Source organism: Leucobacter exalbidus (assembly GCF_017834145.1).
GTDB lineage: Bacteria > Actinomycetota > Actinomycetes > Actinomycetales > Microbacteriaceae > Leucobacter > Leucobacter exalbidus.
Genome location: NZ_JAFIDA010000001.1, coordinates 2,938,252 through 3,168,937 on the forward strand (window position 1 = coordinate 2,938,252; position 230,686 = coordinate 3,168,937).

Genomic DNA, 230,686 nt, shown 5'->3' on the forward strand with positions numbered 1-230,686 from the left:
GATCACGCCCTGCGCGCCCAGCGCCTCGGCGACCCCGGCAAAGTTCACCTCGGGAATGAGCATGGGGCCCTGCGCGAGACCCATTTCGCCGTACAGGTGCACCTCGGCGCCATAGGCGGCGTCGTTCCACACCACGATGACGCAGCTGGGGGCGGTGCGAATGGCGGTTTCGAGATCGGCGAGAGCCATGAGCCCGCCGCCGTCGCCCGTGCTGAGCACGACGGTCGTTTCGGGGGCCGCGACGGCAACGCCTGCGACGGTTGAGAAGCCGAGCCCAATTGTCTGGTAGGCGGTGCCGACCATGATCATGCGCTCGGGCGACGCGACCGGCCAATACATATTTGCCCAGCCGAGAAAGTGGCCGCCGTCGGTTGTGACGTGGCGATCGGCGGGCAGCAGCTCGGCGACACGGCTCGCCACCGCGCGCGGGTCGAGGCGGCCATCGGGGCATGATCCGGATCCCGCGGCGCCAGCATCGCGCGCCCGCAAGCGCGCCCCGGGAGCGAGGCCCTCGACGCGCTCGCGCCAGGGGAGCGCGGAGGGCTGCGTGGCACCGTCGCGTTCTTGCGTGAGCGTGAGCTTGGCGCGCTCTTGTTCGATCGCCTGGGTGAGCGCGGTGACGGTGGCGCGCGCGTCACCCTGCAGCAGCTGGTGCGTGAGCGGCACCTGGCTCTTGGGGGGAAGCACCTGCTCGGTGTCGATGCGAATCACCGTGGTGCCCGCGCCCAAAAGGTCGCCAAAGCGCATGGTGAACTGGTTGAGGCTCGCGCCCACCACGACCACCACATCGGCCTGTGCGACGACGTCCATGGCGGCTAACTGTCCGAAGCCGCCCGTCACGCCGAGGTCGTACTGGGCATCAGGGAAGATGCCGCGGGCGAGAGCCGAGGTCGCGGTGAGCGCGCCGAGGCAGTCAGCGAGCGTGCCCAGTTCGGCGCCGGCGCCCGCGAGATGTGCGCCGCGGCCCGCGATGATGAGCGGGCGTTCGGCCTCGATCAGGGCGAGGGCGGCGGTCTCGAGCTGGTGATCAAGCACCCCGGTGACGGGCCGGGTAGGCTGCGCCTGCGGGGTGACCGTGTGCTGCGAGACCGAAGCCGCGAGCGCCGAAAGCACCGCGGGGTCGTCGAGGTCGATGCCCTCGGGCTTGGGCGCGACGGTGACGGGGGCGACCGCGGCCGCGCTCACGATGTCGTAGGGGATGGCGAGCACGACGGGGCGGCGAAGCCTGGTGGCCTGCGAGACGGCGCGTTCGACGGTGCGCTCGATGTTGGTGACCGAGAGGGTGTGGGTGCGCACGCCGAGGGCGGCCGCGAGCATCTCTTGGTCGACATCCCAGGGCCGGGGCCCCGCGCTGGGGGCGTCGCCAACGACGACGAGCATGGGGGTGCGGGCCTGCGCGGCCTCTGCGAGGGCGGTGAGGGTATTCGTGAAGCCGGCGCCGTAGGTGGTGGTGGCGATCGCGATCTTGCCGCTCACCCGGGTATAGGCGTCGGCGGCGGCCACTGAGCCGGCTTCGTGGCGCACGGCGGTGTAGCTGAGGCCTGCCGCGGTGAGGTCTTCGATGAGGTGGGCATTACCGTTGCCCATCAGGCCGAAGCTGGCGCTGGTGTGCGCGGCGAGGGCCAGCGCGAGTGCACGGGTGAGCGTCGGGGTTGCAGTGTTTTCGGGGGGCGTTGAAAGAGGGGACATCACAGTGCCTTTCGCGTACTGAGCGATGAGGAAGGGGGACCGTGTATGTCTCGCTGGCGCCACACCTGTGCCGCGCCAAGCAGCAGCGCCCCTTTTTCGAGCGCCTTGCCGGCCAGACCTCTTGGGGGCCGGCTGGACACTGTGCAGTCTATCGACTGTGCGGCGATCGGGTGGGATGATGGTGACAAATTGCTGAGAGTTGGCTACAGTGGCTCTCGGCTCTGCTCGTGCTCATAGTTGAGACAGGTGTTCGATATATGAACACGGGTGGGTGATTATCGACTGACGAAGGAGTCTTTCAACATGTCAACAACTGCGCCCGCGCAATCGGCGAACTCTCGCGAGATGCGCCGCGTCGCTGCGGCGACCGTGATCGGCACCACCATCGAGTGGTACGACTTTTTCCTCTATGCCAGCGCCGCTGGTCTCGTGTTTGGCAAGCTCTTCTTTGAACCGGCTGGCTCGCAGGCGGCCACGATTATTTCGTTTGCCACCGTGGGGGTGAGCTTCCTCTTCCGCCCGCTGGGGGCCTTCCTTGCTGGCCACTACGGTGACCGCATCGGTCGCAAGGCCATGCTGGTGGTCACCCTGATCTTGATGGGTGTCTCGACCACGCTGATCGGCGTACTGCCGACCTACGAGACGGCGGGGCTTTTGGCGCCGGTGCTCTTGATGCTGCTGCGTATTCTGCAGGGCCTGTCGACCGGCGGTGAGTGGGGCGGTGCCGTGCTGATGGCGGTGGAACACGCGCCCACCAACGCGCGCGGCCGCATGGGCGCCTTCCCGCAGATTGGTGTGCCGCTGGGCATGCTGCTCGCTTCGGGTGTGCTTGCTCTGATGACCGGCGTGATCTCGCCCGGCGAAGCGTTTCTCGAGTGGGGCTGGCGCATTCCGTTCTTGCTGAGCGTGGTGCTCGTGGTGGTCGGCATTGTGGTGCGCCGCACCGTCGAAGAAAGCCCCGTGTTCAACCAGATCGCCGAGCGCAAGGAGCAGAGCACGATGCCCGTCGTGCAGCTGTTCAAGAAGCACGGCCTGCTGGTGCTGCTCGCGGCCCTCACCTTCGCGGGCAACAACGCGGCCGGCTACATGACCACCGGTGGCTTCATTCAGAACTACGCGACCACCCCGGTGGCCGAGGGTGGCTTCGTTGGGATGGAGCGCACCCCGGTGCTGCTGGCCGTGGCCGGTGCCTCGGTGGTCTGGCTGATCTGCACCTTCGCGGCGGGCACGATCTCTGACCGGATCGGGCGCAAGAACACCTACATCATCGGCTGGATTGCGTTCCTGGCCGTGCTCTTCTTGCTCTTCCCGATGGTCAACACGGGCAACGTGTGGCTGTTGTTCCTAGGCCTCGCGCTGTTCTCCATCGGCAACGGCTTCACCTACGGTCAGCAGGCCGCGTACTTTGCCGAGCTGTTCCCCGCCTCAATCAGGTACTCGGGCGTCTCGATCACCTACGCCATCGGTGCCATCTTGGGTGGCGCGTTCGCGCCCATGATCTCGGCGGCACTCGTCGCCGCGACCGGCAGCTCAATGTCGGTGGCCTACTACATCGGCGGCGTGATGATCGTCGCCTTCGGCGCGACGCTGTTGCTGCGCGACCGCTCGGGCATCGCACTCGGTCACGAAAACGAAGAGGAACAGCAGAGGGGCCACTTTGTGTGGGAAAAGCGCGACTAGCGTCGTTGCTTCTATGACGAAGTGAGGGCGGGTGGGGCGCTAGCGGTAGTTGCGCGCCACCCGCTCTGCCGTCTGTTGCAGATGGGCGACGATGCTCTCGATTGATCCGGGGGCATTGAAATGCACCACGGCGATGGACGCGGGGGCCTCGCGGCCCACCCGCAGCGGCACCGCGACGGCAAAGACGCCGTCCATTACCTCGCTCGTGCTGAGCGCATACCCGCGCTCGATGGCGGCGAGCGACTCGGGGGTGGGGGTGACCTCGCCCAGCAGTGTGGCGCGCTCGGCCGCGCTCAGCGACGCCTCGATGGCGTGACCCGGGGCACCCTTGCGCCAGGAGTGTCGATCGCCCGTGCGGCGCGATACCGCCGCGGGCACCCCCATGGGCTCGGCCGAAGCGATGGTGATGATGTCGTCACCGTCGAGCACCGTGAGAAACGCGGTCATGCCGGTATCTTGTGCAAGCCGGGTGATCTCGGGGGTCGCGGCGGTGGTGAGGCCGGGGGCCACGCCGCGAGCGAGCGCGGCCATGCGTGGCCCGAGGCGAATCATGCCGGCGTCATCGCGCAGGGCAAAGCGATGCTCTTCGAGGGTGCGCAGCAGCCGGTAGGCATTCGAGCGGTGCACGCCGAGCGCATCGGCAAGCTCGGTGATGGAGAGGGGACGCGGGGCATCGCCCAGGATTTCCAGCGCGCGCAGCCCGCGGGCGAGGGTCTGTGACCCCGCAGGGGGTGACGAAGGGGCTGGTGTTGCGGCGATACTCATGGTTCCATTCTCCAATACGGGTCACGCATTGTGATGCGCGGAGGAAAAGCGTATGATCAGTGTGCGATATTCAAACGCCATGTTCATTATATGAACAATAGCAACGATGCTCACAAGGAGAAACAGTGCAGTTCCACCACCACGGCTATGTCTCAGCCGATCCTCGCGTGCACCCCGCGGCCGGCGTCGGTATCAACCGATCTGAAGAGCTCCCTGACACGATGGATGTTCTCATCGTGGGCGCGGGCCCCGCGGGCATCATCACTGCCGCGCAGCTGTCACACTTTCCGACCGCATCAGTGCGCATCATCGACCGCCGCCCCAGCCGCCTCGAAGTGGGCCAGGCCGACGGCATCCAGGCGCGCAGCGTCGAAACCTTCCAGGCCTTTGGGTTCGCCCCGCAGGTCATCCAAGAGGCCTACCAGATCACTGAAACGGCGTTCTGGAAGCCCGATACCGAGCACCCCGAGAACATCGTGCGCACGGCCACGTCACTCGATGACGAGCACGGCATCAGCGAGTTTCCGCACCTGATCGTGAACCAGGCGCGCATTATCGATTACTTCCACGAGTACGCACAGCGCGGCCCCGGCCGCGTCTCGGTCGACTTTGGGTATGAATTCATTGGGCTTGAGAAGACCGCCGACACTGATTTTCCGATCACCGTGACGCTGAAAATCACCGCGGGGGAGCACGAGGGTGAAACCCGCGTCGTGCGGGCGAAGTACGTGGTCGGCGCCGACGGTGCCCGCTCGGGTGTGCGCCGCGCCATCGGCGGTTCACTGCGCGGCGACCAGGCCTTCCACGCCTGGGGCGTGATGGATGTGCTCGCCATCACCGACTTCCCCGATATTCGGAAGAAGTGCGCGATTCAGTCGCACGACGGCGGCAACATCCTGCACATTCCGCGCGAGGGTAACCACCTGTTTCGCATGTACGTCGACCTGGGTGAGGTCGGCGAAGAAGACCACGGCAAGGTGCGCGAGACCACGATCGACGAGATCATCGCGCAGGCCAACAAGATTATGCACCCGTACACGATCGACGTGCGCGATGTTGCTTGGCACAGTGTCTACGAGGTGGCGCACCGCCTCACCGACCGCTTCGACGACGCGCACGCGCACGGCGAACCCTGCGACCCCAACGTGTTCTTGCTCGGCGACGCCTGCCACACGCACTCGGCGAAGGCTGGCCAGGGCATGAACGTGTCGATGCAGGATGGTTGGAACCTGGCCTGGAAGCTCGGCTATGTGCTCGAGGGCCGCAGCCCCGAGTCGCTGCTGCACACCTACTCAGACGAGCGCCAGGTCACCTCGAAGAACCTCATCGACTTCGACAAGGAGTGGTCGACCCTCATGGCGAAGCGCCCCGAGGAGTTCGCGTCACCCACCGAGCTCGAAGACTTCTATGTGCAGACCGCCGAGTTCCCCGCCGGGTTCATGACGGAATACACCGAGTCGGTGCTGACGGCCGCTGATTCGCAGCAGCAGCTCGCCTCGGGCTTTCCGATCGGCAAGCGCTTCAAGTCGGTCGAAACCGTGCGCGTCAGTGACGCGGTCACGGTGCATCTTGGCCACCACCACCGCGCCGACGGTCGCTACCGCGTGTATGCGTTCGCCGATGCCACGGGTGAGCGACTCGATCAGTGGGCCGAACAGCTGCTCGCGGCAGACTCGCCCCTGCGCACCTTCACGCCCGAAGGTGCTGACCTTGACAGCGTGTTTGATGTGAAGGCTGTTTACCAGCAGTCGCACCGCGAGGTTGACATCGCGGCGGTCTCGCCGCTGTTCAAGCCGCTGTCGGGCCCGTTCCAGCTCGTCGACTATGAAAAGGTGTACGCGGCGATCGCCGACACCGATATCTTCGCTGAGCGTGGCGTGAGCCGCGACGGCGCCGTGGTTGTCGTGCGCCCCGATCACTACGTCGCGGGTATCTTTGCCCTCGATGACGTTGCGGGTGTGACCGAGCTGCTCGGCCGCGCGTTCTTGCCGCAGGCCTAACCAGCCACTAGCTCGGGGCCCGGCATGTGTGACGGGCCCCGAGCTGCGCTTGATGCGGTCAATGACTGCCTGATACGACAAACGCGCTCCCGGATCCAGGATCCGGGAGCGCGTTTGTTTTTCTAGCTGAGGAATTTAGCCAGCGAAGCGGAAGAGCTTCTTGTTGGCGAACTCGAGCATGCCACCCTTGCCCAGCTCGCGGCCGTAGCCTGACTTCTTGACGCCACCGAAGGGCACGTCAGCGCCCTCGAGGCCGGCGCCGCCGATGAAGACCATGCCCACATCAAGCTGGTTGCCGATCTGCTCAGCGCGCTCGAGGTCATCGCAGATGACGACAGAGCCGAGGCCGTACGGTGAAGAGTTAGCGAGGTCGATGGCCTCTTCGTCGCTCGATACCTTGTACAGCTGCGCAACTGGGCCGAACAGCTCCTGGCTGTAGACATCCATCGCGGGCGTGATGTTGGTCAGAATCGACGGGGTGTAGAGGTTGCCCTCGGGGGTGTTGTCACCCACGAGCACCTCGGCGCCCTGATCGATTGCGCCCTGCACCTGTGCGGCGAGGTTCTTCGTTGCGGCAGCCGACGACATGGGACCGAAGTCGCCACCCTCGTATGACTGGCCCGCGATGGCTGCCTTGAACTTCTCGGCGAACTCGTCGAAGTACTTGTCCATTACGACGATGCGCTTTGAACCGTTGCAGGCCTGGCCGGTGTTCTCCATGCGGCCGCCCACAGCGTGCTCAACCGCGTGGTCGAGATCGGCGGTGTCGAGCACGAGGAAGACGTCAGAGCCGCCCAGCTCGAGTACGCACTTCTTCAGCTCGCGGCCAGCCTGCTCGGCAACGATGGCGCCAGCGCGCTCTGAACCGGTGAGTGAGATGCCCTGCACGCGCTCGTCGGCGATGATCGTGCTGACCTGGTCGTGCGTGGCGAACACGTTGACGTAGGCACCCTTGGGGAAGCCAGCGTCAAGGAACAGCTGCTCGAGGGCAAGAGCCGACTCGGGGCACTGTGCCGCGTGCTTCAGGATGATCGTGTTGCCCAAGATCAGGTTGGGCACTGCGAAGCGCGCAACCTGGTAGTAGGGGTAGTTCCAGGGCATGATGCCCAGGATCACGCCGGTGCCCTGGTGGCGAATGAACGACTTCAGGCCGTCCTCAACCTCGAGCACCTCATCGGCAAGCCACTTCTCGGCGTTGTCGGCGAAGGCCGCGGTGATCGCGCCTGAGAACTCAGCCTCGCCAGCAGCCTGGTCGAGGGGCTTGCCCATCTCGCGGTTGATGATTGCGCCGAGTTCGTCTTTGCGCTCGTCGAACAGCTCTGCTGCGCGCTTGGCGAGCGCGGCGCGCTCGGCAACGGTGGTCTTACGTGCCCACTCCTTGTACGCAGACTGCGCGGAGGCGAGTGAAGCTTCAATGTCGGCTGCGGTTGCGTCGGGGTACTCGGCAACGGTCTCGCCCGTGGCCGGGTTGATGACGGCGAACGTGCTCATCAGACTTACTCCTTAGTAATGTCGTGCGGGGTGATGACACTGCTTAGTCAATCACACCCACCTCAAAGGCACTAGCTCGCAGCGCCGCTTTTTCGCATGCCAACTACAACTGAGCTTCGTTTTCGGGCGCATTATTGATATATAACAACGAAATCCGCAAACTTTGCCGCAAACGGCTGAATGTCAACGTCAATGTCTGCGAGAATGACATTGGGCGGGACGCAATGATGCCGCTTCCCGCAGCTACGAAACTAATCGGCGACGCAGCCGGAAAAGAAGTACCAATGTCGAAACTTACTCTCCCCAACGCCACTGAGACGGGCCATATTCACGTCGGCAAGGGCCTGAACCAGGGCGCGCTGGGTGTGGTCGGGTCGACCGTGATCGGTCTCGCCTCGACCGCTCCGCTCTACTCGCTGGCCGCCACCCTGGGCTACGTCATCGTCGCCGTCGGTGCGCAGGCACCGCTCGTCTTCGTAATCGCGTGTATTCCGATGGTGTTCGCGGCGCTCGCCTACCAAGAGCTCAACCGCGCGATGCCCGACTGCGGCACCTCATTCGTGTGGGGTACCAAAGCCTTTGGCCCCGTCACCGGCTGGATCGCCGGGTGGGCGGTCGCCGTGGCCGGTGTGATGGTGCTTGCCAACGTCGGCGAGATCACTGGCAAATACTTCTGGCTGCTGATCGGCAACCAAGAGTTCGCTGACAACCGCGTGATCGTCATCATTACCTCGGTGCTCTTCATGGCACTGATGACCTTCGTGAGCACCGTGGGCGTGCAAATCGGTGAGCGCATGCAGATGATCCTGATGGTGATTCAGACGATCGCCATGGTCTTGTTCGGTGTGCTCGCCCTGATGCACGCCGCCGATGGCTCAAACGCCGGGTCAGTGGCCTTCGACTGGAACTGGTTCAACCCCGCCCAGCTCACCTCATGGTCGGGCTTCATGCAGGCCGTGCTGCTCGCCCTCTTTATCTACTGGGGCTGGGATAGCTGCCTCGCCCTGAACGAAGAGACCAAGAACCCGCGCAAGACCCCCGGTCACGCCGCCCTTTTGAGTATCGTCATCTTGGTGGTGCTGTACGTGGGCATCTCGGTCGCCGTGATGATGTTCGCCGGGTTTGGCGACACCGGCTTCGGTCTCACCAACGAGGCCAACCTCGACGACGTGTTCACCGTGCTCAGCGGCGCACTGTTTGGGCCGTGGGGCTGGTTCTTGATTCTCGGTGTGATGCTGTCGGCGGCATCGTCGACGCAGACCACGATTCTGCCGACCGCACGCGGCACCCTCTCAATGGCGGTCTACCGGGCCCTGCCCGCAAAGTTCGCTGAGCTGCACCCCCGCTTCAAGACGCCCTGGTTCTCCACCGTCGTGATGGGCATCGCCGCAATCGTGTACTACGTTGGCATGTCGATCCTGTCGGAAGATATGCTGGCCGACTCGCTCACCTCCATGGGCCTCGCGGTCGCGCTGTACTACGCCATCACCTCGTTTGCCTGCGTCTGGTTCTTCCGCGACACCCTGCGCGACAGCGCCCGCAACCTCTGGATGCGCGGCATTCTGCCGGGGCTTGGTGGTCTGATGCTCGGCTACGCCTTCGTGCAGTCGGCGATCGACATGATTAACGTTGACTACAGCTACACCGTGATCTTTGGGGTGGGCGGCGCATTCGTGATCGGCATCGGCGCGATCCTGCTCGGCTTTGTGCTGATGGGGATCTGGTGGCTGCGCCCCAACTCCAAGGTGTTCTTCCGTGGCGAAAGCCTCAACCGCGACACCGAGGTGTTGGTGCCCGATGCCTAAATCGGTCATCACCCAGGCCCTCGAGCCCGCGCACCTCGACGTGATCGTCGTGGGCGCGGGCGTCGCAGGGCTGACTGCCGCACGCGAGCTCACCCAGGCCGGCCACCGCGTGATCGTGTTCGAAGCACGCGACCGCATCGGCGGCCGCGTGCACACCGAACGCGAAGCGGGCCGGTGCACCGACGTGGGCGCCTCGTGGATTCACGGCATCGCCGACAGCTCAGTGCACGCGGCCACCAGGGCGTTCGGCATGCGCGAGATCGAATTCACGGTCGGGAGCTACCAGCCCGGTGGCCGCCCCATGGCCTACTTCGGGCCACGGGGCGAGCGGCTCGACCCCGCCCGAGTGGCCACCTTCGTCGCCGATATCGTTGCCCTCGAACCACTGCTGGCCGCTGAAATTGCGCACGCGGCCCGCGACGCCTCGTACGCCACGGCGGTCGAGGCCGCGGTGACAACGGCCGCTCGTGAAATGAACTGGGATCCGGATCGCGCCGAGCGCGTGCGCGAATACCACCGGCACCGCGCCGAAGAACAGGATGGCGCCTGGTGGGAGGATCTTGATGCGCACGGACTCGACAACGACCTGATCGATGGCGAGGAGGTGGTGTTTCCCGATGGGTATGACGCACTGCCACACGGTCTCGCGGCCGGCCTCGATATTCGGTTGTCGGCAGCGGTGCAGACGGTGGCGTGGGATGCCAGCGGCGTGACCGTCACCGTCGGCACCGAAACATTCCGAGCGGCGCATGCGATCGTGACGGTGCCGGTGGGCGTATTGCAATCGGGGCAGATTCGGTTTGATCCGGCGCTGCCAGCGGGAGTGGCCGACGCCCTTGCCGGGCTCACCATGAACGACTTCGAGAAGGTGTTCTTGCGGTTTCCGCACGCGTTTTGGGATGCCGATGTATACGCGATTAAACGACAGGGCAGCGCGGCCGACTGGTGGCACTCCTGGTACAACCTGACTTCGGTGGCGGGCACGCCCACGCTGCTCACCTTTGCGGCGGGCCCAGCAGCCCGGGCGACACGCGACTGGAGCGACGAGCACATCGTCGACGATGTGATGGGGGCGCTGCGCGAAATCTACGGCCCAGATATTCCGGCGCCAGTGTCAGCGCGCATCACCCGGTGGCGCGATGATGAGTGGGCACACGGTGCCTACGCGTACGCGCGGCTGGGCACCCCGCCCGAGGCACACACGCGGCTCGCCGATCCCATCGGCGGCGTGCTGCAGCTGGCGGGCGAGGCGACCTGGCAAGACGACCCCGCGACGGTTACGGCAGCGCTTGAGTCTGGTCGTCGGGCTGCGCAGCGCGTGCTCGATGGGACCTGCGCACCCGCACCGTAACCACGACCGCGAAAGCAATCACCGCAACCACCACGAGCCACGGCACCAGCACCCCCAACACCACGAGGGCACCTGCGGCCGCCGCGGCGAGTGACGAGACGCCGGTGACGAGCCCCTCCCAGAAGCTTCCCGGGCCACCCCCGGGAAGCACGCTGGGGGCGGTGATCGACACCCAGATCGTGGACTGCTGCACCTGATCCTTCAACGCAGCGAGTTGGGCGCGCAACCCATCAAGCTCCTGTTGCCGCTGCGTGAGCGCGCTTTCGGCCTCGAGCAGGTCACTCGTGGTGGTCGCATCAGCGATGAGTCGATTCAGGCGGGTCACCGAGGTTTCGAGCGCCTGCACGCGGGCTTCGATATCGACGTAGCTAGCGGTGACGTCTTGCGCTGAACGGCTCTCTGAGCGCACGGTGCCCGACTGTGAGATCGCAGCTATCGCGTCATCGATCGCGGCGGCGGGCACCCGCACCGCGAGGGTGGCGCTGGCCGGGGCGTCACCCGTGGCACGCTGCACCGTCAACGACTCAACCGAGCCGCCCAGCTGCTTCGCTACCTTACTAACCTCATCGGCGGCAGTGTCGGGGTGCTGAGACTCGAGCACGATCTCGGCCGTCGTAATGACGTGCTGCGCCGCGGCCGCAGGCTCCGCCACTTCGGGCGCCATCGCGCCAGCGGCCGAGGCATTCGGGGCTATGACGCCCGGCGGCATGCCATCGGGTGCCATCACTTCTGGTGCCATTGTCTCTGACGACCCGAGGCGCGCGTCCAGTGTCGCCTCAGTGTGCGAGCTTGAGGAGCTTGAAGCCCCGCCCGCGCAGCCTGCGAGCCCCACGAGGGCGAGCCCCGCGACAATCACCAGTGGTGCCAACCGAAATCTGTGCATGCTCACACCATAAAACGAACGCGACAGCGGTGGGTGAAACGGCCCCCAATCGTGATGCTGGAAAGCGGTAATGCGCGATGCCGTTACGGCAGCGGGATGGTGACGGTGCCAGTCTCAGCGGGAGGCTCGATGACCCGCCCGCGAAGATCCGGAATCCACCGCATCGTCGCGATCGCAAAGATCGTGCCGATCATAATCAATGCGGCCGACACGACTATGGCGCCCTCAGCGCCGTAGGAGTCGATAGCGACGCCGGCGAAGGCTGATCCGGCGGCCACACCCACGAGCTGGCCAGTGCCCACCCAGCCAAATGCTTCGGCGGTTTCTGAGAAGCGCACCGTGGCGCTCACGATATTTGAGATCGCGGCGAACGCGGGGGCGGTGCCGATGCCGCCGAGGAACAAGACGGTGCCCAGCCACCAAATATTGAGGCTGAACAGGCAGGCGATGGTGCCCGCGAGCACGATCGTCATGCGCAGGGCGAGTGACCACGGGCGCATTTCGCGGTGGCCGAGCAGCAGCCCGCCCACGAGGGATCCGCCAGCGAACAGGGCGAGCACGATGCCCGATTCGAGGCTGCCGTGATCGTCGCCCGTTGGGCCGCGGAACGCCGCGACGATGCCGGCCTCGATGGCCGCGAATGAGGCCACGAAGAAGAAACCCACGACCGTGGAAATGATGACAGAGGGATAGCGCAGCACCGCGCCGAGGCCGCGCTTCGACGGGGGCAGGGTGAGCTTGCCCAGCGCGGGGCTCATGATGAACCAGGCGCCGCCGACGACCAAGAATGCTGCCGCGACCAGCAGGCCCACCACGGTGCCGAACTGCGAGGTGACGAGCACCGCAACGACGGGGCCGAGCACCCAGATCAGCTCTTGCGCCGAGGCATCGAGTGAGAACAGCGCCGAGAGCTGCTGGCCAGGCACGAGCTTGGGATAGATGGTGCGCACCGCGGGCGTGACCGGGGGCGTGGTGAGGCCCATCAGAAACGCGAGCGCCGCAAGCACGAAAATCGGCAGCTGTGTGAGCGCGATCGCCGCGAGCAAGATGGCGCACACAACCGAGGTCACCGCGAGCACGGGGCGCATGCCCCACTTGCCCATGAAGCGGCTGCTCAGTGGGCCAGAAACCGCCTGGCCGATGCTCTGCGTTGCGAGCACGATACCGGCTGAGGTGTAGTCGCCGTAGGCGAGCTGCACGTGCAGCAGCAAGATGATCGACAGCATCCCAAACGGGAATCGCGCCATGAGCTGAGAAAAGAGTACGCGAAAAACGCCCGGTGTTTTGCTCAGATCACGATAGATGCCCACCACAGGATTCTAGTGGTGTTGGCGGGCCGATCGGAGGGTGTGTCGCGGTGAACTTTCGGGGCACGCGACGGGGCCAATGAAAACAGCTCGGGGTGCCGAATCAATGATTCGGCACCCCGAGCTGGAATGCGGGTGAAACCCGCGGTCTAACGTTGCCGCGTGGGCGTCAGCGCTGAGCTATTAGCCCTGTGCGCGACGGCCCTGACGGCGCGCACCCTGCGGGGCAGAACCGCCGCGTGACTGCGGGCCGCCGCCTGAGCGCTGGTGTCCGCCGCCCTGGCCCGAGGGGCCCTGGCCGTTACGGCTCTGGCCGCCCTGGCCACCGCGTGACTGGTTGCGATCGCCCTGGCCACCCTGGCCTGAGCCAGCGGCGCCACGGCCACCCTGGCCGCCACGTGAGCGCTTACGCTTCGCGTTGGCGCCGGTCGAGCTGCCCTCGCCCGCGGGGGCGTGGCCGGCTGCGCGCTGCTGCGCGTTCTGTGCGGCCGCGCGCTTGCGCTCGGTCTCGCGGGGGTCAACGTGAGGGGCAACTTCACCGATGAGGTCGAGCACCTCGGGGGCAACGTTTGCCGACTTCGGGTTGACCTGCAACGGCGTCACGTTGATCTTGGCTGCGCGCATGATCGAACGCATTTCGCCGCGCTGCTCGGGGAGCACGATGGTGACGACGTCACCCTCGTTGCCTGCGCGCGCGGTACGGCCCGAGCGGTGTAGGTATGCCTTGTGCTCAACGGGGGGATCGATGTGTACGACGAGGTCGACACCGTCAACGTGCACACCACGGGCGGCGACGTCGGTGGCGACGAGCACGCGTGAGTCGCCGGCCACGAACTCGGCGAGGTTACGATCGCGTGCGTTCTGCGACAGGTTGCCCTGCAGCTCGACCGCGGGGATACCGCGCTCGGTGAGCTGCTTGGCGAGCTTCTTGGCCTGGTGCTTCATGCGGGTGAAGAAGATGCGGCGGGCGGTGCCGCTCGCGAGCGCCTCAATGAGGGCATCCTTTGAATCCTTGCCCGACACCTCGAACACGTGGTGCGTGAGCTGCGGCACCACCGAGTCGGCCGAGTCGACCGAGTGCATGATGGGGGAGTGCAGGTACTTCTTGACGAGGTTGTCCACGCCGTTGTCGAGCGTCGCGCTGAACAGCAGACGCTGGCCCTGCTTGGGGGTCTTGTTCATGATGCGCGTGACGACGGGCAAGAAGCCCATGTCGGCCATGTGGTCGGCCTCGTCGAGCACGGTGATCTCGACGCCGTCGAGGCTGATGACACCCTGCTTCATGAGGTCATCGAGGCGACCGGGAGCGGCCACGACGATGTCGATGCCACCCTCGAGTGCTGCCTCCTGGCGACGCTGAGGCACGCCACCGAAGATGGTGGTGACCTTGATGCCTACGGGATCAGCGATCATCTTGATGGCTTCTGCGAGCTGCGTGACGAGCTCGCGGGTGGGGGCGAGCACGATGCCACGGGGGCGGCTCGGGCGACGCTTCTTCGCTGCGTCCTCCATCAGGTTGGCAACGAGGGGGATGCCGAATGCGATCGACTTGCCTGAGCCGGTGCGGCCGCGGCCCAGCACATCCTTGCCCGCGAGGGTGTCAACGAGGGTGTCGCGCTGAATGGGGAACGGCTCGGTCTTGCCGTTCTTTGCGAGCGCTTCTGCGATCGCAACGGGCACGCCGAGATCGATGAATGAGGGGGTGGTTGCTTCGGTCACTGGGACCTTTCCTGCCATGGCAGCGCTGCGATGCAGCTCCGGATCACGCCCGATGGGCGCGCCAAAGCCGCTGAAATCACGCGTCGCTGCTGAAGTGTCGAGTGCGCGGGATCGCGCATCCGTTCGCCGCTGATCGGGCCGAACGGCGCCCAGGCTCTGTGAGCGGGCGGTGCGGTGAGTGCGACGCGTGGCGTGGAACGCCAACCTGTCGAGCCTACCTGATTGTGGACAGAAGCACGAGCACCAGTTTTTGGTGCGCAGGGCGGGGCTGAAATACTTCGTGGCGGGTGCGCGCGCATGGCATGATCTGTGTATGGGACGCATCTCGATTCGAGAGTTTTATGATGATGACCTCGACGCCGTCGTCGGGTTGTGGTGGGAGGCGCGCGCTTCGAGCGAGCACCCCGTGTACTCGCTCAACGAGGTGACAGCTTCGTGCCGCGAGGATCACGCCGTGGTCGCCGTGCACGACGGCAAGGTGATCGCCGCGGCGGTCGGCCGCGCCGCGCACGCCCAAGGGTGGATTGTGTTCTTCGGCATCAGTGAGCATTCGCGCTCTGAAAACGTTTCGGGCAAGCTGCTTGACGCGCTTGAGCGCAAGATGGCACCGCTTGGGCTGAGCACGCTGAGCGTGCTGATTCCCGAGGGCGGCAGACTCGATCTACTCACCTCGAACGGGTTCCAATCGCGTGATGCGCTGCGCTACCTCGAACGCCAGATGCCGGTGCAGCGGCGCGAACTTGAACTGTTGAAAGATGTGGGCGGGCGTATTTTGCCGCGGCATCTGTGGGAGAAGGTTGCAGGGATGCGCGGCGAGAAACAGCTGCTCGAGGAGCGGCTGGTCGCACCCCTGGCCGAGCCCGATCTCGCCGACCGATACGGCGTTGTGCCACCCCGCGCGGTGATGCTGTTTGGCCCGCCCGGCACCGGCAAAACCACCTTCGCGAAGGCAATCGCGTCGCGGCTCGATTGGCCGTTCGTGGAGGTGTTTCCGTCGCGGCTGGGCGATGGCAATACGTCGATGGCGGCGACGCTGCGCAGCGTATTTGAACGCATCGGTGAGCTTGAACACGGCGTTGTATTTATCGATGAGGTGGAAGAGATCGCGTCGCAGCGCAGCGATCCGCCGACCCCCACGCAGGGCGTCACCAACGAGCTGCTGAAGATCGTCGCCGACTTTCGCGATCGTGACGGCATGCTGCTGATCTGCGCCACCAACTTTGTGCGGGGTCTTGACGCGGCGCTGATGCGGCACGGCCGCTTCGACTACGTATTGCCGATCGGGCTGCCCGACGCCGAGGCTCGTGGCGCAATCTGGCGCCGGTATGTGCCCGAGGAAATCGCGCACGACATCGACTTTGCTGGCCTGGTGGCCCACAGCGACGGCCTCACCCCCGCCGATATTGAGTATGCGGCCAGGCGGGCGTCGCAAGATGCGCTGGCGCGGGCATTGCGCGCGCAGCACGACGGCGCAGCGGGAGAACTGGGTGCTAGCGGAGAACGTATCCACGCGTCACAGCGCCCGACTGACCTCTCAACGAGCGACTACCTTGAGGCCCTCAGCCACACGCGTGCGACGATCTCTGACGAGCAGCAGCAGTCGTTCCTCGAAGACATCGAGACGCTCGCTAGGTTGTAAGGCTGGGGCTGGGCAGCCTGCTGAGCCCCCACACCGCGGTGGCCGCGACCACCAGCGCGAGTAAGAGCCCCGCCATGTGCAGCATGAGGGAGGCTGCGCCGTGCTCGGGCAGCAAAAACCCGTAGGGCACCCAGCCATCGGTGGCACCGCGGGTGAGCACGACGGCCATCCACAGCAGCGGGTAAGGCAGCACGATCCACAGACGGCGCCAGGGCAGCACGCCGCGGTCTGGCACGACCGCCCAATCGATTAGCACCCACGCGGGAAACACGATGTGCAAGATGGCGCTCGCCCATGCGGGCGCTGATCCGGTGCCGGGCACCAGCGTGTTGTAAATCACCGCGACAATGATCATGCACGCGACTGTCACCGCCCGCACCGAAGCGAGCCAGGGGAGCGCCGCGCGCCCCGCGAGGGAGCGCACGCCCGTGCAGATTAACGCCGCGCAGGCGAGCAGGCTCGTTTGGTTGGTGAAGTACCCAAAGAAGTCGAACGGGTTGGGGGCGCCCGCGGCTGCCTCACGCAGGTACAGATAGATCAGCAACCCGATGACGGCGAGGCCGAGCACCACACGCACGATCGAAACGGCTTTCGGTGGGCGCATCTCAATCCTCCGTGAAGTGTGTGGGCGCGTAGGTGTCTGGGCGTGAACGAATGAAACGGCAGCTTAGCAATGACCGCCGACGGTGAAGCTGCAAACGCGCGAAGCCCGCCGCCGCTGATGCTGTGGCCGACGGCGATGCTACCGCTGACGGCGATGCCGCGGCCGCAATGTCACCCGTCTGCCCTAGGGTCGAAGATGACAGCGGTGCCGGGGCAACGAGAGGGAGTCTGCGTGTTCATTCAGCAGCGAGAGACCGGGGGCTCACGCCTCGTAACGAGCGCGAGTGACCTGTCGGCGGCGAGCGCCTGCGAGTTCGCGTTTTTGCGTCGCGCAGACGTCAAGTTTGGGCGCGACGTGACGGTGCCGGCCGATGACGACCCGATGCTGGCGCGTGCCGCGAAGCTGGGCGACGCGCATGAGGAGCGCACGCTCGAGGCCTACCGCGTTGAGTTTGGTGCCGCGGTGCCGCGGGTCGCGGGCGGTGTCGCTGAGATCGCGCGCCCCGATTCGATGCGTGAAGAAGCGCTGGTGCAGCGGCAGGCCGAAACCGTTGAAGCGTTGCGCGGCCGGGCCGAGGTCGTGTTTCAGGCGACGTTCTTTGATCCGGAGCAGCGGGCAGCCGATGCTGCGGGTGCCCCCGAGATCGGGTTTGTGGGGTTCGCTGACTTTTTGCGGTTGGCTGCTGACGGTAGTTATGAGGTGCAAGACACGAAGCTTGCGCGGCGGGCGCGCGTGACTGCGCTGATGCAGTTGGCGGCGTATGCCGAGCAGCTTGAACGCGTGGGCGTGGGAGCGGCCGCTGAGGCCGTGCTGATTTTGGGTGACGGGGCCCGGTCGGTGCACAAGATCTCTGACATTGCGCCGGTGTTTCGGTCGCGGCGTGCGCGCTTACATCAGATTCTGACCGAGCGTGCGCTCGCCGTGGGAGCCGACGGGCGCACCGAATCTGCGGCGCCGGTGGCGTGGGGCGACCCGGGCATCGCCGCGTGCGGGCGGTGCGAGGTGTGTGAGCCCGAGATCCTCGCGCACCGTGACCCGCTGTTGATCGCGGGTATTCAGCGCAGCCAGCGCGACCGCTTCATCGCCGCCGGGTACGAGACCATCGAGCGGGTGGCGACGCTGAGCGACCCGATCGTGGCCGCGGGGGTATCGATTGATGGTGTCTCGCCGCGTGTGCTTGAGCGCATTGCCGCGCAGGCCGATGTGCAGGTGCGCGCCGCCGCCGGGCAGGTACCGCCGGTGAAAGTGATTGATGCGGGGGCGCTCGCCGCATTGCCCGAGCCCAACCCCGGTGACCTGTTCTTCGATTTTGAGGGCGACCCCATGTACCGGGAGCCCGGGGCACAGGCGAGTGCGCGGTGGGGGATCGATTACCTCTTTGGCATGGTGGATGTGCGCGAGCAGTTCACCCCGCTGTGGGCGCATGATCTTGACGCCGAGAAGCAGGCGCTCATTGATTTCTTGGCGCTCGTGCGTGAGCGCCGTGCCGCATACCCTGGCCTGCGGATCTACCACTACGCCGCGTATGAGCGTGCGCACCTCACGAGTATCGCCGCCCGGCACGGGGTGGGCGAGGCCGAGGTTGATCAGTTGCTGCGCGAGCACGTGCTCGTCGATCTGTATCCGATCGTGCGGGGTGCGTTGCGCGTGGGGTCGCGGTCGTATTCGATTAAGAAGCTCGAGCCGTTGTACATGGGCGATGAGTTGCGTGATGAGACCGGTGTGGTGAGTGGGGCGCAGTCGGTGACGGAGTACGCCGAAGCGAGTGCGCAACTGGCGGCGGGCGATGCTGCGGTGCGGGCGGAGGGGCAGCGCAGGCTTGATGCGATTGCCGATTACAACCGCTACGACTGCGTCTCGACGCTGCGGCTGCGTGATTGGTTGCTGTCGCTCGCTGCCGAGCATGGCATCTTTCCGTATGCTCCGGCCGAGCTCGCCGATCTTGATACCGGGGCCGGCCCCGATCTCAGTGCGAGTGCGACGGGCGAAGAACTGCTGCGCCTCGCCGGCTTGGCAGATGATCAGGCAGAGGCCCAGGCCCTCAGGCTTGCGGCGAGCGCGATTGATTACCATCAGCGTGAACAGAAGTCGTTTTGGTGGGCGCACTTCGCTCGCCTTGTCGACCCGATCGAGGACTGGGCAGACACCCGTGACGTGCTGATCGTTGATGCGTCGCAGAGCTGGGCGACCGAGACCTGGCATCGCCCGCCCCGGGCGCGCACCGATCGCCGTCAGCTGCGGTTGCGCGGTGCGATCTCGCCCGGCAGCTCACTGCGCGGGGGCGACATCTATCTCGTGTACGCCTACCCGGCGCCCTTCCCACAGCCCGGGGCGGCTCCCGGATCGCGCGGTGCCCGTCGCGCCAAAATTATTGAGCGCTTCTCAGATGGTGTGGTTGTCGAAGAGACCCTCGCCGCGGGGGTTGAACAGTTCAGCGAACTTCCGATCGCGGTGGTGCCCGGCCCGCCGCCGCCCGCTGGTGCGCAGAAGGAAGCCATCGAAGAATGGGGCCGTGACCTTGCGGCGGCCCGCGCTGCGGGAACACCCTTCAACGACGCAGTGTATGAACTGCTGCGACGGGTACCGCCCACCATCGACGGCGGTCTCGCCGCCGTGGCTGACACAGACGATGGCGCCATTACCGCCGTGGTGACGAGCCTCATCGGCATGACGCGCTCGGCGCTCGCCGTACAGGGCCCGCCCGGCACCGGTAAAACATATCTCGCATCGCGCGTGATTAAGCGCCTGGTGGAAGAGCGGCGGTGGCGCATTGGCGTCGTCGCCCAGTCACACAAGGTCGTCGAGAACGTGCTCACTTCGGTGGTCGGCGCGGGGGTGGCCGCAGAGCTCGTAGCGAAGGTGCCGCAGGGCTCCAAGCTTGCAGAAGATGCGCCGCAGCCCGAGTTCACGGTGCTCGCGGCGAACGGGCACGCTGCGTTCATGAGTGAGCATGAGCGCAGCGGCTTTGTGATCGGTGGCACCGCGTGGGACCTCAGCAACGAGAAACGATTCGCGCGGAGAAGCCTCGACCTGCTCGTGATCGATGAGGCCGGGCAGTTCTCGCTCGCCCCCACGATCGCAGCCTCAGTGTCGGCCGACCGGGTACTGCTGCTGGGCGACCCGCAGCAGCTGCCCCAGGTATCGCAGGGCACCCACCCCGAACCTGTCGACACCTCGGCGCTGGGCTGGCTCATCGGCGGGCACGACACCCTCGCCCCCGAGCTGGGCTACTTCCTCGCCGATACCAGGCGCATGCGCAGCGAGCTCGCCGACGTCGTGTCAGAGCTCTCCTACGAAGGCCGGCTGCGTGCACACCCGAGCTCGGCCGACCGTGAGGTGTTCGGCGCCGGGCCCGCAGGCCTCACCTGGCATCCGGTCACCCACGCCGGCAACTCGAATCATTCACCCGAGGAAGCCGCCGAGGTCGTACGCGTGGCACGCACCATGCTGGCCGGTGAACTCGCTGAGGGGTCACGGCCCGCCCGACAGCTCACCCCGCACGACGTCATCGTGGTGGCCCCCTATAACGCGCAGGTGGAGTGCGTGTCAGCGGCGCTCGCCGCAGCAGGGCTGAGTGAAATACGGGTGGGTACCGTCGACAAGTTTCAGGGGCAAGAAGCGGTGTTTGCGATTGTGACGCTTGCCGCCTCAAGCCCCGAAGACGTGCCGCGCGGCCTCGACTTCCTGCTGATGCGCAACCGTCTCAACGTGGGGATTAGCCGGGCGCAGTGGTCGGCCCACATGGTCTCCTCAGACCGGCTGGGAGCGGGCCTGCCGGGCACCGTTGAAGGTCTCACCGCACTCTCGGGCTATCTGCGGCTGCTGGAGCGGGCGCAGTAGCGCGGTAACGCGGTGAGGCCGGGCTCGCGGTGGAGACTACTCAGACCACGCTGAGCCCTGAATGACCTCTACGAAGTCACCGCGCGTGAACCCGGGTACGAAGTGGGCGAGCACATCGGCCTTGACGTTGCCGAAGGTGGTGTCTGGCCGGTCCTTGAGGCCCTCGGTGAACGCGGCAAGAATGCGATTCTTGAAATCGGGGCGGGGGTGCGCGTCGACGATCGCCTGGCGCTGCTCGTCGGTGACGGTCTCAAAGCCGAGACCGAGCACGTCGAGCTCAACGCCTCGCGTGACGAGCGCGATCTCGGGGGCCATGTGCAGCGGGATCTCGGGGGTGGTGTGGAGGGCGATGGCGGCCCACACCGTGTCGGCGTCGGCGTCGCTGATTCCGTATGACTGGAGGAACTTGCGTGCCTCATCGGCGGCATCGATCTCAAAGCGCTGGTCGGTGCGCTTGAACGTGTCGGTCAGCCCGAGGTCGTGGAACATTGCGCCCACATACAGCAGCTCGGGGTCGTATGACAGACCCTGCTGCTGGCCACGCAGCGCACCGAACAAGAACACCCGGCGCGAGTGATTGAATACGAGTTCTGAAGCGACATCCTGTACCAGCGCGGTCGCGGCCTGTGCCATTTCGCTATCGGGAATCAGAATTCCGGCAATTGACTGAGTCATGTGGGGTCCTTTCAACGGAGGGTGCAGCCTGTCTCACCTCAAGAATCGCAAGATCTGTTAGCGTGTGCGTATGTCTTTTATGACCAGTAACCCTCGAAATCAGACATGATGCACCGCATCGGGCTCGTGGTATTCGACGGCATGACGCTGCTTGATGCCAGTGGGCCAGCAGAGGTGTTTCGGCTGTCCGATCGGCCGGGCACCCACTATGAGATGACCATTGTGTCGCCGTCGGGTGGCGCGATCAGGTCATCCTCGGGGATCGAGATTGCCAGCACGGCAAGTGGCCAGCTCGACACTGTTGACACCCTCATCGTCGTGGGCGGGGAGAACCTGGTCGAGCAGCCGCTTTCCGCCGACTTGCTGGCCACGACCGCCCGGCTCGCCGAGGGCGCAAGCCGGGTGGCATCGGTGTGCACCGGAGCATTCGTGCTCGCCGAACTGGGCCTCTTGAACGGCCGACGTGCCACAACCCACTGGCGCTATGCGGCCGAGCTCGCGAGGCGTTACCCGCTGATTCGGGTGGAGCCCGACGTGATCCACATTCGCGACGGCAGATACTTGTCATCGGCAGGCATTACGGCCGGAATCGATCTTGCGCTCGCGATGGTGGAGGACGACACCGGGGCGGAGGCCGCACGAACGGTCGCGCGCGAGCTCGTGATGTTCATGCAGCGGCCGGGCGGCCAAAGCCAATACTCCTCGGCGCTGCGCCGGCCAGCGGTCGACAACGAACCGCTGCGGCGCCTCATGGACGCGGTGATCGCCGCCCCGGGTGAGGAACACACGCTGCCGGCGATGGCGCAGCTGGTCGGGGTGAGCACGCGTCACCTCAGCCGGCTCTTTCAAACCGAAGTGGGCACCACGCCCGCGCGCTGGCTTGAAGAGATCAGGGTGGATGCGGCCCGCGCCCTGATCCTCGAGGGGCACCCGGTAAGCCAAGCCGCTCAGCTGAGCGGCTTCGGCTCAGATGAAACACAACGGCGCGCGTTTGCGCGCCACCTGGGCACGACACCCAGTACCTTTCGCGACCGCTTCGCCACCACGCGAGCGGCCACCAGGCAGGGCCAGGAGTAACCGAAAGCGCCCGGCTACGCCCCGAGCACGGCCCGGCAGGCGAGATGCAGCGCGAGCCTCGTGTCGGGCGACGTGAGGTCAGCACCGATGAGTTCTTGCGCGCGGTGCACGCGCAGCGCCACCGTGTTGCGGTGCAGCCCGAGCGCGGTGGCCGTCGCCTGAATACCCGATTCGTGATCGAGAAACACCGCGAGGGTGTCGAGCAGCTCGGGAGCCTCGGCGAGCAGCGGGGCGAGCAGCGACTCCGCCGCGGGCAGGAACGTGTCGTTGCCGGTCCACGCGAGCAGCAGCTGCTCAAGCCCGAGGCTGTCCACGCGCACGAGATACCCGCTGCTCGAACGGGTGAGGGCGATCTTCGCGGCATCGGCCGCCTCGCTCAGGGTGCGCGTGAGACCGGCCTCACCGCTCTGCATCGACCCGATGCCCATCGCCACATCGCGGGTCACCCGCAGCCGCTGGTGCGCACGATGCAGCGCAGAAGCATACGTTTCCACCTGGCTTGATGTGGGCGGTTCGACGAGGCTCAACCAACCCAGCACGCTCTGACCGCTGGGCGCCGCGTGCGCCTCAACCGAGATCTCGCTGAGCTCGTGGGTGACGGCGCGCACCAATCCCGCGGGGTCCACCCGGCCGCGCGGGGTGAATTGAAACCCGACATGGTAGCCGCTCGTGCGCCAGCCGCGCTCCGACATACGGCGCTGCACATCGGCGTCACGGGCCCCGCGCAGATCAACGAAGTCGCGCAGCAGATCGGCCGAAGACGAGGCGTGGTTCATCATCGCGAGCTCATCGATGAGGATGCGCGCCGCGACCGCGGGCATCATGATCTCGGTGACGATCGAGAGCGTGCGCAGCTGGGTGTCGCTGATGCCCTGCCCAAACACGACGAGCCTGAGCCCGGATCGCGACGAGCTATCCACCCGCACCGATGCCGCGGCGTCCGCCCCCACCCGCGCCACACTGATCCACGGTGAGAACTCGATGGCAGCGTGCAGCTCGGGGGCGAGACTGCCACCGGTTTGTTGCACGGGCCCGCCCGTATCAACGAGGGCGATGCCGTGGCCGATGGCGGCGGCGAGGTGCCCGAGCAGATCGGAAAGATCGGCGGCGGGGTACTCGAACGCCTGCGCCACCTTGCGCACATAATCAATGGTGAGCGAGTCGCGTGCTTGCTGGAGCTGCCAGCACGCGCGCGCCAATTCGTAGGGGCGCGAGACATCGAGGAGAGTGACCCCCAGCCGGGTGGCGAGGGTGCGGGCCCCTGATCCGGCGCCGCTTGCCAGCGGAGCTGAGATCGCGGCGAAATCGCGGTCGCGCACCCGGCGCACGAGGGAATCTTGCTGCCATGACGCCGTGGGAAACGGATCGGTCAGAATCAGCAGCCCGGCCTCGGCCACGCTCTCGGTGTCGACCGCAACCTCGAGCCATGACCCGGTCTGCGGCCCGGCGACGTAGCGCAGGCCGCCGTTGTCGGGGTGCGACAGCAGCGACGACAGATCGATGCTGACCAGGGGAGTGCGGGCAAAAGACACTAGGCGGGGTCCAATCCGTGAATGCCGTACGCGGCGGGGGAGACCTGGGCGATGCGATGGGGTGCCGCACGCCACCAGTCGTCTGCGGGCACAGAGAGGACCGCGACGTCTTGGTGCGCGGTGAGCGCGGTGACCTCGAGCACCTCGCGAGAGCGGGCATCGATCGCGACAATGAAATCGGGGGCCGCGGCCACCGGGGCACCGTCGACCAGCACGGCGAGGTATTCCGAGCGGGCGACGAGGCGAATGACCTCGCCCGAGGCGCCGCTGATTTCGGCGGCCAGCATGTGGGGATCGTGCAGGTCTTGTGAGATTTCGAGCACGCGGCCGTGGCCCAGCAGCGTGCCGCCGAGCTGGCGCGCGAGATCGTCGAGCGAGCCCGGCTGCGGGTTCAACAGCGCAGCCCCGAAGGTGCGTGACCGGGCCAGATGCCCGTGGAGGGCGTGCTCCAGCAGATCGCCCACCGTGAACCCGGCGATCACGATCGAGCCGACACCGCCGGCCTGAATGATCGATGCGCGCATCAGGGCATCGACGTCTGAGGCGCGGTCTGACTGGATGATGGAGACGCCGCCGGCGCCGGTGGTGCAGACCGCGAACAGCCCGGGGACGCCGTCGAGAAACAGGCTCACCCGGTCGATCGTGGGCACCGCGCGCCCCGAGCAATCGGCGTCTACTACCGTGCGATGTTCGGCAAAGAGAAACGGGGTGAGCGCGTTCGCGCCGCCACCCTCGATCGAGCACACCGCTTCGAGCGGGGCACCCACCCACCGCTCGGCGGCGGCGATGAGCGGGGTGAAATCGTCGAGACCGGGCAACCGCTCGCTCATGAGCATCGTGGAGCCAGCGAACGCCGGGGCGAAACACGGGGTGCGTGGGTCGAGATCGGCGGCCGCGGCCACCGCGATCGGGCTGGTGAAGACGTGCCTGAGCATGGACTCGACGACGCGGGGTGAGCCGCCTCCGCCCGAACCGCAAAAAGAAGCCCCCGCAGCGATGAGCGGCAGGTCTGCCGGTATTACTGTGAGGGCCATAGCTGTTAAGCGTAGAGGATCGGCGGGGGCGCACTGTGGCGGCCCCGCCGATCGCGCGTGGTCGGTTCCACACGGGTGTTCATTTGATGCTGCTGCTGACGCGTGTTACTTACGCGTGCTGCTTACGCGATGCCGTCGGAGTCGGCGATCGGTACGCCAGCGCGCACGCTGCCGTCGAAGCGGGTCGGCTCGGTGTCGTAGCCGAAGTACCGCGGCCCGACCATCTCGATGGCGGCGGGCGAGTGCCACCGCTCATCGGCGGGGGCCGAGATTACGCGCACGCGCTGCCCGTAACGCAGCCCCTCGGTGGTGATGGGCTCACCGCTTTCAAAATCGAGCACCATGATGAGGTCGGGGGTCGTCGTGAGGACAACGCCGTTGAGCTCGGCCATGAGGTGCTCGTTTTGGAATGACAGGGTGAACGTCGAGTCACCCTCAATGATCGTGGCGCGACCGCGCGCAAAGCCCGCGGTGGTGGCGCGCTCAACGTCAACGACCTTGCCGCCAAACAGTGACCGACCGCCGAGGGTCTCTACGAGGCCATCGACCGGGTCGGTTTTGGCCACGCGGGCCTCAACGATGCTGCGGCCGAGTGCGGCGCACAGCGTCAACGAATCGGGCACGAGCGCCTTGCGGGCCATAACACCGTTCATCTGGAACGCCGAGAGCATGATCGAGCAGCCCATTTCGACGGCGGCGACGCGAATGATGCGCTCACCCCAGGCGTTGTTGATGGTGCGCAGCACCCCGATGTTGCCCTTTTCGTCGGCGTAGGCGAGCGGCGAAGCCGACACCCCATAGAGCGTGGGCAGCACCATCTGTAGCTCGGGGAACGCCCGGCCCATGCCGTCGGCATCGAGCAGCGGTAGGTTCATCGCGGCGGCCGCGGCGATCGGAATGGTGGAGTTCACGCCTCCCACCTCGATGCACATCAGGTGGGTGATGGGGCGCCCGTAGTGCTCGCTGAGCTCTTGCACGGGGCTCATGATTTCATCGAGGCTCGGCAGCTTCTCGACCATCACGGTGGGGGCGCCGAGCATCGAGATGCAAGCGATGACGGCGTCATCGGGCACCTCGTCGAGCGACACCACGGTGACGTCGCCGTGACGACGCAGCGCCTCTTTCGCGAGGAGCCCACCGATGTAGGGGTCGCCGCCGCCGCCGGTGCCCAAAAGCGCTGAGCCGCGGGCGAGATCATCAATGTCTTCCAGCTTTATTGTCCAGCTCATGATTAGCCCTCCATGTCGAGGTCGCCGACTGCCTTCACCCGAATGCGCGTGGCATTGCCGGGGAGGTAAGGGATCGGAACTTCGTCGAAATCGATGATTGATACGGTTGACGGCTTGGCGCCCGCGGCGACCGCCTTCTCGACGGCTTCTGCGCGCACATCGATGATGGTCTGCTCGCGCTGCCCCGGATCGATCGAGTACACCTTGTCGATCTCGCCACCGACCTGCGCGATCGAGGCGCCGATGGCGTTCGCCACGGCATAGTTCTCGGGCTTCAGTACCGTGCCAAAGAGCGGCAGGGTGTCGGGCAGCAGCACTGACCCGCCGCCCACGGCGACCACCTGAATGGGGTCAGGTGAGGTGCGCATGCGGTCAACCGCGTCAGAGATGCGCTCGGCGATGCGGTCGAGCACGCGCTGCACGAAGGCTGGGTCGAGGTGCGCCACCTTCGAGACGTCGCCGATGTTGGCGCGGCCCGCGGCCACGGCGATATCGGTGGCGGTCAGGGTATCACCGCCAAACACGAGCGCGTCGGTGGTGATGCGGTAGCCCACTGATTCGGGGCCCACCTCGGCGGTGGCTTCGTTGACGATGCTGCCGCCGCCGATGCCGAGCGACAATACGTCGGGCATGCGGAAGTTGGTGCGCACCCCGGCCACCTTCACCTCATTGGCGGTCTCGCGGGGGAAGCCGTTGATCAGCAGCCCGACGTCGGCGGTGGTGCCACCCACATCGATGACCGCGCAGGTGCTGAGGCCACTGGTGAGAGCCGCCCCACGCATGGAGTTGGTGGGGCCCGATGCAAACGTCGCCACGGGGTAGCGGCGCACAAAGCTTTCGTCCATGAGCGTGCCATCGTTCTGGCTGAGGAAAATGGGCGCGTCGATGCCCTCTGCGCGCACCGCAGCCGTCAGGCCATCAACAATTTCGGCGGCAAGCTCGCGCAGCGCTGCGTTGATTACGGTCGCGTTCTCGCGCTCGAGCAGGCCGATGCGGCCCACCTCGTGAGACAGCGAAATGGCCACGTCGTCGCCGAGTACCTCGCCGATGATGCGGGCGGCTTCGACCTCGAGGTCGTGATTCACGGGGCTGAACACCGACGAAATGGCGACCGAGCGAATGCCGTTGGCGCGCATATCTTCGGCGTGCGCGCGCAGCTCTTCGGGATCAATCGGGCTGATCGGGCGGCCGTCGAACTCGTAGCCACCGTGCGCCAAGTAGCTGCGTGCCTGAATCGCGCCCTTGAGCTCTTCGGGCCAGTCCACGAGCGGGGGCAACGCCTTCGTCGCGGGGAGTCCGAGGCGCAGCGCGGCGGTGGGAGCGAGGCGCTTAGCCTGCACGAGCGCGTTAATGAAGTGGGTGGTGCCGATCATCACCGCGGTGATCTCTGCGCCCTCAAAGTGGTGCTCGGCGCGCAGGCCTGAGATCGCCTGCACGATGCCACTGGTGACATCTTCGGTGGTGGAGTGCTTGATGCCCACCAGTGTGCGGGCGCCCTCCATGAGCGCGGCGTCTGTGTTGGTGCCGCCGACGTCGATACCGATATGCATGGTGTCTCTTTCTGTCGTTGTAGAGCGTGAAAGTGGGAAGCTAGGCCGCTGGGCTACTTCGCCGTGACCGCTGCGGGCTGCTGCGTGGCGGCCGTGCCGATGGGGCGCACCCACCCGAGCTTGCCCGCGACGATGTACAGCACCATTGAGAGGATCAGCGAGAAGACCGCGGGGATGCCCCAGGTCATGAAGTACCCGACGACTGAGGAAACGAACCAGATGACGAGGGTAGCGGGCACGATGCGGGGCGCCGACTCGGGCAACCGGCCAGCCTCACGCGACTCATTGAGATCCTTGCGCCAGCGCTTCACAATGAAGTACTCGGCCACCATGATGCCGGCGATCGGAGGGAAGGCCACCGAGAGCAGCGTGAGGAAGCTGACGAACTGTCCGAGGATGCCCATTGCCGCGAGCACCGAGCCGATAACGCCGAGCACCACGGTGGTGGTGGCGCGGTTGAGGTTCTTGCCGAAGGCCGTCGAGATGAAGTTCACGAGGCCGAGCGTCGACGAGTACAGGTTCCAGTCGTTGATCTTCAGGGTGCCGGTGATCACGATGATGAGGCCAACGAGGCCCACCGATGAGGTGATGATCGCGACGACATCGCCGCTGGCGGCGGCGTGCGCGAGCAGCACACCCGACAGGCCGATGACGAACTCGCCGAGGGTCACGCCGACCACGGTCTGCTTCACGACGTCTGCGCGTGAGCGGTTGAAGCGGGTCATATCTGCTGACACGATGGCGCCCACGATCAAGCTGCCGGCCACAATGCCGGTGGCGGTGAAGACACTCATCTCGGGCCCGGGCGGCGGGCCTGACATGAGCTCGCCGATGTCGTGGCGCGAGAGTTCGCTGATGATTGACCAGCCGACGAGGATCAAGAACAGCGGCACGGTGATGTTGGCGAGCCACTGCATGCCCTTGAATCCGAACGCCACGACGGCGGTGACGGCGAGGCCGAACAGCAAGCTCCACAGCCACACGGGCATGATGCCGGGCATGAGGCCATCAAGAGACTGCGCTGAAATACCCGACTGAATGCCGAACCAGCCAATGAGGCTGACGCCGATCGCGAGGCCCACGATCGTCGCACCGATCTCGCCAAAGCCCGTCCAACGGGCGAGCAGGGCGGTGTTGAGGCCCTCGCGCTGGCCCATGAATCCGACGAAGACGATGACGACCTCGAGGATGATCGATCCGAGCAGGAACGCGAGTGCGGCGTTCGCGAAGGTCATCGAGTAGCCCAGGGTGGCGCCGAGCACGAACTGCGTGAGGGCCGAAACCTGGCCGAATCGCTGCACTGCGATTCCAAACCAGTGCTTGCGTGAGGCGGCGTCGACTCGGGTGAGGGCGAAGTCGTCGCCGTGCGATGTCTGAGACATGAGCATCCTTGCTGGTAATGACAGAGGGTCATTCCCAGCCTATGAACTCATGCCCCAGAACACGGTGGTCAGAATGCACAAATTATTACCAATACCATGCACTCTGCACTACCCGGGTGATTACGGGGCGGCCGTGAATGAACTGCTCCCCGGAAGTTGGACTGAGAAATCAGACACCAACTCCCGGGGAGCTTTTCTATGCAGGCACGTTCACTTCTGACACCACAACAACGAGAACTCGCAGTCACTCTCTTTGAGTAAGGCCACGGATACAGATCTGTTGCAGCTCAGTTCCACGTTTCGTCCAACCGTACCGAGAGATTGCACGACCGATGGCGAATCTATGGCAGATTATGTCTTGTGGAGAGACCAACAAAAACGCAGTACTCGTTCGAGATCAAAAAGGAAGTCGTGACCCGGTTCCTGGCAGGTGAAACCAGGCCAGCCCTCGCTCAGGAGTTTCAACTGAGCTCTCCCGATTTGGTGAGCTCGTGGGTCCGCCAGTACCGCGCCGAAGGAGATAGCGGGCTGCGCCCCAAACCCAAAGGACGTCCCAAAGGCTCGGCCGTTCCACCCGCGCTGACAGAGGAAGAGAAACTTCGCCGCCAGGTCGCGAGGTTGGAAGCTGAGAACGCGTACCTAAAAAAATTGCGGGACTTGAGGGATCAGGGGCAGCGCTAAAAACGCGCACCATCGCCACTCTCAAGCACGAACACGACCTCGCGCTCCTCCTCGACATTTCGGGAGTCGCGAGATCCACCTACTACTACCATGCTGCAAGACTCGACCTACCCGATCCACACGCTGATTTGAAAGCCACGATCAAGAAGATCTTCACTGCCCAAAAAGCGAGGTATGGCCACCGTCGCATCTATGTAGAGCTACGCAAGCAGGGCTGGCCTGTCGCAAAGAAGACCGTGTTGAAGCTGATGCGTGGGCTGGGGTTGAAGTGTAAAACGCGCAGCAGGAAACGGTTCTCCAGCTATCGAGGCGAGGTCGGAAAGATCGCCCCGAATCTCTTGGAACGGAACTTCCAAGCGACCTCTCCGAACGAGAAGTGGGTGACTGATGTGACCGAGTTCAAAGTGGGAGAAGCGAAACTGTATCTCTCCCCAATCATGGACCTGTATGACCGGTCCATCATCGCGTTCTCCACGAGCCGGCACCCGACCGTTGAGTTCGCGGTCTCCTCATTACAAGACGCGATCAGGCAGTTCCCTGGGGACAGTTCACTTCTGGTGCACTCGGGCCAAGGATTTCAATATCAGCATGCCCGTTGGCAGCATTGCCTGGCAACAGTGGGTGCACAACAGTCCATGTCAAGGAAAGGCAACTGCCTCGATAACGCAGTCATGGAAAACTTCTTCGGTCATTTGAAGGAAGAAATGTTCCATCACGACAAGTTCGACAGCATTGAACAACTCGAGGCCGAGGTACATGAATACATCACTTGGTATAACACTGCACGCGTCTCACTAACACTCGAGGGCATGAGCCCGATGGAATATCGTGCGCATGCCCTCGCGGCGTAATGCTTTAATTAAGTTGTCCAACTTCCGGGGAGCAGTTCAGAATGAGGCCTGGCCCTGCAGTGCCGACACCACCAGGTTGTCGAGGGGCAGCGGCTGTGCGGTCTGCGCAGCTGCAGCCCACTCCTGGGTGGTCGCCACAGCGGCAAAGTTTGAGTGGAGCAGCACCATCAGGGTTTCGTGCAGCTGCTGCGCGCTCACTTCACCGGCCGCGTTGACCAAGTGAATGGCGCCACTGGCGTCAGAGAGCACCTCCACGCCAAAGCCCAGCGGTTCGGCGGCCGCCGCGGTGGCGAGATCGCAGTTATTGGTCATGTAGCCCACCAGCGTGATGGCGTCGACCTGCTGCTCCCGCAACCAGGCCTCAAAATCGGTGCCGGCAAACACACTGGCGTAGCCCTTCACGATGTGCTTCCACGAATCCTTGCGGCGCGCTGCGATATCGGGGTGCAGCTCCCAGCCGGCCGACCCCTCAGCAAACACGGGTGCCCCGGCGGGGTACTGGTGCTGCACCACCGCAATGGGCAGCTCCTGTGCTTCGGCAAGATCGATGGCGCGCAAGATGTTATCGAGCGACGCATTGCGATCGGGGTACTGAATCACCAGCGGGCTGTCGGGCGTGAAATAGACGTTCTGTACGTCAACGAGAACGAGGGCGCGGCGTAGTTCGGCCATGGGGTGTGCTCCAATGCGGTAAAACTGCGGGGACAAGTGATTCCATCCTGACGCAGCCGCCCTGCTACCGTGAGTGGCGTATATGCATCCTTTCGATGGAAACGGGCCAGAATGAGAATCGCCATTCACGCGTTCGAAGGCATGACGCTGTTTCATCTCGCCACGCCCTTGCTGGTATTCGGGGAAGTCACCAGGTTGGGGCTCGCCGACGGGTGGAGTGCCGAGGTCTTCACCGAGACGGGCGGCCCGGTGCGCAGCGAAGAAGGCTACGTCATCGGTGACGTCGCGGGCCCAAACATCGTGCGCGACGCACAGATGCTGGTGCTCCCATCGTGGCTGAATGAACTGCCCGAACCATCCGCTGATCTGCTGCAACTCATTCACGAGGCTCATGACCGCGACACCCAGATCGTGGGCCTCTGCCTCGGGGCCTACCCGGTGGCGCGTAGTGGGCTGCTCGACGGCCGCACCGCAGTAACCCACTGGGGTGCGGCGCGGGCGGTCGCGGCACAAACGCCCGCAGTCTCGTTCAACGACTCAGCGCTGTATATCGACCACGGCGACGTGCTGACCTCGGCGGGCACCGCATCGGCGCTCGACGCCTGCCTGCACATTGTGCGCACGCACCTGGGATCAGCGGCCGCCGCAGCGGTGGCCAGGGGGATCGTCGTCGCGCCGCACCGCGACGGCGATCAAGCGCAATACATTGCGCGCCCGCTGCCTGACCGAGATCTCGATGGGCCGCTGGGCAAAACGATGCTGTGGGCGCTCGCCAATCTAGATCAAGACCTGGGGGTCGCGAGCCTGGCCGCGCACGCCACCATGAGCAAGCGAAACTTCACGCGAAGGTTTACCGAGGCGACCGGGCTGTCTCCCGCCAAATGGGTGCTGAATCGGCGGCTAGATGATGCCCGTCAGCTGCTAGAAACGACGAGCTGGAGCATTGCCCGCATCGCCGAGTCATGCGGCTTTGGGAGCCCGGTGACGTTTCGACAGAACTTCGTGGCCGCTTTCTCAACCACCCCTACGTCCTACCGCACCCGCTTCAGCCAGAATGAGGGCCCCGATCGCAGCCGTGAGGGGTAAGTTGTGGCGGCACCGTCGCGCCCACGCGTGAACCCGCTACGGTGGAGATTATGACGACCACTGGAGTTCCTCAGCCTTCACTGCCCTCCCGGCGCTCACACGTTCCTGCGTTTGAGGTGATGCGCATCACCGACGAGATCGCGCGCCGCCGCGCGGCCGGCCACAACGTCGTATCGCTGTGCGCGGGGGAGCCCGGCGCGATGCCGGCCCCGGGCACGCTGAAGGCCGCGGGCTACACCGGCCCGCTCGGCACGACTCCGCTGCGCGAGGCGATCGCGGGGCACTACCGTGCGTGGCACGGGGTCGAGGTTGATCCGGGAACGGTCGCGGTGACCACCGGATCATCGGGGGCGTTCCAGCTGGTGTTTCTCACGCTGTTTGACCCGGGCGATCGGGTCGCGCTTGCGAGCCCCGGGTACCCCGCGTATCGCAACATTTTGACGGCGCTCGGCGTTGAGGTCGTCGAAATTCCCACCGGCCCCGAGACGCGCTACCAGCCCACGCCCGAGCTGCTCGATGCCGTGGTGGCGAGCGGTGGCCCGCTCGCCGGGCTCATCATTGCGTCGCCGGCCAATCCCACGGGCACCATGCTCAGCCGCGCCGAGCTGCAGGCGCTCGTCACCTGGTGCGACGCGCAAGGCACCCGGCTCATCAGCGACGAGATCTATCACGGCATTACGTTTCCGGGGGCGGGGGATCCGGATCCGCGCGGCGTCAGCGCCCGCGAGCTGAGCCGCGAAGCCATCGTGATCAACTCATTCTCGAAGTACTGGGGCATGACGGGATGGCGGCTCGGTTGGGCCCTGCTGCCGGAGTCCCTCGTGCCGGCGTTCGAAGCGCTCGCATCGAACTTCGCGTTGTCGCCGCCCGCGCCCGCACAAGAGCTTGCACTGCAGGCATTCGCCCCCGAAACGTACGCCAAGCGCGACGCGATCGTCGACGACTTTGCGCGGGCGCGCACGCTGATCCTCGAAGCGGCGCCGAGCCTGAACTGGGGGCAGGCCGCTCCCTCTGATGGTGCGTTCTATTACTACTCAGAGTTGGGCGAGGCGCAGCTCGAACAGTACGGCGACTCGGTGAAGTACGCGCAGGCGCTGCTCGAGGGCGCCGATGTGGCCGTGGTGCCGGGCGTCGATTTTGATCCGGTCGCGGGTCATCGCGCCGTCAGACTCTCGTATGCCGCGGGCGAGCGGGCGGTCACCGAAGCGCTCGAACGCATCCTGAAGTTTCAGGGGTAGGCTGCGCGACACAAAGATGGCCTCTGGCCCGGTGACATAATTCCCGGGCCAGAGGCCATTGTGTGTGCGTGCGACGGGGAGCAGAACTCCCCGCGCTATCGCAGGAGGTGCGCTGAGCTACACCGTAATTCTGGCTACACCGTGATTTTGATCGGGGTGCCCGCGGCTACCCCGATGCGGCTCTGCAGCGCAGCGGTGACCACGGGGGCCGAAGCCTCTGCGCCGAAGAACTCGACCACCGCGACGGCTGCGTCGCCCAGGTCGAGTTCGATAGCGGCAACCTGCTCGGCGAGCGGACCCTCGAGGCCCGCCACTGCGCGCGCGATGCCGGATCGTGCCGCGCGGGGCAGCGCCTGATCATCGGCGCACGCAACGTCTGCGCTGGTGTACACCACGCCCGCTCCGGTGCGCACCTCGGCACGTATGCCCGAGGCATCACGCGTGGCCACGACAACGAGGTCGCTCGCACTGGTGCTGGTTGCGGGGGTAAGGGGGAGTGAGCGGCCCGAAGGGGCGCCACCGTGATCGCTGTGATCGGGTGACGCCCCTCCGAATGAGAACTTAAGATCCATAGACCCAAGCGTACTCTGGCAAATTATGCCTGTGCTGCGAGCACATCCTCAACCGAGGAGTACGGCAGGCCATCAAACGCGTCAGCGACGCCCTTGAACGTGACCACACCGTCGTGGGCGTTGAGGCCCTTGGCGAGTGATGCGTCAGCGTTCAGTGCCTTGACCCAGCCCTTGTCGGCGAGCGACACGACGTAGGGAAGCGTTGCGTTGGTGAGTGCAGCGGTCGAGGTCTCGGGGACCGCGCCGGGCATGTTGGCCACGCAGTAGTAGATCGAGTTGTGCACCGGGTAGGTGGGATCGTCGTGCGTGGTGGGGCGCGAGTTCTCGAAGCAGCCACCCTGGTCGATCGCGATGTCCACGAGCACTGAGCCCGTCTTCATCTGGGCCACCATCTCGTCGGTGACGAGCTTGGGGGCCTTCTCGCCGGGGATCAGCACCGAACCGATCACGAGATCGGCTTCCTTGAGTGCCTCGGTGATGTTGTGAGCGTTCGAGGTGCGGGTCTGAATGCGACCGTTGAACTCATCCTCGAGCTGCTTCAGGCGGGGGAGGAAGATATCGATAACGGTAACCTCGGCACCCATGCCGAATGCAATACGTGCAGCCTGCTCGCCTGCTGCACCGCCGCCGATGACGACGACCTTGCCGCGACGGGTTGCGGTGACGCCACCGAGGAGGATGCCGCGGCCGCCGTTGGCCTTCATGAGTGCGTTTGCGCCGACCTGAACGGACAGACGGCCAGCAACCTCAGACATGGGGGCGAGGAGGGGCAAGCCGCGGGTGGGCAGCTGCACCGTCTCGTAGGCGATGGCGGTGGTGCCCGAAGCGAGCACTGCGTCGGTGAGGGTGCGGTCTGCCGCGAGGTGCAGGTAGGTGAACAGCACCTGGCCCTTACGCATCTTCGCGTACTCAGAAGCGATGGGCTCCTTGACCTTGAGGATCATGTCGGCTTCAGCCCAGATCTGGTCTGCGCCCTCGATGATCTTGGCGCCAGCGGCGATGTAGTCGGCATCCGTGATAGCTGAGCCGAGACCAGCGCCAGCCTGCACCAGTACCTCGTGGCCACGACGGGTCAGCTCGAATACACCGGGCTCCGTGATGGCGACGCGGTTCTCATTGTTCTTAATTTCGGTGGGAATACCGACGCGCATGATGTGCTCCAAAAGAATCTGCGTTGGATTGGGATGAGTTACTTCCCTTGTCATGCGAACTCAGCGTGCTAGCGTCGTTCGTGACAGTGGAATCAACTTATTGTGCAGTATATTCGATATCCGTGGCAAAACGTTGAATTCTCTTCGGAATTAGTTGTAAAAATGACTTTCGTATACGAGGAGGCGACGGTAGATGGTTGATGGAGTGAAGAATCTGCGGCTAGATGTCGAACTAGACGACGTAGATCGCAAGATCCTCGGTGAGTTGCAGGCAAACGGCCGCATTACGAATGCTGAGCTCGCAGAACGTGTGGGCGTGGCAGCTTCCACGTGCATCGCACGCGTGCGCAGCCTGGTGAGCCGCCGCGTCATTTCGGGCTTCACCGCCACCGTCGACCCGCGCAAAATCGGCCTCGATCTGCAGGTGCTCATTAGCGTGACGGTGCGCTCGGGCGCGCGTCAGCTGATCACCGAAATGAGTGACCAGCTGAAATCACTGCCCGAGGTCACTCAGCTGTTCTTTCTGGGCGGGGTCGAAGACTTCATCATTCACCTCGCGGCGCGCGACTCAGACCACGTGCGTGACTTCGTCACCGAGCACCTTTCGGCGCACCCCGCGGTGTCATCCACGCGCACCAGCATCGTCTTCAGCCATCACCAAAACCCGGTGAGCGCCGCCGCGTAACGGCCGGGGAGGCGCGGTTCTCGCGAGGAGCACCGCGCCTGTGCGCACTGTGCGCGTCGTTAGTGCGTCTCAGGCGGGGTGAGGCGTGACTCCTGCGCATCCAGTGCGTGCTCGGCGGCGCGCAGTGCGTGCGAGCTGTACCGGCCGATGGCGCGCTCCTCGATGAGGGCAGCGCGCTGCGATTCGAGCGCCGCGCGTGCGAGCCTGAGATAGGCGCGCGCCGGGCTCTCAACCTCGGGAACCGAGGTGTATCCCTCGGCGCTGCCGAGCGACATCGCGATGGGCGTGAGCGTGTTCTTGGCGCCCGCACGGGCTCGCGCAGTAACGGAATCTGGGGTTTGATGCGCCGGATCCTCATTGGCGAGCGCATCGTCGATTCCGCTATTGGCGGCCTCAACGAGGTCGCCGCTGAGCGCGGTGAGCTCTGCGGCCGTGGCGCCGGCACCCGAGCCGCTCGGCCACAGCTTATGAATCAGGGCGGGCAGTGACAGCCCGTGCAGCAGCAGCGTGATGATGGCGACCGCAAACGCGATCATGATGATCTGCGGGCGGTAGGGGATGGTGATGGGAATCGACTGCGCCGCCGCAAGCGTCACCACGCCGCGCATCCCGCTCCAGCTCAGCACCGCACCATCGCGCCAGCCCAGCTGCTGATCACGCTCATGAACGATATCGGCATGCACGCGCTGCTGCAGCAACGATACGCGCCGCAGGCGTTGCGTGCTGGGATCCGGATCCTCACGCACCCGCCCCGCCATGCGCTTCAGGCCCCGGCCCCGCCGCTCATACGCGCGGGCCGTGCTGCGCAGGCCCACGATGAGGGGCGCGACGAATAGCGCGCGGCACACGATCAGCACGCCCACAAGTGCGAGCGAAATGAGCAGCACGTGCGCGAGCTCAAAATCACTGTTGATGACCTGCTCGACGAGGGCGTGCAGCTGCAGGCCCATCAGTAAGAACACGCCATTTTCGAGCACGAACTGCACCGTGCGCCAGTTCAGCCGCTCGTTGGTGCGGGCGGTGGCACTGAATCGGCGTGAGGCGTGGTGGCCGGTGTAGAGGCCGGTGACGACGACCGCGAGTACGCCAGAAGCGTGCAGTTCTTCGGCGGGAATGAACGCGATGAAGGGCACCACGAACGAAATCATGGTGTCGTAGACAGGGTTGTTGAGCTTCGACCGCAGCCACACGGTGATGATGCCCATCAGGCCGCCCACAATCAGGGCAACAGTGACGGAGTAGACGAAGGAGCCGGCGGCCTCGACGAACACGAAGTTGCCGGCCACTGCGGCGATCGCGGTTTTCAGGAGCACGAGGGAGGTGGCATCGTTGACGAGGCTTTCGCCCTCGAGGATGGACACCACCCGGTCGGGCATGCCGAGCCGCTTACCAATTGACGTGGCGGCCACGGCATCGGTGGGGCTGATCACGGCGCCGAGGGCGATGGCGGCGGGCAGCGGAATGCCGGGCACGAAGGCGTGCAGCACGAGCCCGATAATCACGGCCGAGATGACGACCAGCACGACCGAGAGGCCAATGACGGGCCGAAAGTTACGGCGAAAATCGATCAGCGGCACGTTCACCGCGGCCGCATACAGCAGCGGTGGCAGCACACCCAACAAGATCAGGTCGGGCGGTACTTCAATCAGCGGCACAAAGGGCAGATACCCCGCCCCAATGCCCACGACCACCAAGAGCAGCGGGGCGGCCACGCCGATGCGGCTTCCCAGCACAGACGTGCCAACGAGCACCACGACGCCGATTACGAGGAGAAGTCCAAATTCCATCGGATCATCACTTTCGGGGATCCAGGGGCCGCCAGCTCCGGTCGATACGCTTCACGCGCCGGGCAGCGCGCTGGGCGGTGCCTGCTCATATCCTACGGGGCATACGAGGGCCTCAGCCCAGGGGCGAAGCCGAAATCGTGTGCTGCCGGCGCGCATTGTGGCTGCAGCGGCTGCGTGCGGTTTACCTGGCGTGCGTACCTCAGCTGCCGCGTGTGGCTTAAACGCCGCCGCGCTTGGCCGTGCCAATCACCCCGGCACAGGCAGCCACCACCAGCGCAATCGCGCCACACTGCACAAGCGTCAGGTGCTGCGCGAGCACCACGAACCCCGCCAGCGCAGCCACCGCGGGCCCGAGGCTCGACAGCACCCCAAACACCCGTACCGACATGCGGCGCAGCGCCACAAACTCCAGCGTGTACGGAATCACTGAGGTGAGCAGCGCGGCCCCCACAAACACCGCGATCAGTATCGGCTGCACGGTGAACGCGGCAACGGCGTCACCGGCACCCAGCGGAAGCACGACTGCGGCGGCGACGGTCATGGCGACCGCGAGCGGGTCGAGGCCCTGGGCTTTAGCCCCCAACCGTGACGAACACACAATGTAGAGCGCCCAAAACCCGGCCGCCGCCAACGCAAATCCGACCCCGGCAAGCGGCAGCCCGCCACCCGGGGCCGCGCCGAGCAGCAGTACCCCGCCGAGCGCCAGCACCACCCAGCCCACATCGAGCAGCCGGCGACTGGTCGCCGCAGCCACCGCAAGCGGCCCGAGCAGTTCGATCGTGACGGCGATGCCCAGCGGAATTCGGTCAAACGCGAGGTAAATGCACGAGTTCATGCCCGCCAGCGCAATCCCCAGCGCGATCGCCCCGCCCCACGTGGCACGATCCCACGACCTCACGCGGGGGCGCACGAATACGAGCAGCAGCAGGGCAGCAAATCCCAGCCTGGCAGCAGCGGCGCCCAGCGGCCCCACCGCGGTAAACATGCCACCCACCAGCGCGTTACCAAACTGGACGCTGAAGATCGCGGCCACCGCGAGCACACTGGCGGGCACACGGTGCCGAGCAAAAGAGGTCATCGTGTGGTTACTTTACCCGGCGGCGCGGCCACTCTGTTGACCCGTCGGCTCACCACCGCCCCAGCGGTCGGTACCCTAGTGACAGGGCTGCGCGGCAAATGGCCGAGCGTGACAGGAACGAGACACAAGTGAGCTTAGAGACAACGCTCGAGCAATTGCGAAGCGCTGCACGCGAGGCCGGTGACGCCACGGTGAGCCCAGACGACGCCTTTGCGGCGTTCGAAGAGTGGGTGTGGGAAGACCGCGGGCTCAGGCTGTACCCCGCGCAAGAGGAAGCGATCCTCGGCATCACCCTCGGCAGCAACGTGATTTTGGCGACCCCCACCGGCACCGGTAAATCACTCGTCGCACTCGGCGCCCACTTCTCAGCACTCACCGAGGGCCGCCGCACCGTCTACACCGCCCCCATTAAAGCGCTCGTGAGCGAAAAGTTCTTCGAGCTTGTCGCCGTGTTTGGCGCCGAAAACGTGGGCATGATCACAGGCGACGCCTCCATCAACTCAGACGCCCCCGTGATCTGCTGCACCGCCGAGATCCTCGCCAACCTCGCCATTCGCGACCGTGAGATCGGCGGCATCACGCAGGTAGTGATGGATGAGTTCCACTACTACGCCGAACCCGAGCGCGGCTGGGCCTGGCAGGTACCGCTGCTGATGATGCCCGACGCCCAGTTCCTGCTGATGTCAGCCACCCTGGGCGACGTACGCGAACTCGCGAAAGACTTGAGCGACCGCACCGGCCGCGACACCTCGCTCGTGACCGGCGTCGAACGCCCCGTGCCCCTGCACTTCAACTACGCAGTGAAGCCCGCCCACGAGGTCGTCGAAGAACTCATCGCCGACCGCCAAGTACCCGCATACCTCGTGCACTTCAACCAGTCACACGCGGTCGAGCAGGCGCAGGCGCTGTCGAGCATTCGCATCGTTGACCGCGAAGGCCGCGACGAAATCGCGGCAGCGCTGGGCGACTTCAGATTCTCCACAGGCTTCGGCGTCACCCTCTCGCGGCTCGTGCGCTCGGGCATCGGCGTGCACCACGCCGGCATGCTGCCCCGCTACCGCCGGCTCGTCGAGCAGCTCGCCCAGCGCGGCCTGCTGCGCGTCATCTGCGGCACCGACACCCTCGGCGTGGGCATCAACGTGCCCATTCGCACCGTCGTGATCACCGCCCTCACCAAGTTCGACGGCGTCAAAATGCGCCGGCTCTCGGCACGCGAATTTCACCAGATCTCGGGCCGCGCCGGCCGCGCCGGCTACGACACCGAGGGCGACGTCATCGCCCTCGCCCCCGAACACGACGTCGAAAACGCCAAGTCGGCTGCCAAAGCCGCCGCCAAAGCCGAAAGCGCCAAGGGCGGCAAAAAAGCGAAACCTGCCAAGAAGAAGTCGGCCCCCCAAGGCTTCGTCGCCTGGAGCGAAGCGACCCTCGACAAACTCGTCATCTCAGAGCCCGAGCCGCTCGTCAGCCGCATGCGGGTGAGCCACTCCATGGTGCTCGGCGTGATCGGCCGCGGCGAAATCAACGAGGGCGACGCCCTCGAAACCATGCGCACCCTCGTCTTCGACAGCCACGAACCCCGCGCCAACCAGTTCGCCCACGCCCGCACCGCCATCGGCATCTTCCGCACCCTGCGCAACGGCGGCATCGTCGAGGTATACGAAGACCCCCGCGGGCACAGGCTGCTGCGCCTCACCGTTGAACTGCAGGCAAACTTCGCACTCAACCAGCCGCTGTCACCGTTCGCGCTCGCCGCAATCGAACTGCTCGACCCCGAGTCAGACACCTATGCCCTCGATGTCATCTCGATCATTGAGGCGACGCTCGAGAACCCGCGGGCGATCTTGCGCGCGCAAGAGCATGCTGCGCGCGGCGAGGCCGTGGCCGCGATGAAGGCTGAGGGGATCGAGTACGAGGAGCGCATGGAGCTGCTCGAAGAGATCACGTACCCGCAGCCGCTCAAGGAGCTGCTTGACGAGGCCTTCCACGAGTACCTCAAGGAGGTGCCGTGGGCGCGCGACTTCGAACTGAAGCCAAAGTCGGTGGTGCGCGACATGATCGAGCGGGCATTCGGTTTTCGCGACGTCGTCTCGTTCTACCAGCTGGGTCGCGCAGAAGGCGGCGTGCTGCGGTACCTCAGCGACGCGTTTCGCGCGATCTCACGCACCGTGCCCGAGCAGGCGAAAAGCCCCGAGCTCGAGGATCTCATTGACTGGCTCGGTGAGCTGGTGCGCCAGATCGACTCGAGCCTCATTGATGAGTGGGAGGAGCTCGCGAACCCCGAGGCGCACGCACAAAATGCTGATCCGGATCGCGCCCTGTCGATCGCACCCCCGGCGCGCTCGGTGCTTGCGAACGAGCGCGCGTTCCTCGTGATGCTGCGCAACGCGCTGTTTCGGCGCGTGCAGGGGGCCGCGTTCGAGCGGTACTCCGAACTCGCCGAGCTCGATGGCCCCGGGGGCTTCAGCGAGCAGAAATGGCGCGATGCGCTCGCGGGGTACTACACCGAGTACGACGAGATTCTGCTCGACGGCGATGCGCGGTCAGCCGCGCTCGTGCAGATCGACCGTTCGAGTGCCGACGAGGGGATCTGGCGTTTTCGGCAGGTGCTGCTCGACCCCGAGAACGACCGTGATTGGCGCATTGAGGGCACCGTCGATCTCGAGAAATCTGAGCTCGAGGGCGAACCCGTGGTGCGGGTCGACCGCGTGGGCCCCTTCGCGGGGGAGTAGCGTGCGGGGAGTAGCGCGCAGTAGCCCCTCCAGCCACTAGACTCGTCGGCATGCGCCTTGGAGTCATCGACGTCGGATCCAACACGGTTCACCTGCTCATCGTGGATGCCCACGCTGGCGCAAGCCCCGTGCCCTACCACTCGCAGCGCTCGGTGGTGCGGTTGATGCGGTACCTCGGGCCGGGCGGCGAGATTCTTGAAGAGGGCGTCAGGCTGATCCTCGAGGCGGTCGCCGAAGCTGCCCGCACCGCGCGCGAGATCGGCATCGATGACCTGATCTGCACCGCCACCAGCGCGGTACGCGAAGCCTCAAACGGCGACGACGTGCTTGCCCAAATCGAGCGCGTGAGCGGCATCGAACCGCACGTGCTGTCGGGCGAAGACGAGGCCCGCATCACCATGCTGGCCGTGCGCCGTTGGCTCGGCTGGTCGGCGGGCGAGGTGCTGCTGTTTGACATTGGCGGCGGCTCGTTTGAAATCGCGCAGGGGGCCGACGAATACCCCGATGTGCAGGTCTCGCTGCCGCTCGGGGCCGGTCGCTCGACGATCCAGTATCTGCCTGAAGACCCGCCCTCGCGCGAGGCCGTGTCTGCGTTGCGCGCGCACGCCCGCAACGAGTTCACGCGTGTGCGCAATGAGATGTTCCAGGGCCGCCCGCGCCCCAAGCGCGTGGTGGGCACCTCAAAGACCATTCGTTCGCTCGCACGCCTGATCGGTGGCCCCGCCGACCCCGTTTCGGGTGACCTGGCCCCGCTGCACTACGCGGGTCTGCGCGAGTGGGAGCCGTCGCTGCGCGATATGCCGGGTTCGGTGCGCGAGTACTTGCCGGGCATCACCCCCGAGCGCGGCTACCAAATCATGGCCGGTGCCGTGGTGCTGCGCACCGCGATGAAGGTGTTTGATGTCACCACGCTGACGATCTCGCCGTGGGCGCTGCGCGAGGGTATCGTGCTGCGCTACATCGACGCGCTTGATGGGCGCGGGGCCGATCCGGTCGCACAGTAACGCAGCCCGCCCGTTACAGCTGCTCGACCGCGAAATAGTTCCCTTCGGGGTCTGCGAAGTTAAACGTGGTGCGCCCGCCGTGGTGCGCGAGCTCGCCAACGGTGACCCCTGCCGCCTCGAGCCTCGATCGCATGCCGGCGGCGTCATGGCTGCCAAACAGAATCGACGGGGTGCCGAGGTTCAGCTCGGGCGACATCTGGGCGACGGTGGCGCGCTCAAACAACACGAGCGAGGCGGCGTGACCTGCCGCGGGGGCGAGCTCGACCGAGAGCACCCGTCCCTCAAGCTCCTGGGTGGTCACCCGCACGAAGCCCACGGTCTGCTCCCAGAACGCGGCTACGCGCTGGGGGTCTGCAACATAGATCATCACTTTGCCAAACTGATCGATCATCAGCATCCTCCTGCGTCATAAGTGGGCCACTTCGCCCAGCGGTGGGCTTCAGTATTCCACTCACGGCGCGCCCGGTAAACACGCCAACGGGGGCCGGTTTGGTGTTGAGGGGCCATGGGGGTAGAGTTATATCTCGTTGCCGCGCTGCAGTTTCGGGCCGGAGTTCAACATTGGGATATGGTGTAATTGGCAACACATCGGTTTCTGGTACCGACATTCTAGGTTCGAGTCCTGGTATCCCAGCAGTGAGAGAAAACCCCCGCGAGAGCGGGGGTTTTCTTGTATGTATGGGTGAGCCCGGGCCGACGACCGATCAGCGCCGCCGCATCATGGCGCCAGCGAGCGGCGAACAGTCGATGTCTTAAAGGTAAAGAACTGGTGAACTAGGTGACAAGGGTGCCACCGGGGTGAGATGCTGCTAACAGCATTACCTGTGAATTTCTATGCGTAGAACCCATCGAAAGAGCCCTCGGCAAATTGAGCACCTCTAGGCCGAACGCGCCTACCCCCAGCGATATCACTCCCGGCCAGCACGCTGATGCTCAGACTCCACTGAGTCGTGGCGCCCAAAGCACCCCAGCCCGCACGCTCATCGACATTCTGCGTGCCACAGCTGACACGTATCCCGATGCCTCTGCAATCGATGACGGATCGGGTGCGTTGAGCTACGCCGAACTCATTGACGCTGTCGCCGCCCAAGCCGCGCTGCTGCGTGCCGCGGGCGTGCGACCCGGTGACCGGGTCGGACTGCGCATTGATTCGGGCTCGAAGCAGCTCTACATCGCGATTCTGGCCATCATGCAGGCACGCGCCGCGTATGTGCCGGTGGACGTCGACGACAGCGACGAGCGTGCCCGCCTGGTGTTTGGTGAAGCACAAGCGGTCGGCATCATTGGCAACGGGGGATATGTGCCCCGTGAACGCCCCGCCGCACTCGCAGAGGAAGGCGACTCCGCCGCCAGTGACGCCGCTGGTACCGACGCAATCGCTCCGCACGAAAACCCGACCCTCGACGATGACGCCTGGATCATCTTCACCTCGGGGTCGACGGGGGTGCCCAAGGGCGTCGCCGTCACCCACCGATCAGCCGCCGCATTTGTTGACGCCGAAGCCCACCTGTTTTTGCAGGCCGAGCCGCTGGCCCCAGAGGACCGCGTGCTCGCGGGGCTCTCAGTGGCCTTTGACGCGTCGTGCGAAGAAATGTGGCTGGCCTGGCGCAGCGGCGCCTGCCTGGTGCCCGCACCCCGCGCTCTCGTGCGCTCGGGTGAGGATCTCGCGCAGTGGCTCGTGCGACAAAGCATCACCGTCGTCTCCACCGTTCCTACGCTCGCCGCCATGTGGCCGGCCGAAGCCATCGAGAACGTGCGCCTGCTGATCTTCGGCGGCGAAGCCTGCCCACCCGAGCTGGTCGCACGCCTCGTCGAAGACGGGCGCGAGATCTGGAACACGTACGGCCCGACCGAGGCGACCGTGGTCTCGTGCGGCTGCGTGCTCGACGGCGTGAACCCCGTCAGTATCGGGCTCCCGCTCGAGGGCTGGGATCTCGCGGTGGTTGATGCCGACGGGTACCGGGTCGCTCAGGGCGAAATTGGTGAGCTGATCATCGGCGGCATTGGCCTGGCGCGCTATCTTGACCCCGCAAAAGACGCCGAAAAGTACGCATCGATGCCCACCCTCGGCTGGGAACGCGCCTATCGCTCAGGCGACCTGGTGCGCTACGAACCAGACGGACTCATGTTCTTGGGTCGCGCCGATGACCAGGTGAAAGTGGGCGGCCGACGCATCGAACTGGGCGAGGTAGAAAACGCCCTCCAAGAACTCCCCGGGGTGACCGCTGCGGCCGCCGCCGTGCGCGAAAGCGACGCCGGTGTGCCCGTGTTGGTGGGCTACCTCGTGATCGAGCGCCCCGAGCCCACGGGCTCAGCGGCCGCCGAGTCAGCCGAAGCATTAGGTACCGAAGGCGCCGCCGGGCCCGCTGCTGCGGCCGGGCCCGAAGCCGACCTTCTCGACCGCGCGCAGGCGCGCGAGTTTTTGGCCTCACGCCTCGCCGCCGGGGTGATGCCGTTGCTCGCGGTGGTCGACCAGCTGCCCATTCGTACCTCGGGCAAGGTCGATCGCGCTGCCCTGCCCTGGCCCCTGCCGCAAACGGCGATGGGCCCGGGCGGCATCATGGCTGATGAGGGGCTCACGAGCACCGAACGGTGGCTCGCCGAGCAGTGGCAGAGCGTGCTGGGGGTGCAGGTGCCCCACACGGGCGCCGACTTCTTCGACCTCGGTGGCGGGTCACTCGCGGCGGCTCAGCTGGTGTCGCGTATTCGCGTTCGCGTGCCCGAATACACGGTGGCCGATATTTACGATGTGCCGCGCCTCGCCGCCATGGCGAAAGCGATTGCCGCCACCGCGCAGCACGAAGATCCCGATGACTACCATCAACCGCAACCGACGCCGCGATACACCCAGTGGGTGCAGACCCTCGCGGGCGTTCCGCTGTTCATCATGAGCGGTGTGCGCTGGCTCGTGTACGTGTTGACCGCGGGAACGGTGCTGCGGGCACTTGATCCGGTCGCGTTTGCCGTGCTGCCCGCGGTGCCCTGGTGGGTGCTCGCCGTGGCACTGCTGCTGGTGTCGACGCCCTTTGGCCGCATGGGAATCGCCGCAACCGTTGCCCGGCTGCTGCTGATGAACCTGAAGCCCGGCGACTACCCCAGGGGCGGGGTCACCCACATGCGCCTCTGGCTCGCCGAACAGTTCGCCGAGCAGATCGACGCGGTCGGTCTCGCCGGAGCACCGTGGGTGGGGCTGTACGCCCGCGCACTGGGCGCCAAAATTGATCGCGACGTGAGCCTGCACACGTTGCCGCCAATTACGGGCATGCTCGAGATTGGTGCGCGCAGCTCGATCGAACCCGAAGTGGATCTCTCTGGCTACTGGATCGACGGCGACCTGCTGCGCGTCGGGCCCGTACTGATCGGCAACGATGTCACGGTGGGCGCGCGCTCCACCCTGGCGCCGGGCACCCGCATCGACGACGGCGCCGAGGTGTCCCCGGGCTCTGCCGTGTTCGGCCGCGTGAAACCTGGGCAACGCTGGGCCGGATCCCCCGCAGTGCGGGTGGGCGGTTCTCGCAGCGCCGCAGCGAAACGCAACGACGACCTGTGGCCTGAGGGCGTGCCGGCACAGGCCCCGGGATGGCAGTTCGCCTACGGGGTGTCATCCATCGTGCTCGCACTCATGCCCTTTGTGGCCTTTGCCGTGGGCGGCGCATTTGTGACCCTGGGCATACGGGGAGCCGCGACGCTCGGCGAAGCACTCGGGGGAGCCCTCCTCTGGCTCATCCCTGCGGTGCTCGCGACGGGGCTCGTGTATGGCCTCGCCGTGATCGCGTTCGTGCGACTGTGCGCCATCGGCATGGTGGCGGGTACCTACCCCGTGCACAGCCGCGTGGGCTGGCAGGTATGGAGCACGGAGCGACTGCTGGACTCGGCACGCACCTTCCTGTTTCCCATTTACTCGAGCCTGTTCACCCCGGTGTGGCTGCGGCTGCTGGGCGCGCGCGTAGGCCCCAATGTGGAAGCCTCAACCGTGCTGTTGCTGCCCAAGATGACACGCATCGACGAGGGAGCCTTCCTCGCCGACGACACCATGGTGGCCTCCTACGAACTGCACCGCGGCTGGCTACACATCGACCACGTACGCATCGGCAAACGCGCCTTCCTCGGTAACTCAGGCATGGCGGGCCCCGGCCACCGCGTGCCCAAGCACTCGCTGGTGGCCGTGCTCTCGGCCGCTCCCGCAAAAGCCAAGGCCGGATCCTCATGGATCGGCTCACCACCCGCCAGGCTCCGCCGCCTCACCCAGGCGGGGGAGGACGAGCGCACCTACCACCCGGGCGCCCGGCTGCGCGTGGCTCGCACCCTGTGGGAGATGTGCCGCATCGTGCCCGTCATCGTGAGCTGCGCCCTGGGGCTGACGACACTGTTCGCCTTTGCCTGGCTGTGGGGCTGGCTCGGGCCTGTGGTCACCCTCGTGCTCTCGGGCATTGTGATGCTCATCGCCGGGGCGTTGGCGGCCGCGATCACCACCGCCGCGAAGTGGCTCATCGTCGGCCCCATTCGCGCCCGCGAACAACCGCTGTGGTCGAGTTTCGTGTGGCGCACCGAGGTCAGCGACACCTTCACCGAGGTGCTCGCCGCCCCCTGGTTCGCCCGCGCCGCCGTCGGCACCCCAGCGCTTGCGGTCTGGCTGCGCTCACTGGGCGCCAAAATTGGTCGCGGCGTCTGGTGCGACACCTACTGGCTCCCCGAACCCGATCTCGTCACCCTCGGCGATGGCGCGACAGTCAACCGCGGGTGCGTCGTACAAACCCACCTCTTCCACGACCGGATCATGAGCATGGACACGGTCGAACTGGGATCCGGGGCGACACTCGGCCCACACAGCGTCATTCTGCCCGCCGCAACCATCGGCGCGAATGCGACCGTCGGCCCCGCCTCGCTCGTGATGCGCGGCGAGAGCGTGCCGGTCGGATCGCGATGGAGCGGCAACCCCATCGGTCCCTGGCGCGTAGTGAAGGTGCGGGCCTACCAGTCAACTGATTAAGCGGGCCATCGCGTAAGCTGAGCCGTTCGCCCCCACACCCAGAAATTATGTGACATGCCACGCACCTTGCAGCCCCACTCGTACACCCCGCACGCCTACGTGCCACGGTCTGGTGATGCCAGATACGCGGTGCGGCACACCCGGCTCGACCTCGACTACACGCCGCGCACCAACCGCCTGAAGGGCAGCGCGACGCTGTCGGTGGAAGTACTCGAACCCACGAAATCGATTCGGGTGGACCTCGCGGGGCTACAAACGGGCAAAGTGCGCGTTAATGGCAAAGTACACAAGGCCGTCGCGCAAGATGACCTGGGCCTAAAGATACGTTTCGTCGATACGGTGCCGGCGGGGTCACAGCTGACACTCGCGATCGAGTACGCGGGATCCCCGGCCCCCTTGAAGTCACGGTGGGGGCTCATTGGCTGGGAAGAACTCGAAAACGGTGTGCTCGTGGCCTCGCAGCCCAACGGCGCACCCACCTGGTTCCCCTGCAATGACCGCGTCGACGACCGCGGCACCTACGACATTCGGTTCACCTGCGACCGCGAATTCTTCGTCGCCGTCACCGGAGCGCCAGGGTCAGTGACCACGCGCGGCGGGCGACGCACCTGGTCCTTCACCAGCGACGTTCCCACCGCCAGCTACCTGCTCGCAGCCCACGTGGGGTACTACGCCGAATTCTTCCTCGGGGCGGCCCGCATCGTCACCCCGCCCGCTCAAGTCGCCCAGGTACGCGAAGCATTTGCCCCCATCGAACAGATGATGACCGTGTTCGAAACATGGTTTGGGGCATACCCGCAAGAAGACCTCACGATCGTCGTCACCGAAGAAGCCCTCGAGATTCCCCTCGAAGCCCAGGGGATGGCCACCTTCGGGGTCAACCACTGCGCCCCCGCAGAACAACGCCTGATCGCGCACGAACTCGCGCACCAGTGGTTTGGCAACAGCGTGGGCATCGGCAGGTGGGAAGACATCTGGCTGAACGAGGGATTCGCCTGCTACGCCGAATGGGTGTGGTCAGAGGCCTCGGGTGGGCCGGCGCTCGCCGCCTGTGCCGAGGAACACTACGCATTGCTCGCATCATTACCGCAGGATCTGCGACTGCTCGACCCCGGCCCCACCGACATGTTCGATGACCGCGTCTACAAACGCGGTGCCCTGCTGCTCGAAGCGCTGCGGCGCACGCTCGGCGACGACGTGTTTCGCGCGATGCTGCTGGAATGGGCGACATCGCGGCGGCACCAGCTCGCCTCAACCGACGATTTCATCGCTCACGTTGCGAAGTTCAGCGGTGACGCCGGCGGTGCCGCGCTTGATGGCCTGTGGCAGTCGTGGCTGCGCGACACGAAGCTGCCGCGGTTGCCGCGCAACAAATAGATTGCGGCCGGTAGCTCGCGGGCGATTACTTGTGCGCGATCGACAGGATGATGCCTGCGGGGGCACCCGGTAGCGCCAGCTCGAAGCACTCCAGCGCGCCAGTGCCGGTGCCGGTGCCGGTGCCAGCGCTCGCAGCGTACGCTGCCCAATCTCCGCGCAATCCCCGGCCGTGCGCTTTGGCGATGGCCTCAAGACGCGTCCAATCGCGCACCTGAGGAAGCGAACCGGGCACCCCGGGCGTACCCAGCCGCGATGATGCGCCCCGTTCGCCCGACCCGCCGAGCGCTTCGGTCACTGCCGCACGCGTCGCGGGGGAGTCCACCTCCACGTCAATGCCAAACGCCGAGGCGCCCGCGGGCGCGACGCCCACCACGACGAGGGACCCCGCGTAGCTCACACTCACGAGGGGGACTGGGCAGGGCACTGCGCGGGGCACTGAGCGGGGCACAGCCACTGCCCCCGAGGCAGACATATCGCCTGCGGCCGAAGCTGCCGCGTTGAGCCCCACACGCAAAGGACCATGCGCGGCGCTGCCACACGCTGGGCATTGCTGAATGAGCTCGAAGCCCTCGCCCAGCTGCGAGCGCAGCAGACTGCGCAGCATGCGCCGCGACGCCTGGCGCCGATCGGGCAGCGCTTTACCCCAGGCAATTGTGATGCCGTGGGGCGCGTGAAGGGTGTGCACTCTCGCATGTTATCGCTCGCGCAGAACTCGACGAATCGTGTAAAGACAGAGATCGCGGGACGATGCCCTAATCCCTCGCTATTGGGCTAGTGGTCGGATTGGCCCTCGAGCAGCGGCCGCAGTGCATCAGCAAACGGCTGCAATTGGATCGCGGTGTACTCATCAAGACTCATAGTGACCGTGGGAAGTTGGGCCCACGCCTCGGTGCAGTTGGTCGAGACCGCGAGCAGCGCCCGCACCACGTGATCCGTTAGTTCGACATCGGCGGCCGGCGCCAGCTCACGAACACCCCGTGCGAGATGTACTGCGAGTTCCTCTGATCGTTGCATCAATGATGCCCGAAGCTCCTGGTCTTCGCGCACGATATTCCATCGTTCGGCCAAAGCATCATGCTCGCTGATGCCGTGGCGTGCCAACGCGAGGAGAGCATCGACAATCGCGTCGACGGGAGACTGCTCGCGGTTAGCGGTTAGCCCGGTAAGGGCGAGTTCGAGGCGCTCATCAAGTTCGTCCCAGACCAGGTCGCGCTTCGCTGGGACATATGAGAACAGTGTTGTACGACTGATCCCTGCGGCACGTGCAATTTCAGCCAGCGAAGTGGCGGCATATCCATTCTTGGCGAAGAGCCCGAATGCAATGTCGCGTACCTCGTCGGGGGAGGAGCTGCGCGGCCGGCCTGGTCGTTGAGTCGTCAATGATTACCCCTATCGTGCGGCTGGGTCGGGCTGCCTGGTAACTACCTCAGCCTACGGGAACAGCATCTGTTGGATATTTCCGAACAGTGTTAAGGTATTCGAAAATCGCGTGGTACCCGCCCGCGATGCTGCTTGTCGAGAGGAACACGACTATGAAGTCCGTCTACATCACCGGCCCCAACCAGATCGAATGGGTTGAGATCGAGCAGCCCACAGCAGGGCCAGGCGAGGTGCTGCTGAAAGTGAAGGCATGCGGCATTTGTGGTTCCGACGCGCACTATGCGCAGATGGGCGGAATCCCTCCGAACCAGGGAGCAACCCCGCTTGGTCATGAACCCGCTGCTGAGGTAGTTGAACTTGGTGCCGGAGTCGAAGGGCTTGAGGTCGGCGACCATGTCGTGATCGACACCATGCGGTTTAGTGATGGTTTGCTCGGCTCAGGCGGCAATCAAGGAGCGCTCAGCCCATATATTGTCGTCCACGATTACCAGCCGGGGGTGCAGCTCAGGAAGATCTCAGAAGAGGTGCCCTGGGAAGTGGCGGCACTGAACGAGCCAATGGCCGTCGCGTTGCACGCGGTGAATCGCAGCGGAGTACAAGTCGGCGATAAAGTCGTGATCTTTGGTGCCGGCCCTATCGGTCTCGGTGCACTGCTTAGCTACCGCCGTAAGGGGGCCGCGCACATTGTCGTTATCGACGTCGTGCCAGCACGGCTCGAGAAGGCATTGCAGGTCGGTGCAGACGCCGTTATTAATTCAGCCTCCGAAGACGTTGCAGCACGCCTTGTCGAACTGCATGGTGACGGCGCCACGATGATGGCGCGCGGTGTACGCCCCGCGACTGATATCTATCTCGATGCTGCCGGTGTCGCTGTAGTACCGCAGCAGGTCGCAGGTATGGCTAAAAGTGGGGCCACATTGGCAATCGTTGCGGTGCACAAGCGGCCCGTCGAACTTAATTTCGATCAATTGTTGGTCACGGAACTCAACATCGTCTTCTCGATGGGGTACCCGACCGAGATTTTTGAGATTACCGATGATATTGAAGCTAACTGGGAGAAGTACGCGCTGATCATCAGCGACCGGATCCCGTTTGACCGCGCGTTGGAAGCACTCGAGCTTGCGGCGACTCCGGGGGCCGCGGACAAAGTTTCGGTGATCTTCGACTAGCTGGCGCGGGCCGTGGTGCGCGCCCGCCCGCAGTAATGAAAGAATGGGCACATGGCCTCTCCTGTGAACTCGCCGCGCGGCATGCGCGATTTCCTTCCCGCAGACAAAGCACGTCGTGAGCACGCGCTTTCCGTCATCAAGGGGGTGTACCGCGCGCACGGCTTCGACGAGATCGAGACGCCCGTAGTCGAGGATCATGCCCGGCTGCACGCAGGGCTCGGCGGCGACAACGAAAAGCTGTCGTTCTCGATTCTGAAGCGCGGCATTCGCCCCGAACAGCTCGCCGCAGCCACCGAAGCTGGCGACGCCGAGAAGCTCGCCGACCTCGGCCTGCGCTTCGACCTCACGGTGCCCCTCACCAGGTTCTATGCGACGAACCGCGCCGACCTCCCGCCCGTGTTCCGCTCACTGCAGATCGCTCCCGTGTGGCGGGCCGAGCGCCCCCAAAAGGGCCGCTACCGCCAGTTTGTGCAGGCCGACATCGACATCATCGGTGAAGCTGGGCTGATCGCCGAGATTGAACTGGTGACCGCGACCTCGCAGGCGCTCGCGGCGCTGGGGCTCACGGGTTGCGTGATTCGCATCAACGACCGCCGCATTCTGCTCGGCCTGCTCGCGCACTGCGGCTTTGCCGAAGAGACGCACGATCGTGCGTTGATCACCATTGACAAGCTCGACAAGATCGGTGCCGCGGGCGTCGTTGACGAGCTGCGCGAGATCGACGCGGCCGCAGCCGAGCGCCTCGGTGAGGTGCTGCAGGCCGTTGAGCCCGCGCTTGAGGGCGACGGCATTGCGCTGACGCGCGAAGCAATCGCGGCGGTGCTGCCCGCAGGCGCCGCCGAAGAGGGCGTCACGAACCTTTCTGACCTCGGTGACGCGCTCGCGGGCGCACTGCCCGAGGGCGTCGAGGTGCGCTTTGACCCGACGCTGGTGCGCGGCATGGGCTACTACACCGGCACCATCTTCGAGGTTGCGCACCCGGGCTCTGGCAGCTCGGTGGGCGGCGGCGGCCGCTACGACGGTATGGTCGGCCGCTTCCTCGGCCAAGACGTGCCCGCCGTGGGCTTCTCGATTGGGTTCGAGCGCGTTGTTGACCTCATCTCGCTGCCCAAAGAAACCGGCCCCGAGTCGGTTGCGCTCGTGTATGACACCGACGTCGAGTTCGCTGATCTGCTCGTGCTGAAGCGCGCGCTCATCGAGCGCGGGCACCGCGTGCGCCTCGAGAAGCGTCAGAAAAACATGAAGGCGCTGCTGGCCCGGGTCGTCGGCGAGGGCTTCGCGAGCATCGCCAACGTGCGCGCGGGAATGAGCGACGTCGACGCGCTCGAGATTCGCCCGCTGCAAAGCTAAGTCCCAGGCCAGGGCATTGACTCGGGCGGTGGGCGGTGCAACCCTTCAAGGGTTAGCACTGCCCACGACCCGAGGAGGACCCATGAGTACCCAAATATTCGTTAATCTGGCCACCGACGATCTCGAACGTTCCAAAGCGTTCTACGTCGCGCTCGGGTGCGAAATCAACCCGCTGTTCACTGATGACAACGCAGCGTGCGTGGTCTGGAGCGACGAGGTATTTTTCATGGTGCTGACGCGCGAATTCTTCGGCACCTTCACCGACAAGCCCGTCGCCAACGCGCACGACACCGCGCAGGTGCTGCTGGCGATCTCACGCGATTCGCGCGCGCAGGTCGACGAGACGCTCGCCGCCGGTCTTGCCGCGGGCGGCACCGAGCCTCGCCCGGCGCAAGACATGGGGTTCATGTACTCCCGCGATCTTGAAGATCCCGATGGCAACGTGCTCGAGTTTATGTACATGGATCCGGCCGCCGTTGAGGCAGGCCCGCCCGACATGAACTAATCACGCGCGCAGCTCGGCACCGGCCCTCTGGCGACAGAATGCCGATGCTGATGCGCGCGAACCGGCCGATTCATGACCCGGATCGCGCCAATTCTCAGGCCTTCCCCCGGTCTACGCGCGGCAACACCCTAAACTAGTGTGGGGCGGCTAAACAGCCGCCGCACACCCGCGCCAGCCTCGTTTAGGCGGCGCGATCCGGAGCATCCGAACAACCCCAAGGAGCGCATGGTGGCATATATCGACGCGGTGATTGCACGCGAGATTCTCGATTCGCGGGGCAACCCGACCGTTGAGGTCGAGGTTGGCCTCACAGACGATTCGGTGGGACGCGCTGCAGTTCCCTCAGGAGCGTCGACTGGCGCCTTCGAAGCATACGAACTGCGCGATGGCGACGCTGACCGTTACCTCGGCAAGGGCGTCACGAAGGCTGTCGACGCTGTATTCGACGAGCTCGGCCCGGCCATTGAAGGTTTTGCCGCTGATGATCAGCGCATCATCGACGGCGTGCTGAAGGACACCGACGGCACCGACAACAAGCAGCGCGTAGGCGCAAACTCGATTTTGGGCGTCAGCCTCGCGGTTGCTCACGCTGCAGCAGCCTCGGCTGAACTGCCCCTGTACCGCTACCTCGGTGGCCCCAACGCGGCAACGCTTCCCGTGCCGCTGATGAACATCATCAACGGTGGCGCACACGCCGACACCGGCGTTGACATCCAGGAGTTCATGGCGGTGCCGCTGGGCGCCGAGAGCTTCTCGGAAGGCCTGCGCTGGGGCGTTGAGGTGTACCACTCGCTCAAGGCTCTGCTGAAGGAAAAGGGCCTCACGACGGCTCTTGGCGATGAGGGTGGCTTCGCCCCCGACCTGCCCCACAACTCGGCAGCACTCGACTTGATCCTCGAGGCCATCAAGCGCGCCGGCTTCGAGCCCGGCCGCGACATCGGGCTCGCGCTCGACGTTGCATCGAGCGAGTTCCACAAGGACGGCGTCTACACGTTCGAGGGCAAAGAGCGCTCGGCGGCCGACATGATCGCGTACTACGCCGATCTGATGGATCGCTACCCGCTCGTCTCGATCGAGGATCCCCTCGACGAGAGCGATTGGGATGGCTGGAAGCAGCTCACCGACGAACTGGGCGCACGCGTGCAGCTCGTTGGCGATGACCTCTTCGTCACCAACCCCGAGCGCCTCGCTCAGGGCATCGCGCAGGGCACCGCCAACTCGATCCTGGTGAAGGTGAACCAGATTGGCACGCTCACCGAGACGCTTGACGCCGTGCAGATGGCACAGCGCGCGGGCTACACCGCCGTGATGTCGCACCGCTCGGGTGAAACCGAAGACGTGACGATCGCCGACCTCGCAGTCGCAACCAACTGCGGTCAGATCAAGACCGGCGCCCCCGCACGCAGCGACCGTGTCGCAAAGTACAACCAGCTGCTGCGCATTGAAGAAGAGCTCGGCGGTGCCGCACACTACGCTGGCCGCGCTGCGTTCCCCCGCTTCACCGCGTAATAGTTACCCGTAATCGATAAGGAGCACGGTGAAGCACTGGGCTGAAGACCTCAAGGCATGGGCCTCGAGTCTCAAACTCAGCGGCTTCACCGTGCTCGTTGTCATTTTGGTGCTCGCGGGCGGGTTCATTGTGAGCCCCAGCCTGTCGACGTTTGTGGCGCAGCAGCGAGAAATCTCCGAGCTGCGCCGCAGCGTCGCAGAGCATCGACAAGCCGTCGATGAGATCGACGCCGAGCGCGCGATGTGGAAGGACCCGGTGTACATCAGGTCCCAAGCCCGCGACCGGCTGTACTATGTGCTGCCGGGGGAGACCCAGCTCAATGTCATTGATGACGTCGTGATGCCCGTCGAATCTGAAGAAGAAACGAACGCTAAGCTGTCACGCACCGAATCGAATTGGGCCCGCACCCTCGCGGCATCCACTCTTGCCGCGGGGCTCGCCCCCGAACCAGACCCGCAATCAACAACGAAGGACCCGCAGCCATGAGCCGCCCCCCATACGACGCCCCCACCGCCGCCGACATTGCCGCGGTCAGCGAGCAGCTCAGCCGTGAAGCCCGCGGTGTAGTGGGCATTGCCGCCCGCACCGCCACCGGTGAACCCACCGTGGTGGCCACGGCACCCCGTCTGCCCGACGGCTCGCCCTTCCCCACCTTCTACTACCTCAGCCACCCCGACGCGGTCGCTGCGGCGTCTCGCCTCGAGGCCGTTGGCGTGATGAACGAGTTCAACGAACTGCTCGCCGAAGACGAAGATATTCGTGCGCAGTACGCGCGTGCACACGAGCAGTACATCGCAGATCGCGACAGCGTCGGCGAAGTACCCCAGCTTGCGGGCATCAGCGCAGGTGGCATGCCCACCCGCGTGAAGTGCCTCCACGCGCTCATCGGTCACGCCCTCGCGGCAGGCCCCGGCGTGAACCCGATTGGCGACCTCGCGCTCGAACGCTGCGGATGGAGCCCGGAAGCTCGCTAAATATTTCGTATTAATGCGGTTTTCGCGTTGATTCAAGTGTTTTAGTAGGATTTTCCGCTGAACTGGCGTTGCTCGCTAAAAAGAGCGAGTACACTTTGTTCTCGGGTGGTTTCACCCCTTTTTTCTGTGCCCGCATTCGTGGGCGAGCCCGCGTTTTGCAACCGCACGCGGCACATTTGGCACATTGCATCAAGGAGACTACTTCGTGGCGAAGAAGATTCTGATCGTCGGCGGCGGCTACGCCGGCTTCTACACCGCTTGGAAGCTCGAGAAGCTTCTTCGTGCAGGCGAGGCCGAGGTGACCATCGTCGACCCGCTGCCGTACATGGCTTACCTGCCCTTCCTCCCCGAGGTAGCGGCTGGCTCGATCGAGCCCCGTCACGCGGTAGTTGCACGTCGTCGTCACCTGTCGAAGACGGCAAACGTTGCAGGCAAGGTCACGGCGATCTCGCACGCAACCAAGTCAGTAACGATCACGCCGAACGTCGGCGAAGCCTATGACTTCGCGTACGACCACATCGTGGTCACGACCGGTTCAGTGTCGCGTACCTTCCCCATTGCCGGCATCGCCGACAACGCAATTGGGATGAAGACGATCGAAGAGGCCGTTGCCGTGCGCGATCGCCTCGTCGGCAACTTCGAGCGCGCAGCCTCGCTGCCCGCTGGTTCACCCGAGCGTGCCCGTCTGCTGACCGTCACCGTTGTGGGTGGCGGCTTCGCAGGTATCGAGACGATCTCTGAGCTGCGTTCATTCGCGACCTCGCTGCTGCGTCGTTACCCCGAGATCACGTTCGACGAGACGAAGTTCCACCTCGTCGAGGCCATGGGTCGCATCATGCCCGAGGTTTCGCAGGACACCGCAAACTGGGTGGTCAAGGACCAGACCCGTCGAGGCGTCGACATCCACCTCGACACCCAGCTCTCATCGGCTGTCGATGGCAACATCGAGCTGTCGACCGGCGAGACCTTCGGCTCAGACCTCATCGTTTGGACCGCAGGCGTTATGCCCCGTCCGTTCCTGCGCGGCACCGACCTGCCGATTGGTGGCCGTGGCCACGTTATCGGTAGCCCGTCACTGCGCATCACCACCGAAGAGGGCGAAGCTCTCGAGGGGGCATGGACTGCAGGCGACACGTCGCAGACCCCCGACATCTCGGCAACCCCCGGCCCCGGCGGCTTCTGCGTTCCTAACGCACAGCACGCTGTTCGCCAGGGTCGCCTGCTCGCCAAGAACATCGTTGCCGACCTGCGCGGCGAGGGTGTGCGCGAGTACAACCACAAGAACGCTGGCGCGGTAGCCGGCCTCGGCATGAACACCGGTGTGTTCCAGTCGGGCAAGTTCGCGATGAAGGGCTACTTCGCGTGGCTCGCACACCGCTTCTACCACGGCCTCGCAGTTCCCACGTGGGAGCGCAAGTGGCGTGTATTCGGTGGCTGGATGAGCCACTTCTTCCTGAGCCGCGACGTCGTCAACATTGAGGCAACACAGCAGCCCCGTGCGATCTTCGAAGAGTTCGCCTCGCGCCCCAAGGCCTAGGTTGTAGGCGCTCGCGCCAACACATAAAAATGGCAGTTATTCAGAAAGCGATTTTCTGAATAACTGCCATTTTTGTTATTTGGGGCCAGCTAGTTCGTGGCGGTGCCGGGCTCCTTGGGGGCGTGCTGTGCCAAGAACTCGTACATCTCGGCGTCATCGACCCCGGGGAATGTTCCCGTCGGCAGCGGCGAAAGTACGTGCTGGTGCATGCGGGCGCTCGGCCAGGCCTTACCGCGCCAGCGATCAAGCAAATCGTCATTGGGTCGGCGGCAGCAATCCTCGTCGGGGCACGTGGAGCGCATGCGCCCACTTTTCTCTGTGCCGCGAAACCACTTCGCATCATTGAAGCGCACACCACAGGCGATCGCGAACGGCCCCTGCTCGGCGTCACCGGTCTGCACACTCGTCCAGAACGTGCCCTCGGGGGTATCGGTGAACTGGTAAAACTCATTGGTGCGGTTTTTGCGGTTGAACGCACTGCGCCCACCCCACTTATGGCAGAGCACCTGTCCTTCGATGGATCCGGAGCTGTCGCTGGGGAACGGTAGGCCGTCGTTCTCATACCCGCGCACGAGCGCGCCAGCGCCGTCGGCGCGGTAGTGATGCACCTGCAGATCGAGATGCCTGGTGGCGATGTTTGAGAAGCGGTGCGCGGCGGCCTCGTGGGTGACACCGAATGCATCTCGGAAATCCTCAATGGCGAGGTTGCGGTTGCGCTTGGCCTGCTGCAAGAACTCAGCGGCTCGCGCTTCGGGGATCAGGCAGGCCGATGCGAAGTAGTTGATCTGCATGCGCTGCTCGAGGAACTCGGCGTAGCTCGACGGCTCCTCATGCCCCAGCACGCGGTGGGCCATAGCCTGCAGCGCGAGCGACCTTAGGCCGTGGCCGCCGGGGATCGAAGCGGGGGGCAAATAGATGCGCCCATTTTCAAGGTCGGTAATGCTGCGGGTGTTCGAGGGTAGCTCGTCGACGAAGAAGAGCGTGAAACCCAGCAACTCGGCGAGCATCGAGACCTCGCGGTGTGTCACAGCGCCCGGGCCGTGCCCGATGCGGCGCATGAGATCTGAGGCGACCAGCTCAATGTCTTGAATGTAGTTGTCGCGGGCGCGCATCTGCAGCCTGATCTCAGTATTTGCGCGGCGAGCTTCCTCGCTCGAGGCCGCCGCAGCGCGAGACCGGCGCGCGAGTTCACGGTGCAACCCGACGAGCGACTTGAGCGCTTCGTCGCCCAGCGTGCGCGGTGTGCGCACGTGGGGGAGCCCGAGCCGCAGATAGCCGGGCGAGGACTGCGCGCGCTCGAGCTCGATTTCCAGTGCGCTGCGAGGATCGGGAGCTTCGCGACGCAGCAGCTCGGCCGGCTCCACCTTAAGTTCACGCGAAATTCCCTGAAGCAGAGAGAGTTTGGGTTCACGGCGACCATTCTCGATGAGCGAAAGTTGACTGGCAACAACGCCCACCCGGTCACCGAGCTGGCCCAGCGTGAGGCCAGCTTGGGTGCGAAGATGGCGAATTCGTTTGCCCAAAACCAGGCGATCGAGGTCAGCGAGGCTTTGGGTGTGCAATGAATCGAACGGCATGAAGTTGACTATACGTCAAAAAGTGGCAAAGTTTCCACCACTATTTTCCACTTGGGGGGGTGAACGGGGCTGAAACTAGAGATGTCACCGATTATTCACCCAACCGGGGTGATGTGCGAGGAGAAGTAACGTTATGGGCAGTAACGCAACAGCCGAGGCCGTCTTGACCATTGCTGACCTGATTCGAGATCAGGCAACGACTGAGAACGCTGAAGTCATCGCATGGGTCACTGAAGTGGCTGAGCTCACGAAGCCAGAAACGGTTGTCTGGTGCGATGGTTCGCAAGACGAGTGGAACCGCATCACGACCGAAATGGTTGAGGCCGGCTCGCTCATCAGGCTCGACAAGAACCTGCGCCCGGGAAGCTATCTTGCACGGTCGCACCCCGCTGACGTGGCGCGCGTTGAAGACCGCACCTTCATCTGCTCTGAGAATGAAGCAGACGCCGGCCCCACGAACAACTGGATGGCGCCGGCAGACATGAAGGCCGAGCTGAACCCGTTGTTCGAGGGTTCGATGCGTGGTCGCACCATGTACATCGTGCCGTTCTCGATGGGCCCCGTAGGCGGCGCCATCACGCAGCTCGGTATCGAGATCACCGACTCTCCCTACGCCGTGCTGAACATGCGCATCATGACCCGCATGGGTCAGTCTGCCCTTGACGGCATCACCCCCGGCAGCGAATGGGTGCGCACCGTACACTCCGTCGGTGCTCCGCTCGAGTGTGGTCAGGAAGACGTTGCATGGCCGTGCAGCGACACGAAGTACATCACCCACTTCCCCGAGACCCTCGAGGTTTGGTCATACGGTTCGGGCTACGGCGGAAACGCGCTGCTCTCGAAGAAGTGCTTCGCGCTGCGCATTGCGAGCGTCATGGGCAAGAACGAGGGCTGGCTCGCAGAGCACATGCTGCTCCTCAAGCTCACCAACACCGAAACGAACAAGGCTTACCACCTGACAGCGGCATTCCCGTCGGCCTGTGGCAAGACCAACCTCGCCATGCTGCAGCCCACCATCCCCGGCTGGAAGGTCGAGACGATCGGTGACGATATTTCGTGGCTGCGCCCGGGCAACGATGGTCGCCTGTACGCCATCAACCCCGAGGCCGGTTTCTTCGGCGTCGCTCCCGGCACCGGTGAGACGACGAACCCTGTGGCAGTTGAAACCATGTGGGGCAACACCATCTTCACGAACGTCGCGCTGACCGACGACGGTGACGTCTGGTGGGAGGGCAAGACGAACGAGGTGCCCGATCACCTCATCGACTGGCAGGGCAACGACTGGACCCCCGATTCGGGTCGCGTTGCCGCGCACCCGAACTCACGGTTCACGGTGCCGATCCAGCAGACCCCCACGCTGGCTCAGGACTGGTACGAGCAGAACGGTGTGCCGCTCGACGCGATCCTCTTCGGTGGCCGTCGCGCGACCAACATTCCGCTGGTTGCCAAGTCGCTCTCATGGGAGCACGGCGTATTCATGGGCGCGACTGTCTCGTCAGAGAAGACCGCGGCCCAAGAGGGCACCGTGGGCGAGCTGCGCCGCGATCCGTTCGCGATGCTTCCCTTCTGCGGCTACAACATGGCCGACTACTGGGGCCACTGGCTCGAGATCGGCAAGAAGCTGGGCGACAAGGCTCCCAAGATCTTCCAGGTGAACTGGTTCCGCAAGGGCGCCGATGGCCGCTTCCTGTGGCCTGGCTTCGGCGACAACTCGCGCGTCATCGACTGGGTGATTCGCAGCGTTGAGGGCGACGTCTCAGGCGAAACCACCTCGATTGGTACGGTGCCCGCGGCTGGCGAGCTGAAGCTCGATGGCCTCAACCTGCCCGAGGCTGACCTGGCCGAGCTGTTCGCGATTGACCCCGCGTCATGGCTCGCCGAGGCCGACCTCACCGAGGAATTCTTCGCGCAGTTCGGTGATCGCCTGCCGGCCGAAATGACGGCCCAGCTCGCGGGTCTGCGCGGCCGCCTCAGCTCATAATCTGAGGCCCAATAGACCGTAGGCCCCGCCGTTCTGCCCAACGGCGGGGCTTACTACATCCAAATCTATGGCACGATAGACGAGGCCCCCTATAGCCCAATTGGCAGAGGCAGCTGACTTAAAATCAGCACAGTCAGGGTTCGAGTCCCTGTGGGGGGACAAACGCGGTGCCCCTACTTCCCTTTATTTATAAGGGAAGTAGGGGTATTTTTGTTTACCAAGAAAGTGTCTCAGGTCGCTTCCGGTACGGATTAGGTAAGGATGACGGTGCCCCGATCGATGTATTTCTGAGTGATCTTCGGGGCTATTTCCGCTGTGGCTCGGAGAAGAAACCCCCAGGGTGAGGCAACTGGGCGACGTTTGAACTAAATTCCTAAATGCGCCACGTCTGTTGGTCTGGTTTATGCGATTCCAACGAAGGGCTTCCCGATCGCCACGAGGGAAGAGCGAGCTGAAGCGGTACTGCGACGTCGGGTTGATCGTCATCGACCACAACGTGTGGGGCACCGATGAAGAGTCGGTACTCGAGTGGACCTCCCGCGGCTACTTCTTTGCGCAGAAGCGCGGGTAATCTAGCGCACCGGCTCGGCACCGGTGCCCAACACCGCGGCCACCCGGGTCACTATGCCCGGGGCTGACACCTCACCTGCCCCAGGCCCTCGCGGGTTACGATCGGGGTATGACACGATCCCGGCCCCGCAGCACGCGCGCCCACTTCGGTCGCGCCGCCCTCGTTACGGTGCTTGCGTGCTGGGTGCTGTGGCTGTTTTTCTCCTTCAGCGGTGAGTCCCGTCCTGTCATACGGCCTCGTGCTGCTGGTGCTGTGGGGCTACGGCCCCGGCGTGGGATGAGCCGAGGGGTCGTCGCCCGCGGTCATCGTGTACATTGCAGTGACGGCGATCATTGTGGCATCGCGGCACAAATCACGGGGCGAGGAACATGCTGTTTGCCAAGATCGTACTGATTCTCGCGCTGCTGGGCGCCGCTGTGCTCGGCCTCGCGATGCGGGTGCGCGCGTGGTGGCGCGACCGCACCGGCGGCCCACGCGACTGATCGGGCGCCCGGCCGCGAGCTTTTCGCGACCGGCCGCAAAATTGGGGGTGCGCAGGGCTTAGCCCCGGCCCTACAGTGAGACCATGCCCATCGATCTTCTGAGTCACTGGCGACCCGCTGTTGAACCGTGGCATGATCCGGATCAATATTGGTCAGCCTTTGACGCCGCGACCCGTGCCATGCCCGCGCCCGTGGTGGCCCTCTCGCTTGCGGCGCTCGCGCGCAACGCGCTCGATCTCACCCGTCGCGCAGGCGGCCTGCCCATTCGGGTGGCCAGTAAGTCGGTGCGGTCGCGCGGGGTGCTCGCCGCGGTGCTGGCGCTGCCAGGGTATCAGGGGGTGCTCGCGTACACGCTCGCCGAGGCGCTGTGGCTCGCGGCCGACGACGATGCGGCGCCGCAGCTGGGCGGTATCACCGATGTTGTTGTGGGGTATCCGACCGCCGATCGTGCCGCGCTCACCAGGCTGGCCTTGAACCCTATGCTTGCCAGCCGGGTCACCGTGATGATTGACAGCCCCGAGCAGCTCGACCTGATCGACGCCGTCGCGTCGCCGCAGCACCGCGAACACATTCGCGTGTGCATCGACCTCGATGCATCGTGGCGCGCGCCCGGGCTCGGGCACATTGGGGTGCGCCGGTCGCCCGTGCACGATGCGACGCAAGCCGAATGGCTCGCCCGCCATATCTCGGGTCGACCAGGGTTTCGCCTCGTGGGCGTGATGGCCTACGAGGCCCAGATTGCCGGTGTTGCCGACCGGCCGGCAGGCCGCCCAGCCACCGGGGCGATGCTGCGCGCCATCCAGCGCGCGAGCAGCAGCGAACTTGTCGAGCGCCGCGCGGCCGCGATTGCGCTGGTGCGCGGCGAAGCCGATCTTGAGTTCGTGAACGGCGGCGGCACGGGGTCGCTTGAACGCACCTCCCAAGAACCCAGTATCACCGAGGTGGCGGCGGGCAGCGGGCTGTACGGCCCGCACCTGTTTGACCACTACACGGGGTTTGACGTGGCGCCCGCGGTCGCGTTTGGGCTCGACGTGGTGCGCAAGCCCACGCCCGACCGCGTGACGGTGCTGGGCGGCGGCTGGATCGCCTCGGGGCCCGCCGCCGCCGATCGGTCGCCCCAGCCGGTGTGGCCCACGGGCCTGCATTACGAGGCGCGAGAGGGCGCAGGCGAGGTGCAGACGCCGCTGCGTGGCGATGCCGCCCGCGCCATGAGCGTCGGCGATCGGGTGTGGCTGCGGCACGCGAAAGCCGGTGAGGTGATGGAGCACACCACCGAGTTGGTGCCGATTGATGGCGAGGGGCGTGCGCTTGCCCCGCTTGCGACGTACCGGGGCGAAGGGAAGTGCTTTCTATGACGCGCAGATGGGTGAACTGGGCGCGCACCGAATCCTCACTGCCCGCGGTGATCGCCGCGCCGCGCTCTGCCGAGCAGGTGGTCGCGGCGGTGCTGCGGGCCCGCGAGACGGGGCACACCGTGAAACCGATTGGGGCGTCACACAGCTTTACGGCGATTGGGGCGACCGACGGGATCAGAATTGATCTGAGCCGCATGCGCGGGCTCGTCACCGCAGACACCAAGCTGCAGCAGGTCACGCTGTGGGGCGGCACCCACCTGTGGGAGGTGCCGACGCTGCTGGAACCGCTGGGGTTGGCGATGCCGAACCTCGGCGACATTGATAAGCAAACGATCACGGGGGCCACCCAAACGGGCACCCACGGCACTGGGCTCGAGTTTGGTGGCATCGCGACGGGTATCGTCGCCGCGCAAATCGTGACGGGCACAGGGGAGGTGCTGCAGATTGATGCGACGCACCACCCCGAGCTGCTGCCCGCCGTGGCGCTCGGGCTCGGGGCGCTCGGGGTCGTGCTCACGGTGACGCTGCAGTGCGTGCCCAGGTTTCTGCTGCGCGCCGAGGAGGCCCCCGCGCAGCTCGATGACGTGCTCGCAACCTTTGACGAGCGCGTGCGCGCAGCCGACCACTTCGAATTCTTCTGGTTTCCGCACACCCAATCGGTGCGCACCAAAACCAACACCCGGCTGCCGCTCGACACTGCCCACACGCCGCTCGGCCGGGTCGCCAGGCTGCTCGATGAGGAGCTCGCGAACAACGTCGCGTTTGGCGCATGCTCGGCGGTGGGCAGCCTGATACCGGGGGCGGTGCCGCGCATCAACCGGCTGGTCGAACAGGTGTCGAGTCGTCGCAGCTACGCGGGTGAATCGCATCGGGTGCTGGTGACGAACCGACGCGTGCGGTTTCGCGAAATGGAATACGGGGTGCCGCTTGCGGCGGTGCCCGAGGTGATGCGCGAGCTCGGGCAGCTGATTACGGGCCGCGGCTACAACGTCTCCTTTCCGATTGAGGTGCGCGCCGCCGCGGCAGACCACCTCATGCTGTCGACGGCCAGCGGCCGTGAAACCGGATACATCGCCGTGCACCGGTACTGGCGCGACGCCGAAGACGATTATTTTCGCGAGGCCGAAGCGATTCTTGCCGCGCACGACGGGCGCCCCCACTGGGGCAAAATGCACACGCAGCGGGCGGCCTCGTTGCGCGCGAGCTACCCGATGTTTGACGAGTTTGTGGCGGTACGCAATCGACTGGACCCCGATCGAGTGTTCAGCAACCCCTACCTCACCCGAGTGCTGGGAGACTGAAACGCGGTTAATCCACAGCTGGCTACGCACTGAGGTCGATAGTATTCGAGCATGTCTGGTGGATTGATTGCCGCGCTCGTCGGCGTAGGTGTCCTTGTTCTTCTGATCGGTTATGTCTGGATCACCTACAACTCCCTCGTCACGTTGCGTGTGCGAGTCGATGAGGCGTGGAGCGATATTACGGTGCAGCTGAAGCGCCGTGCCGACCTGATCCCGACCCTGGTGGACACAGTGAAGGGCTACGCGGCCCACGAATCCGGCGTGTTTAACGCCGTGACGAAGGCACGCGCCGAAACCATTTCGGCCGGCGGCCCGGCCGAAGCATCGGTTGCTGAAGGGCACATGCAAGAGGCGCTGAAGAGCATCTTCGCGGTTGCCGAGGCATACCCGCAGCTGCAGGCCAGCCAGAACTTCTTGCAGCTGCAGGGCGAGCTCGTCGACACCGAGAACAAGATTCAGGCGTCGCGCCGGTTCTACAACGGCGGCGTGCGCGAATACAACACCAAGATTCAGCTCTTCCCCAACACCCTGTTCGCGCGGGGCATGGGCTTTGCTGAGCGTCAGTTCTTTGAGGTCGACAACGTCGCGGCCATCTCAGAGCCGCCGCGCATCCAGTTCTAACCGGGGGAGAGCGTGTACAGCGCGATTCGTCGCAATAAGGTCAACAGCGTCCTCATTATTTTGCTGTTCGTGGCCATCATCGGTGGGCTCGGCTGGCTCGCCGCGGTGATCTACCAGTCACCCGGCATTGTGATCACCGTGCTTGTGTGCGCGCTCGGGTACGCCGCCCTGCAATACTTCATGGCCGGTCGTCAAGCGATCTCCATGAGCGGGGCGCAGCGCATCACCGAGGCAGACAACCCCCGGCTGTACCGCATCGTCGAGAACCTCGCGATCACCACCGGCACCCCCATGCCCGAGGTGTACATCGTGCATGATCCGGCGCCCAATGCGTTCGCCACCGGTCGAGACCCGCAGCACGCGATGGTCGCGGCCACCACCGGGCTGCTCGACATCATGACCGATGCCGAGCTCGAAGGCGTGATGGCGCACGAGCTGGGGCACGTGCGTAACTACGATATTCGCGTCTCCATGATCGTCTACGGCCTCGTCGTCGCAATCGGCATGCTCGCCGACATGATGATGCGCCTGGCCATCTTCGGGCGCAACAACAGCAACCCGATGGTCATTGTCTTCGGGCTTGTGTCGATGATCGTTGCCCCCATCGTGGGCACGATCGTGCAGCTGGCGGTCTCTCGCCAGCGCGAGTATCTCGCCGATGCTACCGGCGCGCTCACCACGCGGCACCCCGAGGCGCTCGCGAGCGCCCTCCACAAGCTGTCGACGTACGGCCAGCCGCTAGAGAAACAGCAGTCGAGCATGGCGCACCTGTGGATCGCAGACCCGTTGAAGCCCGGTTTGGCGCAGCGCCTCTTTGCGACGCACCCACCCATTCCCGATCGCATTCGTCGGCTGCTCGACATGGGCGGTAAGTTCTAGCAGCCCGGCCGGGGTGGGATCTGGGTGTGATGAAGCGGGCAACGCTAGGCTAGAAGAGTTGCCGAGGAGGTCGCACCGTGTCCGCCATGTTCCGTTCGCTCAAGGGTCGCAATTACCGCATCTGGTTCGCGGGTGCGCTGCTGTCCAACGTGGGCGGATGGATGCAATCGACCGCCCAAAACTGGGTCGTGCTCACCGAACTCAGCGACAATAACGCGTCGGCGGTGGGCGTCACGATGGCCCTGCAGTTCGCCCCGCAACTGTTGCTCGTGCCCTTCAGCGGCGCGGTCGCCGATAAATTCGATCGGCGTAAAGTGCTGATGCTGACGCAGAGCCTGCTGATGCTCTGTGCGGCGGCGCTCGGCGTGCTGCTCGTCACCGGTGTCGCCGAACTGTGGCACGTGTATGGGTTTGCCCTCGCGCTGGGCGTCATCAACTCGTTCGATTCCACCTCGCGCCAGGCCTTCGTCTCCGACCTCGTTGAGGGTGACCAGCTCACCAACGCGATCGCGTTGAACTCGGCGTCGTTCAACTCGGCCCGGCTCGTCGGCCCCGCCGTCGCTGGCCTCTTGATTGCCGCGGTCGGTTCGGGCTGGGTGTTCATGATCAACGCGGTGTCGTTCTTCGCGGTGTTGATCGCGCTCGTGTGCATAAAGCCCGCGCCGCGTGAGCTCGAGGTGGCGCCGCAGCGCGAAAGCCAACTGCGGCAGCTGGGCGCAGGGTTTAGGTACGTGCGGTATCGCCAAGACCTGCTCGTGATCTTCGTGATGGTGTTTGTGCTCGGCGCCTACAGCATGAACTTTCCGATTGTCGCCTCCACCATGGCCGTCGAGTTTGGCCGCGAAGCGAGCGACTATGGTCTGCTCTACACGATGCTCGCGATTGGCTCGCTCACCGGCGCACTGCTGGTAGCGAGACGCCCGGCAGCCCGCATGCGCGCCGTGATCGCCTCGGCGGGCGGCGTGGGGGTCGTCAGTCTCATTGCGGCCCTGATGCCCACCTTCTGGACCTTCGCAGGCACCCTTGTGTTCTTGGGGTTTGCCACCGCCACCCTGCTCACCACCGCCAACGGCTTCGTGCAGTCCACCGCGGCCCCTGAAGTGCGCGGGCGGGTCATCGCACTGTACGTGGCCGTGCTCGTGGGCGGTACACCGCTCGGCGCCCCGCTCGTGGGCGCTGCGGCCGACGAACTCGGCGCGCGATCAACCCTGTTTATCAGCTCGGCCGCGGCGATGCTCGCGTTCATCGTGGGCGCGGTGTGGCTGTTCACCGCGCGAAAACTGCGGCTGCACCGCGGTGACGGCTGGCACTTCGCGGTCACCCATGTCGGCCGCCCGGGCCTCGATGATGACCCGGGCAAACAGACCGAAACACTCACCGCTCCCATTGACGTTTTGCGGCGCGGAGAGATCGTTTTGCCGATCGAAAGCTCGGTGCCGCAAGAAACGGCAGCCGTGCCGCTTCCAACCAGCACGATTCGGTTACCCGGGCGTGCTGCAAAGGATGAAGCGGGGGAGTAGGCTGTGGGCGTACCCGCGGATTCTTCCGCATTTTTCCCCTGAATATAGATGGAGCCAAGATACCGGTGAGTGACTTCCTGTCGGCACAAACGCGCACTGAAACCGACTCGATCGGCAGTGTAGAGGTACCCGCGGCCGCTTACTGGGGCGTGCACACGGCCCGCGCCCACGAGAACTTTCCGATCGCGCGCCGTCCCGTCTCGGTTTACCCTGATTTCGTGCGCGCATTTGCGTGTGTGAAGCAGGCAGCATCACGCGCAAACCTTGAGATTGGTGCGCTCGATGAGCAGCGTGCCACGCTCATCGATCGTGCGTGCGAAGAGATTAAGACCGGTCTGCTGCATGACCAGTTCGTTGTGGGTGTCGTGCAGGGCGGCGCTGGCACCTCGACGAACATGAACGCGAACGAAGTGATCACCAACCGTGCGCTTGAACTCGCAGGCCACCCCAAGGGTGACTACGCGTTCATTCACCCGAACGATCACACGAACCACAGCCAGTCGACGAACGACACCTACCCGACCGCGATCAAGATTGCGCTCGCGTTCTCGCTCGACAGCCTGCTCGACGAGCTCGCACTGCTGTCTGACTCGTTCGCCGCAAAGGGCCGCGAGTTCAAGGACATCATCAAGGTCGGCCGCACGCAGCTGCAGGACGCGGTACCGATGACCCTCGGTCAAGAGTTCAACGCGTTCTCGGTGACGCTGCGTGAAGACATCGATCGCCTGCGCGAGGCCGTCTCGCTGCTGCGCGAGATCAACATGGGTGCCACCGCCATCGGTACCGGCATCAACGCGCCCCGCGGCTACAAAGAGACGGTGCTCAAGCACCTGCGCGAGATCACGAACCTCGATCTCGTGACCGCTGGCGACCTCGTCGAGTCCACGAGCGACACCGGTGTGTTCGTGACCTTCTCTGCCGCACTGAAGCGCAGCGCACTGAAGCTCTCGAAGATCTCGAACGACCTGCGCCTGCTGTCTTCGGGCCCGCAGGCCGGCTTCGGTGAGATCAACCTGCCCGCCCGCCAGGCTGGCTCGTCGATCATGCCCGGCAAGGTGAACCCCGTGATCCCCGAGGCCGTGTCTCAGGTCGCGTACGCGATTGCCGGATCAGACGTGACCGTGTCAATGGCCGTCGAAGCCGGTCAGCTGCAGCTGAACGCCTTCGAGCCGATCATTGCGCACTCACTGTTCCAGTCGATTACCTGGCTCGAGCGTGCCTGCCAGACGCTGCGCGTGAACTGCGTTGACGGCATCACCGCGAACGTTGATCACCTCGAAGACATGGTCGCGCGCTCGGTGACCGTAATCACCGCCCTCGCGCCCGTGATCGGGTACTACGAGGCCGCCAGCCTCGCGAAGGAGGCCCTGGCCACCAACGAACGCGTCGGCGATCTCGTGGTGTCACGTGGCCTGCTCAGCCAGGAAGAGCTCGACGACATCCTGCAGCCCTCGAAGCTCGCAGGGCTGCACCCCGAGACGGGTGCGATCGACATCATCCGCGCTGAAGAAGACGCAGCAGCAGACGTCGCCGTGTAACCTCGGCTACACGCGCGAAAGCCGGCGAGATCATTTCGATCTCGCCGGCTTTTGTGCGTTATGCGGGTGCAGCTAGGCGTTAGGCCTGGGTGCAGGTTGAAGTCAGCGCGCCAATGCCCTCAATGGTGACGGTGACCTCGGTGCCGGGCACCAAGTACAGCGGCGGCTTGCGTGACCGGCCGGCGCCCCCGGGTGAACCCGTCGAGATGACCGTGCCGGGCAGTAACGTGGTGGACTGCGAGATCGAAGCGATGAGCTCAGCAACCGAGCGCACCATGAACGACGTGTCTGAATCTTGCACGCGCAGGCCGTCAACATCGGTGGTGATGCCGAGCTTTTGCGGATCCGGAATCTCATCAGCGGTCGTGACGACCGGGCCCACGGGCGTGAAGCCGTCAAACGACTTGCATCGCGACCACTGCGGCTCTTGGAACTGGATGTTGCGGGCCGTGATGTCGTTGACGGCGGTGTAGCCGAAGACGAAGTCGAGGGCTTCCTCAGCCGAGACGTTCTTGGCGGCCTTGCCGATGATGACACCGAGCTCGCCCTCGTAGTCGACCTCTTCGCTCAGGTGCACCGGAATGGGCACCTCGCCGCCGTGGGCGCCGTGCGAGTTGGGGAAGAGTGAGAAGAGCACCGGGCCCGAGTCGTTGTCGAGGCTCAGTTCGCTCGCGTGCTCGTCGTAGTTCAGGCCGACGGCCAGCGTGATGGGAGCACCGATGACGGCGGGGGCAAAGGTGACGTCGGTGAGCGGCGTCCAGTTCTCGGCCGCGCAGGTGCTGACCGCGGTGCGCAGCGCACGGTTGGCCGCGGGGCCAGCCTCAATGTGCTGCTGGAGGGTGCGTGCGGAGCTGCCGAGGCTGCGCACGGGGACACACGACTCTCCGCGAACGACTGCGAGTTCAGGAGTGGTATCAGGGGAGAAGATCAAGTGCGCGAGTTTCACTCCTCTAGGGTAGCCGACCCAGATGATTCAGGGGGCTCAGGGGGATATCTGCAGTGTCGACCCCTGAACTTTGTGTGGTCGACACTGCGCAGACAGTTCCCTCTGAGCGAACGAACAGGCAACTGGCCCAGGTTTCCGAGAGAATGGGCGCATGACCGAATCATCGAAGAGCAAGCCCGAAATCGAATTCCCCGAGGGCCCGGCACCCGCCGAGCTGCAGATTGAAGACATTGAGGTGGGCACCGGTGCTGAGGCACTCGCCAGCTCAACCGTCGACGTGCACTACCTGGGCGTCGAGTACGAAACCGGCGATGAGTTCGACTCGTCGTGGGGTCGCGGCGAATCCATCAACTTCCCGCTGCGCGCCCTCATCCAGGGCTGGCAGGTGGGCATCCCCGGCATGAAGGTCGGCGGCCGCCGCAAGCTCGTGGTACCCCCGGCTCAGGCTTACGGCACCGCAGGTGGGCACCCGCTCGCCGGCAAGACCCTGATCTTCGTGATCGACCTGATCGGCGTGAGCTAAGCTCAACCCTTCGCGTATGGGCAACAATTGTTGCCCATACGCCTCGCTGGCCTCAACCATATTTGGTTGGGGCCAGCGGTGTTTTATGGGCGAAAACGCCGCGCAGGCATTGACGTATCTGACAGTGCCTGCCACAGAAAAATGGCCTGAGTGGTAACGTAGCTTCGTTCAGCAATTGCACAGGAAGAAACGGAGCAACCGGTGGCCTCAGCCGATCCGACCACGCAGAGCGAAAGCGCTGTACCTCGCGAGCCGAAGAACCGGGTAGACCGGTACTTCAACATCACGGAGCGTGGTTCTTCGTTCAGTGCAGAGATTCGCGGTGGGCTCGTCACGTTCGTGACGATGGCCTACATCGTGATTCTTAACCCCATCATCTTGACGAGCGGCGTCGACGTCGAGGGCAACACGCTCTCGTTCCCCGCCGTCAGCGCGGTCACCGCCCTCACCGCCGGCGTGATGACGATTCTGTTCGGCCTCGTCTCGCGCCTGCCCTTCGGCTTCGCGGCGGGCCTGGGCATTAACGCCTTCTTGGCGTTCTCGGTCGTGGGCCAGGTGACCTGGCCCGAGGCCATGGCCATCGTCGTGATCAACGGTGCGCTCATTGTGCTGCTCGCCGCCACCGGCCTGCGCCGCATGATCTTCAACGCCGTGCCCGTTGAGCTGAAGCTCGCGATCACGGTCGGCATTGGCCTGTTCATTGCGTTCATTGGGTTTGTGAACTCGGGCTTCGTGACGGCCACCGGCCAGGGTTCGCCCCCCGTGGGCCTGGGCGGCGACGGCTCGATCGTCACCATCCCCACGCTGTTGTTCGTGCTCACGCTGCTGATCACCGGCGTACTCGTCGCCGCAAAGGTGAAGGGCGGGCTGCTCATCGGCCTCGTCGTCGGCACCATCGGCGCAGTGATCGTCGAAGCAGTAGCGCACCTCGGCCCGCAGGTCGGCGCTGACGGCGAGATCGCGAACGCGGGCGGCTGGAGCCTCACCGTGCCCGAGCTCAGCGGCGCCCCCTTCAGCATCCCCGATCTGAGCCTCGTCGGCGCCGTCGACTTCAACCTCGGCCGCGTGGGTATCGTGACCGTCATCATGCTCGTGTTCACGCTGCTGTTCACCAACTTCTTTGACGCCATGGGCACGATGACTGGCCTGTCACGCGAAGCTGGCGTCTCAGACGAAAAGGGCAACTTCCCCCGCATCAAGTCGGCCCTCGTGGTCGAGGGTGTGGGTGCCATCGCCGGCGGCCTGACCTCGTCATCGTCAAACACCGTGTTCGTTGAATCGGGCGCGGGCATCGGCGAGGGTGCGCGCACCGGGTTTGCGAACCTCATCACCGGCGGCATGTTCTTGCTCGCCATGTTCTTCACCCCGCTCACCCAGATCGTGCCGACCGAGGTCGCTGCAGCGGCCCTCGTGATCGTGGGCGCGATGATGATGGCGCAGATCAAGCACATCGATCTCAGCGACTTCCGTGTGCTGCTGCCGGTGTTCCTCACCATCTCGGTGATGCCCATGACCTACTCGATCGCAAACGGCATCGGCGCTGGCTTCGTGTCGTGGGCGCTCGTGCACGCGCTCAGCGGCCGGGCCAAGCAGGTGCACTGGCTGTTGTGGATCGTTTCGGCAGGCTTCGTGATCTTCTTCGCGCGCGGCCCCCTCGAATCCCTGATGGGCATGTAACCCAGGCGATACCGAACCGTCACAAAACGGGCTCGAATCTTCGGATTCGGGCCCGTTTTGTGTCTTCCACGTGTCATTCCGCACACCCCGTTGACAGGGTCTGCGCACTGTAATACCTTCGAGGGAAGGGAGCGCGCCTCACAAGAGCGCACACCGCTGGGGGTACCGGATACGTTCCCGGCCCAGCGCCCCACGATTCACGCATTTTCCACGCACCGTAGCGAATGGAGAGTTGTCATGAGCAGTGTAGGTCTGTTGTACGTGGGCGCCGTGTTATTTATCAACGGGCTCATGCTGATTGACGTGGTGCCCGCCAAAGCAGCGGCGGCCATGAACCTGTTCGTGGGCGGGATGCAGGTGATTTTTCCCACGATCATCATCGCGCAGGCTGGCGGTGACCAAGCCACGATCTTGGGGGCCTCGGGGCTCTACCTCTTCGGGTTCACTTACCTCTACGTCGCCTGGAACACCCTCACCGAGGCACCCGGTGAGGGGCTGGGCTGGTTCTCGCTGTTCGTCTCCTGCTGCGCCGTGGTCTATGGCGTGCTGCAATTCACGATGTTCGCCGACCCCGTCTTCGGCGTGATCTGGTTTGCGTGGGCGGTGCTCTGGTTCTTGTTCTTCCTGCTGCTGGGCCTGGGCAAAGCGCAACTGGGCCGCTTGACCGGCTGGTTCACGCTCTGGCTCGGCATCTTCTCAGGCGCCATTCCCGCGCTGCTGATGCTCTCGGGCGGATACGTCACAGGCCCCACCGAGGGCTGGATCGCCGCGGTGCTCGCGCTCGTGCTGCTGGCGCTGTCTTGGGCACTGGGCAAACCCCGCGCCCCCGGATCCGACGCGCCCACCCCCGCAGGGGCCCGCGTGGCCGGCGCCTAACACTTCTACTTCAGTCACTCGAGAAAGGGGGCATACGTGCCCAGCTACAGCTTCAGATGTATCGAGGGGTGTGAATTCGACGCCATGTATTCCATGAGCGAGGTGCCCCGTCAGACCGACTGCAAAGTGTGCGGCCGGGCCGCGAAGCGCACGGTGACGGCACCGCATCTCTCGGCGACGGGAAGCTCGGCCTTCCAACTCGTCGATCGCGCCGCCCGCACGGCGCACGAGCCCGACGTCGTCTCACGTCTGCCGGGCCAGGGAAGGAAACCTCAGCGGTTCACCAGTAACCCGTTGCACGCAAAACTGCCGCGAAGCTAACGCTCGCCCACAATCGTTTGGCGGCGCAGGTGCCGCCAAATGCCCAGGACCACGTACGAAGACCGAAAGGTGTAAGTCGATGCCTACAAATATTTTCAAGTTGGATTCCAACAAGCGATTCGTTGACCAAGAGAAGCTGGGCCACAACCGGTGGCACCCCGAGATTCCGCCGGTCGCCACTGTGAAACCCGGCGACAGCTTTCGTGTCGACTGTCGCGAATGGTTTGACGGTGCCATCAAGAACGATGACTCCGCACAAGACATTCTCGATGCCCCGCTGCTCACCGTGCACACCCTCAGTGGCCCGTTTCGGGTTGAGGGGGCGCAGCCTGGCGACCTGCTGATCGTCGATATTCTCGACGTCGGCCCGATCCCGCAAGAGGACTCGGGCCCGCTCGCGGGTCAGGGTTGGGGCTACACCGGCATTTTTGCCAAGCGCAACGGTGGCAGCTTCCTCACCGATCAGTTCCCCGACGCCTACAAGGCGGTGTGGGATTTCAGCGGCCAGACCGCCACCTCGCGCCACGTACCCGGCGTCTCGTTCACCGGCATTATTCACCCGGGCCTGATGGGCACCGCCCCGTCAGCTGGGCTGCTCGCGACCTGGAACAACCGCGAGGGTGCGCTGATCGCCACCGACCCCGACCGGGTGCCCCCGCTGGCGCTGCCGCCCGAGGCAGAGCACGCCATTTTGGGTGGGCTGGCGAGAGACCAGTGGGCCCGCGTGGGCTCAGAGGCGGCGCGCACGGCGCCCCCGCGTGAGAACGGCGGTAACCAAGACATCAAGAACTTCACGAAGGGTTCGCGTGTCTTCTACCCCGTCTTTGTCGACGGGGCCAACCTGTCGGTGGGCGACCTGCACTTCTCGCAGGGTGACGGTGAGATCACCTTCTGTGGCGCAATCGAGATGGGCGGCTTCATCGACCTGCGGGTCGATCTCATCAAGGGCGGCATGGAGACCTACGGGGTGTCTGAAAATGCCATCTTCATGCCGGGCAACGTTGAGCCGCAGTACAGCGAGTGGCTGGCCTTCTCTGGTACCTCGGTGACGCTCGACGGCGAGCAGAAGTATCTCGACTCGCACCTGTCGTATCAGCGGGCCTGCCTGCACGCGATCGACTACCTCACGAAGTTTGGGTACAGCCCCGAGCAGGCGTATCTGCTGCTCGGTGCCGCCCCCATTGAGGGGCGCCTGTCGGGCGTCGTCGATATTCCCAACTCGTGTTCGACGGTCTACCTGCCGACGGCGATCTTCGACGTCGACCTGCGGCCATCGTCGAGCGGCCCTGCACAGATCGACCCGGGGATTGGAGCACCCCGGGCCAACGCATAACGCGTCACACACCAACGCCTCCCTGCATCGTGAGATGCGGGGAGGCGTTGGTGTGTGGCTGGCCGGCTGGGCGATGTACCGAAGGGTGCTGCGGCCGGCCGGGGCGCTAGACCGTGACGGGCCGACCGACGCCGACGGGCGTGTTCGAAGGCTCGATCCGGATCACGATGGCCTTCGATACCGGGGTGTTACTGCCGATGGCGGTGCTGTCGAGCGGCACCAGCACGTTCGCCTCGGGGAAGTAGGCCGCAGCGCAGCCGCGGGCCGTGGGGAACGCGACCGTGCGGAAGCCGCGCAGCACGCGATCGGGTTCGTTCTTCCACTCGCTGAAGATATCGACGGTCTGGCCGTCGGCGAGCCCGAGCTCGGCAAGATCCTCGGGGTGGATGAAGATCACCGAGCGGCCGTTCTTGATGCCGCGGTAGCGATCGTTGAGGCTGTAGATCGTGGTGTTGAACTGATCGTGCGAGCGCATGGTCTGCAGCAGCAGGCGCCCCGGCGGGCAATCGATGTGTTCGAGCTCGTTCACACTGATGCGTGCCTTGCCGGTTTCGGTTTCGAAGCGGCGCTCGTCGCGCGGACCGTTGGGCAGCACGAAGCCGTCGCGGCGACGCGTCTTCTCGTTGTAGTTTTCGCAGCCGGGCACGACGCGCGAGATGTGGTCACGAATCACGTCGTAGTCATCGATCATGGCAAGCCAATCGATGCCGTACTTGTCGCCGAGAGTGGCGTGGGCGATCCCGCCGACCACCGCAATCTCAGAGCGCATCTGGTCAGAGATCGCCTTCACCTGGCCGTGCGAAGCGTGCACCGCGCACACCGAGTCCTCAACGGTGACGTACTGCGGGCCCGAGAGCTGCACATCGATTTCAGTGCGGCCCAGCACCGGCAAAATGATGGCTTCTTCACCGGTGATGACGTGCGACCGGTTCAGCTTCGTCGAGAACTGCACGCTGAGCTTCGTCTTGCGCATGGCCGACTCGGCCAAGTTGGTGTCAGAGATGGCACCGAGCAGGTTACCGCCGAGGCCCATCCACACCTTGATCTTGCCCTCATCGAGTGCGCGAATGCCGTGCACGGCGTCGACGCCGTGGTCGCGCGGCGGCTCGAAGTTGAACTCCTTGCCCAGCGCATCGAGGAACGAGTCAGGCATCTGCTCCCACACGCCCATGGTGCGGTCGCCCTGCACGTTGCTGTGGCCGCGCACGGGGGAGGCGCCGGCGCCGGGCTTGCCCATGTTGCCGCGCAGCAGCAGCAGGTTGATGATCTCCTTGATCGTGTCGACACCCTTGCGGTGCTGGGTGATGCCCATCGCCCAGGCGATGATGACGCGCTCTGAGTTGATGTAGCGGTTCGCGATCTCATCGATCTCGGCGGTGGAGAGGCCCGTGGCCTGCTCGACCTCGCGGTCATCGACCTGGCTCATGTGCGCCTCGAAGGCTTCGAAGCCGTCGCAGTGGCGCGCGATGAAGTCGTGATCGAGCACCTTGCCCGGGTTGCGCTTCTCAGCCTCGAGCACGCGCTTGGAGATGGCCTGCAGCAGCGCCATGTCGCCGCCGAGTCGAATCTTGAGGAACTGGTCGGCGATCTCGATCGGCTTGCCGACGTATCCCTTCACCGACTGCGGATCCTTGTACCCGATCAGGCCGGCCTCGGGCAGCGGATTAATCGCCACCACCTTGGCGCCGTTCTTTTTCGCCTCTTGCAGCGCGGTGAGCATGCGCGGGTGGTTGGTGCCCGGGTTCTGGCCCATGATGATGATCAGGTCAGACTCGAGGAAGTCGTCGTACGCGATGGTCGACTTACCAATACCCACCGAATACTGCATGGCCGTGCCGGTGGACTCGTGGCACATGTTCGAGCAGTCGGGCAAATTATTGGTGCCGAGCACGCGGGCAAACAGCTGGTACATGAACGCGGCCTCGTTCGAGGCGCGACCGCTCGTGTAAAATGAGGCCTCGTTGGCGTGCTCGAGCCCGTTCAGCTGATCAGCGATGATGCCAAACGCGCGATCCCAGCTCACCGGCTCATAGTGATCTTGACCCTTGGGCTTGTACACCGGCTCGGTGATGCGACCCTGCATGCCGAGCCAGTACTCGGTTTTGTCCTCGAGTGAGGTGAGTGAGTGTTCCTTCCAGAACGACCGAGGCACCTTCAGCGGCGTGGCCTCCCACGTGACCGCCTTGCCGCCGTTCTCGCAGAACTCAGCGATTTTGCGGTGGCCGGGGTCGGGCCACGCGCAGCTCATGCAATCGAAGCCATCCTTGTGGTTGATCTTCAACATCAGCTTGGCGGTGCGGGCCACCCCCATGTTCTTGAGTGCGGGCTCCATCGAGTGGAACACGCCCCCGAGGCCGGCCGCGTAATCCTTCGGCGGCGACACCTCAATGTTCGCGTCAGAAAAGTCTTCCTTCGGGGCCTTGGGGCTCATGACATGCCTGCTTTCGAGAGCGGGGTGGCGGCGGGGAGATCCGCCTGAGGAGTGGAGTCATTGGTGATGCGATCCGGGCGTGAATAAATCACCATGGAGGGGCCGCGCAAGAAACCCACGAGCGTGAGGCCTGCGTCTTCGGCGAGGTCGGCGGCGAGCGACGACGGGGCCGACACCGCCGCGAGCATCGGGATACCGGCCATGATGGCCTTCTGCGTCAGTTCGAAGCTTGCGCGGCCCGACACCATCAGTACACACGAGCGGCCGGGTAGCTTGCCGTTCATGAGCGCCCAGCCCACGACCTTGTCGACGGCGTTGTGGCGGCCGACGTCTTCGCGAATCACGAGCAGCTCGCCCGTGGCGCCGTCAAACAGCGCGGCGGCGTGGAGCCCACCGGTGCGGTCAAAGGCCGCCTGCTGGGCGCGCAGGGCGTCTGGGAAGGTGGTGAGGAGGGCCGCGTCGATGGTGAGTGGGTCACTAGTCACCTCGAACTTCGAGCTGGTGTGCACGTCTTCGATCGACGACTTGCCGCACAGCCCGCACGCACTCGTGGTGGTGAAATTGCGCGCGAGGCTCGGATCGGGCGGCGTGACGCCCGGCGCTAAACGCAGATCAAGCACGTTGTACGTGTTGCCCTCATCTGAGGTGGCGCCCGCGCAGTAGCGCGCGGTCAGCAGCTCATCGGGGGCGGTAATAACTCCCTCAGATACCAAGAACCCCGAGGCGAGTTCGACGTCATACCCCGGGGTGCGCATGGTGACGACATAAGAGGAACCGTCGAGGCGCATCTCGAGCGGTTCCTCTACAGCCAGAAAATCGGCGCGGCGCGACGAATCGGCCCCAACAGTGAGGCGAGTGACTCGGCGGCGAGCTGCGATTCTAGACACACCTCTTGGATACCACTGATACCTGAGAGACGCAAACGAATCGCTAGTTGCCGAGCGCCTTCTGGAAGGCCTGCGAGTAACGGTTATCTTCCTCAGACGTGAGCGAGCGCATGTCGAAGATGCGGCTCGACATCTCTTCGTCGGGGAAAATCAGGGTGTTGGTCGCGAGCTCGGGGTTGATCTTTTCCATCGCCTCGCGGGCACCGGCGACCGGCGTCACGTACTGCACGTACTCGGCGACCTGGGCGGCCACCTCGGGCTCGTAGTAGTAGTTCACGAGCTCATGCACCTGGTCGGTGGCGTCGGTGGCGAGCGGCATGCAGAACGAATCGATGAAGAGCGGGGCGCCCGCCTCGGGCACCACAAACTTCCATACCTCTTCGCCCTCTTCGTCATTGAGCATTGCAATATCGCCAGACCAGCACATGCCGGCGAGCACATCGCCCTTCTGCAGGTCTTGTGTGTACGAGTTGCCCTTGACGTTGAACACCTGGCGATCGCGCAGCTGCTTCTTCACGACCTCGAGGGCCGCGTTGAACTCGTCTTCGCCCCAGTCACCGGTGATGTCGACGCCCTGCTCGAGCATCAGCAGTCCGATGGTGTCGCCCTGCTCGCTCAATAGGCTGACCTTGCCCTTGAGATCGGGGCGCCACAGATCGGCGACCGTTTCGACTCCCTGCGGGTAGAGCTGGGTGTTGTAGCACAGCCCGGTCATGCCGGCTTGGTAGGGGATCGACGACTGGCGATCCGGATCAAAGGATGCGTGCTGCACCATTTCGATCATGTTGCCGTTCACATTGGGCAGCAGTGAGCGGTCGAACTTTTGCAGCTGACCGAGTTCGAACGGCCGCACGAGTGACGAATCGGTGAGGCAGAACACGTCGTAGCCGGTGTCTTGCTCGAGCTTGAGCTGATCCTTGATTTTGGCGAGGAACGTGTTGTTATCGTCGACGTCTTCGAAGTACTCGACCGAAATGTTGGTCTTCTCCATGAACGCGTCGAGCGAGAGCATGCTGCCCGTTTCCTCGTCGTAATCGAGGTAGTAGGTCCAGTTGGCCCAGCGCAGATTGCCGGCTGAGCCATCGCCCGGGCCACCAGATCCGGCGCAGGCGCTGAGGGCGCCGGTGCCCAGTAGGGCCGCGCCCAGTGCGCCGCCGCGCAGTAACTGCCTGCGGCCGAGCTGCGCGGAACGGATGCGATTGACCAGTTCAAGAACGATGGGCTCTTGCGAACGGGGCGACATGTTTCCTCCCTTGGAAACGACGAACGACGTTGTTGTCATTCATCATGACACACTCGCTGATCGAAAGGGAGGGTGTCGCCCCGAACCGTTACGTTCTGGGTCGTTATGGTCCCGGCTGATGGTGGGTTAGGTTGCGGAAACTCTCACAGCGGGCTCGCTAAGAACGCTGAGGAGCGCGTCCAAAGTTCAGAGCTAAAAATCGGGAATCAATCCAGCTACTGCTCCAATTGGAAACAAAATTCCCGGAATCAGAAAACCCCAACCGGTACGACTCAATCTTGACAAACGTTGTCCTAAAGATATCTTTTTGCCGTTCTTTTTGTTCACTTTCGGAGGCATCTCAACATAGACGATGAACAAACTAAAAGCCCCGAGTATGAGCCAAAGAATGGGACTATCTAGGAAATCAAGCATTATCTGACCTGCTACGCCCCGAGCACCTGCGTGCGCAGCGTGTGCACGAGACCCGCGTCGCCCACAAACATGAAGGGTTCACCAGGGGCCTGGTTGTCGTGCGCTCCGATGATGGTGACGCCGGCCTCGGTGGCGATGAGCACGCCAGCGGCGTAGTCCCACGGCTGCAGGCCAATCTCGTAGTACGCGTCGACGCGGCCGCACGCGACCATGCACAGGTCGTTCGCGGCCGAACCCAGGCGGCGAATATCGCGCACCTGGGGGAGGAGACGGTGCGCGATCTCGCCCTGCATGGTGCGCCGTTCGACGGTGTAACCGAAGCCGGTCGCCACAAGCGACGTCGCGAGATCGGTGTTGCCGGTGGGAGTGATCGGCGAGCCGTTGAGACGAGCACCACCGCCCTCAAATGCCTCGAACATTTCGTCGGAGCTGGGGTTGTAGACGGCGCCCGCGATCGCGCGTCGGCCGTCGGCATACGCGGTCGCGTCGGCGACGGTGGCCGCGATGCTCACGGTGTACATCGGCAGGTTGTAGAGGTAATTGACCGTGCCATCGATCGGGTCTACGACCCAGGTGATGCCGGTCGTGCCCTCGATGCCCGTGCCCTCTTCGCCGACCACGCCGTCATTGGGGCGTGCTTCGCGCAGTGCCTCGGTGATGATGCGCTCGGCCTCGCGGTCGGCCTCGGTGACGATATCGACCGCGCTCGACTTTGCGGCTGCGACGTCAACCCCGCGGGCGCGCAGCTCGTGAATGCGGGCACCAACGGTGCGGGCGATGGTGGTCGCGATGAGTGCGAGGGACTCGGGGGAGGCGTCATATGCGGGCTGAACAGTCATGCCAAGAGCCTATCTCGCACGCATTTCGGGGCGGAACCAAGTTGCTGGTTCCGCCCCGAAAAGTGGTGCGGTATTGCGGTGTTGCGTAGAACCGTGCTGTGCTGCGCCGGTGAAACCCAGCACGGTCGCTTGGACGCATCAGCGTGGTGATGCGATGTTATGTGGTGAGTGAGCTAGCGCAGCGCAGCCTGCGCCTCCTCGGCGGGCGTGGCGTAGGCGTACGCTTCTTCACCGTGGTGCAGTGCATCAATGCCCTCTTCCTCAACGGTCTGGGGGACGCGGAGGCCGGTTAGGGCCTTCACTCCCAGCGCGATGATGAGGGAGACCACGAAGGAGTAGACGGCTACGGCCACTACCGAGATGGCCTGGACCAACAGCAGTCCGCCATTGCCGCCGGTGAAGAGGCCGTCATCGAAGGCGAAGAAGCCGAGGTAGAGCGAACCAATCACACCGGCGACCAGGTGCAGGCCGACCACGTCGAGCGAATCGTCGTAACCGAGGCGGTACTTCCAATCGATGGCGTAGGCGCAAGCGAAGCCAGCGACGAGCCCGAGCAGCAGTGCCCACAGCGGTGACAGGTTCGCGGCCGAGGGGGTGATGGCCACGAGGCCGGCGACGGCACCCGAGGCGGCGCCGATGACACCGGGCTTCTTGCCGCGCATCACATCGATGATGATCCAGCCGACGATGCCAGCTGCGGGAGCGCCGAGGGTGTTGATGAGAATGAGGCCAGCCTCACCGGTCTCGGTGGCGAGGCCCGAGTTGAAACCAATCCACCCAAACCACAGCAGCGCCGCACCAATCGTGACGAGGGGGATGCTGTGGGGCTTGTGGGATCCGGGACCAAACCCGATGCGCTTGCCCACGACGATCGCAAGCGCCAGGGCAGCTGCGCCAGCATTGATGTGGATCACGGTACCGCCGGCGAGGTCGATGACCTCGGGCAAGCCCAGGGAGGAGCCGAGAGTTTGAATCCAGCCGCCGCCCCACACCCATGCGGCGACGGGGAAGTAGACGAAGGTCGACCAGACGCCCGTGAACAGCACCCACGAACCGAGGCCGACGCGATCGGCGATCGCACCCGAGATGAGCGCGGCGGTGATCATGGCGAACACGGCGCCGAAGCCGATACCAATGAAGTCGGCGGGATCGGTGTTGAGGAGGCCGAAGTCTTTAAACGGGCTGCCGGCGAAGCCGCTCTCGCCGGGAGCGAAGTAGTTCATGCTGTAACCGAAGAGGATCCAGAGCACCCCAACGACGCCCATGGCGCTGAGACTGAAGAGCATCATGTTGACGACGGAGCGCACACGCACGAGGCCGCCGTAGAAGAGCGCGAGGCCCGGGGTCATGATGAGAACGAGTGCGGTGCTCGCAAGCATCCACACATCTTGCGGAGTGAGTTCCATGAGTTGTTTACCGCCCATTCTCTCGGAAGAAGCCGAGATTGATTCCGTAAAACCAGTGTGCGGGAGCGGTGTTTCGCAGGCGTCTCTCTGCCGTATCGTCGGCGTCACAATTGTGTTTCGTGTTGGCGACAGCGGATGCTCCTGTGGTCGGGGTGGGCCATCTCGGGCGGGAAACGTGCGGTTGCGTGCCAGAAATGATAGGGTTGCAAGGTTGCCGTGTAAACGGCCGCGGATTAAGAGAGCCCCAGCATCCCGCTGACGGCGCCGCGCAGCAATTGAAAGGGGATCCCTATGGCACTGGAAGCAACTGTCAAGCAGGCGATCATCGATGAGTACGCAACCAAGCCCGGCGACACCGGTTCCCCCGAGGTTCAGGTCGCAATGCTCACGCAGCGCATCAAGGACCTGACCGAGCACCTCAAGGAGCACAAGCACGATCACCACTCACGTCGTGGTCTGCTGCTGCTCGTTGGCCAGCGTCGCCGCCTCCTTGGCTACCTCGCAAAGGTAGACATTGCACGTTACCGTACGCTCATCGAGCGTCTCGGCCTGCGCCGCTAAGTTGCTGCGAACTCGGTAATTACCGAACGCTGAACGCCTCTCACCTTCGGGTGAGGGGCGTTTTTGTGCGTGCGGGGGTGTTTGGGGCGGGTTTTGCGTGGAATTCGCGCAGCAACTCCGGAACATTTAGTAACTCCGGAGCCCCGGCGCTAGTTTCGTCCGTAATTACTGCAAGCTCCTGAGTTGCTGCATGGCTTGGGAGGCCTGCCGCGCTGTCTCGACGAGGCGCTCACAGCCTGCCTTCGCTGACAATTCAGTCATGCTTTCTGCTTTGCGTGGGGATAACCCGCATGCAGGTGCGGGGTGCGCGAGCATGGCAGTATGCAAGTGGAAACTGTTCTCAAGCGAAATGGTGCTCTGGCGCCCTCGCGGGTGGTGCTCGATGAAGGGTTCAGCTACGCCCGATTAAGACAGCTGTGCGCGGAGCATAAGCTCGTGCGGGTGAGGCGGGGCTGGCTCGCGGCCCCCGACGCGGCGCCGGAGTTGGTCCTTGCCGCCCAACACTCGGGAGTGCTGACGTGCGTGACACAAGCCCGGCGTCTCGGGCTCTGGACTACTTCCGCAGAGCAGACGGTGCACCTGCGGCTTGATCCCCAGGCCAAACGCCCGAGCGATCAGAGGCTGCGTTTGCATTGGAACAAGCCGATTGTTCCGCGTGACCCACATCGGTTGGAAGACTCTTTGGTAGACATGTTGGCGATGGTGGCAAGGTGCTTGCCAGCTGAGGACGCACTGGCCGTGTGGAATTCTGCGCTGAACAAAGGACTCACCGAGATATCTGAGTTACAACGGGTGCCATTCACCGGGCGGGCGAAGGACCTGCTTAGGGAAGTTGAGCCGTATTCAGACTCGGGGCTCGAGACCTACGTGAAACGACGCCTGAAGCGGTTTCGATTACAGATTCGTGCGCAAATATGGGTGCTTGGGCACTGCGTCGATTTGCTTGTGGGGGAGCGCCTCATCGTGCAAATTGATGGCGGCACTCATGTGGGTCAGCAACGCACCTCGGACATTGCACACGATGCGCGGCTCGCGCTCAACGGATACACCGTGATGCGTGTGGGATACGACCAGGTGATGCGGCAATGGCCATCGGTGCAGGATCTCATTCTGCGTGCGGTGGCGCAGGGGCTTCACCGTGCGTGAACCCTGCTGCTGGCGTGCGGGGAATGCGCTGTATCGGCTGGGGTGTGCACATGCGTTGCCGTGAGCGTTGCGCCGCTGAGAGGCGCATGCAGCTGAGCAAAGAAATGCTTGTGGAGCTACAGCGTGATCCGGAGCTATCGCTACAACCGGAGCTTTGAGTAAAACCGGAAGAATATGCGGGCGGGGCTCCGATATAATTGAGTTCTCCGGAGTGAGTGGGCAGCGGGGCACCCCACCCACCCCAGAAACAAGTAATGGCCTCCCCGCCGAAGCGAAGAGGCCATTACTTATGCGATCGTTAGATCTTCGACGAAGCGTCCTTCAGGACGCTGCGCAGGATGCCGCCGATTTCAGCGAACTGCTCCGGACCAATGGTCAACGGGGGAGCAAGCTGGATAACGGGGTCTCCACGGTCGTCAGCGCGGCAGTAGAGGCCGGCCTCCCACAGTGCGGGTGAGAGGTAATCGCGCAGCAGGCGATCCGACTCTTCAGCGTTGAACGTCTCCTTGGTGGCCTTGTCCTTGACAAGCTCGATACCGAAGAAGTAGCCCTCGCCACGAACGTCACCGACGATGTCGATGTCGAGCAGCTTCTCGAGCTCGGCACGGAACAGCGGGCTGTTCTCGCGCACGCGGCCGTTGAGGTCCTCTTCCTCGAAGATGTCGAGGTTCTCGAGGGCCGCAGCAGCTGCCGCCGGGTGACCAGCGAACGTGAAGCCGTGGTAGAAGGTGTTCTCGACCGAGTTGAACGGCTCCGATACCTTGTCCGAGACGATCATCGCGCCGAGGGGAACGTAACCTGAGGTCAGGCCCTTCGCCGAGGTGATGATGTCGGGCTCGTAACCGAGAGCCTTCGACGCGAAGAAGTCGCCAACGCGGCCGTAGGCGCAGATGACCTCATCCGACACGAGCAGTACGTCGTACTGGTCGCAGATCTCGCGCACGCGCTTGAAGTATCCGGGGGGCGGCGGGAAGCAACCGCCCGAGTTCTGTACCGGCTCGAGGAAGACGGCAGCAACGGTGTCTTCGCCCTCGAAGAGGATGGCCTCCTCAATGCGGTTTGCAGCCCACTGGCCGAAGGCCTCGATGTCGTTCGAGGGTGCGCCCATCTCGTTGGCACGGTAGAAGTTCGTGTTCGGAACGCGGTGACCACCGGGAGTCAAGGGCTCGTAGAACTTCTTCATGTCGGGGATGCCGGTGATCGCCAGGGCGCCCTGAGGGGTGCCGTGGTAAGCAACTGCACGCGAGATGACCTTGTGCTTCATCGGACGACCCTGGATCTTCCAGTAGTGCTTCGCCAGCTTGAAGGCAGACTCAACGGCTTCGCCGCCGCCGGTGGTGAAGAACACCTTGTTCATCTGACCGGGAGCGTAGCCAGCGAGGCGCTCCGACAGCTCTACTGCTGCGGGGTGCGCGTACGACCAGATCGGCATGAAGTCGAGCTGCTTCATCTGCTTTGCAGCAGCCTGAACGATGCGGTCGCGGCCGTGGCCAGCGTTGACCACGAAGAGACCTGAAAGGCCATCGATGTACTGCTTGCCTGCAGCATCGTAGATGTGGTGTCCCTCGGCACGGGTGACGACGGGGATGCCGTCATCAAGTACCTTGCGGTTGGTGAAGTGCGGCCACATGTGCTTCTTGGCCGAGGCCTGAAGGGCGGCGGTGTCTACCGCGGCTGCTGGATCAAATGACATGGTTATCGTGTTCCCCAGTCGTATTTCTGTTTGGTGAGTTGGAGGTAGAGGAAGCTCTCGGTTGAAGAGACCCCCTCGATTCCGCGGATCTTCTCGTTGAGAAGCTCGATGAGGCCGTCGTCGTCTTCACACACCACTTCGGCAAGGATGTCAAAGGACCCCGCGCTAAGCACGACGTAACTGATCTCTGGCATCTCCGCGAGGAGGTCTGCAACGATTCGGGTGTCTCCGGAAACGCGGATACCGAGCATGGCTTGTCGATTGAAACCGAGCCGCATGGGATCGGTGACAGCGACAATCTGCATGACTCCGGCATCCGTGAGCTTTTGCACACGTTGGCGGACGGCGGCCTCGCTGAGGCCGACCGCCTTTCCGATTTCTGCGTACGATCGGCGACCATCGCGCTGAAGTTGCTCGATGATGGCCTTCGACGTTTCGTCAAGCGCTGAAAGCGTGCGTTTGTTGCTCACGCTACTGATTCTTGCAGTCAAAACCTGAAAAAGCAAAGGAATCCGAAGAATCATTCGGGAATTTAAGCGGATCCCGCCATTCTGGCATGAAATAGCGAGCGAATGAGCTGCGAACTCATTGAAACTGTACCAATCGGGCCCTGATCTCAGAAGAGGGCGGCGCCGCAATTTGCTGCGTGTTTACCTTTTAGGGCGCCCTCGAACGAGAAAAACAGCTTCGGATGCGCTTGTTTTGCCTTGCGTAGGCGGCAGATTTCGTCGTGATGCTACGCGAAAGTAACTGTTTCGTGAAGATTCATCGTCTCGCCGCCGATTCGCTTTGCAAGAAGTCACACTCTGTGACATATTCGAGGCACGAATCGGCAACGTTGCCGATCGCGCGAAATGCGGATTTCGCCTGTGAGAACCAAGGGAGATATCTCATGAATCGTCCGCTTCCCGAAGACCCGATCGTGCGCAACATTGTGCAGCTGATCCGTGGCGCACAGCTCAACCGACGCCAGCTCTTGCGCGGCGTTGCTGCAGCGGGTGCCGGCGCAGGCGCGCTCGGCCTCGCCTCATGTGCTGGGGGAGGAGGTGGCGGTGGTGGCGACAGCAAAGGGATCGTCTGGGGCAACTGGACCTACTACCTCGACTACGACGCAGACACCGACACGAACCCGACGCTCGAAGCATTCATGGAGCAGGCCGGCTTCGACGTGCAATACATCGAAGATATCGATGACAACAACACGTTCTACGGCAAGATCAAGGATCAGCTGAAGCTCGGCCAGTTCACCGGTTACGACACGATCACCCTCACCGACTGGATCAACGCCCGCATTATCGAGGCCAACGAGGTGCAAGAGTTCGATTACGCGAACCTGCCCAACGTGACCAAGAACCTGGTCGATAGCCAGTGGGATGCGCTCGATGTTGATCCGGGCCGTAAATTCTCTGTGCCGTGGCAGCTGCCGGCTTCGGGATGGGTGTGGAACACCGAGGCGGTGCCGAAGGGCATCAAAACTCTCGATGACTTCTTGCGCCCCGAGCTCAAGGGCAAGGTGGGCGTGCTCTCTGAGATGCGTGACACCATGGGCATGATTCTTTCGGGCCTCGGATACGATCCTGCCGGCCAGTGGGGCGACAAAGAGTTCGACGAGTCGCTCGCGTGGCTCAGCGACGCCATCGACAGTGGCCAGATCAAGAACATTAAGGGCAACTCGTACACCCAAGATCTGCAGCGCGGCGACACGCTCGCGGCGATGGCGTGGACGGGCGATGTCATCATGCTCAACGTCGAAAACGACAACCAGTGGACGATGGAGGTGCCCGAGTCTGGCGGCATGATCGCGTCTGACTCGTTCACCGTGCCCAACGGCACCTCGAAGGAAAACAAGGCCAAGGTTGAGGAGCTCATCAACTACTACTACGACCCCGAAGTGATGGCGCAGGTGGCTGACTATGCCACGTTCGTGCCGCCGGTCAAGGGGACGCAAGAGGCGATGCAGAAGCTCAATCCCGAGAACGCCGATAACCCGCTGATCTTTCCGAGCGAGAAGGACTGGGAGAACCTGCACTCGTTCCGCACGCTCACCGCGGCCGAAGACAAGAAATACTCCACCGAATTTCAGAACGTACTGGGGCTATAAGGCATGGCAATCTCAACTTCATTCGCAGAGGCGGGGGCCGACCTTGAACTGGTGGGCATTCAGAAACGATTCCCCGGGTTCACGGCGATCGAGCACATCGATCTAACGATCCCCGCCGGATCATTTTTCGCGCTGCTGGGACCCTCGGGCTGCGGCAAAACGACCACGCTGCGCTTGGTCGCCGGTCTTGAGGATCCCACCGAGGGGCGCATTTTGTTGGGTGGCAAAGACGTCACCTCATTGAAGCCGCACAAGCGCCCCGTCAACACAGTGTTTCAGTCGTACGCCCTGTTTCCCCACATGTCGATCCTTGAGAACGTCGCGTTTGGGCTGCGCCGTCGCAAGATCGGTTCACCGGTGGAAAAGGCCCACGAGGCGCTGCGCCTGGTGGAGCTAGATCACCTGGCAGACCGCAAACCGGCGCAGTTGTCGGGCGGCCAGCAGCAGCGTGTGGCGCTGGCCCGTGCCGTGGTGAACCGGCCAGCGCTGCTGCTGCTCGATGAGCCGCTGGGCGCGCTCGACCTGAAACTGCGTCGTCAGATGCAGCACGAGCTGAAGCAAATTCAGCAGGAGGTCGGGCTCACGTTCTTGCACGTCACCCACGATCAAGAAGAAGCAATGACCATGGCCGACACGGTCGCGGTGATGAATAAGGGCCGGATCGAGCAGATGGGCGCCCCCGAAGAGCTCTATGAGCTGCCGCGTACCGTGTTCGTGGCAAACTTTCTCGGGCAGTCGAACCTGTTCTCGGTGACGGTGGCGGGCAGTACCGAGAGCGTCATTCACACCGACCTCAACGGCAACCGTATTTCGTTGCTGCGTTCGCGCAGCCAGCGCGACAGCGGCGATATTACGGTTGGCGTGCGCCCCGAGAAGCTGCGGCTGCACTTCGAGGCACCGCCGGTGGATGCCGGCGTGAACGTGGTGGGCCCTGGCCGCATCACTGATGTGTCGTTCATTGGCGTGAGCACGCAGTACACCGTCGAAGTTCCTGGGTCGGGGGAGGTACAGGTGTTTGCGCAGAACGTGGATGCCGGGCCTGCCGCGCGGGCCGGGGATGAGGTGTGGCTGAGCTGGTTGGCAGAGCACACGTTCGGATTGGCTGATGACCGCCTCGATACGGGGGCGCTGACCGCCGACTTCTCGACGCGGGCGATCGCCGCCCAAGCTGCGCTCGCCGAGTAAGGGAGACCATCATGGCACTCACCGCTTTCTCTGCGAACACGAAGAGTGTGGATCAGGCCCCCAAAAAGAAGGGGCTGATCGCACTCGTGCTGCTGGCCCCGGGTATCGCCTACATGCTGCTGTTTTTCGTGGCGCCGTTTATTCAGCTCATTTTGACCTCACTGCAAGCCCCCGATGCCGGAGGCGGCATCGGACAGTATGTTTCGGCGATGCAATTCTCGAACTACTGGACAGCGATTCAAGAGTATTGGCCGCAAATCACCCGTTCCTTTATCTATGCGTTGTCGGCGACGCTCATCGGGCTGCTCATCAGCTACCCGCTGGCGTACCTCATCGGTGTGAAGGTTCGGTCGAAGCCGATGCTGCAGGGCGTGCTGCTGATCTTGGTCATCGCTCCGTTCTTCATCAGCTTCCTGCTGCGCACCCTGGCCTGGAAGTCGCTGCTGCCGAGTGAACTCGTCGGCACGCACTTCTCAGTGATTTTGGGTCTGGTGTACAACTTCATTCCGTTCATGGTGCTGCCCATGTATGCGTCGCTGCAGGCACTCGATTTGCGCCTCGTCGAAGCGGGCAGCGACCTCTACGCGTCACCGCTCACCGTGTTTCGGCGGGTGACGCTGCCGCTGTCGATCCCCGGAGTGGTTTCGGGCACGCTGCTGAGCTTTATTCCGATGGCGGGCGACTACGTCAGCGCCTCGCGCGAGTTCTTGGGTAGCACCGAGACCACGATGATCGGTAACGTCATCGAATCGAACTTCTTGCAGACACAGAACTACCCGATGGCGGCCTCGCTATCGATCGTGCTGATGGTCATCATCTTGATCATCGTCGCGACCTATGTGAAGAAGAGTGGGGCGGAGGATCTGCTGTGAAATCATTCAGTCTCGGTAAAGCATTTGTGCCGGTGGTCAGCGCGATCACGCTGATCTTCCTGCTCACCCCCATCGTGCACGTCATCCTGTTCTCGTTTAACGACGCTGGCCGCAGCAACATTTTGTGGAAGGGCTTCACGCTCGATAACTGGCAGAATCCGTGTGGCGCACCCCAGGTGTGCACCGCGTTTGGTAACAGTATTCTCGTGGGCGTGGTCGCGACCGTGGTGGCGACGGTGCTCGGCACCATGATCGCGCTGGCGCTCGTGCGCTACCGCTTCAAGTTTCGCTCCACGATTAGCCTGTTGCTGTTCACGCCGATGGCCACCCCCGAGGTGGTGCTCGGCGCAGGGCTCGCGGCACAGTTCTTGCTCGCGGGCGTTGAGAAGGGCATCGGCACGATCATTCTGGCCCACACCATGTTCTGTATTTCGTACGTGGTGGTGGCGGTGAAGGCGCGCGTGGCCAGCCTGAATCCCGCCATTGAAGAGGCTGGGCGTGATCTCTATGCGCCGCCCAGCCAGGTGTTTTGGCGCATCACCTTTCCAATGCTGCTGCCCGGCATCATCGGGGCGGCGCTGCTCAGCTTCGCGCTCTCGTTTGATGACTTCATCATCACGAACTTCAACTCAGGCACGTCAACGACCTTCCCGAAGTTCATTTATGTGTCGGCGCTGAAGGGTGTGCCCGCGCAAGCCAACGTGCTGGCATCGATCGTGTTTATTAGCGCACTGCTGCTCGTGATCATCGTGCAGGTGCTGAACATTAACAAGCAGAAACGACTCGCTCGACAGTAGCAAGCCGGGCGAAGCGAATACGAGGGGCGGGGATGTATTCCTCGCCCCTCGTCGTTGTTACTGACGTTTTGGCGAGAATTCTACGGAAACTTGGCCGGATCCGGCATTCAAAATGAACATCGTTCGATAGCGTGCGTGTCGCTTTGCGTTCGGGCGTGTCTGCGCGACAAGATGAAACCTTGTGCAGGCGTAGTCGCCCGCATAACTACTGCGCAAAGAGGCGAAGAAGCCTCTGGCGCGATCACGAAGATCGTGAAGGAGAAGTAATGTCGAAAACGGCAGTTAAGGGAGTCGCCAAGGGGGCGAATCTCAAGCGCAATCTGGGGTTGTGGGCCATCGTCGGCCTGGGCCTGGGATACATGACGCCCACCGTGGTGTTTGACACCTTTGGGATGGTCGCGCGCGACACCAACAACGTGGTGCCCCTGGCCTACCTCGTAGCCCTCATCGTGATGGTGTTCACCGCGATCAGCTACGGCAAAATGGCGGGCGCAATTCCCAGCGCAGGCTCGGCCTACACCTACGTGCGCGAATCCATGCACCCCAACGTCGGGTTCTTGGTCGGCTGGACCTCACTCATCGACTACATGCTGTTGCCCATGGTGAACTGCCTCATCATTCGCAGCTACCTCGAAGCCATCTTCCCCGGTGTACCCGGCTGGATCTGGGTCGTCGCCTACTGCGTGCTCACCACCAGCGTGATCTACCTCACGATGCGCGGCACCTCAAACCTCAACGGCATTCTGCTCGTCTTCTCGATCATCGTGATGGCCGTCTTCATCGTGATGGTGTGGGCACAGCTCGCAGGCGGCGAGGGCGTGGGCTCGGTCGCCGACATGCAGCCGTTCTTCCACGACGGTGTGACCGCGAGCGCCGTGCTCATGGGCGCGACGATCGTGTGCTTCTCGTTCATCGGCTTTGACGCCGTCACCATGTACGTCGAAGAGGCACGCAGCCCCAAGCTCGTACCCCGCGCCCTGCTGCTCACGGTGGCATTGGGCGGCGCCATCTTCTTGATCGCCGGCTACTTCGCACAGCTGCGCTTCCCCGCATGGGAAGAGTTCGCACCCGGTGGCGACATGCAGTTCATCGAAGACTCCACCCTGCCGCTGATGGGCGAGGCCGTGGGTGGCCCCGTGCTGATGGCTGTGCTGACCGCGGCCGGGTTTGCGGCCACCCTCGCGTCGGGCCTCGCCTCGCACGCCTCGGTATCGCGCATGCTGCTCGTAATGGGCCGCAACAACGTGCTCCCCAAGAAGTACTTCGGCTTCATCAATGCGAAGACGCACACCCCCACGTTCAACATCGTGCTCACCGGTGTCGTGTGCATGCTCGCGGTCGCGTTCACCCTCGAAATGATCGCCGCGTTCATTAACTACGGCGCACTCATCGCGTTCTCGTTCGTGAACATCTCGGTGATCGCGTGGTTTGCGATTCGCAAGGGCCGCCGCAAGACGCCGCGCGACATCTTCAAGTACATTGTGATGCCGCTCATCGGCTTCGGCATGACGGTGATCTTGTGGGTCAACCTCCACCTCGACGCCCTCATCGGCGGCGTGGCTTGGACCCTCATCGGGCTGGGCTACCTCTTGTTCCTCACCAAGGGCTTCAAGAAGAAGGTGGCGTCCTTCGATGAAGATCAGCCCGTCACCGGCTTCAACAAGATTCCGCTCGACGAACAGTAGAGCCCTCGGTAACTTCCTTGGACTGATCTGACTCTGCTCCGTCTGACGCCAACGCCTCGCCCGCTTCCGGGCGGGGCGTTGGCGTTTTGCCAGAGCGCCTGAGTGCCGGGTCAAAGAACGGCAGCGTGAACCCGCACAGCGGCCCGATCAGTAGCGCAAATGCGACGGTGCCCAGACCCACATCGCCGCCGAACACCCAACCCACGGCGAGCACCGTTACCTCAACCCCAGTACGAGCCAGCCACAGCGGCGTCCAAAAGCGAGCGTGGATGCCGATCATGAGGCCGTCACGCGGGCCGGGGCCCAGATGCGTACCAATGTAGATACCGCTCGCGACGGCGAGAAGCAGTAGGCCGAAGACAAAGTAGCCAATGCGCACGACGAGTAGCTCGGGAGTCGGCAGCAGCCATAGTCCCAGGGAGAGCCCCGGGCCCACGAGCATGATGTTGAGCACGGTCCCGATGCCGGGCCGTTGCCTCAGCGGGATCCAAGCGAGCAGTACCACTAGCCCGATGAGGTTCGTGAGCAATCCGATGTTCATGCCCGTCACTGACGAGAGGCCCTGGCTGAATACCAGCCACGGGCTCACGCCCAGCTCAGCGCGCATCATGAAAGCATCGGCGATGCCATAGAGCAGTAGCCCGGGGACGAGGCGTGAAAGTCGAAGAACCATGAGAGCAGTCCACTGGAAACTGGCCTGTTAAACAAGAGTCCAATCTGTATACACTGGCCTCATGATTGCGCAGCGGATTACCGCTCATCGGTTGCGGCAGCTGCTCGGGGAGTGGCGCGGCGACGGCCATAGCTACCGTGAGCTCGCCGATTCCATCGAACTACTGACCCGTGATGGCGCCGTGGCCCCCGGCTCCGCGCTGCCTGCAGAGCGCCGTCTCGCCGAAGAGCTCGGAGTCAGCCGCACCACCGTGGCTGCCGCTTACCAACGGTTGCGTGACGGAGCGATCGCGGTCTCGAGGCAGGGATCCGGCACCGTGGTGCGCGTGCCGCGCACAGTTGAGATAGCCCACGACGAGGGGATCGGAGCTGGAGCGTTCGATCTGACCCAGGCGACCCCTGCGCCGTGGCAGGGGCTCGCTTCCCTGGGACAGCGAGCATTCGAAGAACGGCCAGATGCCTTCGAGCTGCCAGGCTACGACACGATCGGAGCATCCGAGCTACGGCGCACCATCGCTGAACGCTACAGCGCGCGCGGGCTGCCGACCTCGCCTGAACAGATCATGGTGACGCTCGGGGCGCAGCACGCCATTTTCCTTGTCGCACGCACGCTGCTCGCCCGAGGCGACCGTGCGCTTATCGAGGCACCGAGCTATCCGCATGCCCGCGGTGCTCTGGCTGCGACCGGTGCCCTGATCGCAGAGCTACCGGTTGAGGTGAGCCAGCGAGACCCAGCCGCAGCGCTCGAGATCGCGGCGCGCGTGAGCCCTCGGCTGGCTTATCTGATCCCGGATCACCACAACCCCACAGGATCAAGCATGCCCGCGGAATTGCGCGGGGAACTCATTGCGACACTCACTGCGAGGGGCAGTCACATTCTCGTTGATGAAACAACCGCGGAGCTCACACTGGGGGAGCTGCGCACCGTGCTGCCGTTCGCGGCTGCGGCTGAACACCCCTACCAACAAGATGCCATCATCACCGTGGGGTCTCTGGGTAAGACAGTGTGGGGTGGGCTTCGCATCGGTTGGATTCGCGCCGCTCCTGAGCTGATCGATCGCCTTGAAGTCGCGCGGCGGTTGGGTGACCTCGGCACAGGGGTATGGGAGCAGGTGATTGCCACCTACGCACTCGAGTCCTACGACGAGATTCTGGCCGACCGGTGTCGCGAACTGACGCCGCGGCACCGGCTGTTGATTTCGCGACTCGCGGCCGAGCTTCCCGGCTGGCGCCCCTCGGCGGTAGTGGGTGGCGCGTGTACCTGGGTTGATCTCGGCGAGCACCGCAGCACGGCACTGGCGCGCGAGGCTACTCAGGTGGGAGTCCGACTCACTCCGGGGCCGAGGTTCGGCAGCCCTGGCGTTTTCGAGCGCTTCATCCGCATACCGTTCACCCTGCCACTCGAGCAGATCCCCGAGGTCGTCACTCGCCTTGCCAGCGCGTGGCAGGTGCGCGGCGGTCCTCCCGCACCGCCGCTACGGGAGGGCGCGGTCCTGTAGCTGTGGCTTCGGGCGCCCAAGGAGTGCTGCACGCGGTAGAATCGTGTAATCATGCTCGATATCGATTTCAGTGCACGCCTCCGCGCGATCCGCTCCACCTACGCCGACATTGCGGCGGTGACCGACCTGGCCAAGCTCGACCGAGAAATCGCGGAGTTTGAGGAGCAGGCCGTCGCCCCCGGTTTGTGGGATGATCCTGCCGCCGCGCAGAAGGTGACGAGTGGTCTCTCGCACCGCCAGGCACGCGTTAAGAAGCTGCGCGGTGTCGAGCAGCGCATCGACGATCTTGAGGTGCTGGCCGAGCTGGCGCAAGAGATGGAAGACGCAGACTCTGAGCGCGAGGTGATGGCTGAGCTTGAGCTGCTCGAGAAAGCCATGCAAGATCTCGAGGTGCAGACCATGCTCGGCGGCGAATACGACGAGCGCGCTGCGGTCGTCACGATTCGCTCGGGCGCTGGCGGTGACGACGCGACCGACTTCGCTGAAATGCTGCTGCGCATGTACCTGCGCTGGGCTGAACACCACAGCTATCCGGCGAAGGTGCTCGACACCTCGTACGCCGAGGGCGCCGGCATCAAGTCGGCCACCTTCGAGATCGACGTACCGTTTGCCTTCGGCAAGTTGTCGGTCGAGGCCGGTACACACCGCCTCGCCCGCATCAGCCCCTTTGGCTCTGCCGATAAGCGCCAGACGAGCTTTGCCGGCGTTGAGGTTATTCCGCTGTTGGAAGAAGCCACCGAGGTCGATATTCCTGAGCTCGACATTCGCGTGGATGTTTACCGTTCGAGCGGCCCCGGCGGCCAGTCGGTGAACACGACTGACTCGGCCGTGCGCATCACCCACATTCCCACGGGCATTGTGATCTCGATGCAGAACGAGAAGTCGCAGATTCAGAACCGTGCCGCCGCTATGCGCCTGCTGCAGACGCGCCTGCTGCTGCTGCAGAAGGAACAGGAAGCGGCAAAGAAGAAGGAACTCGCGGGTTCGGTGACCGCGAGCTGGGGCGACCAGATTCGCTCATACTTCCTCTACGGGCAGCAACTCGTGAAGGATCTGCGCACCGGGCACGAATCTACGCAACCCGATTCGGTGTTTGACGGAGAAATCGATGCGTTCATCGCCGCGGGTATTCGCTGGCGCTCGCTGATGAAGAACCAGTAATCCGCGCGCCTGCGCTTGCTTTTCAGGCTCGGGGCATAGGGTCAAACCTGTCATGATTCTCTTCGAAAATGTCTCCAAGAAATACCGGGGCACACAAAAACCCGCGCTCGACGGTATCGACCTCAAGGTCGACCGGGGCGAGTTCGTGTTTATCGTGGGCGCTTCCGGGTCAGGTAAGTCGAGCTGCCTGCGCTTGATTTTGCGCGAAGACCTCCAGACGAGCGGCAAGATTCACGTGCTGGGGCAAGACCTCAGCAAGATATCGTCGCGCAAAGTGCCGTACTTTCGGCGCAATCTGGGCACGGTGTTTCAAGACTTCAGGCTGCTGCAAAACAAGACCGTCTACGACAATGTGGCGTTTACGCTGCAGGTCATCGGTAAGTCTCGCGGGTTCATCCAAGAAGCGGTGCCCGACACCCTCGAGATGGTCGGGCTTGCGAACAAGGCCAAGCGGTTTCCGCACGAGCTTTCGGGCGGTGAGCAGCAGCGCGTCGCCATTGCGCGCGCGATTGTGAACAAGCCTGCGATCTTGATGGCCGACGAGCCAACGGGTAACCTCGACCCCGCGACGAGCCTGGGCATTATGCAGTTGCTGCGCGCCATTAACGCCTCGGGAACCACCGTGGTGATGGCGACGCACGAGGCCACCTTCGTAGACATCATGCAGCAGCGCGTGGTCGAGCTCTCGCAGGGCATCATCGTGCGCGATGAGGTCGGCGGCGGCTACGGCGAGACCGCATCCATCCCCGTGAGCGACCTGTCGGCCCAGGGCATGCAGGTGCTGCGTACGACCGAGGCGGTCGTACGCGCGGCGCTGGCCCCCGAGGAGGCCGCGATGCTCGCGACCATCGGGGCGACACAGGCCCCCAATGATCCGGATCAAGATCCCACCCCCGCTTCGTCAGCCACTGACGCGCAGGCCACCGCGGGCGAGGCTGCGGATGCAGCGGAGACCTCGTCGGCAGCTGTGGCCGAGGCAGCAGCGGACGCTGAGGCAGCGGCGGAGCACGCCGAGCAGGCCGAGAACATCGAGACCACCGAGGCGGCGGCCCAGGCAGCCGCCCAGGCAGCGGGGGAGCCCGCAGTGCCCCAGGCGCCCGCCACGGCGGCCGAGATGTTCCAGCCGGCGGCAGAGCCCGTGCGGCGCGAAGCCTCGGTGTATGCCGAGCCCGCGCCCTTTGGCGAGGCCGATGAAGAGATCGACGACGACTTCACCGATACCCGCGATGCCGGCCCGCAGGCGAAACGAATTCCTAGTTTTCTTGACCCCGGTCGCCCGATGGATGCGGTGCGCATGTCAGAGACAGGCAATCTCGCAGAGCACCTCGGGTTGCTGCGTAAAAATGACGATGAGACAGATGTGGGGCCTGTGCGATGAGGGCTGGGCTAGTATTCGGCGAGGTCATGAGCGGCCTCCGCCGCAACATTTCAGTCGTTATTTCGGTGATCTTGGTGACCTTTGTGTCGCTCACGTTCGTGGGTGCCGCGATTTTGATGCAGCTGCAGATCCAGCAGATGAAGACCTTCTGGTTCGATCGCGCTCAGGTGGCGGTGTACCTGTGCACCGATTATGACGAGAGTCCCACCTGTTCGGGCAGCGATGCGGGGGAGGCAGAGATCACGGCCGTCGAAGACGCGTTGAAGTCTGACACGCTCGCTCCCTACGTCGATGACTACTTCTTCATTACGCACGAGAAGGCGTATGAAGAGTTTCAAGAGCAGTTCAAGGGCAACCCGATTCTTGATATCACGAAGCCTGAGCAGCTGAACCAGACCTTCTGGGTGAAGCTTAAGGACTCTTCGCGATCTGAGATCATCGAGGAAACCTTCGCGGGGATCCCCGGCGTGCAGAGCGTCTCTGATCAGCGCAGCCTGCTCGACCGCATCTTCTTGTTCTTGGGGGTGGCGAGCTACACCGCGATCTCGATTGCCGGGCTGATGCTGGTGGCGGCGATGCTGCTGATCTCGACCACGATCAGGCTGTCGGCGTACTCGCGCCGCCGTGAAATCGGCATTATGCGCCTCGTCGGTGCCTCGAACAGGTTCATCCAAACCCCGTTCATTCTTGAGGGCATTATCGCCGCGCTCATTGGTGCGGTGCTTGCTGGCGCCGCCTCGGTGGCCATCGTGAAGTTCTTTGTGCAGGGTTTCTTGGTCTCTGAGGTGCCATTTACGAGCTACATTACGGTCGAGCAATCGCTCGTGGTGCCGCCCATTCTGCTGATCGTGGGCGCGATTTTGTCGGCGATTGCCGCCAAGATCGCAATCGCGAGATACCTGCGGGTATAGCTCCGATCCCTGCCGCGATAGGCTGGGTGTTTAGCGCCGGATCGATGCGCGCGGTGCCCCGCACCGCGCGCATCTTGATTCGACCGCGGCAACCGCCGCGACCAACACGCCTCGCGAGGAAGGACGTTCCATGCCCAAGGAGACCGGTGAGAAGCTCATTGCTTCGAACAAGAAGGCTCGGCATGAGTACCTCATCATCGACACCTACGAGGCGGGGATGGTGCTCACGGGCAGCGAAGTAAAATCGCTGCGCATGGGCCGGGCCTCCCTGGTCGACGGGTACGTGTTTATTGATCGGGGCGAAGCCTGGCTTGATACCGCGTACATTCCCGAGTACTTGAACGGTTCGTGGACGAACCATGCGCCGCGTCGCAAGCGCAAGCTGCTGCTGCACCGTCAGCAGATTGACAAGCTGTACCAGAAGACCCGCGAGGGTGGCATGACGATCGTGCCGCTGCGGCTGTACTTTTTGAACGGCCGCGTGAAGGTAGAGATCGCGCTCGCCAAGGGCAAAAAAGAGTATGACAAGCGTCAGGTGCTGCGGGAACGTCAAGACACCCGCGAGGCCGAGCGGGCGATGCGCCAGCGCAACCGCATGGGTGACTAGTCTCGCTGATTAAAACCTGTGCGCGCCCGCACGCTCAGCTCTGGGCGAAGCCCCGTGCGGGCGGCCACGAAAGTGGTATGCTTGGGGTTCGGCCTCGCGGCCGAATTTGATAACTCCACAGTGCATAATGTGAATGCTCCAACCGCGCCGTTATTTGGCGCGATTTCGGGGCCGATCGGTTTCGACACGTCGGTTTGAGACGATGAGAAGCGGGTCGAGGACGCGGAGTTATCTCGTTAACGCCCTTCGCAAACCAATAGGTGCCAACGTTAAGCGCACCGACTTCGCTCTCGCTGCCTAAGCACGAGACCGAGTCCGTCAGGCCGGGTGTGCCCCTGCCCCGGTTCCTGACGTCATTTAGGGGGCTTGCTGATGTGTCGTGTCTCAGGGCACATCGGGACTTTTTCTGAGGCTGGGCCTGTCGCACTAGCTGTTCGTGGTAAAGAGCGAGGCCGAGTAGAACGTTTTCACGAAATACACCCGTAGAAGGCATGGAATCATCGAAGTGGACCGGGGTTCAATTCCCCGCGGCTCCACCGGAGAAAAACATTATGCACTGTGGCGTTATCGCCTCTTGCGCCAGCACCGCACATGTGTGCCGTTTGCTGTTGCGCTTGCTAGGCGGTGTGTGCCCGCCTCACTGGCTGAGCCAGGCTCGCTGAATCGTGGCGGTGTCGTGTGATGACACCGCGCCCAGTAAGCTGAAGCACTATGAAGCGCGTGGCCGTAGTTGTGCTGGAGGGGGCGAAGCCCCTCGATGTTGGTATCCCAGCGCAGGTGTTTGCCACCCGTGCGAGCATGCCCTATTCAGTTGAGGTGTGCGGGGTGAACCCCGGCCTGATCTCGGGCAGCGACGGCCTCTCGTACCATGTTGAGCACGGCCTCGACGCGCTCGATGATGTCGACCTCATCTTTCTGCCCGGGTATCAGCGGCCCAACGTCGAGCCGCCGCCCGAGGCGCTGCTCGAAGCGTTGCGGGTAGCCCACGCGCGCGGCGCCCGCATCGCCGCTATCTCGACTGGAGCGTTCGCGCTGGCCGCGACGGGGTTACTGAACGGCCGGCGTGCGACTACACACTGGCACTACTCGCGCATCCTTGCCGAGCAGTTCCCCGAAGTGCGGGTTGATGAGCGGGTGCTGTTCGTCGACGAGGGATCGGTGCTGACCTCTGCGGGGGCCGCCTCAGGGATCGACCTGTGCCTGCACATTCTGCGCCAGGAGGCCGGCATGGCCGCCGCCAACCACGCGGCGCGGCGCCTCGTGGCCGCCCCGTACCGCAGCGGCGGGCAGGCACAGTATGTGCCGCAGAGCGTGCCCGAACCCCACGGTGAGCGGTTTACCCGCACCCGCGAGTGGGTGCTGGGCCGGCTTTCAGAACCCCTCTCGATCGAAGCGCTCGCCGAGAACGCCGTCGTGTCGCCGCGCACCTTCGCGCGTAGGTTCCGCGATGAGACCGGGTACACGCCCATGCAGTGGGTGATGCGCGCGCGAGTTGACCGGGCCCGCGAGCTACTCGAGGAGTCGGATCTGGGGGTCGATGAGATCTCTGCCGAGGTTGGGCTCGGCACCGCCACGAACCTGCGCCGGTACTTTCGGCGGGTGCTGGGGACGACGCCATCGGAGTATCGCCGAGCCTTCTCGCGAGACTCAGAACGAACGTCAGATGACCATCTGGGGTAGCGCCTGAGGAGTGTTTGGCCCCATCCCGGGAGTGTTGGCAGGATCCTTTCGAACTGTGGCATTGCTGCCACTGGTAGAGATCTGAAATCTCGGCCATTCTGGAGATAGTAAAAGAATGTCTCCGTTGAAAGGGAACAGATTCATGACAGCTCGAGTGGCTATTAACGGTTTCGGACGAATTGGTCGCGGCGTACTGCGCGCGATCATCGAACAGGGAAGCGACCTCGAGGTTGTTGCAATTAACGACCTGACCGACGCGGCCACGCTCGCGCACCTGTTCTCACGCGACAGCGTGTACGGCAAGGCGCCCTTCGAGGTTTCGGTAGACGGCAGCGACCTCGTCGTTGACGATCGCCGCATCAAGATCATTGCTGAGCGCGACCCCGCAAACCTCCCCTGGGCAGAGCTCGGTGTTGACGTTGTGCTCGAGTCGACCGGCTTCTTCACGAAGCGCGAAGACGCAAACAAGCACATCGAGGCTGGCGCACGCCGCGTGCTCGTGAGCGCACCCGCAAAGGGCGCAGACCTCACCGTCGTACTCGGCGTGAACGACGACAAGTACGACGCATCGGCGCACACCATCGTGTCGAACGCATCGTGCACCACGAACGCACTGGCTCCCCTCGCTAAGGTCCTCGATGACCTCGCAGGCATCGAGCAGGGCTTCATGACCACGGTCCACGCGTACACGCAGGATCAGCGCCTCGTCGACGCACCCCACAGCGACCTGCGCCGTGCCCGCGCAGCCGCCCTCAACATCATCCCGTCATCGACGGGCGCAGCAGCGGCCATCGGCCTCGTGCTCCCCAACCTCGACGGCAAGCTCTCGGGCGACTCGCTGCGCGTGCCGGTACCCGTGGGCTCGATCGTCGAGCTGAACGCGGCTGTGTCGCGCGAGGTTACCCGCGAAGAGGTTCTCGAGGCATACCGCACGGCCGCCAACGGCGCGCTCGCCGGTGTACTCGAGTACTCGGAAGAGCCCCTCGTATCGAGCGACATCGTGGGCAACACTCACTCCTCAATCTTCGACTCTGAGCTGACCCGCGTGGCCGGCAAGCACGTCAAGGTTGTGGCCTGGTATGACAACGAGCGTGGTTTCTCGAACCGCGCCGCCCAGATGCTGGAGCGCCTCGCAGCGTAACTCGCAACTGTACGACAAAGCCGGCCCCGCGCAGATCAAACTGCGCGGGGCCGGCTTTGTGTATGCGGTGCGGTATTGGTGTGCGCGGTATTAGCCTGCGCGGCGCCGCAATCGCAGCACGAGTGCGGCAATCGCGCGCCAGCCGAGCAAGAATACGGCCACCGTGATTGTGGCGACCATCACGAAGGCGAGGGCCGCGCCCGATCCGGTGAGCAGCCGCAGCGCCATGCCCAGCGCGACCGTGCCGATCCACAGCGGCACCCCAGTGCGCAGCACCGCGAGGGGGCGCCTGTGGGCGCGTGTCACCAGCCACATGATGGCCAGGCCCGCCAGAAACGGCCAGGCCGTCTCAAACAGGCCCCACACGCTTGCGTCGCGTGCGTGGCTTGAGCGGCCGAGGCCAGCGAACACCAGTAGTAGGGCGGCATCGCACGCGAACGCGAGTGCTACCGTGAGTGGTTTGGGCGAGGGGGAGAGCTGCGCAGTCATCATTCCCAGTCTAGGCCGGGCCGATTGTGCGGATCAGGTGAGCGTGCGCCTAATCGCGTGCGCGGTTGACGACCTGCAGCACCGCGTCGTGCAGGGCGCCGTTACTCGCGAGTGAGCTGCCGTTCCATGCACTATCGGCACCGTTAATGTCGGTGAAGCGACCGCCGGCCTCGCGCACAATGGGTACGAGTGCGCTGAGGTCGTAGGGCTTCACGTCAAACTCGGCGACGATGTCGACGAGGCCCTCGGCGAGCAGCATGTACGACCACATGTCACCGTACGCACGATCGCGCCAGACGGCACGTGAGAGCTCGATGAGGGGCGTGAGGTAGCCCGCAAGATCCCACTGCTCGATGCTCTGAAAACTGAGCGAGGCGTGCTCAAGATCTTTCACGCCCGACACGTTGAGGCGGCGGGGTGCCTCGCCTGCCTGCTGGCCCCATGAGCCACCACCGGTCTCAGCCCACCAGCGTGCACCGAAAGCGGGGGCCGAGACGACACCCACGGTGGGCACCTCGTCGACTTCGAGGGCGATGAGCGTGCCCCAGTTGGGAACGCCACGCAAATAGTTCGAGGTGCCATCGATGGGATCGATGACCCAGCGGCGTGAGCCGCGCTCGGTGCGACCAGATTCTTCGCCGAAGAAACTATCGTTCGGGCGCTCAGCTTCGATGCGACTCCGAATGGCGGCCTCGACTGCTTGGTCGGCGTCGGTGACAAACGTGCGATCGGGCTTCGTCTTAATAGTGAGATCTGCCGCGCGAAAGCGGGGGAGGGAGATTGAATCAGCGAGATCGGCGAGTTCGAGAGCGAACTGGAGATCGGCCGAGGGGGTAACAGGCTGGGGAATCATCAAGCACGCTTTCCATGACGGGAGAGTAAACAAGTGCTGGATATGCGAAAGGCCCGACTAAATAGTCGGGCCTTATCTGCATTCCGTGCGCCCCCCCGGACTCGAACCGGGAACCCGCTGATTAAGAGTCAGCTGCTCTGCCATTGAGCTAGAGGCGCATGTCACTCGCTGAGTGACTTTCCGTTGCCGCGGCAACAAGAATTACTATAGCACGGGCTTTCGCGCCCGGTAAAACGGGCGCAGTGACCCGGGCGTGGCGCAAGCCCCGCTATGGCCAGTCTCGGTGTTGGGGGCAGGAATGTCAAGCATTTGTGACGCCCAACCGGCATTGTTACCAAGCGCCGCCCAGGCAAGGTTGCGGGGAAAGTGGGGCGGCGCTCGGTAACAACTACGCGAAGGTGTGGGCGCGGGGCTTGCGCACGAGGAAGCAGGCGGCGACGCCGACCGCGACAATCGAGGCGGCCATCACCGCGAGACGGGCGGTGTCGGCATCACCCGGGTGCGTGAGGCTGAGCTCGGTCACCAGCAGCGAAACGGTGAAGCCCACCCCGGCGAGTGCGCCCACCCCGATGAGCTCTCGCCACTTCACTGCGGGGTCAAGCTCGGCCCTGGTGAACCGGGTGAGCAGCCAGGTGGTGAGGGAGATGCCGATGGGCTTACCGATCACCAATCCGATCATGATGCCCGTGGCAATGGGGTCGAACGGAAAGTTCGAGTCGCCGCCGACGGCCACGCCTGCTGCGAAGAACGCAAAGATCGGTACGGCGATGCCCGTAGAAAGTGGGCGGAAACGGTGCTCGAAGACCTCGGTGAGGGGAGTGGCCTTGCGGCCTGACACGGGAATCGTGAAGGCCAGCACCACGCCCGCGATGGTCGCATGAATGCCCGAGGCGTGAAACAGTGCCCACACAACCACGCCGAGGGGCAGCATGATGAGCCACGGCGCCCAGGTGCCGCGAGCGAGCTGCTGCGGGAAGCGGTGCGCGATAAATGCGTAGAGCGTCAGGGGCACGATGGCAATAACGAGGGGGAGCAGGTTGATCTGGGCGGTGTAGAAGATCGCGATGATGGTGATCGCGATAAGATCGTCGACGACTGCAAGCGTCAGCAGGAACATGCGCAGCGCCGGCGGAATGCGCGGGGCCAGCAGACCCAGCACGGCGACGGCAAACGCGATATCGGTGGCGGTGGGGATGGCCCAGCCCGAAGCGCCGGGGCCGCCGACGTTGATCGCGGCATAGATCAGTGCGGGCACCGCGACCCCACCAAAGGCGGCCGCGACAGGCACCACCGCGGTTGAGAAGCGCCGCAGCGCCCCGGCAACGAACTCGCGTTTGAGTTCGAGCCCGACCATGAAGAAGAAGATTGCGAGCAATCCGTCAGAGGCCCACTGGCCAATCGACAGATTTAGGTGCAGGGATTCGGGCCCAATGCGGGTATCGCGCAGCGCGAAGAAGCCCTCGGCGAGGGGGCTATTTGCCATCACGAACCCGAGCAGGGCGGCGACCATAATGATGACGCCGCCGACGAGTTCGGCACGTAACAGCCTGCTGACGCGGGCGGCCTCGCGTTTATTGACGAGCGTGAGAATGCGGCGGCGTCGACCACGAGTGGTGGGAGCGGCGGCGGTGGGGTGAGGCTGGTTCATAGTGCACCTTTACGGTTTTGGGCAGCTGGGACGACATCGTCGACCAGGCTTCCCGACACACCGAGACCCAGCTTAGTGGCTGCGGGGCTGGGCCGTTGACTTTCTCACGACGAGCTGGGGGACGAACGTCTGGGGATCCGGATCGCGCCCGCCCTCGAGCCTCGCGGTGAGCGCCGCGACGGCAGCCGCGCCCAGTGGCGCAAAGGGCTGCGCGACGGTGGTGAGCGGGGGCGCGCTGTAGGCGGCGAGCGGCACGTCATCGACGCCGACGACCGAGACGTCTTCGGGAACGCGGCGGCCGGTCTCGCGCAGTGCGTGGATGAGGCCGAACGCCATCTCGTCGTTTGAGGCGAACACGGCGGTGGCGTCTGCGGGGAGGGTGAGCCCCGCCGCGTATCCGCCCGCGGGGCTCCAGTCGCCGTGCAGCACGGGTGGGATGGCTGCATCTGCTGCCTGCAGCGTGGTGCGCCAGGCGTGTTCGCGCGCAACAGAGTCAGCCCAGTCACCCGGCCCTGACAGATGCCAGACGCTGCGGTGCCCGAGCGCGAGCAGGTGTGAGGTGGCGAGGCGAGCGACCTCGGCCTGATCAATCGCGAGGGAGGCCCCGCCGATGCTGGCCGCGCCGCTCAAACTCACCGTGGGGAGGCCAGCAATGAGCCGCTGGGTGCGCGCCGCGAGGTGATCGACCGGGTGCGCCAAGATGATGGCCTCGGCGCCCAGCCTGGTGACGCGCTCGAGCGCATCGTGGATGGCCTCTGGTGTCGCGCGGGTCGCGTGCGCGCCCACGACCACGTAACCCCGGGCATCGGCCGCGTACTCAATGCTTGATTGGGTGATGGCCCCGGCGTACGAGTCGCCCGTCATTGATACGAGCCCAATAACCGAGGTGCGCCCCGATGAGAGCGCCTGGGCGGCAGGGTTGCGGCGATACCCGAGCGCCTCGACCGCGCGAAGTACCCGGGCTTGCTTCTCGGGGGCGACGTAGGGGTGATCGCGCAGCACCCGAGACACCGTTTGCGCAGAGACCCCAGCGGCGCGGGCAACGTCGAGCATGGAGGGGGCGCGGGCGCCTGGAGTATGTGACATGTCGCTCCTGTATTCGGTGAGACGAAGTAACGGGATGTGACCAAAGGGTATTGACAGCGTGAAGCGCTGGACAATATGTTATCGATGCCATATTCGCACAATGATGTTCGAAGCCCGGCCCCGGCTGGGCTCTGGAAAGGTGGTCCCGTGTCTTTGATCAACTCTCGCCCGAGGCGGAGGTGGAGATCTGCGGTGGCAGGCTTCGCTGCCTGCGCCACGATTGCGACGGGGGTCGCGCTCACATCGTCCCCAGCGTTCGCCAACGAAGTGCCCGTTCCCGATGTCGTGCCCTCGATTGCGCAGTGGCAGTCGGTGCCGGGCAGCCTCGACGCGGGCGAAGGCCTGCATGTGCGGCCGGCAGAAAATACCCCTGAGCTCACCGGCGTCGCCGACATCTTGACCGAAGAGCTGCAGGCCGTATTGCCCGCTGAGCACGCAGCTGGCGATCCTGAAGTGGTGTTGGTGCTTGATCCGGATCGCGCCGAGCTCGGCGCAGAAGGCTACGAGCTCGCAGTGGGCTCAGAAGTGACCATCACCGGGGCTACGCGATCCGGTGTCTTCTATGGCACCCGCACCCTCGTGCAGATGCTGATGCAGCAGACGGTGCTGCCCGGCGGCAGCACCGTCGATGTGCCCGAGTACGAAGAACGCGGGGTGACGGTGTGCGCCTGCGTGATCAATATCTCGCCAGAGTTCATTGATCGGCTCATCACTGAGATGTCGTTTCTGAAGCTCAATACGCTCATGGTCGAGCTCAAGGTGAAGATCGATAAGTATCCCCAGACCAACACCTGGTCGTACTACACCAAGGATGACGTGCGTCGTCTGGTCGAGCGTGCCGAAGCGCGTGGCATCACCGTGATCCCCGAGATTAACTCGCCGGGCCACATGGAGATTTGGCTCGAGAATATGCCCGAGCTGCAACTCACGAACCCCGCAAACGGCCGTAAGGACGAAGTACGGCTCGACATTACGCAAGATGCGGCGTTCGAGTTCTACACCGACCTGATGGACGAGTACGCCGAGGTCTTCACCGCACCGTACTGGCACCTGGGCGTCGACGAGTACATGCTCGGCAGTGGGTACGCCAACTATCCGCAGATTCGCCAGTTCGCAGAGGCCAAATTTGGGGCGGGCGCGACCGAAAACGACGTCGTTGCCTGGTACGTCAACCGCATTAACGACTACGTGAAGGAGCGCGGCAAGAGCCTGCGCATCTGGAACGACGGCGTGATGGCCGATAACAAATTCGTGCGGTTCGACACCGACATTTTGGTGGAGCACTGGAACCAAGCCGGGTCGAGCATTCGACCGAGCACGTTTCTCAAGTGGGGCCACCAGGTCAACAACGTGAGCAACTCGCTGTACATGGTGCGCGGTGGCTACGGCGTGAACTCCCGCGGGCTCTACGACTCGGGCTGGACCCCGAACGAGTTCTACGGCGAGAAACTGCCCGCCGACACCGAGGGCGTCATCGGCGCACGCATGAGCATCTGGCCCGACGGCGGTACGCCGAAGGAAGCCGAGAACGTCACCGAAGAACGCATGTTTGAACCGCTGCGCTTCGTCGCTCAGGCCACCTGGACCAACGACCGGCCATGGGCGGGCTACGACGCCTTCAAAGCAACCATGAACAACATCGGGCGTGCGCCGCTGTGGGGCACCGAGAACCGGCAGCCCGTTGCCGAGGGTTCGTTCACCATCACCGACGCGGCAGCGGGCAACTCGCTGATGGCCACCGGCGACGGCAACGTCACAGTGGGGGAGAGCGCCACCGCATTCACTCTCGCGCACACGAGCGACGGGTACTACACGATTAAAAACGCGACGGGGCAGTGCCTCGACCTCTCACGCACCGGCACGATGCGACTGAACGTTCCGGTACAGATTGGTGCGGGGATCACCACGGCCGAATGCGCCGACACGACACTGCAAAAATGGCAGCTGAGGCAGGTCGACGGTGGCTACACCATCGCGAACGCCGCCAGCCAGCAGTCGGTTGTGGTCTCTCCGGGCCTCACCAACGTACCCGTCGCCTACGACAACTTTGGTGATGTCGCAGCGGGCGGCGTGATTCAGGCCCCGCACGACTGGGCAACCACCACCTGGGTGCTGAACGGGTCAGCCTCACTGAGCGCCACCACCGACGCGGCCGGGGTACTGCCGGGCAACGCTGCAGAGGTGACCGTCACCGCGACGAACTCGACCGATACCGTCATCGCAGACGCGAAGGTCGCGATCACCGAGTTGCCTGATGGGTGGACCGGGGTCGTTACTGAACCGCTGCCCGCCACGATCGCGGCAGGCGAGACCGGCACGGCCAAGATCACCCTCGTCAACGTCAAGGGATACACCGGGGCAGCAACCGCCAAGCTTGACTGGCAGGGCAGCGACGGCACCGTGCACGCGAGCACGCAGCTCGCCACGAGCGGAGCCTGCTCCACCGAACAGCTGCGCCCCAGCGGCGTCTCCGACGTCTCGAGCGAGCAGCTGAGCGGCGAACCCGCGCCGAACGGCCCAGCGGCCGCAGCCATCGATGGCGACCCCGCCACCTACTGGCACACGCAGTGGTCACCGACCGAGGCGCGCTACCCGCACGCCATCGTCGTCGATCTCGGCGAATCCCGTGACATCTGCGGCCTCTGGTACACCGGGCGCAGCGGATCCAACCAGGGCGCGGCCAACGGCCGCATCGCCCAGTACGAGGTATACACCTCAGCAACCACCAACCAGGTTGACGGCGACTGGGGTGACGCGGTTGTGGCGGGCAACTTCGCCAACACGGCCACCGCGCAGCTGACGAGCTTCGCGCCCGTCACCACGCGATACGTCAAGCTCGTCGCACTCTCAGAAGCCCAGGGTAACCCGTGGGCGACCATCGGCGAGCTCGCGGTGACTGGCACACCCGCCCCCATTCCCGAGTACACCGCCGCGATCACGCTCGATCACGATACGGCGCAACCCGGGGACACGCTCAAGGTCTCAGGCACCGGGTTTGCCCCGGGCGAGCTGGTCAACTTGAGCGAAGGCGACCAGCCCGAGGGTGAGGCGCTCGCCGCAGCAACGATCACGGCCCAAGCCGATCTCGACGGAAACATCGTGGCCGACTGGGTGGTTGCCGCCGAAGCCGCGGGCAGCCACACCATCACCGCCACGGGTGCTGTGTCTGGCGCTCAGGCCGAGGCGACGTTCACCGTGGCAGAAACCCCGGGCGGCGCTGATGCTGATGCTGATGGAGGATCTGACGCGGGTGCCGCAGCCGACGCAAACGGCGGCTCCGGATCAGGCAACTCGGCTGCATCCCAGGCGAGTGCCATGGCGAGCGCTGCGGCCTCGGCAAACGCCTCGGCCAATGCGAACGGTGCTGCAAAGGGTGCCGCGAAGGGCGCTGCGAACGGAGCCGCGAAGGGGGCCGCGAACGGTGCCTCGAAGGGAGCCGCGAACGGAGCCTCGAAGGGCAATGGGAACGGATCCGGAAAGAAGGCCGTAGCTGAGCCCGCGGGCGAAGCCGGTGTCAATGACGCCGACGGTTCGGCCGACGGATCACCCGTGCAGAGCGAGGAGGGAGCGAACGCCTCAGGTGCGCAGGGTTAGCGCGCAGAGTTTGTAAGCAGAGTAAGAGCGCGGCCTCGACCGCGCGTTGCGTAACGGGGCTCGAGTCACGAAATGGGGGTTCGTGCCCCAAGCGCAAAAATCCCCGGGGGAGGCGCCAATGCGCGCCGCCCCCGGGGAAATTCGAAGCCGCTGACTTCTTAAGTTACTGGGTGCTTTCGAACTCGCGATCCTGGTCTTGCATCGCCACACCGGCGATCGCGATGATCAGGCCCGCGAGCCAGGTGCCCCAGATGAGGTAGCGGCGCCAGTCTTTGCGCATGCTGGCCGATTTCTTGGCCACGCCGACGGCGCCGATAGCCGCGCCAATGACTGATGGGCTGGTGACAAACTTGCCAATCTGCACGGTTCCTCCTCATAGACACGAAAGTGCGTGCGATCAGCCTACCGCCAGGGGTGGCGCCGTAGCGACTTGCAAAGCCGCTGGGTGCGATACCCTGGAGGGAGGTCCCGTTCGCGGGCGTCAGTCTTGTTATGGCCACAGGTACGGCCATCTGAAACTAAGAGGAGAAGCCGATCATGGCGAATGAGAACAACGAGGCGCTGTTTATTGAGAGCTCGCGCGGCGCTGTGAGTGCAGTCACCGTCGTGGTATTCGTACTGTCACTGGTGCTCTCCATGGGTGGCATTGTGCTGATGAGCTACGGCTTCAACCCGACGCTCGGTGCGTTCACTGAGCTGTGGATCTTCGTGGCCGGCCTCGTTGCTTCGGTCGTTGGCTTCATGCTGCCGTTCACGATTCTGCCTGCGATCGGCAAGTAGCTTTCGCACGCAACACACCGAATCAGGGCCAGAAGCACAACGCTTCTGGCCCTGATGTGTTTCTGCATGTGTCTGGTTCTCGGGCGCGGTATGCGATTTGGAATGCGCGAGGGCATAGACTGGCGACATGGCAGAGATTGACATGAAGCCGCGAAGTCGCGACGTCACAGATGGAATCGAAAAGGCTGCAGCGCGAGGCATGCTTCGCGCCGTAGGAATGGGCGACGAGGACTGGGTAAAGCCGCAGATTGGCATTGCTAGTTCTTGGAACGAGATTACGCCTTGTAATCTCAGCCTCGACCGCCTAGCACGGGGCGCCAAAGAAGGCGTACATGCTGGGGGCGGCTACCCGATGCAGTTCGGCACCATCTCGGTGTCTGACGGCATCTCGATGGGGCATGAGGGAATGCACTTCTCCCTCGTCTCACGCGAGGTGATTGCTGACTCGGTCGAAACCGTCATGATGGCTGAGCGCCTCGACGGCTCGGTGCTGCTCGCGGGCTGCGACAAGTCGCTCCCCGGCATGTTGATGGCTGCGGCACGCCTCGACCTGGCATCGGTGTTCTTGTACGCCGGATCAATTGCGCCGGGCTGGGTGAAGCTGTCTGACGGCACCGAGAAGCAGGTGACGATCATCGACGCCTTTGAAGCTGTGGGCGCATGTGTTGCCGGCACGCTCAGCGAAGAAGACCTGAAGCGCGTTGAGTGCGCAATCGCACCCGGCGAGGGCGCGTGCGGCGGTATGTACACCGCGAACACGATGGCTTGCGTTGCCGAGGCCCTCGGCATGAGCCTCCCCGGATCGGCTGCGCCCCCCAGCGCAGACCGTCGCCGCGACTACTTCTCGCACCGTGCGGGCGAAGCAGTCGTCAACATGCTGCGCCTGGGCATCACCAGCCGCGACATCCTCACGAAGAAGGCGTTCGAGAACGCCATCACCGTGGCCATGGTGCTCGGCGGTTCAACGAACGCTGTGCTGCACCTGCTCGCCATTGCCCGTGAGGCCGAGGTTGAGCTGACGCTCGACGATTTCACGCGCATCGGCGCCGTCACGCCGCACCTCGCCGACATGAAGCCCTTCGGCCAGTACGTTGCCGAAGACTTCGACCGCGTGGGCGGCATGCCCGTCGTGATGAAGGCGCTGCTCGACGCAGGCCTGATGCACGGCGATGCCCTCACCGTGACCGGCAAGACGCTCGCTGAGAACCTCGCCGATCTTGATCCGGCTCCCATCGACGGCAAGGTGATTCGCCAGCTCGATGACCCGCTGCACGCAGCCGGCGGCCTGTCGATCCTGAAGGGCACGATCGCGCCCGAGGGTGCCGTCGTGAAGACCGCGGGCTTCGACGCCGAGCGTTTCGAAGGCCCGGCACGCGTGTACGAACGCGAACGCGCCGCAATGGATGCACTCGAAGAGGGCGCCATTCAGAAGGGCGACATCGTAGTCATTCGTTACGAAGGCCCCAAGGGTGGCCCCGGTATGCGCGAGATGCTGGCCATCACCGCAGCCATCAAGGGCGCGGGGCTCGGTAAAGATGTACTACTATTAACGGACGGACGATTCTCAGGCGGCACAACCGGCCTGTGCATCGGCCATATTGCACCGGAAGCCGCCGATGGCGGCCCGATTGCACTGGTGCGTGACGGTGACCTGATTCGGGTCGATATCGCCCAAGGAACGCTCGACTTGCTGGTAGACCCCGCTGAGCTTGAGGCCCGCAAAGAAAACTGGGCCCCGCTTCCCCCACGGTACACGCGCGGCGTCCTTGCTAAGTACGCCAAGCTCGTGCACTCCGCGTCAGAGGGCGCCATCACGGGTTAGTCCTCACTTGCGTCGCGACTGCGTCGATAACGCGCGGTCGCGACGCATCTGATGCGTAAGCAACCCACCAGACGAAAGAAAGTCATGACTCCGGATTCGAGTGCAATCCCACCCACACCCGATCTCAAGGGCGAACAGCTCACTGGTGCCCAGGCCGTCGTACGCAGCCTCGAAGCACTCGGTGTGACCGACGTCTTCGGGCTTCCCGGCGGCGCAGTGCTGCCGCTCTACGACGCGCTGATGGATGCGTCAAACCTGAACCACGTGCTCGTGCGTCACGAGCAGGGCGGCGGCCACGCCGCTGAGGGTTTTGCGAGCGCAAGTGGCAAGGTCGGCGTGTGCATCGCCACCTCTGGCCCCGGCGCCACGAACCTCGTCACCGCGATTGCCGACGCCTACATGGATTCGGTGCCGCTGCTCGCCATCACCGGCCAGGTGTTCTCACACCTGATGGGCACCGACGCCTTCCAAGAGGCCGACATCATGGGCATCACGATGCCGATCACGAAGCACTCGTTCCTCGTGAAGAAGGCCGAAGAGATTCCCGGCGCCATCGCTGCCGCGTATCACCTCGCGTCTTCAGGTCGCCCGGGCCCCGTGCTCGTCGACATCACGAAGGACGCGCAGGAGGGCCTGCTCGACTTCGTGTGGGATCCGCGCGTTGAACTGCCCGGCTACCGCCCGATCACGAAGGCGAACAGCAAGCAGATTCAGGCCGCAGCCGACCTCATCGCGCAGGCCGAGCGCCCCGTGTTCTACGTGGGCGGCGGCGTGGTGCGTGCTGGTGCGGCTGAAGAGCTGAAGCAGCTGGCCGAACTCGTGGGTGCCCCCGTGGTGACCACGCTGATGGCTCGTGGCGTGTTCCCCGATTCGCACCCGCAGCACCTGGGTATGCCCGGCATGCACGGCACGGTGCCCGCGGTGCTCGCACTGCAGGAGTCCGATCTGCTGATCACGCTCGGCGCGCGGTTCGACGACCGCGTGACGGGCAAGTCGGCGCTGTTCGCACCCGACGCGAAGATCATTCACGCCGACATTGACCCCGCCGAGATCGGCAAGATTCGCGCGGCAGATGTGCCGATCGTGGGCGACGCCGCCGAGGTCATTTCTGACCTCATCGCAGCGGTGACCACCGCGAAGGTATCGCGCGAGTTCGCCGACATGTCGGCCTGGTGGGAGCGCCTGAACGGGCTGCTCAAGACGTATCCGCTCGGGTACCAGGCAACCACCGACGGCCAGCTGTCACCGCAGCAGGTCATTCAGCGCATCGGTGAGCTCACCGGCCCCGAGGGCATTTATGCCGCGGGCGTGGGCCAGCACCAGATGTGGGCCGCGCAGTTCATCAAGTATGAGCGCCCGCACGCCTGGCTGAACTCGGGCGGCGCCGGCACCATGGGGTACTCAGTACCGGCAGCCATGGGCGCCAAGGTGGCTGAGCCCGATCGCGTCGTGTGGGCGATCGACGGCGACGGCTGCTTCCAGATGACGAACCAAGAGCTCGCTACCTGCGTGGTGAACAACATTCCCATCAAGGTGGCGGTCATCAACAACTCGTCGCTCGGCATGGTGCGCCAGTGGCAGACCCTCATCTATGACGGTCGCTACTCAAACACCGAGCTGAACACCGGGCACGGTTCACCCCGCATCCCCGACTTTGTGAAGTTGGGCGAAGCGTACGGTTGCCTCGCCATTCGGGTGGAGCGCGAAGACGAGATCGACGACGCCATCAAGCTGGCGCTCGCAACGAACGATCGCCCCGTGGTGATCGACTTCGTGGTGAGCTCAGACGCCATGGTGTGGCCGATGGTTCGCCAGGGCACCTCAAACAGTGCCATCCAGTATGCACTTGAACACAGCCCTGAGTGGGAGGGAGAGTAAGCCATGAGCCGTCACGTACTCAGCCTCCTCGTAGAGGATAAGCCCGGCCTGTTGTCGCGCGTTGCGGGTCTGTTCTCGCGCCGCGGGTTCAACATTGAATCCCTCGCGGTGGGCCCCACCGAGATGAAGGGTCTGTCGCGCATCACGGTTGTTGTCGACCAAGACGAGACCCTGCTCGAGCAGGTCACGAAGCAGCTGAACAAGCTGGTCAACGTGATCAAGGTCGTCGAACTTGACACCGCAAGCTCGGTGCAGCGCGAACACGTGCTCATCAAGGTGCGCGCCGATAACCAGTCACGCTCACACGTGCTCGAAGCGGTCAACCTGTTTCGTGCGCGCGTCGTCGACGTGGTTCCCGATGCCCTCACGATTGAGGTCACCGGCGACAGCGGCAAGATCGAGGCCTTCCTGAAGGTACTCGAGCCGTACGGCATTAAGGAGATCGCGCAGTCGGGTCTCATCGCTATGGGCCGCGGCTCAAAGTCGATCACCGAGCGCGTTTTCAAGAACTAGCGGCGGGCCCAGCCCACCGTGTTCCTCGCGAGTCATGCGCTCGCAGGATCCAAGAATTACCAGTTTTCACAAACCACCAACACAAGGAGAACCCCAGTGGCTGAGATGTACTACGACGCGGACGCCGACCTCTCGATCGTTCAGGGCAAGAAGGTAGCCATTGTTGGCTATGGCTCACAGGGCCACGCGCACGCAATGAACCTGCGCGACTCGGGCGTCGAGGTCGTTATCGCGCTCAAGGAGGGCTCGAAGTCGATCCAGAAGGCTGAAGAAGCCGGCTTCACGGTGAAGTCAGTTGCTGACGCAGCCGAGTGGGCTGACCTCATCATGATCCTCGCTCCCGATCAGCACCAGCGTGCGATCTTCACCGAGTCGATCAAGGACAAGCTGACGGCGGGCAAGACCCTCGCGTTTGCCCACGGCTTCAACATTCGCTTCGGTTACATCGAGGTGCCCGAGGGCGTCGACGTGATCCTCGTTGCTCCCAAGGCTCCCGGCCACACCGTGCGCCGCGAGTTCGAAGCTGGCCGTGGCATCCCCGACATCATTGCTGTCGAGGTTGACGCAACCGGCACCGCATGGGACATCGCGCTTTCGTACGCGAAGGCCATCGGCGGCACCCGTGCAGGCGTCATCAAGACGACCTTCACCGAAGAGACCGAGACCGACCTGTTCGGCGAGCAGGCTGTGCTCTGCGGTGGCATGAGCCACCTCGTACAGGCTGGTTTCGAGACGCTGACCGAGGCTGGCTACCAGCCCGAGATCGCGTACTTCGAGGTACTGCACGAGCTGAAGCTCATCGTTGACCTCATGTGGGAGGGCGGCATCGCCAAGCAGCGTTGGAGCATCTCTGACACCGCTGAGTTCGGCGACTACGTTTCGGGCCCCCGCATCGTTGATGCAGGCGTCAAGGCACGCATGCAGGAAGTGCTCGCTGACATCCAGTCGGGCGCCTTCGCTAAGCGCTTCATCGACGACATGGACAACGGTGGCGTTGAGTTCCAGGCCATGCGCGCCAAGGAAGAGCAGCACCCCATCGAGAAGACCGGCGTTGAACTGCGCAGCCTCTTCGCATGGCAGCAGCAGGATTCAGACTACGTTGACGGCTCGGCCGCACGCTAGTCACACTGATTGGCTGGCCGCAACGCCAGTCAAGTAGGTGATCACCAGCCGGGTAGCGCGATCTTATGATCGAGCTACCCGGCTGGTTTTTTATTGCTGCGCGCGCTTCGTACGCGCCGTTGCCTGAGCCGTCCAAGGGTCTTCAGGCCACGGGTGTTTGGGGTAGCGGCCCCGCATCTCACTGCGCACTTGCTGGTATGGGCCATCCCAAAACGAACGCAGGTCGGCGGTGACCGCGAGCGGTTTGCGCGCCGGCGACAGTAGATGGAAGAGCACGGGCACACGGCCGTTCACGAGCCGCGGTGTCTCAGCCAGCCCAAAGAGCTCTTGCAGCTTCACCGCCACCACGGGCTGCGCATCGCCCGAATAGTCGATGCGCACGCGCGACCCCGAGGGCACCGCGAGTTGCTCGGGGGCGAGCTCGTCGAGCTTTGCGGCCTCGGGCCAGGGGAGCCGCCTGCGCAACGCCTGCGTGAGCTCGAGCCCCGCGAGCGACGAGTCGGCGCGCAACCTACCCAGATCGGGGCCCAGCCAATCGTCGAGGTTCGCAAGCAACGCCTCGTCGCTGACATCGGGCCAGGGGGCACCCAACTCGCGGTGAATGAGCGCGAGCCGCGTCCGCAATGAGCTCGCGCCTTCGCGCCAGGTGAGGGCGCCCAGACCCGCGCTGCGCAGGTGCGCGGTGTAAGCCGGCGCGATATCACTGGGTTCAGCGCGCACGGGTGCCTGCGTGAGCACGATCGCGCCGAGGCGCCGCTCCTCACGCACCCGCAGCTTGCCGCCGGCAATGCTCGCGGTGCGCTCGAAAGTCACCAGCGATCGGGCGACCTTGAGGGCTTCGGTCTCGTCGAACGGGGCCGCCATTCTGATGACGGCGCCGGTGCCGTCGGCGGCGCGGCCCTCGGCGCGCTGCACCTCGTGCACCGCGAGCCACTCGTAACTGGCAAGTTCGCTGCCCTCGGGCAGGGCCGCGCGGGTGCCGCTCGCGAGCAGATAACTGCGGGAATGTTCGCCGGTGCGCCGTGCAACCCACTCGGGGCGACCGAGAGCGATGACGGTGCCGGGCGCGGTGGCCGTCGCGGCGATGGTGATCGCCGGGCCCGCGGCACGGGGCAGGGTTCCTGTGGCCTGGGCCGCGATCCGGAGCAGCCGTTCGCTCTCGCGCTTCCATCTGGCCGCCCCCGGGTGGCGGCCGGTGCGCAACTCGCGCAGCAGCCGCGGCAGATCGGCACTGGGCTCACGAAAATCATCGGAAATGGCGGCCACGGTCTCGGCCGCCAGGCAGGCATCGCCGAGCACCTGCGCGCCCTCCACGAGCGCACGGGCCGACCTGGCACCGACGGGCAGCAGCGCCACTGAGCGGCCAGCCGGGGTGATGTGCCCGCGGTCGTCGACCAGCTCGAGCGCGCGCAGCGTCGCGACGGCAGCGCTCATTGCGGCCGCGGGTGGCGCGGTTGGCAGCGCGAGCCCCTCGGCCCCCGGCGTGCCCCACGCCGCGAGCAACAGTGCGGCGTCGGTGAGATCGGCCGAGGCGATATCGGGCTGGGCGTGGGCGCGCATGTGCGCGTATTCTGCCTCGGAATAGACGCGCACGGCATGTCCCGGGCCCTGCCTCGCCGCGCGGCCCGCGCGCTGCTCAGCACTCGCTCGCGACGCACTCACGGTGCTGAGCCCCGACATATCGCGCCCGCGATCGCGACGCACCTCGCGCGCTAACCCCGAATCGATCACGAGGCGCACGCCGGGCACCGTGAGCGAACTCTCGGCGAGCGACGTGCTCACGATGATGCGCGGCGGCTCATCGGCGCCCCGCCCTCGTACCGCGCGATCTTGCTCGCGGGCGGGAATACGACCGTGCAGCGGCAGAATCTCAAGCTCGTTTGGGGCTTGGGAAGCGGCGCCGGATCGCAGCAGCGCGACCACGTCATCGACCTCGCGCGCTCCGGGTACAAACACCAGCGCATCGCAGCCCGCGGCACGCTGGGAGCGCAGCGCGACCTGAGCCAGGTGGGCGAGAAACCCGCGGGAGGTGCCGCGCGCATCCAAACGCGGCTCGGCATAGGGGGCGTGCTCGATCGTGAGCGAATGCAACACCGATGGAATTTCGACGACCGGGGCATCACCCAACAGCTCAGAAATGCGGGCGGCCTCGAGGGTCGCCGACATCGCCGCGACGATGAGATCGTCGCGCAGGGCCCGCGCCTCAGCCACCATGCCGAGTAGCAAATCGCCCTCGACGGTGCGCTCGTGCACCTCATCGAGGATCACGGCACCGACTCCGGGAAGCTCGGGGTCAGCGATAAGGCGCCGCAGCAGCACGCCCGGGGTGACCACCTCAATGCGGGTGCGCGCCGAGACATGGCGCTCACCGCGAATCGTGACGCCCACCTCTTCGCCCAAGGCGCTGCCCGACAGCTGAGCCAGCCGGGTCGCGGCGGCACGGGCCGCGACGCGCCGGGGCTGCGTGAGGATGACACGCGAGGGGCTACCGGCAGCCTGCAAATCGTTTTCGGGGGAGGCCCCGTGCGCCGCACGCTCAGCAAGCAGATTCGCCACCAGGGGCGGTACAAACGTCGTTTTACCGGTTCCCGGGGGCGCGGTGACCACGAAGGCCCCAGAGGCGGCGGCCCGCGAAAGTTCGTTCTGAGCCTGGGAAACAATAAGGCCAGAGCCGATACGGTAAAGGTCGAAAAGAAGCGGGGTCACCTCGCAAGCATACGAGACGGGGGAATAGTATGCGTGATTCACACGAGTTGTTGGCGGCAGCGGCCAGCGAGATGGCCGAACACGGCTACTCGGCGGCGTCGCTGTCGGCAATTGCCGCGCGCTTGGGCCTCACCAAGGGGGCCCTCGTACGCCAGTTTCCGACCAAGGAACACTTTGCGCGTGGCATCATCACGGCGCTGCGGCTCTCGATCACAGGTGAACAGGAGCGCGCTACGGCGGCGTATCCGCGAAGCGGCGCCCGCGCCCTGATTCGATTCTTGATTGTCATTCGCGAGCGGGCCAAAGAACGACCAGAGGTGCGAGCCGGCATCGTGCTCTTTAGTGATCGTTCGGCACCCTCCAGCGAGATCGCCGAGCTGGGGGAGAGCTGGCGTGGTGCATTGCAGGCGATGCTCGAGGCTGCGCAACGGGATGGGGAGATCGATCCTGAAGTGAGTCCGCGCGAGATAGCTGAGTTTCTTCTCATGCTCAATATGGGGGAGGGGATCGTCACCACGCGGTGGCAGGCTCCCGAGTCAGCGGGTGTTTCGCTGGGCGCCTTGCGCAGAAGCTTGCGCAATATCGGAATAGCTGACGTGGATGCGCTGATCGAAGAGGTGCAGGCCGGGCTTCGGTAGCAGGCAGCTGCCGCGCGGGCGGCGAAACGTTGTGGGCTATTGGGCAACGTTGCTCAGATACACAAACGAGCGGGGTTGGTACCGGGAATGAACCCGGCACCAACCCCGCTCGATGCCCATTGCTGGGCTGGGGGATGAGGTAACTGTTGAGGGGGAATCGTAAGTTACCTCGCTACTGACTAGGCGAGCTTGTTACGCCGCATCATCAGTAGGGTCATACCGCCGACCACGAACAGGGCGCCGCCTGCAACGAGGGGCCAAGTGGCCGCTGCGCCGGTGCGGGCGAGCTCGGGAGCCGAAGCTTCGGCTGCCACTGCGGCTGTCTGCTGTGCAGGCTTGCTCGAATCTGTGCTGGTGGTGGGTTGGGCAGGAACAGTGGGCTCGGCCGGCACAACGGGCTCAGCGGGAACGGTGGGTTCTGCGGGAACGGTGGGCTCAGCGGGGACCGTGGGCTCTGCGGGAACGGTAGGTTCTGCCGGGACGGTGGGCTCTGCCGGAACGGTGGGCTCAGCAGGAACCATCGGGTCGACGGGCTCGTTGGGATCAACGGGCTCGTTGGGATCCGTGGGGTCGACAGGAATTGCCGGCTCGGTGGGATCCACCGGATCCGGGGCGATGCCACAGCTCAGCTGGCCAGCAAAGGTGTGATGGTGGATCTCGCCGCCACCAGCGGTGGTGACGTCGCCGCCTGCGAACCACTGACCGTTGGTGGTTACGCCCGAGTTGAAGTTCAGCGCAGAATTGGGAGCCCAGATGGAGCCCATTTCGAAGCCATCGATGGCGATATCCTCGGTGGTATCCGAGAGATCGACCATGATGTAACGTGCGAAGTGTTGATCCTCAGTTGTTCCTGCGCGCCAGCCCTCGAAATTGATTTGTTTTAGAGTGGTCTGGTCTTTCGCTCCGCGAATGATTAGCGGTGCGGCCGCGGTCGGTACATATCCGTCTGCGCGATCCCGCTTGACGGTCTTGCCTGCAATGTCCGTGTAATTGATGACGTTCGGACGGTCAGGGGCGAAACCAGAGACAAATACCTGTCCGTGCTCTTCTTCGACGGTGACCGCATTCGAGAGCTCTGCGTCTGAGTACACGCCAGTGAGGCATGCATTCGCGCGAGTGATCTGCGCCTCAGAAGCGCTCAAGTAATCAGCGACCGAGCTCTGCTCGGTCTTGTAATTTGCGATGTCAGAGCCCTGGAACGGGACAGACTTGAGATCGATAATGCCGGCTTCAGCGTTGGTAATGCGCAGGAAGTTGCCGCGTTCGGCACCGGTTAGCCCATTGATATTCACGAACTTGACGACGGCGTTGGCCTCGGCGGAACCGGTAGCGATCGTCCCTGAATCATCACGGTTCGAGACGTCGAATGCGCCGTTGCCAGCGAAGCTGTCAGCGAGAATGCGTACGGGCACGCCATCAACCGTCGGCACGGTGTAATCGGCGCGACCAGCTGCGGTGTGAACGACGGGATAACCGTTCTGGTTGGTGGTAGCAATGCTTCCGTATGGGCCTATAGGACAAAACGTGTGGGTTTTGTTGAGCGTGTCTCAGGGCCTGCCCGCCCATCCGCTGCGTGTCCATAGCCCTTCGTTGGCATCGAGGCCGGTGTCATAGAGCGATACTGGCGCTGCTGGATCTTTCGACTCTGGTTGTGCAGTGTTCGTGTGTTGCCGTTTCTCGGGTTGGTGTTCTTTGAGGATCACTGCTGGGTTCGGGAACTCTGAATGCAGATACAACCACCACTCGATCGCTCGTCGTTGATGTTCTTCTGGCATGCCCCGATGGAGGCGGAGCAGAAGCCTCATCTGGGAGTTCGTGCCTCCCTCGATCTCGTTCGTCGTGGAGGGCACGTTGAGATGCGCGAGTTGCGGGCTGAGGAACGTAAATAGATGGCCGCCCTGGATAGCGCGTTGTAGCACTTGGTAGCCCGACCTGAGGCGTTGATGCGTGTACCACCAGGTTTGGTTCGGCCTCGCCCACGACGGCACCTCGGCCGCGTGTTTGCGATACGTGCGTTCCTTGGTGAGGTGCAGGAACGAGTTCTCCCAGGCCAGGAAAAGCTGCGCCCATTCCTCGCCCCCAGTGACAGTTTTTACGCGGGTGAGTTTCAGAGCAAGGCCCCACAACCCCTGACCGGCAGGCGTTTTTGAGCGGGTCGTGACGTGTTTCCGGACGTTGCGTTGGAGATGCACGAGACAGCGTTGAACCTGGGCCGTAGGCCAATGAGTATTGAGCGCAGCATGCATGCCCGATCCGCCATCACACACCACGACCAGGGGCGCCGGCAGCCGTTGCATGAGCGCGCCCCAAGCAGCCGCTGACTCACGAGAACACCATTGGAACGCGACTACGGTTCCGCGGTGAGTGGCGACCAGCACACACCAGCCTGTCCGCAGATTGAACCCATCGATCTGGAGGACGTCGTACACCGCGCCAGTGACTGGAATGACGGGGCGGAGCGCCCAGCACCAGGCCGTCGTGCGGCGGAACTGTCGAGCTGCGCTGGCACCTCCGAGATCAGCCTGCGAGGCCTTCCCCGTGATCCAGGCGAGGAACTGATCCAGTTGCGCTTTGCGTGTCACATCGGGGCGTTTCCGAACCGATGAAGCACCGCATTTGGGGCATCTCCAACGCACGGTTCCCGCGGGGGTCGTGCCATTCCTGACGAGCTTGGTGTTGTATATCAGGCAGGTGGTGGTGTTCTCGCTTTTGGGCACAGTTAAGGGTGCCCGGGCATAGCTTCCCTGGGTTTACCGCGTCATCCTGGGGCTAGATCAAGATCTCGTACACACGTTTTGTCCTATAGGCCTCCGTATGCCGCGACCGATCCCTCGATCTCGCCGTTACCGAGCATTACGTCGCCCTGCGAGACCACAGTGAAGCCGTTGTTGATCTCGAAGGGATTAAACGTGGTGGGGGCAGGTGCGGCGACAGCAGCGGTAGATCCGCCCGCGACCAAAGAACCTGCGATAAGCGTGAATGCGCCTGCGCCAGACAGCGCGCGCTTCCATGAAGCTGATAGCGCGCGGGGGCGTGGTGAACTCGCCAAAGTGACTCTCCAAAAGGTGGGGTGCTCGAAATCTAAACATTGCGTGTCTGCCTGGCACCCATGTCGGCATAAACGTGCGTATACGCAACGATAAGCACTGCGTGTTCCAGGCTGCAAGTCAGCAAGCAATCTCACAACAATTTCAAAGGAGCCGACGTTGAAGTTTGTGAGAAATATCTAAAGCGTGATTCGGAGGCTGGTTGGGCGTCTTGGAATGGAATACACAAAAGCCCCGATTTCGCCGCTTCTGCAGTCCATATGGGCTGCGAAACTGACGAAATTGGGGCTGATCCGGTTTTGTGTAGCCGGGGTGAAGTTTGGGGGGTCTTTTGATGGCGAAAGGGATCCGCCGAGTCGGGCAGTGGCATTCTCGTTCAGGTCGCAGGATCTGCGCAAAGGCTCGTTGCCCTGCGCATCGAATTACTAATTCGCTCCTGGGGCGATGCTGACTCTAGCACCGATGTTGCGCAGTAGCTATGTATTGGCTATTTATAAAAAATGAGTAATAAATCAATTAAAACTTGTTGACTATGAATAGTCCATTTGCGTGTTTAGGAACGTAAATTATGGTTTACGTAAACCTTCGTCTACATCAGTGTTGGGGGCCTGTTGTAGGCAATTTTTGTGCGCCCAATTCGTGGGTGCTGTGGAGAGTGGAGTAATTGCTATGCCCGTTCGTAAACGCGTTCCTTTATCCTTAGGTGGAAGGCACTTGAAGAAATTCTTGGCGGCTGTCGCAACGCTGGCGGTAGCCGGGACTGGACTCATCGCTACTACAGCTCCGGCTGTTGCCGTGCCGAGCCAGTCACCCGCAGCTTCGTGCAGCCCGGTGAACCCGATGGGAGCCGCGACTCCGAACGGATCGGAGAACGGCTACACGGTATTTGTGCGGGAGAACGCGATTCTTGCGAACAGTGAGCTTGAAGGCACGCTTGCTGTTGGAGGTCGTGCGACGTTTGGTGACGCGCGAGGCAACCAAAACCAGCAGTACCCGATCTACCATGGTGGTATTGGCGGGAACTATGACTATGAGGCTCCCACTCTCGACGGCGAGCCCAACCGCGTACTGATTCAGGAGTTCGCGACTGACGGCAAAATTGTTCAGGTCAAAGCCGATGGCGCGACCGGCGCAAGCGCTCAAGCTGGTGCAAAGATTGGTGATCAATCCACACCGGCCGATTACACGTTTGGGCCGATGTTTGGCGGGAACGGAACAACGTTCTTCCCCTCCGACGGCGGAAACATGAGCCCGCAGATTGACTCTGTTGTACAGCCATGGACTGACCTGGAAGCTGCTCAGAAGAGCTGGAGTGCTGACGGTGATGTACTTTCATACTTCCCCGTAGACGCGGGCACTTCCATCATTGAGTCGTTCGCTGACTGGCAGAACATTCCCGCACCAGCTGGTGACGATCAGACCATTACGCTCAGCGCTGATGGGCCGAGCAAGTTGCAGCTCTCGGACTTTGCTGGAATCAGTAAGTTTCAGCTCGCCGATTATTCCGAAACATCGTTCCTCGTTATCTCAGTGGACCAGTCAGATGTTGTGGACGGCCGCGTAACGCTCCCGTCGTACTCTTTCCCCGGAAAGGAAGGGGCAGAAAAAGAAGGTGTGAGTCACATCCTCTTTGACTTCAGCGAGATCGTTGGCGCAGTTGAGGTTGTGTCTCCGAACGAACCCGTGCGCGGTTCGATCTATGCCCCCAACGCCCACGTTGTGTTCCCCGCAGAATCTGATGGCGGTCGGGAGTTCGAAGGGCAACTGATCGCCCAGAACTTCACGGCACTTCAGGGCGGTAAAGAAATGCATACGAACCTTTTCAAGGGACGATTCCCTTGCATCAATGAGCCTGTCGTGGTGAACGAAGGCACTTTCAACCTGCACAAGGTGCTGGCCGGTGTTGAGGCGGCCGAGTTCCCTGCGGGGACCACGTTCCCCGTGACGGCAACCTGGGCTGATGGTGGCGAGAAAACGTTCGAGCTTCCTGCTGATGGAACTGTGGTGAACTCGGGTCTTCAGCTGCCGGAAGGCACGGTAGTGACGCTGACCGAGGGAGACCTGCCTGAGGCGCCTGCCGGGTACTCGTTCGTGTCGAAGAGCCTGTCGGCTGACACGATCACCATCCTTGAGGATGGTGTCGCAGATGTTGAGTGGTCGGTCGCGAACACGTACGAGCAGGATGTTGTTGTCGTGAACGATGGCACGTTTAACCTGCGCAAGGTGCTCGCCGGTGTCGACGCGGCTGAGTTCCCTGCGGGGACCACGTTCCCTGTGACGGCGACCTGGGATGGCGGCGAGAAGTCGTTCGAGCTTCCCGCTGACGGAACCGTGGTGAAGTCAGGCGTGGACTTGCCTGAGGGCACTGTGGTGACATTGACCGAGGGCAACCTGCCCGAGGCTCCTGCCGGCTACTCGTTCGTATCGAACAGCCTGTCAGCAGAAACGATCACCATCCTTGAAGATGGCGTGGCGGATGTTGAGTGGTCGGTCGCGAACACGTACGAGCAGGATGTTGTTGTCGTGAACGATGGCACGTTTAACCTGCGCAAGGTGCTCGCCGGTGTCGACGCGGCTGAGTTCCCTGCGGGGACCACGTTCCCTGTGACGGCGACCTGGGATGGCGGCGAGAAGTCGTTCGAGCTTCCCGCTGACGGAACCGTGGTGAAGTCAGGCGTGGACTTGCCTGAGGGCACTGTGGTGACATTGGCCGAGGGCAACCTGCCCGAGGCTCCTGCCGGCTACTCGTTCGTATCGAACAGCCTGTCAGCAGAAACGATCACCATCCTTGAAGATGGCGTGGCGGATGTTGAATGGTCGGTCACGAACACGTACGAGCAGGATGTTGTTGTCGTGAACGATGGCACGTTTAACCTGCGCAAGGTGCTCGCCGGTGTCGACGCGGCTGAGTTCCCTGCGGGGACCACGTTCCCTGTGACGGCGACCTGGGATGGCGGCGAGAAGTCGTTCGAGCTTCCCGCTGACGGAACCGTGGTGAAGTCAGGCGTGGACTTGCCTGAGGGCACTGTGGTGACATTGGCCGAGGGCAACCTGCCCGAGGCTCCTGCTGGCTACTCGTTCGTATCGAACAGCCTCTCGGCTGACACGATCACCATCCTTGAGGATGGCGTCGAGGATGTTGCCTGGTCGGTCACGAACACGTACGAGCAGGATGTTGTCGTGAATGATGGCACCTTTAACCTGCACAAGGTGCTGGTGGGCGTTGACGCGGCTGAGTTCCCTGCGGGGACCACGTTCCCTGTGACGGCGACCTGGGATGGCGGCGAGAAGTCGTTCGAGCTTCCCGCTGACGGAACCGTGGTGAAGTCAGGCGTGGACTTGCCTGAGGGCACTGTGGTGACATTGACCGAGGGCAACCTGCCCGAGGCTCCTGCTGGCTACTCGTTCGTATCGAACAGCCTCTCGGCTGACACGATCACCATCCTTGAGGATGGCGTCGAGGATGTTGCCTGGTCGGTCACGAACACGTACGAGCAGGATGTTGTCGTGAATGATGGCACCTTTAACCTGCACAAGGTGCTGGTGGGCGTTGACGCGGCTGACTTCCCTGCGGGGACCACTTTCCCCGTGACGGCGACCTGGGATGGCGGCTCGGAAACATTCGAGCTTCCTGCTGACGGAACCGTCGTATCGTCAGAACTTCAGCTGCCTGAGGGCACTGTGGTGACGTTGACCGAGGGTGAACTGCCTGCTGCTCCTGCCGGCTACTCGTTCGTGTCGAAGAGCCTGTCAGCAGATACGATCACCATCCTGGATGGCGGGAACGCAGACATCGAATGGTCGGTCACGAACACCTATGAGCAGGATGTAGTTGTCGTGAATGACGGCACGTTCAATCTGCGTAAGGTGCTCGCAGGTGTTGACGCGGCTGAGTTCCCTGCGGGGACCACGTTCCCAGTGACGGCGACCTGGGATGGCGGCGAGAAGACGTTCGCGCTTCCTGCTGACGGCACGGTTGTGGAATCAGAGCTTCAGCTGCTTGAGGGCACTGTCGTGACGTTGACCGAGGGCGACCTGCCTGCGGCTCCTGCCGGCTACTCGTTCGTGTCGAACAGCCTCTCGGCTGACACGATCACCATCCTTGAAGCTGGCGTAGCGGACGTCGAGTGGTCGGTGACCAACACGTATGAGCAGGATGTAGTCGTCGTAAATGACGGCACGTTTAACCTGCGCAAGGTACTGGCCGGTGTTGACGCTGCCGAGTTCCCTGAGGGAACCACGTTCCCTGTGACCGCGACCTGGGATGGCGGCGAGAAGTCGTTCGAGCTTCCTGCTGATGGAACCGTAGTGAACTCGGGCGTAGAACTGCCCGAGGGGACTGTGGTGACGCTGACCGAGGGTGAACTGCCCGAGGCTCCTGCTGGGTTCTCGTTCGTATCTAACACTCTGTCGGCTGACACGATTACCATCCTTGAGGATGGCGTGGCAGACGTCGAGTGGTCGGTCACGAACACGTACGAGCAGGAAGACGAACCGAACACGTACGAACCTAATGAGAATACTGAGAAGCCGACCACTGAGCCTAAGGAGCCGACGACTCAGCCTGATGAACCGGCCACTAAGGCTGGCGAGCAGACTCCTGTCGTGAAGGCTGCCAAGGCCGAAAGCGGCCTGGCCGCGACCGGTGGAATGTCTGCAACTGGTGCAGCGATCGCTGGAGGGGTGTTCCTCTTGGCCGGCAGCGTGCTGTTGCTGATTCGTCGCAAGCGAACCGCCATGTAGGTAGGCGTTTCTGGGCTGAGCCTGAGGCCTAGGTGAGGGCGCCGTCCCATCCAGATGAAGAGGAAACTTTTCTCACGGGTGGACGGCACTCATCGGTTAGGCGGCCGCAGCGCTGCTGGAATCTGTGTCATGCAGATTCCAGCAGCGCTGTTTTCGTTTGCCCCGGGTGAAGGGCTGATCGTTCGCTGCTGAGGAAAGTGGGGGACTGGCCAGCTATACAGTTCCTGGGTTGCTCAGCGATGTCGCATGCGCCCACAGAAAAGCCCCGATGCCGTCGATCACGCAGCCCATAAGGGCTGAGGAACTGACGACATCGGGGCTGATCCGGAGCCGCGTTAGGCCCCGCCGAGGCCCGCGAGCTGGTTACTGCGCAGGCGTCTCTTCTGCGTCGTTGGCCGACTCGGTGTCAGCGGGAGCAGTGTCTGCTGAATCGGTGTCTGTAGATTCGGGGTCAGTCGCGTCAAGGTTGGCGACGTCAATGCCACTCGTGGCGTTCGCAACGTCAGCCTCGGTGTAGCCACAGTAGTTCAGGGCTTCGCTCTCCCAGCGCTTCGTGAGGCGATCCTTGCCTGCTTCGTGGGCCGCAGCGACGGTGCCCTGGTAGATCGTGCCGTCCTTTGACTCTTTGTTCACATCGGGAACCGACTCGCAGACGTGAAATACCCCGCCAGACTTGGTCCAGAACACGAGATCCTCGCCTGTGAGCTGCTTCACGATGTTGGTCTCAGCCGCGTACTGCTCCTGCGACGGTGAGTCCCAGCTCACACCGAGCGCGCCCGCGATCAGCAACACCACGACGCCAATACCGCCGGCGACCGCCTTCTGCTTGCCGTCCATGTTCTTGTTCAAGAAGATCATGATGATGAGCGGCAAGAACGCGATCACCGCGATGATGGCGCCAAGCTGGTTCTGCACGAAGAAGCGCAGCTTGTCTTGATTCGACGCGGGGTCGAGGCGATTCGCCTGCTTCCAGCACAGCGAGCCCACGACCGACAGAATGCCCGCGACCACGATCAACACGATCAGCAGCCACATTTTCACCGGTACCTGCTTGAGCACCCAGAAAATTGCGAAGGCTTCGGCGCCGATCGCGACCGCCCACACGCACCACGAAACGATGCGCAGCTGGGTTGCCTTAGCGGCCGACTCAGGGGTGGGCTTCCAACCGGGGGCCGCCTCTGGGTTCTTCGCCTTGACTTCTGAAACTCGTTTGGTGGGCTTTTCTGCCATGAGATGCTCCCTCGCGTTGCACTAATCCTGATCCCCGTGTTCGGATTCACCGCGCACTCAGATTTCACCTTAACAGCTTGCATACAGGGTTCGGCAGTCTCAAAGATGAGCTTCGCTAGGCTTGGCGGGTGCGAAAAAAGAATGAAAGCGCCGCTCGCGAGAGTCGCCTTGCGAACGGGTGGACCGTCGAGGGCGCCCCGAACGCGGCTGAGGCCGATGTTGCGGCGGGCGCTGCAGCTGCAGGCGACGCCAGTATTGCTGAATCGGCGGCGGCACTGAACGCTCCCGTCGCCAGTGAAAACGACCACGACGACGCTGAGCTGGGCACCGATCAGGGCCCCGCACAGATGTCGAATGCCATGCTCGTGATCCTGGGCGTGTTCGGCGGCATCTACCTGATGTACACCTGGGTGTGGTTTAGCTGGGCCGAGTACTACGCGAGCGCCAACAACCTCGTCGCAGCGTCAAGCGGATCGCTGGGCGGTGTGCTGCAGCAGATCGTATTGTGGGTCGCCCCGCTCGCCCCGATTGGCTGGTTCTTGAGCGTCTTGCTGCTCAACCGCGGCGCATCAACTGCGCGCATCGCGCTTTGGATCGTTATTGGAGCGGTGGTTCTTGCGCCACTGCCGATGTTTGTTTGGGGTGCCTAAGATGACGCGCCGGATCATTTCCTGGGTCGTGGGGGCAGCCATCACCGGCCTGTACCTCTATATGGTGATCGCCGCAGCCGGAAACCTCATCTTGCTGCCACAAATGGTGGGCAGCATGGGGCTGTCAATGACCGCCGCTGGCTGGTTCTGGTTGATCACGGTGCTCGCGCTTGCCCCCGTGGCCTTTGTGCTTGCGCTGCTGGCGGCTCGCCGAAAGAGTGCCGCGGTGCGACTTTTGGCACTCGCGACCGGCCTGTGCGTGGCCGGTGCTGTGCAGTTGGAAATTCTGCTGCTGGTGCCGCAGTCCAGCTTCTTCGGATAGCGCTTGGAGGGCGGCGGAACGCGGTCGCTTTTGGCGGCGCGTCAAAGGCGGCATGCTTCGGGCCCTAGAATGGAACCCCGGCCGTCCTTTTACGGTCTGGGTACCCAATGCCGCTGACCCGAAGGATTCGATTGATGTCTGCGCCGGTCGTGCTGATCGCCGAACAACTGTCTCCCGCTACCATCGCCGCACTTGGCCCTGACTTCGAGGTGGTGCACGTCGACGGTACTGACCGCGACGCGCTGCGCTCGGCGCTGGCCACTGCTAATGCCGTGCTTGTACGCTCGGCAACTCTCATCGATGCGGAGGCACTCAGCTGGGCGCCTCAGCTGCAGGTCATCGCCCGCGCGGGTGTTGGCCTCGATAACGTCGATATTAAGGCGGCCACCCAGGCCGGCGTCATGGTCGTTAATGCTCCGACCTCCAACATCATCAGTGCTGCTGAGCTGACGGTCGCCCACATCTTGGGTCTGGCTCGTCACCTGCCGCGTGCACACTCCTCACTGTCTGCGGGGCTGTGGAAGCGGTCGTCGTTCACCGGCACCGAGCTCTACGAAAAGACCATCGGTATTGTCGGCCTCGGCCGCATCGGTGCCCTGGTTGCCGAGCGCCTGCGCGGCTTCGGCGTTGAGCTCATCGCGTTTGATCCCTACGTCACCGCTGTGCGCGCACAGCAGCTCGGCGTCGAGCTGGTCTCGCTCGACGAGCTCGTGAAGCGCGTCGACTTCTTGACGATTCACATGCCCCGCACGCCCGAGACGCTCGGCATGATTGGCGCAGAACAGATGCGCGCCATGAAGCCCACCGCCTACGTGGTAAACGTGGCGCGTGGCGGCCTGATTGATGAGGCAGCTCTCGCACAGGCGCTGACGGACGGCGAGATCGCCGGCGCAGCACTCGACGTATTCATGCAGGAGCCCCCGGCCGACGCATCGCTGACGGGTCTGCCCAACGTCAACGTCACCCCGCACCTGGGCGCTTCAACCGCTGAAGCACAGGAGAAGGCCGGCGTTTCGGTTGCGAAGTCGGTTCGTCTCGCACTCGCGGGCGACCTGGTTCCCGACGCTGTCAACGTTGCCGGTGGCGTCATCGACGAATACGTGCGCCCCGGTCTGCCCCTCACCGAGAAGCTGGGCCAGGTCTTCGCTGGTCTCGCAGCCGGCCCGATCGCGTCACTCGACATCGAGGTACACGGCGAACTGGGCGAGCGCAACGTTGAAGCACTGCGTCTTGCAGCACTCAAGGGCGTGTTCTCAAAGGTCGTCAGCGATCCCGTGTCATACGTGAACGCACCGCTGATCGCTGAACAGCGCGGCGTTGAAGTACGGTTCTCAAAGGACACCGTCTCAGAGAGCTACCGCAACGTGATTACGCTGCGCGGTTCACTCACCGACGGCACCACGGTGTCGGTATCGGGCACGCTGACCGGCCCGAAGCAGGTCGAGAAGATCGTTGAGGTGAACGGCTACGAGGTTGAGCTGGCCATCCCCGCGCACCTGCTCGTGTTTAGCTACACGGATCGCCCGGGCATCGTCGCCGCATACGGTGGCATCCTCGGCGAGGCCGGCGTGAACATTGCTGGCCTGCAGATCGCTCGCGATCAGAAGAAGGGCACCGCGCTGTCGGTGCTCGCCGTTGACGCTCCCGTCGATGAGGCACTCATTGGCGCGCTGAGCGAGGCCATTGGCGCCGACCGTCTCTGCACGATTGACGTTGACGCCCAGTAGTCTTCGTTGACGAACCGACGCCGCCGCCCAGTGGAAGCTGGGCGGCGGCGTTGTGGTATCTGGGTGGGCGGCCCGGCGCGAGGGAAGAATCGCACACTCACGCCAATTTTGCGGGCCCACGGTGATAGCCTGGATGAGTGGGCATGCGCCCACAACCTCAGAATATGAGCGCGCAGGTGGCGGGCTGGTCTTCGGTGGTGGATTCCTCTGCAGTGCGCAAGCTACAGAGTGGCCTTCTACTGAACATCAGCAGTGCGGCACTCGCAACACCCTGCCGCGCGCTCACTCGAATAAAGGAGTACCCATGGAGGGTCCTGAAATCAAGTTCGCCGAGGCCGTTCTCGATAACGGTCGTTTCGGAAAGCGTACGATCCGTTTCGAGGCCGGTCGCCTCGCACAGCAGGCACAGGGCGCGGTTGCCGCGTACCTCGACGAGGAGACCATGCTCCTCTCGGCAACGAGCGCGTCGAAGAACCCGAAGGACCACTTCGATTTCTTCCCGCTGACCGTTGACGTTGAAGAGCGTTCATACGCCGCAGGCAAGATCCCCGGCTCGTTCTTCCGCCGCGAGGGCCGCCCGTCAACCGACGCGATCCTCGTGTGCCGTCTGATCGACCGCCCCCTGCGCCCGTCATTCGTGACCGGCCTGCGTAACGAAGTTCAGATCGTTATCACGGTGCTGTCGATCGCCCCCGGCGAGTACTACGACGCACTCGCAATTAACGCTGCCAGCGCTTCGACCCAGATCTCGGGTCTGCCGTTCTCTGGCCCCATCGCCGGTGTGCGCCTCGCGCTGATCCCCGGTTCGGGTGCCAACGCTGACCAGTGGGTCGCGTTCCCCAACTCAGAGCAGGTTAAGGACGCAGTCTTCGACCTCATGGTTGCTGGCCGCGTCATCACCAAGGCTGACGGAACTGAAGACGTCGCCATCATGATGGTTGAGGCTGAGGCTACCGAGGGTTCATGGAACCTCATCAAGGCTGGCGCTGTGAAGCCCGACGAGACCGTCGTGGCACAGGGCCTGGAGGCTGCAAAGCCGTTCCTTACCCAGCTGGTGAAGGCACAGGCTGAGCTTGCTGCTCAGTCGGCCAAGGCTGTGCAGGAGTACCCCGTATTCCTGCCCTACACCGATGAGGCATACGCCGCAGTTGAGGCGCTCTCAGAAGCTGAGCTCACCAAGGTCTACCAGATCGCTGGCAAGCAGGAGCGCCAGGATGCTGACGACGCGCTGAAGTCAAGCGTGAAGGAAGCCATCTCGGCCAAGATCGCCGCTGGCGAGCTTTCCGCAGATGTTGAGGGCCAGGTATCGGCTGCATACAAGTCGGTCACCAAGAAGGTTGTTCGCGGTCGTATCCTCTCTGAGGGCACCCGCATGGACGGCCGTGGCCTGCGCGACATCCGCGCGCTCGACGCAGAGGTGCAGGTTATCCCTCGCGTACACGGCTCGGCTATCTTCCAGCGCGGCGAGACCCAGATCATGGGTGTCTCCACGCTGAACATGCTGAAGCTTGAGCAGCAGATCGACTCGCTGTCGCCCACGACCAGCAAGCGTTACATGCACCACTACAACTTCCCGCCCTACTCGACTGGTGAGACGGGCCGCGTTGGCAGCCCCAAGCGCCGCGAGATCGGTCACGGCTTCCTGGCCGAGCGTGCGCTCGTGCCCGTGCTGCCCAGCCGCGAGGAGTTCCCCTACGCGATCCGTCAGGTATCTGAGGCGCTCAGCTCGAACGGTTCGACCTCGATGGGCTCCGTTTGCGCGTCCACGCTGTCGCTGCTCAACGCTGGTGTGCCGCTGCGCGCTCCCGTCGCAGGTATCGCTATGGGTCTCGTCTCTGACGAGCTCAACGGTGAAACCCGCTACGCAACGCTCACCGACATCCTGGGTGCAGAAGACGCGCTCGGCGACATGGACTTCAAGGTTGCAGGAACCTCTGAGTTCGTGACCGCACTGCAGCTCGACACCAAGCTCGACGGTATCCCCTCGGATATCCTCGCAGCGGCACTGTCGCAGGCAAAGGAGGCTCGTGCAACGATCCTCGGTGTGCTGAACCAGGCAATCGACACCCCCGACGAGATGGCTCCCACGGCGCCTCGCGTCATCACGGTGAACATTCCCGTCGACAAGATCGGCGAGCTGATCGGCCCCAAGGGCAAGACGATCAACGGTATCCAGGACACCACGGGTGCCGACATCTCGATCGATGACGACGGAACCGTCTACATCGGTGCGGTTGACGGTCCTTCGGCTGAGGCAGCTCGCGCGCAGGTCAACGCGATCGCCAACCCGCAGAACCCCGAGGTCGGCGAGCAGTACCTCGGTACTGTCGTGAAGAACGCGGCCTTCGGCTCGTTCATCTCGCTGCTGCCCGGCAAGGACGGCCTGCTGCACATCTCCGAGGTTCGCAAGATCGTCGGCGGCAAGCGCATCGAGTCGGTAGACGAGGTGCTCTCGGTTGGCCAGAAGGTGCTCGTCAAGATCACCAAGGTCGACGACCGCGGCAAGCTCTCGCTCGAGCCCGTACTCGAGGAGCAGGCTGCTGACGCTCCTGCTGCTGAGGCGGCTGCCGAGTAATTTCGGTAGTTTGATCCGGATCGCGCCCGGCATCACCCTTATGGGCGATGCCGGGCGCTTTCTTGTCTGCGGGAACGACGAAGCCTCAGCCGACCGCCACTAGGCTGGAGGAATGCGTGAACCGATTCTCTTGCCCCTAGACCAGGCCGAACTCGCAGTCGATCTCAGCGGCAGCCTGATGCGCCGCACGGTCCACCCGAGTGGGCTGCGTGTACTGACCGAGCATATGCCCAGTGCACGAAGCGCCACGATCGGATTCTGGGTGGGAGTGGGCTCCCGCGATGAGCAGGCCGAACGCGATGACGCCCCGGGCAGCCTGGGCTCCACCCACTTCCTCGAGCACCTGCTGTTTAAGGGCACGCCCACGCGCGACGCCTATGAAATTGCGACCAGTTTCGACCGCATCGGCGCCGAGCACAACGCGCTCACGGCCAAGGAATACACCTGCTACTACGCCAAGGTGCGCGACGTTGACCTGCCGATGTCGGTGACGGTGCTCGCGGATATGGTGACGAACTCGGTGCTCGACGAAGAAGAGTTCGAGAACGAACGCGGCGTGATCCTCGAAGAAATCGCGATGGCGGCAGATGACCTCGCCGACGTGGCGAGCGAGAGCCTGTTCGAAGAGGTGCTCAAGGATCACCCGCTGGGGCGCCCCATTGGCGGCCTGCCCGAAACCATTAAGGGTGCGCGCCGCGACGACGTCGATCGTCACTACCGCAACACCTACGACCCGTCGACGCTCGTGGTTACCGCCGCGGGCGCCGTCGATCACGACTGGCTTGTCGCACAGGTGGTCGCGGCCCTCAACGCGTCGCCCGAGGAGCGCTGGCACACCGACCGTGAGGCCCTGCCCGTGCGCCGTGGCCAGGCCCACGTTGACGCGATTCCCAATGTGCTCGCAACGGGCGCGACAGCAGCCGCACCCGGCACGCTGACCGCCCCGCGCGTGTGCGTCACCGAACGCCCGAGCGAACAGATCAACCTGATGATCGGCGCGAACGGGCTGCGCGCCAACGACCCGCGCCGCTTCGCATTCGGCATCATGAACTCGGTGCTCGGCGGTGGCATGTCGAGTCGCCTGTTCCAAGAGATTCGTGAGAAGCGGGGGCTCGCCTACACGGCGTACTCGTTTGGTGCGAGCTACTCAGACGCTGGCCTCTTTGGGATCTACGCGGGCATGGCCCCCGAAAAGGCCTCAGAGGTGCTCAAGCTGAGCCTGCTCGAGCTGCAGAAGATCGCCGACTCGGGCATCACGGCAGAAGAGCACGAGGGAGCACTCGGCCAGATCGCAGGCTCCTCAGCGCTCGCCCTCGAAGATTCTGAGACGCGCATGGGCCGCCTCGCCCGCGCCGAGCTGGGCGCCGGTGAGCTGTGGGATCTAGACAGCTCGCTGACGCGATACACCTCGGTGACTCCGGCCGAGATCACGGCCATCGCCGCTGAGATCGCTGCGCGCCCCATGACCGTCGTCGCGGTCGGCGACGTCTCACGGGCGGGTACCTTAGAAGCATGAACGTACGCGTAGCAGTCGCGGGGGCCACCGGTCGCCTGGGAACATTGGTCTGCCAGGTCGTCGAAGAGACGCCCGGCTTCGAACTGGTTGCGCGGTTGCGCAGCACCTCGGCACCCGAGGAAGGCGCGACGGCCGACGTGCTCGTCGACGTGAGTCACCCCGAGGCCTCGGCCGCCATTGTGGCCCGGGCGATCGAGCGCGGCCAGCGCGTGATCGTGGGCACGAGCGGCTGGTCGGCCGACCGGCTCGCGGTGCTCGAGGCGAGCCTTGCCGAACGCCCCGGATCCGGAGCCATCGTCGTACCCAACTTCTCGCTGGGATCGGTGCTCGGCACCGCACTTGCACGCATCGCCGCGCCCTACTTCGATGCGGCCGAAATCATCGAGGCGCACCACCCGCACAAGGTGGATTCGCCCTCGGGCACCGCGGTGCGCACCGCCGAATTGATGGCTGAGGCGCGCGCTGCGAAGGGCCTCGGTCCGATCGAGGCGCCGTTCGCCGAGCAGCCCGCGCGCGGTGAGTTGATTGCCGGGATTCCGGTGCACAGCCTGCGTCTCGCGGGCGTGGTCGCGAAACAAGAGGTGCGCTTCGGCGGCCCCGGTGAGGTGCTGACCGTGACCCACGACACCCACTCCAATGAGGCGTACCGCGCCGGCATTCGCGCCGCGCTCACTGCGGCCGCGGGGTGCGAGGGGCTCACCGTCGGCCTCGACGCGCTGCTCGGCCTCGGGGGAGCGACCGCATGACCGCCCGGGTACGCGCGCTGCTGGGAGTCGCGTTGATGAGCGTGCTGCTCGTGCTCTATTTCGTGTTCACGGGGGTGCGCGCCGTCGGGCTGCTCGCCACGGGGGGCGTGATTCCGATCGTCATGGGGTTGGCGATGCTGATCCTGCCGTTGATCGGCGTGTGGGCGCTGCTGCGTGAGCTGCAGTTCGGCCGCCAGTCGACGGCGCTCGTCGACCAGCTCGACGCCGATGGAGCCCTGCCCGAGGAGATTGCGGCCGCACGCGAGGCTGGCACGCGACCCGATCGCGATGTGCTCGACGCGGCTTTCGGGCGCTACAAGGCTGAGGCCGAAGCTGCGCCGGATCGCTGGCAGTCGTGGTTGCGCCTGGGGCTGATGTATGACGCGTGCGGCGACCGAAAGCGTGCCCGTGCAGCAATTCGACAAGCGATTTCGGTGAATCTGGCGTAGATTCTGCGGTTATCATTGGTTGATTAGATTTTTGATACCGCGCTACATAGAATCGTGCCCGAAGCGAATGATGCGCGTCTGCCGAAGCTGGGAGACGCAAACTTCGCTCTCGCTCTGAAGCATACGTGCGCAATGGCGTGCCAGAAAGTATGAGAGTCACATGGCAAAATACGACCTCAATTCCGCAAACCCGGTGACGCGAACGCTCGATTCGCACACCGGCATCAGCAAAAAGGGTTTGCCCTCGGGCACCGTCGGCGTACTCGGAGCGCTCGTCATCGGGCTATCGACCTGCGCCCCCGCGTACACGCTCACGGCGGCCGTTGGGCCGGCCGCGAGCGAGGTGGGCTACCAGACGCCCGCGATCTTCCTCATGGGCTTCATTCCCATGCTGCTGGTCGCCCTTGGCTACCGCGCACTGAACGCGGCTATGCCCGACTCTGGCACCTCATTTACCTGGGCGACGCGCGCGTTCGGCCCGTGGATCGGTTGGATGGCCGGCTGGGGGCTGATCGCCGCAACGGTGCTCGTGCTCTCGAACCTCGCGGGCATCGCGGTCGAGTTCCTCTTCCAATCCCTCAGTATCGTGATGAATGATCCGGCGATCGCCGAGCTCTCTGACAACAGGATCATCAACATTTTGGTGTGCCTCGCGTTTATGGCGCTCGCCACGTTCATCTCGTACCGGGGCATGACCTCGACGAAGATCTTCCAGTACATCACCGTGGCCTTCCAGATGGCCATTTTGATCTGGTTCATCGTGGCGATGTTTGTGGGCGCCGCCGATCCCGCCAACGAAGCGGGCCGCATGCCCGAACTCTCATGGTTCAACCCGCTCGAGGTCGACAGCGTGAGCGCGTTCGCCGCCGGTATCGCCGTCTCGATTTTCGTGTACTGGGGCTGGGACACCATCCTCACCATGGGCGAAGAAACGAAGCCATCGAAGGGGCGCCTCTCAACCGAGAGCAAGGCCGCGATGATTCTCGTGGGCATTCTCGTGGTGCTGTACGTCGGCACCGCCACGGCCACCGTTGCTTACGCCGGCCTCGGCGACACTGGCACCGGCCTCAACAACTCGGCCATTGCCGAGAACGTGTTTGCCGCACTCGCGCACCCGGTGATGGGGCCTGCCGCGATTATGCTGTCGCTCGCGATTTTGGTCAGCGCGCTTGCCTCGATTAACTCGACCGCGATCTCACCCGCCCGCACACTGCTGGCGATGGCGCACTACGGTGCCGTGCCGCAGGCGATCAAGAAGATTCACCCCAAGTACAAGTCACCTCACGTCGCCCTGATGCTGTCATCGATCGTGGCGTCGGTGTTCTATGCCGTGATGCGCTTCATCAGCGAGGACGTGCTGTGGGACACGATCACCGCGCTGGGCATGATGGTGTGCTTCTACTACGGCATTACGGCGCTCGCGAGCCCGTGGTACTTCCGCAAGACCGCATTCAAGGAGGGGGCAGGCGCCGTCTTCTCGAAGATCGTGCTGCCGGGTATCGGTGGTCTGCTGCTGCTCGTCGTGTTCGTGCAGACCACGGTCGACAGCATGAACCCCGATTTTGGCTCGGGGAGCAACATTGCAGGTGTCGGTCTCGTCGGCGTGATTGGCGTGGTCGTGCTCGGCCTGGGTGTCGTGCTCATGCTCGTGCAGGCTAAGAAGGCGCCCGCGTTCTTCAGGGGCGATGTGCTTTCACGCGCCGACGCCTCATCTGACACCGCGTCGATGCCCGTGTTCGATGATGGGCTCGGTTCGTAAGTAGCTCGCAGCTCGCAGCCCGCGACCCGCAATTCGCGACCCGTAGCGTCGCTGCTGTGAATCCGCCCCGCGGTGTTTGCCCGAGATACTCGGGCCAACAGCGCGGGGCGGATTGTTGCGTTTACGCTTGCAGCTAGCCCGGGCACACATGCTCAGCCCGCGGGGTAAACTGGGGGCGTGACTACACGCGAGATTCAGACCCCGTACGAAGACCTGCTGCGCGAGGTTCTCGAGCACGGCACCCCGAAATCCGACCGCACAGGAACCGGCACACGCAGCCTGTTCGGCCGTCAGATCAGGTTCGACCTCGCAGAGTCGTTTCCGCTCATCACCACGAAGCGCGTGCACTTCAAATCTGTCGCGGTTGAGCTGCTGTGGTTCTTGCGCGGCGAAGGAAACGTGGCGTACCTGCGCGAGAATGGCGTAACGATCTGGGATGAGTGGGCCGATGAGGCCGGCGACCTCGGCCCCGTCTACGGTGTGCAGTGGCGCTCATGGCCGAAGCCTGATGGCCAGCACGTCGACCAGATTTCACAGGTGATCTCGCAGATCAAGGAGAACCCTGATTCGCGCCGACTGATCGTGTCTGCCTGGAACGTTGCCGATCTCGAAGAGATGGCGCTCGCTCCCTGCCACGCGTTCTTCCAGTTCTACGTCGCAGACGGCAAGCTCTCGTGCCAGCTCTACCAGCGCTCGGCCGACATGTTCCTCGGTGTGCCCTTCAACATTGCCTCATACGCCATGCTGACGCAGATGGTGGCCGAACAGGCCGGGCTCGAGCTCGGTGAGTTCGTGTGGACGGGTGGCGACTGCCACATCTACGACAACCACGTCGAGCAGGTCGAACGACAGCTCGCGCGCGAGCCGTTCCCGTACCCGAGCCTGAAGATCGCCCCCCGCGATTCAATCTTCGACTATGAACTCTCAGACTTCGAGGTCGTCGGCTACGAGCACCACCCCGGGATTAAAGCCCCGGTCGCGATCTAGGCCGGGCGCTGTGACAGACACCGCGGCACACACCGTGGCCAGCCCCGTGGCACGCATCGGGCTCGGGCTCATCTGGGCAGAAGCGCGCGGGGGAGTGATCGGCAAAGCCGGCACGATGCCGTGGCATCTGCCCGAGGATCTCGCGCACTTCAAGCGCACGACTCTGGGGGCACCCGTGATCATGGGGCGCCGCACCTGGGAGTCCCTGCCCGAGCGCGTGCGGCCCCTGCCCGGGCGCCCCAACATCGTGGTTACCCGCAACGGTGAGTATGAGGCCCCCGGAGCCACCGTGGTGTCATCGGTTGCCGCGGGAATGGCAGCGGCCGCCGAATGCGTTGCCGCTGAAGTACCGGCCGAGGCATCAGCAGAAGCATCAGCCGAGACCGGCACCGTGTGGAACATTGGCGGCGCCGAACTTTTTCACGCCTCAATGGACAGCGCGACCGAGCTCGTGGTGACCCGCATCGAGGCCGATATTGAGGGCGCAGATACCTTCGCGCCCGCGATCGGACCCGAATGGACACTTGCGTCGCGCGGCGACCTGCAGCGGTCATCGACCGGTCTGGAATTTCGCATCGAACGCTGGGTGAAGCTCAGCTGAAGGCCTCGAGCGCTCGTACGAACGTCATTTGTTCAGGCAAAGTGCGAGAGCTTCATGTGTGCCTGAGCAAAGAAGTTCGCGCGGGTACGGTAGCCTATACGGGTGGCTACTCATGAGAATCCTTTTGGACAAGTACTTGTCGCGCTCGTCACGCCTTTTCAGGCTGACGGTGAGGTCGATTGGGCTGCCACAGAGAAGCATATAGACGAGTGCATTAACAACGGTGCCGATGGCATCGTTGTGACGGGTACGACGGGTGAAACCAGTACGCTGACTGACCCCGAGAAGATCAAACTCGTCGAGGTTGCAAAGTCGGTTTCTGCTGGCCGTGCGAAGATCATCACGGGTGGCGGCTCGAACGAGACCGCGCACGCGATTGAGCTGTACAAGGCCAGCGAAAAGGCTGGCGCCGACGGCGTGATGATCGTGACCCCGTACTACAACAAGCCGACGCAGGCGGGGCTGCTGACGCACTTCCGTATGGTGGCTGACGCCACCGACCTCCCCGTGATTTTGTATGACATCCCGGGGCGCACGGGTGTGCCGATTGCCTACGAGACGATGCTGCGACTGGCCAAGCACCCCAACATCCTTGCAGTCAAGGATGCCAAGGGTGATTTCAGTCAGGTCAGCCGTGTGCTGAACCAGACCGACCTGATGTACTTTTCGGGCGACGATGCGAACGTGCTGCCGCACCTCGCCATTGGCGCCACGGGATTGATTGGAGTCACCGCGAACGTTGCGGCTGCTCCGTACCGCGCAATTATGGACGCGGTGAATGCTGGAGACCTGACCACAGCGCGTCTGGCCCACCAGCAGTTGGAACCGCTCGTGCGGGCCGTGATGACTCACGTGCCTGGCACCGTAGCGGCGAAGTACATTCTTCACGGCCTCGGCCGTATCGGCAGCCCGCGTGTACGGCTGCCACTTGTTGGCCCGGAAGAGTGGGAGGCCGCCCTCATTGAGGACGAGCTCGCACTGGTGAAGAACCTTCCTGGCGTCGACCTTTCAAACTTCAGGCCGGACCGCAATGCGGCTGCCGGCGGTGCCCTGCCCCAGATCGCAGGCACCACCCGCTAAATAACAGGAGGCCCCGTGCCCAACCCCCCTTACGCCCCTCCCGCTCTCGCGAAGGGCACCCTCCGCGTCACACCCCTGGGTGGACTCGGAGAGGTAGGCCGCAACATGACGGTCTACGAAATCAACGGGAAACTGCTGATCGTCGACTGCGGCGTTCTGTTCCCCGAGGAGCACCAGCCCGGTGTAGACCTCATCCTCCCCGATATCTCGAAGCTCGAAAAGCGCCTCAGTGACATCGTGGCGGTTGTATTGACCCACGGCCACGAAGACCACATCGGTGGCGTGCCGTACCTGCTGAAGATGCGTGAAGACATTCCGCTCATCGGCTCAAAGCTGACCCTTGCGTTCGTTGAGGCCAAGCTGAAGGAACACCGCATTCGCCCCAAGACCCACGTGGTCACCGAGGGCGACCGCGTGAACTATGGACCCTTCGACCTCGAGTTCATCGCCGTAAACCACTCGATCCCCGATGCGCTGGCTGTCGCCATTCGCACCGAGGCCGGTCTGGTCATTGGCACCGGTGACTTCAAGATGGATCAGCTGCCGCTCGACGGCCGCATCACCGACCTGCGCGCATTCGCACGCCTCGGCGAAGAGGGCGTAGACCTCTTCATGACCGACTCGACGAACGCTGACGTACCCGGGTTCACCTCACCCGAGAAGAACATCGGCCCCGTCATTGAGCAGGTCATCGGCCGCACCAAGGGCAAGGTCGTCGTCGCGAGCTTCTCGAGCCACGTTCACCGTGTGCAGCAGGTACTCGACGCCGCCCACGCCAACGGCCGCCGCGTCGTGCTGCTGGGCCGTTCGATGGTGCGCAACATGAAGATCGCTGCAGACCTCGGCTACCTCACGGTGCCCGAGGGCGTGCTGGTTGAACTCAAGAAGAGCAACGACATTCCCGATCACCGCATCGTGTACATGTCGACCGGTTCACAGGGTGAGCCGATGGCTGTGCTCAGCCGCATGGTCAACCGCGAGCACCAGATCGAGGTCGGCGAAGACGACACCGTGATCCTCGCCTCGAGCCTGATCCCCGGTAACGAGACCAGCGTCTACCGCATCATCGATGGCCTGATCAAGCTCGGCGCTAACGTCGTGCACAAGGGCAACGCCAAGGTGCACGTCTCGGGCCACGCTTCGGCCGGCGAGCTGCTCTACTGCTACAACATCGTGCGCCCCAAGAACGTGATGCCGATTCACGGTGAGCACCGCATGCTCGTCGCGAACGCTGCGCTCGCCATTGAGACCGGTGTGCCGCAGAACCGCACCGTGATCGCCGAAAACGGCACCGTGGTCGACCTCGTCGACGGCGTTGCACGCCCGGTCGGTCAGATCGAAATCGATTACATCTACGTTGACGGCAAGAGCGTCGGCCGGGTTACCGACGACGACCTGCGCGACCGCCGCACGCTGGCTGAAGAAGGCTTCATCTCGGTTGTGACCGTTGTGGAGACCACGCTCGGCCAGATCGTTTCGGGCCCCGAGATCCACGCCAAGGGCGTCGCCGAAGACATTCGCGTCTACGACAAGATCAAGCCGCAGATCGCTAAGGCGCTCGAGGATGCCATGAAGGACGGCGTCACCGATCGTCGCGGCCTGCAGCAGGTCGTACGCCGCACCGTAGGTCGGTGGGTTGGAACGAAGCTGCGTCGCAAGGCCATGATCGTTCCTGTCGTGGTGGTGGTGTAACGAGTGAACCGGATTCCCGGTATAGCCGGGGGGAGCGGAGTGGGCGAGATGTTTGCCCGCTCCGCCACCCCGGCTGAGGTCGCATCGTGGGATGAGCTCATTGCGAGCAACCCCGGTGGCGGCGAAGTCTGGATGGGCGAGAGCTATCTCGCCCTCAAACGTGACGAGGGTCGCTACATCGATCACCGTGTGATCGTCGAACGACCCGGAAAGTGCCCGATCGCCGTTGGCGTGCTCGCGAAGCGCGTGCCGCTGCTGGGCGAGTGGTGGCACCTGCCTGCCGGCCCGGCCGGCGATGACCTTGAGACAGTTCTCGCGGTCACGTCTGCCGTGGCCAGCCACGCGCGCAAGCGCGGCGCCTTCCTCGTGAAGATCGAGCCGAGGCTCGCGGTTGCCGCGCACCCCGGTATCGCAGACGCGATCCGGAGCCGCGGTTTCATTGACACCGTGCGCGTGATTCCGAACCCGTCGACTGTGCTGGTTTCGGTGGCGACCGAGGCTGCTCCGGGAAGTGAGGCTGCTCAGGCCGAGCTGCTCGCGAGCCTCGGTAAGAAGGCGCGCAACTCGATCAATCGCGCCAAGCGCGATGGCATCGTGGTGACGCGCGCTGACGCCACCGATGCCGATTGTGCAGCGCTCTACGCGCTGCTCGAGGAGACCGCCGAGGGCCGTTTTGTGCTGCGCAGTGAGCAGTATTATCGCGAGTTTTGGCAGCGGTTTCAGCGGCGCGGTGACGGTCAGGTATTTCTCGCCCATCGTGACGGTGAGCTCGTTGCCGGCGCATTCGCCATGGGCCTCGGCGCTAAAACGACCTACAAAGACGGCGCCTCAGTGCGCGCGAAATCAGGGTACGGCGCCTCGCACGCCCTGCAGTGGGAAGTGCTGTGCTGGGCCAATGAGCGCGGTGCGTCAGTGCACGACCTGTGCGGTGCGCCGCCCGCTGACCGCGCCGACGACAAAACCCACCCGCTGCACGGCGTGGGCCAGTTCAAGCGCTCATTTTCACCCGAGATCACCGATTATCCCGGGGCATTCGACCTGCCGCTCAACCCCCGTGCCTACGCGCTGTGGACCAAGCTGGGCGACCGTGTGATGCGACGTTTGTCGCTCGCGCGCTGGAAGGACCCGTACTACTAATGGCCGCTGGAATTATGCGCGCGAGCGCCCTCATGGCCTCGGGCACGATGGTGTCGCGCATCCTGGGGCTCGCGAAAGCGATGCTGCTCATGTACGCGATCGGCGCGGTGTCTTCGCGCTCGGCCGATGCGTTCGCGAGCGGCAACCTGCTGCCCAACACGCTCTACATGATCTTGTTGGGCGGCATGCTCAACGCGGTGCTCGTGCCGCAGATCGTGAAGGCCGCCCAGAACGCCGATGGCGGGGCCGGGTACATCAACAAGATCCTCACGCTGATCTCGTCGATTCTGTTTGGCGTCACCGTGATCGCAATGATTGCCGCGCCGTGGATCGTGAAGCTCACGGTGCTCGACTGGGAGGGGCCGCAGCTCGCCCTCGCCACCGCGTTCGCGTACTGGTGCCTGCCGCAGATCGTGTTCTACGGGCTCTACACCGTGCTCGGCGAGGTGCTGAACGCGAAGAGTATCTTTGGGCCCTTCACCTGGGCCCCCGTGCTGAACAACGTCATCGGTATCGCCGGCATTATCGTGTTTATCGCGATGTTTGGGGCTGATCCCGAGGGCACCCGCTCGGTGCTCGACTGGAATGCGCTCTCGATTGGCGTGCTCGCTGGCACGGCCACGCTGGGCGTGGTGGCCCAGGCGCTGATTCTGTTTTGGGCCTGGCGCAAGGCGGGCATTCGCTTTCGGCCTGACTTCACCTGGAAGGGCATGGGCCTCGGCCACACTGCCCGCATTGCCGGCTGGAGCCTCGCCACCATCACGGTGATGCAGCTCGGCGGCCTGATCACGAACAACATCGTGGCGATCGGCACGGGCCACGGCCCGTCGGTGAGCGCCATGCAAACCGTGTGGCTGATCTTCATGATGCCGCACTCGGTGATCGCGGTATCGCTCGCAACCGCCTACTTCACGCGTTTGTCTGAGTGGGGCCAAACGAAGCGCATGACCGAGTTCGTCGTTGATTTCTCGGCGTCGGCCCGCCAGATCGCGCTCGTCATGGTGTTCGCCGCGGTCGCACTGTTTGCCGCGGCCCCTTACGTCTCGCGCATCATCAACTTTGGTGCCACCGAGCTGCAGGTTGATCAGTTCGCACACGCACTGCAGGCGTACACGGTGAGCCTCGCGGCCTACAGCGTGCTGTTCGTGGTGCAGCGGGCGTTCTACGCTCTCTCTGACACGCGCACCCCGTTCATTTTCACGACCATTCAGATGGCCATTGTGATCGCGCTGTCGGTGCCGCTGATCTGGGCCCCCAAGGCGCAGATCGGCATGCTGTTTGCGCTCGTGTGGTCGGGTGCGACCATTATTCAGGCCGTGATTGCGACCTTGTTGCTGCGGCGTAAGATCGGCGCCATCGACGGCCGACGCCTGCTGCAGAGCCTCGTGCGGTTTGCGCTCGCGGGGATTCCGGCGCTCGTGCTCGGCCTCGTTGCCGCGTGGGGTCTTGGCGTGCTCGTACCGAACGCCGACGCCCTGCTCGCCATTGTTTTTGCTGCGATTATCGCGGTCGTTGTGACCGTCGTATATGTGGTGTGCTTGCGCCTGCTGCGCTCACCCGAACTCGCTGAACTTACGGGGTTTGTTTCCCGCAAACTTGGAAGGAACCGACCGTGACTCTCACTGTGACTCCCTGCACGGATCGCGCCCACTGGGATGCGACCGTCAAGCGCCTCGGCGGCCACCCGCTGCAGCTGTGGGGCTGGGGCGATCTCAAATCTGCCCACCGTTGGAGCGCCGAACGCGTGCTCGTGACCGACGACGCCGGCACCGAAGTTGGCGCATGCCAGCTGCTCACGCGCAAGCTCCCCGCGCCCCTGGGTGGCTTCGTGTACGCTCCCCGCGGCCCGGTCGTGGCCAGGGATGCCGGGGATCCGGATCGCCCAGCGTCATCACCCTCGCCCGCCGAGGTCGCTGACGCCGTAGCCGGGTACGTGCGCGGCTCGCGCCGCGCCGTGGCCGTCTCGATCGAACCCGATGAAGATGAGGGCGCGTTCGGTGTGAGCGCCGCGTGGCGCGAGGCCAAGACCCCCGTGCTGCCCGCCCGCACCCTGATCCTCGATCTGCGCAAGAGCGAGGACGAGCTGATCGGCGATATGTCGAAGAAGCACCGTCAGTACGTGCGCAAATCAGGGCGCGAAGAATCGCTTGAGATTCGCCCCGTTGAGACGCTGGCGCAGCTCGAAGAATGCCTCGACGTGTACCACGCGACCAGCGAGCGCGCCGATTTCGGCCTGCACGAGGACTCGTACTACCGCGATGCGTTCACGATGCTCGGCGACGATAGCCCGGTATGGGCGGCGTACGTCGAGGGCAAGGTTGTGGCGTTCTTGTTTATGGCGAAGAGCGAGCGCACCGCGTTCGAGCTCTACGGCGGCATGAACGACGTGGGGCAGCGGTTGCGCGCCAACTACGCCCTGAAGTGGCACGTGATTCGCGAGATGAAGCAGCAGGGCATCACCCGCTACGACTTCGGCGGCCTGATCAATGACGGCGTCACCACCTTTAAGAAGGGCTGGGCCTCACACGAGAACCTGCTCGCAGGTTCGTGGGACCGCCCGGGCCCGGGCTACCTCGTGTGGACCGAGGGTCTGCCGCTCGCCAAAAAGGTTGTGCGCGCGCTGCGCAAGAAGTAACACGCGCACCCCTTCGAAGCCCGGGCGGGCGGCAAATCCCTGTGTTTGGGGGCTGCCTCGCCCGGGTTTCTGCCGTTCTCGGAGCGTCAGCTAGCGAATGTCGGTAGTCGAACGTACCCTCGAATTATGGCCAGCAAAACTCCGTCGCGCGATAAAACGGGCAAGACTGACGCGCGAGGCTCTCGCGCGGCGTCGTCCCGTGGATCCGCGAGGACGAAGGTCCTCGCACAGCCCTCCACTGAGAATGGGTTCGTGCGTGCATGGCAGGGGCTTGCCCACGGGGTCGGCGGGGCAGCTCGTGCCTTCCGCACCGCTCCGATCGCCCCCGAAGATCGGCGCGACGGGTTTCCCCTCGTGCTCGTGCTGCTCGCGATCGTGGGAGCGGTGGTCGAGTGGTTCTTCATCGGGCAGACCGTGGCCGTGCAGCTCGACGCCTGGTCGTTCGGCGGGCTCTTTGGGCGTGTAGCGTTCGGATTTCCGATCATTATGATCGGGTTCGCGATGTGGCTGTTCAACCACCCCTCGAGTATTAACGACAACCGGCGCATCGGCATTGGGCTGTTTCTCGCGATTATGAGCGTCGCAGGCCTGACTCATATTTACGGCGGCACCCCCGAGCCGCAGCAGGGCATGCCCGCCCTGGCTCAGGCCGGGGGACTGCTCGGCTGGATGGTCGGCACACCGCTGTATGCGCTCACCATTTGGGTGGCCGTGCCGGTGCTGTCACTGCTGCTGCTGATGTCGCTGTTGATTGTCACCAAGACGCCCCCGAGCCGCATCGGTCGGCGCATGAAAGAGGCGTACGCGTTTCTCTTTGGCGTCATCGAACCCGAAGAAGAACCCGCCCCTGCTGAAACGAAGCGTGAGAAGCGCGAGAAGCGGGCGCGCGAGAACCAGACGCCGCTGTTCGACCTCGAAAAAGAAGAAGCCGAGCCGGGCGCGCTGCCGTGGTGGCGCCGCAACTCATCGGGCCGCGAAGAAGCACCCGATTATGCCGTCGACCCCAACGCATTGGATTCAGCGCTCGCAAGCACCCCTGAAGAGGCAGCCGAGGGCGCCTTTGACAGTGCCTTCGATGACGCTCCCGCCGCGGCTGATGACGTGCGCACGAGCGTGCTCGATTACGGGGCAACGGCTGCAACCGATGTCTTCCCGGCCGATCTGTTCGACTCGCTCGACCACGCTGAGGCCGCCGTCGCGGCAGCGGGCATCAGCGGGGTAACCCCGGCTTCAGGCCTGGGTGATGATTCATGGGACGACTTCTCGGAGCCAGCGGTGGCGGCCCCCGCCATTGTTGAGCCCCCGGCCGTCACCACCCAGTTTGCGGTCGCCCCCGCGCATGACCCCGCCGCAGCGCACGAGTACCATCTGCCCGATCAGATGACGCTCTCTGAGGGGCCGACGCCCAAGAAGCACACCGACGCCAACGACGCGATTATGGCGTCGCTGGCGCGCGTGTTCGAAGAGTTTAAGGTTGACGCCCGGGTCTCTGGCTTCTCGCGCGGCCCGACGGTGACGCAGTACGAGGTCGAGCTCGGCCCCGGCGTCAAGGTTGAGAAGGTCACGGCCCTCTCGAAGAACCTGTCGTATGCGGTCGCCTCGAACGAGGTGCGCATCCTGTCGCCGATTCCTGGCAAGAGCGCCATCGGTATCGAGATCCCCAATAAGGATCGCGAGAACGTCGCGCTCGGCGATGTGCTGCGCTCGCACCGGGCCCAGCGCAGCACCCACCCCATGACCATTGGTGTGGGCAAAGATGTGAAGGGCGGGTTCGTCGTTGCGAACCTCGCCAAGATGCCCCACCTGCTCGTGGCCGGCGCCACTGGCTCGGGTAAATCGAGCTTTATTAACTCGATGATCACGAGCATCCTGATGCGGGCTACCCCCGAGCAAGTGCGCATGGTATTGGTTGACCCCAAGCGCGTGGAGCTTACCGTCTACCAGGGTGTGCCGCACCTGATCACCCCCATCATCACGAACGCCAAGAAAGCAGCCGAAGCGCTGCAGTGGGTCGTGAAAGAGATGGACATGCGGTACGACGACCTCGCAAGCTTCGGCTTCAGGCACATCGATGACTTTAACGACGCCGTGCGCTCGGGCAGCATCGTGTTGCCCGAGGGCAGCGAACGCAAGCTGAAGCCGTACCCCTACCTGCTCGTGGTGGTTGACGAGCTCGCCGACCTCATGATCGTCGCCCCGCGCGACGTCGAAGACTCGATTCAGCGCATCACCCAGCTGGCACGCGCCGCGGGTATTCACCTCGTGCTGGCCACGCAGCGCCCCTCGGTCAACGTCGTTACCGGCGTGATCAAGTCAAACGTGCCCAGCCGCTATGCATTCGCCGTGGCATCGGGCACCGACTCACGCGTGATCCTTGACGAAGTGGGCGCCGAGCGCCTCATCGGTCAGGGTGATGGCCTGATGCTGCTGAACGGTGAGTCCTCGCCGGTGCGCGTGCAGGGCGCCTGGGTGGGCGAATCTGAGATCGCCGCCGTGGTGAAGCACGTGAAGGCTCAGGCCCAGCCCGAGTACCGGGCAGACGTGGCACAGGTCGCCGAGAAGAAGAACATCGACGCCGACATCGGCGACGACCTTGAGGTGTTGATCGCGGCGGTCGACCTGGTCGTGAGCTCGCAGTTTGGTTCGACGTCGATGCTGCAGCGCAAGCTGCGCGTCGGCTTCGCGAAGGCCGGTCGACTGATGGACCTGATGGAGTCGCGCGAAATCGTGGGCCCGTCAGAGGGGTCAAAGGCGCGCGACGTGCTCGTGACGCCCGAGCAGCTCCCCGAGGTGCTCGCCCGCATTAAGGGGATGCCTGCGGCCCCCGCCGCCGGGGTATCTTTTGCGCCGGCCGCACCTGAACCTGCAGCCCAGGCTGCCCCCGCGCCCAGCGCCGAACACTCAAACGCGCCAGACCCCCGTTACGACGATCCGGTCGCGGCTTACCAGTCGAGCCTCGCCGAGGTTGAGGGCGAAGACGACGGTAACGAAGATGCTTGGCAACTGACCGGGCGCGATTAAGCGTCATCGATAGTTTTGGCCCGCACCCGGGTATCAACCGAAAAGAGACACGAGTGAACGAGAGCGCAACGCGGCCAAGCAATTGGAACGCGCCCAACATCATTACTGGCGCTCGAATCGTAGCGACGCCGTTCTTCCTGTGGCTGCTGCTGGCTGACGGTGGGCAGAACGACGCGCTCAGGTGGTGGGCGGCGGCCTTCTTCGTGCTCGCCATCGCCACAGACGCGTGGGACGGCTACCTGGCCCGCTCCAAGGGGCTGATCACTGACCTGGGCAAACTGCTCGACCCGATCGCCGATAAGTTCCTCACGGGGGCGGCCCTGGTGGGGCTCTCGATCATCGGCGAGCTGCCGTGGTGGATCACCATCATCGTGCTCGTGCGCGAGGTAGGGGTCACCATCCACCGCCTAATGATCGTGCACGACGTTGTGGTGGCAGCAGCCTGGATGGGCAAGCTGAAGACCGTCGCGCAGTCGGTCGCCATCACCCTGGCGCTCGCCCCGATTGGCTCGGTGCTGGGAGACGCTGCCCCGATTGCGTACTGGGCAAACGTCATCACGATGACGATTGCCGTCGCGCTCACGATCTTGAGCGGCATTGACTACATTGTGGGCTATCTGCGGGCCAAAGGCCGCAAGGCATGACCCCAGCGCGCGCGGTCATCGCGCAGGCGGGCGCGCTCAACATCAGAATCGCGGTCGCCGAATCCCTCACGGGCGGGCTGCTCGCCAGCGCACTGGTGAGTGTGCCTGGGGCCTCGCGGGCCTTCAGCGGTGGCATCGTCGCCTATGACACCGAGCTCAAACGCTCCCTGCTGGGCGTCGACGCTGAATTGCTGGAGCGTGTGGGCCCGGTTGACGGCGAGGTCGCGCGCCAAATGGCCCGCGGTGTGCGGCGCGCATGCGCGGTTGGCGGGGAGCCGGCGGCGCTGGGGATCTCAACGACCGGGGTGGCTGGCCCTGATCCGGATCAGCACAGCGGTCAGCAGCCTGGCACCGTATGGATCGGTGTCAGTTCGCCGGCGGGGGAGCGAGCCGTGCAGGTCGCGTGCGCGGGGGATCGGGCCGAGATTCGGGCGCAGGCCGTGGTGGCCGCGGTGCGCGAACTCGAGGTCGAATTGGGCGCGATTACTGGGCATCAGGTGGGAACCGCATCGTAATGTAGTGAAACCTGAGTGGACTTGACTCAAGTTCAGGGAAGTTTCAGGAATAGAGCAGGTAGTCTCTGGGTTAACTTCAGTGATGCAGCAAATATGTTGCAGCGTTGGGTTAGCTCAACGTGAACAGGTATGGTTGAAGTACAACTTTCGGTTGTGCAAGTAAGGGAGGTCTCACATGGTGCTGATGCGTCAGGAGATTGGCGATGTACTTCGTGACTTCCGGTTGCAAAAGGGGCGCACCCTGCGACAGGTAGCTGGCGAGGCAAGCGTTGCGCTGGGATACCTCAGCGAGGTTGAACGCGGGCAGAAGGAAGCCTCGAGCGAAATTCTTGCCGCCGTGGCCGAAGCCCTGCAGACACCGCTGTCTGTGATTATGGGTGAGGTGAGCGAGCGACTCGCAGTCATTGAGGGTCTTTCGCTTCCCATTTCCAGTGGTGTGCCCGATACGGTGCCCGCTGAATTTGTCTCGGGTTACGCACCCGCACTCGTTTCGTGAACTGGTGCTCGTAGCGCGTGAGGATTAGCGAGTTTCATCGCGCCTGCGCCGCCGAGTTCGGTGAAGATTATGCGGCCGTGCTGCTGCGGGATCACTGGCTGCGAGATCTCGGCGGCACGGCGCAGGAGTGCCTCGATACCGGGGTGGAACCCCGTGCCGTGTGGGCGGCGCTGTGCGACGAGCTCGACGTGCCGATGTCGCATCGGCACGGCCGGGGCCTGCGCGACGTGCGTCGCTAAACGCACGCCAGGAGCGGCGTGCTCGTGACACGCCGAACTTCTTTTCGAATATGTATTCGATTGGTGGTAGCTTCGTCCTCAGGGCGTTGAACTGGCGCGTTGTCCACATCTTCGACATTCGGGTGACGAATGTCGGTGGTTGGTTCTAACGTGTGAAGTATCGACACCCTATGCCTTGTCGGCCGGATCCCGGTCACGACAGTCGGTAGGCAGCAACCAGCGCGGCACAGCCGCTCACGAGTGAGGACACATCATGGCATCTCCCAAAGATCGCGACAAGGCACTAGAGGCCGCTCTCGCCCAGATCGATAAGAACTTCGGCAAGGGCGCAATCATGCGCATGGGAAGTGCCGATCGGCCGCCCGTTGAAGTGATTCCCACTGGCTCGGTCGCATTGGACGTCGCGCTGGGGATTGGCGGGCTTCCCCGAGGCCGCGTCGTAGAGATCTACGGCCCGGAGTCATCAGGTAAGACGACGCTGACTCTGCACGCCATCGCCAACGCACAGAAGGCCGGCGGTATCGCTGCCTTCATCGATGCCGAGCACGCGCTCGATCCCGATTACGCCCAAAAGCTGGGCGTCGATATCGATGCACTGCTGGTCGCACAGCCCGATACCGGTGAGCAGGCGCTTGAAATCGCCGACATGCTGATTCGCTCGGGCTCGGTCGACCTGGTGGTCGTTGACTCGGTGGCCGCACTCGTACCGAAGGCTGAAATCGACGGCGACATGGGTGACAGCCACGTGGGTCTGCAGGCACGACTGATGTCGCAGGCACTGCGCAAGATCACCGGTAGCCTCAACTCGACCAACACCACGTGCATCTTCATTAACCAGCTGCGCGAGAAGATCGGTGTCTTCTTCGGTAGCCCCGAGACCACCTCGGGTGGTAAGGCATTGAAGTTCTACGCTTCGGTGCGCCTCGACATTCGCCGCATTCAGACGTTGAAGGACGGCACTGACGCCGTGGGTAACCGCACCCGAGTCAAGGTCGTGAAGAACAAGATGGCGCCGCCCTTCAAGATCGCAGAGTTCGACATTCTGTACGGCATCGGCATCTCGCGCGAGGGCTCGCTGATTGACTACGGCGTTGAGCACAACTTCATCAAGAAGAGCGGTGCTTGGTTCACCTATGAGGGTGACCAGCTCGGCCAGGGTATGGAGAACGCGCGACGCTTCCTCATTAACAACCCCGAGGTTGCGGCTGAGATTGAGGAAAAGATCCTCACGAAGCTCGGCGTGAACGGCCGTTCAGAAGAGACTGCAGCCGCTGCAACGGCGGCGACCGGTGCGAAGGCCGGCTCGGCAAAGGCAGCTGGTGCGAAGGCTGGCACAGCGAAGGCCGCGACGCCGAAGACCGCGACTCCCAAGGTTGCTGAGCCGAAGGTTGCGACGCCTGCTACAGGTGCGGCCGCGCCTGCTGCTGGTGCAGCGGCGACGGCTCCCGTGGCTGAGCCTCAGCGCGCAAGCGCATAAGGCCATGGCGGTTCGTTTTTTGCCGCCGCCCGAGGAACGCGCACCAGCTGCCCGTGACGAGAATGAGAATCTTGCCGAGGTAGTTCAAATGCGTTCGTGGCTGCGGCCGGTGACGCAAGAGCCCGAACGGGAGACTGCTGCTGAAGAAGACGCTTCAGCGGCAGCCCTCCCAGGCGGGGACTTCTCAGGCCGGGGCTTCTCTGACGCGAGCGCCTCAAGCGAGAACTCCTCGGCTGACGACTCCTCTGTAGGCGACTCTTCATATGGCGACCCCTCAGAAGCGGTGTATGAAGCGGAGCAGGCCTACGCCGAATTTCCCGCTACAGCAGTGGAGACTGACCTCGACGCAGCTGGAGCAGACGATGCGGCCGTTGGTGTTGAAGCAGCAGGTTCTACTGGGTCTGAACTGGCTGCAGAGGCAGGGGCAGGGGCAGAGGCAGAAGCAGAAGCAGAATCGGAGCTAGCTCCAGAAACACCTGCCTCGGCGCAGGCATCGGCGACTACGACTCACGCCCGGGTGACGCGGGTCAACTTCGGCTCGGGCGTAAGATTTGCCTCAGATTTGGCTGATGCTGATGCTGATGCTGATGCACCCGTTTCCTCTGATGATGATGCAAGCCAGGGCTTTGAAGAGCGTAGCCCCGCCTACGACGATGCGGTGCGCCTGCTTGCGCGTCGTGCGCGTTCAAGCGGTGAGCTGCGTGACGATCTCCTTGCGCTCGATCACTCGTTGCTTGACGTCTCGATCGTGATCGATGAGTTTCATGACAGTCACTACCTCGATGACATCGGACTGGCGCGCGTGCAGTGTGAAAAGCTGCGTGACGCAAAGGGTGCCAGTAGCGGGCAGATTCGGCGCAAGCTGCGCGAACGTAAACTTCCCGACAGTGTGATCGATGAAGTCCTCGGTGAGCTCGACACTGACGAAGAATTTGCTCTTCTGCGCGAGGCCGCTCACAAGCGTGCCGAGAAGCTGAAGGGTCTTGACCGTCAGACGGCCCAGCGGCGCCTGATGGGATTCTTGGCGCGGCGCGGCTGGTCGGGCGAGGCCGTCAGCCGTGCGGTGAACGAAGCGCTAGACGGTGCCGGCGCCGGTGGGCGTAACCGGGGCGGCCGCGGTTCGGGCTCCGTTCGCTTTGAATAAGGCCGTAGTTGGTGCTGGGTACTGAGGCTGGCCATAGCCGGGGTCAGTACCCAGTGGGGTCGCCGGTAGACTGAGACGTATGAGTTCTGCACCTGTCGAAGCCCTCGCTGACCAGATCGTGATCGAGCGGTCACCCGCTGCATTGCGCCCTGACGGGAGCGCCCGAAGCTATTCGGTGCGCACCCTCGGGTGCCAGATGAACGTTCACGATTCTGAGCGGCTCTCGGGCTCTCTGGAAGCGGCAGGATACGTCGCTGCCGATGCTTCTGAGCGTGCAGATGTCGTCGTGATTAACACGTGCGCCGTGCGCGAGAACGCCGGCCAAAAGCTCTACGGCAACCTGGGCTACCTTGCCAGTGTGAAGCGCGAGCACGAGGGTATGCAGATCGCCGTGGGCGGCTGCCTCGCGCAGAAGGACCAGGGCGTCATCGTCGAGAAGGCCCCCTGGGTGGATGTGGTCTTTGGCACCCACAACATGGGATCGCTCCCGGCACTTCTCGAGCGGGCACGCCACAACCAAGAAGCACAGGTCGAGATCCTCGAGTCACTCGAGGTGTTCCCCTCCACCCTGCCGACTAAGCGTGACTCCGCATCAAGCGGGTGGGTCTCAATTTCGGTGGGCTGCAACAACACCTGCACCTTCTGCATCGTTCCTTCGCTGCGCGGTAAAGAGAAAGATCGCCGCCCCGGTGACGTGCTCGCCGAAGTTCAAGCACTTGTTGACGACGGCGCAATCGAGATTACGCTGCTGGGTCAGAACGTCAACACCTACGGAGTGGAATTCGGGGACAAGCTCGCATTCGGCAAGCTGCTGCGCGCCATGGGCGACATCGAAGGCCTCGAGCGGGTGCGCTTCACCAGCCCCCACCCCGCAGCCTTCACCGATGATGTGATCGAGGCCATGGCTGAGACGCACAACGTCATGCCTTCGCTGCACATGCCGCTGCAGTCGGGCTCTGACGCGGTGCTGAAGGCGATGCGTCGCTCATACCGCTCAAAGAAGTACCTGGGGATCCTCGAACGTGTGCGTGAGCAGATGCCCGACGCCGCCATCACTACCGACATCATTGTGGGATTCCCTGGGGAGACCGAGGAAGACTTCGAAGACACGATGCGCGTGGTCGAAGAGTCTCGGTTCGCGAGCGCCTTTACCTTCCAGTACTCCATTCGCCCGGGTACCCCGGCGGCAGAGATGGAAAATCAGCTTCCCAAGGAGGTTGTGCAGGAGCGCTACGTGCGGCTGCACGAGCTGCAAGAGCAGATGTCACTGCGCGAAAACCATGCCCAGATTGGGCGCACGGTACAGGTGTTGGTGTCAGCAGGAAGCGGCAAGAAGGACACGGCGCAGAGCCGGTTGTCGGGCCGCGCCGAGGATAACCGCCTCGTGCACTTCTCGGTACCCGAGGGCGCTGAAGAACCTCGCCCCGGCGACGTGGTGACCGTGCAGGTAACGAGCGCCGCGCCCCACTTCCTGATCGCTGATGAACCTGCGGCTTACTCGGTGCGTGCAACGCGTGCTGGTGATGCTTGGGATCGGCGCCAGGCAGAGAGCTGCGGCGTGCCCGAGCCTGCAGCGGCAGCAGTGGGGCCGAAGGCCGTGAGCCTCGGACTGCCGACCATTCGCACGCGATGACCGCGGTGGATGTCGAGGGGCCTACGCTGTGGGCAGTGGTCGGGGCAACGGGCACCGGAAAGTCGGCGCTCTCACTCGACCTCGCTGAGCGGCTGTATGCACACGGCAGGCCCGCTGAGATTATTAATGCCGACGCGATGCAGTTCTACCGCGGCATGGACATTGGCACTGCGAAACTGCCCGAGAGTGAACGGCGGGGGATTCCCCACCATCTTTTTGATGCGCTCGATCCCACGGAAGAAGCCACAGTCGCGTGGTACCAGCCGCGGGCACGATCGATTATCGAAGAGATTCAGGCGCGCGGCGCCGACGCTATTTTGGTGGGCGGATCGGGTCTCTACGTCTCAAGCGTGATCTATGACTTTCAGTTTCCCCCGCGAGATGAAGCGCTCAGGGCCCAGCTCGAGGCCGACGCGCTTGAACACGGCACCGGGTCTCTACTTGCCCGGCTAGCTGCACTGTCGCCCGAGACCGCTGCAGCGGTGGACGCGCAGAACCCGCGTCGGGTGGTGCGCGCGTTGGAGGTGGCGCTCTTGGGCGGCGACGCGCGAGTGACGCTGCCGTCAGAACCCGAACTGTGGCGTGAGCCGACCCGTTTGGTGAGTGTCGAGTGCGACCGCCCCACGCTTGTTGAGCGGCTCGACCGCCGCGTGGACAAGATGTGGGTCGATGGCTTAGTCGAAGAAGTACGCCAGCTGATTCCTCACGGCATTGAACGAGGTGTGACCGCGAGCCGTGCTATCGGATACGCACAAGCCCTGGGCCAGATCGAGGGTCGGCTGAGCGAAGGCGAAGCGATCGACGAAACGCAGGCACTCACGAGACGATATGCGCGTAGGCAGGTGGCCTGGTTCAAGCGGTATCCGGGTATCCAGCATGTGCACGGCCCCGATATTGACGCGGTGCTTCCGGAATAGTTCACGTGTGCCCGGGCTGAGACCCGAGCGTTGAGCTGTGCGCAGAGCGAAGTTTTGGCATGCTGGGGATACACGGGGTCGCGCGCAATACACTGGAACCATGACGACGCTCCGTTTCACCAAGGGCCAGGGCACAGGCAATGACTTCGTGCTGTTCACCGATCCTGACGGGGAGATTGAACTGACGCCCGCTCGCGTGCGTGCGCTGTGTGACCGCCGCTTTGGCATCGGGGCAGACGGTGTGATTCGGGCGGTGCGCAGCCGATCGATCCCTGACGGCGAAGCGGTGCTGGCTGAAGAGCCCGAGGCCGAGTGGTTTATGGACTACTGGAACGCCGACGGCTCAGAAGCGAAGATGTGCGGCAACGGCATTCGTGTGTACGCGCACTACCTCATCTCTGAGGGGCTGGTGCAGTCTGAGCGCCGCGATACGTTGCCGATCGGCACACGATCTGGCGTACGCGATGTGCTTGCCGGGATGTCGGGCTACACCGTTGACATGGGGCGCTGGCGCCTCTCGGGTGAGCGGTTGGTGTCGGCGCGCGGGCTGTATGTTCCGCGGCCGGGGCTAGGCATCGATGTTGGGAATCAGCACGTGGTGACGGCGCTGGCAAATGTCAGTGAACTCGACGCGGTTGAGCTTCACCAAGCGCCCAAGCTTGACCCAGAGGGCGACGCAAACGTTGAGTTTGTGGTGCCCGAAGAGCCGCTGGTGAAGAACGGTGTGGCCCGGATCAGGCTGCGTGTGCACGAGATGGGCTCGGGGGAGACCCTGTCATGCGGCACCGGATCAGTCGCGGCGGCGCTTGCGTTCCGTCATTGGGGCGGAGAAGGCATGCCGAACAACTGGAGCGTAGAGGTACCCGGCGGGCGACTCGGGGTGCGTATGTTCCCCACGCAGGAGGGCGAGCACGTGTCGCTCAGCGGCCCGGCCGAACTCGTCTATACCGGAGAATTTGAGCTGCCCGAAGCCTAGGAATACTTGGCTGCGCAGCTTGGTCGCGTGACTTAGCTGTACGGCTTAGCCGCATGGCTTAGCTTGTATAGCGCCAGCTGCATTGCCCAGCTGCGTTGCTGAGCTGCGTTGCCCAGCTGCGTTGCCCAGCTGCGTTGCCCAGCTGCGTTGCTTGATGGTGCTGTTTTGCTTCTTGGTGAAGCTACGCTGGTTGGCGCCGTCGGCGCCTCGGTGCCCTGAGCGGCGGGGCCGCCGGTCGCCATTGTGATGCTGGGTCGATCCAGGGTGGCGCCAAGATTTGGGGGAGTGCGTCGACCATACGCACACGCCACCCGTTGGCATCGAGATTTCGGTGGTGGTACCAGCACAGCAGCACGCCATTGTCGGTGGAGGTTGGCCCGCCATCTTGATATTCGGTGACGTGGTGCACTTCGCACCATGTTGCGGGGACGCTGCAGCCTGGGATGATGCATCCGCCGTCACGCGCGGTGATCGCCCGGCGCTGAACCGCGGTGAAGATTCGTGTGGGGCTTTCGAGGCCCCGTATCTCGCCGTTGGGCCCCGTGACGATGCGTTGTGTGGCACCCGAGCAGATGCCGTGGCGAGCCGCGTTGACGTTGGTGGGGGTGGGGAGACCATCGTGGCCATGGAGCCACGCCCGCCCGCGTCTACCTGGGGTCTCGAGGCTGGTGGCGAGTTCATCTTCGGTGACCTGCACGAGTACCGTGACGGGTGCTCCGCCCAGCAATGGAGTGTCTTTGGCGCGAGCCGCGACCTGCGCGATGATCATGAACGCGTCATGTTGTTTCTGCGCAAAGGTTCGGGAGTCTTCAACTCCAAGATCATTGGAGGTGTCATCGCCAGTGGTATCTGAAGCGTCGTCGCCGGTGGCTTCGAAGCGCACTCCGCGGTGTTTAGATTGCTCCTGTTGATGACCTTCGGGGGCGTCTTCCTGATTATGCCCGGGTCTATCTTCTCGCTGATCCTCTGGGTGAACTTCTGGCCCGTCTTCCCCCGCACTTGCGGTGTGGGAGCGTGTGGGTGCCTCGCTGTTGGTGGTGGTGCGGGGCGAGTTGATCGCGTCAAACAGTGTGCCGAGGAGCGCCGCCGCTTCGGGGAGAAGATTGCCTCGAAGCGGTACTAGCCCGTGCCGTTCTTGACCAAACCTGAGGTATCTGCCGGCCATCGTGACCTCTTCGCTGGGCGCGATGCCGTCTTGATCGAGGGCTTCGCACCACATGCGGCACACCTGCTTGATGGTGTCGCAGTCGATGGGGAGTGAAGTTTTCAAGTGACCGTCGTCATCTGGTTGGGAATCGTCGGTGCTGGGGTAGCCGGCCGCCTGGGCGACGATGCATGCTTCTGCTTCACCGATGGCGTCGCTGGACACATGCGGTGGCAGTGCTGAGAGCGTGCGCACGATGTGGAGCGCGGTTTCTTCGGGAAGATCGCCCGCGGTGAGGGCCGCCGCCACCATCGGGTAGCGAGGTTCGATGCGGCTGCCGGTGAAACCCACGTTGGAGCGGGTCGCTCGCGCGAGGGTGAGTCGCCGGTTGATTGTGCTTGCGGGCATTTGTGAGAGCCGCTGCAAGAGTTCTGTCGCTGAACGACAGCCCCGTTTCGCGGCCAGGGAATCAGGCATACCCGAAGCGGAACGGTCTTCGACCGCCCCAGAAAGTGTGACGAGCAGCGACTGCATGCGCCGTGACGCCTGCTCGCACTGGGCCGTGAGCGTGATGAGGTCGTCGTCACTCATGAGGGTGATCTCGTTGAAACCGACCTGCCCGGTGAGGTTGGCCAGCAAGCAGAGGAGCTGCTCGCTATTCTCTGCGAGAGTTGCTTCGGTTGCTTCGGTTGCTTCGTGACCGGTGTGTGCTTTGTGGCCGGCGTAGTCGGTGTGTGCACCCGGCGTGGGGAGGGTCTTGGGGAAGGTCTCGGGGAAGTCGTCGCGAGCGTGGCGCGCGGCTTCGGTGACACCGTCTTGGGCTTCCTGGATGCGCTGCGCCGCGGTGGCCGTGACCTCATCGCGGTTAGGCCACACGCACTTGATGATCTCCGTGAGAGGCGTGTGATCTGGGAAACAGTGGACGGTTGTTTTCTCGCCCGCTTCGTTGCTGGACATGGTTCTAGTTTACCACGTATTCGAACTAATATTCGAATAAATTTGGCTTACTTGAGCCAATTATGGTGCGTTAGGCGTGACTGATGTGCCAGGCGTGGCCGATGCGCCAGGTGCGTTACTCGCAGCCGATTCCGTCGCCATCGCGGTCGAGGTGCCGACCGTAGCCTGCGTCTCCGGCGTGCACCGGGGCCGCTCCTGCATCGCGCGCTGCGGTGCAGTTTTGGTAGTGGACTGACGGTGCGGGAGCGGGTGCGGGGGCCGGTGCCGGCTCGGGCGCGGGCACCGGCTCAGGAACCGGGGCGGGAGTAACCACGGGGGCGGGCACCGTCGAAGCTGCGGGTGCTTCGGAGCTTGGCTCAGCGCCAGCGCCAGCAGCAGACCCACCAGCGCCAGACCCGCCAGCATCACCGGCGTGATCCGGAACCACGGTCGATAGCTCACTGAGCACCGCAGGCTGATCGGGGCAGGTAGTCAGTACGCGCTGCATCGCGTCGTGCTCGGCGGGCGTCACCCACAGTGCATACGCTGCCTTCACCGATACCTGGTGCGCGACGTACTCGCAACGGAAGCCGCGGTTGCTGGGCAGCCAGCTCGCCGTGTCGCTGTCACCTTTCGAGCTGTTGGCGCGGCCCTCGGCCGCAAACAGGTTGATGGGGTCGTTGGCGAGGCTCACGCGCTGCTCTTGGGTGAGCTTCTGGGCGCCCTTCTGCCACGCGTCTGACAGCGCCACGATGTGGTCGATCTGCACGAGTGAAGACGTCTTGTCGCCCCGCACGAAGTCGATGGACTGGCCCGTGTATTTGTCGGCGAGGTGGCCCGCGAGCACCTTGCAGCGCCCCTGCATCGTGAGATCGGTGAGGTCTCGCTGCAGAATGTCGTTGCGGGTGTCGCAGCCGTTGCGGTCGACGTCGCTCCAGGGCGAGCCAAACTGGGCCTTGCGGTCGTAACCGGTTTTGGGCGCGCGACCCTTCACCGGCAGTTCGGCGAGCAGCGCGAGCGCGCTTCCGGCGCTGGCGGGCGCGGCATCGGGGGATGAACCGGATCCCGAATCTCCGTCGGATTGCGCCCCGCTGTTGGTGGCGTTGAGATCGAGCGGAGAGCCCGCGCTCGGGCCATCGGAGCCCGCGCTGGCCTCGGTGCTCGCGTCGGCACCCGCCTCAGCGCTGGCGCCGTCGCTCGAAGCGTCGCTCGATGCATCGCTTGCGGTATCGACGCCCGCGTAGAGCTCCTCAATGAAGCTCGCAGAAGGTTCAGTAGAGCCCGTGCCCGCCTCATCGAGGATCTCGGTGCAGCCGGTGGTGAATAGTACGAGGGCAGCAAGAAGTGCGGCGGAGGCGCGTGTGCCGCGCCCCGCCCAAGACGGGCGGTTCACGCCTGCGAAGCTTCTGCCCGCAGCACGTGGAACCCCTTAGATCGGGTGAAGCGAGACACCTCAAGCTGGGGGAACTCGGCACCGATCCAGCGCTGCAGCGAATCTGCGCCCAGGTGCTTGGCGACGACGAGGTGCGCGGTGCCACCGGGTACGAGGCGGGGCAGCCACTGCTGCAAAATCTCGTGGAGCGCCTCCTTGCCCACCCGAATGGGCGGGTTCGAGCGAATCTCGGCGAACGAAATATCGTCGGGCACCTCGCTGGGCGCGCACACACGCACGTTCGTGAGCCCGAGCCGCGCCGCGTTGGTGCGCGTGAGCTCGCGAGAGCGCTCGTTGACATCAATGGCCCAGATCTCGCGGCCCGGGTGGTTCAGCGCCGCGGCGAGCGCGATGGGGCCCCAGCCACACCCGATGTCGAGGATCGGGGGGCCTGTGGGCGAGGGATCCGGATCAGCATCAACATCAGCATCAGCAACCTCAGCGTTGCCGGTCGCGCTGAATCCCACGCCGCGCACGGCGCCGAAGTAATCCTTCGTGTCGGCGTCGAGATCGGTGTCGAGCGTTGACAGCAGCAGCTCGGTGCCGCGGTCGAGGTGCTCGGGGCTGAACACTCCGCCGGCCGTCACCAGCTGCCGAATAGCCCCGGCGAGGGAAACCTCGATTTCGCGCGCTCGGTAGTCGCCTGCGGGGGATTCAGAAAAGTAGTGCTCAGTCACCCCCTAAGTATCTCAGGCAATCGTGGGCGCCGATCCCAGGTGGCCCGGTTCGGCGTGGTGATTTGGGCGCTCACAGGCAACGCGGGGGCGTGCGGCCATAGCACAGCAACCCCACTGAGCAGTCGACCCTGGCAGGTCTTGCGCCGTAGACTGAGGGGGAGATGAGTAACGACACTGAGGTAGGCCACGAGCCGAACGAGCCGACACCCACGAGCGATGAGCTGGGCGGTGATGCTCTTGCGCGCATTCTGCGTCAGGAAGACGGCGCGGCGAATGTGATTCGTGACCTCTCGAGCGCACAGGCACTGGGCAGCGACGACCACGATGACCACGGCAGTGCGAGCGACACAATTGTCATGGATCGCGCCGACCGTGCCTCGCTGAAGCGCGTCGCTGGGCTGTCGACCGAGCTCGAAGACGTGACCGAGGTCGAGTACCGCCAGCTGCGGATCGAGAACGTTGTGTTGATCGGTGTGTTCTCGGGCAACGGCACCGCCGCACAAGAAGACGCAGAGAACTCGCTGCGTGAGCTCGCCGCGCTGTCAGAGACCGCTGGCGCCGTGGTGCTTGACGGGCTGCTGCAGCGTCGCCCGTTCCCCGACCCCGCCACCTACTTCGGTAAGGGCAAGGCGCAAGAGCTCAAGGATCTCGTGGCGGCGCTCGGCGCCGATACGGTGATTGCCGATAACGAGCTGTCGCCCAGCCAGCGCCGCGCGCTTGAGGATGTCGTGAAGGTGAAGGTCATTGACCGCACCGCCGTGATCCTCGATATTTTTAGCCAGCACGCCAAGAGCCGTGAGGGCAAGGCGCAGGTCGAGCTTGCCCAGATGCAGTACCTGCTGCCGCGTCTGCGCGGTTGGGGCGAGTCGATGTCGCGCCAGGCCGGTGGCCAGGTGGGCTCGGCGGGAGCTGGCATGGGCTCGCGTGGCCCCGGTGAGACGAAGATGGAGCTCGACCGCCGCAAGATCCACACCCGCATGGCGAAGCTGCGCAAGCAGATCGCCGAGATGGGCCCGGCCCGCGAGGCGAAGCGCGCGAACCGCAAGCGCGGCGAGGTGCCCTCGGTCGCGATCGCGGGGTACACGAACGCTGGCAAGTCGAGCCTGCTGAACCGGCTGATTGATTCGCACGAGCTCGTGCAGAACCAGCTGTTCGCCACGCTCGATACCGCGATTCGTCATGCTGAAACGAACGACGGCCGCACCTTCACCTACGCCGACACCGTCGGATTCGTGCGCAACCTGCCCCACCAGCTGGTCGAGGCGTTCCGCTCAACCTTTGAAGAGGTAGGCGAGGCCGACGTGATTTTGCACGTGGTCGACGGCTCGCACCCCGAGCCCGAGGCACAGCTGGCCACGGTGCGCGCGGTGGTCACCGACGTTGATGCGCAAAACATTCCCGAGGTCGTTGTCTTCAACAAGTCCGACCTGATCACTGACTCGCAGCGCCTCGTGCTGCACGGCCTCGTCTCTGACGCCGTGTTCGTCTCGGCCCGCACGGGTGAGGGCCTGGAAGAGCTGAAGGCGCGCGTGTATGCGGCGCTGCCGGTGCCGGATCGCGAAGTCACCGTCGTGGTGCCCTACGACCGCGGCGGGCTGGTCGCTGAAATGCACGAGCGCAACCGCGTCATCTCGACCGATTACGTCGAGGAGGGCACACAGGTACACGCCTATGTGTCAGACGAGATGTACTCGAAGATCGAGCCGTATCTCGTGTAATGCCGCGTGCCCGGTGACCTGAAAAGTCATCAGCGAGAGTCTCCACAGCCCAGTGTATGTCTAATAACAGACACACACTGGGCTGTTTTAGTGGGGGTAGATCTTGGGCGAGTGGCGCGGGCAGCGTGTAACTTGACGTAATTCACACGGCGACATAAAACACCACCGGGTGGCCTGCGCGATTACTTTAGGGAACACCAACGGCGCCCAAACCGGAGCGCTTCCCTCACCGTCGAAGGATCTCGCATGTCTGCAATCTCTCCGCTGTCTCAGGCCACCATTCTGGGATACCCCCGTATTGGTCGTCGCCGCGAACTCAAGCGCGCGATCGAATCGTTCTGGAAGGGCAACACGACCGAGGCAGAGCTGCAGGCCACCGCCCGCGAACTGCGCGCCACCACCCGCGCCCGCCTCGTCGAGCTCGGCCTCCCCACCGTGGGCAGCGCGATCCCCGAGAGCTTCAGCTTCTACGACCAGGTGCTCGACGCCACGCTCGCCCTCGGCGCGATCCCCGGCCGCTTCGCAAGCGTGACCGGCAGCGACCTCGACATCTACTTCTCGCTCGCCCGTGGCAACGACCAGCTGCAGCCGCTCGAAATGACCAAGTGGTTCGACACGAACTACCACTACAGCGTGCCCGAGATCGACGAGAACACAGGGCTCAAGGCAAACCCCGCGCAGCTCGTCGCCCAGGTCACCGAGGCACGCGAGCAGGGCATCGAGTCACGCCCCGTCATCGTCGGCCCCGTCACCTACCTGCTGCTGGCCAAGGCCTCCGATGACGCGGGTGAGGGCTTCGCGCCCATCGACCGCCTCGACGACGTCGTCGCCGTCTACGCCGAACTGCTGGGCGCGCTCGCCGCAGCTGGCGCCGGCTGGGTGCAGCTCGACGAGCCCGCCCTCGTGTCAGACTCGCTGTCGGTGCCCCGCGCCGAGACGCTCGCCCTGGTTGAGCGTGCCTACGCGGTGCTCGGTGCAGCGACAAACCGCCCCCAGATTCTGCTCACGGCCCCCTACGGCGACTCGTCGCAGGCGCTTGAGCGCCTCGGCAAGCTTCCCGTTGAAGCAGTGCAAGCCGACCTTGTGCGCGGCAGCTTGCCTACCGCGGCCCTCGCCTCGGGCGACCTCGCCGCAGCATTCACGGGCACGCAGCTCGTCGCAGGCGTCGTTGACGGCCGCAACATCTGGCGCACCGATCTGCGCCGCGCATTCTCACAGGCTGAGCAGCTGCAGACCGCGGGCATCAGCACCGTGATCGGCACCTCCAACAGCCTGCAGCACGTGCCCCACGATGTGGCAGACGAGCAGCAGCTCAGCGCGCAGCTCAAGGGCTGGCTCGCGTTCGCCGATCAGAAGGTCGGCCAGGTGGCCACGCTCGCCCGTGGCCTCGTCGAGGGCGCCGCAGCGATCGAGACCGAGCTCGCCGACACCGATGCAGCCCTCGCAGATCGTGCGCAGGCGGCGGGTGTGCGCGTGGACGGGATCCGGAGCCGCGTTGCAGCCACCGGTCAGCCCGAGCGCGACCGCGTGACCGAACAGGAGCGCCGCGATGCGCAGGCTGACCTGGGAATTCCGCAGCTCGCGACGACCACAATCGGTTCGTTCCCGCAGACCACCGAGATTCGTAAGGCCCGCGCCGCGTTCACGCGCGGCGAGATCGATCAGGCGCAGTACGACGGCTTCTTGCGCGAAGAGATTGAGCGCGTTATTCGCCTGCAGGAGGAAATCGGGCTTGACGTGCTCGTGCACGGTGAGGCCGAGCGCAACGACATGGTGCAGTACTTCGCCGAGCTGCTCGACGGCTTCGCGGTCACCGAGAACGGTTGGGTGCAGTCGTACGGCACCCGCGCCACGCGCCCGTCGATCCTGTGGGGCGATGTGTCACGCCCCGCGCCGATGACGGTTGCCTGGTCGGCCTTCGCCCAGTCGCTCACCGAGCGCCCCGTGAAGGGCATGCTCACGGGCCCCGTCACGATCCTCGCGTGGTCGTTCGTGCGTGATGACCAGCCGCTCGAAGACACCGCCAACCAGGTGGCGCTTGCCCTGCGCGACGAGATCGATGACCTCGTTTCGGCCGGCATCAAGATCGTGCAGGTCGATGAGCCCGCGCTGCGTGAGCTGCTGCCGCTCGACGCCGATCGCCAGGCCGCCTACCTCGACTGGTCGGTGGGTTCGTTCCGCCTCGCGACCGGTGGCGCTGGCGCCGACGTGCAGATCCACACGCACCTGTGCTACTCAGAGTTCGGCGAGATCATCGACGCCGTTGACGGCCTCGACGCCGACGTCACGAGCATCGAGGCAGCCCGCAGCCGCATGGACGTTGTCGTGCCGCTGGGCGACCACGGCTACTCGCGCGGCATCGGCCCGGGCGTCTACGACATCCACTCACCCCGCGTGCCCAGCACCGAGGAGCAGGCCGAGCTGATTCGCATCGCGGCCGCCAGCATCCCCGGCCAGCAGCTGTGGGTCAACCCCGACTGCGGCTTGAAGACGCGCGGCTACGACGAGACGATCGCGAGCCTCACGAACCTGGTGCGTGCGGCGCGCGAGGTGCGCGAGGCCGCGCTCGCCGGCGTCGCGTCATAGGCGAGCCGTGACTGACACTGTTGCTTCCGTGAGTGGCGCCGCTGCCGGCGCCACCGCGGCGTGGCCCGTGGGCGAGCTGCCGACCGAACCGGTCGGCTCTCTCCCGCGGCCCGCGCGGCTGCAGCGCGCGGTGCTCGACGCCGACACCGGTCTCGCCTTGGCGGCCGAAGTGGCCGCGGAGGAAGACCGGGCGGTGCGCGAGACGCTCGCCCGCCTCGCCGACACCGGATCGCCCATCGTCACTGACGGTGAGCAGCGTCGGCAGAGCTTTGCGAGCTACCCGCTGGGTGCGAATCCGGATCGCGGTGAGCCCGGCAAAGACCCCGTGTTTGCCGTGTTCGCCGATGGTCACCACCGCGTGATCCCCGCGCTCACCCGCGCACCGTTCGCGTTTCGCGCGTGGGCGGCCGCCGACGTGGCCGCGGCGCGCGCCCTCACCGACTTGCCGCTGAAGCAGGCGGTGGTGTCGCCGTCGATGCTGTCGCTGATGATGCCGGCCGATGGGCTGCTCGCGGCCCCCGGAGCCCCCGAGGTGCCCATTGATTACTCGCGCGCCGAGTTTCTCGACGATGTCGTGGCGGGGTGCGCCGAAGATATTCGCCGCTCGTTCGCTGCGGGCGCCTCGCGCGTCACCATCGACTTCACCGAGGGGCGGCTTGCGCTGCGCCGCGACCTGCGCGCGCCGTGGGCCGGGCCCGCAGCGCTGTCGGGGTTCATCGAGCTCATCAACCGCGTGCTCGACCGCGTGCCGCCCGAGCTGCGCGACGCCGTGGGCGTGCACACCTGCCCGGGCAACGACCACGACAGCGCGCACAGCGCCGACGTCGACTACGCCGAGCTGATCCCCGAGCTGTTTCAGATCGAAGCGGGGTACTTTCTGGTGCAGGCGGCGGGAGAAGCTGATCCGGATCGCGTGGCCCGGCTCGTTGGCCGCCAGCTGCGCGACCTCGCGAGCGCGGGCAAGCGCGCGCCGCGCGTGCTCTTCGGGGTGACGAACCCGACGAACCCGAAGCTCGAAACCGAGCAGGAAATCGCCGAGCAGTTGGTGCGGGCCGCGCGCTTCGTGCCGCCCGAGCTCATTGGATCGACCGATGATTGCGGGTTCTCTCCCTACCTGATCGATGAGAAGCCCAGGCACGGTTCGCCCGACTTTGCCCGCGATGTGGCGTTTGCCAAGATCGCGGCGCGCGTGCGCGGCACCCGCCGGGCGAGCGCAGAGCTTGCGGGCAGGCCCGCGGAGGTATTGGTATGAGTGACGTCCTCTTAACCGGCAGCGCTCCGACCCGGCCGAGGTTCTCGTTCGAGGTGTTTCCCGCCCGCAGCGGGGCCGCCGCGCTCGCCCTGGGCAATGCGGTGCAGCACCTCGCGGCGGTGGGCCCCGACTTCATCTCGGTGACCTACGGCGCCAACGGATCAAACCGTGATGCCTCGCGCGATCTCGTGCGCTACCTGCGCGATCACACGAACGCGCTGCCGCTCGCACACCTCACCACGGTGGGGGAGACGCGGCAGGCGATCCTCGAGACCATTCACGCGATTATGGACGCCGGCGTGCACGACTTTCTTGCGCTGCGGGGTGACCCGCCGCGCGGGGCGAGCGAAGATGACCCTGCGGTGTCGGGGTCGCTGAGTTCGCTCGAACTCGTCAAGCTCGTGGCGCAGGCGCGTGCAGAACGCCCCGCGTTCACGAGCGTGGGGCGCACCTCGGTCGCGGCGTACCCCAACGGGCACCCGCTGTCGCGGTCACGATCTGAGGACATTGACTGGCTCGTGGCGAAGCAGGAAGCCGGGGCGCAGTTCGCGGTTTCGCAGCTGTTCTTCAACGCCGACGAATACCTCAGCTATGTGAGCGACGCGCGAGATGCGGGCCTCACGATGCCGGTGCTACCGGGGCTGATGCCGGTGGCGACGGCCGCGCAGCTGCGCAAGGTGGCTGAGCTTGCCGGGCGCCCGGCTCCCGCCGAGCTCATGCGTGAGATCGAGGAGGCCGGGGGATACGCCCCAGAGCTCGGTGTTGAACACTCGGTGGCGCTCGCGAAAGAGCTGCTGGCGGGCGGGGCCCCGTCACTGCACCTCTACACCTTTAACCGGCACGAGCGCGTGCTCGCCGTGCTGCGTGAGCTCGAACTGCTGGCACCGGTGGCGGTGTAACGCGGGCTCGTTCTGCGCTTACCTATATACAACGAACGCGAGCTGCTCATCACTATCGATGAGCAGCTCGCGTTATTTGGTGTGTGGGGCTAGTTAGATCGAGCGCAGCACCGCGACGACCTTGCCGAGCACCTCGGCGTAGTCGCCCAGGATCGGCTCAAACGCGCTGTTGCGGGGGAGCAGCCAGGTGTGACCGTCGCGCCTGCGAAACACCTTTACGGTGGCTTCGCCATCGAGCATCGCGGCAACAATATCGCCGTTGTTGGCCTCGCGCTGCTGCCTGATGACGACAAAGTCGCCATCGCAGATGGCCGCATCGATCATCGAGTCGCCCACGACGCGCAGCATGAAGACCGTGCCGTCGCCCACGAGCTGGCGGGGCAGCGGCATGAGTTCTTCGACCTGCTGCTCTGCGGTGATGGGCACACCGGCGGCGATCTGGCCCACCAGTGGCACATATGCCGTCTCTTCGGCTTGCACGGGCGGCTCAGCGGGGGCCGCCGGAGCGGTGGGGTCGATGAGTACCTCGAGTGCGCGCGGGCGGTGCGGGTCGCGGCGAATGCAGCCCGCCAATTCGAGGCGGCTGAGCTGGTGGGTGACACTCGACAGCGACGACAGGCCGACGGCGTCGCCGATCTCGCGCATGCTCGGCGGGTAGCCGCGGTCTTCCACGGAGCTCGCGATGAACTCAAGAATTGAGCGCTGTTTATCGCTGAGGCGTTCAAGCCGACGTGCGATATCGACCATGATTGCTGCTCCTTCGATGTGGTGGTGCACTGTCGCCGGGGCTGCTGACTGCAATGTCGGTGGTACCTGCTTGAGTGCTCTCGTTAGTTCGAAACTCTACCGACTGCCTGATACTTGGCCAAACAAGTGTTCGAGTGTCGTGGTATTTCGTGCAAAACAACTTCGATTCTGAGGTTGCTCTTTCGATCTTTCGAAGATATATTCGAAACAGATGTTCGCATGACTGCGACAATCCACTTGAAGGGAACTCGACTATGAGTGCAACACTGACGCAGCTGCCTGCGGCGCGACGCGTTACCGGGCAGTACTCGTCCGCTCGCCAGGCGGCGCAGCCCACGGCAAGCATTCGGCTGACGCGCAGAGGGCGCTTCGTGTTTGGTGCGCTGGGTGTGTTTGGTGCGGCGGCCTCGCTCGCGCTGATCGCGTCGTTGTCAGCGGCCCCGGCCATCGCCGCCAACGAGGGCAGTGGTGCAACGTTCGGGTACGTGGTGGCGGCCCCCGGGGCGTCGCTGTGGCAGCTCGCCACCGAGCTCGACCCGTCGATGGATCCGCGTGACCTCGTCGCCGAGATCGTGCACTTGAACCAGTTGCAGGGCTCTGACGTGGTCGTGGGACAGTCCATCGCGGTGCCGCTGCGGTACACCGAAAGCCCCGCGGTGATGTCTGCCGATGAGCTGGGTCTGTAACGCACCCGCCCGTAACGCAACGCAGTCTGTTTCAGTGAACTACGCAGGAGATCGTAGACTGAGTGGGTGACCAGTCTGAGCGACCTCCCCCTCCGTGCAAATCTCGTCGGCAAGAGCCCCTACGGTGCCCCGCAAGATCCGGTGCCCGTAAGCCTGAACGTCAACGAGAACACCCATCCCATTCCCGACGAAGTCGTCGCAGATATTGCGGCAGCGCTCGAACGTGCAGTGCGCACCGCGAACCGCTACCCCGATCGTGACTTTGTTGAGTTGCGTGAAGCGCTCGCCGGGTACCTCGGGCACGGCCTCACCGCAGAGCAGCTGTGGGCGGCGAACGGTTCAAACGAGGTGCTGCAGCAGGTGCTGCAGGCCTTTGGTGGCCCCGGCCGCACTCTGCTGAGCTTCAGCCCCACCTACTCCATGTACCCGTTGCTTGCCGACGGCACCGACACCGCCTACATCGACGTGCCACGCCCCACGGGCTACCGGCTCACCCCCGAGAGTGTGCGCGCGGCGTTGACCGAGCACGCCCCGAGCATCGCGATCTTGTGCGGCCCCAATAACCCGACGGGTACGCCGCTCGACCGCGAAACGATTCTCGCGGCCTACGACGCATTCGACGGCATGCTGATCGTCGACGAAGCCTACTTCGAGTTCGACAACGAACGCGAGAGCGCGGTGACCCTGCTCGAGGGGCGCCCCCGCCTGCTCGTATCACGCACCATGAGCAAGGCCTTCGCCTTCGCCGGCGTGCGCCTGGGCTACCTCGCGGCCGACCCCGCGGTCATCGATGCGCTGCGCCTCGTGCGGCTGCCGTACCACCTGTCGGCGCTGACGCAGGCCGCGGCGACCACCGCAATCAAGCACGCAGCCACGATGCTCGCGACCGTTGATGACATTCGGGTGCAGCGCGACCGGCTGGCCGCGGCACTCACCGAGCTTGGCTACCGCGTGCACGATTCGGGCGCCAACTTCATTCTCGTGGGCGGCTTCCTGGATCCCAATGGCATGTTCGAAGAACTGCGTGCGCGGGGCATTTTGATCCGGCACCTGGGGATCGCAGGCCACCTGCGGATCACCGCGGGCACCGAGGCCGAAACGACCGAGGTTATTCGAGCCATCACCGAGCTCACAACTCTCAGCTCCTAGCCAGAAGCTCTCCCTATAGGGTCGAGGCATGACGTCAGCCCCTGAAGTTCTGCCCCGTCACATCCTCGAACGCCGGTTGCGCAGCGCGCGCCTGTGGAACGTGATGCTTGCCGTGATCGCGGCACTCGCGTTGGTGTTCGGGGGTGTGATGTGGTCGCAGAACTCCTCGGGTAACCAGGCTGCAGTGGCAGTGGCAGTGGCAGTGGCAGACGGCGCCGGTAACGCGGCGCCCGAAGCGACGACCCCCGAGCTCACCGGCGAGGTCGACGGCGCTGCCGCCGAGCAGCCCGCAACGGGTGCCGCACCGGTGGTTGAACGACGCATCGAGGGCGACCCGATGGCCATCGGTGACATCGACGCCCCCGTCGTGTTGTCAGAGTGGGTAGACCTGCGCTGCCCCTACTGCGCGGTGTACACCCGCGATACCCTCCCCGACGTCGTCAAGGAGTACGTCGACTCGGGCAAGGTGCGCATTGAGATGCACGACGTTGCATTCTTCGGCGAGGAGTCGCTGCGTGCCTCAACGGCGGCCCGGGCCGCGGCCGAGCAGGGTAAGTACTTTGAGTTTCTCGACGCCGTCTACGAGGCAGCCCCAGAATCTGGGCACCCCGAGCTGACGACGAAAGAACTCATCGGTCACGCCCGCACCGCTGGCGTCCCCAATATTGAGCTGTTCACGAGCGACATGGAGCGCGAAGACCTGCGCGCCGAGGTCACCCAGATGACGACCGAGGCGAGCGAACTCGGCGTCACGGGCGTGCCCTTCTTCGCCGTCGACGGGCAGGCGTTTAGCGGCGCCCAGCCCATCGACTACTTCCGCGAGTTCCTCGACTCGATGGTCGCCGAGAAATAATGAACCTGACGCTGGCGGGAGCGTTTCTCGGCGGCGTGCTCACGCTGCTGAGCCCGTGCTCGGTGATGCTGCTGCCCGCGTTCTTTGCCTACGCATTCACGAACACGCGCGCATTGTTTGTGCGCACCGGTGTCTTCTTTCTCGGGCTGGCAAGCGCGCTCGTACCGCTCGGGCTGCTGGCCGGCACGGTCGGCGCATGGGTGAGTCAATACCGATTTGAACTGGTGACGGTCGCCTCTTGGCTCGTCATTGCCCTGGGAGTGCTGCTGGCCTGCGGCGTCAGGCTTCCCGGCGTGATGCGCCAGCGCGGCCCAGCGGGCGCCTCGGCACTGGCCGTCTTTGCGCTGGGGGCCGTCTACGGCCTGGCAGGTGTCTGCGCGGGCCCGCTGCTGGGCGCTGCCCTCACCTTTGCGGCGTTCGGTGCGAACGCTGCCTTCGGTGGGCTGGTGCTGCTGGTATTTGCGGCGGGGATGACGCTGCCGCTCATGGTGCTCGCGCTGCTCTGGAGCCGCATTCCGGCCATCCGAAAGCTGGTGCGGCCGCGCGAACTGCGCATCGGTGCCTGGCGCAACGCGTGGACAAATGTGATTGGCGGGGTGCTGACCGCGTTGATTGGCGTGCTGCTGCTCGTCACCCGCGGTACCACGACGATTGGTGGGCTGGTGGGAGCAACCGCGCAGGCGCAGCTGGAGGGAGACGTGATGCGTCTCACCTCGATGGTGCCTAACTGGGTGATCGCCGTCATCTTTATCGTGTGTGCAGGGGCGTGGGCCGCCGTGGTGGTGGTGCGCGCGAGCCCGACCTCGCCGCAACCCGCGTGTGCGGCCGCCAGCTCCAGCGCGCTGCACGGGGGAGCCACCGAAGCTGAGTAGACTGGACACATGTCCGCAGCATCACGAACAGCGTCGCTCGAGCGTGTCACGAGTGAATCGCAGATCAGTCTCTCAGTCAACCTCGACGGCTCAGGCGAGTCAGATATCGAAACGGGCGTGCCCTTCTTCGATCACATGCTCACCGCTTTTGCCCGCCACTCGCTCACCGATTTGACGGTGCGCGCCACAGGCGACGTGCATATTGATGTACACCACACGGTTGAAGACACCGGCATCCTGCTGGGGCAGGCCCTGCTGCAGGCCCTCGGCGATAAGAGCGGCATTTCGCGCTACGGCGATGCCCTCGTGCCGTTGGATGAAGCACTCGCGCAGGCCGTCGTTGATATTTCTGGCCGCCCCTACCTCGTGCACTCGGGGGAGCCCGCAGGCTTCGAATTCCACCTCATCGGCGGCCACTTCACCGGCTCCATGGTGCGCCACTTCTTTGAGGCCCTCGTCTTGAATGCTCGCCTCACCGCACACATCAAGCTCGTTGAGGGGCGCGACCCGCACCACATCGCCGAGGCCGAGTTCAAGGCATTCGCGCGCGCATTCCGCGTCGCCAAGGCACTCGATCCCCTCGTCAAGGGTGTGCCGTCCACCAAGGGCGCTCTGTGACCGCGAAGCAGGTGGTCGTGCTCGACTACGGTTCGGGCAACGTGCACTCTGCAGTGAAGGCGCTCGTCGCCGCCGGCGCCGAGGTGACGCTCACGCGTGACCCCAAGCTTGTTGCCGAAGCCGATGGCCTGTTCGTGCCAGGCGTGGGCGCGTTCGACGCCGTCATGCAGCAGCTGCGCGATGTGCGCGGCGATGAAATGATCGATCGCCGGCTCGCGGGCGGTCGCCCGGTGCTGGGCGTGTGCGTGGGCCAGCAGGTGATGTTCGCGCGTGGTATCGAGCGCGGCGTCGACGTTGAAGGCCTCGGGCAGTGGCCTGAGACCGTGCACCAGCTGAAGGCTGATGTGCTGCCCCACATGGGCTGGAACACCGTCGACGCTCCCGAAGACTCCACGTTGTTTCACGGTATTGAGCACGAACGCTTCTACTTTGTGCACAGCTACGCGGCCACCGAATGGTCGATTGAGGGCCGTGGCGCGGCCACTCGCCCCCGCGTGACGTGGGCCGAGCACGGCGAGCGATTCGTCGCGGCCGTCGAGAACGGGCCGTTGTGCACGACCCAGTTCCACCCCGAGAAGTCGGGCGAGGCCGGTATCCAGCTGCTGCGCAACTGGATCGCCACGCTCTAACGCTGTTGCGCCGGCCGCGTTGCCGGCGCCCCATGACACCCCACTGACGAGGAGAGACTCGAGATGACCGAATTCGCTGTGACCCCGAAACTGCAGCTGCTGCCCGCCATCGACATGGTCGACGGTAAGGCTGTGCGCCTCACCCAGGGCGAGGCCGGCACCGAGACCAACTACGGCAGCCCCGTAGACGCCGCCATGGACTGGATCGAGCAGGGGGCCGAATGGATTCACCTCGTCGACCTCGATGCCGCATTCGGGCGCGGATCGAACGTGTCAGTGGCGAAGAAGATCATTAGCCGTGCCGGCAACGTGAACATCGAGTTCTCGGGCGGCATTCGCGATGACGCGAGCCTCGAGGCCGCGCTCGACATGGGCGCACGCCGTGTCAACCTCGGCACTGCCGCGCTTGAGAACCCCGAGTGGACCCGCTCGGTGATCGCTCGCTTCGGTGACCAGATCGCGGTCGGTCTCGACGTGCGCGGCGAGGTACTCTCGACGCGCGGCTGGACCGAAGATGCCGGCAACATCTGGGAGGTGCTGGCTCGCCTCGAAGACGCCGGTTGCCCCCGCTACGTCGTCACCGACGTCACCAAAGACGGCACGATGCGCGGCCCCAACCTCGAGCTGCTGGCCAAGATGTGCGAGCACACCGATCGCCCCGTTGTCGCCTCGGGCGGCGTCTCAAGCCTCGAAGACCTGGTGGCTCTGCGCGGTCTCGTCCCCAACGGTGTTGAGGGCGCGATCATCGGCAAGGCGCTGTACGACGGCGCGTTCACGCTGCCCGCAGCGCTCGATATCGCTTCGCGGTAGGGCGTAAGCATCGTGGCGATTAAACGGCTCCCTTCCACCGGTGACGCCCCCCGCGCGACGGGGGTGCCCGACAGTCTCGTGCCGGGCGGCCCCGCCGACTCCGCAGGGTTTCCCTGGGCCGGGCGCACGTTTGATCACCACGAAACCGCGTTTGAGGGCGACACGGGCGAGACGCCCGAGCGTCTGCGTCTCGCGGTGCTCAACCTGCGCGCGATCGCTGCAGAAGCGGCGGCGGCCCCCAGCGCGGAAGCGCATTGGGATGCGGTCGCCAGGCTCGCCGACGCACACGCCGAAGTGATTGCGGCGCTTGGTGAATCCCGCGTGCTCGTGCCCATGGTGGCCGAGGCGGGCGACATCGGGCTCACCCCCGAGGGCAAGACGGTCGAGAAGACGCAGGAGCTGTCGATCGTCGCGGTGGCAGCCCCCGACGGCCGCACGGTGCTGCCGGTATTCAGCTCGACCGCCGCCATGACCGCGTGGAACAACACTGCCCGGCCGATTCCGGTGCCGGGGCCACAGGCCGCAGTCGCCGCGGCGCAAGAAGAACACGATCTCATTGTGATTGACGCGGGCAGCGCCGATCTCGTGTACGGCGTGCGCCGCCCCGCCATCGCCGCCCTCGCGCTCGGCGAGCGCTACGTGCCGGCCTGGGCCGACGCCGAGGTCGTGGCCGCCTTCGAGGCCTCGGCCGCCGCCGAGCCCGATGTGGCGCGCGTCTGGATTGCCCCGGCAGATCTCGCGGGGACGCTCGCGGCTCCCGAGGTCGATGTCAGGATCCGGATCTCGCGTGCCCTCACCCGCCCCGAGCTTGAGGCGCTGCTCGGCCGGCTCCAGGGGGCGTGGGCAGGGGAGACCGTGATCGCCGACCGCGTGGATTCGCTGCGCGTGTTCCCGATGCTGCCCGATAACGCGCGCCCCGCAGCTTAACCCCGCGAGGCGTCTCAGCTAGGCTCAAACCATGAGCCTCGTTGATGACCCCCGCCCGTACACGCAGCGCACCGAGGTGCGCAGAGTTGGCGAAAGCGGGCTGCACCTGCCGCTTTTGTCGCTCGGCATGTGGCAGAACTTTGGTGATGATCGCCCGCGCGAAACCCAGCGCGAACTGATTACCGGCGCGTTTGATCGCGGCATTTTTCACTTCGATCTCGCGAATAATTACGGCCCGCCCTACGGTTCGGCCGAGCGCAACTTCGGTCAGATTCTTGCGAGCGATCTCGCCGCGCACCGCGATGAGATTCTGATCTCGACGAAGGCGGGCTGGGATATGTGGCCCGGGCATCACGGTGCCGGCGCGAGCCGCAAGCACCTGATCACGAGCCTCGACCGCTCACTCGAGCGCATCGGCGTCGACAGCGTTGACGTGTTTTACACGCACCGGCCAGACCCGCGCGTGCCGCTCGAAGAGACCGCCCGCGCGCTCGATCACATCGTGCGTACTGGCCGTGCCCACTACATCGGCATGTCCTCCTATGGTGCCGAAGCGAGCCGTGAGCTCGCGACCATGATGCGCGACCTGGGCACCCCGATCACGATTCACCAGCCGTCATACAACATGCTGAACCGGTGGATCGAAACCGAGGGGCTGCTCGATGTGGCGCGCGAGCAGGGCTTCGGCGTCATCGGATTCACGGCGCTGGCGCAGGGCATGCTGACGAACAAGTACCTGGACGGGATGCCCGAGGGTGCGCGCGGCGCAGCCCCCAGCTCCTTCAGTAACGAGGCCCTGACCGATGAAGTGCGTGACCGCCTGCGCGGCATCGCCAAGATCGCGGCTAGCCGTGGGCAGTCGCTGGCCCAACTGGCGTTGGCCTGGGCGCTGCGCGACACACGGGTGTCGAGCCTCGTGGTGGGCGCAAGCCGGCTGTCGCAGCTTGACGAGAACTGGCGTGCGCTCGAAAACCTCACCCTGTCGACCGACGAAATCACCCAGATCGACGGGCTGCTTGCTGGCCTCGACGTCAATGTCGACCTGTGGCGTGACGCTCGCCTCGGCGGAGATGTGCCGGTGCTGGTGTAGCGCTGAAAACGGTGGCCCAGCATTGAGGCTGGGCCACCGGATCGCTGGGCGACTGGGAACCCGCGAGGTGGAGCCGGTTACAGCAGATTGAGCAGCAGCACGTAGCAGGCCGTGCCCGCCGCGATACTGATGAGCGCGCGTCGTTTCGTGACGAGGTGCACCAGCACCGTCACCGCTGTTGCGATGAGTACCGGGAAGACGCGGCCGGGCGCCGCCGTAATCTGGTCTCGAAACACGACGATGGCCAAAATGATGAGGATGCCCGCGGGCATCCACTGCCCGAGTGCCTGCACAAACTTCGACTTGCGCAGTGGCTTGAGCGCTGCGAAGGGCAGCGCGCGCAGCGCGAGGGTAATGACGCCCGCGACCGCGACGCCCGCAATGAGATAGCCGGTGCTAGGCACGATCATCCTCCTGCGGTAAATCTGAGTCTGTGGCGGCATCGGGAGCCGAGGTGCCGCGTCGTTTATTGAGCAAGAACCGCAGCCCGAGCAACACCGTATAGATAATGAGTGCCACAAGCAGGGTGTTCTCGCCGGCCACCAGCATCGAAGCTCCCACTGCGAGGCAGGCAAGCACCGCAGAGGGCAGTTCGCGGCGGCCCCTGATGGCATCCATCGCCATCACGACAAACAGGGCGACGAGCGCGAACTCAAAGCCCTCAATGGGGGCGGGGAGCGCGGCCGCGATCAACGCGCCGAGCAGACTGCCCGATACCCAGTAGGCCTGCATGGCCAGCTGCCCGGTCACAATGCGTGCTGAGCTGAGCTTATCGGGCGGCAGCAATACGTAGGTGGCGTAGGCCTCGTCGATCATCGCGTAGACCGAGTATGCGCGGGGGAGCCCCCTGCGTACCTGGCCCAACGGAAACGAGAACGCATAAAAAACGTGCCGAAAGTTCACCGCAAACACGGTGGCGGCGATGGTGACCAGCGGGGTTGCCGCCGCGAGCATGCTCACGAGCAACAACTCCACTGATCCGGCAAAGATGCCGATCGAGAGCGCCGGGGCCAGCCAGCCGGGGAGGCCGGCTTGGATGACCAAAATACCCAGCGCAATGCCGAGGGGGAAGATGCCCAGGCCGACGCCTAAGGAATCGCGAAGGCCGGCCGCCGCGCCGACGCGGCGCGGCGAACCGTGATCTGTGTGCTGCATATTCCGTTCTTGCTTCGGCCGCTGGGGCGCGAGGGAGGGTGCGCGTGTCGCGCGCACAAAACCGCTTTAGTTGACGGGTCCGGTGTACTTCTCGCCCGGGCCCTTGCCGATGGGATCGGGAATGACCGAGGCCTCGCGGAAGGCGAGCTGCACCGAGCGCAGGCCGTCGCGCAGGCTGCGCGCGTGCATGTCGCTGACTTCGGGTGCCGCTGCGGTGATGAGGCCAGCCAACGAGTTGATGAGCTTACGTGCCTCATCGAGATCGGTCTGAGTCTCGGGGTCATCTGCCAGGCCGACCTTCACGGCGGCCGCGCTCAGCAGGTGCACGCAGGCGGTCGTGATGACCTCAACGGCTGCAACATCAGCGATGTCGCGGGTGGCCTGCGCCACGTCTTCGTCGTGCTGGGGGAGGTCTGCGTTCTGCTCGCTCATGCTGTCCTGTTCTTTCGAAGCTGTTTCTGTGCTAAGATTGGTTCGGTTCTCGGCTTGCGCCGAGATATCGGAAGAGGAGATCCTCCCACCCGGCACCGTATCTAGGTTACCGGGTAGTTGACACCCCGTCGTTCGCGACAGCTTGAGGGTGTGGGAAAGCGCGTGCGCATTCTTTGGTTACCCTCCTTCCGGTGCTTCAGTCGAAGTCCAATCATCGAGAGTAGAGGAGCCGGCGATCAGCGATCCCCGTACGAATGACAGAATCCGCGTCCCCGAGGTGCGACTGGTTGGTCCCAGTGGCGAGCAGATCGGTGTCGTGCCGATTGAGAATGCGCTGCGCCTAGCGGCTGACGCCGATCTCGATCTCGTCGAGGTTGCCCCGAACTCTAAGCCCCCCGTGGCGAAGATTATGGACTTCGGCAAGTTCAAGTATGAGGCGGCCCAGAAGCAGAAGGAAGCCCGTCGCAACCAGGCGAACACGATCCTCAAAGAGGTTCGTTTCCGTCTGAAGATTGACAAGCACGACTACGAGACCAAAACCAAGCGCGCAATGGGCTTCCTGGCCCAGGGCGACAAGGTGAAGGCAATGATCCTGTTCCGCGGTCGCGAGCAGTCGCGCCCCGAGATGGGTGTGCGCCTCCTGCAGCAGTTCGCAGAGGACATCGTCGAGTTCGGCGCAGTGGAATCCACTCCCCGCATTGACGGTCGCAACATGGTGATGGTCATTGCACCGCACAAGAACAAGTCTGAAGCGAAGGCCGAGCTGAACGCTCGCCGTGCCGAAGAAAAAGCCACCCGCAAGTCTGAAAAGACTCCGGGCGAATAAGCTTCGGCGTTTCTAACGCCGTCTAAGACGCGGCCCCCGGGCGCGCACACAACCAAGGAGAAATTGATGCCTAAGCAGAAGACCCACTCGGGTGCCAAGAAGCGTTTCAAGCTGACCGGCTCCGGCAAGCTGATGAAGCAGCGTGCCGGCATGCGCCACAACCTTGAGGTTAAGTCCTCGAAGCGCAAGCGCGCGCTGAACGCTGAGCAGGTGCTCTCGAAGGGCGACGCAAAGGTCGCCATGAAGCTCCTCGGCCACTAAGCCTGAGCTCATCGCTTTCATCTGAGAATTTTCGTAAGGAAGAACTGAAATGGCAAGAGTAAAACGGGCCGTCAACGCCCACAAGAAGCGTCGCGTAATCCTTGAGCGCGCCGAGGGCTACCGCGGTCAGCGTTCACGCCTGTACCGTAAGGCCAAGGAGCAGGTCACTCACTCGCTCGTTTACGCATACAACGACCGTCGTAAGCGTAAGGGTGACTTCCGTCGCCTGTGGATCCAGCGCATCAACGCTGGTGCACGCGCCAACGGCCTGACGTACAACCGTCTCATCCAGGGCCTCGCGCTCGCCAATGTTGAGGTTGACCGTCGCATGCTCTCGGAGCTTGCAACCAACGAGCCCGCAACTTTTGCTGCAATCGTTGAGATCGCGAAGAAGGCACTGCCCGCTGACACGTCAGCACCCAAGGCAGCGTAATTCACGCTCTTCCTTAAATAACCCCGCGCCATTCGGCGCGGGGTTATTTGCATATACGGGGGATGCTGTGGCGCTGCAGTGCTGCAGTACCGCTCAGCTGCTCCGCTACTCGGGCCGGGTAGGGGAGATCGCTTGCCACATCCACTCCGCTGCGATCTCGTGAGACGGCAAAGGATCTATGACAAGCCAAGCTTCCACCACGCCAAAGATTGCGCCCGCTGTTCCTGCGGCCTCGATCTCGATCGGCGCAGAACGGGTACGCCCCGAACCGACAAGTTCGATTCCCTCGCGTACCAGCTGAACGGTGCGGGCTCGCACTCGGCTGGCTACCCGCGACGACCCGTGGGGGCCTAGGGCCTGCCGGTACAGGTCTGCGTGATCGGCAAAGTGCTTCGCGAAGCGCACGAGTTCGGTGGGTGGGGCATCAAAATGCGTGAGCGGAATCGCTTGACGCAACCTGGTTGCGCTCACCTCGAGCGTTTCAAGTGCGCTCGCGAGCAGCTCTTCACGGTCAGCGAAGTGCTGGTAAAAGCTGCTGCGATTCACCCCGGCAAGTGCCACAATCTCGGTCACCGGAATGTCGTTAATCGGCCGATGTGCGGCCAAATCAAGCACCGCCGCGAAGAGGGTGGCCTGGGTGTGTGCTGCGCGTGGATCCATGCCTTGATTCTGCCAGTTCGCTGATGGCAGAGCGGTCCATCTAGTTTCTCCAACAGGTGTCGGAGTAGGGTAAAGGTGTACGGCATCGTGACCGCTCGATGCGCCGAGACTGAGGAGACACCGTGGCAACACTCACCGCAAACAGCACCATTGGCGACTGGCTTGATGACGAACGCGGCAGCGCTGCAGTGAAGGGGCTGCTTGCAGCCTCGGGCGCGTCTGAAGAATCTCTCGCACCGGTGCGAGGCCTGCCGCTGCAGCAGATGGTTGCCCTCAGTCAGGGCAAGATGCCGCAGTCGGTCATCGATGATCTCGTGCGTTCAGTAAACGGCGGCGAGATCCCCGAGGACGACGTCGTCACCGGCTGGCAGGAGAAGGTGACGCATGGTCGCTTCTCGGGCCAGACCATCGTGGTGACGGGTGCGGCTGGCGGCATCGGCCAGGCCACCGCTTCACGCATCGTGCGCGAGGGTGGGCGTGTTATTGCCGTCGATATTTCGGCTGAGAAGCTCGAAGCATTCGCCCAGCAGGTACCCGCAGGTTCGGTTGTCGCAGTGGCTGCTGACGTCACGAAGCAGGAAGACATCGATCGCGTGGTCGCCGCGGCCGAGGGTAAGATCGATGGCCTCGCCAACGTCGCCGGTATCAACGACGACTTCTCGCCGATTCACGAGACGAGTGACCAGATCTGGGATCGCGTCATTGGCATCAACCTGACGGGTGTGTTCAAGCTCACTCGCGCCGTGGTACCGGTAATGCTCGAAGCCGGTAAGGGCTCGGTCGTCAACGTCACCTCTGAAGCCGGTATTCGTGGCAACGCCTCGGGCAACGCCTACACCGTGTCGAAGCACGGCGTGGTGGGCCTGACGCGCAGCGCGGCATTCATGTACGCCAAGCAGGGCATTCGCGTCAACGCGGTGGCCCCGGGCGGTGTGGCAACGGGCATCCCGTTCCCCGCGCACGTCTCAGAGGTCGGCAGCGCACGCCTGCAGCCGTTCCAGTCGGCGATCCCGTCGCTGGCAACGGCTGAGCAGCTCGCCGCATCTATTACCTTCTTGCTGAGTGATGACGGCGTGAACATTAACGGTGCTATCCTGCCCTCTGATGGCGGCTGGTCGGTGCAGTAACCGGAGCATCTTGAAGCGGGGGTTGAAGGATCCCCGAGCGTGACGGGCGTGAACTCAGCTTCTGCCTGGCGTGGATTTGCCTTTTACCGATCGGTACAGCAGGATTGGCTGTACCGATCGGTAAAGCACTGCTCGGTGTTTCGAAAGGAATTCAGGCATGGAACCTCGTCCTCCGCTTCCGCCGTTCACTAACGTCACCGCAGTGCAGAAAGCGCGTGCTGCTGAAGACGCATGGAACACGCAAGACCCATACCGCGTATCGCTTGCCTATACGCCTGAAAGTGAATGGCGCAATCGGAACAAATTCATTGCGGGCAGAGAACAGATTGTCGAGTTCTTGACACAGAAATGGGCACGCGAAACGGAATATCGCCTCATCAAAGAGGTGTGGGCACACACTGATAACCGAATTGCAGTTCGGTTTGTGTACGAGTGGAGAGACGTCGAGGGGCAGTGGTTTCGCTCCTTTGGCAACGAGAATTGGGAATTCGATACATTCGGGCTCATGCAACGCCGGCTTGCAGCGATCAATGATGTCGCAATTGCTGATGCCGACCGGTTATTCCACTGGCCGATGGGGCCGAGGCCTGTGGCGCACCCCGGCTTGACTGAGTTGGGTATCTAAGCGCATGGTCAAACCATCGACTACCCGTGCTGCAGTGATCCCTGCGCTGGCGGAGGCCTTCAGAACCCACGGATTTGAAGGTGCCAGCATGGCAGTCTTGCAAGACGCCACCGGTCTGGGACGCGGGAGTCTCTACAATTTCTTTCCCGGTGGTAAGGACGAGATGGCGCAAGCCGTACTTGAAGACATTGATGACTGGTTTCAGCTCAACGTCTTTGGCTCGCTGCGTGCCGCGAGTGGTGGCAATACTGCTGAAGCACGCACCTCAGTGGCTGCAATGTTTACCACTGTGGACAACTACTTTCAATCGGGGCAACGAGTGTGTCTGCCAGGCGCGTTTGCCGTGGGGCGTGAACGGGATCGCTTCGCCATCGCAGTGTCTGCATACTTCGTTGAATGGATCGAAGTGCTGACTGCCGCGCTCGTCGCTATGGGTCATGCCGATGCCAGGGCCATCGCGTTGCGTACCATTGCGGCGGTGCAGGGCGGTATCGTGCTGGCGCGAGCGTTGTCAGACAATACCGCATTCACTTCCGTGCTGAGCGCTGCCAGGGCTGAAGCTATTTTGTGACCCAATTACTGAGTCGCTTACATCTGTTGCGGCTAGTCTTATGGGGTGTACGACGAGATCCTGAGTAACCCCAAATCCACCCGAGTGAAGCGTGTCGCAGCACTCTCACGTAAGAAAGAGCGCGTCGAACAGGGCCGCTTTCTGGTCGAGGGCCCGCAAGCTGTGCGCGAGCTCCTCACCCACCGCGCAGACCTCGCCGAGGTCGTATTCGCGACGCAGGGCGATGAGCCGTGGCAGGCAGAGCTGAAGACGCTCGCAGAGCAGGCCGGGGTATACCTCGATTATGTCTCCGACAGCGTGCTCGCCGCGATGTCTGAGACCGTCAACCCGCAGGGTATCGTCGCGGTTGCGACCACGTGGGAGGGCAACCTCACCGAGGCCCTTAAAGACGCACGCCTCGTCGTGATCATGCACGAGGTGCGCGACCCGGGTAACGCCGGTGCCGTGCTGCGCGCCGCCGATGCCGCTGGCGCCGACGTCGTTATTTTTGCGGGCGAGAGCATCGACCCGTTCCACCCCAAGGTGGTGCGCTCGACGACCGGATCCATGTTCCACCTGCCGGTAGAGGTCACCTTGTCGCTCGAGGAAGCCGTCACCGCGGTGCGCGAAGCCGGGCTCACCTCGCTCGCCGCCGACGTGCGCGGCAGCGATGTGCTCGAGGCACGCGCCGATGGTGTGCTCGCCGGTCGCGTGGCCTGGGTCTTCGGTAACGAAGCTCGCGGTCTCAGCGAAGCCGAGCGCGCGCTCGTTGACCGTTCGCTGAAGCTGCCCATCTACGGCGCCGCCGAGTCGCTCAACCTCGCGACCGCCGCGAGCGTACTGATCTACGAAACCGCGTTCGCACAGCGGGCATAATCGCCGCTTCACGGTCAATACAACGGTGCCGTGTGCCGCTGCAATTGCAGTGGCACACGGCACCGTTGTATTGACACGGAGCTATTTCAGGAGCGAAGCTCCGAGAAGCTCCCCGGGGCGAAAGCCCGGCAGCATCGCGAACACGGCAGAGCCCACGTGCGTGACCCACTCATTGAGCAGGTCAAGCTCGTCAAGCCGCTGCTGAATCGGCACGAACTGACGCAGCGGGTCGCGCTGATAACACCCAAACAGCAGCCCCGATTCGGTGCCATCATCGTAGTTCACCGCGCGCCGAAAAATGCGCTCGGTGGGATCCTCAGAGTGCGCCCGCCGCACGTGAGCGAAGCTCGCAATCACCGGCAACCCGGCCGCCGTTTTCGCATCAAAGTCGACGGGGGTGTGCTCGGTGCCGCCGGTGAGCGGCGCCCCGTCTGCGAGCGTGCGCCCGATCGTCTGCTCGCGCCCGGGGCGATCGACCATGTCCCAGGTGTCGAGCTCCATGCGAATGCGCCGCAGCACGAGGGCCGAACCGCCTGCGAGCCACCCCGCCTCATCGCCCAGCCACACGAGCTGCGCAAAATCGTTATCTGCGGGAGCAGGGTTCACCGTACCGTCGACCTGCCCCATGAGATTACGCATGGTGGAGCCGGCCTGCTCGGCGCCGCGGGCCTGCCGAAACCCCTGCTGCACCCAGGCGCGTTCGGCGAACGACGCGAGATCGCGATCGAGCATGCGGCAGGCGTGAGCGAGTGCGAGCGGATCATCCGATTGCACAAGCACCACGAGATCTCCGCCGTCATACCCCGCACCTAACTGGTCGCGCGCGAACGCGGGCAGCGGCGCGAGCCACGCGGGCCGCAGCCCGGCATCGACGCGCTCGACGAGTACCGGCCCCACGCCCACCGTGATGGTGAGGCGCGCGGGCCGCTCGGCAAGCTCGGGCTCGGGGTCAGCGAGCGGCGCGACCCCCTGCGTGAGCGCCTCGATGTCTCCCGTGAGAATACGAAACATGCGCACGAGAGCGGCCCGGTCGGTCGCCTTCCTGAGCGAGTACGCCACATACCGCGCGTGCGCGGCAGGCGCAGACACGATGCCCGCCTGATGTGGGCCATGACAGGCCAGGGCCTCGCCGCCAAAGGGAGCTGGGGTGGCTGATGCGGGATCCGGATCCCCGGCGAACGCCCGCGACCCGAGCGTGGCCGCGAGCGTCGCGCCCACGCCCAGCGCCGCGCCGGTCGCGCCCCCGGTGAGGAGGGCGCGGCGGCTGACGCTGGGGGAGGACGCGGGGTGCTGCGGGTTAGTGCTCGGTTTCGTGCGCATCGGCATCGCCGGCGTAGTTTTCTTGTGCGCCGCCGAAATCCTTCGCCAGCACCGTGGCGTCGAGGGTGCTGCCGTCGTCGAACGTGAGCGTGACGGGCACCTCATCGCCGGCGAGCAGCGGGGCCTGAAGCTCCATCAGCATGATGTGATTGCCGCCGGGAGCGAGTTCGAAGCTGCCGCCAGCCGGCACTGAAAAGCCGCCTTCGACCTCGCGCATGGTGGTGCTCGACCCCGAGGTGATCGATTCGTGCAGCTCGACGATATCGGCCACGCTGCTCGTCGCTGAGACGAGGGTGAGGTCAGTATCGCCGGCGTTATGCAGCGTGCCGAACACGCCGCTCATGCCGTCGGCGGCTTTGGCCCAGCCGCCGTCGAGCGTCACCGCGCCGTCGGGGTTCGTTGCAGCCAGGGCTCCCTGAGACGTGGCTTCAGCAGAGACGGCACCGGTGGACGACTCGCCAGCATCAGCTTCTGAGCAGCCCACGAGCGCCAGCGCCGCCACAATGGCGGCTGACGCGAGCGAGAGCGGAATAGCGCGGCGCATCAGTTGTTCTTCCCGTCAGTCTGGTCTGCGTCGCGCTGCATCTGAGCCAGCCGGCGTGAACGGGCCACAAACGCGGCGATCACCACGGCGATGACGAGCACGCCACCAATACCCAAGAAGACGTACAGGCTGGTGGGCGCGGGCGGCAGATCGGTGCCCGCGGCGGGGAGGTTGGGGTTGACCGGGGTCGCCTGCTCGGCGTCATGGTCGCCCGCTGCAGCAGGGTCGAGCAGCTCAGCAGAACCATCGGCCGCCACGCTCAGCGTGAACGCGCCATCGATGGGGTGGCCATCGCTCGACACGACGCGCCAGGCCCCGGCGTAGTCGCCGGCCTCAAGGTCGGCGGCGAGGGGCTGGGTGACATTGGGGCCCGAAACCTCGGGGGCGCCCGCGGTCGCGTCGGTGCCCGTGGCGTCGGTGATGACGAACTCGGTGCCGAGCTCAATGATGCTGTTGCTGAAGCTCAACTGAATCGCCTCGACCGCACCGTCGGGGGCCGTCACGACCTCTGAGCTGACGAGCTCATCGTGGGCGAGGGCTGGGCTCGCCGGCCCCATGGCGAGACCCGCGAGCGCGAGGGCGGCCACCGCGGTGAGGGCGGCGCCCCAGCGGGTGACTGATGCGCGCCGCGGTGTCGCGGGCTGTGCCTCGCTGATCGAAGCTGAAGTGATGGAACGGATAGCGGGGGAGTGCTGAGACATGTGGTCTCCAAATTTCTCGGTAGTACCGGATGGTGCGCGAACGCGAGCAACAGCGTGGGCGCGCTGACAGCATGAGGGTGTCAAAGCGGGTACGCCGCACAAAGGTTGGTGCGTGGCCGCCGCGTGCATGAGCGACGGGCGCGGTGAGTGCGCAGAATGCGCGAGGAACAAGCTGGTGGTTATGCCGCGCGCGGTGGCCCGCGATGCGAGATTACCGAGAACAGTGCGGGCCGCGGGCGGCACCACGCAAAAGCGGGGGCAGGCACGCGAGACACCCGCAGCGCGGTGACGGTGACCGCGCGCGAGAATGGAACCACGCGTCGCACGAGTCGTGCGATGGCGCGCAGCGCGCGATCGCCGCTGTGCAGCAGCGCGATGGTGACGGCGGCGGCCACAGTGTGGCCCAGCAGCATCGCAAGCCCCGCGGTCGTGGCGGTCGCGTTGGCTGGTAGATCGGGCACGAACCCCTGCAGCTGCGCGAGGTGCGCGGCGTGGAGCGAAGCGGGGGTGGTGCCAGCTCCTTCAAGCGGGAACGATCCGAGCCCGGCAAAACTCCAGTGATACACAAACTGGGCGGCGCCCACGGCGAGCGCGAGCCGCCACAGCGCAAACTTACGCCCCGCGAGCGCGGTGCTCAACGGCAGCGCGAGCAGCGTCGTTGCGAGCACCGACAGCCAGGTGACCTGACCGCCCGCGAGGGCGTGCGAAGCTGCCGCCGTGAGCGAGGCCGCCGAAGCGATCGCGGTGCCACGCACCACGCGCTCACCGCGACTGATCGCGGGAGCGGCGTGGGGCCGCGGCACGGGGCTCTGCATAGCGTTTAGTCTACTGGCGCACCGCCTGGGTATTTACGCCGCATCGCAGAGAATTGCTTTCACTTCAGTGGCGCGATGCCGTTCCAAATAATGTCGACCGCGGCACGGCACCGCAGCATCGTTTCGGGATCAGTGAGCTCGGCTCCACGCGCGACCAGCTGGTAATAGAAGACGCCCGAGAGCAGGTCTAAGGTCGCATCGAGGTCGACGCCTGCGCGCACCTCGCCCCGGTCTTGAGCGCGTTGCAAGAACGCGAGCAGCGGCACTCGCCGTTGCGAGACGTGCCGATTCCAGTACTCGTGCTGTAGATCGGGGTCAGCTAGGGCAAGCAGCAACCGCTGCCGAACGCGGCTCTCGGGATAGCTTTCGAGCACGGGCCGGTCGGGCCCTGGGTACGCAGACAGAATCGCTTCGCGCGCGGTCATCTCGTCGGGTGGGTACACCACTTCACGGCTCACATCGAGGGCATCAGAGATGAGCACATCGAGGGTGCTCCAGCGCCGATAGATGGCCGCGCGGCTCACCCCGCTGCGTGCTACCACCTCTTTCACGGTGACGGTGATGCCCGCATCGATGAGGTCGACCACGGTCTGCAGCACCTGTGACTCGAGCGCGGCATCACGGGGCCGACCGGGGCGGCGCTGGGCCACTCCGGTCGGCTCGCTCTGTGGCTGTGGCAAGTTAGACGCCGGCACGCTCGTGCAACTGCCCGATCAAGCTGTCGCTCAGCCCCGCAGATTTCAGCGGTGCGAGCGGGTCGCCGTACTGCGCGCGCAGCGTGGTGAGCGTCACACGCATGGCATCGTCGGCACCGGGCTGCTGCGTGGCGAGCTTCGCAGCAGCGTCGAGGTCAAAGCCCGCCGCGAGCATCACCCGGCGCAGGTTCGGCCGGGTGCGCTCCATGATGGCCTCGGTATTGGGGTGTGTGCGCTCGTAGTCGGTGATGATGGCTTCATCTTCGGCGCCGAGAGCGAGCAGCAGCGCGGCCGCCAAGACGCCAGTGCGGTCACGCCCGGCGGCGCAGTGGAACGCCACCGTTCCCTGGGCGTGCGCCAAGACAGCGAGGGCGGCAACAATCTGCGGGGCAGCTGAAGTGAACAGCGCCGGGTAGAACGCGGTCATATTGGGCATGGTGCCGGGTTTCGACTGCGGCGCCTTATTCGAGGAAAGATCTGTCACAAACGGAATGTGATGATAGGTCACCGCATGCTGCTGCAGTGCACCGCGGCCGGTGGCCTCCACCTCGCCGCGTGAACGCAGGTCGATGACCGCGGTGAGCCCGGCGTCTACCAACTCTTGCGCTGAGGCTGCGGGGATCGTGGTGAGGTCATCTGCGCGAATCGCAAAACCGTGTGCCACGGTGCCACCGGCGACGGGAATGCCGCCGAGGTCACGCAGGTTGACGGGGGCGCTGAGCTGAATCTCGTCGGGGGAAAGAGTGATGGTCATGTGATTCTCCGTCTAATAAAGGCGCTTGCCTGGTCAATCACCGTCACGACGACGATGATGCAGATGATGATGGCGCTCAAGTGGCCGTAGTCGTACATGCGCATAGCTGTGGTGAGTTCGAGGCCGATGCCGCCGGCCCCCACAAGCCCCAGCATGGTGGCGCCGCGCACGCTGCCTTCGAACAGCAGCAGTGTGTACGACACCAGCAGTGGTGCCGCCTGCGGCAGCACGCCGTACTGGATTGTTTGGCGGTGGGATGCTCCCACCGATTTCATGGCGATGATCGGGCCGTCATCTACCGATTCCATGGCCTCTGCGTAGATCTTGCCGATGGAACCTAAGGAGCCCAAGGTCATGGCGAGGATGCCGGCGAAGGGCCCCAGGCCCACCGCTGACACAAACATCAGCGCGAAGACCAGGTCGGGCACCGCGCGAATCACGTTCATGATCCAGCGGGCCGGGTAATACACCCACTTCGGGGCGAGGTTTGACGCTGCGGCCATGGCCACAAAGAGTGAGAGCACCGACCCGAGCACGGTGGAGACGATTGCCATCTGCACGGTTTCAACGAGCAGGCTGACAATCAATCCCAGTTTCGAGAAATCAGGTGGGAAGAGGCGCGACAGGAAGTCGGCCATATTGATGGTGCCCTCGCCGAGCTTCTGGAAGTTGAATCCCACGCCCTGAAACGACCACAGCAGAAAGATGACCGCGGCCACGGCGCCCACGAGAAATCTCGTGCGCGGCACCGACACCGCACGTTCGAGCCGTGCGCGCTCGATGGGGTCGAGCTGTTTCTTCTTGCGGTTCTTCTTCGCGGCCAGGTGTGCGGCCTTGCCCTTCTTCTTTTTCTTCTTTTTGGGCTCGTCGGCTTCGCTGTGGGCGGGGTGATCAGTGGTCAGTGTCATCGCCGTTCTCCTCTCCGTCGTACAGCACTTCAAGTTGCGCCGCATCGAGTGTGTTGGTGGGCGCAGAGACCAGCATTTTGCCGTGTTTCAGACCGACAATGCGGTCGCTGTGGCGCAGCGCCAAGGGCAGCACATGCAAGCTCACGAGCACCGGGATGCCGTCTTCATGAGCGATGCTGCGCAGCAGCTCGAGCACCGAATCAGACAGCTTCGGATCGAGCGAGGCCACGGGCTCATCGGCGAGGATGAGCTGCGGGTCTTGCATCAGCGCCCGCGCGATGGCCACGCGCTGCTGCTGACCGCCGCTCAAGGAGCGCGCCTGATCATTCGCTTTGTGCGCGATGCCCACCCGGTCGAGCAGCTCGAGCGCGCGTTTGCGCTGAGCCGTGGTGAAGCCGCCCAAGATGTTGAACGGCCCCGAGGAGTGCAGCCCGCCGGTGAGCACATTGGTGAGCACGCTCAGCCGCCCGATGAGGTTGAACTGCTGAAACACCTGGCCGGTGCGTGCGCGCAGATCTCGAATCTCGCCGCGTTTGAGATTGGTGACGTCGTACCCTGCGACCCGCACCGAGCCCTCGGTGATCGGAGCGAATCCGGTGAGGCTCTTCATCAGGGTTGATTTGCCTGACCCCGATGACCCAAGCAACGCCACCATCTCGCCGGGATACAGGTCGAGGTTGACACCGTCAAGCACGAGGCCGTCGGTGTCGTTGTACTCCACCGCAAGGCCCTGCACCTGCACTTTGGGAAGCGCCAACCGTAATTCTTGTGTGGAGGGCGCAATCATGTGGGTCGTCATTACTTCAGATCCGAGATATCGACGCCGGCGACGGCGGCAACCTTAACGAGCGAATCAAAGGCATCAGCACCCGGCTCAAGAGTGGGCTCGTTGCTCAACATTCCGGTCTCAGCGTAGACTCCCAGCTGGTCAGCGTTGTCTTCGGAGAAGACCTGGGGGAGTGCGTCGAGCAGTGCGGCGCGTTTCGCGCTGCTGATCTCTTGGCTGGCGATCACGGCCATGCTGACGTCCATGGGGATGCTCTCTCCGATGAACCGTACGTCGCCCTCTTCGAACGGGAAGTAGTCAGAACCCCACATTGTGGTCAGCATGGTCGCCGTGCAGGCGGCGTCGATCTGCTTTTCTTTCACGGCGACCGCGCTGCGATCGTGGCCGCCGGTGAACATGGTCTCGTAATCGACGTCACGTTCAAGGCCGACGCTGTCGAGCAGGTGAACGGGCATGAAAAATCCCGAGCTTGACCCGGGGTCGGCGAACCCGATGGTCTTGCCCTTGAGGTCTTCGACCGACTGAATCGGTGAGTCAGCCAAGACGTAGCACTTGGAGACGGGGTCGGAGGATCCGGGCCAGGTCATCAGGGCATCGACCTCGCCGGTGTTGACCGCGAGCGCGCTGGGGAACGCGCTCATCAGGGCCATGTCGACGTGGTCGGAGCGCACTGCCTCGACGACGCCTAGGTAGTCGGGCGCATCGGTGATCTCCACCTCCATGCCCGTCTTGGCGGTGATGAGCTTGCCGAGTGCCTCGATGGGGTTGACCGCCATCGGATCGTCACCCGTGGGGAGGGTCGCAATACGAATCACGTCGTTCTCTGGGCTGTCGGCCTCGGCCGTGCCGCTTGCGCAGCCGGTGAGCGCGATGACGCTGACGAGCGAGAGCGCGCTCAGGCTGAGGAGGGTGCGTGTCTTCATGAGCAAGTGTGCCTTTCACAGGTGGGAAACCATTCGTGTATGAGTTAAACCGGCGAATGTGTCATCGAATTACGAGAACGTGAGACTCGTATTGAACGGTGTATGAACAGCAGGTGGACCGGGCCGATTGGGGTGCACAGCGTCACTAGGTTTAAAGACATAGCGCCAAGGGTTCCGAGGTGTCACCGAGGTGACTCTGTCTGGTCCGAGCCGCGCCGCGCTGGCCTCGGTAGGCCCGCGTCATTCGCCAGGAGAAAAGCCTGGGGGAGCGCCGCTCGCCGCATCCGAGACCGGTGAGCTGAAGGTCGAGTCATGTCAACGACAGCATTTGTGCTGGTCTTTGCTGCCGCATTCGCGCACGCCGCGTGGAACATCATCGCCCACGGGTCGAGCCGCACCGGGTTGCCATTTCTGTGGTGGGGGTCGCTCATCAGCATGCTGATGTGGGTGGGCGTGATTCCGTTCACCGGCGGTTTTGGCGCGGCCGACCTGCGGGGGTTTCTCGCCGGCGCGGGGGTCTCTGCGGTGTTGCACGTCGCATACATGTTGGTGCTGCAGCGCGGCTACACCGTCGGCGACCTCTCGACCGTGTACGCCACCGCGCGCGGTACCGGGCCGATGCTGACCGTGCTGATCGCAGTGTTGTTTCTGGGGGAGCGGCCGGCACCGCTCGCGCTGCTGGGCGTGGCGGTGCTCGTGTGCGGAATCGTCGCCATCGGATTCATCGGCCGCCCCCTCCACACCGATATGCGCACCCCCACACGCAAGATCCTCGGCATGGATCCGGGCCTCTTCTATGGGCTCGTGACGGGCGTCGCCATCGCGACCTACACAATCTGGGATACCCATGCGCTGCGCGAGTGGGGCGCCACCCCGGTGGCCTTCATGGTCGGCTGCCTGGCGCTCGAGATTCCCATCTACACGCTGGTGATCTGGAAGCGTCGCGGCGAACTCATGCCCACGCTGCGTGAGCAGTGGAAGCGACTCATCGCGTTTGGGTTCTTCTCGCCGCTGTCATACATCTTGGTGCTCACCGCCGTCACGATTGCGCCCGTCTCGCTCGTGGCCCCCGTGCGCGAGGTGAGCGTGGTGCTCGTGAGCCTGTTTGGGGCGATCGTGTTCAAAGAGCACCGCCCGGTGGCCCGGGTCGCGGCCTCAGTCGTGGTGGTCGGCGGCGTCGTGCTGCTCAGCATTGGGTGAGCGATGCAGACAACACTCCGGTGATCGCGACACCCACTGTTCAGATAGTTAAGAACCGGGTGAATAGGCGTTGAACAGCCAACAAAAACGCGACTTTTCGCCCTTTTTGAGTGCAACAGTTGAGCCGGTTCGAAAACCTCCACCCCCTCCGAAAGGACATCATGAAGCTCCGTGCACTCAAGACGACCGCAGCTCTCGCGGGCGTCGCACTCCTCGGCCTCGGCCTCGCATCATGCTCAGCCAGCGCAGCAGCAGATGGCTCAGCCACTGCGGGCGATGCCGCGGGTTACGCGGTCGATGCAGAAACGCTCGTCTTTGGCGTGGTGCCCGACTCCGTCGACACCGAGACCAACTACCAGCCGCTGATGGACTACATCGAGCAGGAGTCGGGTAAGACGGTCGAGTACCACGAGTCCACCGACTACGCGGCACTCATCGAGGCTGCGATCGCCGGCAAGATCGACGTGGCCTCCTTCTCAGGCTTCACGTACGTCACCGCAATGAACAACGGTGCGGCGCTCACCCCGATCTCGTCGATCATGAACGGCCCCGACCAGGAGCCCGGCTACTACTCAGAAGCCATCGTGCCGGTTGACAGCAAGGTGACGTCGCTCGAAGAGTTCAAGGACCTGAAGGTCTGCTTCGTTGATCCGTCATCGACCTCGGGTTACCTGTTCCCGAGCTACAACCTGCTTGAGGCAGGCCTCGACCCCGAGACCGACGTCACCCCGGTGTTCGCCGGTAAGCACGACGTGAGCGTGCAGAAGGTCGGCGAGGGCGTCGAGTGCGAGGCTGGCTTCGCAGAGGACAGCGAAGTGCTGAAGTCCGACAAGGTGAAGTCGATCCAGCAGACGATGGTGCCCGGTGCACCCATTGTGATGTCTGACACGCTCCCCGCAGATGTGCAGGAGACGCTCGTGGCCGCCCTCGAAGAGGTCACCATCGACGAAATGATCGAGTCGGGCATCGACAGCGCCGACAGCGACGCCTTCCGCGCAACGTTCTACGCCACCGAGCCCGTTGACGACGCATACTACGACACCGTGCGCGACATCTGCGAGAAGACCAACGCTGAGCAGTGCAAGGCGTAACGCAGCACCGCACTCGCGCAGTACCCGCAACATCTGCTGTAACACAGCACCCGCAGTAACGCATTAAGAAATCTGATTGTCTGGAACCCGAGAGGCCCACATCGTGACTCACTCAAATACCGTTCTCCGCGTTGACGGACTAACGAAGCAGTTCGGTGACACCACCGCGCTCAGCGATGTCTCGCTCAGCGTCGGCACCGGCGAGATCGTGGTGTTGCTGGGACTCTCGGGTTCTGGAAAATCGACCCTGCTGCGCCACATCAATGGCCTTGAGGAGCCGACCGCTGGTGCGGTTGAGGTACTCGGCCAGGCTGTGCCGCAGTTGTCAGGCCGCAAGCTGCGCGAACTGCGCGGCCGCATCGGCTTTATTTTTCAGCAGTTCGAGCTCGTGGGCCCGCTCAGCGTGCTCGAAAACGTGCTGAGCGGTTCGCTCGGCACCCTGCGCGGGCCCCGCCTGGGCCTGTTCAGCTACCCTCGTGACTACAAGCGCCGGGCGCTTGAAAAGCTCGAGCGCGTGGGGCTGCTCGACCGCGCCTACCAGCGCGCCGACACCCTCTCGGGCGGCCAGCAGCAGCGCGTCGCGATTGCGCGCGCGCTGATGCAGAACCCCGAGGTGCTGCTGGCCGATGAGCCAGTCGCCTCGCTCGACCCCGAGTCAAGCACGCAGGTGATGTCGCTGATCCGTGAGATCGCGGCCGACGACGGCCTCACCGTCGTGTGCAGCCTGCACCAGGTCGATCTGGCGATCTCGTGGGCCGACCGCATCGTTGGCCTGCGCCACGGCGAGCTCGTGCTCGACATGCCCGCCGCGGGCCTCAGCAAGGCCGAGGTCATGGAGATCTACGGCCGCGTTGCCACGTCGACCGCCGAGCTTTCTGCGGTCGAGAACGAGCTGCGCGGCGCGCGGGGCCTCGACATGGCCGAGCTCGTCTCGTGACGCTGACCGCGGTACCCACCCCGCCCATCACCGATCGCGCGCCCAAACGCCAGCGCGACCCGCAGCGCATCGCCGCGGGCATCTCCCTGGGCGTGCTCGTGATCCTCGCGATCGTGGCTTTGATCCGGATCGATATCTCCTTCACCAGCATGCTGCAGAGCGGTGAGAACGCGCAGCGATTCTTTGCGCGCGTTGGGGGCCTCGAGTTCCCCGAGCCGATGAAGCTGCTCGAACTCACCGTGCTCACCGTCGGCCTCGTGCTCACGGGCACCGTGCTCGCGGCCGTGCTGTCGGTGCCCGTCGCATACCTCGCGGCGGCCAACACCTCGCCCAGCTCGACCTGGCGCGGCATCGCCCGTTTCATCGGCGTCTTCACCCGCGCAGTGCCCGACGTCGTACTCGCGATGGTGTTCGTGCTGCTGTTCTCGCTCGGCGCGCTGCCCGGTATTCTCGCCATCGGTATCCACTCCATCGGCATGATCTCGAAGATGTTTGCCGACGCGATCGAGCAGATCGACGAGGGCCCCCGCCTCGCCATTCGCGCCAGCGGCGGGTCAAAAATGCAGGAATTCACGGTCGGCATTCTGCCGCAGGTCGCCCCCTCGTGGGTCGCCACCGTGCTGCACCGCAACGACATCAACCTGCGAGGATCAGTAATTCTCGGCTACGTCGGCGTCGCAGGCCTCGGCCTCGAAATGTCGTACGCATTCAAGTCGCTGAACTACGGCCTCGGCCTCGGGATCGCCGTCGTGATCTTCGCGCTGTGCGTGATCATGGAGGTCATCTCGAGCGCGGTGCGCGTGAGCATGCTCGGCGATCAGGCCGGCAAGGGCGTCTTCGTGAAGCTGTTCTCACGTAACGGTGCCCGCAAGACCGTAGCCCCCGGCACCGCCGTGTACGCCTCGGTTGACGCGGCCATGCACCGGCCGTGGACCCCGACCCGGGTGCGCAACCTCGGCGCCGCCTGGCTCGCCGTCGCCGCCATTGTGGCGGGCGTCGTGGTGAGCAACATCACCTGGAGCGACTTCTTCACCTTCTGGGCGAAGGTGCCGCCCGTCGCCGCATCATTCTGGCCGCCGAACTTTGGCAACTACGGCTTCGAAACCATCTTCATCGCGATGGTCGAAACCATTGAGATCGCGCTCGCCGCCACCCTCATCACCTTTATCCTGTCGATCGTGATCGGGTCGCTCGCGGCCCGCAACGTGGCCCCGAACGCGGGCACACGCGGCGGTTTCAGGTTCTTGCTCGTGATCATTCGCGGTATTCCTGAGCTGATCCTCGCGATCGTGCTCATCGTCATCACGGGCCTCGGCGCGCAGGCCGGCACCATCGCCCTCGCCATTGGCGGGATCGGGCTGCTGGGCAAGCTCATCGCCGACTCCCTCGAAGAGGTGCCGCGCGGCCCCGAGCGGGCGCTGTCTGCCGCAGGCGCGAGCCGCATGCAGAAGTTCGCGGGCTCCACTCTGCCGCAGGGCACCCCCGCCCTCGTCGGTCACACCTTCTACATGCTCGACACCAATGTGCGTGCGGCGACCCTGCTGGGCATCGTTGGCGGCGGCGGCGTCGGCTACTACCTGCTCAACGCAGGCCAGGGATCGAACTACCAGCTGGTGGGCTCGATCGTGATCATGATTCTTATCACGGTGCTGCTCGTCGAAGCCCTGTCACTGTGGATGCGAAAGGTACTGCGATGAGCGCGACAACCTATGACCTCGTAGTAGTGGGCGGCGGCATCGTCGGCCTGGGCGCAGCATACGCCGCGGTGAAGCGCGGGCAGCGAGTGCTCGTCATCGAGCGCGGTGCTTCTGCCACCGGCGCCAGCATTCGCAACTTCGGTCACCTGTGCAGCGGCGTACACTCGGGCGACGCCCGCGAGTACGCGCTCGTGGCCCGCGAACTGTGGCTGCAGCTGTCTCGCGACGCCGACTTCTGGGTGCGCGAGAGCGGCACCCTGATCGTCGCGCGGCATGCAGACGAACTCGCGCTGCTCGAAGCGGCCGCGAACGAGAGCAGCATCAAGCTGCTTGACCGTGCCGAAGTGGAGGCCACGTCGCCGGTAGCACCGGGCGTCTCGGTCGGCGGCGGCATCGTTGACCGGGCGCTGCAAACCAACCCGCGCACCGCGCTGTATGCGATCACGAACCACCTCGCCGCCCTCGGCGTCGAGTTTCAGTTTCGCACCGCCGTCACCCGCGTGCAGACGGGGCTCGTCGAAACCACCCGCGGCAAGGTATCAACCGCGCAGGTTGTAGTTGCCGTCAACCACGACCTCGACCACCTGTACCCCGAGCTGGCCGAAGAAGCCGGCGTCGAGCGGTGCGCCCTCGACATGATGCGGGTGCAGGCGACGCTGCGCCACCCGATGAACAACCCCATTCTGACGGGCTGGTCGATGCTGCGCTACCACAGCTTCGCGAAGCGCGACGAAGCGAAAGCGGTGCGTGAGCGGCTGCACAGCGAACGCCCCGACCTCGCCGCCATCGACATCAACCAGATGTACACGCAGCTGCCCGATGGCAGCCTGCTCGTGGGCGACACCCACACCCGCGACCTCGTCGCCTCACCGTTTCAGTCGGAGGATGCCCAGCAGGTCATGCTCGACGAAGCACAGGCACTGTTTGGTATCGAGGCGCCCCGCGTCATCGAACGCTGGCAGGGCGTCTACGCCAGCGCGGGTGGCTCAGGCTTCCTGTCACGCGAGATCGAACCCGGCGTGCGGGCCCTCATCGTGACGAGCGGCAACGGTATGACCTGCGGGCTCGGCTTCGCCGAACGAGAACTCCAGCCCATCTTTTAGGCCTTGATCGGGCCCGCCCAGCTGGCGGGCCCGATTCACAGCCGCGTGTGACCGCAACACCCACGATTTTCATACTTTCTTTCGCAGATTAGGACCCCTGATGACCCAGGCATTCGTCTCTCCCATTGAACTCGTCGTCTTCGATATGGCCGGCACCACCGTGCTCGATGACGGCATCGTCGAGCAGGCATTCCAGCGCGCCGCCGAGCGCACCGGCGTCGCCGACCGCATGCCGTGGGACGAAGCGCTCGGGTATGTGCGCGAAACCATGGGGCGCTCAAAGATTGACGTTTTCACCCACCTCTCGGGCGGCGACGTCGACAAAGCCACCGCAGCCAGCCTCGCGTTCGAAGCGGCCTACGCCGAGATCGTGGCCGAGAGCGGCGCCGAAGAAATTCCCGGTGCGGCTGACCTCATCTCAGACCTGCGCGACTCGGGCCGCAAGGTCGTGCTCACGACCGGGTTCGCCCCGCCCACCCGTGACGCGATCATCGCGTCCCTCGGCTGGGGATCGCTCGTCGACCTCGCCCTGTCACCCGTTGACGCCGGTCGCGGCCGCCCCGCCCCCGACCTCGTGCTCACCGCACTGCTGCGCACCCAGACCCACTCGGTCGAGCGCGTCGCCGTGTTCGGCGACACCACGAGCGATGTCGCCTCGGGCCGTCGCGCCGGCGCAGGCCTCGTGGCGGGCGTGCTCACCGGAGCCCACACAGGCGAAGCCCTGATGGAGGCCGGGGCAGACACCGTGCTCACGAGCATCACCGCCCTGCGCGGCCTGCCCGAGTTCACAGGGCTGCGCGCCGCCCCGGCACTGCAGGCGAGCTAGACCATGACCGCCGCTGACCGCGCCGCCACACAGGTCGCCACCGGGCCCGTCACCGTCGCGCCCGGTGACGAGCCGAGCGCCGCCGCAACGCGCACGCCGTGGTGGCGGCGGCGTGGCCGCGCGGCCAGCGATGCGCCCACCGGGCCCGAAGGCGCGGTCGGCGAAGAAACTGCTGGCACCACCCCGAACGGCGCAGGTGTTGAACCCGGCGCCGAGGGCGGCCCTCAGGCGACCGTGATGACGAACCCCGAGGCCGTGTCGATGCTCTTCATGGGCGAGGGAGCACCCCACGAACCCGGCGCCGTACCCCACGTGGGGCTGCGCGCAGGCGAAGTGCTCGTGCGCATCGAACTCGCCACAGTGTGCGGCTCAGACGTGCACACCGTACTCGGGCACCGCACCGAACCCACCCCGCTCGTGCTCGGCCACGAAGCCGTTGGCCACGTCGTCACCGTGGGCGGCGGGGGAGCCCGCTACACCGACGGTGGCGCCGTCACCGCGGGCGACCGCGTGGTGTGGTCGGTGGCCGTGCACTGCGGCAACTGTGACCGCTGCCTGCGCGGAATCCCGCAGAAGTGCCAGACGCTCAAAAAATACGGCCACGAACGCATCGAACACGGGTGGGAACTCAGCGGCGGCTTTGCCAGCCACATCCACCTGCTCGCCGGCACCCCGCTCGTGCGGGTCGATGAGCGTGTACCGGCCCAGGTGCTCGCCCCGGCCGGGTGCGGCATCGCGACCGCGTGGGCAGCGCTCGCCGCGGCCGAACGCACCGTGCCGGTGCACGGCGCACGCGTGCTCATCACCGGTGGTGGCCTGATCGGGCTCGCGGCCGCAGCGATGGCGGCCGAGCGCGGGGCACACGTCACCCTCTCAGACCTCGACGCCGAAAGGCGATCGCTGGCCTACGAGTTTGGGGCGGCGCAGGCACATGATCCGGCGGGAGAGGCCGAGCTCGCCGAAGAGTTCGACATTGCGATCGATGCTTCGGGCGCCCCAGCGGCGGTCGCCTCGGGGCTCGAAGCCCTGAGCATCGGCGGGGTCGCCGTGTGGGTGGGCAGCGTGTTTCCCACCAAGCCCATCAAGATCGTGCCCGAGCGCGTCGTGCGCGGCCTGATTACCGTCACCGGGGTGCACAATTACACGCCGGTCGACCTTGAGGGTGCCGTCGCGTTTCTGCACGAACAGTGGCAGCGCTATCCCTTTGCGGGCCTCGTCGGTGAGACGCTCCCGCTGCACCACCTCGACCTCGCACTCGAGCGCGCGGCCCAGCACCTCGAAGTGCGGGTCGGCATCGACACCCAGGCGCCCGCCCCGCGCGACCCCGCGCTCGGCACGGCAACCTCGCCCATTCAGACGGCGTAAGCTCCGCGCGACCCCGCGCACCACAGCGGCCGGTTCACTCAGGTGAGCCGGCCGCGGTGGTGGTGCGCGTAGCCGGCGGGCGAGACGGTTGACCCGCACGCTTCGCCGTGAGCAGCTGCCCCACGTCAACACCAAACTGGAGCGCGACGAGCAGCAGCGCCGCGACGGGTGGCCAGCCGAAGTAGTTGATTAACCAGACCCCCAGCAAAATCGTCACGTGCAACACGAAGATGCGCGGGTAGGGCGCCCAAAACAGTTGCATCACCGGCGGCAGATTCGCCCGCGGTGTGAAACAGCCGATCACGAGCTGCACCAGCGAAGCGAGCGCCCAGTACAGCACAATGCCGCGCAGATCGAAGGCGCCCTGCGGCGCCGCGCCCCCGGGCCCCGCGAACAGCGACGAGAACACCCCCAACACGATGAGCATCACAAAGACGCCGTGCACGAGCGTGAATAAGCCATAGTGCACCGCAAAGAATAGCATCGCGAAGGGCTTGGGCATCGCGCCTGACGACTGCCGGCCGTTCACCGTAAACGTGACCCCGCCCGCCACACTCGCCGCGGGCTGGGTCTTCGTGCGAAACATGTCGAGCTCGGCACGCGCGCCCGCCGTGATGTTCTGCAACCAATACAGCACCAGCACCGAACGCCAATCCCAGTCGAAGAACACAATGCCCACCACCGGGATCAGCAGATACACCACAGCGGACAGCGCGCGTTCAATCACCTCACCATCGTAGGTGCCACACGCCGCCCAGCACGCGCTTTCTTTCGTGCCGACACGCAGCAGCTGCACCCTGCGCACCAGATCGCCGCCGCGGCTCAGCCACACAGAGTAAGATGGAGCCTCGTGTCAGAGAGCGAATCGAATAGGCCAGCGGAGTCGAATCCGATCACCCAGGAAGCAGTCGATGTAGCGGTTGAAGCGGCGCTCGCCGCCTTCGCCGCGGCAGCCACTGTCGCCGACCTGAAAGTAGCGCGTGCACAGCACTCGGGCGAGGGCTCAGCCATCGCCCAGCTGAACGCGCAGATGCGTCAGGTTCCCAAGTCAGAAAAGGCCGCGACCGGCAAGATCATGGGCCAGGCCCGTGGCCGCGTCGAAGGTGCCTACAAGGGCCGCGAGGCTGAGGTTGCCGCTGCAGAGGCCGCAGCGCAGCTCGTCGCCGAGACCGTTGACGTCACGAGCGCGCCCGTGCGCCGCCGTGCTGGGAACCGTCACCCCCTCGCGCAGCTGCAGGACGAAGCCGCCGATGTGTTCATCGGTATGGGCTGGGAGATCGCAGAGGGCCCCGAGCTCGAGCACGAGTGGTTCAACTTTGATGCGCTCGGCTTTGATCCGGATCACCCCGCGCGCGCCATGCAAGATACCTTCTTCGTGGAGCCCGCCGATCGTCACCTGCTGATGCGCACGCACACGTCGCCCGTGCAGATTCGGTCGCTGCTGGGCCGCGAACTGCCCGTGTACGTGGTGGCCCCGGGCCGCACGTTCCGCACCGATGAGCTTGACGCGACGCACACGCCCGTGTTCAGCCAGATCGAGGGCATCGCGATCGATCGCGGCCTCACGATGGCGCACCTGCGCGGCACGCTCGAGCACTTCGCACGCCAGATGTTTGGCGAAGAAGCGAAGATTCGCCTGCGCCCCAACTTCTTCCCGTTCACCGAGCCCTCGGCCGAGATGGACGTCTGGCAGCCCCACGCAAAGGGTGGCGCGCGCTGGGTCGAGTGGGGTGGCTGCGGCATGGTCGACCCCAAGGTGCTGGCCGCCGCGGGCATCGACCCCGAGGAGTTTCAGGGCTTCGCGTTCGGCATGGGCATCGAACGCACCCTGCAGTTCCGCCACGACATTAACGATATGAGAGACATGGTTGAGGGCGACGTTCGCTTCAACCGTCAGTTCGGAGGACTGGTCTAATGCGCGTACCACTGAGCTGGTTGGGCGAGTTCGTTTCGCTCCCCGAGGGGACCACCCCTGAGCAGGTGCACGCCGATCTCGTGCGCGTGGGCTTCGAAGAAGAATCGATTCGTGGCTTTGACGTCACTGGCCCCGTTGTGGTCGGCGAGGTGCTGTCGCGCGAGCCCGAGGAGCACTCCAACGGCAAGACCGTCAACTGGTGCCAGGTGCGCGTTGCCGCCCCCGGTGCCCAGGCTGCTGACGGCGGCGAAGACGTGCGCGGCATCGTGTGTGGCGCTCACAACTTCGAGCCCGGCGATAAGGTCGTCGTCTCGCTGCCTGGCGCTGTGCTGCCCGGCGGCTTCGAGATCACCCCCCGCAAGACCTACGGCCACGTCTCTGACGGCATGATCGCTTCGGCGCGCGAGCTGTCGCTGGGCGAAGACCACGACGGCATCATCGTGCTCTCGCGCCTCGGCCTCGATCCCGAGGTGGGCGAAGACGCGAAGGTGCTGCTGGGCCTGTCTGACAAGGCTGTTGAGATCAACGTGACTCCGGATCGCGGCTACGCGTTCTCGGTGCGCGGTGTGGCCCGCGAGTGGGCACACTCAACGGGTGCAGATTTCGTTGATCCGGCGCTTGCCGGGTCGATTGCTGAGGCATCGGGCTTCGCAGTCACGCTCGCCGATGCGGCCCCGATTCGCGGCCGCGAGGGAGCCACCGGCTTCATCACCCGCGTCGTGCGCGGCATCGACGCGACGCGCCCCACCCCCGTGTGGATGTCGTCGCGCCTGCAGCTCGCCGGTGTGCGTGCCCTGTCGCTGCCCGTTGACATCTCGAACTACGTGATGCTTGAGCTCGGCCAGCCCCTGCACGCCTACGACCTCGCGAAGGTGACCGGCGGCCTCACGGTGCGCCGTGCCGCCGCGGGCGAAACGCTCGTCACGCTCGACGAGCAGGAGCGCACGCTGCACGCCGAAGACCTCGTGATCGCTGATGAGTCGGGGGTGATTGGCCTCGCCGGCGTGATGGGCGGCCAGTCGACCAAGACCTCAGACGACACCGTCGACGTCTTGGTTGAGGCCGCGACGTTCGACCCCGTGTCGATCGCCCGCAGCTCGCGCCGTCACAAGCTGCCCAGCGAGGCATCGAAGCGCTTCGAGCGCGGCGTTGACCCGCTGGTGGCTCGCGCGGCCGCGCAGCGCATGGTCGACCTGCTCGTTGAGCTCGCCGGTGGCACCGTTGACGCCCTCGGCGGCGACATCGTGGCACCGTGGGAGCCCGCGGCCGTCACGTTGCCGCTCGCTCGCGTCAACGGCCTGATGGGCGCTGACTACACCGATGCTGAGTCGCGCAGCGCACTCGAGATGATCGGTTGCACCGTCGTTGATGGCACAGGCGATCGCGAGCTCGTGGTGACGGCGCCGAGCTGGCGCTCAGACCTCACCCGCCCCGCTGACCTGATTGAGGAAATCGCCCGCATTGTGGGCTATGACCGCATTCCGTCGGTGCTGCCCATCGCCCCCGCTGGCCGTGGCCTGACCCGCGAGCAGCGCCTGCGCCGCCGCGCGGCGAACACGATCACCGCGGCTGGCCTCGACGAGGTGCAGAGCTACCCGTTCGTATCACGTGCACAGCTCGACGCCTTTGGCGCCGGCGCTGAGGCTGCCGGTGCAGTCGAGGCCGCCGTGATGGCCGACCCCGCAGCCCCGGCCCCCACCCCCGCGGGTGAGGCCAAGGTTGAGGCGATTCGCCTGGCGAACCCGCTCGATGGCCAGTCGCCGTTCTTGCGCCGCTCGCTGCTGCCCGGTCTCGTGACCGCGGCCCAGCGCAGCGTCTCGCGCGGTGTTACTGACCTCGCGCTCGTCGAGTTCGGTTCGGTCTTCGAGCCCGCCGCCGATGGCGCGCAGCTCGGCACCGAGGAGGTGCCGCCGCTGGGCGAGCGCCCCTCTGAGGAGACGCTGGCCGTGCTGAACGCCTCGATTCCGGTGCAGCCGCGCCGTGCCGCAGGCCTGCTGCTGGGTGACGTTGTCGCCAAGCAGGCCGGCGAGCCCGCCCGCGAGTACGACTGGGCAGACGCGCTTGACGCGGCTCGCACGGTCGCCGCTGCGGTGTCGGCTGAGCTCGTCGTGACGCAGGGTGCACACCGCGCGTTCCACCCCGGCCGCACGGCCGAGCTGGCCGTGCGCGTGGGCACCGACGCCGATGGCGAAGACGGTGGCCTCGAGGTCGTGGGTGTTGCCGGTGAGCTGCTGCCCGCGCTCGTCGCCGATCACCACCTGCCCGGTCGTGCCGTGGCGTTCGAGCTGAACCTTGAGCGCATCATCGAGCTCGCCCCGCGCGGGCCCGAGACCGCACAGCTCTCGACCTACCCGGCAGCGACGCAGGATCTCACCCTCGTGGTGGAAGCCGACGTTGCCGCGGGCGACTTGCTCGCTGTGGTGAAGGCCGGCGCGGGCGAGCTGCTCGAAGACGCTCACATCGTCGACGACTACCGCGGCAGCGGCATCGAAGACGGCCAGAAGGCGATCACGTTTGCGCTGCGGTTCCGCGCCAACGACCGCACGCTGAAGGCCGAAGAGGCCAGCGAGGCGAAGCTGGCCGGCGTTGCCGCCGCTGAGCTCGCGTTTGGTGCGCACCTGCGCGACTAAGCTGCATGCATTGAGCGCCCCTCACCAGTTCACCCTGGTGAGGGGCGCTTTTGCGTTTGTGGGGGCTGGATTGGGGGAGCGTGTGCGCTAACTCAGGAGCTTTGAGTAACTCCGGAGGTTTGGGGCGGTATTGATCCGGAATTAGAAAATCCTCCGGAGTTACTGCCGCCGCGGGGCTCGATGGGTGCGGGCTGTGAGGCCGGTCACCGGCATCTCACCTTGCACGCGGCCTTGCATGCAAGGGTGTATTCTTGACGCATGGCAATACAACCCGGCACAGCATCAACGCTGGTGGGAAGCGCAGAGCGCGCCTATCAGCACACCAAACAGGCCATCATTCACGGTGACCTGGCGCCCGGGGCAATGATCAGCGAGGGGCAAATTGCCGAGGAGCTCGGCATCTCGAGAACCCCCGTGCACGAGGCGTTCTTGCGGCTCGACGTTGAAGAATTACTCACCCTGGCCTCGCGCAAGGGAGCGGTGGTGCGCCCCATGGCCCCGCACGAAGCGGCCGATGTGCTGGAAATGCGCGAGGCGATCGAGGCAGCGGCAGCGTCTCGGGTGATCTCGGCGGGTTTCGCTACCGCGCTGACACCCGCGCTTGACGCGCTGCTCGCGACGCAGGCCGAGGCTATTGAGAACGCCGACTTCGACGCGTTCGTTGAAGCAGACGACGCGTTTCACACCGCCGTGGTGACCGCCTCGCGTAACCCTATTGCGCTGACCTTTACGCGCCAGCTGTGGGACCGGCAGCAGCGGCTGCGCCACCAGCTGTTTCGCGAAGCGCCCCAAGACATGAAGACCGTGTTCGAACAGCACGGTGAACTCGCCCAGGCAGTGAAGAACGGCGGCGAAGCACACTACCGGCGGGTGCTCGCGGCCCACGTTTCGCTGCATCGCCACCAGCACGGAGTTGAACTATGAGCCTCGACACTGCGACGGTGGCGCTGCCCGCCAGCACCGATGTGGAGGAAGACCCAGCTGCTCCGGGCGCCGGCAGCGCTGCTCCGAGCGCCGTAGGCGCCGAACTAGGTGCCGCGGGCACCGTACGGCCCGCAACCGCGGCGCGATCCGGAGTATGGATCGGGGTGTGGTGCGTCGTGTTCGTCTGCTCGTGGGCGGGCAACCAATTCAGCCCGCTGCTGCTGATGTATCAGGAGCGCGAGCACTACTCCTCGGTGATGGTCACCGCGTTTTTGGGCGTGTACGTGCTGGGGCTCGCCCCCGCCCTGCTCATCGCGGGCACGCTGTCTGACCGCTACGGCAGAAAGCCCCTGATGCTCGCCGGTGTCGGTGCGGCAGTGGTGGGCAGCGCGTTGCTCGCCCTGGGCGAGTTTGGGCCCGTGTGGTTGAGCGTCGGGCGGCTGTTCTCAGGCATCGCGGTGGGCGTCGCGATGGCCGTGGGCAACAGCTGGGTGAAGGAGCTGTCGCAGGCCCCGTACGACACCAAGGCCGATGGTGGATCGGGGGCCCGCCGTGCTGCCCTCGCCTTCACGCTCGGCTCAGCGGTGGGCGCGGTCGTCGCAGGCCTGCTCGCGCAGTGGGGCCCGTTCCCAGAAGAGCTCCCCTTCATCGTGCACATCGTGGTGGCCGTGCCCCTGGCCATTGCAGTGCTGCGGGCCCCCGAGACCAGAACCCGCCACGACAGTACAGCGGGGGTGTGGTGGCGTGAGCTCGGCATTCCCAGCGCGCGCGACCGCCGCTTCGTGCGCGTGGTGCTGCTCGCCGCCCCCTGGCTATTTGGCGCGGCCGCCATCGGGTACGGGTACCTGCCAACACAGCTGACCGGAGTCACCGGATCATGGGGCCTCGTGTTCGCGACCGCCACGACCGCCGTGGCCCTTGGGGTGTCGAGCGCGGTGCAGCCGTTCGCGAAGTACCTGCACTCACCGCACTCAGCGCGGGGGCTCTACACGGGCGTCTTTTTGCTGGTCTTGGGCATCGCCATTGCCGGGGTCTCGATCATGCAGCAGTCGATCTGGGTGGGGCTGGTCTCGAATGTCGTGATCGGTATGGGGCTTGGTCTGTCGCTCGTATCGGGTCTGCTTGAGGTGCAGCGCATCGCGAGCCCCAACGACCTCGCCGGGCTGACCGGGGTGTTCTACGCGGTGGCATACGCGGGGTTCTTGGCGCCCGCGGTGATCGCCGCAATCGCGGTCTATGTTCCGGTGCTGTGGATCCTCGGCGGCATCGTGGTGCTGGGCGTGTTCAGTGGGGTGCTGATGGTCGCAATCTCGAAGCGGTACTTGGTGCAGGAGTAGCTGAAAGGGCGCCGGATCCGGGCCGCTGCAAGGCTCCTGGGCATCGCGCACCGCGGGTGTGAAACCCATTCCCCTGGGGCCCACACCGGAGTATCCTGACTGCGAGAACGGGGGCGGTCTCACCTCCGTAACGCAACCGCTTTGGCGGGGAGAGCAGGAGAAATCATGCAAAAGATCGTTCCCAATATTTGGTGCTCGAGAAATGCTGAGGAGGCGGGCTCGTTCTACGCCGAGGTATTTGCTGGCGCCACATCAACTGTTGAATCCAGGTACCCCGAGACCGGCCTCCCCGAGTTTCAGCGCGGCTTCGAAGGGGCACCGCTCACCGTGGCCGTCGAGATCCCGGGTGCCGGTGGCCCCGCCGCTCGGCTCGTGCTCATCAACGCTGGCGACGAGTTTCGCCCCAACCACGCGCTCTCGTTTGTGCTCAATTTCGATCCCGCGGTGTTCGGGGGAGAAGACGCTGCTCGAGCCCGGATCGACGAGGTGTGGAGCGGTCTCTCGGCGGGCGGCACCGAGATGATGCCGCTGGGGGAGTATCCGTTTAGCGGTAGGTACGGCTGGGTGGCCGACCGCTTCGGCGTGAACTGGCAGCTGATGCTCACGCAGCCCGAGGGTGACCCTCGACCGTTCGTCATCCCGTCGCTGATGTTTGGGGCGGGCGTGCAGAACCGGGCGGCCGAAGCGATCGCGTTCTACACCTCGGTGTTTGACGACGCGGCCCCCGGCAACACGTTCCCATACGGCGAAGCGACGGGGCCCGCCACCGCCGGCGCCCTAATGTTTGGTGAGTTTCGTATCGGCGAGCAATGGTTCGCGGTCATGGACTCGGCGGTCGAGCAAACCGAAAGCTTCACCTGCGGGGTATCGCTCGAGGTGGGCTGCGATGGTCAGGCCGAGATCGACCGGTTGTGGGGTGCGCTGTCAGCGGTTCCTGAAGCCGAACAGTGCGGGTGGCTCGCCGACCAGTTTGGGGTGAGCTGGCAGATCGTGCCCGCCAACATGGGTGAGCTGATGGAGAAGCCAGGGGCGTTTGACGCGCTCATGGGCATGCACAAGATCGTGATCGACGAGTTCTGACCCGCGCACCCCTACGCGATGCGTGATCCCTTTGGCAGCCGAGTCGCGGGCGTGTGCAGGCGACGGTAGCCGCCCCACAGCACGCCCGCGGCGATGATGATCTGCAAGCCCAGACCGATCCACCACACCGGAACGGTGCCCTCGAGTTCGTCACTGATGTTCGTGGAGTCATCGTATTGCCAGGAGGAATTGGGGCCGCACTCATGCCAGATATTGGAGTCAGCAGGCGTGGGTTTTTGGGCGATGCGCACCAGATAGGAGATGCTGCCGAAGAGGTCATCGGTGGTGCCCAGATCGGCGCGCACCGACACCATATCGCCCACGATGACGTAGGGGTTGAGGGCGAGTAGCCACCAGAAGCGCTCTGCGTGCACCACGCTCATCGTGGTCGTCTCAGTGACACATTCAGTCGGAAGTTTCTGCTCGCACGCCGCAGACTCCTTCGTGGCTTCGCCCGTTTCTGGGACGCGAAGAGCGTCGCAGTTCGCAAGCCCCGCATGGAACTCCTTTGAGTACGCCTGGTACTCCACCTTGACGTACTCGGTGGTCGAGCCCACCGCGAGGGCGAACGCGATCAGGGTGCCCAGCGACAGCGCCGCTACGGTCAAATAGGCGATCACGATGGAGAACAGCGGCGACGAGATCATCGCTGAAAGCCCCACGCCGATGATGGTGAACAGGCCGATCTGCAGGATGAGCGCGAGGATCGCGGTGAGCAGCTGCAACGGTTCTGCACGGGCCAGCGCGAGGCTCAAGATCACAAACGGGGCCGCGACGATAAGAAAAGCGATGCCCGTGGCCCACGCGGCCACAGCCTTGCCGATCAGAATCGACCAGGTGCTGATGAGGGTTACCTGCGTGGTGGCGAGGGTACCGCCGATGCGCTCAGAGCTGATTGATCCGGCAGAAATAGCGGGGGCCACGAGCGTGCCAAACAACAGCACAAAGTAGACAATCAGTGAGAAGAGCGGGTACGCGTCGAAGCTTGCGGAGTAGGCGGATGCGCCGGCCGACAATATGAACCAGGTGATGCCGGTGACAACGCCAATGATGACAAACCAGATCGCGGCGAGGATCCACAGCGTGCGCGAGCGGCGGCGCTGCTGTAGCTCGAGGCCGGCGATCACGCCCACCCCGCGCCAGAATCCGGGGGCCTGGGGAAGCTGCGCCGGGCTCGATGCAGCAAGGGTCTGCGAGGTGCTCATGACTTCGCCTCCGAATCGTTCAACTGTACGAATGCCTGCTCGAGCGAACCCGATGCGGCGGTAAATTCGAGCACATCCACTCCCGCGGTCACAAGCCCGCGCAACAGCGCAACTGCCTCGGCCTCACTTACGACATCGACGAGGTAATTCACTCCGGTGAGCCCGCTGCGCACACGCCAGGGCACGTGCTGCGCGGTGAGGGCGGCCTCGAGCGGTGCCGCATCAAGTGCGCGAATGCGCCACTCTGATGTGTGCTGCAGCGCTGCAGAAACGGCGCCAGCGTCTTGGGTGTGACCATCGCGTAAAAACACCACGCGGGTGGCGAACTGCTCGAGTTCGTCGAGTACGTGGCTCGTGACGAGAATAGCGACGCCCTGCGCGGCAAGCTCCAACAGCAGGCGGCGCTGAGCCAGACGGGCCTCGGGGTCGAGACCCGAAGCCGGTTCGTCAAGGAGCAGCACGCGCGGGTGATGCACGAGCGCGCGAGCCAGGCTGAGGCGCTGCTTCTGCCCACGAGACAGCGTGTGGGTGCGCTGCGACGAGAGGGGAGCGAGCGCCGTGCGCTCGAGCAGTTCATCGACGCGGGCGGTCGCGACCTGGCCGCGCAAGCCATACATGGCACACACGGCCGCGAGCGTTTCGCGCACCGTGAGATCGCCCCACGCGCCCAACGTATCGGGCATCCAGCCCAGCGAGGCCCGCGCGGGCCCCGTTGCTGAGGTGGCATTATGACCGCAAATCTTGATGGAGCCAGTGTCGGGCCGCAACAGCGTCGCGAGCATCAACATCAGCGTGGTCTTGCCGCTGCCATTGGGGCCGACGAGCGCGGTAATCTCGCCGGCGTGTACCTGCAGGGAGACGCTGCGCACCACAGGGACGCCATGAAAGGAGCGGGAAACTTGATCAACCTCGATCAGGGGAGTGCCCGGGTCTACATGCTGTTGGAGGAGAGCCATGATTGCAGCCTACAGAGGTGGCGCGCGCGATTGGGGGCTTGCTTGGAAGAGCCGGAGACAGAGCAGAGAGGACCAGGAGAGATGAACAATGCCTAAACGTGCGGACCAAGTGAGGGTTTCGGCTTGCCCTTTGCATCGAAGTTCCTCAATATAGATACATATCGATGCAACACTGAGGTGGGCATCGCGGGCGAGAACTCCCCGCACGAATGAGCGACACCGAGAAAGAGTGAGGATCCACTCGTATGACCATCACCGCCCAAGCTGCCCCCAAGCACATGTCCACCCTCGACAAATGGTTGGCCGTGTGGATCGGGCTCGCGATGATCGCTGGGCTGTTGCTCGGCCGGTTTATTCCGGGGCTGTCTGAATTGCTCACCAAGCTCGAGGTGGGCGGCATCTCGGCCCCCATCGCGCTCGGTCTGCTGGTCATGATGTACCCCGTGCTGGCGAAGGTGCGCTACGACAAGGTGGCCGCGGTTACCGGTGACAAGAAGCTGTTGGTGTCATCGCTGCTGTTGAACTGGCTCGTCGGACCGGCCTTGATGTTTACGCTCGCCTGGATCCTCCTTCCCGATCTGCCTGAGTATCGCACCGGCGTCATCATCGTGGGGCTCGCCCGGTGTATCGCTATGGTCGTGATCTGGAACGACCTCGCGTGCGGCGACGGCGATGCCACGGCCGTGCTCATCGCCATAAACTCCGTGTTTCAGGTCATCATGTTCTCGGTGCTCGGATGGTTCTACCTGTCGGTGCTACCCGGCTGGCTCGGCCTCGACTCGCAGGGACTTGACGTCTCAATGTGGGCGATCGCGCTCAACGTGATCGTGTTTTTGGGTGTGCCGCTGCTCGCGGGGTTTGCTTCACGCTGGATCGGTGAGAAGCGTCGCGGGCGCGAATGGTACGAGGGAACATTCCTGCCCAAGATTGGCCCCTGGGCGCTCTACGGCCTGCTCTTCACAATCGTGCTGCTGTTCGCCTTCCAGGGTGAAGCGATCACCAGTAACCCTCTCGACGTGGCCCGCATCGCCGTGCCGCTTCTCGCGTACTTCGCCATCATGTGGTTCGTCGGAATGTTCGTCGGCAAATCCATCGGGCTGGGCTATCAGCGATCGGCCTCGCTCGCATTCACAGCGGCGGGTAACAACTTCGAGCTCGCCATCGCGGTGGCCATCGGCACCTTCGGCGCGACCTCAGGGCAGGCACTCGCCGGCGTCGTTGGGCCGCTCATCGAAGTGCCAGTGCTCGTCGGGCTCGTCTATGTCTCCCTGCGCCTGGCCCGCACCTGGTTTCACACCGACCCGTACGCGCCCGAATCGAGGACAGCATGACCACTACGCCAGCGGTAATTGACGCCGAGACGTGCACGCCGAGCGTGGATTACGCCATCGGGCCCGAAGCTGCGACCCAGGTTGCCGCAACCCTGAAGGCGCTCGCCGAGCCGCTCAGGCTGCGTATGCTCTCGGCGATTGCGACCGACCCGCGGGGTGAGTCGTGCGTGTGCGACCTGGCCGAACTCACCGACGTCTCGCAGCCCACCGTCTCACACCACCTCAAAGTGATGAAGGATGCGGGTCTGCTCGCATCAGAACGGCGCGGCACCTGGGTGTGGTACCGCATCGTCTCAGCGCGAAAGACCGCGGTCACCGCGCTGCTGGATTCGTTCGCCCCAGCGTCTCTCCTCGCAATCAGCGAAACAGAACAGGGGAGAGCCGAAGCACTGCGCACGATGGATGCGCGAGTGGGTCGCCTCGCGAGTGAGTTGGCAGACGAACTGAGCGACATGAACCGCGACCTGGTGGTCGCGATCGTGCGTGAATCGTACGCCGGGTTGGTGCGCAGTGCGAAACTCACGCAGCACATGATTCCGCTCGCCGAGCGCTTTGCCCGGCAGCGCCTCGCTGACCTGTCGCGCACCAAAGGCACCGCGGTGCCGCAGGTGCTGTTCGTCTGCGTGGCAAACGCGGGGCGGTCGCAGCTCGCGGCGGCCCTCGTGAATCAACTCTCGGACGGCACAATCATCGCGAGATCGGCGGGTTCGACACCGGCCGCCGATGTGCACCCCCGTGTGCGCACGCTGCTCGCCGACATCGAAACCCCCGAGGTTGCCGAGAAGGCCTTCCCAAAACCCCTCACCGACGACGCCGTGCGCGCCGCAGACGTGGTCATCACGATGGGCTGCGGTGACGTGTGCCCCATCATTCCCGGTGTGCGCTACGAGGACTGGCCCGTGGGTGACCCCGCCCTCGCCTCAGACCTCGGGGTAGCCGCGATTCGTGACGACATCGCCACCCGCGTGCACACACTCATCGCAACGCTCAAGAACTAGAGAAAGACTCGCATCATGACTGAAACCACACCAGCCGTTCTGTTCGTCTGTGTACACAACGCTGGCCGCTCACAGATGGCGGCGGGCTACCTGCGGCATCTTGCCGGCGACCAGATCGAGGTGCGCTCGGCGGGCTCCATGCCAGCAGACCAGATCAATCCCACCGCGGTGGCCGCGATGCTCGAAGAAGGCATCGACATCACTGCCGAGCAGCCGAAGGTGCTCACCACCGAGGCCGTGCAAGACTCCGACGTGGTGATCACGATGGGCTGCGGCGACGCCTGCCCCTACTTCCCGGGCAAGCGCTACGAAGACTGGGTGCTCGAAGACCCCGCTGGGCAGGGGATTGATGCGGTGCGCCCCATTCGCGACGAGATCAAGGCCCGCATCGAGGATCTCATCTCGTCACTGATTGGTGACCGCTCCTAGCGTTCACAGGGCCCTCTATTTGTGCAAAGTAGCCAATAATGCGGGCCCGCCAGCGCCGCGAAACGTATACAGTAGTCGCGTTTTGGCGACACGCATTGCAATTAAATACGCTTTATGTATACGCTAGGGGTGTCGAAGGGGAACCCACATGCGAGCTAGTGACCGTGCATATGCCACGTTGCTTGACGAGATCCAGCGTGGTGATCTCGCGCCCAACGCGGTGGTCGCTGAGGTTGAACAGGCCGCTCGTCTCGGAGTCAGCCGCACCCCCATGCGCGAGGCTATTTCGCGGCTCGTCGCCGATGGGCTCGTGCGGCAGCAGTCGCCGCGCGTGCTCGTGGTGGCCGGGTTCGACGCGCACGACATTCGCAACCTGTTCGAGGCCCGACGGGCACTCGAAGAAGCGGCTGTGCGGGCCGCCGCGCAGCGCGGCAATGCCGAGGTGTTCGCGCAGCTCGCAGCTCAGTTTCAGGCGGCCAAGCCCGAGACCGGCGACGCGGGGGCCGACGATTACTACGCCCTCATCGCCCGGTTCGATGCCGAGGTCGATGCCGCGGTCAATAACACCTATCTCGCGCAGGCCCTGCGCACCGTGCGCACCCACCTGGTGCGCTCGCGCCGGCTCGCTCGCGACAACCGGGCCCGGCTGAGCGCCTCCGTGCAAGAGCACGCGCTCATCGCCTCCTCGATCGCCGCGGGCAACGCCGAGCTGGCCGCCCACGCCACACACGTACACCTACATAACGCACTCGACGCGATCTTGCGCTCGATTGACGACTCATCACCGGAAGGACTGAAATGACTATTTCACACCACGTTCGCGTATATAAGAGCGAAGAGACGCTCGCGAAGCAGGATCAGCTCGCTTGGAAGATCGCCGAGGTCGCCGCTGACCCCGTCGCCGTCGACGCCGACGTCACCGACATGATCATCAACCGCATCATCGACAACGCCTCGGTTGCCGCGGCGTCACTGACGCGCGGCCCGATCGTCGCCTCGCGTGCCCAGGCACTGCAGCACCCCATTTCGCGCGGGGGATCCGGATCATCAGTATTCGGCCTCGCCGCAGATAACGACGCGAACCGCACCAGCCCCGAGTGGGCTGCCTGGACCAACGGCGTGGCCGTGCGCGAGCTCGACTACCACGACACGTTCTTGGCCGCAGAGTACTCGCACCCGGGCGACAACATCCCCCCGATTCTCGCCGTGGCCCAGCACGTGGGTGCCGATGGCAGCGCCCTCCTGCGCGGCATTGCGACCGGCTACGAGATTCAGATGAACCTCGTGCGCTCGATCTGCCTGCACAAGCACAAGATTGACCACATTGCGCACATCGGCGCCTCAGCCTCGGCCGGCATCGGCACGCTGCTCGGCCTCGACGCCGAAACCATTTACCAGGCCGTCGGCCAGGGCCTGCACACCACCACCGCGACCCGCCAGAGCCGCAAGGGCGAGATCTCGACATGGAAGGCGCACGCTCCCGCATTCGCCGGCAAGATGGCTGTCGAAGCGGTTGACCGCGCGATGCGTGGCCAGACCTCGCCGAGCCCCATCTACGAAGGCGAAGACGGCGTCATCTCGTGGCTGCTCGACGGCCCCGACGCGTCATACAACGTGCCGCTGCCCGCAGCGGGCGAGGCCAAGCGCGCCATCCTCGATTCGTACACGAAGGAGCACTCGGCCGAGTACCAGGCGCAGGCCTGGATCGACCTCGCCCGCAAGCTGAACGGTGAGCGCCCCGAGCTGGCCGACCCCGCAAACATTGACAGCATCGTGCTGCACACGAGCCACCACACGCACTACGTGATCGGCTCGGGCGCCAACGACCCGCAGAAGTACGACCCGACGTCGACGCGCGAGACGCTCGACCACTCGATTCCGTACATCTTTGCGGTCGCTCTGCAGGATGGCGGCTGGCACCACGTCGATTCGTACACCCCTGAGCGTGCGGGCCGCGCCGACACCGTGTCGCTGTGGCACAAGATCACCACGGCAGAGGACGCCGAGTGGACGCGCCGCTACCACTCAGAAGACCCTGACGAGAAGGCCTTCGGCGGTCGCGTCGAGATCAAGCTCACCGACGGCTCCACCGTCGTAGAAGAGATCGCAGTGGCCGACGCGCACCCGCTGGGCGCCCGCCCGTTCGCTCGCGACAACTACATCGCCAAGTTCCGCCTGCTCGCCGAGCCCGTGCTCGAGCCCGCAGAGATCGAGCGCTTCCTCGAGCTCGTGCAGCGCCTGCCCGAGCTCACCGTTGACGAGGTGCGCGAGCTCAACATCGTCGCCCGCGACGGCGTCATCGAGCTCGCCGCAGCACCGAAGGGACTGTTCTAATGCTGTACGCACAGACCACCGCTGAGGCGAAGCGTCGCCTCTTCCGCGAGCGCCTCGCCACTGGCGAGCTGCTGCGGTTCCCGGGCGCATTCAACCCGCTGTCTGCCCGCTTGATCGAGCAGAAGGGCTTCGAGGGCGTCTACATCTCGGGCGCCGTGCTGTCGGCCGACCTGGGCCTGCCCGACATTGGGCTCACCACCCTCACCGAGGTTGCCGGCCGTGGCAAGCAGATCGCTCGCATGACCGATCTGCCCGCGATCATCGACGCCGACACCGGCTTCGGTGAGCCGATGAACGTGGCGCGCACCATTCAGGAGCTCGAAGATGCGGGCCTCGCCGGCGCGCACATCGAAGACCAGGTGAACCCCAAGCGTTGCGGCCACCTCGACGGCAAATCGGTCGTTGACGAAGCGACTGCGCTGAAGCGTATTCGCGCAGGTGTTGACGCACGTCGTGACTCGAACTTCTTGATCATGGCGCGCACCGACATTCGTGCCACCGAGCCTGGCGACTCGGGCCTCGCCCTCGCGGCAGACCGCGCGAAGGCACTGGTTGACGCCGGTGCCGACGCGATCTTCCCCGAGGCGATGCGCACGCTTGAGGAGTTCGAAGCGATTCGCAAAGCCGTTGACGTGCCGATCCTCGCGAACATGACCGAGTTTGGCAAGAGCGAGCTCTTCTCGAGCGAGCAGCTGGCCAGCGTCGGTGTGAACATCGTGATCTGGCCCGTGTCGATGCTGCGTATCTCGATGGGCGCCACTGGTCGCGCACTCGACGAGCTCAACAATGTGGGGCACCTCACGGGCAAGCTGGGGGAGATGCAGCACCGCGCTGACCTCTACGAGCTGCTCGACTACGAGTCCTACAACAGCTTCGACACGAACGTGTTTAATTTCGAGGTGGAGCGCTAAGCCACCCGAGCAAGACCCGATGTTTCGGCCCAACCAATGTCCACGGGCGGGCCGAAACATCGCACCATCGCAGCCGCATGCAAAGGAGCAATCATGGCAGAGCAAGACATTAAGAAGGGCCTGGCGGGCGTCGTTGTCGACTACACCGCCGTTTCAAAGGTTAACCCCGAGACCAACAGCCTGCTGTACCGCGGGTATCCCGTGCAGGAGCTGGCTGCAACGCAGCCGTTCGAGGCCGTCGCCTACCTGCTGTGGCACGGCGAACTGCCGACGCCCGCGCAGCTGGCCGAGTTCGAACAGCAGGAGCGTGCGCTGCGCCCCCTCGATGAGCGCACCAAGGCGCTGCTCGAAACGATGCCCGTGTCTGCGCACCCCATGGATTTGGTGCGCACCGCGGTCAGCCAGCTCGGCACATTCGACGAAACGCTGGGGCAGCCCGGCGGCTGGACCGACGCGAACCTCGACCTGGGCCGTTCAATCTACCTCTTCGCGCAGCTGCCCACCATTGTGGCTGCGGTGCAGCGCCGCCGCCGCGGGCTCGAGCCCATTGAGCCCCGCGACGACCTTGACTACTCGGCAAACTTCCTCTGGATGACGTTTGGTGAGCTGCCGTCGAAGGCCGCGATCGACGTGTTCCGCGTATCGATGGTGCTCTACGCAGAGCACTCCTTCAACGCATCAACGTTCACGGCCCGCGTGATCGCCTCGACCACCTCCGACCTCTACTCGGCGGTCGTTGGCGGCATCGGCGCACTCAAGGGCCCGCTGCACGGCGGCGCAAACGAGGCCGTGATGCACATCATGACCGAGATCGGTACCGCAGAAAACGTTACCCCGTGGCTCGACAAGGCACTCGCCGAGAAGCGCAAGATCATGGGCTTTGGCCACCGCGTCTACAAGCAGGGCGACTCGCGCGTGCCCACGATGAAGGCCGCGCTCGACGTGCTGCTGGCCGAGTCGGGTCGCCCCGATCTCGCCGAGCTGTACGCCGAACTCGAGCGTGACTTTGTGGCGCGCAAGGGGATCTACCCCAACCTCGACTACCCGTCGGGCCCCGCCTACCACCTGCTCGGTTTCGACACCGAGATCTTCACCCCGCTGTTCATCGCGGCGCGCGTGACGGGTTGGACGGCGCACATCATGGAGCAGGCGGCGGCGAATGCGCTGATCCGGCCCCTGTCTGCATACAACGGAGTCGACGAGCGGCACGTCGCCGGGGCGTAACGCCCCGCGGTGCCGCGGCGTCACAGGCAGTACCCGCGGCACCTGCCCGCGGGTACTGCCTGTGACGCCTCCCGCACGGTAGCGTTAAGATTCACGGATCTTGAGAGCAAAGAGGATCGACATGACCGAGTACACCAGCATCATCACCGACGTGAGCGACCGCGTCGCGACCATCACCCTCAACCGGCCCGAAGCCCTCAACGCGCTCAACGGTGCGCTGGTGGCCGAGCTGATCGAGGCCGCTGTGGGGTTCGATGCCGACCCCGGCATCGGTGCGATTGTGATCACCGGATCGGAGCGGGCCTTCGCAGCCGGCGCCGATATCAAGGAGATGGCTGAACTCGGGTACGCCGAGATGTACCTGGGCGGCCCGTTTCCGAGCTGGGACGGGTTCGTGCAGATGCGCACCCCCGTGATCGCGGCGGTGGCCGGGTTTGCGCTCGGCGGTGGCTGCGAACTCGCGATGATGTGCGACATTATTCTCGCGGCAGACACCGCAAAGTTTGGGCAGCCCGAGATCAACCTCGGGGTGCTGCCTGGCTTTGGCGGATCGCAGCGCCTGCCCCGCGCGATCGGCAAGTACAAGGCCGCCGAAATGGTGCTCACCGGGCGCATGATGGGCGCCGAAGAAGCCGAGCGGTCGGGCCTCGTGTCACGCGTGGTGCCCGCGGCCGAGCTGCGCGACGAAGCACACAAAGTCGCCAAGACGATCGCGTCGAAGTCGCTGCCCGCCGTGTACGCAGCGAAAGACGCGCTGCAGGCCTCGCAAGAGATGCCGTTGAGCGAGGGGCTGCGGTTCGAGCGCCACGCGTTTGCGGCGTCGTTCGCCACCGACGACCAGAAGGAAGGCATGCGCGCGTTCCAAGAGAAGCGCGCGGCGAACTTCACGCACCGCTAGCTCGCTGGGGCCGTTGAGACATGCGCCGCGGCCCGCGATTTGTCTACGGTCAGAGATTTGACTGAGGGCAGACGAAACTTAGGGTTTCGATCTGTTTCTAGGCGAAAATCTGTTTCTGGGTCAACCAGCACGACATGTGCGCACGCAGGCACAAAACGGCAAAGGCCGCGCCCCTCACGCGAGGGGCGCGGCCTTTGCCGTAGCGGTCGAACTTAGTCGATGGCGAGCTCGCCCATGGCGTCCCAGCCCTCGCCGTCAACCTGACGCGACACGATCTTGGGGGTTGACAGCAGGTGCGGGCGCATCGCGTCGAGACCAGCAGCGAAGTGTGCGCTGTTGACGTGGGGGCCTGCGCCATCTTCGGTGAACGCCTCAACGAGTACGAACTCGTTGGGGGTCTCGAGGCTGCGTGACCAGTCGAACCAGAGGTTGCCGGCTTCGGCGCGGGTGGCCTCGGTGAACGGGCGCACGATCTCGGCCCAGTTCTCGACGCTCTCGGGCTTGACGGTGAACTTAACAACGATGAAATACATTTTGAGGTTCCTCTTGATTCAGGGCCGAAACGGCCAATAATGAGTGACTCGGCACCGTTGCAGCAGTCGTGAGTTCTAGCCTAATGGCGTGAAGGTGCCAGAATAGTGAAAGTTGCGTGTGCGGATGCCTGATCGGCTCCGAGAATGGAGAAGCCGTCGATGACTTACAGCGTTGCAGTTGCGGGAGCCTCAGGTTATGCGGGAGGCGAGCTGCTGAGGCTGCTTGCTGGGCACCCCGAGTTCGAGGTGCGCACGGTGACGGGGCACTCGAGCGCGGGCCGACCGCTGATCGAATCGCAGCCGCACCTGCGCTCACTCGCGCATTTGACGCTGCAGGCGACCACACCTGAGGTGCTCGACGGACACGACATCGTGTTCTTCGCGCTGCCTCACGGCGCATCGGGGGAGCTCACCGCGCAGCTCACCAATGTGCGCCTCGCCGTTGACTGCGGCGCCGATCACCGCCTCACGAGCAGCGCCGACTGGGCGAAGTTCTACGGCGGTGAGCACCACGAAGCCTGGACCTACGGCGTCCCCGAGCTGATCGTGGCCGCGAACGGCGCTGCGTCGTCACTGACCAAGCAGCGCGACGCGCTTATTGGAGCGACCCGGATCGCAGCCCCCGGCTGCAACGCATCGACGGTGGCCATGTCACTGGCCCCCGGCATCGCCGCTGGCGTGATCGAAGCGACCGACATCGTGTCGGTGCTCGCCGTGGGCCCCAGCGGTGCTGGGAAAGCCGCGAAGACGCACCTGCTCGGGGCTGAACTCATGGGCACGGCGAACCCGTACGCCGTGGGCGGCACCCACCGTCACATCCCCGAGATTCAGCAGGCACTACGCGGCGCTGGTGCGAGCGAGGAGCCGACCATCAGTTTCACGCCCGTGCTCGTACCGATGAGCCGTGGCATTCTGGCCACCTCGACGGCCAAGCTCGTGCCCGGCACCACGGCGGCCGAGGTGCGCGCCGCTTGGGAGGCCGCATACGCCGACGAAGCGTTTGTGCACGTGCTGCCCGAGGGCGTGTTCCCCCGTACGGCAGACACGCTCGGCGCCAACACCTGCCTGATCGGCATCGCTGTTGATGAGGCGGTGGGCCGCGTGATCGTGGTGGCCGCCCTCGATAACCTTGCCAAGGGCACCGCGGGCGCCGCGATCCAGTCGGCCAACATTGCGCTGGGCCTGCCCGAGATCACCGGCCTCAGCGTCGACGGCGTCGCACCGTAACCCGCGGCTCCGGCACAGCCACCGGCACCGGCACCGCAACAGCCCCCACAATCTGCACCACCCAAAGAAAGAAGCATCGTGACTGTCACCACCCCGCAGGGTTTTCGCTCAGCAGGCATCGCCGTCGGGCTCAAGAGCACCGGCAAGCCTGACCTGGCACTCGTCGTGAATGATGGGCCCGCGCCCGCAAGCGCCGTCGTGTTTACCACGAACCGTGCCCAGGCCAACCCCATTCTGTGGAGCCGCAAGGTGGCGCAGAACGGGCCAGTGCGCGCGGTGATTTTGAACTCGGGCGGGGCGAACTGCTTCACCGGAGACTTTGGGTACGAGACGACGAAGCTCACCGCTGAGGCCGTTGCACGCGAGCTGCAGGATCCCACTGCCGACCATGTGCTCGTGTGCTCGACCGGCCTCATTGGCACGGGCGACCAGACGTTCCGCGACAAGATCGTCAACAACGTGCCGCAGCTGACCGCGGCGCTGAGCAGCGATGACACGACGGCCCCCGCCGCGATCCTCACCACCGACTCGGTCGAAAAGACCGAGGTGCACGAGGGCGCGGGCTGGACGATCGGCGCAATGGCCAAGGGCGCCGGCATGCTGGCCCCCGGCCTCGCGACCATGCTCGTCGTCATCACGACCGACGCGCTGCTCGACGGCGATGCCCTCGACCGTGCCCTGCGCGTGGCGACCGGTGCCAGCTTCGATCGCCTCGATTCAGACGGCTGCATGTCCACCAACGACCAGGTGACGCTGCTCGCCAGCGGTGCCAGCGGGGTCACCCCCGACGAGGCCGAGTTCGCTGCCGCCCTGGCCGGGGTCTGCGACAGCCTCGCGAGCCAGCTGCAGGCTGATGCTGAGGGTGCCAGCCACGACATCGACATCGAGGTGCGCGGCGCCGCCAGCATCGAAGATGGCATGGAGGTGGGCCGCTCGATCGCCCGCAACAACCTGTTCAAGGCCGCCATCTTCGGTAACGACCCCAACTGGGGTCGCGTGCTCGCTGCGATCGGCACTACCGAGGCCGCCTTCGACCCCTACCAGGTCGATGTTTCATTCAACGGTGTGCGCCTGTGCCACGCTGGCGCCCCCGATCGCCCCGTCGAAGACTGCGACCTGACCCCGCGTCGCACCCACGTGATGCTCGACCTGTTCTCGGGCGAGCACACCGTCACGATTCGCACGAACGACCTCACGCACGACTACGTGCATGAGAACAGCGCGTACTCGAGCTAACGCTCGTCACCCCACGCACACCGATCGGGCCTGAACGCCCGGGAAAACACGGAAGACGACGATGAGCACCACCACCCACACCCTCGATCACACCCAGGCTAAGGCTAAGGCGCAGGTGCTCATCGAGTCTTTGCCGTGGCTGAAGAAGTTTCGTGATCGCATTATGGTGATCAAATTCGGCGGCAACGCGATGGTCGACGAGGCGCTGCTGAAGGCGTTCGCCGAGGACGTGGTGTACCTGCGTCACACGGGCATTCGCCCGGTCGTGGTGCACGGCGGCGGCCCGCAGATCAACGCGATGCTCGCAAGGCTCGGCATCGAGAGCGAGTTCAAGGGCGGCTACCGCGTGACGACGCCCGAGACGATGGACGTGGTGCGCATGGTGCTCACCGGCAAGGTGAACCCCGAGCTGATCGACGAGATCAACGCGCACGGTCCGCTCGCCGCGGGCACAACGGGAGAGGACGCTGGCTTGTTCGTGGGCCGCCGCCGCGATCCCATAGAGGTCGACGGCGAAATGGTCGATCTGGGCCTCGTGGGTGACGTCGTCGATGTGCGTGTGGCCCCCGTGCTCGCGCTGCTTGACGCGGGCCTGATTCCCGTGGTGTCGTCGATCGCCCCCGACCGCGATCGCCCCGGCGACTCGCTGAACGTGAACGCCGATGCCGCAGCTGGCGCCCTCGCGACCGCGCTCGGCGCCGAAAAACTCGTCATTCTCACCGACGTTGCCGGGCTCTACGCCAACTGGCCCGACCGCGATTCGCTCGTCTCGTCACTCTCCGCCGCCGAGCTCGAGCAGATGCTGCCGAGCCTCGAATCGGGCATGATCCCCAAGATGCGCGCCTGCCTCGACGCGGTGCAGGGCGGCGTCTCAAAGGCCGCGATCATCGACGGCCGCGAACCCCACTCCGTGCTGCTCGAAATCTTCACCGAAGACGGCATTGGTACGGAGATCACGCCCTAACGCGGGCAACTCCCGTCGATCTGGGCCTGACTTCGGGCCCGGATCAGGCCGCTTCGCGGCCGAATTCGCGCGGCTCCCGCGCGCCGCGCCAGCTTGGCTCGCGGTCGGCGGGGTGCTGGGCGCAGTGCTGGCTGGGCTGCTGGGCGCGCTGGCTACCTGGGCGGAGGTGTCTCACCGCACGGCGGCAGAGGCGAGCGGGCTTGCTGGTGGCACCTTCGGCGGCGCCAGCACCACGGCGTGGCTCGAGGCGCCGGCGGGCCTCGCCATCGTGGTGCTGAGCTTCGCCCTGTTTGGAGTGGGCACGGCCTGGCTGATCGTCGCCGATGTGCGCGAGCGGCGGCTGCCCAACACGGTGGTGCTGTGGGCGACGGCGGCGCTCGTCGTGCCGCTCAGCGCCGTGTCGCTGCTGTGGGGGATCCCGGGCGAACTCGCGCTGAGCTGGGCCGCCGCGCTCACATTCGCGGCCGTTGCGCTGGGCGCCTGGCTACTGTGGCCCGCGCACGTGGGGGCGGGAGACGTGAAGCTGACACCCGCCACCGCGTTTCTGCCGGCCTGGATGCAGCCCGAGGCGGTCTGGTTCCTGCTGCCTGTGTGGCTCATGGGCGCACTCACCGTGGCCGGAGTGATCGCGCTGCTGCGCCGGTCACGAGACCTTGCCTTTGGCCCCGTGCTGCTCGTGGCGAGCTGGGGTGCAGCCCTTACGAGCCCGATGCTTGCTGGTCCGCTGCTTACCGGCCCCTTGCTCGCCGGTCCGCTGATTTCGGGCTAAGCGTTCACCGACGAAGCAGCGAGAGCTATCGCCTATCCGAGTAGTCGGGCCTTGAGCGCACGCACCCGGGCGTGAATGTCGTCGCGTACGAGTTCCATCCGCTCGCGTCCCTCGATGCCGCGCAGGCTCGGCTCATCGGTCTCCCACACCTCAACCTGCACACCCTCGACCTCGGGTACCTGGGCCTCGGTGCCCAGCACCACCACGAGCCCCGCCGCTCGCATGTTTGCTTCGGTGAGCGGCTTGGGTACCTGCTCGCTGATATCGACTCCGAGGTCGAGCAGCACCTCCGCAGACAGTGCATTGATGGCGTCACCAGGCTTGGTGCCGGCCGAGGTTATGGTGATGTCGTCGCCGGCCTCGAGTGTCATGAGACCCGCGGCCATTTGTGATTTGCCGCCGTTCTTGGCACAGACAAACAACACGGCGGGGCGAGAAGTCGTGGCAGAAGCGTTCATGATGATGCCTTCGGGGTCAGTGTTGCGGCCAGTGAATCTAGTGCACCTGGAACGATTGAATAATACGCCCAAACACCCCGCTTTTCGCGGGAAAGCAGGCCCGCGTCCACCAAGATTTTCAGGTGGTGCGAGACCGTGGGTTGCCCGAGCTCCAGCGGCTCAGCAAGGTCGCAGACGCAGGTTTCGGCTTCGGTGCTGCTGGACACCAGCGACAGGATGCGCAAGCGACTGGGATCAGATAGTGCTTTGAACCGTGCGGCGAGAGCTTCGGCATCAGGTACCTGCAGGGAGCCCTGGCCTGGTGCAGGAACACAACAGGGGGCAGCGGTGGCAGCGTACGAGGTCACGCGCCTCACCTCACTTATTCTGGCCGATCCGGCATATTGACAAACTTCGATGTCTTCAATCATACTGAACGCATCGAAGGTTGTCGATATTTAGTAATCCGAGGAGCTTTTCATCGTGAGCGATACCCACCCCGTCATCATTATTGGCGCAGGTCCCGTCGGCCTCGCCGCCGCCGCACACCTGCTTGAGCGGGGCCAAGAGGTGCGCGTACTTGAAGCGGGTGCAGGCGTAGGCGCGGCCGTGCAATCGTGGGGCCACATCAAACTCTTCTCGACCTGGCAGTACAACATCGATGCCGCGGCACGCAGGTTGCTCGAAACGCAGGTGCCGGGGTACAGCGCCCAGTGGCAGGCGCCGCGAGCGACTCGTCTCCCCACGGGGGCCGAGCTGGTGAGCGAGTACCTGGCGCCGTTGGCGGCGCATCCCGCATTGTCTACGCACATCAGCTATGGCCACCGGGTGACCGGCATCAGCCGAGTGCAGCCCGATGGCAGCGGGGTCGATAAAACCCGGTCAGTCGGCCGCGATGAATCACTCTTTCTCGTACGCACTGAAACAGAATCGGGCGTGACTGACCTCGTCGCCCGTGCAGTGATTGACGCTTCAGGAACCTGGGGCCAGCCCAACCCGGTGGGCCGTTCGGGGCTTCCTGCTCTGGGCGAAGCCACGGCGCGAGAGTTGGGGCGCATCACCTCGCCCCTGCCTGACCCGCTGGGGAGCGACACCGTGGCATTCGCCGGTAAAACGGTGCTCGTGCTGGGGGCCGGGCACTCGGCAGCGAATACCCTCATCAGCCTGGGCCGGTTGCGCCAGCGTGATCCCGACACCACCGTGCTCTGGGGGCTGCGCGCGAAGGCAAACCCCGTGCGGCTCTACGGCGGCGGAAACGCCGATGAACTCCCCGCGCGCGGCCAACTCGGCATCAGCCTGCGCCGCTTCGTCGAAAACGGCGACATCACCATCGTGGAAGATGCCTCGGTGGTCTCGCTTACCGCGGGGGAGCAGGTGACGGTGTCGCTCGCTGACGGCCGACACCTTGCAGTCGACCTCGTGGTCCCAGCGACCGGGTTTCGGCCTGACCTCTCGCTGCTGTCAGAGCTGCGGCTCGACATAGACGAGATCGTCGAAGCGCCACGAGAACTGGGCCCGCTTATTGACCCGCAGTTCCACAGCTGTGGCACGGTGACGGCCCACGGCGAACGCGTGCTCTCGCACCCCGAGCCGAATTTTTACATTGTGGGCATGAAGAGTTACGGCCGTGCTCCCACGTTCCTCATGGCCACCGGCTACGAACAGGTCCGCTCGATCGCGGCATTCCTTGCGGGGGATCGCGCCGCAGCAGACCAAGTTGAGCTCGAGCTCCCCGAAACCGGGGTGTGTTCCACCGACCTTGGGGGTTCCTGCGATCTCCCGGTAGTAACCGAAGCCGCCGAAAGCTGCTGCGCAGCCCCGCCAGCACCCATCACCATCGGATTTGCCACGGGCACCCTGCACGGGCATGCCGAGTTGGTGGCTGAAGAGCAGCAAAACTAGCGCCCTACCGCATCGGATCGGGCGATACAAGTCTTGCTAGCCGCATTCGAAAGGGCGTAGCCTCACGAGTAGTGACCTATAGGAGGACCGCCCGTGATCAACGGATTTGATGCCCACCTGTTCGATCTCGACGGGGTGATTACCCCCACGGTAATACTGCATCGCCGCGCTTGGCGCGAAACATTCGATGAACTTTTCACGCAGCTGGGGCTCGCCCCCTACCGCGAAGAAGAATACTTCTCGTACCTCGACGGTCTGCCACGGTTTGCTGGGGTGGCCACGCTGTGCGCGGCCCGCGGCATCGAACTCCCCGATGGGGCGTCGGGCGACGTGGGGCTCAGCAGCATCGCCGGGGTCGGCAATCTGAAAAACCAGCGCTTCGCCGAGTTGCTCGAACGCGATGGCATCGAAGCGTACCCCGGCTCGCTGCAGCTGATGCATCAGCTCACGGTGGCCCATAAGCCCATGGCCATCGTGTCGAGCTCGCGCAACGCCGATGCGGTGCTGCGCGCGGCCGGTATTCTCGCACGGTTTGACGCCATTGTCGATGGTGAACGGGCGGCCCAAGAAGGGTTGCCCGGCAAGCCCGCGCCCGATACGTTTGTGCGAGGTGCCGAACTCTTAGGGCTCGCGCCCGCGAACATCGTGGTGTACGAAGACGCAGAATCAGGGGTGGCCGCGGCCCGCGCAGGTGGGTTCGGTTTGGTGGTGGGCGTCGACCGGGGGGCCGGGCGCGCAGCGCTCGAACGCGCCGGCGCACATCACGTAGTGGCAGATCTAGGGGAGCTGGTGGGATGAGTAGTGACGCCTTTGGGGGGCCGATCAACGAACTGAAACGTGACTTCGGCGACGATCCATGGAGGCTGGTGTCGCACGGCATTGATCCGGATCTCGCAGGCCAAGATGAGACGCTGTTCTCGCTCGGCAACGGTTATTTGGGGCTGCGTGGCAATCACGAAGAGGGGCTGCCGCTGGGCAGCCACGGCACCTTTATCAACGGGTTTCACGAAACCTGGCGCATTCAGCACGCCGAGAACGCGTACGGTTTCGCCGAGCAAGGCCAAACCATCGTCAATGTTCCCGATGCAAAAACCATCCGGATCTACGTCGATGACGAACGGCTCAACCTGAGCTCGGCAGACATTCTCGATGTCACCCGCATCCTCGACATGCGCGCGGGCACGCTCACGAGATCGCTGCTGTGGCTGACGCCGACTGGCAAGCGCGTGCGCGTGGAAACGCGGCGCATGGTGTCATTCAGTGCGCGGCACCTCGTGACGATCGAGATGCGGGTGACCGTGCTTGATGCCGATGCTGAGGTCACGATCTCGAGCCTGCTGCTCAACCGGCAAGACCTGGGGCGGGTGAGCACTGAACAGCCCGCGCCGGCCGACGGCCTCGCCGACCCGCGCAAGAGTGAGCAGCTCACCGAACGTATTTTGCAGCCGGGGCCGGCCGAACACGTCGGCGGCCGCAGCATCTTGAGCTATCGAGTGACGAACTCGGGCATGACGCTGGGGGTGGGCGTTGACCACGATTTCGATGCGGGCGACGCCCCGGCAACCGAGGCCTGGCGACGCAGCACCGAGCGTGCTCCCGACCGCGTACGGCACGTGTTTCAGGGTGTGGCGCAGGCAGGTGTGACGGTGAAGCTGGTGAAGACGGTGGCCTATCACTCGTCGACCACGGCGGCGCTGCCCGAGCTGGTCGACCGCTGCGCGCACACGCTGTCGCAGGCGCGCGCCGAGCCCGCTGAGCAGCGCTGGGACATTCAGCGCGCATTTCTTGACAGCTTTTGGAGCCGCAGTGACGTGAAGGTCGATGCCGAGCCCGGGGTGCAACAGTCGGTGCGGTGGAATCTGCTGCAGCTTGCGCAGGCGTCGGCGCGCGCCGACGGCCGCGGGATCCCGGCCAAGGGACTGAGTGGTTCGGGGTACAGCGGCCACTATTTCTGGGATTCAGAGATTTATGTGCTGCCGTTTCTGACCTATACGACACCGCTGTGGGCGCGCAACGCGCTGCGTGCGCGCGAACGCATGCTGCCGCACGCACGCAAACGCGCGGCCAAACTCAACGAAGACGGGGCGCTGTTTCCCTGGCGCACCATCAACGGTGAGGAAGCGAGTGCCTACTACGCCGCGGGCACCGCGCAGTATCACCTGAACGCCGACGTCACCTATGCGCTCGCGCGCTACGTTGCCGCATCAGGCGATTTTGAATACCTCGCCACGGGAGCCAGTGACATCGCCATCGAGACCGCCCGGCTGTGGCACTCGCTGGGATTCTGGCGACGAGATGCGGGCGGCGTCGACACCTTCCACATTCACGGCGTCACCGGGCCCGATGAGTACACCACCGTGGTGAACGACAATCTGTACACGAACACGATGGCACGGTTCAACCTGCGCTTCGCGGCAGAGATCGCGCGGCGCTTCGCCGAAGAGGCCCCCGAGGGGTACGCGGTGTTGAACGCGCGACTCGGCCTGAGTCTCAGTGAAATTCTTGAGTGGGAGCGCGCCGCCGACGGCATGGCGATTCCCTACTCCAAAGAGCTCGGCATTCACCCGCAAGACGCCCACTTTCTTGAGCGTGAGGTGTGGGATTTGGCGGCCACGCCGGCCGAGCAAAAACCGCTGCTGTTGCATTTTCACCCGCTCGTGATCTACCGCTTCCAGGTGCTGAAACAAGCCGATGTGGTGCTTGCGCTGCTGCTCGCCAGCGACGAATTCGGGCGAGCCGAGAAACAGCGCGATTTCGAGTACTACGACGCGCTCACCACGGGCGACTCCACCCTCTCAGGGGTGGTGCAGTCGATCATGGCGGCCGAGGTGGGGTACCCCGATCTCGCTTACCAATACTTCGATCACGCGCTGCGCATGGACCTCGACGATCTGCACCACAATTCGGCAGATGGTGTGCACGTGGCCTCTGCTGGCGGCGTGTGGATGATGCTCGTGCAAGGCTTCGCCGGGATGCGTGACGCCGGCCGCAAGCTGTCGTTCGACCCGCGCCTGCCCAAGCATTGGAACTCGCTCAGCTTCTCGCTGGCGTGGCACGGGGCCACGCTCGGCGTCACCCTCACCACCGACCGCATCGTATTCGAGGTGACGGGCGGCGACGCCGAGGTCACGGTGCACGTGCGGGGCGAGGAAGCGCGCGTCGCTCCCGGCGCGCCGAGGGTCGTGGAACTCACTGATCAGGGCCCCGATCTGGGCACATTTACCGGCCTCTCTGCCGGCATGCTGCCGCGCGAGGGCGACACCGGCGTGATCCATACGCTCTCGGCCGAGGTGCCGCCGGTCACCACGGTGATTCCGACGCGCCACCCCGACTGAGTGAGGGCGCAGCAACGGCGCGAGTAAGATGGGTGGGTGCGCGGGCAATTGCCGCGCTCCGAGTGAAAGGCGGGCCTCATGACCTATGTAATCGCTCTTCCGTGTGTGGACGTGAAGGATCGCGCATGCGTCGACGAATGCCCGGTTGACTGCATCTACGAGGGTGAACGGTCGCTGTATATTCACCCCGACGAGTGCGTCGACTGCGGTGCGTGCGAGCCGGTATGCCCCGTTGAAGCGATCTACTACGAAGATGATCTGCCCGGCGAGTGGTCTGACTACTACAAGGCCAACGTCGAGTTCTTTGACGAAATTGGTTCGCCCGGTGGCGCCGCCAAGGTCGGCATCTACACCTTCGATCACCCGGTGATCGCGGTGCTGCCGCCCCAGGGCGCCTGATCCCGATGCGCGGAGCACTGCCTGACTACCCCTGGGATGCCATGGCGCCGTACGCACAGCGTGCGGCCGAGCACCCCGAGGGGGCGCTCAACCTGTCGATCGGGTCACCGGTTGACGCGGCTCCTGAGGCAGTGCAGCGCGCCCTCGGCGTCGCATCTGACGCCCACGGGTACCCGGCGACCGCCGGCACGAGCGAGCTGCAAGCCGCGATCGCCGATTGGATGCTGCGGCGACGCGGTGTCACGGTCGCAGCTGACGCGGTGCTGCCCACCATCGGTTCAAAAGAACTGGTTGCCCTGCTGCCGTTCTTGCTGGGCCTGGGCAAAGACGAAGCCGTCGTGTTTCCCCGCGTTGCCTATCCCAGCTATGCGATGGGCGCCGCGCTCGTGGGCGCCGACGCCATCGCCTCAGACGAACCGGCCGAGTGGCCCGAGAACACCCGCCTGGTGTGGCTGAACTCGCCGTCGAACCCCGATGGTCGGGTGCTTGATGTTGAGGCGTTGCGCGCCGCGGTGAGCCGCGCCCGCGAGCTAGGCGCCGTTATCGTTGGCGACGAATGCTACGCCGAATTTGCGTGGCAGGAGCCCTGGAAATCTGAGGGCGTGCCCTCAATTCTTGATCCGCGGGTCGTTGGCGACGACCACACCGGCGTGCTGAGTGCGTATTCGCTCAGCAAGCAGTCGAACCTGGCCGGCTACCGCGCCGCGTTTGTGGCCGGTGACGCCGCCCTCATCTCCCAACTCCTCACCGTGCGCAAGCACGCGGGGTTGATGCAGCCGGGGCCCGTGCAACGGGCGATGGTCGCGGCCCTCGGAGATGAGCTGCACGTTGCGCAGCAGTACACCAAGTACGAGGCGCGACGCGCGCAACTGCAGGGTGCGCTGGAATCAATGGGATACCGAATCGATGGCAGCGAAGCGGGGCTGTACCTGTGGGCAACGCGCGGCGTCGACGCATGGGAAAGCATCGCTGAGTTCGCCGAGATCGGCATCCTTGCGGGGCCAGGCGTGTTTTACGGTGACCATTCACCGCAGCACGTGCGCCTCGCCATCACCGCCACCGACGCAGACATTGCGGCGGCGGCAGCACGCATGCGCGCGCAATCGATGACGACCTAAGTCGACATTTTGTTCGACGTCAAGATAATCTAGACGTTGGACGTGATCGCACGTGAATGCGTTCGTCGGTTTCAACAAGAGCCGATAGTGTAATAGGAGCGGCGGCATCGTACCCGATAGCCAGCCCCAAATGAGACCTCACGAGGAGACGACGTGACTGATTCGACTCAGAGCCAGGGACAGGCGGCAGCGAAGCTGACGTTCCCTGGTGGGACCGCAGAGTTTCCCATTTCGGAATCGGTGGACGGTAACTCCGCGATTGACGTAAGTACTCTCACGCGCCAGAGCGGCCTGACGGCGCTCGACTACGGCTTTGTGAATACTGCATCGACGAAATCGAAGATTACCTACATCGATGGCGACGAAGGCATTCTTCGTTACCGCGGCTACCCGATCGAAGAGGTGGCACAGAAGTCCTCGTTCATCGAGGTCGCCTACCTGCTGATCTACGGCGAGCTGCCGACACCCGACCAGCTTGACGCATTCAACAACGAGATTCGTCGGCACACGCTGCTGCACGAAGACATGCGTTACTACTTCGAGGCTGTGCCGCACACCGCACACCCGATGGCTGTGCTCTCGGGCGGCCTGCAGACGATGTCGACCTACTACGAAAGCTCGCTCGACACGAACGTGCCCGAGTTCGTTGAGGTCAACACGATCCGTCTGCTCGCCAAGCTTCCCGTGCTGGCAGCCTACGCACACAAGAAGTCGATCGGTCAGGCCTTCCTGTACCCCGACAACAACCTCGGCTTCGTCGAGAACTTCTTGCGCCTCAACTTTGGCAACAAGGCTGAGTCATACGAGATGAACCCCGTGCTCGTCGATGCCCTCGACAAGCTGCTGATCCTGCACGCCGATCACGAGCAGAACGCTTCGACGTCGACGGTGCGCCTCGTGGGCTCGACCGGCGCGAACATGTTCTCGTCGGTGTCAGCTGGCATTAACGCACTCTCGGGCCCGCTGCACGGCGGCGCCAACGAGGCCGTGCTCGATATGCTCGCGCAGATTCGCGACTCGGGCCAGAGCGTTGAAACCTTCGTTGAGAAGGTCAAGCGCAAGGAAGACGGCGTGAAGCTCATGGGCTTCGGTCACCGCGTCTACAAGAACTACGATCCGCGTGCGCGCATCGTGCGCGAGAGCGCCGGCAAGGTTCTGGAAGAGCTGGGAGTCAGCGATCCGCTGCTCGGGCTCGCGATGGAACTTGAGCAGATCGCGCTGAACGACGATTACTTCAAGGAGCGCAAGCTCTACCCCAACGTCGACTTCTACACCGGCGTGATCTACAAGGCAATGGGCTTCCCGACGCGCATGTTCACCGTGCTCTTCGCGATCGGCCGCTTGCCCGGTTGGATCGCCCAGTGGCGCGAGGCTCGTGAAGACGGCCAGACCAAGATCGGCCGCCCGCAGCAGCTGTACATCGGGTCACCCGAGCGTCACCTGAACCGCTAACCACAGCGGTCACCCCAGCTGAGCTGGGACACACAAAAGCGGTTGAGACCCTCTCGGGCCTCAACCGCTTTTGTGTTCGTGCTGCGGGTTATGCGTGCAGCGCGGCGTTGAGAGTCACACCCGACCCAGAGCGGGGCAGCGCCTCGACCGCGCCCGTGGCCGAATTACGGCGAAACAGCAGGTTCGCGACGCCCGAGAGCCTGAGCGCCTTCACCTCGGCGGGGGCACCAGCCGACTCTTCGGTGCCGCGGGGGAGCAGCACCTTCGTGCCCGCGGTGATGTAGAGACCCGCCTCAACAACGCTGTCGTCTCCGAGTGAGATACCGATGCCCGAGTTCGCGCCGAGCAGCGCGCGTGCCCCGATGGTGACGCGCTCGGTGCCACCGCCCGAGAGCGTGCCCATAATCGATGCGCCACCGCCAATGTCGGAGCCCGCGCCGACGACTACGCCCTGCGAAATGCGGCCCTCGACCATCGACGCACCGAGCGTGCCCGCGTTGAAGTTCACGAAGCCCTCGTGCATCACCGTCGTGCCGGGGGCGAGGTGTGCGCCGAGGCGCACACGCGAGGCGTCTGCAATGCGCACGCCCTGCGGTACGACGTAGTCGGTGAGGCGGGGAAACTTGTCGACGCCCACCGCGGTGACGCCGGCGCGCTTCAGCACGGGCAGGCGTGCGGCATACTCACTGGGCAGCATCGGCCCCGCGGTGGTCCAGGCCACATTGGGGAGCTGGCCGAAGATGCCGTCGAGGTTGATGGAGTTGGGCTGCACGAGGCAGTGCGACAGCAGGTGCAGGCGCAGGTAGGCGTCGGCGGTCGATGCTGGCGCGGCATCGAGATCGATCTCGATGCTCACAAACTGAGTTTCTACGGCGAGGGTGTCGTCGCTGTCGACGAGGGGAACGAACTGCGCGGGGATGATCGCGGTGTCAATTTCTGCGGGGCGACGACCCAGCGCGGGGTCAGGAAACCAGGCGTCCAGTGCGGTGCCGTCTGCTGCGATTGTCGTGATTCCCTGGGCCCAAGCCCAC

Annotated in this window: 196 protein-coding genes, 3 tRNA genes, 1 other RNA gene and 1 pseudogene (2 of these 201 running past the window's edge); 135 read left to right on the forward strand and 66 right to left on the reverse strand. The window is 64.4% G+C overall.

From position 1 onward, the window contains the following. Window positions 1-1,689: the 5' portion of a thiamine pyrophosphate-binding protein gene (locus JOF28_RS13315; protein WP_209706242.1), read on the reverse strand. The gene continues 156 nt to the left of window position 1, outside the view; the window shows 1,689 of its 1,845 coding nt (coding positions 1-1,689); the start codon lies at window positions 1,687-1,689; its stop codon lies beyond the left edge, outside the window. A gap of 303 nt (window positions 1,690-1,992) precedes the next feature. Here JOF28_RS13315 and JOF28_RS13320 point away from each other — a divergent pair, with 303 nt between their 5' ends. Then, the gene (locus tag JOF28_RS13320) at window positions 1,993-3,369 is read left to right on the forward strand and encodes an MFS transporter (RefSeq protein WP_209706244.1); all 1,377 of its coding nucleotides are present in this window, start codon (window positions 1,993-1,995) and stop codon (window positions 3,367-3,369) included. A 39-nt stretch (window positions 3,370-3,408) separates the two neighbouring features. Here the strand turns inward: JOF28_RS13320 and JOF28_RS13325 are convergent, their stop codons facing one another. Next, a complete protein-coding gene (locus JOF28_RS13325) occupies window positions 3,409-4,134 on the reverse strand; it encodes an IclR family transcriptional regulator (protein ID WP_209706246.1) in 726 nt (241 codons plus the stop codon). 125 nt (window positions 4,135-4,259) lie between these two features. Here JOF28_RS13325 and JOF28_RS13330 point away from each other — a divergent pair, with 125 nt between their 5' ends. After that, window positions 4,260-6,134 (forward strand): FAD-dependent monooxygenase, encoded by a 1,875-nt coding sequence (locus tag JOF28_RS13330; protein WP_209706248.1) that lies wholly within the window; start codon window positions 4,260-4,262, stop codon window positions 6,132-6,134. A 135-nt stretch (window positions 6,135-6,269) separates the two neighbouring features. On the opposite strand, the gene JOF28_RS13335 is transcribed toward JOF28_RS13330, so the two are convergent. Further along, window positions 6,270-7,625 carry an NAD-dependent succinate-semialdehyde dehydrogenase gene (locus JOF28_RS13335; RefSeq protein WP_209706250.1) on the reverse strand — a complete coding sequence of 452 codons (1,356 nt, stop codon included), beginning with the start codon at window positions 7,623-7,625 and terminating at the stop codon, window positions 6,270-6,272. A 284-nt stretch (window positions 7,626-7,909) separates the two neighbouring features. Here JOF28_RS13335 and JOF28_RS13340 point away from each other — a divergent pair, with 284 nt between their 5' ends. After that, entirely contained in the window at window positions 7,910-9,430 is a 1,521-nt protein-coding gene (locus JOF28_RS13340; RefSeq protein ID WP_209706252.1) for an APC family permease, read from the forward strand. Beyond that, entirely contained in the window at window positions 9,423-10,781 is a 1,359-nt protein-coding gene (locus tag JOF28_RS13345; RefSeq protein ID WP_209706255.1) for a flavin monoamine oxidase family protein, read from the forward strand. The genes JOF28_RS13340 and JOF28_RS13345 overlap by 8 nt, the downstream gene beginning before the upstream one ends. On the opposite strand, the gene JOF28_RS13350 is transcribed toward JOF28_RS13345, so the two are convergent. From JOF28_RS13350 to JOF28_RS13360, 3 genes are all read right to left on the reverse strand, one after another. Further along, window positions 10,708-11,664: a DUF4349 domain-containing protein gene (locus tag JOF28_RS13350; protein ID WP_209706257.1), complete on the reverse strand. Its 957-nt coding sequence runs from the start codon at window positions 11,662-11,664 to the stop codon at window positions 10,708-10,710. The genes JOF28_RS13345 and JOF28_RS13350 overlap by 74 nt on opposite strands. An 83-nt stretch (window positions 11,665-11,747) precedes the next feature. Further along, window positions 11,748-12,974, reverse strand: coding sequence for an MFS transporter (locus JOF28_RS13355; RefSeq protein WP_209706259.1), 1,227 nt, complete (start codon window positions 12,972-12,974; stop codon window positions 11,748-11,750). 180 nt (window positions 12,975-13,154) lie between these two features. Continuing rightward, entirely contained in the window at window positions 13,155-14,708 is a 1,554-nt protein-coding gene (locus JOF28_RS13360) for a DEAD/DEAH box helicase (RefSeq protein ID WP_209706261.1), read from the reverse strand. Between the two features lie 295 nt (window positions 14,709-15,003). Between JOF28_RS13360 and JOF28_RS13365 the strand changes: the two genes are divergently transcribed. After that, window positions 15,004-16,329, forward strand: a complete 1,326-nt coding sequence (locus tag JOF28_RS13365) for an ATP-binding protein (protein ID WP_209706263.1) — start codon at window positions 15,004-15,006, stop codon at window positions 16,327-16,329. Here JOF28_RS13365 and JOF28_RS13370 read toward each other — a convergent pair. Continuing rightward, window positions 16,319-16,933 (reverse strand): Pr6Pr family membrane protein, encoded by a 615-nt coding sequence (locus tag JOF28_RS13370; RefSeq protein ID WP_209706265.1) that lies wholly within the window; start codon window positions 16,931-16,933, stop codon window positions 16,319-16,321. The genes JOF28_RS13365 and JOF28_RS13370 overlap by 11 nt on opposite strands. Window positions 16,934-17,164: 231 nt before the next feature. Between JOF28_RS13370 and JOF28_RS13375 the strand changes: the two genes are divergently transcribed. After that, window positions 17,165-20,773, forward strand: coding sequence for a TM0106 family RecB-like putative nuclease (locus tag JOF28_RS13375; RefSeq protein WP_209706268.1), 3,609 nt, complete (start codon window positions 17,165-17,167; stop codon window positions 20,771-20,773). Between the two features lie 36 nt (window positions 20,774-20,809). Here the strand turns inward: JOF28_RS13375 and JOF28_RS13380 are convergent, their stop codons facing one another. After that, on the reverse strand, window positions 20,810-21,448 hold the full coding sequence (locus JOF28_RS13380) for an HD domain-containing protein (protein WP_209706270.1): 639 nt from the start codon (window positions 21,446-21,448) through the stop codon (window positions 20,810-20,812). Between the two features lie 105 nt (window positions 21,449-21,553). Between JOF28_RS13380 and JOF28_RS13385 the strand changes: the two genes are divergently transcribed. Continuing rightward, window positions 21,554-22,525 (forward strand): GlxA family transcriptional regulator, encoded by a 972-nt coding sequence (locus JOF28_RS13385; protein ID WP_209706272.1) that lies wholly within the window; start codon window positions 21,554-21,556, stop codon window positions 22,523-22,525. A gap of 14 nt (window positions 22,526-22,539) precedes the next feature. Here JOF28_RS13385 and JOF28_RS13390 read toward each other — a convergent pair whose 3' ends face one another. From JOF28_RS13390 to JOF28_RS13410, 5 genes are all read right to left on the reverse strand, one after another. Continuing rightward, window positions 22,540-24,057: a PucR family transcriptional regulator gene (locus JOF28_RS13390; RefSeq protein ID WP_342452179.1), complete on the reverse strand. Its 1,518-nt coding sequence runs from the start codon at window positions 24,055-24,057 to the stop codon at window positions 22,540-22,542. Beyond that, entirely contained in the window at window positions 24,057-25,091 is a 1,035-nt protein-coding gene (locus JOF28_RS13395) for an S-methyl thiohydantoin desulfurase domain-containing protein (protein WP_209706274.1), read from the reverse strand. The genes JOF28_RS13390 and JOF28_RS13395 overlap by 1 nt, the downstream gene beginning before the upstream one ends. Before the next feature lie 122 nt (window positions 25,092-25,213). Next, window positions 25,214-26,320 (reverse strand): S-methyl thiohydantoin desulfurase family protein, encoded by a 1,107-nt coding sequence (locus tag JOF28_RS13400; protein ID WP_209706276.1) that lies wholly within the window; start codon window positions 26,318-26,320, stop codon window positions 25,214-25,216. Window positions 26,321-26,322: 2 nt separating this feature from the next. Beyond that, a complete protein-coding gene (locus JOF28_RS13405; RefSeq protein WP_209706278.1) occupies window positions 26,323-27,870 on the reverse strand; it encodes a hydantoinase/oxoprolinase N-terminal domain-containing protein in 1,548 nt (515 codons plus the stop codon). Window positions 27,871-27,923: 53 nt separating this feature from the next. After that, window positions 27,924-29,252 carry a purine-cytosine permease family protein gene (locus JOF28_RS13410; protein WP_209706280.1) on the reverse strand — a complete coding sequence of 443 codons (1,329 nt, stop codon included), beginning with the start codon at window positions 29,250-29,252 and terminating at the stop codon, window positions 27,924-27,926. A 288-nt stretch (window positions 29,253-29,540) separates the two neighbouring features. Here JOF28_RS13410 and JOF28_RS13420 point away from each other — a divergent pair. Continuing rightward, a pseudogene (locus tag JOF28_RS13420) lies at window positions 29,541-30,784 on the forward strand (IS3 family transposase); the annotation flags it as partial. Window positions 30,785-30,820: 36 nt separating this feature from the next. Here the strand turns inward: JOF28_RS13420 and JOF28_RS13425 are convergent. Then, window positions 30,821-31,456 (reverse strand): isochorismatase family protein, encoded by a 636-nt coding sequence (locus JOF28_RS13425; RefSeq protein ID WP_209706284.1) that lies wholly within the window; start codon window positions 31,454-31,456, stop codon window positions 30,821-30,823. Window positions 31,457-31,567: 111 nt separating this feature from the next. Here JOF28_RS13425 and JOF28_RS13430 point away from each other — a divergent pair, with 111 nt between their 5' ends. After that, the gene (locus JOF28_RS13430) at window positions 31,568-32,542 is read left to right on the forward strand and encodes a GlxA family transcriptional regulator (RefSeq protein ID WP_209706286.1); all 975 of its coding nucleotides are present in this window, start codon (window positions 31,568-31,570) and stop codon (window positions 32,540-32,542) included. Between the two features lie 50 nt (window positions 32,543-32,592). Continuing rightward, entirely contained in the window at window positions 32,593-33,780 is a 1,188-nt protein-coding gene (locus JOF28_RS13435) for a pyridoxal phosphate-dependent aminotransferase (RefSeq protein WP_209706288.1), read from the forward strand. Between the two features lie 134 nt (window positions 33,781-33,914). Here JOF28_RS13435 and JOF28_RS13440 read toward each other — a convergent pair whose 3' ends face one another. Beyond that, a complete protein-coding gene (locus JOF28_RS13440; protein ID WP_209706289.1) occupies window positions 33,915-34,352 on the reverse strand; it encodes a hypothetical protein in 438 nt (145 codons plus the stop codon). 23 nt (window positions 34,353-34,375) lie between these two features. Continuing rightward, on the reverse strand, window positions 34,376-35,503 hold the full coding sequence (ald, locus tag JOF28_RS13445; RefSeq protein WP_209706291.1) for an alanine dehydrogenase: 1,128 nt from the start codon (window positions 35,501-35,503) through the stop codon (window positions 34,376-34,378). A gap of 193 nt (window positions 35,504-35,696) precedes the next feature. On the opposite strand from ald, the gene JOF28_RS13450 reads away from it, so the two are divergent. After that, window positions 35,697-36,188: an Lrp/AsnC family transcriptional regulator gene (locus tag JOF28_RS13450; RefSeq protein WP_209706293.1), complete on the forward strand. Its 492-nt coding sequence runs from the start codon at window positions 35,697-35,699 to the stop codon at window positions 36,186-36,188. Between the two features lie 59 nt (window positions 36,189-36,247). Here the strand turns inward: JOF28_RS13450 and JOF28_RS13455 are convergent, their stop codons facing one another. Continuing rightward, the gene (locus tag JOF28_RS13455) at window positions 36,248-37,975 is read right to left on the reverse strand and encodes a cation:proton antiporter (RefSeq protein ID WP_209706295.1); all 1,728 of its coding nucleotides are present in this window, start codon (window positions 37,973-37,975) and stop codon (window positions 36,248-36,250) included. Between the two features lie 217 nt (window positions 37,976-38,192). Then, window positions 38,193-39,053: an EamA family transporter gene (locus JOF28_RS13460; protein WP_209706297.1), complete on the reverse strand. Its 861-nt coding sequence runs from the start codon at window positions 39,051-39,053 to the stop codon at window positions 38,193-38,195. A gap of 98 nt (window positions 39,054-39,151) precedes the next feature. On the opposite strand from JOF28_RS13460, the gene JOF28_RS13465 reads away from it, so the two are divergent. Together JOF28_RS13465 and JOF28_RS13470 are read left to right on the forward strand one after the other, a co-directional pair. Further along, the gene (locus JOF28_RS13465; RefSeq protein WP_209706299.1) at window positions 39,152-41,782 is read left to right on the forward strand and encodes a DEAD/DEAH box helicase; all 2,631 of its coding nucleotides are present in this window, start codon (window positions 39,152-39,154) and stop codon (window positions 41,780-41,782) included. 50 nt (window positions 41,783-41,832) lie between these two features. Next, window positions 41,833-42,786, forward strand: a complete 954-nt coding sequence (locus JOF28_RS13470) for a Ppx/GppA phosphatase family protein (RefSeq protein WP_209706301.1) — start codon at window positions 41,833-41,835, stop codon at window positions 42,784-42,786. Between the two features lie 13 nt (window positions 42,787-42,799). Here the strand turns inward: JOF28_RS13470 and JOF28_RS13475 are convergent, their stop codons facing one another. Further along, on the reverse strand, window positions 42,800-43,177 hold the full coding sequence (locus JOF28_RS13475) for a VOC family protein (RefSeq protein ID WP_209706303.1): 378 nt from the start codon (window positions 43,175-43,177) through the stop codon (window positions 42,800-42,802). A gap of 171 nt (window positions 43,178-43,348) precedes the next feature. On the opposite strand from JOF28_RS13475, the gene JOF28_RS13480 reads away from it, so the two are divergent. The 3 genes from JOF28_RS13480 (at window position 43,349) to JOF28_RS13490 (ending at window position 49,153) form a co-directional block, all read left to right on the forward strand. Next, window positions 43,349-43,420, forward strand: a tRNA-Gln gene (locus tag JOF28_RS13480). A 273-nt stretch (window positions 43,421-43,693) separates the two neighbouring features. Beyond that, window positions 43,694-47,776, forward strand: a complete 4,083-nt coding sequence (locus tag JOF28_RS13485; RefSeq protein WP_209707137.1) for a Pls/PosA family non-ribosomal peptide synthetase — start codon at window positions 43,694-43,696, stop codon at window positions 47,774-47,776. Between the two features lie 54 nt (window positions 47,777-47,830). Beyond that, complete coding sequence (locus JOF28_RS13490; protein ID WP_209706305.1) at window positions 47,831-49,153, forward strand: M1 family metallopeptidase; 1,323 nt, start codon at window positions 47,831-47,833, stop codon at window positions 49,151-49,153. A gap of 25 nt (window positions 49,154-49,178) precedes the next feature. Here JOF28_RS13490 and JOF28_RS13495 read toward each other — a convergent pair whose 3' ends face one another. Beyond that, on the reverse strand, window positions 49,179-49,838 hold the full coding sequence (locus tag JOF28_RS13495) for a 4'-phosphopantetheinyl transferase family protein (protein WP_209706307.1): 660 nt from the start codon (window positions 49,836-49,838) through the stop codon (window positions 49,179-49,181). 86 nt (window positions 49,839-49,924) lie between these two features. Continuing rightward, window positions 49,925-50,533, reverse strand: coding sequence for a TetR/AcrR family transcriptional regulator (locus JOF28_RS13500; protein ID WP_209706309.1), 609 nt, complete (start codon window positions 50,531-50,533; stop codon window positions 49,925-49,927). 152 nt (window positions 50,534-50,685) lie between these two features. Here JOF28_RS13500 and JOF28_RS13505 point away from each other — a divergent pair, with 152 nt between their 5' ends. The 7 genes from JOF28_RS13505 (at window position 50,686) to JOF28_RS13535 (ending at window position 57,578) form a co-directional block, all read left to right on the forward strand. Further along, window positions 50,686-51,702, forward strand: a complete 1,017-nt coding sequence (locus tag JOF28_RS13505) for a zinc-dependent alcohol dehydrogenase (RefSeq protein WP_209706311.1) — start codon at window positions 50,686-50,688, stop codon at window positions 51,700-51,702. A 51-nt stretch (window positions 51,703-51,753) separates the two neighbouring features. After that, window positions 51,754-53,052, forward strand: a complete 1,299-nt coding sequence (gene hisS / locus JOF28_RS13510) for a histidine--tRNA ligase (RefSeq protein ID WP_209706313.1) — start codon at window positions 51,754-51,756, stop codon at window positions 53,050-53,052. An 82-nt stretch (window positions 53,053-53,134) separates the two neighbouring features. Further along, complete coding sequence (locus JOF28_RS13515; RefSeq protein WP_209706315.1) at window positions 53,135-53,557, forward strand: VOC family protein; 423 nt, start codon at window positions 53,135-53,137, stop codon at window positions 53,555-53,557. 228 nt (window positions 53,558-53,785) lie between these two features. Further along, entirely contained in the window at window positions 53,786-55,066 is a 1,281-nt protein-coding gene (gene eno / locus JOF28_RS13520; protein WP_209707139.1) for a phosphopyruvate hydratase, read from the forward strand. 28 nt (window positions 55,067-55,094) lie between these two features. Next, the gene (locus JOF28_RS13525) at window positions 55,095-55,553 is read left to right on the forward strand and encodes an FtsB family cell division protein (protein ID WP_209706317.1); all 459 of its coding nucleotides are present in this window, start codon (window positions 55,095-55,097) and stop codon (window positions 55,551-55,553) included. Then, window positions 55,550-56,041, forward strand: coding sequence for a DUF501 domain-containing protein (locus tag JOF28_RS13530; protein WP_209706319.1), 492 nt, complete (start codon window positions 55,550-55,552; stop codon window positions 56,039-56,041). Before JOF28_RS13525 ends, JOF28_RS13530 begins: the two co-directional genes overlap by 4 nt. A 205-nt stretch (window positions 56,042-56,246) precedes the next feature. Continuing rightward, window positions 56,247-57,578, forward strand: coding sequence for an NAD(P)/FAD-dependent oxidoreductase (locus JOF28_RS13535; RefSeq protein WP_209706321.1), 1,332 nt, complete (start codon window positions 56,247-56,249; stop codon window positions 57,576-57,578). An 89-nt stretch (window positions 57,579-57,667) separates the two neighbouring features. Here the strand turns inward: JOF28_RS13535 and JOF28_RS13540 are convergent, their stop codons facing one another. Further along, window positions 57,668-59,155 carry a helix-turn-helix domain-containing protein gene (locus JOF28_RS13540; protein WP_209706323.1) on the reverse strand — a complete coding sequence of 496 codons (1,488 nt, stop codon included), beginning with the start codon at window positions 59,153-59,155 and terminating at the stop codon, window positions 57,668-57,670. Window positions 59,156-59,288: 133 nt separating this feature from the next. Here JOF28_RS13540 and JOF28_RS13545 point away from each other — a divergent pair, with 133 nt between their 5' ends. From JOF28_RS13545 to JOF28_RS13585, 9 genes are all read left to right on the forward strand, one after another. Continuing rightward, entirely contained in the window at window positions 59,289-61,136 is a 1,848-nt protein-coding gene (locus JOF28_RS13545; protein ID WP_209706325.1) for a phosphoenolpyruvate carboxykinase (GTP), read from the forward strand. An 85-nt stretch (window positions 61,137-61,221) separates the two neighbouring features. Next, window positions 61,222-61,295, forward strand: a tRNA-Leu gene (locus tag JOF28_RS13550). A 244-nt stretch (window positions 61,296-61,539) separates the two neighbouring features. Then, the gene (locus tag JOF28_RS13555; RefSeq protein ID WP_209706327.1) at window positions 61,540-61,707 is read left to right on the forward strand and encodes a hypothetical protein; all 168 of its coding nucleotides are present in this window, start codon (window positions 61,540-61,542) and stop codon (window positions 61,705-61,707) included. Window positions 61,708-62,272: 565 nt separating this feature from the next. Continuing rightward, entirely contained in the window at window positions 62,273-63,544 is a 1,272-nt protein-coding gene (locus tag JOF28_RS13560) for an amino acid deaminase/aldolase (protein ID WP_209706329.1), read from the forward strand. Beyond that, entirely contained in the window at window positions 63,541-64,845 is a 1,305-nt protein-coding gene (locus tag JOF28_RS13565; RefSeq protein WP_209706331.1) for a D-arabinono-1,4-lactone oxidase, read from the forward strand. Before JOF28_RS13560 ends, JOF28_RS13565 begins: the two co-directional genes overlap by 4 nt. Window positions 64,846-64,896: 51 nt before the next feature. Continuing rightward, a complete protein-coding gene (locus tag JOF28_RS13570) occupies window positions 64,897-65,466 on the forward strand; it encodes a LemA family protein (RefSeq protein WP_209706333.1) in 570 nt (189 codons plus the stop codon). A gap of 12 nt (window positions 65,467-65,478) precedes the next feature. Further along, on the forward strand, window positions 65,479-66,345 hold the full coding sequence (locus tag JOF28_RS13575) for a M48 family metalloprotease (protein WP_209706335.1): 867 nt from the start codon (window positions 65,479-65,481) through the stop codon (window positions 66,343-66,345). An 86-nt stretch (window positions 66,346-66,431) separates the two neighbouring features. Continuing rightward, window positions 66,432-67,865 carry an MFS transporter gene (locus JOF28_RS13580; protein ID WP_209707141.1) on the forward strand — a complete coding sequence of 478 codons (1,434 nt, stop codon included), beginning with the start codon at window positions 66,432-66,434 and terminating at the stop codon, window positions 67,863-67,865. Between the two features lie 65 nt (window positions 67,866-67,930). Beyond that, a complete protein-coding gene (locus JOF28_RS13585) occupies window positions 67,931-69,403 on the forward strand; it encodes an aspartate ammonia-lyase (protein ID WP_209706337.1) in 1,473 nt (490 codons plus the stop codon). A gap of 79 nt (window positions 69,404-69,482) precedes the next feature. Here the strand turns inward: JOF28_RS13585 and JOF28_RS13590 are convergent, their stop codons facing one another. Further along, entirely contained in the window at window positions 69,483-70,349 is an 867-nt protein-coding gene (locus tag JOF28_RS13590) for a fumarylacetoacetate hydrolase family protein (protein WP_209706339.1), read from the reverse strand. A 151-nt stretch (window positions 70,350-70,500) separates the two neighbouring features. On the opposite strand from JOF28_RS13590, the gene JOF28_RS13595 reads away from it, so the two are divergent. The 5 genes from JOF28_RS13595 (at window position 70,501) to fmdA (ending at window position 75,079) form a co-directional block, all read left to right on the forward strand. Beyond that, on the forward strand, window positions 70,501-70,872 hold the full coding sequence (locus tag JOF28_RS13595) for an FKBP-type peptidyl-prolyl cis-trans isomerase (RefSeq protein WP_209706341.1): 372 nt from the start codon (window positions 70,501-70,503) through the stop codon (window positions 70,870-70,872). Between the two features lie 201 nt (window positions 70,873-71,073). After that, a complete protein-coding gene (locus tag JOF28_RS13600) occupies window positions 71,074-72,549 on the forward strand; it encodes an NCS2 family permease (RefSeq protein ID WP_209706343.1) in 1,476 nt (491 codons plus the stop codon). 237 nt (window positions 72,550-72,786) lie between these two features. Further along, window positions 72,787-73,425 carry an AmiS/UreI family transporter gene (locus JOF28_RS13605; protein ID WP_209706345.1) on the forward strand — a complete coding sequence of 213 codons (639 nt, stop codon included), beginning with the start codon at window positions 72,787-72,789 and terminating at the stop codon, window positions 73,423-73,425. Window positions 73,426-73,518: 93 nt separating this feature from the next. Further along, the gene (locus tag JOF28_RS13610; protein WP_245189981.1) at window positions 73,519-73,746 is read left to right on the forward strand and encodes a zinc ribbon domain-containing protein; all 228 of its coding nucleotides are present in this window, start codon (window positions 73,519-73,521) and stop codon (window positions 73,744-73,746) included. 79 nt (window positions 73,747-73,825) lie between these two features. Beyond that, window positions 73,826-75,079, forward strand: a complete 1,254-nt coding sequence (gene fmdA / locus JOF28_RS13615; RefSeq protein ID WP_209706350.1) for a formamidase — start codon at window positions 73,826-73,828, stop codon at window positions 75,077-75,079. A 106-nt stretch (window positions 75,080-75,185) separates the two neighbouring features. Here the strand turns inward: fmdA and JOF28_RS13620 are convergent, their stop codons facing one another. The 5 genes from JOF28_RS13620 to JOF28_RS13640 form a co-directional block, all read right to left on the reverse strand. Beyond that, the gene (locus tag JOF28_RS13620; protein WP_209706352.1) at window positions 75,186-77,510 is read right to left on the reverse strand and encodes an FdhF/YdeP family oxidoreductase; all 2,325 of its coding nucleotides are present in this window, start codon (window positions 77,508-77,510) and stop codon (window positions 75,186-75,188) included. Continuing rightward, on the reverse strand, window positions 77,507-78,397 hold the full coding sequence (gene fdhD / locus JOF28_RS13625; RefSeq protein WP_209706354.1) for a formate dehydrogenase accessory sulfurtransferase FdhD: 891 nt from the start codon (window positions 78,395-78,397) through the stop codon (window positions 77,507-77,509). Before fdhD ends, JOF28_RS13620 begins: the two co-directional genes overlap by 4 nt. Window positions 78,398-78,440: 43 nt before the next feature. Continuing rightward, window positions 78,441-79,640 (reverse strand): ABC transporter substrate-binding protein, encoded by a 1,200-nt coding sequence (locus JOF28_RS13630; protein ID WP_209706356.1) that lies wholly within the window; start codon window positions 79,638-79,640, stop codon window positions 78,441-78,443. A gap of 425 nt (window positions 79,641-80,065) precedes the next feature. Beyond that, the gene (locus JOF28_RS13635) at window positions 80,066-80,893 is read right to left on the reverse strand and encodes an inositol monophosphatase family protein (RefSeq protein ID WP_209706358.1); all 828 of its coding nucleotides are present in this window, start codon (window positions 80,891-80,893) and stop codon (window positions 80,066-80,068) included. 173 nt (window positions 80,894-81,066) lie between these two features. After that, window positions 81,067-82,299, reverse strand: a complete 1,233-nt coding sequence (locus JOF28_RS13640) for an ammonium transporter (RefSeq protein ID WP_209706360.1) — start codon at window positions 82,297-82,299, stop codon at window positions 81,067-81,069. A 291-nt stretch (window positions 82,300-82,590) separates the two neighbouring features. Here JOF28_RS13640 and rpsO point away from each other — a divergent pair, with 291 nt between their 5' ends. Together rpsO and JOF28_RS14625 are read left to right on the forward strand one after the other, a co-directional pair. Continuing rightward, window positions 82,591-82,860, forward strand: a complete 270-nt coding sequence (rpsO, locus tag JOF28_RS13645; protein ID WP_209706362.1) for a 30S ribosomal protein S15 — start codon at window positions 82,591-82,593, stop codon at window positions 82,858-82,860. A gap of 321 nt (window positions 82,861-83,181) precedes the next feature. Next, window positions 83,182-84,006, forward strand: a complete 825-nt coding sequence (locus tag JOF28_RS14625) for an endonuclease domain-containing protein (protein WP_245189982.1) — start codon at window positions 83,182-83,184, stop codon at window positions 84,004-84,006. A gap of 298 nt (window positions 84,007-84,304) precedes the next feature. Here the strand turns inward: JOF28_RS14625 and JOF28_RS13655 are convergent, their stop codons facing one another. Further along, entirely contained in the window at window positions 84,305-85,699 is a 1,395-nt protein-coding gene (locus tag JOF28_RS13655) for an aspartate aminotransferase family protein (protein ID WP_209706363.1), read from the reverse strand. Between the two features lie 2 nt (window positions 85,700-85,701). Continuing rightward, window positions 85,702-86,169, reverse strand: coding sequence for an Lrp/AsnC family transcriptional regulator (locus JOF28_RS13660; protein ID WP_209706365.1), 468 nt, complete (start codon window positions 86,167-86,169; stop codon window positions 85,702-85,704). Between the two features lie 422 nt (window positions 86,170-86,591). Between JOF28_RS13660 and JOF28_RS13665 the strand changes: the two genes are divergently transcribed. The 5 genes from JOF28_RS13665 to JOF28_RS13685 all read left to right on the forward strand — a co-directional run bounded on the left by JOF28_RS13665 (window position 86,592) and on the right by JOF28_RS13685 (window position 92,339). Next, the gene (locus JOF28_RS13665; protein ID WP_209706367.1) at window positions 86,592-87,800 is read left to right on the forward strand and encodes an ABC transporter substrate-binding protein; all 1,209 of its coding nucleotides are present in this window, start codon (window positions 86,592-86,594) and stop codon (window positions 87,798-87,800) included. Window positions 87,801-87,803: 3 nt separating this feature from the next. Continuing rightward, window positions 87,804-88,985, forward strand: coding sequence for an ABC transporter ATP-binding protein (locus tag JOF28_RS13670; RefSeq protein WP_209706368.1), 1,182 nt, complete (start codon window positions 87,804-87,806; stop codon window positions 88,983-88,985). A gap of 11 nt (window positions 88,986-88,996) precedes the next feature. Continuing rightward, complete coding sequence (locus JOF28_RS13675; RefSeq protein ID WP_209706370.1) at window positions 88,997-89,857, forward strand: ABC transporter permease; 861 nt, start codon at window positions 88,997-88,999, stop codon at window positions 89,855-89,857. After that, complete coding sequence (locus JOF28_RS13680; RefSeq protein ID WP_209706372.1) at window positions 89,854-90,654, forward strand: ABC transporter permease; 801 nt, start codon at window positions 89,854-89,856, stop codon at window positions 90,652-90,654. The genes JOF28_RS13675 and JOF28_RS13680 overlap by 4 nt, the downstream gene beginning before the upstream one ends. Before the next feature lie 266 nt (window positions 90,655-90,920). Then, entirely contained in the window at window positions 90,921-92,339 is a 1,419-nt protein-coding gene (locus JOF28_RS13685; RefSeq protein WP_209706374.1) for an APC family permease, read from the forward strand. On the opposite strand, the gene yczE is transcribed toward JOF28_RS13685, so the two are convergent. Next, window positions 92,311-93,012 (reverse strand): membrane protein YczE, encoded by a 702-nt coding sequence (gene yczE, locus JOF28_RS13690; protein ID WP_245189984.1) that lies wholly within the window; start codon window positions 93,010-93,012, stop codon window positions 92,311-92,313. The two genes, JOF28_RS13685 and yczE, sit on opposite strands and share 29 nt — an antisense overlap. A 61-nt stretch (window positions 93,013-93,073) precedes the next feature. Between yczE and yczR the strand changes: the two genes are divergently transcribed. The 8 genes from yczR to gap all read left to right on the forward strand — a co-directional run bounded on the left by yczR (window position 93,074) and on the right by gap (window position 101,388). Then, window positions 93,074-94,510 carry a MocR-like transcription factor YczR gene (gene yczR / locus JOF28_RS13695; protein WP_209706376.1) on the forward strand — a complete coding sequence of 479 codons (1,437 nt, stop codon included), beginning with the start codon at window positions 93,074-93,076 and terminating at the stop codon, window positions 94,508-94,510. Between the two features lie 51 nt (window positions 94,511-94,561). After that, a complete protein-coding gene (prfB, locus tag JOF28_RS13700) occupies window positions 94,562-95,671 on the forward strand; it encodes a peptide chain release factor 2 (RefSeq protein WP_209706378.1) in 1,110 nt (369 codons plus the stop codon). 52 nt (window positions 95,672-95,723) lie between these two features. Next, the gene (ftsE, locus tag JOF28_RS13705) at window positions 95,724-97,049 is read left to right on the forward strand and encodes a cell division ATP-binding protein FtsE (protein WP_209706379.1); all 1,326 of its coding nucleotides are present in this window, start codon (window positions 95,724-95,726) and stop codon (window positions 97,047-97,049) included. Continuing rightward, window positions 97,046-97,960, forward strand: a complete 915-nt coding sequence (gene ftsX / locus JOF28_RS13710; RefSeq protein ID WP_209706381.1) for a permease-like cell division protein FtsX — start codon at window positions 97,046-97,048, stop codon at window positions 97,958-97,960. The genes ftsE and ftsX overlap by 4 nt, the downstream gene beginning before the upstream one ends. A 130-nt stretch (window positions 97,961-98,090) precedes the next feature. Continuing rightward, complete coding sequence (gene smpB / locus JOF28_RS13715; protein ID WP_209706383.1) at window positions 98,091-98,567, forward strand: SsrA-binding protein SmpB; 477 nt, start codon at window positions 98,091-98,093, stop codon at window positions 98,565-98,567. 167 nt (window positions 98,568-98,734) lie between these two features. Beyond that, window positions 98,735-99,106: a transfer-messenger RNA gene (ssrA, locus tag JOF28_RS13720) on the forward strand. Between the two features lie 172 nt (window positions 99,107-99,278). Then, a complete protein-coding gene (locus JOF28_RS13725) occupies window positions 99,279-100,247 on the forward strand; it encodes a GlxA family transcriptional regulator (RefSeq protein WP_209706385.1) in 969 nt (322 codons plus the stop codon). 142 nt (window positions 100,248-100,389) lie between these two features. Next, window positions 100,390-101,388 (forward strand): type I glyceraldehyde-3-phosphate dehydrogenase, encoded by a 999-nt coding sequence (gap, locus tag JOF28_RS13730; protein ID WP_209706388.1) that lies wholly within the window; start codon window positions 100,390-100,392, stop codon window positions 101,386-101,388. Between the two features lie 90 nt (window positions 101,389-101,478). On the opposite strand, the gene JOF28_RS13735 is transcribed toward gap, so the two are convergent. The 5 genes from JOF28_RS13735 to JOF28_RS13755 all read right to left on the reverse strand — a co-directional run bounded on the left by JOF28_RS13735 (window position 101,479) and on the right by JOF28_RS13755 (window position 105,464). Next, the gene (locus JOF28_RS13735) at window positions 101,479-101,877 is read right to left on the reverse strand and encodes a DUF3054 domain-containing protein (RefSeq protein ID WP_209706390.1); all 399 of its coding nucleotides are present in this window, start codon (window positions 101,875-101,877) and stop codon (window positions 101,479-101,481) included. Window positions 101,878-101,926: 49 nt separating this feature from the next. Beyond that, a complete protein-coding gene (locus tag JOF28_RS13740; protein WP_209706392.1) occupies window positions 101,927-102,730 on the reverse strand; it encodes an inositol monophosphatase family protein in 804 nt (267 codons plus the stop codon). 86 nt (window positions 102,731-102,816) lie between these two features. Then, a tRNA-Lys gene (locus tag JOF28_RS13745) sits at window positions 102,817-102,888 on the reverse strand. Between the two features lie 230 nt (window positions 102,889-103,118). Continuing rightward, window positions 103,119-104,378 (reverse strand): Na+/H+ antiporter NhaA, encoded by a 1,260-nt coding sequence (gene nhaA / locus JOF28_RS13750; protein ID WP_209706394.1) that lies wholly within the window; start codon window positions 104,376-104,378, stop codon window positions 103,119-103,121. A 72-nt stretch (window positions 104,379-104,450) separates the two neighbouring features. Next, window positions 104,451-105,464, reverse strand: coding sequence for a LacI family DNA-binding transcriptional regulator (locus tag JOF28_RS13755; protein ID WP_209706396.1), 1,014 nt, complete (start codon window positions 105,462-105,464; stop codon window positions 104,451-104,453). A 192-nt stretch (window positions 105,465-105,656) separates the two neighbouring features. Between JOF28_RS13755 and JOF28_RS13760 the strand changes: the two genes are divergently transcribed. Further along, window positions 105,657-109,058, forward strand: coding sequence for a family 20 glycosylhydrolase (locus JOF28_RS13760; protein ID WP_209706398.1), 3,402 nt, complete (start codon window positions 105,657-105,659; stop codon window positions 109,056-109,058). Window positions 109,059-109,221: 163 nt separating this feature from the next. Here the strand turns inward: JOF28_RS13760 and JOF28_RS13765 are convergent, their stop codons facing one another. Then, window positions 109,222-109,422, reverse strand: coding sequence for a hypothetical protein (locus tag JOF28_RS13765; RefSeq protein ID WP_209706400.1), 201 nt, complete (start codon window positions 109,420-109,422; stop codon window positions 109,222-109,224). 173 nt (window positions 109,423-109,595) lie between these two features. On the opposite strand from JOF28_RS13765, the gene JOF28_RS13770 reads away from it, so the two are divergent. The 5 genes from JOF28_RS13770 (at window position 109,596) to ilvC (ending at window position 115,173) form a co-directional block, all read left to right on the forward strand. Beyond that, window positions 109,596-109,838: a hypothetical protein gene (locus tag JOF28_RS13770; RefSeq protein WP_209706402.1), complete on the forward strand. Its 243-nt coding sequence runs from the start codon at window positions 109,596-109,598 to the stop codon at window positions 109,836-109,838. A gap of 127 nt (window positions 109,839-109,965) precedes the next feature. Further along, window positions 109,966-111,660: a dihydroxy-acid dehydratase gene (gene ilvD, locus JOF28_RS13775; protein ID WP_209706403.1), complete on the forward strand. Its 1,695-nt coding sequence runs from the start codon at window positions 109,966-109,968 to the stop codon at window positions 111,658-111,660. Window positions 111,661-111,744: 84 nt separating this feature from the next. Continuing rightward, window positions 111,745-113,538, forward strand: coding sequence for an acetolactate synthase large subunit (locus tag JOF28_RS13780; protein ID WP_209706405.1), 1,794 nt, complete (start codon window positions 111,745-111,747; stop codon window positions 113,536-113,538). 3 nt (window positions 113,539-113,541) lie between these two features. Further along, a complete protein-coding gene (ilvN, locus tag JOF28_RS13785; RefSeq protein ID WP_209706407.1) occupies window positions 113,542-114,051 on the forward strand; it encodes an acetolactate synthase small subunit in 510 nt (169 codons plus the stop codon). Window positions 114,052-114,147: 96 nt separating this feature from the next. Continuing rightward, the gene (ilvC, locus tag JOF28_RS13790; RefSeq protein ID WP_209706409.1) at window positions 114,148-115,173 is read left to right on the forward strand and encodes a ketol-acid reductoisomerase; all 1,026 of its coding nucleotides are present in this window, start codon (window positions 114,148-114,150) and stop codon (window positions 115,171-115,173) included. 90 nt (window positions 115,174-115,263) lie between these two features. Here ilvC and hrpB read toward each other — a convergent pair whose 3' ends face one another. Then, window positions 115,264-117,879 (reverse strand): ATP-dependent helicase HrpB, encoded by a 2,616-nt coding sequence (gene hrpB / locus JOF28_RS13795; protein ID WP_209706410.1) that lies wholly within the window; start codon window positions 117,877-117,879, stop codon window positions 115,264-115,266. A gap of 29 nt (window positions 117,880-117,908) precedes the next feature. On the opposite strand from hrpB, the gene JOF28_RS13800 reads away from it, so the two are divergent. Next, window positions 117,909-118,517, forward strand: coding sequence for a TetR/AcrR family transcriptional regulator (locus tag JOF28_RS13800; protein ID WP_209706412.1), 609 nt, complete (start codon window positions 117,909-117,911; stop codon window positions 118,515-118,517). 179 nt (window positions 118,518-118,696) lie between these two features. Here the strand turns inward: JOF28_RS13800 and JOF28_RS14635 are convergent, their stop codons facing one another. The 3 genes from JOF28_RS14635 to JOF28_RS13825 all read right to left on the reverse strand — a co-directional run bounded on the left by JOF28_RS14635 (window position 118,697) and on the right by JOF28_RS13825 (window position 121,566). Continuing rightward, window positions 118,697-119,947, reverse strand: a complete 1,251-nt coding sequence (locus tag JOF28_RS14635; protein ID WP_245190409.1) for a collagen-binding domain-containing protein — start codon at window positions 119,945-119,947, stop codon at window positions 118,697-118,699. A 117-nt stretch (window positions 119,948-120,064) separates the two neighbouring features. Next, window positions 120,065-121,234: an IS1249 family transposase gene (locus JOF28_RS13820; protein ID WP_209704615.1), complete on the reverse strand. Its 1,170-nt coding sequence runs from the start codon at window positions 121,232-121,234 to the stop codon at window positions 120,065-120,067. 83 nt (window positions 121,235-121,317) lie between these two features. After that, window positions 121,318-121,566 carry a hypothetical protein gene (locus JOF28_RS13825; protein ID WP_209706420.1) on the reverse strand — a complete coding sequence of 83 codons (249 nt, stop codon included), beginning with the start codon at window positions 121,564-121,566 and terminating at the stop codon, window positions 121,318-121,320. A 712-nt stretch (window positions 121,567-122,278) separates the two neighbouring features. On the opposite strand from JOF28_RS13825, the gene JOF28_RS13830 reads away from it, so the two are divergent. After that, window positions 122,279-126,307, forward strand: a complete 4,029-nt coding sequence (locus JOF28_RS13830) for a DUF5979 domain-containing protein (RefSeq protein ID WP_209706421.1) — start codon at window positions 122,279-122,281, stop codon at window positions 126,305-126,307. 363 nt (window positions 126,308-126,670) lie between these two features. On the opposite strand, the gene JOF28_RS13835 is transcribed toward JOF28_RS13830, so the two are convergent. Continuing rightward, entirely contained in the window at window positions 126,671-127,537 is an 867-nt protein-coding gene (locus JOF28_RS13835; protein WP_209706423.1) for a hypothetical protein, read from the reverse strand. A gap of 128 nt (window positions 127,538-127,665) precedes the next feature. On the opposite strand from JOF28_RS13835, the gene JOF28_RS13840 reads away from it, so the two are divergent. The 25 genes from JOF28_RS13840 to dapF all read left to right on the forward strand — a co-directional run bounded on the left by JOF28_RS13840 (window position 127,666) and on the right by dapF (window position 156,475). Further along, window positions 127,666-128,187, forward strand: a complete 522-nt coding sequence (locus tag JOF28_RS13840) for a hypothetical protein (RefSeq protein WP_209706425.1) — start codon at window positions 127,666-127,668, stop codon at window positions 128,185-128,187. Between the two features lies 1 nt (window position 128,188). Continuing rightward, window positions 128,189-128,509, forward strand: coding sequence for a hypothetical protein (locus tag JOF28_RS13845; protein ID WP_209706427.1), 321 nt, complete (start codon window positions 128,189-128,191; stop codon window positions 128,507-128,509). Between the two features lie 134 nt (window positions 128,510-128,643). Then, entirely contained in the window at window positions 128,644-130,236 is a 1,593-nt protein-coding gene (serA, locus tag JOF28_RS13850; RefSeq protein ID WP_209706429.1) for a phosphoglycerate dehydrogenase, read from the forward strand. A gap of 304 nt (window positions 130,237-130,540) precedes the next feature. Further along, complete coding sequence (locus JOF28_RS13855) at window positions 130,541-132,811, forward strand: polyribonucleotide nucleotidyltransferase (protein ID WP_209706431.1); 2,271 nt, start codon at window positions 130,541-130,543, stop codon at window positions 132,809-132,811. Window positions 132,812-132,923: 112 nt separating this feature from the next. Further along, window positions 132,924-134,327, forward strand: coding sequence for a M16 family metallopeptidase (locus JOF28_RS13860; RefSeq protein ID WP_209706433.1), 1,404 nt, complete (start codon window positions 132,924-132,926; stop codon window positions 134,325-134,327). Next, window positions 134,324-135,073, forward strand: a complete 750-nt coding sequence (dapB, locus tag JOF28_RS13865) for a 4-hydroxy-tetrahydrodipicolinate reductase (protein WP_209706435.1) — start codon at window positions 134,324-134,326, stop codon at window positions 135,071-135,073. Before JOF28_RS13860 ends, dapB begins: the two co-directional genes overlap by 4 nt. Beyond that, the gene (locus JOF28_RS13870) at window positions 135,070-135,522 is read left to right on the forward strand and encodes a tetratricopeptide repeat protein (RefSeq protein WP_209706437.1); all 453 of its coding nucleotides are present in this window, start codon (window positions 135,070-135,072) and stop codon (window positions 135,520-135,522) included. Before dapB ends, JOF28_RS13870 begins: the two co-directional genes overlap by 4 nt. A 160-nt stretch (window positions 135,523-135,682) precedes the next feature. Beyond that, window positions 135,683-137,281: an APC family permease gene (locus JOF28_RS13875; RefSeq protein ID WP_209706439.1), complete on the forward strand. Its 1,599-nt coding sequence runs from the start codon at window positions 135,683-135,685 to the stop codon at window positions 137,279-137,281. A gap of 177 nt (window positions 137,282-137,458) precedes the next feature. Beyond that, window positions 137,459-138,268, forward strand: a complete 810-nt coding sequence (locus tag JOF28_RS13880; protein WP_209706442.1) for a thymidylate synthase — start codon at window positions 137,459-137,461, stop codon at window positions 138,266-138,268. Between the two features lie 10 nt (window positions 138,269-138,278). After that, on the forward strand, window positions 138,279-138,869 hold the full coding sequence (locus JOF28_RS13885) for a dihydrofolate reductase (RefSeq protein WP_342452181.1): 591 nt from the start codon (window positions 138,279-138,281) through the stop codon (window positions 138,867-138,869). Window positions 138,870-138,971: 102 nt separating this feature from the next. Next, window positions 138,972-139,949: a 4-hydroxy-tetrahydrodipicolinate synthase gene (dapA, locus tag JOF28_RS13890; protein ID WP_209706445.1), complete on the forward strand. Its 978-nt coding sequence runs from the start codon at window positions 138,972-138,974 to the stop codon at window positions 139,947-139,949. Window positions 139,950-139,964: 15 nt separating this feature from the next. Further along, window positions 139,965-141,641, forward strand: a complete 1,677-nt coding sequence (locus tag JOF28_RS13895) for a ribonuclease J (RefSeq protein ID WP_209706447.1) — start codon at window positions 139,965-139,967, stop codon at window positions 141,639-141,641. Window positions 141,642-141,689: 48 nt separating this feature from the next. After that, entirely contained in the window at window positions 141,690-142,778 is a 1,089-nt protein-coding gene (locus JOF28_RS13900; RefSeq protein ID WP_209706449.1) for a lipid II:glycine glycyltransferase FemX, read from the forward strand. Continuing rightward, window positions 142,778-144,394 carry a murein biosynthesis integral membrane protein MurJ gene (gene murJ, locus JOF28_RS13905; RefSeq protein WP_209706452.1) on the forward strand — a complete coding sequence of 539 codons (1,617 nt, stop codon included), beginning with the start codon at window positions 142,778-142,780 and terminating at the stop codon, window positions 144,392-144,394. Before JOF28_RS13900 ends, murJ begins: the two co-directional genes overlap by 1 nt. Beyond that, complete coding sequence (locus JOF28_RS14855) at window positions 144,391-145,413, forward strand: lipid II:glycine glycyltransferase FemX (protein ID WP_209706454.1); 1,023 nt, start codon at window positions 144,391-144,393, stop codon at window positions 145,411-145,413. Before murJ ends, JOF28_RS14855 begins: the two co-directional genes overlap by 4 nt. A 126-nt stretch (window positions 145,414-145,539) precedes the next feature. After that, window positions 145,540-148,434, forward strand: a complete 2,895-nt coding sequence (locus JOF28_RS13915; RefSeq protein WP_209706456.1) for an FtsK/SpoIIIE family DNA translocase — start codon at window positions 145,540-145,542, stop codon at window positions 148,432-148,434. Window positions 148,435-148,487: 53 nt separating this feature from the next. Next, window positions 148,488-149,078, forward strand: a complete 591-nt coding sequence (gene pgsA / locus JOF28_RS13920) for a CDP-diacylglycerol--glycerol-3-phosphate 3-phosphatidyltransferase (protein ID WP_209706458.1) — start codon at window positions 148,488-148,490, stop codon at window positions 149,076-149,078. After that, entirely contained in the window at window positions 149,075-149,593 is a 519-nt protein-coding gene (locus JOF28_RS13925; RefSeq protein ID WP_209706460.1) for a CinA family protein, read from the forward strand. Before pgsA ends, JOF28_RS13925 begins: the two co-directional genes overlap by 4 nt. Before the next feature lie 175 nt (window positions 149,594-149,768). Beyond that, window positions 149,769-150,089, forward strand: coding sequence for a helix-turn-helix domain-containing protein (locus JOF28_RS13930; RefSeq protein ID WP_209706462.1), 321 nt, complete (start codon window positions 149,769-149,771; stop codon window positions 150,087-150,089). Between the two features lie 17 nt (window positions 150,090-150,106). Further along, a complete protein-coding gene (locus JOF28_RS13935) occupies window positions 150,107-150,328 on the forward strand; it encodes a DUF3046 domain-containing protein (RefSeq protein WP_209706464.1) in 222 nt (73 codons plus the stop codon). Between the two features lie 253 nt (window positions 150,329-150,581). Continuing rightward, entirely contained in the window at window positions 150,582-151,805 is a 1,224-nt protein-coding gene (recA, locus tag JOF28_RS13940; protein ID WP_245189986.1) for a recombinase RecA, read from the forward strand. 4 nt (window positions 151,806-151,809) lie between these two features. After that, entirely contained in the window at window positions 151,810-152,949 is a 1,140-nt protein-coding gene (locus JOF28_RS13945; RefSeq protein WP_209706466.1) for a regulatory protein RecX, read from the forward strand. Window positions 152,950-153,028: 79 nt separating this feature from the next. Next, complete coding sequence (gene miaB / locus JOF28_RS13950; protein ID WP_209706468.1) at window positions 153,029-154,582, forward strand: tRNA (N6-isopentenyl adenosine(37)-C2)-methylthiotransferase MiaB; 1,554 nt, start codon at window positions 153,029-153,031, stop codon at window positions 154,580-154,582. Beyond that, a complete protein-coding gene (miaA, locus tag JOF28_RS13955; protein WP_209706470.1) occupies window positions 154,579-155,499 on the forward strand; it encodes a tRNA (adenosine(37)-N6)-dimethylallyltransferase MiaA in 921 nt (306 codons plus the stop codon). Before miaB ends, miaA begins: the two co-directional genes overlap by 4 nt. A 100-nt stretch (window positions 155,500-155,599) precedes the next feature. Next, window positions 155,600-156,475 carry a diaminopimelate epimerase gene (gene dapF / locus JOF28_RS13960; RefSeq protein ID WP_209706472.1) on the forward strand — a complete coding sequence of 292 codons (876 nt, stop codon included), beginning with the start codon at window positions 155,600-155,602 and terminating at the stop codon, window positions 156,473-156,475. 181 nt (window positions 156,476-156,656) lie between these two features. Here dapF and JOF28_RS13965 read toward each other — a convergent pair whose 3' ends face one another. From JOF28_RS13965 to JOF28_RS13975, 3 genes are all read right to left on the reverse strand, one after another. Beyond that, window positions 156,657-158,576: an HNH endonuclease signature motif containing protein gene (locus JOF28_RS13965; protein ID WP_209706474.1), complete on the reverse strand. Its 1,920-nt coding sequence runs from the start codon at window positions 158,574-158,576 to the stop codon at window positions 156,657-156,659. 115 nt (window positions 158,577-158,691) lie between these two features. Next, entirely contained in the window at window positions 158,692-159,948 is a 1,257-nt protein-coding gene (locus JOF28_RS13970; RefSeq protein WP_209706476.1) for a GmrSD restriction endonuclease domain-containing protein, read from the reverse strand. Further along, entirely contained in the window at window positions 159,945-160,664 is a 720-nt protein-coding gene (locus JOF28_RS13975; RefSeq protein WP_209706477.1) for a class I SAM-dependent methyltransferase, read from the reverse strand. Before JOF28_RS13975 ends, JOF28_RS13970 begins: the two co-directional genes overlap by 4 nt. A gap of 161 nt (window positions 160,665-160,825) precedes the next feature. Here JOF28_RS13975 and hflX point away from each other — a divergent pair, with 161 nt between their 5' ends. The 4 genes from hflX (at window position 160,826) to JOF28_RS13995 (ending at window position 167,119) form a co-directional block, all read left to right on the forward strand. Continuing rightward, entirely contained in the window at window positions 160,826-162,382 is a 1,557-nt protein-coding gene (gene hflX, locus JOF28_RS13980; protein ID WP_209706479.1) for a GTPase HflX, read from the forward strand. Between the two features lie 246 nt (window positions 162,383-162,628). Then, complete coding sequence (metE, locus tag JOF28_RS13985; protein WP_209706481.1) at window positions 162,629-164,968, forward strand: 5-methyltetrahydropteroyltriglutamate--homocysteine S-methyltransferase; 2,340 nt, start codon at window positions 162,629-162,631, stop codon at window positions 164,966-164,968. 7 nt (window positions 164,969-164,975) lie between these two features. Next, window positions 164,976-166,220, forward strand: a complete 1,245-nt coding sequence (locus tag JOF28_RS13990; protein ID WP_342452182.1) for a uroporphyrinogen decarboxylase/cobalamine-independent methonine synthase family protein — start codon at window positions 164,976-164,978, stop codon at window positions 166,218-166,220. Beyond that, entirely contained in the window at window positions 166,217-167,119 is a 903-nt protein-coding gene (locus tag JOF28_RS13995; protein ID WP_209706489.1) for a methylenetetrahydrofolate reductase, read from the forward strand. Before JOF28_RS13990 ends, JOF28_RS13995 begins: the two co-directional genes overlap by 4 nt. Before the next feature lie 93 nt (window positions 167,120-167,212). Here JOF28_RS13995 and lexA read toward each other — a convergent pair whose 3' ends face one another. Beyond that, window positions 167,213-167,866, reverse strand: coding sequence for a transcriptional repressor LexA (gene lexA / locus JOF28_RS14000; RefSeq protein WP_209706491.1), 654 nt, complete (start codon window positions 167,864-167,866; stop codon window positions 167,213-167,215). Between the two features lie 254 nt (window positions 167,867-168,120). Between lexA and JOF28_RS14005 the strand changes: the two genes are divergently transcribed. From JOF28_RS14005 to JOF28_RS14045, 9 genes are all read left to right on the forward strand, one after another. Then, complete coding sequence (locus JOF28_RS14005) at window positions 168,121-168,552, forward strand: hypothetical protein (protein WP_209706493.1); 432 nt, start codon at window positions 168,121-168,123, stop codon at window positions 168,550-168,552. A 66-nt stretch (window positions 168,553-168,618) separates the two neighbouring features. Then, a complete protein-coding gene (locus JOF28_RS14010; RefSeq protein WP_209706495.1) occupies window positions 168,619-169,701 on the forward strand; it encodes a histidinol-phosphate transaminase in 1,083 nt (360 codons plus the stop codon). Between the two features lie 28 nt (window positions 169,702-169,729). Further along, complete coding sequence (locus tag JOF28_RS14015; RefSeq protein ID WP_245189987.1) at window positions 169,730-170,554, forward strand: DsbA family protein; 825 nt, start codon at window positions 169,730-169,732, stop codon at window positions 170,552-170,554. Further along, window positions 170,554-171,426 carry a cytochrome c biogenesis CcdA family protein gene (locus tag JOF28_RS14020; protein ID WP_209706497.1) on the forward strand — a complete coding sequence of 291 codons (873 nt, stop codon included), beginning with the start codon at window positions 170,554-170,556 and terminating at the stop codon, window positions 171,424-171,426. Before JOF28_RS14015 ends, JOF28_RS14020 begins: the two co-directional genes overlap by 1 nt. A gap of 9 nt (window positions 171,427-171,435) precedes the next feature. After that, window positions 171,436-172,044 (forward strand): imidazoleglycerol-phosphate dehydratase HisB, encoded by a 609-nt coding sequence (gene hisB / locus JOF28_RS14025; RefSeq protein ID WP_209706499.1) that lies wholly within the window; start codon window positions 171,436-171,438, stop codon window positions 172,042-172,044. After that, entirely contained in the window at window positions 172,041-172,673 is a 633-nt protein-coding gene (hisH, locus tag JOF28_RS14030; RefSeq protein WP_209706501.1) for an imidazole glycerol phosphate synthase subunit HisH, read from the forward strand. The genes hisB and hisH overlap by 4 nt, the downstream gene beginning before the upstream one ends. A 63-nt stretch (window positions 172,674-172,736) precedes the next feature. Then, a complete protein-coding gene (gene priA / locus JOF28_RS14035) occupies window positions 172,737-173,483 on the forward strand; it encodes a bifunctional 1-(5-phosphoribosyl)-5-((5-phosphoribosylamino)methylideneamino)imidazole-4-carboxamide isomerase/phosphoribosylanthranilate isomerase PriA (RefSeq protein ID WP_209706503.1) in 747 nt (248 codons plus the stop codon). Window positions 173,484-173,495: 12 nt separating this feature from the next. Continuing rightward, on the forward strand, window positions 173,496-174,410 hold the full coding sequence (locus JOF28_RS14040) for an SseB family protein (protein ID WP_209706505.1): 915 nt from the start codon (window positions 173,496-173,498) through the stop codon (window positions 174,408-174,410). A 31-nt stretch (window positions 174,411-174,441) separates the two neighbouring features. After that, window positions 174,442-175,500, forward strand: a complete 1,059-nt coding sequence (locus tag JOF28_RS14045) for an aldo/keto reductase (RefSeq protein WP_209706507.1) — start codon at window positions 174,442-174,444, stop codon at window positions 175,498-175,500. Between the two features lie 77 nt (window positions 175,501-175,577). On the opposite strand, the gene JOF28_RS14050 is transcribed toward JOF28_RS14045, so the two are convergent. The 3 genes from JOF28_RS14050 to JOF28_RS14060 form a co-directional block, all read right to left on the reverse strand. Beyond that, window positions 175,578-175,904, reverse strand: a complete 327-nt coding sequence (locus tag JOF28_RS14050) for a branched-chain amino acid transporter permease (protein WP_342452183.1) — start codon at window positions 175,902-175,904, stop codon at window positions 175,578-175,580. Then, a complete protein-coding gene (locus tag JOF28_RS14055; protein WP_209706511.1) occupies window positions 175,897-176,655 on the reverse strand; it encodes an AzlC family ABC transporter permease in 759 nt (252 codons plus the stop codon). The genes JOF28_RS14050 and JOF28_RS14055 overlap by 8 nt, the downstream gene beginning before the upstream one ends. 66 nt (window positions 176,656-176,721) lie before the next feature. Further along, the gene (locus tag JOF28_RS14060; RefSeq protein ID WP_209706513.1) at window positions 176,722-177,087 is read right to left on the reverse strand and encodes a DUF1844 domain-containing protein; all 366 of its coding nucleotides are present in this window, start codon (window positions 177,085-177,087) and stop codon (window positions 176,722-176,724) included. A 235-nt stretch (window positions 177,088-177,322) separates the two neighbouring features. Between JOF28_RS14060 and infC the strand changes: the two genes are divergently transcribed. From infC to rplT, 3 genes are all read left to right on the forward strand, one after another. Beyond that, the gene (gene infC / locus JOF28_RS14065) at window positions 177,323-177,913 is read left to right on the forward strand and encodes a translation initiation factor IF-3 (protein WP_209707149.1); all 591 of its coding nucleotides are present in this window, start codon (window positions 177,323-177,325) and stop codon (window positions 177,911-177,913) included. A 66-nt stretch (window positions 177,914-177,979) separates the two neighbouring features. Beyond that, window positions 177,980-178,174, forward strand: a complete 195-nt coding sequence (gene rpmI, locus JOF28_RS14070) for a 50S ribosomal protein L35 (RefSeq protein ID WP_209706515.1) — start codon at window positions 177,980-177,982, stop codon at window positions 178,172-178,174. Window positions 178,175-178,223: 49 nt separating this feature from the next. Beyond that, window positions 178,224-178,607, forward strand: a complete 384-nt coding sequence (gene rplT / locus JOF28_RS14075) for a 50S ribosomal protein L20 (protein WP_209706517.1) — start codon at window positions 178,224-178,226, stop codon at window positions 178,605-178,607. A gap of 105 nt (window positions 178,608-178,712) precedes the next feature. On the opposite strand, the gene JOF28_RS14080 is transcribed toward rplT, so the two are convergent. Then, window positions 178,713-179,267, reverse strand: a complete 555-nt coding sequence (locus JOF28_RS14080) for a TetR/AcrR family transcriptional regulator (RefSeq protein WP_209706519.1) — start codon at window positions 179,265-179,267, stop codon at window positions 178,713-178,715. A 122-nt stretch (window positions 179,268-179,389) separates the two neighbouring features. Here JOF28_RS14080 and JOF28_RS14085 point away from each other — a divergent pair, with 122 nt between their 5' ends. From JOF28_RS14085 to JOF28_RS14100, 4 genes are all read left to right on the forward strand, one after another. Beyond that, a complete protein-coding gene (locus JOF28_RS14085) occupies window positions 179,390-180,394 on the forward strand; it encodes an SDR family NAD(P)-dependent oxidoreductase (protein WP_209706520.1) in 1,005 nt (334 codons plus the stop codon). Between the two features lie 157 nt (window positions 180,395-180,551). Further along, a complete protein-coding gene (locus JOF28_RS14090; protein ID WP_209706522.1) occupies window positions 180,552-181,019 on the forward strand; it encodes a nuclear transport factor 2 family protein in 468 nt (155 codons plus the stop codon). A 4-nt stretch (window positions 181,020-181,023) separates the two neighbouring features. Then, a complete protein-coding gene (locus JOF28_RS14095; RefSeq protein ID WP_209706524.1) occupies window positions 181,024-181,590 on the forward strand; it encodes a TetR/AcrR family transcriptional regulator in 567 nt (188 codons plus the stop codon). Window positions 181,591-181,635: 45 nt separating this feature from the next. Next, on the forward strand, window positions 181,636-182,445 hold the full coding sequence (locus tag JOF28_RS14100; protein WP_209706525.1) for a TrmH family RNA methyltransferase: 810 nt from the start codon (window positions 181,636-181,638) through the stop codon (window positions 182,443-182,445). 81 nt (window positions 182,446-182,526) lie between these two features. Here JOF28_RS14100 and JOF28_RS14105 read toward each other — a convergent pair whose 3' ends face one another. The 9 genes from JOF28_RS14105 to phnD (JOF28_RS14145) all read right to left on the reverse strand — a co-directional run bounded on the left by JOF28_RS14105 (window position 182,527) and on the right by phnD (JOF28_RS14145) (window position 189,892). Next, window positions 182,527-183,765: a Dyp-type peroxidase gene (locus tag JOF28_RS14105; RefSeq protein ID WP_245189989.1), complete on the reverse strand. Its 1,239-nt coding sequence runs from the start codon at window positions 183,763-183,765 to the stop codon at window positions 182,527-182,529. Beyond that, window positions 183,743-184,309, reverse strand: coding sequence for a copper chaperone PCu(A)C (locus JOF28_RS14110; RefSeq protein ID WP_209706529.1), 567 nt, complete (start codon window positions 184,307-184,309; stop codon window positions 183,743-183,745). Before JOF28_RS14110 ends, JOF28_RS14105 begins: the two co-directional genes overlap by 23 nt. Next, window positions 184,309-185,010: a copper resistance CopC family protein gene (locus JOF28_RS14115; RefSeq protein ID WP_209706531.1), complete on the reverse strand. Its 702-nt coding sequence runs from the start codon at window positions 185,008-185,010 to the stop codon at window positions 184,309-184,311. The genes JOF28_RS14110 and JOF28_RS14115 overlap by 1 nt, the downstream gene beginning before the upstream one ends. 179 nt (window positions 185,011-185,189) lie before the next feature. Beyond that, window positions 185,190-185,825 carry a hypothetical protein gene (locus JOF28_RS14120; RefSeq protein WP_209706533.1) on the reverse strand — a complete coding sequence of 212 codons (636 nt, stop codon included), beginning with the start codon at window positions 185,823-185,825 and terminating at the stop codon, window positions 185,190-185,192. Between the two features lie 59 nt (window positions 185,826-185,884). Next, complete coding sequence (locus JOF28_RS14125; RefSeq protein ID WP_209706535.1) at window positions 185,885-186,505, reverse strand: TetR/AcrR family transcriptional regulator C-terminal ligand-binding domain-containing protein; 621 nt, start codon at window positions 186,503-186,505, stop codon at window positions 185,885-185,887. A gap of 1 nt (window position 186,506) precedes the next feature. After that, window positions 186,507-187,274, reverse strand: coding sequence for a tyrosine-protein phosphatase (locus tag JOF28_RS14130; protein WP_245189990.1), 768 nt, complete (start codon window positions 187,272-187,274; stop codon window positions 186,507-186,509). Further along, window positions 187,271-188,182, reverse strand: coding sequence for a phosphonate ABC transporter, permease protein PhnE (gene phnE / locus JOF28_RS14135; protein ID WP_209706536.1), 912 nt, complete (start codon window positions 188,180-188,182; stop codon window positions 187,271-187,273). Before phnE ends, JOF28_RS14130 begins: the two co-directional genes overlap by 4 nt. Next, window positions 188,166-188,981, reverse strand: a complete 816-nt coding sequence (phnC, locus tag JOF28_RS14140) for a phosphonate ABC transporter ATP-binding protein (RefSeq protein WP_209706538.1) — start codon at window positions 188,979-188,981, stop codon at window positions 188,166-188,168. The genes phnE and phnC (JOF28_RS14140) overlap by 17 nt, the downstream gene beginning before the upstream one ends. Next, complete coding sequence (gene phnD, locus JOF28_RS14145; RefSeq protein ID WP_209706540.1) at window positions 188,981-189,892, reverse strand: phosphate/phosphite/phosphonate ABC transporter substrate-binding protein; 912 nt, start codon at window positions 189,890-189,892, stop codon at window positions 188,981-188,983. Before phnD (JOF28_RS14145) ends, phnC (JOF28_RS14140) begins: the two co-directional genes overlap by 1 nt. Window positions 189,893-190,204: 312 nt before the next feature. On the opposite strand from phnD (JOF28_RS14145), the gene JOF28_RS14150 reads away from it, so the two are divergent. The 7 genes from JOF28_RS14150 (at window position 190,205) to JOF28_RS14180 (ending at window position 198,111) form a co-directional block, all read left to right on the forward strand. Beyond that, window positions 190,205-191,092, forward strand: a complete 888-nt coding sequence (locus JOF28_RS14150) for an EamA family transporter (protein ID WP_209706542.1) — start codon at window positions 190,205-190,207, stop codon at window positions 191,090-191,092. Window positions 191,093-191,253: 161 nt separating this feature from the next. After that, window positions 191,254-192,183, forward strand: coding sequence for a phosphate/phosphite/phosphonate ABC transporter substrate-binding protein (gene phnD / locus JOF28_RS14155; RefSeq protein ID WP_209706544.1), 930 nt, complete (start codon window positions 191,254-191,256; stop codon window positions 192,181-192,183). A gap of 103 nt (window positions 192,184-192,286) precedes the next feature. Beyond that, window positions 192,287-193,120, forward strand: coding sequence for a phosphonate ABC transporter ATP-binding protein (phnC, locus tag JOF28_RS14160; protein WP_342452184.1), 834 nt, complete (start codon window positions 192,287-192,289; stop codon window positions 193,118-193,120). Continuing rightward, a complete protein-coding gene (locus tag JOF28_RS14165) occupies window positions 193,117-194,817 on the forward strand; it encodes a PhnE/PtxC family ABC transporter permease (RefSeq protein WP_209706546.1) in 1,701 nt (566 codons plus the stop codon). Before phnC (JOF28_RS14160) ends, JOF28_RS14165 begins: the two co-directional genes overlap by 4 nt. Then, window positions 194,814-195,920, forward strand: coding sequence for a TIGR03364 family FAD-dependent oxidoreductase (locus JOF28_RS14170; RefSeq protein ID WP_209706548.1), 1,107 nt, complete (start codon window positions 194,814-194,816; stop codon window positions 195,918-195,920). The genes JOF28_RS14165 and JOF28_RS14170 overlap by 4 nt, the downstream gene beginning before the upstream one ends. Window positions 195,921-196,020: 100 nt before the next feature. Beyond that, window positions 196,021-196,746 (forward strand): phosphonatase-like hydrolase, encoded by a 726-nt coding sequence (locus JOF28_RS14175; RefSeq protein WP_209706550.1) that lies wholly within the window; start codon window positions 196,021-196,023, stop codon window positions 196,744-196,746. A gap of 3 nt (window positions 196,747-196,749) precedes the next feature. Beyond that, window positions 196,750-198,111, forward strand: a complete 1,362-nt coding sequence (locus JOF28_RS14180; RefSeq protein WP_245189991.1) for an alcohol dehydrogenase catalytic domain-containing protein — start codon at window positions 196,750-196,752, stop codon at window positions 198,109-198,111. 34 nt (window positions 198,112-198,145) lie between these two features. On the opposite strand, the gene JOF28_RS14185 is transcribed toward JOF28_RS14180, so the two are convergent. Beyond that, window positions 198,146-198,838: a DUF6498-containing protein gene (locus JOF28_RS14185; RefSeq protein ID WP_209706552.1), complete on the reverse strand. Its 693-nt coding sequence runs from the start codon at window positions 198,836-198,838 to the stop codon at window positions 198,146-198,148. Between the two features lie 123 nt (window positions 198,839-198,961). On the opposite strand from JOF28_RS14185, the gene pheS reads away from it, so the two are divergent. From pheS to JOF28_RS14210, 5 genes are all read left to right on the forward strand, one after another. Further along, window positions 198,962-200,026: a phenylalanine--tRNA ligase subunit alpha gene (gene pheS, locus JOF28_RS14190; RefSeq protein WP_209706554.1), complete on the forward strand. Its 1,065-nt coding sequence runs from the start codon at window positions 198,962-198,964 to the stop codon at window positions 200,024-200,026. Continuing rightward, a complete protein-coding gene (gene pheT / locus JOF28_RS14195; RefSeq protein WP_209706555.1) occupies window positions 200,026-202,656 on the forward strand; it encodes a phenylalanine--tRNA ligase subunit beta in 2,631 nt (876 codons plus the stop codon). Before pheS ends, pheT begins: the two co-directional genes overlap by 1 nt. A 258-nt stretch (window positions 202,657-202,914) precedes the next feature. Continuing rightward, a complete protein-coding gene (locus tag JOF28_RS14200) occupies window positions 202,915-203,580 on the forward strand; it encodes a GntR family transcriptional regulator (RefSeq protein WP_209706556.1) in 666 nt (221 codons plus the stop codon). Beyond that, window positions 203,577-204,917, forward strand: coding sequence for an MFS transporter (locus tag JOF28_RS14205; RefSeq protein ID WP_209706558.1), 1,341 nt, complete (start codon window positions 203,577-203,579; stop codon window positions 204,915-204,917). Before JOF28_RS14200 ends, JOF28_RS14205 begins: the two co-directional genes overlap by 4 nt. A 165-nt stretch (window positions 204,918-205,082) precedes the next feature. Then, complete coding sequence (locus JOF28_RS14210; protein ID WP_209706559.1) at window positions 205,083-205,997, forward strand: VOC family protein; 915 nt, start codon at window positions 205,083-205,085, stop codon at window positions 205,995-205,997. A gap of 11 nt (window positions 205,998-206,008) precedes the next feature. On the opposite strand, the gene JOF28_RS14215 is transcribed toward JOF28_RS14210, so the two are convergent. Next, on the reverse strand, window positions 206,009-207,202 hold the full coding sequence (locus JOF28_RS14215; RefSeq protein ID WP_209706561.1) for an ABC transporter permease: 1,194 nt from the start codon (window positions 207,200-207,202) through the stop codon (window positions 206,009-206,011). Continuing rightward, complete coding sequence (locus tag JOF28_RS14220) at window positions 207,199-208,158, reverse strand: ABC transporter ATP-binding protein (RefSeq protein ID WP_209706562.1); 960 nt, start codon at window positions 208,156-208,158, stop codon at window positions 207,199-207,201. Before JOF28_RS14220 ends, JOF28_RS14215 begins: the two co-directional genes overlap by 4 nt. Window positions 208,159-208,403: 245 nt before the next feature. Between JOF28_RS14220 and arsB the strand changes: the two genes are divergently transcribed. The 8 genes from arsB (at window position 208,404) to JOF28_RS14260 (ending at window position 216,283) form a co-directional block, all read left to right on the forward strand. Further along, window positions 208,404-209,489, forward strand: a complete 1,086-nt coding sequence (arsB, locus tag JOF28_RS14225; RefSeq protein ID WP_209706564.1) for an ACR3 family arsenite efflux transporter — start codon at window positions 208,404-208,406, stop codon at window positions 209,487-209,489. Then, window positions 209,486-210,487: a metalloregulator ArsR/SmtB family transcription factor gene (locus tag JOF28_RS14230; RefSeq protein ID WP_209706566.1), complete on the forward strand. Its 1,002-nt coding sequence runs from the start codon at window positions 209,486-209,488 to the stop codon at window positions 210,485-210,487. Before arsB ends, JOF28_RS14230 begins: the two co-directional genes overlap by 4 nt. Before the next feature lie 15 nt (window positions 210,488-210,502). Further along, window positions 210,503-210,916, forward strand: a complete 414-nt coding sequence (locus tag JOF28_RS14235; RefSeq protein WP_209706567.1) for an arsenate reductase ArsC — start codon at window positions 210,503-210,505, stop codon at window positions 210,914-210,916. A gap of 148 nt (window positions 210,917-211,064) precedes the next feature. Then, window positions 211,065-211,718 carry a GntR family transcriptional regulator gene (locus JOF28_RS14240; protein ID WP_209706569.1) on the forward strand — a complete coding sequence of 218 codons (654 nt, stop codon included), beginning with the start codon at window positions 211,065-211,067 and terminating at the stop codon, window positions 211,716-211,718. Next, on the forward strand, window positions 211,715-213,250 hold the full coding sequence (locus JOF28_RS14245; RefSeq protein ID WP_209706570.1) for an MmgE/PrpD family protein: 1,536 nt from the start codon (window positions 211,715-211,717) through the stop codon (window positions 213,248-213,250). Before JOF28_RS14240 ends, JOF28_RS14245 begins: the two co-directional genes overlap by 4 nt. Beyond that, window positions 213,250-214,161: a methylisocitrate lyase gene (prpB, locus tag JOF28_RS14250; protein ID WP_209706572.1), complete on the forward strand. Its 912-nt coding sequence runs from the start codon at window positions 213,250-213,252 to the stop codon at window positions 214,159-214,161. Before JOF28_RS14245 ends, prpB begins: the two co-directional genes overlap by 1 nt. 93 nt (window positions 214,162-214,254) lie before the next feature. Continuing rightward, window positions 214,255-215,385 (forward strand): bifunctional 2-methylcitrate synthase/citrate synthase, encoded by a 1,131-nt coding sequence (locus JOF28_RS14255; RefSeq protein ID WP_209706573.1) that lies wholly within the window; start codon window positions 214,255-214,257, stop codon window positions 215,383-215,385. 121 nt (window positions 215,386-215,506) lie between these two features. Next, window positions 215,507-216,283, forward strand: coding sequence for an enoyl-CoA hydratase (locus JOF28_RS14260; protein WP_209706575.1), 777 nt, complete (start codon window positions 215,507-215,509; stop codon window positions 216,281-216,283). A 212-nt stretch (window positions 216,284-216,495) separates the two neighbouring features. Here JOF28_RS14260 and JOF28_RS14265 read toward each other — a convergent pair whose 3' ends face one another. Continuing rightward, complete coding sequence (locus JOF28_RS14265; protein WP_209706576.1) at window positions 216,496-216,816, reverse strand: putative quinol monooxygenase; 321 nt, start codon at window positions 216,814-216,816, stop codon at window positions 216,496-216,498. A 159-nt stretch (window positions 216,817-216,975) separates the two neighbouring features. Here JOF28_RS14265 and argC point away from each other — a divergent pair, with 159 nt between their 5' ends. From argC to JOF28_RS14285, 4 genes are all read left to right on the forward strand, one after another. Next, window positions 216,976-218,043, forward strand: coding sequence for an N-acetyl-gamma-glutamyl-phosphate reductase (gene argC, locus JOF28_RS14270; RefSeq protein ID WP_209706578.1), 1,068 nt, complete (start codon window positions 216,976-216,978; stop codon window positions 218,041-218,043). A 78-nt stretch (window positions 218,044-218,121) separates the two neighbouring features. Next, window positions 218,122-219,279, forward strand: coding sequence for a bifunctional glutamate N-acetyltransferase/amino-acid acetyltransferase ArgJ (argJ, locus tag JOF28_RS14275; protein WP_209706580.1), 1,158 nt, complete (start codon window positions 218,122-218,124; stop codon window positions 219,277-219,279). Between the two features lie 61 nt (window positions 219,280-219,340). Beyond that, window positions 219,341-220,243 (forward strand): acetylglutamate kinase, encoded by a 903-nt coding sequence (gene argB / locus JOF28_RS14280; protein WP_209706582.1) that lies wholly within the window; start codon window positions 219,341-219,343, stop codon window positions 220,241-220,243. Then, on the forward strand, window positions 220,221-221,012 hold the full coding sequence (locus tag JOF28_RS14285; RefSeq protein ID WP_209706584.1) for a hypothetical protein: 792 nt from the start codon (window positions 220,221-220,223) through the stop codon (window positions 221,010-221,012). The genes argB and JOF28_RS14285 overlap by 23 nt, the downstream gene beginning before the upstream one ends. Window positions 221,013-221,044: 32 nt before the next feature. Here the strand turns inward: JOF28_RS14285 and JOF28_RS14290 are convergent, their stop codons facing one another. Together JOF28_RS14290 and JOF28_RS14295 are read right to left on the reverse strand one after the other, a co-directional pair. Further along, the gene (locus JOF28_RS14290) at window positions 221,045-221,470 is read right to left on the reverse strand and encodes an arsenate-mycothiol transferase ArsC (protein ID WP_209706585.1); all 426 of its coding nucleotides are present in this window, start codon (window positions 221,468-221,470) and stop codon (window positions 221,045-221,047) included. Then, the gene (locus JOF28_RS14295) at window positions 221,467-221,880 is read right to left on the reverse strand and encodes an ArsR/SmtB family transcription factor (RefSeq protein ID WP_209706587.1); all 414 of its coding nucleotides are present in this window, start codon (window positions 221,878-221,880) and stop codon (window positions 221,467-221,469) included. The genes JOF28_RS14290 and JOF28_RS14295 overlap by 4 nt, the downstream gene beginning before the upstream one ends. A gap of 52 nt (window positions 221,881-221,932) precedes the next feature. Here JOF28_RS14295 and JOF28_RS14300 point away from each other — a divergent pair, with 52 nt between their 5' ends. The 6 genes from JOF28_RS14300 (at window position 221,933) to JOF28_RS14325 (ending at window position 229,655) form a co-directional block, all read left to right on the forward strand. Next, window positions 221,933-223,351: an FAD-dependent oxidoreductase gene (locus tag JOF28_RS14300; protein WP_209706589.1), complete on the forward strand. Its 1,419-nt coding sequence runs from the start codon at window positions 221,933-221,935 to the stop codon at window positions 223,349-223,351. A gap of 93 nt (window positions 223,352-223,444) precedes the next feature. Next, window positions 223,445-224,149 carry an HAD family hydrolase gene (locus tag JOF28_RS14305; protein ID WP_209706591.1) on the forward strand — a complete coding sequence of 235 codons (705 nt, stop codon included), beginning with the start codon at window positions 223,445-223,447 and terminating at the stop codon, window positions 224,147-224,149. Further along, window positions 224,146-226,686 carry a glycoside hydrolase family 65 protein gene (locus tag JOF28_RS14310; RefSeq protein WP_209706593.1) on the forward strand — a complete coding sequence of 847 codons (2,541 nt, stop codon included), beginning with the start codon at window positions 224,146-224,148 and terminating at the stop codon, window positions 226,684-226,686. Before JOF28_RS14305 ends, JOF28_RS14310 begins: the two co-directional genes overlap by 4 nt. 78 nt (window positions 226,687-226,764) lie before the next feature. Next, a complete protein-coding gene (gene fdxA / locus JOF28_RS14315) occupies window positions 226,765-227,085 on the forward strand; it encodes a ferredoxin (RefSeq protein ID WP_209706595.1) in 321 nt (106 codons plus the stop codon). Window positions 227,086-227,090: 5 nt separating this feature from the next. Next, window positions 227,091-228,203 (forward strand): succinyldiaminopimelate transaminase, encoded by a 1,113-nt coding sequence (gene dapC, locus JOF28_RS14320; protein WP_209706597.1) that lies wholly within the window; start codon window positions 227,091-227,093, stop codon window positions 228,201-228,203. Between the two features lie 153 nt (window positions 228,204-228,356). Further along, window positions 228,357-229,655: a citrate synthase gene (locus JOF28_RS14325; RefSeq protein ID WP_209706599.1), complete on the forward strand. Its 1,299-nt coding sequence runs from the start codon at window positions 228,357-228,359 to the stop codon at window positions 229,653-229,655. 88 nt (window positions 229,656-229,743) lie between these two features. On the opposite strand, the gene dapD is transcribed toward JOF28_RS14325, so the two are convergent. Continuing rightward, on the reverse strand, window positions 229,744-230,686 hold the 3' portion of the coding sequence (gene dapD, locus JOF28_RS14330) for a 2,3,4,5-tetrahydropyridine-2,6-dicarboxylate N-succinyltransferase (RefSeq protein WP_209706601.1). Its footprint extends 14 nt past the window's final position; the window shows 943 of its 957 coding nt (coding positions 15-957); its start codon lies beyond the right edge, outside the window; it ends in the stop codon at window positions 229,744-229,746.

Bases quoted from the DNA above. Each gene is read 5' to 3' on its own strand.
- JOF28_RS13320 (WP_209706244.1), top strand. From the start codon at position 1,993: ATGTCAACAACTGCGCCCGCGCAATCGGCGAACTCTCGCGAGATGCGC.
- JOF28_RS13325 (WP_209706246.1), bottom strand. From the start codon at position 4,134: ATGAGTATCGCCGCAACACCAGCCCCTTCGTCACCCCCTGCGGGGTCA.
- JOF28_RS13335 (WP_209706250.1), bottom strand. From the start codon at position 7,625: ATGAGCACGTTCGCCGTCATCAACCCGGCCACGGGCGAGACCGTTGCC.
- JOF28_RS13340 (WP_209706252.1), top strand. From the start codon at position 7,910: ATGTCGAAACTTACTCTCCCCAACGCCACTGAGACGGGCCATATTCAC.
- JOF28_RS13345 (WP_209706255.1), top strand. From the start codon at position 9,423: ATGCCTAAATCGGTCATCACCCAGGCCCTCGAGCCCGCGCACCTCGAC.
- JOF28_RS13350 (WP_209706257.1), bottom strand. From the start codon at position 11,664: ATGCACAGATTTCGGTTGGCACCACTGGTGATTGTCGCGGGGCTCGCC.
- JOF28_RS13360 (WP_209706261.1), bottom strand. From the start codon at position 14,708: ATGGCAGGAAAGGTCCCAGTGACCGAAGCAACCACCCCCTCATTCATC.
- JOF28_RS13365 (WP_209706263.1), top strand. From the start codon at position 15,004: ATGGGACGCATCTCGATTCGAGAGTTTTATGATGATGACCTCGACGCC.
- JOF28_RS13370 (WP_209706265.1), bottom strand. From the start codon at position 16,933: ATGCGCCCACCGAAAGCCGTTTCGATCGTGCGTGTGGTGCTCGGCCTC.
- JOF28_RS13380 (WP_209706270.1), bottom strand. From the start codon at position 21,448: ATGACTCAGTCAATTGCCGGAATTCTGATTCCCGATAGCGAAATGGCA.
- JOF28_RS13385 (WP_209706272.1), top strand. From the start codon at position 21,554: ATGATGCACCGCATCGGGCTCGTGGTATTCGACGGCATGACGCTGCTT.
- JOF28_RS13395 (WP_209706274.1), bottom strand. From the start codon at position 25,091: ATGGCCCTCACAGTAATACCGGCAGACCTGCCGCTCATCGCTGCGGGG.
- JOF28_RS13400 (WP_209706276.1), bottom strand. From the start codon at position 26,320: ATGAGCTGGACAATAAAGCTGGAAGACATTGATGATCTCGCCCGCGGC.
- JOF28_RS13405 (WP_209706278.1), bottom strand. From the start codon at position 27,870: ATGCATATCGGTATCGACGTCGGCGGCACCAACACAGACGCCGCGCTC.
- JOF28_RS13410 (WP_209706280.1), bottom strand. From the start codon at position 29,252: ATGTCTCAGACATCGCACGGCGACGACTTCGCCCTCACCCGAGTCGAC.
- JOF28_RS13425 (WP_209706284.1), bottom strand. From the start codon at position 31,456: ATGGCCGAACTACGCCGCGCCCTCGTTCTCGTTGACGTACAGAACGTC.
- JOF28_RS13430 (WP_209706286.1), top strand. From the start codon at position 31,568: ATGAGAATCGCCATTCACGCGTTCGAAGGCATGACGCTGTTTCATCTC.
- JOF28_RS13435 (WP_209706288.1), top strand. From the start codon at position 32,593: ATGACGACCACTGGAGTTCCTCAGCCTTCACTGCCCTCCCGGCGCTCA.
- JOF28_RS13440 (WP_209706289.1), bottom strand. From the start codon at position 34,352: ATGGATCTTAAGTTCTCATTCGGAGGGGCGTCACCCGATCACAGCGAT.
- ald (WP_209706291.1), bottom strand. From the start codon at position 35,503: ATGCGCGTCGGTATTCCCACCGAAATTAAGAACAATGAGAACCGCGTC.
- JOF28_RS13450 (WP_209706293.1), top strand. From the start codon at position 35,697: ATGGTTGATGGAGTGAAGAATCTGCGGCTAGATGTCGAACTAGACGAC.
- JOF28_RS13455 (WP_209706295.1), bottom strand. From the start codon at position 37,975: ATGGAATTTGGACTTCTCCTCGTAATCGGCGTCGTGGTGCTCGTTGGC.
- JOF28_RS13460 (WP_209706297.1), bottom strand. From the start codon at position 39,053: ATGACCTCTTTTGCTCGGCACCGTGTGCCCGCCAGTGTGCTCGCGGTG.
- JOF28_RS13465 (WP_209706299.1), top strand. From the start codon at position 39,152: ATGGCCGAGCGTGACAGGAACGAGACACAAGTGAGCTTAGAGACAACG.
- JOF28_RS13470 (WP_209706301.1), top strand. From the start codon at position 41,833: ATGCGCCTTGGAGTCATCGACGTCGGATCCAACACGGTTCACCTGCTC.
- JOF28_RS13475 (WP_209706303.1), bottom strand. From the start codon at position 43,177: ATGATCGATCAGTTTGGCAAAGTGATGATCTATGTTGCAGACCCCCAG.
- JOF28_RS13490 (WP_209706305.1), top strand. From the start codon at position 47,831: ATGCCACGCACCTTGCAGCCCCACTCGTACACCCCGCACGCCTACGTG.
- JOF28_RS13505 (WP_209706311.1), top strand. From the start codon at position 50,686: ATGAAGTCCGTCTACATCACCGGCCCCAACCAGATCGAATGGGTTGAG.
- hisS (WP_209706313.1), top strand. From the start codon at position 51,754: ATGGCCTCTCCTGTGAACTCGCCGCGCGGCATGCGCGATTTCCTTCCC.
- JOF28_RS13515 (WP_209706315.1), top strand. From the start codon at position 53,135: ATGAGTACCCAAATATTCGTTAATCTGGCCACCGACGATCTCGAACGT.
- JOF28_RS13530 (WP_209706319.1), top strand. From the start codon at position 55,550: ATGAGCCGCCCCCCATACGACGCCCCCACCGCCGCCGACATTGCCGCG.
- JOF28_RS13540 (WP_209706323.1), bottom strand. From the start codon at position 59,155: ATGCCGTTCGATTCATTGCACACCCAAAGCCTCGCTGACCTCGATCGC.
- JOF28_RS13545 (WP_209706325.1), top strand. From the start codon at position 59,289: ATGGGCAGTAACGCAACAGCCGAGGCCGTCTTGACCATTGCTGACCTG.
- JOF28_RS13555 (WP_209706327.1), top strand. From the start codon at position 61,540: ATGCGATTCCAACGAAGGGCTTCCCGATCGCCACGAGGGAAGAGCGAG.
- JOF28_RS13560 (WP_209706329.1), top strand. From the start codon at position 62,273: ATGCCCATCGATCTTCTGAGTCACTGGCGACCCGCTGTTGAACCGTGG.
- JOF28_RS13565 (WP_209706331.1), top strand. From the start codon at position 63,541: ATGACGCGCAGATGGGTGAACTGGGCGCGCACCGAATCCTCACTGCCC.
- JOF28_RS13570 (WP_209706333.1), top strand. From the start codon at position 64,897: ATGTCTGGTGGATTGATTGCCGCGCTCGTCGGCGTAGGTGTCCTTGTT.
- JOF28_RS13580 (WP_209707141.1), top strand. From the start codon at position 66,432: ATGTTCCGTTCGCTCAAGGGTCGCAATTACCGCATCTGGTTCGCGGGT.
- JOF28_RS13595 (WP_209706341.1), top strand. From the start codon at position 70,501: ATGACCGAATCATCGAAGAGCAAGCCCGAAATCGAATTCCCCGAGGGC.
- JOF28_RS13605 (WP_209706345.1), top strand. From the start codon at position 72,787: ATGAGCAGTGTAGGTCTGTTGTACGTGGGCGCCGTGTTATTTATCAAC.
- JOF28_RS13610 (WP_245189981.1), top strand. From the start codon at position 73,519: ATGAGCGAGGTGCCCCGTCAGACCGACTGCAAAGTGTGCGGCCGGGCC.
- fmdA (WP_209706350.1), top strand. From the start codon at position 73,826: ATGCCTACAAATATTTTCAAGTTGGATTCCAACAAGCGATTCGTTGAC.
- JOF28_RS13620 (WP_209706352.1), bottom strand. From the start codon at position 77,510: ATGAGCCCCAAGGCCCCGAAGGAAGACTTTTCTGACGCGAACATTGAG.
- JOF28_RS13630 (WP_209706356.1), bottom strand. From the start codon at position 79,640: ATGTCGCCCCGTTCGCAAGAGCCCATCGTTCTTGAACTGGTCAATCGC.
- JOF28_RS13635 (WP_209706358.1), bottom strand. From the start codon at position 80,893: ATGACTGTTCAGCCCGCATATGACGCCTCCCCCGAGTCCCTCGCACTC.
- JOF28_RS13640 (WP_209706360.1), bottom strand. From the start codon at position 82,299: ATGGAACTCACTCCGCAAGATGTGTGGATGCTTGCGAGCACCGCACTC.
- rpsO (WP_209706362.1), top strand. From the start codon at position 82,591: ATGGCACTGGAAGCAACTGTCAAGCAGGCGATCATCGATGAGTACGCA.
- JOF28_RS14625 (WP_245189982.1), top strand. From the start codon at position 83,182: ATGCAAGTGGAAACTGTTCTCAAGCGAAATGGTGCTCTGGCGCCCTCG.
- JOF28_RS13655 (WP_209706363.1), bottom strand. From the start codon at position 85,699: ATGTCATTTGATCCAGCAGCCGCGGTAGACACCGCCGCCCTTCAGGCC.
- JOF28_RS13665 (WP_209706367.1), top strand. From the start codon at position 86,592: ATGAATCGTCCGCTTCCCGAAGACCCGATCGTGCGCAACATTGTGCAG.
- JOF28_RS13670 (WP_209706368.1), top strand. From the start codon at position 87,804: ATGGCAATCTCAACTTCATTCGCAGAGGCGGGGGCCGACCTTGAACTG.
- JOF28_RS13675 (WP_209706370.1), top strand. From the start codon at position 88,997: ATGGCACTCACCGCTTTCTCTGCGAACACGAAGAGTGTGGATCAGGCC.
- JOF28_RS13685 (WP_209706374.1), top strand. From the start codon at position 90,921: ATGTCGAAAACGGCAGTTAAGGGAGTCGCCAAGGGGGCGAATCTCAAG.
- yczE (WP_245189984.1), bottom strand. From the start codon at position 93,012: ATGGTTCTTCGACTTTCACGCCTCGTCCCCGGGCTACTGCTCTATGGC.
- yczR (WP_209706376.1), top strand. From the start codon at position 93,074: ATGATTGCGCAGCGGATTACCGCTCATCGGTTGCGGCAGCTGCTCGGG.
- prfB (WP_209706378.1), top strand. From the start codon at position 94,562: ATGCTCGATATCGATTTCAGTGCACGCCTCCGCGCGATCCGCTCCACC.
- ftsE (WP_209706379.1), top strand. From the start codon at position 95,724: ATGATTCTCTTCGAAAATGTCTCCAAGAAATACCGGGGCACACAAAAA.
- ftsX (WP_209706381.1), top strand. From the start codon at position 97,046: ATGAGGGCTGGGCTAGTATTCGGCGAGGTCATGAGCGGCCTCCGCCGC.
- smpB (WP_209706383.1), top strand. From the start codon at position 98,091: ATGCCCAAGGAGACCGGTGAGAAGCTCATTGCTTCGAACAAGAAGGCT.
- JOF28_RS13725 (WP_209706385.1), top strand. From the start codon at position 99,279: ATGAAGCGCGTGGCCGTAGTTGTGCTGGAGGGGGCGAAGCCCCTCGAT.
- gap (WP_209706388.1), top strand. From the start codon at position 100,390: ATGACAGCTCGAGTGGCTATTAACGGTTTCGGACGAATTGGTCGCGGC.
- JOF28_RS13735 (WP_209706390.1), bottom strand. From the start codon at position 101,877: ATGACTGCGCAGCTCTCCCCCTCGCCCAAACCACTCACGGTAGCACTC.
- JOF28_RS13740 (WP_209706392.1), bottom strand. From the start codon at position 102,730: ATGATTCCCCAGCCTGTTACCCCCTCGGCCGATCTCCAGTTCGCTCTC.
- nhaA (WP_209706394.1), bottom strand. From the start codon at position 104,378: ATGAACCAGCCTCACCCCACCGCCGCCGCTCCCACCACTCGTGGTCGA.
- JOF28_RS13755 (WP_209706396.1), bottom strand. From the start codon at position 105,464: ATGTCACATACTCCAGGCGCCCGCGCCCCCTCCATGCTCGACGTTGCC.
- JOF28_RS13770 (WP_209706402.1), top strand. From the start codon at position 109,596: ATGGCGAATGAGAACAACGAGGCGCTGTTTATTGAGAGCTCGCGCGGC.
- ilvD (WP_209706403.1), top strand. From the start codon at position 109,966: ATGGCAGAGATTGACATGAAGCCGCGAAGTCGCGACGTCACAGATGGA.
- JOF28_RS13780 (WP_209706405.1), top strand. From the start codon at position 111,745: ATGACTCCGGATTCGAGTGCAATCCCACCCACACCCGATCTCAAGGGC.
- ilvN (WP_209706407.1), top strand. From the start codon at position 113,542: ATGAGCCGTCACGTACTCAGCCTCCTCGTAGAGGATAAGCCCGGCCTG.
- JOF28_RS13800 (WP_209706412.1), top strand. From the start codon at position 117,909: ATGCGTGATTCACACGAGTTGTTGGCGGCAGCGGCCAGCGAGATGGCC.
- JOF28_RS13835 (WP_209706423.1), bottom strand. From the start codon at position 127,537: ATGGCAGAAAAGCCCACCAAACGAGTTTCAGAAGTCAAGGCGAAGAAC.
- JOF28_RS13845 (WP_209706427.1), top strand. From the start codon at position 128,189: ATGACGCGCCGGATCATTTCCTGGGTCGTGGGGGCAGCCATCACCGGC.
- serA (WP_209706429.1), top strand. From the start codon at position 128,644: ATGTCTGCGCCGGTCGTGCTGATCGCCGAACAACTGTCTCCCGCTACC.
- JOF28_RS13855 (WP_209706431.1), top strand. From the start codon at position 130,541: ATGGAGGGTCCTGAAATCAAGTTCGCCGAGGCCGTTCTCGATAACGGT.
- JOF28_RS13860 (WP_209706433.1), top strand. From the start codon at position 132,924: ATGCGTGAACCGATTCTCTTGCCCCTAGACCAGGCCGAACTCGCAGTC.
- dapB (WP_209706435.1), top strand. From the start codon at position 134,324: ATGAACGTACGCGTAGCAGTCGCGGGGGCCACCGGTCGCCTGGGAACA.
- JOF28_RS13870 (WP_209706437.1), top strand. From the start codon at position 135,070: ATGACCGCCCGGGTACGCGCGCTGCTGGGAGTCGCGTTGATGAGCGTG.
- JOF28_RS13875 (WP_209706439.1), top strand. From the start codon at position 135,683: ATGGCAAAATACGACCTCAATTCCGCAAACCCGGTGACGCGAACGCTC.
- JOF28_RS13900 (WP_209706449.1), top strand. From the start codon at position 141,690: ATGTTTGCCCGCTCCGCCACCCCGGCTGAGGTCGCATCGTGGGATGAG.
- murJ (WP_209706452.1), top strand. From the start codon at position 142,778: ATGGCCGCTGGAATTATGCGCGCGAGCGCCCTCATGGCCTCGGGCACG.
- JOF28_RS13915 (WP_209706456.1), top strand. From the start codon at position 145,540: ATGGCCAGCAAAACTCCGTCGCGCGATAAAACGGGCAAGACTGACGCG.
- JOF28_RS13925 (WP_209706460.1), top strand. From the start codon at position 149,075: ATGACCCCAGCGCGCGCGGTCATCGCGCAGGCGGGCGCGCTCAACATC.
- JOF28_RS13930 (WP_209706462.1), top strand. From the start codon at position 149,769: ATGGTGCTGATGCGTCAGGAGATTGGCGATGTACTTCGTGACTTCCGG.
- recA (WP_245189986.1), top strand. From the start codon at position 150,582: ATGGCATCTCCCAAAGATCGCGACAAGGCACTAGAGGCCGCTCTCGCC.
- JOF28_RS13945 (WP_209706466.1), top strand. From the start codon at position 151,810: ATGGCGGTTCGTTTTTTGCCGCCGCCCGAGGAACGCGCACCAGCTGCC.
- miaB (WP_209706468.1), top strand. From the start codon at position 153,029: ATGAGTTCTGCACCTGTCGAAGCCCTCGCTGACCAGATCGTGATCGAG.
- miaA (WP_209706470.1), top strand. From the start codon at position 154,579: ATGACCGCGGTGGATGTCGAGGGGCCTACGCTGTGGGCAGTGGTCGGG.
- dapF (WP_209706472.1), top strand. From the start codon at position 155,600: ATGACGACGCTCCGTTTCACCAAGGGCCAGGGCACAGGCAATGACTTC.
- JOF28_RS13965 (WP_209706474.1), bottom strand. From the start codon at position 158,576: ATGTCCAGCAACGAAGCGGGCGAGAAAACAACCGTCCACTGTTTCCCA.
- hflX (WP_209706479.1), top strand. From the start codon at position 160,826: ATGAGTAACGACACTGAGGTAGGCCACGAGCCGAACGAGCCGACACCC.
- metE (WP_209706481.1), top strand. From the start codon at position 162,629: ATGTCTGCAATCTCTCCGCTGTCTCAGGCCACCATTCTGGGATACCCC.
- JOF28_RS13995 (WP_209706489.1), top strand. From the start codon at position 166,217: ATGAGTGACGTCCTCTTAACCGGCAGCGCTCCGACCCGGCCGAGGTTC.
- lexA (WP_209706491.1), bottom strand. From the start codon at position 167,866: ATGGTCGATATCGCACGTCGGCTTGAACGCCTCAGCGATAAACAGCGC.
- JOF28_RS14005 (WP_209706493.1), top strand. From the start codon at position 168,121: ATGAGTGCAACACTGACGCAGCTGCCTGCGGCGCGACGCGTTACCGGG.
- JOF28_RS14015 (WP_245189987.1), top strand. From the start codon at position 169,730: ATGACGTCAGCCCCTGAAGTTCTGCCCCGTCACATCCTCGAACGCCGG.
- JOF28_RS14020 (WP_209706497.1), top strand. From the start codon at position 170,554: ATGAACCTGACGCTGGCGGGAGCGTTTCTCGGCGGCGTGCTCACGCTG.
- hisB (WP_209706499.1), top strand. From the start codon at position 171,436: ATGTCCGCAGCATCACGAACAGCGTCGCTCGAGCGTGTCACGAGTGAA.
- priA (WP_209706503.1), top strand. From the start codon at position 172,737: ATGACCGAATTCGCTGTGACCCCGAAACTGCAGCTGCTGCCCGCCATC.
- JOF28_RS14045 (WP_209706507.1), top strand. From the start codon at position 174,442: ATGAGCCTCGTTGATGACCCCCGCCCGTACACGCAGCGCACCGAGGTG.
- JOF28_RS14055 (WP_209706511.1), bottom strand. From the start codon at position 176,655: ATGCAGCACACAGATCACGGTTCGCCGCGCCGCGTCGGCGCGGCGGCC.
- JOF28_RS14060 (WP_209706513.1), bottom strand. From the start codon at position 177,087: ATGAGCGAGCAGAACGCAGACCTCCCCCAGCACGACGAAGACGTGGCG.
- rpmI (WP_209706515.1), top strand. From the start codon at position 177,980: ATGCCTAAGCAGAAGACCCACTCGGGTGCCAAGAAGCGTTTCAAGCTG.
- rplT (WP_209706517.1), top strand. From the start codon at position 178,224: ATGGCAAGAGTAAAACGGGCCGTCAACGCCCACAAGAAGCGTCGCGTA.
- JOF28_RS14080 (WP_209706519.1), bottom strand. From the start codon at position 179,267: ATGGATCCACGCGCAGCACACACCCAGGCCACCCTCTTCGCGGCGGTG.
- JOF28_RS14090 (WP_209706522.1), top strand. From the start codon at position 180,552: ATGGAACCTCGTCCTCCGCTTCCGCCGTTCACTAACGTCACCGCAGTG.
- JOF28_RS14095 (WP_209706524.1), top strand. From the start codon at position 181,024: ATGGTCAAACCATCGACTACCCGTGCTGCAGTGATCCCTGCGCTGGCG.
- JOF28_RS14105 (WP_245189989.1), bottom strand. From the start codon at position 183,765: ATGCGCACGAAACCGAGCACTAACCCGCAGCACCCCGCGTCCTCCCCC.
- JOF28_RS14110 (WP_209706529.1), bottom strand. From the start codon at position 184,309: ATGCGCCGCGCTATTCCGCTCTCGCTCGCGTCAGCCGCCATTGTGGCG.
- JOF28_RS14115 (WP_209706531.1), bottom strand. From the start codon at position 185,010: ATGTCTCAGCACTCCCCCGCTATCCGTTCCATCACTTCAGCTTCGATC.
- JOF28_RS14120 (WP_209706533.1), bottom strand. From the start codon at position 185,825: ATGCAGAGCCCCGTGCCGCGGCCCCACGCCGCTCCCGCGATCAGTCGC.
- JOF28_RS14130 (WP_245189990.1), bottom strand. From the start codon at position 187,274: ATGACCATCACTCTTTCCCCCGACGAGATTCAGCTCAGCGCCCCCGTC.
- phnE (WP_209706536.1), bottom strand. From the start codon at position 188,182: ATGACACTGACCACTGATCACCCCGCCCACAGCGAAGCCGACGAGCCC.
- phnC (WP_209706538.1), bottom strand. From the start codon at position 188,981: ATGACGACCCACATGATTGCGCCCTCCACACAAGAATTACGGTTGGCG.
- phnD (WP_209706540.1), bottom strand. From the start codon at position 189,892: ATGAAGACACGCACCCTCCTCAGCCTGAGCGCGCTCTCGCTCGTCAGC.
- JOF28_RS14150 (WP_209706542.1), top strand. From the start codon at position 190,205: ATGTCAACGACAGCATTTGTGCTGGTCTTTGCTGCCGCATTCGCGCAC.
- phnD (WP_209706544.1), top strand. From the start codon at position 191,254: ATGAAGCTCCGTGCACTCAAGACGACCGCAGCTCTCGCGGGCGTCGCA.
- JOF28_RS14170 (WP_209706548.1), top strand. From the start codon at position 194,814: ATGAGCGCGACAACCTATGACCTCGTAGTAGTGGGCGGCGGCATCGTC.
- JOF28_RS14175 (WP_209706550.1), top strand. From the start codon at position 196,021: ATGACCCAGGCATTCGTCTCTCCCATTGAACTCGTCGTCTTCGATATG.
- JOF28_RS14180 (WP_245189991.1), top strand. From the start codon at position 196,750: ATGACCGCCGCTGACCGCGCCGCCACACAGGTCGCCACCGGGCCCGTC.
- pheT (WP_209706555.1), top strand. From the start codon at position 200,026: ATGCGCGTACCACTGAGCTGGTTGGGCGAGTTCGTTTCGCTCCCCGAG.
- JOF28_RS14200 (WP_209706556.1), top strand. From the start codon at position 202,915: ATGGCAATACAACCCGGCACAGCATCAACGCTGGTGGGAAGCGCAGAG.
- JOF28_RS14205 (WP_209706558.1), top strand. From the start codon at position 203,577: ATGAGCCTCGACACTGCGACGGTGGCGCTGCCCGCCAGCACCGATGTG.
- JOF28_RS14210 (WP_209706559.1), top strand. From the start codon at position 205,083: ATGCAAAAGATCGTTCCCAATATTTGGTGCTCGAGAAATGCTGAGGAG.
- JOF28_RS14215 (WP_209706561.1), bottom strand. From the start codon at position 207,202: ATGAGCACCTCGCAGACCCTTGCTGCATCGAGCCCGGCGCAGCTTCCC.
- JOF28_RS14220 (WP_209706562.1), bottom strand. From the start codon at position 208,158: ATGGCTCTCCTCCAACAGCATGTAGACCCGGGCACTCCCCTGATCGAG.
- arsB (WP_209706564.1), top strand. From the start codon at position 208,404: ATGACCATCACCGCCCAAGCTGCCCCCAAGCACATGTCCACCCTCGAC.
- JOF28_RS14230 (WP_209706566.1), top strand. From the start codon at position 209,486: ATGACCACTACGCCAGCGGTAATTGACGCCGAGACGTGCACGCCGAGC.
- JOF28_RS14235 (WP_209706567.1), top strand. From the start codon at position 210,503: ATGACTGAAACCACACCAGCCGTTCTGTTCGTCTGTGTACACAACGCT.
- JOF28_RS14240 (WP_209706569.1), top strand. From the start codon at position 211,065: ATGCGAGCTAGTGACCGTGCATATGCCACGTTGCTTGACGAGATCCAG.
- JOF28_RS14245 (WP_209706570.1), top strand. From the start codon at position 211,715: ATGACTATTTCACACCACGTTCGCGTATATAAGAGCGAAGAGACGCTC.
- prpB (WP_209706572.1), top strand. From the start codon at position 213,250: ATGCTGTACGCACAGACCACCGCTGAGGCGAAGCGTCGCCTCTTCCGC.
- JOF28_RS14255 (WP_209706573.1), top strand. From the start codon at position 214,255: ATGGCAGAGCAAGACATTAAGAAGGGCCTGGCGGGCGTCGTTGTCGAC.
- JOF28_RS14260 (WP_209706575.1), top strand. From the start codon at position 215,507: ATGACCGAGTACACCAGCATCATCACCGACGTGAGCGACCGCGTCGCG.
- JOF28_RS14265 (WP_209706576.1), bottom strand. From the start codon at position 216,816: ATGTATTTCATCGTTGTTAAGTTCACCGTCAAGCCCGAGAGCGTCGAG.
- argC (WP_209706578.1), top strand. From the start codon at position 216,976: ATGACTTACAGCGTTGCAGTTGCGGGAGCCTCAGGTTATGCGGGAGGC.
- argB (WP_209706582.1), top strand. From the start codon at position 219,341: ATGAGCACCACCACCCACACCCTCGATCACACCCAGGCTAAGGCTAAG.
- JOF28_RS14290 (WP_209706585.1), bottom strand. From the start codon at position 221,470: ATGAACGCTTCTGCCACGACTTCTCGCCCCGCCGTGTTGTTTGTCTGT.
- JOF28_RS14295 (WP_209706587.1), bottom strand. From the start codon at position 221,880: ATGATTGAAGACATCGAAGTTTGTCAATATGCCGGATCGGCCAGAATA.
- JOF28_RS14310 (WP_209706593.1), top strand. From the start codon at position 224,146: ATGAGTAGTGACGCCTTTGGGGGGCCGATCAACGAACTGAAACGTGAC.
- fdxA (WP_209706595.1), top strand. From the start codon at position 226,765: ATGACCTATGTAATCGCTCTTCCGTGTGTGGACGTGAAGGATCGCGCA.
- dapC (WP_209706597.1), top strand. From the start codon at position 227,091: ATGCGCGGAGCACTGCCTGACTACCCCTGGGATGCCATGGCGCCGTAC.